This window comes from Bradyrhizobium sp. 25ACV, from assembly GCF_054863005.1.
The window spans coordinates 224,572-454,029 of sequence record NZ_JAVAYO010000005.1 but is presented as its reverse complement, the minus strand read 5'-3'; the positions used below and the strand labels follow the sequence as shown (position 1 = coordinate 454,029).

The 229,458-nt window shown below is 64.9% G+C and carries 214 protein-coding genes, 2 tRNA genes and 1 pseudogene (1 of these 217 only partly in view); 128 read left to right on the top strand and 89 right to left on the bottom strand.

The genetic code is table 11. The features are described from left to right. Nucleotides 1-233: 233 nt before the first annotated feature. The 11 genes from dnaN (at nt 234) to RAD04_RS14870 (ending at nt 14,187) form a co-directional block, all read left to right on the top strand. Nucleotides 234-1,352: a DNA polymerase III subunit beta gene (gene dnaN, locus RAD04_RS14920; protein ID WP_018319464.1), complete on the top strand. Its 1,119-nt coding sequence runs from the start codon at nt 234-236 to the stop codon at nt 1,350-1,352. 210 nt (nt 1,353-1,562) lie between these two features. Next, entirely contained in the window at nt 1,563-1,928 is a 366-nt protein-coding gene (locus RAD04_RS14915; RefSeq protein WP_028139547.1) for an endonuclease domain-containing protein, read from the top strand. Nucleotides 1,929-2,016: 88 nt separating this feature from the next. Further along, complete coding sequence (gene recF / locus RAD04_RS14910; RefSeq protein WP_461624362.1) at nt 2,017-3,153, top strand: DNA replication/repair protein RecF; 1,137 nt, start codon at nt 2,017-2,019, stop codon at nt 3,151-3,153. A 119-nt stretch (nt 3,154-3,272) separates the two neighbouring features. Further along, nucleotides 3,273-4,016 carry a hypothetical protein gene (locus RAD04_RS14905; protein ID WP_461624361.1) on the top strand — a complete coding sequence of 248 codons (744 nt, stop codon included), beginning with the start codon at nt 3,273-3,275 and terminating at the stop codon, nt 4,014-4,016. Between the two features lie 157 nt (nt 4,017-4,173). Next, nucleotides 4,174-6,318: a hypothetical protein gene (locus RAD04_RS14900; RefSeq protein WP_461624360.1), complete on the top strand. Its 2,145-nt coding sequence runs from the start codon at nt 4,174-4,176 to the stop codon at nt 6,316-6,318. 339 nt (nt 6,319-6,657) lie between these two features. Further along, nucleotides 6,658-9,093: a DNA topoisomerase (ATP-hydrolyzing) subunit B gene (gyrB, locus tag RAD04_RS14895; RefSeq protein WP_461624359.1), complete on the top strand. Its 2,436-nt coding sequence runs from the start codon at nt 6,658-6,660 to the stop codon at nt 9,091-9,093. Nucleotides 9,094-9,400: 307 nt separating this feature from the next. Next, entirely contained in the window at nt 9,401-9,868 is a 468-nt protein-coding gene (locus tag RAD04_RS14890) for a hypothetical protein (RefSeq protein ID WP_461624358.1), read from the top strand. A 117-nt stretch (nt 9,869-9,985) separates the two neighbouring features. Then, nucleotides 9,986-11,281: a UDP-N-acetylglucosamine 1-carboxyvinyltransferase gene (murA, locus tag RAD04_RS14885; RefSeq protein WP_028139540.1), complete on the top strand. Its 1,296-nt coding sequence runs from the start codon at nt 9,986-9,988 to the stop codon at nt 11,279-11,281. 367 nt (nt 11,282-11,648) lie between these two features. Further along, nucleotides 11,649-13,043: an MATE family efflux transporter gene (locus tag RAD04_RS14880; RefSeq protein ID WP_461624357.1), complete on the top strand. Its 1,395-nt coding sequence runs from the start codon at nt 11,649-11,651 to the stop codon at nt 13,041-13,043. Beyond that, nucleotides 13,040-13,525 (top strand): DUF2867 domain-containing protein, encoded by a 486-nt coding sequence (locus RAD04_RS14875; RefSeq protein WP_461624356.1) that lies wholly within the window; start codon nt 13,040-13,042, stop codon nt 13,523-13,525. Before RAD04_RS14880 ends, RAD04_RS14875 begins: the two co-directional genes overlap by 4 nt. Further along, nucleotides 13,525-14,187: a 2-hydroxychromene-2-carboxylate isomerase gene (locus RAD04_RS14870; protein ID WP_461624355.1), complete on the top strand. Its 663-nt coding sequence runs from the start codon at nt 13,525-13,527 to the stop codon at nt 14,185-14,187. The genes RAD04_RS14875 and RAD04_RS14870 overlap by 1 nt, the downstream gene beginning before the upstream one ends. 16 nt (nt 14,188-14,203) lie before the next feature. Here RAD04_RS14870 and RAD04_RS14865 read toward each other — a convergent pair whose 3' ends face one another. After that, entirely contained in the window at nt 14,204-14,698 is a 495-nt protein-coding gene (locus RAD04_RS14865; protein ID WP_461624354.1) for a septal ring lytic transglycosylase RlpA family protein, read from the bottom strand. 309 nt (nt 14,699-15,007) lie between these two features. Continuing rightward, nucleotides 15,008-16,123: an FUSC family protein gene (locus RAD04_RS14860; RefSeq protein ID WP_461624353.1), complete on the bottom strand. Its 1,116-nt coding sequence runs from the start codon at nt 16,121-16,123 to the stop codon at nt 15,008-15,010. Between the two features lie 133 nt (nt 16,124-16,256). Here RAD04_RS14860 and RAD04_RS14855 point away from each other — a divergent pair, with 133 nt between their 5' ends. Next, entirely contained in the window at nt 16,257-17,624 is a 1,368-nt protein-coding gene (locus tag RAD04_RS14855) for an MmgE/PrpD family protein (protein ID WP_461624352.1), read from the top strand. Nucleotides 17,625-17,631: 7 nt separating this feature from the next. Here RAD04_RS14855 and RAD04_RS14850 read toward each other — a convergent pair whose 3' ends face one another. Both RAD04_RS14850 and RAD04_RS14845 read right to left on the bottom strand, forming a co-directional pair. Then, nucleotides 17,632-19,059: a serine hydrolase domain-containing protein gene (locus RAD04_RS14850; RefSeq protein ID WP_461624351.1), complete on the bottom strand. Its 1,428-nt coding sequence runs from the start codon at nt 19,057-19,059 to the stop codon at nt 17,632-17,634. 146 nt (nt 19,060-19,205) lie between these two features. Further along, a complete protein-coding gene (locus tag RAD04_RS14845; RefSeq protein ID WP_461624350.1) occupies nt 19,206-20,267 on the bottom strand; it encodes a helix-turn-helix domain-containing protein in 1,062 nt (353 codons plus the stop codon). A gap of 269 nt (nt 20,268-20,536) precedes the next feature. Here RAD04_RS14845 and RAD04_RS14840 point away from each other — a divergent pair, with 269 nt between their 5' ends. The 4 genes and pseudogenes from RAD04_RS14840 (at nt 20,537) to RAD04_RS14825 (ending at nt 23,701) form a co-directional block, all read left to right on the top strand. Then, the gene (locus RAD04_RS14840; protein ID WP_461624349.1) at nt 20,537-21,454 is read left to right on the top strand and encodes a pirin family protein; all 918 of its coding nucleotides are present in this window, start codon (nt 20,537-20,539) and stop codon (nt 21,452-21,454) included. A gap of 77 nt (nt 21,455-21,531) precedes the next feature. Beyond that, on the top strand, nt 21,532-22,446 hold the full coding sequence (locus tag RAD04_RS14835) for a phosphoribosylaminoimidazolesuccinocarboxamide synthase (RefSeq protein WP_461624348.1): 915 nt from the start codon (nt 21,532-21,534) through the stop codon (nt 22,444-22,446). Between the two features lie 360 nt (nt 22,447-22,806). Next, nucleotides 22,807-22,996, top strand: a pseudogene (locus RAD04_RS14830) (hypothetical protein); the annotation flags it as partial. Nucleotides 22,997-23,425: 429 nt separating this feature from the next. Then, on the top strand, nt 23,426-23,701 hold the full coding sequence (locus RAD04_RS14825; protein WP_104464997.1) for a hypothetical protein: 276 nt from the start codon (nt 23,426-23,428) through the stop codon (nt 23,699-23,701). Between the two features lie 52 nt (nt 23,702-23,753). Here RAD04_RS14825 and RAD04_RS14820 read toward each other — a convergent pair whose 3' ends face one another. Together RAD04_RS14820 and RAD04_RS14815 are read right to left on the bottom strand one after the other, a co-directional pair. Then, nucleotides 23,754-25,247, bottom strand: a complete 1,494-nt coding sequence (locus tag RAD04_RS14820) for an NAD-dependent succinate-semialdehyde dehydrogenase (RefSeq protein WP_461624347.1) — start codon at nt 25,245-25,247, stop codon at nt 23,754-23,756. 119 nt (nt 25,248-25,366) lie between these two features. Continuing rightward, nucleotides 25,367-25,687 carry a hypothetical protein gene (locus tag RAD04_RS14815; RefSeq protein ID WP_018319440.1) on the bottom strand — a complete coding sequence of 107 codons (321 nt, stop codon included), beginning with the start codon at nt 25,685-25,687 and terminating at the stop codon, nt 25,367-25,369. 346 nt (nt 25,688-26,033) lie between these two features. Here RAD04_RS14815 and RAD04_RS14810 point away from each other — a divergent pair, with 346 nt between their 5' ends. Beyond that, entirely contained in the window at nt 26,034-27,227 is a 1,194-nt protein-coding gene (locus RAD04_RS14810) for a serine hydrolase domain-containing protein (protein WP_461624346.1), read from the top strand. A 119-nt stretch (nt 27,228-27,346) separates the two neighbouring features. Beyond that, complete coding sequence (locus RAD04_RS14805) at nt 27,347-29,041, top strand: AMP-binding protein (protein ID WP_461624405.1); 1,695 nt, start codon at nt 27,347-27,349, stop codon at nt 29,039-29,041. 155 nt (nt 29,042-29,196) lie between these two features. Here the strand turns inward: RAD04_RS14805 and RAD04_RS14800 are convergent, their stop codons facing one another. Continuing rightward, nucleotides 29,197-30,198, bottom strand: a complete 1,002-nt coding sequence (locus RAD04_RS14800) for an adenosine kinase (protein WP_461624345.1) — start codon at nt 30,196-30,198, stop codon at nt 29,197-29,199. 126 nt (nt 30,199-30,324) lie between these two features. On the opposite strand from RAD04_RS14800, the gene murJ reads away from it, so the two are divergent. The 16 genes from murJ to RAD04_RS14720 all read left to right on the top strand — a co-directional run bounded on the left by murJ (nt 30,325) and on the right by RAD04_RS14720 (nt 45,492). Beyond that, nucleotides 30,325-31,857 (top strand): murein biosynthesis integral membrane protein MurJ, encoded by a 1,533-nt coding sequence (murJ, locus tag RAD04_RS14795; protein ID WP_461624344.1) that lies wholly within the window; start codon nt 30,325-30,327, stop codon nt 31,855-31,857. 82 nt (nt 31,858-31,939) lie between these two features. After that, nucleotides 31,940-32,992, top strand: coding sequence for a tryptophan--tRNA ligase (trpS, locus tag RAD04_RS14790; RefSeq protein ID WP_461624343.1), 1,053 nt, complete (start codon nt 31,940-31,942; stop codon nt 32,990-32,992). Between the two features lie 92 nt (nt 32,993-33,084). Continuing rightward, nucleotides 33,085-33,579, top strand: coding sequence for a universal stress protein (locus RAD04_RS14785; protein ID WP_026202179.1), 495 nt, complete (start codon nt 33,085-33,087; stop codon nt 33,577-33,579). Between the two features lie 285 nt (nt 33,580-33,864). Then, nucleotides 33,865-34,434 (top strand): NifU family protein, encoded by a 570-nt coding sequence (locus tag RAD04_RS14780; RefSeq protein WP_461616356.1) that lies wholly within the window; start codon nt 33,865-33,867, stop codon nt 34,432-34,434. A 95-nt stretch (nt 34,435-34,529) separates the two neighbouring features. Then, complete coding sequence (tsaB, locus tag RAD04_RS14775; RefSeq protein WP_461624342.1) at nt 34,530-35,225, top strand: tRNA (adenosine(37)-N6)-threonylcarbamoyltransferase complex dimerization subunit type 1 TsaB; 696 nt, start codon at nt 34,530-34,532, stop codon at nt 35,223-35,225. Further along, nucleotides 35,222-35,707 (top strand): ribosomal protein S18-alanine N-acetyltransferase, encoded by a 486-nt coding sequence (rimI, locus tag RAD04_RS14770; protein ID WP_461616357.1) that lies wholly within the window; start codon nt 35,222-35,224, stop codon nt 35,705-35,707. The genes tsaB and rimI overlap by 4 nt, the downstream gene beginning before the upstream one ends. 39 nt (nt 35,708-35,746) lie before the next feature. Continuing rightward, nucleotides 35,747-36,202: a Fur family transcriptional regulator gene (locus tag RAD04_RS14765; protein WP_018319430.1), complete on the top strand. Its 456-nt coding sequence runs from the start codon at nt 35,747-35,749 to the stop codon at nt 36,200-36,202. Nucleotides 36,203-36,280: 78 nt separating this feature from the next. Next, nucleotides 36,281-36,958, top strand: coding sequence for an HAD family hydrolase (locus RAD04_RS14760; protein WP_461624341.1), 678 nt, complete (start codon nt 36,281-36,283; stop codon nt 36,956-36,958). A gap of 191 nt (nt 36,959-37,149) precedes the next feature. Beyond that, nucleotides 37,150-38,544, top strand: coding sequence for a tRNA (N6-isopentenyl adenosine(37)-C2)-methylthiotransferase MiaB (gene miaB, locus RAD04_RS14755; RefSeq protein WP_461624340.1), 1,395 nt, complete (start codon nt 37,150-37,152; stop codon nt 38,542-38,544). A gap of 64 nt (nt 38,545-38,608) precedes the next feature. Further along, nucleotides 38,609-39,607, top strand: coding sequence for a PhoH family protein (locus RAD04_RS14750; protein WP_028139517.1), 999 nt, complete (start codon nt 38,609-38,611; stop codon nt 39,605-39,607). A gap of 60 nt (nt 39,608-39,667) precedes the next feature. Next, the gene (gene ybeY / locus RAD04_RS14745) at nt 39,668-40,177 is read left to right on the top strand and encodes an rRNA maturation RNase YbeY (protein ID WP_461624339.1); all 510 of its coding nucleotides are present in this window, start codon (nt 39,668-39,670) and stop codon (nt 40,175-40,177) included. Nucleotide 40,178: 1 nt separating this feature from the next. Further along, nucleotides 40,179-41,297, top strand: a complete 1,119-nt coding sequence (locus RAD04_RS14740; protein WP_461616361.1) for a hemolysin family protein — start codon at nt 40,179-40,181, stop codon at nt 41,295-41,297. Continuing rightward, nucleotides 41,294-42,907, top strand: a complete 1,614-nt coding sequence (lnt, locus tag RAD04_RS14735) for an apolipoprotein N-acyltransferase (RefSeq protein WP_461616362.1) — start codon at nt 41,294-41,296, stop codon at nt 42,905-42,907. Before RAD04_RS14740 ends, lnt begins: the two co-directional genes overlap by 4 nt. 221 nt (nt 42,908-43,128) lie before the next feature. Beyond that, a complete protein-coding gene (locus tag RAD04_RS14730; RefSeq protein ID WP_018319423.1) occupies nt 43,129-43,542 on the top strand; it encodes a helix-turn-helix domain-containing protein in 414 nt (137 codons plus the stop codon). Between the two features lie 85 nt (nt 43,543-43,627). Beyond that, on the top strand, nt 43,628-44,785 hold the full coding sequence (locus tag RAD04_RS14725; protein WP_461624338.1) for a M20 family metallopeptidase: 1,158 nt from the start codon (nt 43,628-43,630) through the stop codon (nt 44,783-44,785). Next, the gene (locus RAD04_RS14720) at nt 44,782-45,492 is read left to right on the top strand and encodes a tRNA (guanine(46)-N(7))-methyltransferase TrmB (RefSeq protein ID WP_461624337.1); all 711 of its coding nucleotides are present in this window, start codon (nt 44,782-44,784) and stop codon (nt 45,490-45,492) included. Before RAD04_RS14725 ends, RAD04_RS14720 begins: the two co-directional genes overlap by 4 nt. Here RAD04_RS14720 and RAD04_RS14715 read toward each other — a convergent pair. Further along, the gene (locus RAD04_RS14715; RefSeq protein ID WP_461624336.1) at nt 45,489-46,571 is read right to left on the bottom strand and encodes a DUF2336 domain-containing protein; all 1,083 of its coding nucleotides are present in this window, start codon (nt 46,569-46,571) and stop codon (nt 45,489-45,491) included. The genes RAD04_RS14720 and RAD04_RS14715 overlap by 4 nt on opposite strands. A 362-nt stretch (nt 46,572-46,933) precedes the next feature. Between RAD04_RS14715 and rimP the strand changes: the two genes are divergently transcribed. From rimP to pnp, 8 genes are all read left to right on the top strand, one after another. Beyond that, complete coding sequence (gene rimP, locus RAD04_RS14710; RefSeq protein ID WP_461624335.1) at nt 46,934-47,689, top strand: ribosome maturation factor RimP; 756 nt, start codon at nt 46,934-46,936, stop codon at nt 47,687-47,689. A 2-nt stretch (nt 47,690-47,691) separates the two neighbouring features. Then, the gene (gene nusA, locus RAD04_RS14705; protein WP_018319418.1) at nt 47,692-49,302 is read left to right on the top strand and encodes a transcription termination factor NusA; all 1,611 of its coding nucleotides are present in this window, start codon (nt 47,692-47,694) and stop codon (nt 49,300-49,302) included. Between the two features lie 23 nt (nt 49,303-49,325). Further along, nucleotides 49,326-50,009, top strand: a complete 684-nt coding sequence (locus tag RAD04_RS14700) for an RNA-binding protein (RefSeq protein ID WP_461624334.1) — start codon at nt 49,326-49,328, stop codon at nt 50,007-50,009. A gap of 68 nt (nt 50,010-50,077) precedes the next feature. After that, nucleotides 50,078-52,786 (top strand): translation initiation factor IF-2, encoded by a 2,709-nt coding sequence (gene infB, locus RAD04_RS14695; RefSeq protein ID WP_091962215.1) that lies wholly within the window; start codon nt 50,078-50,080, stop codon nt 52,784-52,786. A 155-nt stretch (nt 52,787-52,941) separates the two neighbouring features. Continuing rightward, complete coding sequence (rbfA, locus tag RAD04_RS14690) at nt 52,942-53,388, top strand: 30S ribosome-binding factor RbfA (protein WP_461616367.1); 447 nt, start codon at nt 52,942-52,944, stop codon at nt 53,386-53,388. Further along, nucleotides 53,385-54,521, top strand: coding sequence for a tRNA pseudouridine(55) synthase TruB (gene truB, locus RAD04_RS14685; protein ID WP_461624333.1), 1,137 nt, complete (start codon nt 53,385-53,387; stop codon nt 54,519-54,521). The genes rbfA and truB overlap by 4 nt, the downstream gene beginning before the upstream one ends. A gap of 2 nt (nt 54,522-54,523) precedes the next feature. Next, nucleotides 54,524-54,793 carry a 30S ribosomal protein S15 gene (gene rpsO / locus RAD04_RS14680; RefSeq protein WP_008131787.1) on the top strand — a complete coding sequence of 90 codons (270 nt, stop codon included), beginning with the start codon at nt 54,524-54,526 and terminating at the stop codon, nt 54,791-54,793. A 375-nt stretch (nt 54,794-55,168) separates the two neighbouring features. Further along, a complete protein-coding gene (gene pnp / locus RAD04_RS14675; RefSeq protein WP_461624332.1) occupies nt 55,169-57,322 on the top strand; it encodes a polyribonucleotide nucleotidyltransferase in 2,154 nt (717 codons plus the stop codon). A 230-nt stretch (nt 57,323-57,552) separates the two neighbouring features. Here the strand turns inward: pnp and katG are convergent, their stop codons facing one another. Further along, complete coding sequence (gene katG, locus RAD04_RS14670) at nt 57,553-59,718, bottom strand: catalase/peroxidase HPI (RefSeq protein ID WP_461624331.1); 2,166 nt, start codon at nt 59,716-59,718, stop codon at nt 57,553-57,555. Nucleotides 59,719-59,832: 114 nt separating this feature from the next. On the opposite strand from katG, the gene RAD04_RS14665 reads away from it, so the two are divergent. The 4 genes from RAD04_RS14665 (at nt 59,833) to RAD04_RS14650 (ending at nt 62,864) form a co-directional block, all read left to right on the top strand. Then, entirely contained in the window at nt 59,833-60,759 is a 927-nt protein-coding gene (locus tag RAD04_RS14665) for a LysR substrate-binding domain-containing protein (RefSeq protein ID WP_461624330.1), read from the top strand. Nucleotides 60,760-60,766: 7 nt separating this feature from the next. Then, nucleotides 60,767-61,222, top strand: a complete 456-nt coding sequence (locus RAD04_RS14660) for a GNAT family N-acetyltransferase (protein WP_461624329.1) — start codon at nt 60,767-60,769, stop codon at nt 61,220-61,222. Next, nucleotides 61,204-62,133: a hypothetical protein gene (locus tag RAD04_RS14655; RefSeq protein ID WP_461624328.1), complete on the top strand. Its 930-nt coding sequence runs from the start codon at nt 61,204-61,206 to the stop codon at nt 62,131-62,133. Before RAD04_RS14660 ends, RAD04_RS14655 begins: the two co-directional genes overlap by 19 nt. 134 nt (nt 62,134-62,267) lie before the next feature. Next, nucleotides 62,268-62,864: a glutathione S-transferase family protein gene (locus tag RAD04_RS14650; protein ID WP_461624327.1), complete on the top strand. Its 597-nt coding sequence runs from the start codon at nt 62,268-62,270 to the stop codon at nt 62,862-62,864. 113 nt (nt 62,865-62,977) lie between these two features. On the opposite strand, the gene fabI is transcribed toward RAD04_RS14650, so the two are convergent. From fabI to fabA, 3 genes are all read right to left on the bottom strand, one after another. Then, nucleotides 62,978-63,775: an enoyl-ACP reductase FabI gene (fabI, locus tag RAD04_RS14645; protein WP_461624326.1), complete on the bottom strand. Its 798-nt coding sequence runs from the start codon at nt 63,773-63,775 to the stop codon at nt 62,978-62,980. 137 nt (nt 63,776-63,912) lie between these two features. Continuing rightward, nucleotides 63,913-65,136 (bottom strand): beta-ketoacyl-ACP synthase I, encoded by a 1,224-nt coding sequence (fabB, locus tag RAD04_RS14640; RefSeq protein ID WP_461616375.1) that lies wholly within the window; start codon nt 65,134-65,136, stop codon nt 63,913-63,915. Nucleotides 65,137-65,175: 39 nt separating this feature from the next. Continuing rightward, entirely contained in the window at nt 65,176-65,697 is a 522-nt protein-coding gene (fabA, locus tag RAD04_RS14635) for a bifunctional 3-hydroxydecanoyl-ACP dehydratase/trans-2-decenoyl-ACP isomerase (RefSeq protein ID WP_091962240.1), read from the bottom strand. A gap of 353 nt (nt 65,698-66,050) precedes the next feature. Here fabA and irrA point away from each other — a divergent pair, with 353 nt between their 5' ends. Beyond that, nucleotides 66,051-66,542, top strand: coding sequence for an iron response transcriptional regulator IrrA (gene irrA / locus RAD04_RS14630; protein ID WP_014490952.1), 492 nt, complete (start codon nt 66,051-66,053; stop codon nt 66,540-66,542). 170 nt (nt 66,543-66,712) lie between these two features. On the opposite strand, the gene RAD04_RS14625 is transcribed toward irrA, so the two are convergent. Further along, nucleotides 66,713-67,243: an SH3 domain-containing protein gene (locus RAD04_RS14625; protein ID WP_018323403.1), complete on the bottom strand. Its 531-nt coding sequence runs from the start codon at nt 67,241-67,243 to the stop codon at nt 66,713-66,715. Between the two features lie 341 nt (nt 67,244-67,584). On the opposite strand from RAD04_RS14625, the gene RAD04_RS14620 reads away from it, so the two are divergent. Continuing rightward, entirely contained in the window at nt 67,585-68,586 is a 1,002-nt protein-coding gene (locus RAD04_RS14620) for a 2-hydroxyacid dehydrogenase (RefSeq protein ID WP_091962243.1), read from the top strand. 3 nt (nt 68,587-68,589) lie between these two features. Here RAD04_RS14620 and RAD04_RS14615 read toward each other — a convergent pair whose 3' ends face one another. Beyond that, the gene (locus tag RAD04_RS14615; protein ID WP_461624325.1) at nt 68,590-69,501 is read right to left on the bottom strand and encodes a LysR family transcriptional regulator; all 912 of its coding nucleotides are present in this window, start codon (nt 69,499-69,501) and stop codon (nt 68,590-68,592) included. Between the two features lie 119 nt (nt 69,502-69,620). On the opposite strand from RAD04_RS14615, the gene RAD04_RS14610 reads away from it, so the two are divergent. After that, nucleotides 69,621-70,628, top strand: a complete 1,008-nt coding sequence (locus RAD04_RS14610; protein WP_461624324.1) for an aldo/keto reductase — start codon at nt 69,621-69,623, stop codon at nt 70,626-70,628. A 9-nt stretch (nt 70,629-70,637) separates the two neighbouring features. Here RAD04_RS14610 and RAD04_RS14605 read toward each other — a convergent pair whose 3' ends face one another. Next, nucleotides 70,638-71,441 carry a HesA/MoeB/ThiF family protein gene (locus tag RAD04_RS14605; RefSeq protein ID WP_461624323.1) on the bottom strand — a complete coding sequence of 268 codons (804 nt, stop codon included), beginning with the start codon at nt 71,439-71,441 and terminating at the stop codon, nt 70,638-70,640. 248 nt (nt 71,442-71,689) lie between these two features. On the opposite strand from RAD04_RS14605, the gene RAD04_RS14600 reads away from it, so the two are divergent. Both RAD04_RS14600 and RAD04_RS14595 read left to right on the top strand, forming a co-directional pair. Then, a complete protein-coding gene (locus RAD04_RS14600; RefSeq protein WP_461624322.1) occupies nt 71,690-73,048 on the top strand; it encodes a peptidoglycan-binding protein in 1,359 nt (452 codons plus the stop codon). Between the two features lie 300 nt (nt 73,049-73,348). Then, nucleotides 73,349-74,092: a nucleotide-binding protein gene (locus RAD04_RS14595; protein WP_461624321.1), complete on the top strand. Its 744-nt coding sequence runs from the start codon at nt 73,349-73,351 to the stop codon at nt 74,090-74,092. Between the two features lie 217 nt (nt 74,093-74,309). Here RAD04_RS14595 and mutM read toward each other — a convergent pair whose 3' ends face one another. Continuing rightward, a complete protein-coding gene (mutM, locus tag RAD04_RS14590) occupies nt 74,310-75,209 on the bottom strand; it encodes a bifunctional DNA-formamidopyrimidine glycosylase/DNA-(apurinic or apyrimidinic site) lyase (protein WP_461616380.1) in 900 nt (299 codons plus the stop codon). A gap of 81 nt (nt 75,210-75,290) precedes the next feature. Here mutM and ubiE point away from each other — a divergent pair, with 81 nt between their 5' ends. The 12 genes from ubiE to RAD04_RS14530 all read left to right on the top strand — a co-directional run bounded on the left by ubiE (nt 75,291) and on the right by RAD04_RS14530 (nt 93,682). After that, nucleotides 75,291-76,052: a bifunctional demethylmenaquinone methyltransferase/2-methoxy-6-polyprenyl-1,4-benzoquinol methylase UbiE gene (gene ubiE / locus RAD04_RS14585; protein ID WP_461624320.1), complete on the top strand. Its 762-nt coding sequence runs from the start codon at nt 75,291-75,293 to the stop codon at nt 76,050-76,052. Continuing rightward, nucleotides 76,049-77,623 (top strand): 2-polyprenylphenol 6-hydroxylase, encoded by a 1,575-nt coding sequence (ubiB, locus tag RAD04_RS14580; RefSeq protein WP_461624319.1) that lies wholly within the window; start codon nt 76,049-76,051, stop codon nt 77,621-77,623. The genes ubiE and ubiB overlap by 4 nt, the downstream gene beginning before the upstream one ends. Before the next feature lie 72 nt (nt 77,624-77,695). Beyond that, nucleotides 77,696-79,147: a bifunctional phosphopantothenoylcysteine decarboxylase/phosphopantothenate--cysteine ligase CoaBC gene (coaBC, locus tag RAD04_RS14575; RefSeq protein ID WP_461624318.1), complete on the top strand. Its 1,452-nt coding sequence runs from the start codon at nt 77,696-77,698 to the stop codon at nt 79,145-79,147. Then, a complete protein-coding gene (gene dut, locus RAD04_RS14570; RefSeq protein ID WP_461624317.1) occupies nt 79,144-79,602 on the top strand; it encodes a dUTP diphosphatase in 459 nt (152 codons plus the stop codon). Before coaBC ends, dut begins: the two co-directional genes overlap by 4 nt. 397 nt (nt 79,603-79,999) lie before the next feature. Next, entirely contained in the window at nt 80,000-82,504 is a 2,505-nt protein-coding gene (locus tag RAD04_RS14565; RefSeq protein ID WP_461624316.1) for a sensor histidine kinase, read from the top strand. After that, complete coding sequence (tsaE, locus tag RAD04_RS14560; protein WP_461624315.1) at nt 82,501-84,033, top strand: tRNA (adenosine(37)-N6)-threonylcarbamoyltransferase complex ATPase subunit type 1 TsaE; 1,533 nt, start codon at nt 82,501-82,503, stop codon at nt 84,031-84,033. Before RAD04_RS14565 ends, tsaE begins: the two co-directional genes overlap by 4 nt. Before the next feature lie 86 nt (nt 84,034-84,119). Continuing rightward, nucleotides 84,120-84,437, top strand: a complete 318-nt coding sequence (locus RAD04_RS14555) for a PilZ domain-containing protein (RefSeq protein ID WP_018323417.1) — start codon at nt 84,120-84,122, stop codon at nt 84,435-84,437. A gap of 118 nt (nt 84,438-84,555) precedes the next feature. After that, nucleotides 84,556-85,278 (top strand): nucleotidyltransferase family protein, encoded by a 723-nt coding sequence (locus RAD04_RS14550; RefSeq protein ID WP_461624314.1) that lies wholly within the window; start codon nt 84,556-84,558, stop codon nt 85,276-85,278. A gap of 213 nt (nt 85,279-85,491) precedes the next feature. Continuing rightward, complete coding sequence (gene addB / locus RAD04_RS14545) at nt 85,492-88,638, top strand: double-strand break repair protein AddB (protein WP_461624313.1); 3,147 nt, start codon at nt 85,492-85,494, stop codon at nt 88,636-88,638. Beyond that, the gene (gene addA / locus RAD04_RS14540) at nt 88,632-92,141 is read left to right on the top strand and encodes a double-strand break repair helicase AddA (RefSeq protein WP_461624312.1); all 3,510 of its coding nucleotides are present in this window, start codon (nt 88,632-88,634) and stop codon (nt 92,139-92,141) included. Before addB ends, addA begins: the two co-directional genes overlap by 7 nt. Nucleotides 92,142-92,208: 67 nt before the next feature. Next, nucleotides 92,209-92,529, top strand: coding sequence for a thioredoxin (trxA, locus tag RAD04_RS14535; protein ID WP_007598398.1), 321 nt, complete (start codon nt 92,209-92,211; stop codon nt 92,527-92,529). Nucleotides 92,530-92,674: 145 nt separating this feature from the next. Further along, on the top strand, nt 92,675-93,682 hold the full coding sequence (locus tag RAD04_RS14530) for an ATP-dependent DNA ligase (protein ID WP_461624311.1): 1,008 nt from the start codon (nt 92,675-92,677) through the stop codon (nt 93,680-93,682). A 133-nt stretch (nt 93,683-93,815) separates the two neighbouring features. Here RAD04_RS14530 and RAD04_RS14525 read toward each other — a convergent pair whose 3' ends face one another. The 12 genes from RAD04_RS14525 to aroA form a co-directional block, all read right to left on the bottom strand. Next, on the bottom strand, nt 93,816-94,556 hold the full coding sequence (locus RAD04_RS14525) for a metallophosphoesterase family protein (RefSeq protein WP_461624310.1): 741 nt from the start codon (nt 94,554-94,556) through the stop codon (nt 93,816-93,818). Nucleotides 94,557-94,700: 144 nt separating this feature from the next. Beyond that, a complete protein-coding gene (locus RAD04_RS14520; RefSeq protein ID WP_461624309.1) occupies nt 94,701-96,044 on the bottom strand; it encodes a bifunctional folylpolyglutamate synthase/dihydrofolate synthase in 1,344 nt (447 codons plus the stop codon). Further along, entirely contained in the window at nt 96,041-96,982 is a 942-nt protein-coding gene (accD, locus tag RAD04_RS14515) for an acetyl-CoA carboxylase, carboxyltransferase subunit beta (protein WP_104465335.1), read from the bottom strand. The genes RAD04_RS14520 and accD overlap by 4 nt, the downstream gene beginning before the upstream one ends. A 173-nt stretch (nt 96,983-97,155) precedes the next feature. Further along, a complete protein-coding gene (gene trpA, locus RAD04_RS14510) occupies nt 97,156-97,992 on the bottom strand; it encodes a tryptophan synthase subunit alpha (RefSeq protein ID WP_461624308.1) in 837 nt (278 codons plus the stop codon). After that, on the bottom strand, nt 97,989-99,206 hold the full coding sequence (trpB, locus tag RAD04_RS14505; RefSeq protein ID WP_461624307.1) for a tryptophan synthase subunit beta: 1,218 nt from the start codon (nt 99,204-99,206) through the stop codon (nt 97,989-97,991). Before trpB ends, trpA begins: the two co-directional genes overlap by 4 nt. After that, nucleotides 99,203-99,874, bottom strand: coding sequence for a phosphoribosylanthranilate isomerase (locus RAD04_RS14500; protein WP_461624306.1), 672 nt, complete (start codon nt 99,872-99,874; stop codon nt 99,203-99,205). Before RAD04_RS14500 ends, trpB begins: the two co-directional genes overlap by 4 nt. A gap of 66 nt (nt 99,875-99,940) precedes the next feature. After that, complete coding sequence (locus tag RAD04_RS14495; RefSeq protein ID WP_461624305.1) at nt 99,941-100,333, bottom strand: DUF1049 domain-containing protein; 393 nt, start codon at nt 100,331-100,333, stop codon at nt 99,941-99,943. Between the two features lie 74 nt (nt 100,334-100,407). Continuing rightward, entirely contained in the window at nt 100,408-100,713 is a 306-nt protein-coding gene (locus RAD04_RS14490; protein WP_007598410.1) for an integration host factor subunit beta, read from the bottom strand. 171 nt (nt 100,714-100,884) lie between these two features. After that, entirely contained in the window at nt 100,885-101,865 is a 981-nt protein-coding gene (gene sppA, locus RAD04_RS14485) for a signal peptide peptidase SppA (protein WP_091962325.1), read from the bottom strand. Nucleotides 101,866-102,220: 355 nt separating this feature from the next. After that, nucleotides 102,221-103,927 (bottom strand): 30S ribosomal protein S1, encoded by a 1,707-nt coding sequence (gene rpsA, locus RAD04_RS14480; protein WP_028139473.1) that lies wholly within the window; start codon nt 103,925-103,927, stop codon nt 102,221-102,223. A gap of 267 nt (nt 103,928-104,194) precedes the next feature. Continuing rightward, complete coding sequence (gene cmk, locus RAD04_RS14475) at nt 104,195-104,833, bottom strand: (d)CMP kinase (protein WP_028139472.1); 639 nt, start codon at nt 104,831-104,833, stop codon at nt 104,195-104,197. After that, nucleotides 104,830-106,167 (bottom strand): 3-phosphoshikimate 1-carboxyvinyltransferase, encoded by a 1,338-nt coding sequence (gene aroA, locus RAD04_RS14470; protein ID WP_461624304.1) that lies wholly within the window; start codon nt 106,165-106,167, stop codon nt 104,830-104,832. The genes cmk and aroA overlap by 4 nt, the downstream gene beginning before the upstream one ends. A 160-nt stretch (nt 106,168-106,327) precedes the next feature. Here aroA and RAD04_RS14465 point away from each other — a divergent pair, with 160 nt between their 5' ends. From RAD04_RS14465 to RAD04_RS14455, 3 genes are all read left to right on the top strand, one after another. Next, a complete protein-coding gene (locus RAD04_RS14465; protein WP_091962334.1) occupies nt 106,328-106,735 on the top strand; it encodes a TIGR02300 family protein in 408 nt (135 codons plus the stop codon). A 91-nt stretch (nt 106,736-106,826) separates the two neighbouring features. After that, nucleotides 106,827-106,902: transfer RNA gene (locus RAD04_RS14460), tRNA-Ala, on the top strand. 187 nt (nt 106,903-107,089) lie between these two features. Next, nucleotides 107,090-107,326, top strand: a complete 237-nt coding sequence (locus tag RAD04_RS14455) for a GIY-YIG nuclease family protein (RefSeq protein ID WP_018323434.1) — start codon at nt 107,090-107,092, stop codon at nt 107,324-107,326. Between the two features lie 12 nt (nt 107,327-107,338). Here the strand turns inward: RAD04_RS14455 and RAD04_RS14450 are convergent, their stop codons facing one another. After that, nucleotides 107,339-107,797 (bottom strand): MarR family winged helix-turn-helix transcriptional regulator, encoded by a 459-nt coding sequence (locus tag RAD04_RS14450; RefSeq protein WP_201760150.1) that lies wholly within the window; start codon nt 107,795-107,797, stop codon nt 107,339-107,341. Nucleotides 107,798-107,952: 155 nt separating this feature from the next. Here RAD04_RS14450 and RAD04_RS14445 point away from each other — a divergent pair, with 155 nt between their 5' ends. The 8 genes from RAD04_RS14445 to RAD04_RS14410 all read left to right on the top strand — a co-directional run bounded on the left by RAD04_RS14445 (nt 107,953) and on the right by RAD04_RS14410 (nt 115,363). Further along, nucleotides 107,953-108,378, top strand: coding sequence for an organic hydroperoxide resistance protein (locus RAD04_RS14445; protein WP_018323436.1), 426 nt, complete (start codon nt 107,953-107,955; stop codon nt 108,376-108,378). Between the two features lie 188 nt (nt 108,379-108,566). Then, nucleotides 108,567-109,787, top strand: a complete 1,221-nt coding sequence (locus tag RAD04_RS14440; protein WP_461624303.1) for a CaiB/BaiF CoA transferase family protein — start codon at nt 108,567-108,569, stop codon at nt 109,785-109,787. Between the two features lie 218 nt (nt 109,788-110,005). Beyond that, nucleotides 110,006-111,322 (top strand): sn-glycerol-3-phosphate ABC transporter substrate-binding protein UgpB, encoded by a 1,317-nt coding sequence (ugpB, locus tag RAD04_RS14435; RefSeq protein WP_091962346.1) that lies wholly within the window; start codon nt 110,006-110,008, stop codon nt 111,320-111,322. Nucleotides 111,323-111,372: 50 nt separating this feature from the next. Beyond that, on the top strand, nt 111,373-112,254 hold the full coding sequence (gene ugpA, locus RAD04_RS14430) for a sn-glycerol-3-phosphate ABC transporter permease UgpA (RefSeq protein WP_461616396.1): 882 nt from the start codon (nt 111,373-111,375) through the stop codon (nt 112,252-112,254). After that, entirely contained in the window at nt 112,254-113,102 is an 849-nt protein-coding gene (gene ugpE, locus RAD04_RS14425; protein ID WP_461624302.1) for a sn-glycerol-3-phosphate ABC transporter permease UgpE, read from the top strand. The genes ugpA and ugpE overlap by 1 nt, the downstream gene beginning before the upstream one ends. Nucleotides 113,103-113,210: 108 nt before the next feature. Further along, nucleotides 113,211-114,296, top strand: coding sequence for a sn-glycerol-3-phosphate import ATP-binding protein UgpC (locus RAD04_RS14420; RefSeq protein WP_461624301.1), 1,086 nt, complete (start codon nt 113,211-113,213; stop codon nt 114,294-114,296). A 318-nt stretch (nt 114,297-114,614) separates the two neighbouring features. Next, entirely contained in the window at nt 114,615-115,040 is a 426-nt protein-coding gene (locus RAD04_RS14415; RefSeq protein WP_028139463.1) for an Hsp20 family protein, read from the top strand. Nucleotides 115,041-115,090: 50 nt separating this feature from the next. Further along, a complete protein-coding gene (locus tag RAD04_RS14410; protein ID WP_007598581.1) occupies nt 115,091-115,363 on the top strand; it encodes a BQ00720 family protein in 273 nt (90 codons plus the stop codon). Nucleotides 115,364-115,503: 140 nt separating this feature from the next. Here RAD04_RS14410 and RAD04_RS14405 read toward each other — a convergent pair whose 3' ends face one another. The 10 genes from RAD04_RS14405 to RAD04_RS14360 form a co-directional block, all read right to left on the bottom strand. Further along, nucleotides 115,504-116,520: a glycoside hydrolase family 5 protein gene (locus RAD04_RS14405; RefSeq protein WP_461624300.1), complete on the bottom strand. Its 1,017-nt coding sequence runs from the start codon at nt 116,518-116,520 to the stop codon at nt 115,504-115,506. A gap of 13 nt (nt 116,521-116,533) precedes the next feature. Then, nucleotides 116,534-117,850 carry an O-antigen ligase family protein gene (locus tag RAD04_RS14400; protein WP_461624299.1) on the bottom strand — a complete coding sequence of 439 codons (1,317 nt, stop codon included), beginning with the start codon at nt 117,848-117,850 and terminating at the stop codon, nt 116,534-116,536. Nucleotides 117,851-118,340: 490 nt separating this feature from the next. After that, nucleotides 118,341-118,802, bottom strand: a complete 462-nt coding sequence (gene ptsN, locus RAD04_RS14395; protein ID WP_008141251.1) for a PTS IIA-like nitrogen regulatory protein PtsN — start codon at nt 118,800-118,802, stop codon at nt 118,341-118,343. 232 nt (nt 118,803-119,034) lie between these two features. Further along, on the bottom strand, nt 119,035-119,661 hold the full coding sequence (hpf, locus tag RAD04_RS14390) for a ribosome hibernation-promoting factor, HPF/YfiA family (RefSeq protein ID WP_461624298.1): 627 nt from the start codon (nt 119,659-119,661) through the stop codon (nt 119,035-119,037). A 201-nt stretch (nt 119,662-119,862) separates the two neighbouring features. Beyond that, the gene (rpoN, locus tag RAD04_RS14385; RefSeq protein WP_461624297.1) at nt 119,863-121,482 is read right to left on the bottom strand and encodes an RNA polymerase factor sigma-54; all 1,620 of its coding nucleotides are present in this window, start codon (nt 121,480-121,482) and stop codon (nt 119,863-119,865) included. An 89-nt stretch (nt 121,483-121,571) separates the two neighbouring features. Beyond that, nucleotides 121,572-122,576 (bottom strand): LPS export ABC transporter ATP-binding protein, encoded by a 1,005-nt coding sequence (gene lptB, locus RAD04_RS14380; RefSeq protein WP_354267577.1) that lies wholly within the window; start codon nt 122,574-122,576, stop codon nt 121,572-121,574. Nucleotides 122,577-122,799: 223 nt separating this feature from the next. Further along, on the bottom strand, nt 122,800-123,510 hold the full coding sequence (locus RAD04_RS14375) for an LptA/OstA family protein (RefSeq protein ID WP_461624296.1): 711 nt from the start codon (nt 123,508-123,510) through the stop codon (nt 122,800-122,802). A gap of 4 nt (nt 123,511-123,514) precedes the next feature. Further along, complete coding sequence (gene lptC, locus RAD04_RS14370) at nt 123,515-124,243, bottom strand: LPS export ABC transporter periplasmic protein LptC (protein ID WP_461624295.1); 729 nt, start codon at nt 124,241-124,243, stop codon at nt 123,515-123,517. Nucleotides 124,244-124,417: 174 nt separating this feature from the next. After that, nucleotides 124,418-125,032 (bottom strand): ribonuclease D, encoded by a 615-nt coding sequence (locus tag RAD04_RS14365; RefSeq protein WP_018323452.1) that lies wholly within the window; start codon nt 125,030-125,032, stop codon nt 124,418-124,420. Between the two features lie 104 nt (nt 125,033-125,136). Continuing rightward, nucleotides 125,137-126,441, bottom strand: a complete 1,305-nt coding sequence (locus RAD04_RS14360) for a UbiA family prenyltransferase (protein WP_461624294.1) — start codon at nt 126,439-126,441, stop codon at nt 125,137-125,139. 296 nt (nt 126,442-126,737) lie between these two features. Between RAD04_RS14360 and RAD04_RS14355 the strand changes: the two genes are divergently transcribed. From RAD04_RS14355 to RAD04_RS14345, 3 genes are all read left to right on the top strand, one after another. Beyond that, the gene (locus tag RAD04_RS14355; protein ID WP_461624293.1) at nt 126,738-128,009 is read left to right on the top strand and encodes an MFS transporter; all 1,272 of its coding nucleotides are present in this window, start codon (nt 126,738-126,740) and stop codon (nt 128,007-128,009) included. A 239-nt stretch (nt 128,010-128,248) separates the two neighbouring features. Then, nucleotides 128,249-128,443 (top strand): hypothetical protein, encoded by a 195-nt coding sequence (locus tag RAD04_RS14350; protein ID WP_461624292.1) that lies wholly within the window; start codon nt 128,249-128,251, stop codon nt 128,441-128,443. Nucleotides 128,444-128,730: 287 nt separating this feature from the next. After that, nucleotides 128,731-129,540, top strand: a complete 810-nt coding sequence (locus RAD04_RS14345) for a hypothetical protein (protein WP_461624291.1) — start codon at nt 128,731-128,733, stop codon at nt 129,538-129,540. Nucleotides 129,541-129,759: 219 nt separating this feature from the next. On the opposite strand, the gene RAD04_RS14340 is transcribed toward RAD04_RS14345, so the two are convergent. Then, nucleotides 129,760-129,846 (bottom strand) — tRNA-Leu (locus tag RAD04_RS14340). A gap of 151 nt (nt 129,847-129,997) precedes the next feature. On the opposite strand from RAD04_RS14340, the gene RAD04_RS14335 reads away from it, so the two are divergent. Beyond that, nucleotides 129,998-130,963: a complex I NDUFA9 subunit family protein gene (locus RAD04_RS14335; protein WP_461624290.1), complete on the top strand. Its 966-nt coding sequence runs from the start codon at nt 129,998-130,000 to the stop codon at nt 130,961-130,963. 155 nt (nt 130,964-131,118) lie between these two features. On the opposite strand, the gene RAD04_RS14330 is transcribed toward RAD04_RS14335, so the two are convergent. From RAD04_RS14330 to RAD04_RS14320, 3 genes are all read right to left on the bottom strand, one after another. Further along, a complete protein-coding gene (locus RAD04_RS14330; protein WP_461624289.1) occupies nt 131,119-131,859 on the bottom strand; it encodes an SDR family oxidoreductase in 741 nt (246 codons plus the stop codon). A gap of 3 nt (nt 131,860-131,862) precedes the next feature. Further along, complete coding sequence (locus RAD04_RS14325; RefSeq protein ID WP_461624288.1) at nt 131,863-133,188, bottom strand: FAD-binding oxidoreductase; 1,326 nt, start codon at nt 133,186-133,188, stop codon at nt 131,863-131,865. A gap of 107 nt (nt 133,189-133,295) precedes the next feature. Next, entirely contained in the window at nt 133,296-134,102 is an 807-nt protein-coding gene (locus RAD04_RS14320) for an undecaprenyl-diphosphate phosphatase (RefSeq protein WP_461624287.1), read from the bottom strand. A gap of 169 nt (nt 134,103-134,271) precedes the next feature. Here RAD04_RS14320 and RAD04_RS14315 point away from each other — a divergent pair, with 169 nt between their 5' ends. From RAD04_RS14315 to RAD04_RS14305, 3 genes are all read left to right on the top strand, one after another. Beyond that, complete coding sequence (locus RAD04_RS14315; protein ID WP_461616419.1) at nt 134,272-134,964, top strand: glutathione S-transferase family protein; 693 nt, start codon at nt 134,272-134,274, stop codon at nt 134,962-134,964. Further along, entirely contained in the window at nt 134,913-136,088 is a 1,176-nt protein-coding gene (queG, locus tag RAD04_RS14310; RefSeq protein WP_461624286.1) for a tRNA epoxyqueuosine(34) reductase QueG, read from the top strand. The genes RAD04_RS14315 and queG overlap by 52 nt, the downstream gene beginning before the upstream one ends. A gap of 258 nt (nt 136,089-136,346) precedes the next feature. Beyond that, nucleotides 136,347-137,084: a thioesterase family protein gene (locus RAD04_RS14305; RefSeq protein ID WP_461624285.1), complete on the top strand. Its 738-nt coding sequence runs from the start codon at nt 136,347-136,349 to the stop codon at nt 137,082-137,084. Between the two features lie 102 nt (nt 137,085-137,186). On the opposite strand, the gene RAD04_RS14300 is transcribed toward RAD04_RS14305, so the two are convergent. Together RAD04_RS14300 and RAD04_RS14295 are read right to left on the bottom strand one after the other, a co-directional pair. Then, the gene (locus RAD04_RS14300) at nt 137,187-137,654 is read right to left on the bottom strand and encodes a nuclear transport factor 2 family protein (protein WP_461624284.1); all 468 of its coding nucleotides are present in this window, start codon (nt 137,652-137,654) and stop codon (nt 137,187-137,189) included. Nucleotides 137,655-137,683: 29 nt separating this feature from the next. Then, complete coding sequence (locus RAD04_RS14295) at nt 137,684-138,472, bottom strand: alpha/beta hydrolase (protein ID WP_461624283.1); 789 nt, start codon at nt 138,470-138,472, stop codon at nt 137,684-137,686. Between the two features lie 246 nt (nt 138,473-138,718). On the opposite strand from RAD04_RS14295, the gene infC reads away from it, so the two are divergent. Next, on the top strand, nt 138,719-139,258 hold the full coding sequence (gene infC / locus RAD04_RS14290) for a translation initiation factor IF-3 (RefSeq protein WP_080670072.1): 540 nt from the start codon (nt 138,719-138,721) through the stop codon (nt 139,256-139,258). Between the two features lie 112 nt (nt 139,259-139,370). On the opposite strand, the gene RAD04_RS14285 is transcribed toward infC, so the two are convergent. Further along, nucleotides 139,371-139,775 (bottom strand): hypothetical protein, encoded by a 405-nt coding sequence (locus RAD04_RS14285; protein ID WP_091962413.1) that lies wholly within the window; start codon nt 139,773-139,775, stop codon nt 139,371-139,373. A gap of 272 nt (nt 139,776-140,047) precedes the next feature. On the opposite strand from RAD04_RS14285, the gene rpmI reads away from it, so the two are divergent. Together rpmI and rplT are read left to right on the top strand one after the other, a co-directional pair. After that, the gene (gene rpmI, locus RAD04_RS14280) at nt 140,048-140,248 is read left to right on the top strand and encodes a 50S ribosomal protein L35 (RefSeq protein ID WP_008143958.1); all 201 of its coding nucleotides are present in this window, start codon (nt 140,048-140,050) and stop codon (nt 140,246-140,248) included. Between the two features lie 80 nt (nt 140,249-140,328). Next, a complete protein-coding gene (gene rplT / locus RAD04_RS14275) occupies nt 140,329-140,688 on the top strand; it encodes a 50S ribosomal protein L20 (protein ID WP_027561620.1) in 360 nt (119 codons plus the stop codon). Here the strand turns inward: rplT and RAD04_RS14270 are convergent. Beyond that, nucleotides 140,627-141,196, bottom strand: coding sequence for a hypothetical protein (locus tag RAD04_RS14270; protein ID WP_461624282.1), 570 nt, complete (start codon nt 141,194-141,196; stop codon nt 140,627-140,629). The two genes, rplT and RAD04_RS14270, sit on opposite strands and share 62 nt — an antisense overlap. A 69-nt stretch (nt 141,197-141,265) precedes the next feature. On the opposite strand from RAD04_RS14270, the gene pheS reads away from it, so the two are divergent. The 4 genes from pheS (at nt 141,266) to RAD04_RS14250 (ending at nt 146,071) form a co-directional block, all read left to right on the top strand. After that, nucleotides 141,266-142,348: a phenylalanine--tRNA ligase subunit alpha gene (gene pheS, locus RAD04_RS14265; RefSeq protein ID WP_461624281.1), complete on the top strand. Its 1,083-nt coding sequence runs from the start codon at nt 141,266-141,268 to the stop codon at nt 142,346-142,348. 104 nt (nt 142,349-142,452) lie between these two features. Next, nucleotides 142,453-142,899, top strand: coding sequence for an endonuclease domain-containing protein (locus RAD04_RS14260; RefSeq protein ID WP_461624280.1), 447 nt, complete (start codon nt 142,453-142,455; stop codon nt 142,897-142,899). After that, a complete protein-coding gene (gene pheT / locus RAD04_RS14255; protein ID WP_461624279.1) occupies nt 142,896-145,304 on the top strand; it encodes a phenylalanine--tRNA ligase subunit beta in 2,409 nt (802 codons plus the stop codon). Before RAD04_RS14260 ends, pheT begins: the two co-directional genes overlap by 4 nt. Next, nucleotides 145,301-146,071 (top strand): sulfite exporter TauE/SafE family protein, encoded by a 771-nt coding sequence (locus tag RAD04_RS14250; protein ID WP_461624278.1) that lies wholly within the window; start codon nt 145,301-145,303, stop codon nt 146,069-146,071. The genes pheT and RAD04_RS14250 overlap by 4 nt, the downstream gene beginning before the upstream one ends. Before the next feature lie 61 nt (nt 146,072-146,132). Here the strand turns inward: RAD04_RS14250 and RAD04_RS14245 are convergent, their stop codons facing one another. After that, nucleotides 146,133-147,521: a flavin monoamine oxidase family protein gene (locus tag RAD04_RS14245; protein WP_461624277.1), complete on the bottom strand. Its 1,389-nt coding sequence runs from the start codon at nt 147,519-147,521 to the stop codon at nt 146,133-146,135. Between the two features lie 192 nt (nt 147,522-147,713). On the opposite strand from RAD04_RS14245, the gene RAD04_RS14240 reads away from it, so the two are divergent. Continuing rightward, nucleotides 147,714-148,691, top strand: a complete 978-nt coding sequence (locus RAD04_RS14240) for a YiiX/YebB-like N1pC/P60 family cysteine hydrolase (RefSeq protein WP_461624276.1) — start codon at nt 147,714-147,716, stop codon at nt 148,689-148,691. A 202-nt stretch (nt 148,692-148,893) separates the two neighbouring features. On the opposite strand, the gene RAD04_RS14235 is transcribed toward RAD04_RS14240, so the two are convergent. Further along, on the bottom strand, nt 148,894-149,169 hold the full coding sequence (locus RAD04_RS14235) for a metal-sensitive transcriptional regulator (protein ID WP_007598521.1): 276 nt from the start codon (nt 149,167-149,169) through the stop codon (nt 148,894-148,896). A gap of 65 nt (nt 149,170-149,234) precedes the next feature. On the opposite strand from RAD04_RS14235, the gene RAD04_RS14230 reads away from it, so the two are divergent. From RAD04_RS14230 to RAD04_RS14220, 3 genes are all read left to right on the top strand, one after another. Then, nucleotides 149,235-151,715: a heavy metal translocating P-type ATPase gene (locus RAD04_RS14230; protein WP_461624275.1), complete on the top strand. Its 2,481-nt coding sequence runs from the start codon at nt 149,235-149,237 to the stop codon at nt 151,713-151,715. 183 nt (nt 151,716-151,898) lie between these two features. Further along, on the top strand, nt 151,899-152,345 hold the full coding sequence (gene nikR / locus RAD04_RS14225; RefSeq protein WP_461624274.1) for a nickel-responsive transcriptional regulator NikR: 447 nt from the start codon (nt 151,899-151,901) through the stop codon (nt 152,343-152,345). Nucleotides 152,346-152,605: 260 nt separating this feature from the next. Next, complete coding sequence (locus RAD04_RS14220; RefSeq protein ID WP_461624273.1) at nt 152,606-153,346, top strand: sulfate transporter family protein; 741 nt, start codon at nt 152,606-152,608, stop codon at nt 153,344-153,346. A gap of 6 nt (nt 153,347-153,352) precedes the next feature. Here the strand turns inward: RAD04_RS14220 and RAD04_RS14215 are convergent, their stop codons facing one another. The 3 genes from RAD04_RS14215 to nth form a co-directional block, all read right to left on the bottom strand. Then, on the bottom strand, nt 153,353-154,981 hold the full coding sequence (locus RAD04_RS14215; RefSeq protein WP_461624272.1) for an MFS transporter: 1,629 nt from the start codon (nt 154,979-154,981) through the stop codon (nt 153,353-153,355). After that, a complete protein-coding gene (locus tag RAD04_RS14210; protein ID WP_461624271.1) occupies nt 154,968-156,104 on the bottom strand; it encodes an HlyD family secretion protein in 1,137 nt (378 codons plus the stop codon). Before RAD04_RS14210 ends, RAD04_RS14215 begins: the two co-directional genes overlap by 14 nt. Nucleotides 156,105-156,185: 81 nt before the next feature. Further along, entirely contained in the window at nt 156,186-156,938 is a 753-nt protein-coding gene (gene nth, locus RAD04_RS14205; RefSeq protein ID WP_461624270.1) for an endonuclease III, read from the bottom strand. A 22-nt stretch (nt 156,939-156,960) separates the two neighbouring features. Between nth and RAD04_RS14200 the strand changes: the two genes are divergently transcribed. Then, nucleotides 156,961-157,491 carry a DUF2244 domain-containing protein gene (locus RAD04_RS14200; RefSeq protein ID WP_461624269.1) on the top strand — a complete coding sequence of 177 codons (531 nt, stop codon included), beginning with the start codon at nt 156,961-156,963 and terminating at the stop codon, nt 157,489-157,491. Nucleotides 157,492-157,545: 54 nt separating this feature from the next. Next, nucleotides 157,546-158,442, top strand: coding sequence for a methylated-DNA--[protein]-cysteine S-methyltransferase (locus RAD04_RS14195; protein ID WP_461616438.1), 897 nt, complete (start codon nt 157,546-157,548; stop codon nt 158,440-158,442). A 150-nt stretch (nt 158,443-158,592) separates the two neighbouring features. Here the strand turns inward: RAD04_RS14195 and RAD04_RS14190 are convergent, their stop codons facing one another. The 8 genes from RAD04_RS14190 to dnaK all read right to left on the bottom strand — a co-directional run bounded on the left by RAD04_RS14190 (nt 158,593) and on the right by dnaK (nt 165,896). Further along, nucleotides 158,593-159,216 (bottom strand): 2,3-bisphosphoglycerate-dependent phosphoglycerate mutase, encoded by a 624-nt coding sequence (locus RAD04_RS14190; protein WP_461624268.1) that lies wholly within the window; start codon nt 159,214-159,216, stop codon nt 158,593-158,595. 23 nt (nt 159,217-159,239) lie between these two features. Beyond that, on the bottom strand, nt 159,240-160,055 hold the full coding sequence (gene dapB / locus RAD04_RS14185; RefSeq protein ID WP_461616440.1) for a 4-hydroxy-tetrahydrodipicolinate reductase: 816 nt from the start codon (nt 160,053-160,055) through the stop codon (nt 159,240-159,242). Nucleotides 160,056-160,245: 190 nt separating this feature from the next. Beyond that, entirely contained in the window at nt 160,246-160,557 is a 312-nt protein-coding gene (locus tag RAD04_RS14180) for a DUF1330 domain-containing protein (protein ID WP_027566211.1), read from the bottom strand. Nucleotides 160,558-160,580: 23 nt separating this feature from the next. Then, nucleotides 160,581-161,291: an orotidine-5'-phosphate decarboxylase gene (gene pyrF, locus RAD04_RS14175; RefSeq protein WP_091962462.1), complete on the bottom strand. Its 711-nt coding sequence runs from the start codon at nt 161,289-161,291 to the stop codon at nt 160,581-160,583. Between the two features lie 6 nt (nt 161,292-161,297). Continuing rightward, a complete protein-coding gene (locus tag RAD04_RS14170; RefSeq protein WP_461624267.1) occupies nt 161,298-161,876 on the bottom strand; it encodes an NADPH-dependent FMN reductase in 579 nt (192 codons plus the stop codon). A 57-nt stretch (nt 161,877-161,933) separates the two neighbouring features. Then, the gene (locus RAD04_RS14165; protein WP_091962468.1) at nt 161,934-162,533 is read right to left on the bottom strand and encodes a class I SAM-dependent methyltransferase; all 600 of its coding nucleotides are present in this window, start codon (nt 162,531-162,533) and stop codon (nt 161,934-161,936) included. A gap of 88 nt (nt 162,534-162,621) precedes the next feature. After that, entirely contained in the window at nt 162,622-163,749 is a 1,128-nt protein-coding gene (gene dnaJ, locus RAD04_RS14160; protein ID WP_028139412.1) for a molecular chaperone DnaJ, read from the bottom strand. Nucleotides 163,750-163,994: 245 nt separating this feature from the next. Next, a complete protein-coding gene (gene dnaK / locus RAD04_RS14155; protein ID WP_028139411.1) occupies nt 163,995-165,896 on the bottom strand; it encodes a molecular chaperone DnaK in 1,902 nt (633 codons plus the stop codon). Between the two features lie 393 nt (nt 165,897-166,289). Here dnaK and RAD04_RS14150 point away from each other — a divergent pair, with 393 nt between their 5' ends. Next, nucleotides 166,290-167,231 carry a hypothetical protein gene (locus tag RAD04_RS14150; RefSeq protein WP_461624266.1) on the top strand — a complete coding sequence of 314 codons (942 nt, stop codon included), beginning with the start codon at nt 166,290-166,292 and terminating at the stop codon, nt 167,229-167,231. A gap of 289 nt (nt 167,232-167,520) precedes the next feature. Beyond that, nucleotides 167,521-168,243 carry a bifunctional nicotinamidase/pyrazinamidase gene (gene pncA / locus RAD04_RS14145; protein ID WP_461624265.1) on the top strand — a complete coding sequence of 241 codons (723 nt, stop codon included), beginning with the start codon at nt 167,521-167,523 and terminating at the stop codon, nt 168,241-168,243. Between the two features lie 99 nt (nt 168,244-168,342). Here pncA and grpE read toward each other — a convergent pair whose 3' ends face one another. Together grpE and hrcA are read right to left on the bottom strand one after the other, a co-directional pair. Beyond that, entirely contained in the window at nt 168,343-168,960 is a 618-nt protein-coding gene (gene grpE, locus RAD04_RS14140) for a nucleotide exchange factor GrpE (protein WP_461624264.1), read from the bottom strand. A 96-nt stretch (nt 168,961-169,056) separates the two neighbouring features. After that, nucleotides 169,057-170,145 (bottom strand): heat-inducible transcriptional repressor HrcA, encoded by a 1,089-nt coding sequence (gene hrcA, locus RAD04_RS14135; protein WP_028139407.1) that lies wholly within the window; start codon nt 170,143-170,145, stop codon nt 169,057-169,059. 182 nt (nt 170,146-170,327) lie between these two features. On the opposite strand from hrcA, the gene rph reads away from it, so the two are divergent. From rph to hemW, 3 genes are read left to right on the top strand one after another with little or no spacing between them, the layout of a single operon-like run. Continuing rightward, complete coding sequence (gene rph, locus RAD04_RS14130; protein ID WP_461624263.1) at nt 170,328-171,041, top strand: ribonuclease PH; 714 nt, start codon at nt 170,328-170,330, stop codon at nt 171,039-171,041. Nucleotides 171,042-171,052: 11 nt separating this feature from the next. Continuing rightward, nucleotides 171,053-171,688 (top strand): RdgB/HAM1 family non-canonical purine NTP pyrophosphatase, encoded by a 636-nt coding sequence (gene rdgB / locus RAD04_RS14125; protein WP_461624262.1) that lies wholly within the window; start codon nt 171,053-171,055, stop codon nt 171,686-171,688. A gap of 16 nt (nt 171,689-171,704) precedes the next feature. Next, nucleotides 171,705-172,889: a radical SAM family heme chaperone HemW gene (gene hemW / locus RAD04_RS14120; RefSeq protein ID WP_461624404.1), complete on the top strand. Its 1,185-nt coding sequence runs from the start codon at nt 171,705-171,707 to the stop codon at nt 172,887-172,889. 117 nt (nt 172,890-173,006) lie between these two features. Here hemW and RAD04_RS14115 read toward each other — a convergent pair whose 3' ends face one another. After that, nucleotides 173,007-174,239, bottom strand: coding sequence for a penicillin-binding protein activator (locus RAD04_RS14115; protein ID WP_461624261.1), 1,233 nt, complete (start codon nt 174,237-174,239; stop codon nt 173,007-173,009). A 339-nt stretch (nt 174,240-174,578) separates the two neighbouring features. Here RAD04_RS14115 and rsmI point away from each other — a divergent pair, with 339 nt between their 5' ends. The 7 genes from rsmI (at nt 174,579) to RAD04_RS14080 (ending at nt 181,669) form a co-directional block, all read left to right on the top strand. Then, nucleotides 174,579-175,529 carry a 16S rRNA (cytidine(1402)-2'-O)-methyltransferase gene (rsmI, locus tag RAD04_RS14110; protein WP_461624260.1) on the top strand — a complete coding sequence of 317 codons (951 nt, stop codon included), beginning with the start codon at nt 174,579-174,581 and terminating at the stop codon, nt 175,527-175,529. Continuing rightward, nucleotides 175,516-175,917, top strand: coding sequence for a YraN family protein (locus tag RAD04_RS14105; RefSeq protein ID WP_092251366.1), 402 nt, complete (start codon nt 175,516-175,518; stop codon nt 175,915-175,917). The genes rsmI and RAD04_RS14105 overlap by 14 nt, the downstream gene beginning before the upstream one ends. 10 nt (nt 175,918-175,927) lie before the next feature. Continuing rightward, complete coding sequence (gene gshB, locus RAD04_RS14100) at nt 175,928-176,872, top strand: glutathione synthase (protein WP_461624259.1); 945 nt, start codon at nt 175,928-175,930, stop codon at nt 176,870-176,872. A 368-nt stretch (nt 176,873-177,240) separates the two neighbouring features. Beyond that, a complete protein-coding gene (gene cpaB / locus RAD04_RS14095; protein WP_461624258.1) occupies nt 177,241-178,062 on the top strand; it encodes a Flp pilus assembly protein CpaB in 822 nt (273 codons plus the stop codon). A gap of 13 nt (nt 178,063-178,075) precedes the next feature. Beyond that, complete coding sequence (locus RAD04_RS14090) at nt 178,076-179,593, top strand: type II and III secretion system protein family protein (protein ID WP_461624257.1); 1,518 nt, start codon at nt 178,076-178,078, stop codon at nt 179,591-179,593. A 55-nt stretch (nt 179,594-179,648) separates the two neighbouring features. Beyond that, entirely contained in the window at nt 179,649-180,383 is a 735-nt protein-coding gene (locus tag RAD04_RS14085) for a CpaD family pilus assembly protein (protein WP_461616449.1), read from the top strand. Beyond that, nucleotides 180,380-181,669 (top strand): AAA family ATPase, encoded by a 1,290-nt coding sequence (locus tag RAD04_RS14080; protein ID WP_461624256.1) that lies wholly within the window; start codon nt 180,380-180,382, stop codon nt 181,667-181,669. The genes RAD04_RS14085 and RAD04_RS14080 overlap by 4 nt, the downstream gene beginning before the upstream one ends. Before the next feature lie 21 nt (nt 181,670-181,690). Here the strand turns inward: RAD04_RS14080 and RAD04_RS14075 are convergent, their stop codons facing one another. Both RAD04_RS14075 and RAD04_RS14070 read right to left on the bottom strand, forming a co-directional pair. Continuing rightward, nucleotides 181,691-182,464: a tetratricopeptide repeat protein gene (locus tag RAD04_RS14075; RefSeq protein WP_461624255.1), complete on the bottom strand. Its 774-nt coding sequence runs from the start codon at nt 182,462-182,464 to the stop codon at nt 181,691-181,693. 179 nt (nt 182,465-182,643) lie between these two features. Continuing rightward, nucleotides 182,644-182,889 carry a PilZ domain-containing protein gene (locus RAD04_RS14070; protein WP_461616452.1) on the bottom strand — a complete coding sequence of 82 codons (246 nt, stop codon included), beginning with the start codon at nt 182,887-182,889 and terminating at the stop codon, nt 182,644-182,646. 228 nt (nt 182,890-183,117) lie between these two features. Between RAD04_RS14070 and RAD04_RS14065 the strand changes: the two genes are divergently transcribed. From RAD04_RS14065 to RAD04_RS14045, 5 genes are all read left to right on the top strand, one after another. Then, entirely contained in the window at nt 183,118-184,656 is a 1,539-nt protein-coding gene (locus RAD04_RS14065; RefSeq protein ID WP_461624254.1) for a YifB family Mg chelatase-like AAA ATPase, read from the top strand. Nucleotides 184,657-184,777: 121 nt separating this feature from the next. Then, on the top strand, nt 184,778-185,251 hold the full coding sequence (locus RAD04_RS14060; RefSeq protein WP_461624253.1) for a hypothetical protein: 474 nt from the start codon (nt 184,778-184,780) through the stop codon (nt 185,249-185,251). Between the two features lie 125 nt (nt 185,252-185,376). After that, nucleotides 185,377-187,614, top strand: a complete 2,238-nt coding sequence (locus tag RAD04_RS14055; protein ID WP_461624252.1) for an ATP-binding protein — start codon at nt 185,377-185,379, stop codon at nt 187,612-187,614. Nucleotides 187,615-187,715: 101 nt separating this feature from the next. Beyond that, nucleotides 187,716-188,345 (top strand): histidine phosphatase family protein, encoded by a 630-nt coding sequence (locus tag RAD04_RS14050; RefSeq protein WP_461624251.1) that lies wholly within the window; start codon nt 187,716-187,718, stop codon nt 188,343-188,345. A 229-nt stretch (nt 188,346-188,574) separates the two neighbouring features. After that, nucleotides 188,575-189,633 (top strand): AI-2E family transporter, encoded by a 1,059-nt coding sequence (locus RAD04_RS14045; protein ID WP_461624250.1) that lies wholly within the window; start codon nt 188,575-188,577, stop codon nt 189,631-189,633. 4 nt (nt 189,634-189,637) lie between these two features. On the opposite strand, the gene RAD04_RS14040 is transcribed toward RAD04_RS14045, so the two are convergent. The 8 genes from RAD04_RS14040 to hisB all read right to left on the bottom strand — a co-directional run bounded on the left by RAD04_RS14040 (nt 189,638) and on the right by hisB (nt 194,724). After that, the gene (locus RAD04_RS14040) at nt 189,638-189,877 is read right to left on the bottom strand and encodes a hypothetical protein (protein WP_461624249.1); all 240 of its coding nucleotides are present in this window, start codon (nt 189,875-189,877) and stop codon (nt 189,638-189,640) included. 96 nt (nt 189,878-189,973) lie between these two features. Continuing rightward, nucleotides 189,974-190,930: a type I pantothenate kinase gene (gene coaA / locus RAD04_RS14035; protein ID WP_028139389.1), complete on the bottom strand. Its 957-nt coding sequence runs from the start codon at nt 190,928-190,930 to the stop codon at nt 189,974-189,976. A gap of 27 nt (nt 190,931-190,957) precedes the next feature. Beyond that, nucleotides 190,958-191,278, bottom strand: a complete 321-nt coding sequence (locus RAD04_RS14030) for a phosphoribosyl-ATP diphosphatase (protein ID WP_018323522.1) — start codon at nt 191,276-191,278, stop codon at nt 190,958-190,960. A 90-nt stretch (nt 191,279-191,368) separates the two neighbouring features. Next, the gene (gene hisF, locus RAD04_RS14025; protein ID WP_461624248.1) at nt 191,369-192,142 is read right to left on the bottom strand and encodes an imidazole glycerol phosphate synthase subunit HisF; all 774 of its coding nucleotides are present in this window, start codon (nt 192,140-192,142) and stop codon (nt 191,369-191,371) included. A gap of 3 nt (nt 192,143-192,145) precedes the next feature. Then, nucleotides 192,146-192,889, bottom strand: a complete 744-nt coding sequence (hisA, locus tag RAD04_RS14020; protein ID WP_461624403.1) for a 1-(5-phosphoribosyl)-5-[(5-phosphoribosylamino)methylideneamino]imidazole-4-carboxamide isomerase — start codon at nt 192,887-192,889, stop codon at nt 192,146-192,148. Beyond that, a complete protein-coding gene (gene hisH, locus RAD04_RS14015) occupies nt 192,886-193,536 on the bottom strand; it encodes an imidazole glycerol phosphate synthase subunit HisH (RefSeq protein WP_461624247.1) in 651 nt (216 codons plus the stop codon). Before hisH ends, hisA begins: the two co-directional genes overlap by 4 nt. Further along, nucleotides 193,533-194,063 (bottom strand): DUF2628 domain-containing protein, encoded by a 531-nt coding sequence (locus RAD04_RS14010; protein ID WP_461624246.1) that lies wholly within the window; start codon nt 194,061-194,063, stop codon nt 193,533-193,535. Before RAD04_RS14010 ends, hisH begins: the two co-directional genes overlap by 4 nt. A 67-nt stretch (nt 194,064-194,130) precedes the next feature. Continuing rightward, nucleotides 194,131-194,724: an imidazoleglycerol-phosphate dehydratase HisB gene (hisB, locus tag RAD04_RS14005; RefSeq protein ID WP_018323527.1), complete on the bottom strand. Its 594-nt coding sequence runs from the start codon at nt 194,722-194,724 to the stop codon at nt 194,131-194,133. Between the two features lie 200 nt (nt 194,725-194,924). Between hisB and hslV the strand changes: the two genes are divergently transcribed. The 5 genes from hslV to RAD04_RS13980 are packed head-to-tail and all read left to right on the top strand — an operon-like array spanning nt 194,925 to nt 199,092. Further along, complete coding sequence (gene hslV, locus RAD04_RS14000; protein WP_461624245.1) at nt 194,925-195,485, top strand: ATP-dependent protease subunit HslV; 561 nt, start codon at nt 194,925-194,927, stop codon at nt 195,483-195,485. A 3-nt stretch (nt 195,486-195,488) separates the two neighbouring features. Then, on the top strand, nt 195,489-195,971 hold the full coding sequence (locus RAD04_RS13995; protein WP_461624244.1) for a GNAT family N-acetyltransferase: 483 nt from the start codon (nt 195,489-195,491) through the stop codon (nt 195,969-195,971). Then, nucleotides 195,968-196,585 carry a DUF2585 domain-containing protein gene (locus tag RAD04_RS13990; RefSeq protein ID WP_461624243.1) on the top strand — a complete coding sequence of 206 codons (618 nt, stop codon included), beginning with the start codon at nt 195,968-195,970 and terminating at the stop codon, nt 196,583-196,585. The genes RAD04_RS13995 and RAD04_RS13990 overlap by 4 nt, the downstream gene beginning before the upstream one ends. Before the next feature lie 49 nt (nt 196,586-196,634). Further along, nucleotides 196,635-197,939 (top strand): ATP-dependent protease ATPase subunit HslU, encoded by a 1,305-nt coding sequence (gene hslU, locus RAD04_RS13985; protein WP_104461915.1) that lies wholly within the window; start codon nt 196,635-196,637, stop codon nt 197,937-197,939. Between the two features lie 28 nt (nt 197,940-197,967). After that, entirely contained in the window at nt 197,968-199,092 is a 1,125-nt protein-coding gene (locus RAD04_RS13980) for a hypothetical protein (protein ID WP_461624242.1), read from the top strand. On the opposite strand, the gene RAD04_RS13975 is transcribed toward RAD04_RS13980, so the two are convergent. From RAD04_RS13975 to RAD04_RS13965, 3 genes are read right to left on the bottom strand one after another with little or no spacing between them, the layout of a single operon-like run. After that, entirely contained in the window at nt 199,089-199,679 is a 591-nt protein-coding gene (locus RAD04_RS13975) for a Smr/MutS family protein (RefSeq protein ID WP_461624241.1), read from the bottom strand. The two genes, RAD04_RS13980 and RAD04_RS13975, sit on opposite strands and share 4 nt — an antisense overlap. Continuing rightward, nucleotides 199,676-201,214 carry a murein transglycosylase A gene (gene mltA / locus RAD04_RS13970; protein ID WP_461624240.1) on the bottom strand — a complete coding sequence of 513 codons (1,539 nt, stop codon included), beginning with the start codon at nt 201,212-201,214 and terminating at the stop codon, nt 199,676-199,678. The genes RAD04_RS13975 and mltA overlap by 4 nt, the downstream gene beginning before the upstream one ends. Next, complete coding sequence (locus tag RAD04_RS13965; RefSeq protein WP_028139379.1) at nt 201,192-201,899, bottom strand: Tim44/TimA family putative adaptor protein; 708 nt, start codon at nt 201,897-201,899, stop codon at nt 201,192-201,194. The genes mltA and RAD04_RS13965 overlap by 23 nt, the downstream gene beginning before the upstream one ends. A 411-nt stretch (nt 201,900-202,310) precedes the next feature. On the opposite strand from RAD04_RS13965, the gene secB reads away from it, so the two are divergent. Next, nucleotides 202,311-202,793 carry a protein-export chaperone SecB gene (secB, locus tag RAD04_RS13960; RefSeq protein WP_018323536.1) on the top strand — a complete coding sequence of 161 codons (483 nt, stop codon included), beginning with the start codon at nt 202,311-202,313 and terminating at the stop codon, nt 202,791-202,793. Here the strand turns inward: secB and dnaQ are convergent. From dnaQ to RAD04_RS13940, 4 genes are read right to left on the bottom strand one after another with little or no spacing between them, the layout of a single operon-like run. After that, nucleotides 202,790-203,503 carry a DNA polymerase III subunit epsilon gene (gene dnaQ / locus RAD04_RS13955; protein ID WP_179732480.1) on the bottom strand — a complete coding sequence of 238 codons (714 nt, stop codon included), beginning with the start codon at nt 203,501-203,503 and terminating at the stop codon, nt 202,790-202,792. The genes secB and dnaQ overlap by 4 nt on opposite strands. A 41-nt stretch (nt 203,504-203,544) precedes the next feature. After that, complete coding sequence (gene coaE / locus RAD04_RS13950; protein WP_461624239.1) at nt 203,545-204,144, bottom strand: dephospho-CoA kinase; 600 nt, start codon at nt 204,142-204,144, stop codon at nt 203,545-203,547. 23 nt (nt 204,145-204,167) lie between these two features. Further along, on the bottom strand, nt 204,168-204,776 hold the full coding sequence (locus tag RAD04_RS13945) for a Maf family nucleotide pyrophosphatase (protein WP_461624238.1): 609 nt from the start codon (nt 204,774-204,776) through the stop codon (nt 204,168-204,170). A gap of 8 nt (nt 204,777-204,784) precedes the next feature. Continuing rightward, nucleotides 204,785-205,624 carry a pyruvate, water dikinase regulatory protein gene (locus RAD04_RS13940; RefSeq protein WP_018323540.1) on the bottom strand — a complete coding sequence of 280 codons (840 nt, stop codon included), beginning with the start codon at nt 205,622-205,624 and terminating at the stop codon, nt 204,785-204,787. 459 nt (nt 205,625-206,083) lie between these two features. Here RAD04_RS13940 and hemJ point away from each other — a divergent pair, with 459 nt between their 5' ends. From hemJ to RAD04_RS13905, 7 genes are all read left to right on the top strand, one after another. Then, nucleotides 206,084-206,518: a protoporphyrinogen oxidase HemJ gene (gene hemJ / locus RAD04_RS13935; RefSeq protein ID WP_461624237.1), complete on the top strand. Its 435-nt coding sequence runs from the start codon at nt 206,084-206,086 to the stop codon at nt 206,516-206,518. Between the two features lie 247 nt (nt 206,519-206,765). After that, nucleotides 206,766-208,031: a transcription termination factor Rho gene (gene rho, locus RAD04_RS13930; RefSeq protein ID WP_008133567.1), complete on the top strand. Its 1,266-nt coding sequence runs from the start codon at nt 206,766-206,768 to the stop codon at nt 208,029-208,031. Nucleotides 208,032-208,344: 313 nt separating this feature from the next. Next, nucleotides 208,345-209,697 carry a tRNA uridine-5-carboxymethylaminomethyl(34) synthesis GTPase MnmE gene (mnmE, locus tag RAD04_RS13925; RefSeq protein WP_461624236.1) on the top strand — a complete coding sequence of 451 codons (1,353 nt, stop codon included), beginning with the start codon at nt 208,345-208,347 and terminating at the stop codon, nt 209,695-209,697. A 558-nt stretch (nt 209,698-210,255) separates the two neighbouring features. Further along, nucleotides 210,256-212,136, top strand: a complete 1,881-nt coding sequence (gene mnmG / locus RAD04_RS13920; protein WP_461624235.1) for a tRNA uridine-5-carboxymethylaminomethyl(34) synthesis enzyme MnmG — start codon at nt 210,256-210,258, stop codon at nt 212,134-212,136. Between the two features lie 150 nt (nt 212,137-212,286). Next, nucleotides 212,287-212,919, top strand: coding sequence for a 16S rRNA (guanine(527)-N(7))-methyltransferase RsmG (gene rsmG / locus RAD04_RS13915; protein WP_461624402.1), 633 nt, complete (start codon nt 212,287-212,289; stop codon nt 212,917-212,919). Nucleotides 212,920-212,949: 30 nt separating this feature from the next. Further along, nucleotides 212,950-213,816, top strand: coding sequence for a ParA family protein (locus RAD04_RS13910; RefSeq protein ID WP_091965364.1), 867 nt, complete (start codon nt 212,950-212,952; stop codon nt 213,814-213,816). 148 nt (nt 213,817-213,964) lie between these two features. Next, complete coding sequence (locus tag RAD04_RS13905) at nt 213,965-214,852, top strand: ParB/RepB/Spo0J family partition protein (protein WP_461624234.1); 888 nt, start codon at nt 213,965-213,967, stop codon at nt 214,850-214,852. Between the two features lie 149 nt (nt 214,853-215,001). Here the strand turns inward: RAD04_RS13905 and holA are convergent, their stop codons facing one another. The 3 genes from holA to leuS all read right to left on the bottom strand — a co-directional run bounded on the left by holA (nt 215,002) and on the right by leuS (nt 219,337). Further along, nucleotides 215,002-216,030 carry a DNA polymerase III subunit delta gene (gene holA, locus RAD04_RS13900; RefSeq protein ID WP_461624401.1) on the bottom strand — a complete coding sequence of 343 codons (1,029 nt, stop codon included), beginning with the start codon at nt 216,028-216,030 and terminating at the stop codon, nt 215,002-215,004. A gap of 132 nt (nt 216,031-216,162) precedes the next feature. Beyond that, nucleotides 216,163-216,714: an LPS assembly lipoprotein LptE gene (gene lptE / locus RAD04_RS13895; protein WP_018323549.1), complete on the bottom strand. Its 552-nt coding sequence runs from the start codon at nt 216,712-216,714 to the stop codon at nt 216,163-216,165. After that, nucleotides 216,701-219,337, bottom strand: a complete 2,637-nt coding sequence (leuS, locus tag RAD04_RS13890) for a leucine--tRNA ligase (RefSeq protein WP_461624233.1) — start codon at nt 219,335-219,337, stop codon at nt 216,701-216,703. The genes lptE and leuS overlap by 14 nt, the downstream gene beginning before the upstream one ends. A 191-nt stretch (nt 219,338-219,528) precedes the next feature. Between leuS and RAD04_RS13885 the strand changes: the two genes are divergently transcribed. Continuing rightward, complete coding sequence (locus tag RAD04_RS13885) at nt 219,529-220,575, top strand: GGDEF domain-containing protein (RefSeq protein WP_461624400.1); 1,047 nt, start codon at nt 219,529-219,531, stop codon at nt 220,573-220,575. A 57-nt stretch (nt 220,576-220,632) separates the two neighbouring features. Here the strand turns inward: RAD04_RS13885 and RAD04_RS13880 are convergent, their stop codons facing one another. Beyond that, on the bottom strand, nt 220,633-222,330 hold the full coding sequence (locus RAD04_RS13880) for a diguanylate cyclase domain-containing protein (RefSeq protein WP_461624232.1): 1,698 nt from the start codon (nt 222,328-222,330) through the stop codon (nt 220,633-220,635). Between the two features lie 108 nt (nt 222,331-222,438). Between RAD04_RS13880 and RAD04_RS13875 the strand changes: the two genes are divergently transcribed. After that, on the top strand, nt 222,439-223,128 hold the full coding sequence (locus tag RAD04_RS13875; protein ID WP_461624231.1) for a YggS family pyridoxal phosphate-dependent enzyme: 690 nt from the start codon (nt 222,439-222,441) through the stop codon (nt 223,126-223,128). Nucleotides 223,129-223,291: 163 nt separating this feature from the next. On the opposite strand, the gene RAD04_RS13870 is transcribed toward RAD04_RS13875, so the two are convergent. Continuing rightward, on the bottom strand, nt 223,292-224,077 hold the full coding sequence (locus RAD04_RS13870; protein ID WP_461624230.1) for a 2-keto-4-pentenoate hydratase: 786 nt from the start codon (nt 224,075-224,077) through the stop codon (nt 223,292-223,294). Nucleotides 224,078-224,083: 6 nt separating this feature from the next. Beyond that, nucleotides 224,084-224,653 (bottom strand): L,D-transpeptidase family protein, encoded by a 570-nt coding sequence (locus RAD04_RS13865; protein WP_461624399.1) that lies wholly within the window; start codon nt 224,651-224,653, stop codon nt 224,084-224,086. A 203-nt stretch (nt 224,654-224,856) separates the two neighbouring features. Between RAD04_RS13865 and RAD04_RS13860 the strand changes: the two genes are divergently transcribed. Both RAD04_RS13860 and RAD04_RS13855 read left to right on the top strand, forming a co-directional pair. Next, the gene (locus tag RAD04_RS13860; RefSeq protein ID WP_007598630.1) at nt 224,857-225,543 is read left to right on the top strand and encodes a response regulator transcription factor; all 687 of its coding nucleotides are present in this window, start codon (nt 224,857-224,859) and stop codon (nt 225,541-225,543) included. A gap of 58 nt (nt 225,544-225,601) precedes the next feature. Further along, nucleotides 225,602-226,045, top strand: coding sequence for a cyclic nucleotide-binding domain-containing protein (locus RAD04_RS13855; RefSeq protein ID WP_018323556.1), 444 nt, complete (start codon nt 225,602-225,604; stop codon nt 226,043-226,045). An 87-nt stretch (nt 226,046-226,132) separates the two neighbouring features. Here the strand turns inward: RAD04_RS13855 and xth are convergent, their stop codons facing one another. From xth to RAD04_RS13840, 3 genes are all read right to left on the bottom strand, one after another. Continuing rightward, nucleotides 226,133-226,948 carry an exodeoxyribonuclease III gene (gene xth, locus RAD04_RS13850; RefSeq protein ID WP_461624229.1) on the bottom strand — a complete coding sequence of 272 codons (816 nt, stop codon included), beginning with the start codon at nt 226,946-226,948 and terminating at the stop codon, nt 226,133-226,135. 153 nt (nt 226,949-227,101) lie between these two features. After that, a complete protein-coding gene (locus RAD04_RS13845; RefSeq protein WP_461624398.1) occupies nt 227,102-227,857 on the bottom strand; it encodes an outer membrane lipoprotein carrier protein LolA in 756 nt (251 codons plus the stop codon). A gap of 151 nt (nt 227,858-228,008) precedes the next feature. Further along, nucleotides 228,009-229,458 carry the 3' portion of a DNA translocase FtsK gene (locus RAD04_RS13840; RefSeq protein ID WP_461624228.1) on the bottom strand. Its footprint extends 1,028 nt past the window's final position, so 1,450 of the gene's 2,478 nt are visible here — the last part of the coding sequence; its start codon lies off the right edge, out of view — the gene reads right to left on this strand; its stop codon occupies nt 228,009-228,011.

Genomic DNA, 229,458 nt, shown 5'->3' with positions numbered 1-229,458 from the left:
CGCCGCCCCGGCCATGCCTGGGCGGCGGTTTTCGTTTGGGCGGTAAATCGTGGGAATCGTGCGGAACTGGCCCCCGATCCCTTGAATCCGGGGGCCATCCGAGCCACCTTGCGCGACCCTGGCGGCTTTGGTCATATCGGTTGGATGGCCCTGACCTGCCGGGGTCATCGGTGCCGCGGCGGGGCTTTTCGACCGCCCGGCTTCTTCATTTTGGGGATCGGGCGAGTAGTGCAATGAAGGTTACGGTCGAACGCGCGCAACTCCTAAAGTCACTGGGCCACGTCCACCGCGTGGTCGAGCGCCGCAACACGATTCCGATCCTCGGCAACGTGCTGGTCCGGGCCGAGAACGCCAAATTGTCGCTGAAGGCGACCGACCTCGACCTCGAGGTGACGGAGACGCTGCCGGCGGAAACCGCGACCGCGGGCTCCACCACCGTGCCGGCGCACATGTTCTACGACATCGTTCGCAAGCTGCCGGACGGCTCGCAGATCGTGCTGGAGGCCGACGGCGACCGCGCCGTGCTGGCGATCCGCGCCGGCCGCTCGCGCTTCACGCTGCAGACCCTGCCGGAGAATGATTTCCCGGATCTGGCCGCCGGCGACATGTCGCACTCCTTCTCGCTCGCCGCCAAGGACGTCAAGCGGCTGATCGACCGCACCCAGTTCGCGATCTCCACCGAGGAGACCCGCTATTATCTCAACGGCATCTACCTGCACGCCGCGGGCACGCCCAAGGCTGCGACCTTACGCGGCGTCGCCACCGACGGCCACCGCCTCGCCCAGCTCGATTTGGTGCAGCCCAAAGGCGCCGAGGGCATGCCCGGCGTGATCGTGCCGCGCAAGACCGTCGGCGAGGTGCAGCGCCTGATCGAGGACACCGACGCCGAGATGACGATCGAGCTGTCGCAGGCAAAGATCCGCTTCACGATCGGTAACGTCGTGCTGACCTCGAAACTGATCGACGGCACCTTCCCCGACTACGGCCGCGTCATTCCGCAGGGCAACGACAAGGAGCTCGTCGTCGACAAGAAGGACTTCGAGAACGCGGTCGACCGCGTCTCGACGATCTCCAGCGAGCGCGGCCGGGCGGTGAAGCTGTCGCTGTCGCCGGGCAAGCTGGTTCTGTCGGTGACCAATCCGGATTCCGGCAGCGCGACCGAAGAGCTCGAGGTCGAATACGCCTCCGACGCTCTCGATATCGGCTTCAACTCCCGCTATTTGCTCGACATCGCCGCCCAGATCGAAGGCGACGTCGCAACGCTCAGACTCGCCGATCCCGGCTCGCCCACCCTGGTGCAAGACCGGGACGACAAGAGCGCGCTGTATGTGCTGATGCCGATGCGGGTGTGAGGGACGTGCTCCCCCTCTCGCGATACCTTGTACGCGGAGACAACCCCTCACCCGGCTTCGCTGCGCGAAGCCACCCTCTCCCACAAGGGGAGAGGGTGAAGCTACAGCCTTCCCTGTCGCCACAAGCGCGACGCACATTGTTGTGCCCTCTCCCCTTGTGGGAGAGGGCATCTCCGCTGGCGGATACACACTCAGTCGGGTGAGGGGTTCGTGCCGCAGGAGCCATCCCATCGGCCAGTCGCTAAGCGTCTCCGCCAATTCGCGAAGAACATGCGGCACGAACCAACCGATGCTGAAACCGCAATGTGGCGCTTGTTGAGGGATCGTCGGCTCTCCACTTTCAAGTTTCGCCGACAGGTACCGTTCAAAAACTACATTCTCGATTTCGTCTGCTTCGAGAAGCGCCTCGTGATCGAGATCGACGGAAGCCAACACTCGGAATCGCAGCGAGACGCGACGCGTGAGGCGACGCTTGCTGCCGAAGGGTTTTGGACATTGCGCTACTGGAACAACGACGTGCTACAGCAGCCCGCTTCTGTATTGGAGGATATCCTTGCAAAGCTTGCCGGGCGGTAAGATACCCCTCACCCGTCGCCTCACTGCGTGAGGCGCCACCCTCTCCCACAAGGGGAGAGGGGAAGAATCGCGCCGGAACGAATAACTGATGACCCCCTCCCGCATTCATCGCCTGGCGCTGACGCATTTTCGCAATTATCGGGCGGCGGGGCTCGAGACGGCGGCTGACATGGTGGCGCTGGTCGGGCCGAACGGGGCGGGCAAGACCAATTGCATCGAGGCGATCTCGTTTCTCTCGCCCGGGCGCGGCTTGCGGCGGGCGACGCTGGAAGACGTCGCCGACAACCAGGGCGACGGATCCTGGGCCGTCTCGGCGCAGGTCGAGGGCGCGCTGGGGCTGGCCACGCTCGGCACCGGCATCGATGCGCCGCGGCCTGACGGCGCGGTGAGCCGGCGCTGCCGCATCGACCGCGAGCCGGTGGGGTCCGCGACGGCCTTCGGCGACCATATCCGCATGGTGTGGCTGACGCCGGCGATGGACGGGCTGTTCATGGGCGCAGGCTCGGAACGGCGGCGCTTCTTCGACCGCTTGGTGCTGGCGATCGACAATGAGCATTCGAGCCGCATCAACGCGCTGGAGCGCTCGCTGCGCTCGCGCAACCGCCTGCTCGAAACCCGCAATTACGACGACCATTGGTGCGACGCGATCGAGCGCGAGACCGCGGAGCTTGCGGTCGCGGTCGCGGCGACGCGCGGCCAGACCGCGGCAAGGCTCACCGGCATGCTCAATGCGCGCGCGCAGGCCTCCGCCTTTCCCTCGGCGCAGATCGCGCTCGACGGCTGGATGGAGAACGCGCTGCTGACCGAGACGGCGACGTCGGTCGAGGATCGCTACCGCCAGATCCTGCGCGACAACCGGCCGCGCGATGCCATCGCCGGCCGCACCACCGACGGTCCGCATCTCACCGATCTCCAGGTGATCTATGCGCCGAAAAGCATGCCCGCGCGTGATGCGTCCACGGGCGAGCAGAAGGCGCTGCTGATCGGGCTGGTGCTGGCGCATGCGAGCCTGGTCGCCGAGATGACCGGCATCGTGCCGCTGCTGCTGCTCGACGAGGTCGTCGCCCATCTCGATCCTAGCAGGCGCGCCGCGCTGTTCGACGAGTTGCGCAAGCTCGGCGCGCAGGTGTGGTTGACCGGAGCGGATCCGGCGGCCTTCGCCGAGATCGGCGCTGGAGGCGAAGTCTTCGACGTCGAGAGCGGACAGGTCTCGTCCCGACGCTAGGCCTCCGGGTTGAACCCGCTCTGTTCCATCAGCGACTAGCTGTCTGAAGCGGCGCCGACGGTGTCGCCGTTGTGCAATCGCGCAGTATTTTTCACGCGCGCGATGCTTGGAGCATAGGCATGACGACGGTAAGGCATGGGGCGACAGCTCCCGCGCGGTGGCAACTTCTTGCGTGCGGCCTCGCTCTGTTCGCGAGTTGCCTGCTCGCAGCAAGCGCCGGCGCCTGGGTATCGAATTTGTCGCCGCTGTTCTCGATCGCGCTCACGCCGGATCCCGATGCGCGGCTGCCCGCGCCGACCCGCTACCTCTATCGAGGCACCCACACGACCGTCATGCCCGGCGTCGAAGCCCCGCTCCGCACCAGGCTCGAAACCACCGTGCCCGCAGAGCTCGGCGACGTCCTCAGCTTCTATCGCACGGAGCTCGGAAAGCTTGGCTGGCAGGAACAGCCCGATGGCGCGGTGATCGCAACCGATCACGCCCAGCTCGCTTTCGCCTCCCCGCTGGGGCCGGCCGCACTGCAGCTCGCCCGCAAGGACAGCAGCACCTCGATCCATCTCGTGCAGAAGAACGCCGATGCGGCGACCCGGGCCAATATCATGCCCGAACCCGGCCAGGCGAAACTGGTGTTCAGCAACATCAGCGGGAGGGATGCGGCGCTCACGATCAACGCACGAACCGTCAAGCGCGCCGCCGGCGCCAATGCGGTATCGCTGGATCTGGCGCCCGGCAAGTATTCCTACGAACTGACCGTACCGGACCATTCAGCCACCACGAACGTCCTCACCCTTGCCGCCGGCGATACCTGGGAGCTCACGATCGGGCGCGACGGCGACGCCTGGCCGCCGCTCCAGCTGTATTGAGCCATGCCTGCCTGATCAGGCCCGTGACGCCGCTCGTACGCCGTCCGTTGAACCTCTCCGGTTCCCATCGCGACTTCTCGTCTGAGGCCGCGCGCCGAGGTGTCGCAGCCTGCCCATGCGCAGGGCGACGGCCCGCGCGACACCCAGGAGTTTGACGATGCCGATGATCCCGCGCGGGGCGCAAGTCCCGGCAAGATGGCTGCTGCTTGCCTGCGGCGTTCTCGCGATGGCGAGCACGTCGTATCCCGCGGACGCGGCAGACGAAAGCTTCGTCGACGTCCATACGCTGCCGCGGCTCGACGGCGCGGTGGAGGATACTTCGCGCCCCGACACCTATCGCCTGATCTACACCGTCCCGACCGCGCTTGCCGCCACGTCGGACGCCACGAAGAAGCTGTTGAGCGCCGACGGCTGGGTGCCCTATGTGTATCCACTGGACGAGAAGAGTGCCGCGCTGACCTTCAAGAAGGGACAGCAGGGGCTGCGCGTCTCCTTCACGCAGGCGCGCGGGCGCCCCGACCAATCCGCCGTGTTCTACACGCCGAACCGGATCTATGCGAACGTGCCGTTCCCGGACGGCGCGACCGATCTCGTGTTCGACGAGACCCGACCCTATCTCGGCTGCATCGCACCCGGTGCGTTCGAGGCGACTTCGGAGTTCTTCACGAAGGACATGGCGGCGATCGGCTGGCGCAAGCTCACGCCTGAAACGTCCTCGCGCTGGCCGAACGCCGATCTTGACGGCACCGTCCCGAACGGCGTGCGCGTCTTTTACGACCACCCCGATCGCGACGCGACGCACATCTACCAGAAGCCGGTGATGCTGACCCTGACACGACGCGACGACGGCCGCACCAATGTCGACATCCGGGTGGCGCCGTTCGCGCTGCCCCGGGAGCTCGAGGCCGACGATGACATGGCGGGCCTGCCGCGGCCGAAGCCGACCAAGTCGGCAAGGAGCCTTGGCAGCGCGAGCTCCAACAAGCGCGAGATATCGGCCGCCGCGATGGCCGAGCTGCCCGCCGTGCTCGCCTTCTATCACCGCGAGCTCGCCGCGCGCGGCTGGCAGGAAGAGGGCGCCGCGCCGCTCGCCCCCGGCGAGGAGGTCGCGATCAAGATCTCCAACGCCGAAGAAACTGGCGTGCTGCGGCTCGGCCGCAAATATGATTTCACGATGATCAGTCTGACCGCGCAGGTGAAGGACTCCGCACTTGCGGCCCGCGCCAAGGCGAAGAAGGAGGCGGACGCGAGGTTCCTCGGCGATGCTTTGGGGGCAGCCCAGCAGCTCATTGCCGCCGATGAGGCCAGGCGAAAGACGCAGGCCGCCTCCCTGTCCGATACGCCGATCACTGCGCTCACGGGCAGCAACACGCCGGTGCCGCTGCCTGAGACCGCCGAGGGCGTGAAATTCGAGGGCGACGATGGCCGGCTGGAATTCTCCTCGACATCGAGCGTGAAGGCACTCACCGCGTTCTATCGCGCATCGCTCAAGCCCGCCGGCTGGAAGGAGCAGCCCTCCGTCATCAACCAGCCCAATATGGCGGTGATGGAATTCTCCAAGAGCGGCAAGTCGATCTCGATGACCGTGATGCAGATGGGACCCAAGGTGAATGTCCGCGCCGAAGGATCGGGGCTGGTGGTGGCCGCCGCGAAGCCGGCGGCCACCGCGGAAGTGCAGGCCAAATCCTCCGAGCCGCTCCAGCCCAAGCTCCCCGTGCCGACACAGCGGTCGTCGACCTCGCTCGCCACCACCAAAATGCCGGGTAGCGAGATGCCGTTCCGCCGCGAGCTGGCAGCCAGCATCCCGGCCCCGCTCGGCGATGTCCTGGCCTTCTACCGCACGGAGCTTTCCAAGCTCGGCTGGCAGGAAAAGGCCGACGGCGCGACCGTGTCCGCCGAACGCGCACAAATCGACTTCACCTCGCCGCAAGGCCCGGCCGTGCTCAAGCTCGGCCGCGCCAAGGGCGAGACCACGGTCAGTCTGGCGCAGAAGAATCCGGATGCCGCTGTGAAGGCCGACATCATGCCGAAGCCCGGCCAGGCCAGACTGATGCTCGGCAATATCGGGGCGAAGGAAGCCTCGCTGACCATCAACAAGCAGACGATGAAGATCGCGGCCGGCGCCGGCGGTCCGCAATCGCCGAAAGGCCCGATGCTCGACCTGCCGCCGGGCACGTACCAGTACGCCCTGCGCATGCCCGGGCGCCCGGCCCACACCGAGACCCTCACCGTCGCCGCCGGCGATGCCTGGGCCCTCCTGGTGGGGCCGAGCGGCGACGTGCTGCCGCTGCAGATGTATTGAGGCTGCTGCGCTTCTGGTCTCCCTGCATCGTCATGCCCGGGACAAAGCCCGGGCATGACAACGGCCTGCGAATGCGCCTCACAAGGCGCCTCTGAAGACCCTTCCCGAGCCCGCAAAAACCACGCCGTTCAACGCCCGAAACACGCCTTCGAATCGGGCTTTTTGCAGCCCTCTAAATCGGCTTTCAAAAGCCTTGAAAACCGGCCTAAAAACCCTATCTAGTCAAAGGGTTGGCGGAAGATACTTTGCGCTAGGCGCAAGCCCTCTTTCGTGGCACAAATAGCCTGCAAATCAGCGCCTTTTGCGCCGCTGATTCGGGCGACATCTCGAAGGCCTCTCATGACAGAACCTGCTCGGCAGCCCGCTGCCGAAAACGAGCCCTCCACCGCGAGCGATTACGGCGCGGAATCGATCCGCGTGCTCAAGGGTCTCGATGCCGTCCGCAAGCGTCCGGGCATGTATATCGGCGACACCGACGACGGCTCCGGCCTGCACCACATGGTCTACGAGGTCGTCGACAACGCGATCGACGAGGCGCTGGCGGGCCACGCCTCGCGCGTCGACGTCGTGCTCAATGCCGACAATTCCGTCACCGTGCGCGACGACGGCCGCGGCATTCCCGTCGACATCCACAAGGGCGAAGGCATCTCGGCGGCCGAGGTCATCATGACCCAGCTGCACGCCGGCGGAAAGTTCGACCAGAACTCATACAAGGTCTCCGGCGGCCTGCACGGCGTCGGCGTCTCCGTCGTCAACGCGCTGTCGAGCAAGCTCGGCTTGCGGATCTGGCGCGACAACAAGGAGCACTACATCGAGTTCGCCCATGGCGATGCCGTCGCACCGCTGGTGGTGGTCGGCGACGCGCCGGGCAAACGCGGCACCGAGGTGACGTTCCTGGCCTCGGGCGAGACCTTCAAGAACATCGAATATGATTTCGCCACGCTCGAGCATCGGCTGCGCGAGCTCGCCTTTCTCAATTCCGGCGTCAACATCGCCCTCTCCGACATGCGTCACGCGGTGGAGAAGCGCGAGGAGATGCACTATTCCGGCGGCGTCGAGGAATTTGTCAAATATCTCGACCGCAACAAGAAGGCGATCGTGCCGGCGCCGATCATGGTGCGCGCGGAAGCCAACGGCATCGGCGTCGAGGCGGCCTTGTGGTGGAACGACAGCTACCACGAGAACGTGCTGTGCTTCACCAACAACATCCCGCAGCGCGACGGCGGCACCCATCTCGCCGGCTTCCGCGGCGCGCTGACGCGCCAGGTCAACGGCTATGCCGAGGCCAATGCGAAAAAGGAAAAGATCGCGCTGACCGGCGACGATTGCCGCGAAGGCCTCACCGCCGTGCTGTCGGTGAAGGTGCCCGATCCGAAATTCTCGTCGCAGACCAAGGACAAGCTGGTGTCCTCGGAAGTGCGCCCGGTGGTCGAGAACGTGCTCAACGAGGCGCTCCAGGCCTGGTTCGAGGAGCATCCCAGCGAAGCCAAGATGATCGTCGGCAAGGTGATCCAGGCCGCCGCCGCGCGCGAGGCTGCGCGTAAAGCGCGCGAGCTGACGCGCAAGAGCCCGCTCTCGGTCTCCTCGCTGCCCGGCAAGCTCGCCGACTGCCAGGAAAAGGATCCGGCCAAATCCGAGCTCTTCATCGTCGAGGGCGACTCGGCAGGCGGCAGCGCCAAGCAGGGCCGCAACCGCGAATTCCAGGCGGTGCTGCCGCTGCGCGGCAAGATCCTCAACGTCGAACGCGTCCGCCCCGACAAGATGCTGTCGAGCGAGCAGATCGGCACGCTGATCACCGCGCTCGGCACCGGCATCAGCGACGAATTCTCGGTCGAGAAGCTGCGCTATCACAAGATCATCGTGATGACGGACGCCGACGTCGACGGCGCCCACATCCGCACGCTGCTGCTGACCTTCTTCTACCGGCAGATGCGCGACATCATCGACGGCGGCTATCTCTATATCGCCCAGCCGCCGCTCTATAAGGTTTCACGCGGCAAGTCCGAGCAGTATCTGAAGGACGAGCGGGCGCTGGAAGACTATCTGATCGACGCCGGCCTCGACGACTGCGTGTACATTCCAGGCACTGGCGGCGACCGGTCCGGCCGCGATCTGCGCGCGCTGGTCGACGACGCCCGCGTGGTCCGCAGCATCCTGCGCAACCTGCACAGCCGCTATAACCGCAAGGTGATCGAGCAGGCCGCCATCACCGGCGTGCTGAACAAGTCGATCTACGGCAATCCCGAGAACGCTGCTGCCGCCGCACAATACATCGCGAGCCGGTTGGACAATCAGGCCGAGGAGGTCGAGCGCGGCTGGATCGGGCAATACGTGGAAGGCCAGGGCTTCCAGTTCGAGCGCACCGTGCGCGGCGTCAAGGAAGCCGCTGTGATCGACGATGCGTTCCTGGGGTCGGCCGAAGCCCGCAAGCTCGACGAGTACACGACGAAGCTGCAGGACGTCTACGCCCGCTCCGGCAAGCTGCGGCGCAAGGATACCGAGCACATGGTCCATGGCCCGGTCGACCTGTTCGAGGCGGTGACCGAGGCCGGCCGCAAGGGCATCTCGCTGCAGCGCTACAAAGGTCTCGGCGAGATGAACCCGGAGCAGCTCTGGGAGACGACGCTGGATACCGACGTGCGCTCGCTGCTGCAGGTGAAGGTCAAGGAGGTCGACGAGGCCGACGACATTTTCACCAAGCTGATGGGCGACGTGGTCGAACCGCGCCGTGACTTCATCCAGGAACATTCGCTCAGCGCGACGATCGATATCTGAGGCTTTGTCGATCTTGGGTTGATCTGCCAGCCGCGCATTCGCTGCAACCTCTCCCGCTTGCGGGGGAGGTCGGCGCGAAGCGCCGGGTGGGGGCTCTCTCCTCGCGGGGACATTCTCCCTAGATTTCGACGATCCCACCGCAGAAGCACCCCCACCCAACCCTCCCCCGCAAGCGGGAGAGGGAGCGCACCGCCGTCTTGGCTACGAGTCCCATTGCACTCTAAGCCGCCCCTGAACCTCACCTTGAGCCATCGCGACGAAGTGGCATGACCCCGTTGGCCGATTCCGGCCGGGAAGCCCTCACGCCATGACCGCCTCTGCAGCACCCAGTTCCGCCCAGCCCTCCCGCCGTCTCGGCATCATCGGCAGCATTGTCGGTGTGCTGGCGCTGATAGCGGCTGTGCTGCCGCGTTGGGTCGTGCCGATGGTGTTTCCGCCGCCGCCGGCCGACCAGGTGATCGTCGACACCGGACATCGCATCAAGGATCGCCTGATCGCACGCGTGAAGGGCGCGGAGTATCAGGCGCCGAAGGTCGAGAAATCCGCCGGGAGAAGCTGGAGGGAAACGGCTTCCGCCACCGCGATCGCGCTCGGCCTGCTCGCCATCCTGCTCTCGGTCCTCTCGCTGATCTTCCGCGAGGAACGCCTCCTGGCCGGCGTGGCCGCCATCCTCGGCACCGGCGCCATTGCGATCGAAATCTCCTTCGTCATGATCGGCGCGCTGATCCTGATCGCGATCCTGTATGTGGTGGGGAATATTATCGGCTTGTTCTAAGCCCCCGGGCTGGCGGACGGGCCGGAGTCGCGGCCAGCACAATTGCTACCGCGCTCAATTCTCTGTAGTTTCCGCCTCCGAAACAGCCCGACCCATTAACAGGACAGCGAGAACCCCGTGGCGCCCATCCAATATATCGTCGAGGGCGGTCACCGGCTCTCGGGCTCGATCGAGCCGTCCGGCAACAAGAATTCGGCGCTGCCGATCATCGCTGCCGCCCTGCTCACCGAGCATCCGGTGACGCTGGAGAACGTGCCGCGCATCCGCGACACCGAAACGCTGGTCGAGCTGATCCGCTCGGTCGGCGCGGCGGCGGAATGGACCGGACGCAACACGCTTCACATCCATGCCAAGAGCATCCGCGCCGCCGATCTCGACCCTGAGCTCTGCGTGCGCATCCGCGCCTCGATCCTGCTCGCAGGGCCCCTGCTCGCGCGCTGCGGCGAGGTGATGCTGCCGCCGCCCGGCGGCGACGTCATCGGCCGCCGCCGCCTGGACACCCACGTGCTGGCGCTGGAGCAGCTCGGCGCCAAGGTCACCGCGACCGACCGGCTCGAATTCCGCGCGCCCAAGCTTGCCGGCGCGGACGTGTTCCTGGACGAGCCGAGCGTCACCGCGACGGAGAACGCGCTGGTGGCGGCGGTCGCCGCCGACGGCGTCACCCATTTGCGCAACGCGGCCTCCGAGCCCCATGTGCAGGACCTCGCCAATTTCCTGGTCGCGCTCGGTGCGAAGATCGAGGGCATCGGCACCAACACCATGATCATTCATGGGCCGGCAACGCTGGGAGAAGCGACCTATCGGATCCAGCCCGACCATATCGAGGTCGGCTCGCTGATCGGGCTTGCCGCCGTGACGCGCTCGCCGCTTCGCATCACGCGCGCCGGCGTCGAGCATCTGCGCTCGATCCGCATGGGGTTTGAGCGGCTCGGCATCGTCTGCCGGGTCGAGGGCGACGACCTGATCGTGCCGTCGAACCAGACGCTGAAGATCCAGGACGATTTCGGCGGCCACGTGCCGAAGCTGGAGGACCAGCCCTGGCCGGCCTTCCCGGCCGACCTGATGTCGATCGCGATCGTCACCGCCACGCAATGCGAGGGCGTGATCCTGATGTTCGAGAAGATGTTCGAATCCAGGATGTTCTTCGTCGACAAGCTGATCGCGATGGGCGCGCGCATCGTGCTGTGCGACCCGCACCGCGCGATCATCGCCGGGCCCAGCCGCCTGCACGGCGCGACCATGACCTCGCCCGACATCCGCGCCGGCATGGCGATGCTGCTGGCTGCGGTGTGCGCCCAGGGCACCTCTACCATCAACAACGCCGACCAGATCGAGCGCGGCTATGAGCGCATCGAGGAACGGCTGAACGCGCTCGGCGCGAAGATCAAGCGCGTGCCGGAGCGGAAGGGCTGAGGCTTTTCTTTGCAGGAGCAGGTGGCGCTCCTCGCACAGTATCGTAGGGTGGGCGAAGCGACTTGTCCGCCGTAGCTCGTAGAGCGAAGGCGGAAGCGTGCCCACGGCTTCCGTGCAATATTTGATAGGTCGTGGGCACGGCGCTAGCGCGCCTTTGCCCACCCTACGATTCCTGAGCAAGCGGATAGAGATCCCTCACCCGTTGTGTGCCCCGGACGCAGCGCAGCGCTTCTTCAGCGGTGCGCTGCTGAGCCGGGGCCCATGCGGCTAAGAGCTGCACGCTTGGCTCCTGGATCCCGGCTCGCGCTTCGCGCGTCCGGGACACGCGGGCCATGTTTTCGTCGCGCGGTCGTGCTAATGAGCCGCCATGCTCGACACCGTCCAACATCATTCGCAGCCGCAAGCCGGCGTGCCGCAGAACCATCTCGCCGAAGAGTTCGTCGAGACGCTGCGGCTGGCCGTGCCGATGATGCTGACGCAGCTCGGGCAGATTGCGATGATCACGACCGATCTCGCGCTGATCGGGCGGCTTGGCGAGGATGCGGTGGCCGCGGCGGCGCTGGCGCACACGGTCTATTTCGTCAGCTTCACCTTCGGGCTCGGATTGATGGCCGCGGTGTCGCCGCTGGCCGCGCAGGCGTTCGGCGCCGGCGATGTCAGGCTGATCCGCCGCTCCTTGCGCGTCGGGCTGTGGGTCGCGCTGCTGATCTCGCTGCCGATGATGGCCTCGCCGCTCTATGGCGAGCGGATCCTGCTCGCGCTCGGACAGGCGCCGCAGTCGGCCGCGCTGGCCCAGCGCTATCTCAACGGCCTGGCCTGGGGCATCGCGCCGGCGCTCGGCTTCATCGCGCTGCGCAGCATGATGAGCGCGGTGAACCGGCCGCAGCCGCCGCTGTGGATCACGCTCGCGGCGATCCCGGTCAATGCCGCGCTGGTCTATGCGCTGATCCACGGCCTGTTCGGCCTGCCGGAGCTCGGCCTGTTCGGCGCCGGACTTGCGACCACGATCGTCAACCTCGGCACGTTCGTCGCCGTGCTCGCCATCGCAGGGCTGTGCAAACCGTTTTCGGACTACCGGCCACTCGCCCGCCTGTGGCGGATCGACTGGCCCCTGATGCGCCAGCTGATCGCGATCGGCGCGCCGATCTCGTTTTCGCTGCTGCTGGAATATGGCCTGTTCTCCTCGGCGGCGTTGCTGATGGGGCTGATCTCGACCGCCGCGATTGCCGCGCATCAGATCGCGCTTCAGGTCACCGCCGTGCTGTTCATGGTGCCGCTCGGCATCGGCATGGCGGCCACCGTGCGGGTCGGCCACGCCTTCGGCCGCGGCGAGCCGGCGGCGGTGAAGCGCGCCGGGCTCGTCGCCGCGTTGCTCGGCATGGCGCTCGTCTCCGCGCTGACGATCGCCATCATCCTCGGCCGCTACCAGCTGGGCCGGCTGTTCTTCGGCAGCGGCGAGGCGAGCGCGGCCACCATCGAGCTGACCGCGACGCTGCTGCTGGTCGGCGCCACCTTCTTCATCGCCGATGGCCTGCAGACCATCATGGGCGGCGCGCTGCGCGGCATCAACGATACGAGAATGACGCTGCTGTTCGCGGCAATCGGCTATTGGGGCATTGCCTTTCCCATCGCCTGGGTGCTGGCCTTCAACGCCGGGCTCGGCGCGGTCGGCGTCTGGGTCGGGTTTTCGGTCGGGACGTTCGTTTATGCCGGGCTCTTGATCTTGCGCTTCCGGATGCTGACGCGCAGACTGGCGGGATGAACGGGACCATCCGCGAAGTCACGCCTGAGGTCGATGCCGACACGCTGCTGGCAGGCGCGCAATTCGTCGACGCGTTTCGCGTCGAGATCGGCGCAGCGACGGTGAATGCCCGCGAGGCCTGCACCCGGATGGTGCTGCACGGGCCGCGCTGGATCGACGTGCTGCTGCGCCTGCGCAACATTCTGGTGACGCCGTTCGGGCTGAAGACATCGGGCGAAGGCGCACCGGCGTCGCACGGATTGATCGGCCTGTTTCCGGTGGTCGACGAAACGCCGGAGCGTCTGGTCGCGGGTTTCGACGACTACCACCTCGACTTCCGCATCGTGATCGATGTTGCTGGAGGTATCGCAAGCCGGCAGGTGACCTCGACCACGCTGGTGCGGACGCATAATCTTCTGGGCCGAACCTACCTCGCCCTCATCACACCCTTCCACAAGCTCGTCGTCCGCGCCATGATGGGGCGGATCGTGGAGCCGGCGTGATGATGCTGTCCGTCGATCTATTCTTCTCCTTCCGCAGCCCGTTCAGCTATCTGGCGCTGCCGAAGACGCTGAAGCTCGTCGAAGACTACGATCTCGCCGTGAACCTGCGGCCGGTCTATCCGCTCGCGGTCCGCGTGCCCGGCTTCTTCAAGAAGGCCAGCCCGAACTTCATTCGCTATGTGGTGCTCGACAGCACGCGCGTGGCGCAGCACGAGGGCATTCCGTTCCGCTTTCCCCGGCCCGATCCGATCGTGCAGGACAAGACGACGTTCGATGTCGCGGCCGAGCAGCCCTACATCCACCGCCTGACCCGCCTGGGCGCCATGGCGCAGCTCGAGGGACGCTCGCTCGCATTCACCTCCGCAATCGCGCGCGTGCTGTGGGACGGCTCGGTGGCGGGCTGGAACGAAGGCGATCATCTCGCGCGCGCCGCCGAGAGCGCCGGCTTCGACCTCGCCGCGATGGATGAAGCGATCAGCGCCGACGCGGATCGCTACGAGCAGGTGATCGCCGGAAACGAGAAGGATCACGCCGCCTCCGGCCATTGGGGCGTGCCGACCTTCGTATTCGAGAACGAGCCGTTCTTCGGCCAGGACCGCATCGATCTCTTGCTCTGGCGCATGCAGGGCAAGGGGCTGACGAAGCGTCCGGGCCGACATTGACGAACACCGCCTGTGTTCAGCCCACCGGCCCCGGGGTCCAATTGTCCCCTGCAAGCGGACTCACTCTCACATCGGGAATGACTCCAAGGTCCATGCTTGGATCGAAATGGCGCATCGTCCGCTCATTGAGGTCAATGATGCGGCCAGGTCTTAGTGGCCCCACGTCATTTATCTTGACGATGACCTTCTTGCCCACGGCTTCGACGAGGGCATATTTCGGCCTAGCGCCAAATTGAACCCCACCGAATTTGCGACGCAAGCTCGTCTTGATCGCAGCCGTCCAGGCAGAGGGATCATAACGCTCGCCGGTGGCTGTCTTCGGACCGCCCTCCTCCTTGCCGGGCTTGAACGGATTGTATGTGGACGCAGCCCCAACGATCGCATCGCCAGAGGCGGCATCGACGACGTCACTTGAGTGATCCCCGCGTGTTTCACTTCGAGCAACGGCAACAGAGAAGGCGAGCGCAATCAGGGCACCGCAAATTGCGGCGCTCGAGCGGAATAGCATCATAAGTCCTGTGATTTTTTAGATTGTCCGGTTCCAGAACCGCAAACGTGGTCAAGCGAACGCAGAAGCGTTCATGAACTTGCGCCAATCGTTTTGCGGATTCGAGCCAACCCCTGGCTACGGAACCGTCGTGGGAACCGGAGTGGCCCTCACGTAGTGTTTTAGCTTCACACCGACTAAGACAGAGATTGCGTCAGCAGCATGACCCGATGGAACCCAGCGCGTGCAAGGTCGCAGGCAGTCGATCAGAGCCACGCCGCGCGATGTGCGCATTGCTGTCGAAAGCCGACGTTTACGAGGACGTGCCCGAACTCACTCCGCAACGCGCGCGGACTTGTCGGCCGAGGCCTCCGACCATTCGCCGACCACGCGATCGAGGTCGCAGAGATTCTGGTGCATCTGCTCCAGAGAGAAGCCGAGTGCGAAGAAGCGTTCGGCAGTGTCGCCGGCGTGGCCACGGATCAGGCCGTCGTGCCGGACGGATGCAACCGCTTCGGCGTAGTGCTGGAGCGCGACGTGGACGGGATGGATCGGCGGCGCGCCGGCGCCTTCACGCAAGGCCGCCGCGGCCGAACGCAGGAAGCGCGCGATCACCGTAGAGACCTCCGTCAGCGGAGCTGCGAGCCGCGTCTGCACTTCGATCGGCAACGGCACCACCGTAGCGCGGCCGATCATCACGACGTCATGGCGCAGGCGCAGGACCGTTCGCAGCAGCGGACCGGTGTCGGGACCGCTCGACAGCCGCGCGGCGCGCTCGCGCTCGGCTTCACTGCCGATGGCATTGAGACCAACCATCGCGGTGCCGATCCCGTCCTGGATCCGGTGCAGCGCGTCGTTATCGCGGCCGCGGGTGAGGCCCGCAAGCAGCTCAGTGAAAGCATCGGCGATCAGCTCAAGCAGGATCGCGGCGCTGGCACGGATCTGCCGCACCGCGCGCGAGGGCAGCACCAGGAACGACACCAGCAATCCCGTGATGGCGCCGACCGCGACCTCGCTGACACGGTCGATCGCCGAGGTCATGGGATCGGAGTGATGCATGGTCGGAACCAGGAGCACGATCACGGCGGTCACGGTGGCGGCGCTGAGGCTCGGATTGATCGCGGCGATGAAGGCGAGCGGCGCGACCGAGAGCACCAGGAGCCCCAATAGGCCGGCTTCGCTGGAATAGGGGATCAGGATCGCGATGGCGCCGCCATAGATGGCACCGCCGATGGTGCCGAGCATGTAGTCGCGCGTCGCCTTCAACGAGCGGCCGACGCTCATCTGGGTCACGATCAGTGAGGTCAGCACCGCCCAGAGCGGCAATAGCAGATGCAGCGCCGTGGCGAGCGCATAGGCCGCGGTCGCGGCCACCGTGACCCGGATCGCCAGCCCGAGTTGCGTCCGCCGCGACCTGATCCGCTCCCACGCCTGTCCTGCGAATGCCATCGTCAGACGTCCCAATCTTCTCAGGCCAAATCTTCTCAGGCCAAGCAAAAGCATGGCTGATGCCCGCGGCCGCAAGGCCGCTTGAAAGGCCAAATCAGCCCGCCTAACTTGCGCGCCAAAACGAGGAAACACGATGGCCCACGAAACCGCAACGCTCGCCGCCTACGTCTTCAACCTGAAATACCAGGATATTCCGGCGGAGGTGCTGGATCGCGCAAAAGTGCTGACGCTGGACTTCCTCGGCAGCGCGATCCGGGCCAGGCGGGAAGCGGAATCGACCCCGTCGATACTGAAGATGCTGGAGGCGCTGGCGCTCGACACCAAGGGCGAATCCACCGTGTTCGGCGACACCAAGACCTGGACGCCGGCGGTCGCGGCGCTGCTCAATGGCGCGCTCGGCCATTCCCTCGATTTCGACGATACCCACGCCGATTCCTCGCTGCATCCGAGTGCGCCGGTCGTTCCGGCCGCCTTCGCCGTCGGCGAGATGGTCGGCGCTTCGGGCCGCGAGGTGCTGACCGCGATCGTCGCGGGCTATGAGGTCTGCTGCCGGCTCGGCAACGCGCTCGATCCGACCTCGCATTATGCGCGCGGCTTCCACCCGACCGCGACCGCCGGCACCTATGGCGCTGCCGCGGCGGCCGGAAAACTGTTCGGCCTCTCCGAGCAGCAGCTCATTGCCGCTTTCGGCGTCTCCGGCAGCCAGGCCGCGGGTTCGCTGCAGTTCCTGGTCAACGGCGCCTGGAATAAGCGCTACCAGGTCGGCGCCGCCGCGATGAACGGCGTGATCGCCGCGACGCTGGCGCGCAACGATTTCGTCGGCGCGACCGAATCGGTCGAAGGCAAGCACGGCCTGCTCGCCGGCTACACCGACGATGCTCATCCGGACAAGGCGGTCGCCGAGCTTGGCAAGACCTACGAGACCATGAAGATCGGCGTGAAGCCATATCCGAGCTGCCGCTACACCCATGCGGCGATCGATGCGCTGATCGCGATGCGGCGTGAGCACAATCTGACGCCCGACCAGGTCAAGCGCGTCGAGATCGGCCTGCATCGCAACGGCATCACACTGACCGGCGATGCTGCGACCAAGCGTCATCCGACCTCGATCGTCGGCGGCCAGTTCTCGATGTTCTTCACCGGCGCGCTCGCGCTCGACCAGGGTTCGTTCGGCTGGGACGACTATAACCGCCTTGGCGACGCCGCGATCGACGCGCTCGCCGACAAGTTCGAGGTGGTGCAGGACGACCGGCTCGAGATCGGACGCACCCATCCGTTCGGCGCCCGCGTCAGCATCACGACGGACGATGGCGTGCATGAGCGGCTCTATGCGGATCCCTCCGGCGAGCCGAATTCGTTCCCGGACGCGCAGGCGATGCAGCAGAAATTCCTGACGCTCGCGCGCCCCGTGCTCAACGCGCGCGCGGAAAAATTCGCGGATGCGATCATGACGCTGGAGCGTTTCGACCGCGTGGCCAAGGCGACGGAGCTGGGGCGATAACAGCCGCCTAGTTCGTCCCCGCCAGCTTTCCCTTCTCGCACGTCGCGGCCACCACATCACGCACCAAATCGAACACGCCATCCGCCCCCAGCGGCCCGTTCGGCGAGCGACCGAGGCGCACGATCACCAGCTTCTCCGACGGGATCATGATCGCGTACTGCCCGATCGTGCCCTTGGCGAAGAAGGCATCGCGCGGCCAGCCGTGCGCGATGCGAAACTTCGCACCAATGCTGCTGCCCTGGTTGGTCCAGAAGCCGGCGCCGATGCCGGCCCAGGCATTTGGCGTGGCTGACGCGGAATAATTCACCCAGCCCTCGGGCAGGATACGCTTGCCGCCGGCTATGCCGTCGTTGAGATAGAGCTGGCCGAAGCGCGCCCAGTCGCGCGCAGAGGCCAGCATTTCGCCGGAGCCCTCGATCGTGCCTGAAGCGTCGAGCTGAAGCGTGACGTTGACCATGCCGAGTGGCGCGAACAATTCGCGGCGCGCGAAGCGGAGCGCATCGGCGGGCTTGCCGCCGGCGGCATCACGCAGCAGATGCGCGAGGATGAGGAAGTTGCCGTCGTGATAATTCCACGCCGTGCCCGGCGCGGTTGCAAGCGGCGCGCGCTCGGCAAAGCTGGCCATATCGTCTTCGGCGTATTTCATGGTGTTGACCGGTTCCAGCGTGGAACCGAGCGAGGCCTCCAGCGAGCTTCCAAGCGCAATGCCCGCGGTGTGACGCAGCAATTGATCGACGGTGATCGGATGACGCGGATCATCCAGATTTTGCCAGGCAGCGACGGGCACGGGCCCGTCGAGCTTCAACTTGCCCTGGCGCACCAGAATGCCTGTCAGGGCCGACATCACCGACTTCGTCATGGAGAAACCAAGCAGTTGCGTCTCCGGCCCGATGCCGTCGGCATAGCGCTCGGCGATGATCCGGCCGGCCTTCATGACAACGATAGCGCGGGTGCGGCGATAAGGCGGCTGCGTGGGCTCGGCAAAGGCGCGGTCGAGCACGGCTGCCAGGCCCTCGCTCTGCGGCGGCACGATCCCCGGGCCGGCGATCTCGGGGAGCAGCGCGGGCTGCTTGTCGTCCGGCGGCAACGCGACATCAGCGATCCCCTGCCCGTGTTCGAGCGTGCAACCAAGTCCCTCGCGATAGACGGCATGGCTGCGGCCGATTCCGAACAGGGACACCGTGACATCCTTGCGCGTGCGATCGACCCGAAGATCCATCGCCCAGGTGAGCAGACCCGCGCCCGGCATCGCGTCGGTGGTCTCGGCGAGGTCGCGCATGAGATCGAGGCCGGAGACGAAGGTCTCCGAGCAGAGCGTGTGGGCGATGAAGCCGGTCGCAACCTTCGGCGCGTCGCGGGCGCGTGCGGCGCCGAGCGCGAGGCCGGCACAGGCGATGGTGGTGGTGAGGAGAATGATCTTGCGGCGGCGAGTCACGGGCTTTCTCCGGCTTTCGGGCGAGTGCGGGAGAGCAGGCCGGATGCAGGCGATACGCGCTCGCCGGATTTGAAAAACGACCTCGTCGAAAGTGATCGAGGCTCGTCGATTTCGGAATTCTTACGTGATTTCAAAGATCTAAAAATCTAGGCCGCGTCAGCCTTGAGCCGGCGATATTCCGTCGGCGTCACCCCGGTCACGGCCTTGAAGGCGCGGTTGAACGGACCCAGCGACTGGAAGCCGGCGTCCATCGCGATGGTGATGACGGGAACCTCGGCCTGGGTGGCATCGGCGAGCGCAGCCTTGGCCTCCTCGATCCGGTGGTTGTTCAGGAACACATTGAAGTTGCGATAACCGAGCCGCTGGTTGATCAGCCGGCGCAGCCGGTATTCCGGAATTTTCAGCCGGCCCGCCAGCACGCCGATGGTGATGTTCTCCTGACGATAGATCCGCTCGCCCGCCATCAGTCGCATCAGGGCGTCGATGAGTTTTTGATCGGCGGATTCATCGGCCGCAGGCTGACTGAAAACTACCGGCGGGGCGGGCGCCACCGCGGCCGGAAACAGGTCCGCGCCATCGATGCGCATCATGGCATAGACGATTGCCGCGACGGTGCAGGCGAGCACGCCGGCATTGATGGTTTCGGCGACATCGCCGACCTGGTGGCCGACGACGGCGATCTGGAGCACCGCGTTCAGCCCGCCATAGAGCGCGGTTGCACAGACGACGAAGACACGAGCGCTGCGGCGGCGCTCGACCAGGTCAGACGGCCAGGAGGCGATCATCTGCCCGACCGCAAGGGCGATGAAACCGAGCACGATCAGATTGACCACCGTCACCGAGAAGCGCACATGGCCGCTGGGCGCAATCCAGACGCAGCCTGCGAAGCTGAAGGCCGTCACCAGCGCCCAGACCCATCCGTGCCACCAGCGGAGGTGAAACTCGTCGTCGAACAGGGAGCGTGTGAACAGCCAGAACACTACGATGGTGCCAGTCGACAACGCGATCAGCGGTGCATGCCAGAGCGCGATCGGCGAGGTGACATCCACCGAATAGCTCACCGCATGCGCGGCCGAGCTGAACGCGAAGGCGGCGCCGAGGCGGGCTGCCAGCACATTGCGAAAGTCGTGCAACAGCGACGCCGCCAGCATCAGTAGCAGCGCAACGCTGGCAGCGCGGAAGGCGAGCTCGGTTGCGGCAAGGGTCATCGGCTGGGGCGAACGGGAGTGGTTGGAACCTGCCGAACATCGTTCGTTGGCGTTATTTTTTCAAGGACCATCCTCACTCACAACTGTCATCGCCCGGCTCGACCGGGCGATCCAGTACTCCGAGACAGTTATAATTGAACCGAAGAGCCCCGGCGTACTGGATTCCCCGCTTTCGCGGGGAATGACAGCGGAGTTTGCCGGCGGCCTTTGCCACGACGACGACAAACTCTGCTAAGATCAAGCTCACAAAGATACAGAAGGAGTCCACCATGAGCTGGCAACCCTCGAACGATCCCGTGCTCGGCGATCCCATGTCCTGCGATGCGCTCGATCTCGTCATCGTGCCGCGCACGCGCGATCTCGGCGACGGATTCGCGGTGCGACGCGCGCTGCCGCATGGCAAGCGGCAGATGGTCGGGCCCTTCATCTTCTTCGATCATTTCGGACCGGTGCAGTTCGTTTCCGGCAAGGGCATGGACGTGCGGCCGCATCCGCATATCGGGCTTGCCACCGTGACCTACCTGTTCGACGGCGCTATCATGCATCGCGACAGCGAGGGCAACGTCCAGGAGATCGCGCCCGGCGCGATGAATTTGATGACGGCCGGGCGCGGCATCGCGCATTCCGAGCGCACGCCGGAAGCGCAGCGCTCCTCGGGCCAGAAGATGCTGGGCCTGCAAAGCTGGATCGCGCTGCCGGCGGGATCGGAAGAGATCGCGCCGTCGTTCCAGCATTACGGCGCCGGCGATTTGCCGATGATCTCGGAGCGCGATTTCACCGCGCGGGTGATCGCCGGCTCGTCGTTCGGCATCACGTCGCCCGTGACGATGGTCTCGCCCTGGTTCTACACCGAGGTCACGGCTGCCGCCGGCGCGAGCGTGCCGCTCGATCCCGATCATGAGGAGCGCGCGATCTATATCGTCGACGGCGAGGTCGAGATCGCAAACGAGCGTTACGAGGCGCCGCGGCTTCTGATCTTCCGCCCGGGCGACCGCATCACCGTGAAGGCCGTGAGGCCCACCCGGATGATGTTTCTCGGCGGCGATGCGCTGGAGGGGCCGCGCCACGTCTGGTGGAATTTCGTATCCTCCAGCAAGGAGCGGATCGAGCAGGCCAAGCAGGACTGGAAAACCGGCCGTTTCGCTGCAGTTCCGCAGGAACATGAGTTCATTCCGCTACCGGAATAGGCTAATCCGGTTGCCGGCCGTGCCGTCCAGTGCGGCCGGATGTCCTGCCTGATAGCCAAGTCTGCGAAAGCTTTGCGATGACCACCATGCTCTCCAGCGACCTGCCCCTGCCCAAGATCGGACGCGGCAAGGTGCGCGATATCTACGCCGTCGACGACGATCGCCTGCTGCTCGTCACCACCGATCGCATCAGCGCCTTCGACGTGGTGATGGGCGAGACCATCCCGATGAAGGGCGCGGTGCTGACGCAAATCAGCGCGTTCTGGTTCAACGAGCTCGAAGGCGTGGTGCCGCATCACATGATCAGCGCCGACACCGACGAGATCATGGCCGCCGTGCCGGCCTTGAAGCCGCACCGCGCCGAGATCCTCGGCCGCGCCATGCTGTCCCGCCGCACCACCGTGTTTCCGATCGAATGCGTGATCCGTGGTTATCTCTCGGGCTCGGCCTGGAAGGAATACGCCGCCAGCGGCACGCTCGCCGGCGAGAAGCTGAAGGCGGGCCTCGTCGAGAGCGAAAAGCTGGAGCCGTCGATCTTCAGCCCGGCGACCAAGGCCGAGACCGGCCACGACGAGAACATCACCATCGCGAAGATGCGCGAGGTCGTCGGCGACGAGGTTGCCTACACGCTCGAGAGCATGACGCGTGCGATCTACACGCTCGGTGAGGAATTGGCGCGCGAGCAGGGCATCATCATCGCCGACACCAAGTTCGAATTCGGCCGCGACAAGGACGGCCGCATCATCCTGATCGACGAGGTGATGACACCGGATTCCTCACGCTTCTGGGCGGTCGATGCCTACAAGCCCGGCCAGCCGCAGGCCAGCTTCGACAAGCAGCCCTTGCGCGACTATCTCGACGTCGAGCGCCGCGCCGGCCGCTGGAACGGTGACGCCCCGCCGCCGCCACTGCCGGCAAGCGTGGTGGAGGCGACCAGCAAGCGGTATCTGGAAGCGTATCGTCGCGTGACGGGGAAAGAGCTGAAGATTTAAGTCCGGCTGTTGTCACTCACTCCTTCATTGCGGGAGCCCTTGCGACGAAGCAATCCAGGCTGTTTCCGCGATGTAAGTGCTGCGGCGCTACCCCATGATAAGGCAGTTGGCGTGACCCATTGAGGCACGTCGGCACAATAGCGCCCCTCACCGATTTCCCATATGATCCATGGCTCTCCAAAGCACGACACGGCGTGCCTCCGATGAAGCGTCTCCTCTCGCAATCGCTCCTGCCGCCGCTTGCGCTGAGCGCAAACGGCTTCGGTTGCACGCCGCTCCAGACCAGCGCGACGAAGACGTCCAGGGACACCGCCCCTGGACAGCGAAGGCGCATTTGGAAGACAGCCATGGAGAAGAAGCATGACACCTACACGTGTGACAAGAATTGCCATAGCAGCCTCGACCTTTGCCTGCGCGGCGTTGTTCTCCTTCGCGTGGTCTGAGGAGCACGGCGTCTCGATGTCGGTCGACAATGCACAGGCGCGGGTCGGCCGCCCGCTGACTCCGGTGAGCGTTGCCGGCGTGGCGCGTCGACAGACTCGGCGCGCCGCATACGGCTACGGTGCTGCCGCAGCAGTCCGCGCAGGCGCCGCAGCAGTTGGCACGGCCGCCGCGGTTGCCGCAACGTCGCCGGGATGGGGGACCGGTCCGGGTTACTATGCGGGGAGCGGCCCCTACGCGTCTTACGCCTACTCGCCGGATGACTGGCGCAAGCGAAACGGCATGGTCTGCACGCCCGGTACGATGACCAAGATGGAAGACGGCCGGATGTATCGCTGCCAGTAACGACATAGGCGCACGGGCGGGAGGCGGCCTTCGAGCCGCCTTCCACATTTCGCGCCTCCGCCGAAAGTCCCGCGCCTCGCAGCAGCGAGCAAGCCGCTCTGCAAGTCCTCGGCTGCATTGATCCAGATCAAACCGGAAGCGAATGGCGGAGGAATGCTGCTCACTCGGCTTTGACACAACGAGGGAGATTGCCATGAGGCTGGTCGGCACCAAGCGAATGCTACTTGTTGCAGCCGTTCTGGGCTGCGGAATGTTCGGCTCGGCGAACTGGTCGAACGGCACCGGTATCGCACTCGGCGTTTCAAGCGCCGAAGCCAGGGTCGGCCGACCGGCCACCCCAGCGAGCGTCGCCGGCGTCGCACGCCGAACCACGCGGCGCGCGGTCGTCGGTGGCGCGGCTGTGGGTGCGGCAGCTGCCGGCGCAGCATGCGTCCGCGTCTATGTGAACGGCGCCTACGTGTGCCGCTGATGCATTCGCGCCGGCGAGTCCAAATCGCCGGCGCGGGAGCCTCGATTGCCGGTCACACCCCCGCCATCATCACGTATTTGATCTCGACATATTCTTCCATGCCGTGACGTGAGCCTTCGCGTCCCAGGCCGCTTTCCTTGACGCCGCCGAAGGGCGCGACTTCCGTGGTGATGAGACCGGTGTTGACGCCGACCATGCCAGACTCCAGCGCTTCGGCGACGCGCCAGACGCGGCCGAGATCGCGGGAGTAGAAATACGACGCCAGGCCAAACGGCGAGGCGTTGCACATCGCGACCACATCGGCTTCGTCCTTGAAGCGGATCACCGGCGCGAGCGGGCCGAAGGTTTCCTCCTGCGACACTAGCGAGTCCGGCTTGACGTCGGCAAGGACGGTCGGCTCGAAGAAGGAGCGTCCGAGCTCGCTGCGCTTGCCACCAGTGACGACCTTGGCGCCGCGCTTGACCGCATCCGCAATGTGGCGCTCGACCTTGTCGACCGCCTTCAGGTTGATCAGCGGCCCCTGCGTGACGCCGCTCTCGGTGCCATCACCGATCTTCATCGCGGCGACTTTCTTCGACAGCTTCTGCACGAACTCGTCGTAGATCTTGTCCTGAGCGTAGAGCCGGTTGGCGCAGACGCAGGTCTGGCCCATGTTGCGATATTTCGAGACGATGGCGCCTTCGACCGCAGCGTCGATATCGGCGTCGTCGAACACCACGAAGGGCGCATTGCCGCCGAGCTCGAGGCCAAGCCGCTTCACGCCGACGGAGGCCTGCTGGTAGAGGATCTTGCCGACCGCGGTCGAGCCGGTGAAGCCGACGAAGCGCACCGCCGGATGCTCACACAGCACCTTGCCGATCGGCGGCGCATCACCGGTGATGATGTTGAGCACGCCCTTGGGGATACCGGCCTTCTCGGCCAGCACGGCCAGCGCCAGCGCCGAGAGCGGCGTTTCATTGGCGGGCTTGAGCACCACGGTGCAGCCGGCGGCGAGCGCCGGGGAGACCTTGCGGGTGATCATGGAGTTCGGGAAATTCCACGGCGTGATCGCGCCGCAGACGCCGATCGGCTGCTTGATCGCGAGCAGCCGCGCGTCCGGCCGCTGCGTCGGAATGGTCTCGCCATAGACGCGGCGGGCTTCCTCCGCGAAGAACTCGATATAGGCCGCACCGATATCGACCTCGCCGAGCGCCTCCGAAAGCGGCTTGCCCTGCTCGGAGGTGAGGATCAGCGCGAGATCCTCGCGGTTGGCGATGATCAGCTCGAACCATTTGCGCAGGATGTTGGAGCGCTGCTTGGCGGTGTGCTTGGCCCAGGCCGGAAAGGCACGCTGAGCGGCCTCGACCGCCTTTGTGGTATCGTCGGCACCAAGCTGCGGCACTTTTGCAAGCTCGACGCCGTTGGCGGGATTGTTGACGGCAAAGACCGGCGTGCCGACCCAGGCGCCGTCGATGTAGCAGGCCTCCTTCAGGAGCGAGGGGTCTTTCAACCGGTCGCGCAGGGTGGCGGTGGCTTGCGTGGCGCGTGCGGCAGCGGGCGGGGTCATGGCGTTACTCCTCGAACGATCATTTCGGGGCGATCGGATCGGCCGGAATATAGGGACAAGCAGCGCGCAATGCACCGTCCCCCAACGCACATCTGATGGGAGCTAAACCGGCAGCGGCCTTAGGCCGCGCCGCTCATATAGGTCTCGCGGCGGCCGATCATCCGTTCCGCCGCGGCCTTGGCGTCGGCCTTCGACGAGGTTGCGCAGGTACGGTATTCGAGATCGGGAACGTCGGACGGGTTGCGGCGGCCGAACCAGTTCTTGGAGCCCACCGGCAGCAGCGCCAGCGCCTGCGCCAGATTGTCGACTGCGCCGAAGGAATAGAGCGCGCCGGTCCCGGCGATGCGCACCTCGTAGATCCCTGGCGAAATCGGCGCCTCCAGGTTCTCGCCCCGTCCGGGACGGGGATAGCGCTTCCATTCGCTCCAGGTCGAAATCATCTGAGGTCCCCCTCGCGGCCGCTTGGCGACCGCCAAATTTGCATCAAGTCTTAACGTCGGCCGTCGATTGGCCGAGTGCTGAACGCCGCAACGCACAAAATGTTTCAAGTGCTTCAAACACAGGAATCATATCGCCAGCGCCCATTCACGGTCACGGCGAGATGCGGCCATCCACCGCAGATTGTGACGGAGTGTTGCCGTTCGGCCTGCCTGTCGTCCTGCGTGTGGCACGGACCGTCAAGTCACGACATCGCGACCGCCGCGGGCACCTCGACGCGCTTGCCGCACGGAGCGTGCGGGAGGACAATCGATCACTGCCAACAATAATCAAACTCGAGGAAACGCCATGCAAAGCAAAGCTGAGATCGACGAGATTCTGCGTCAGAAGAGCGACGCCAAGGAGATTCCCGGGGTCGTCGCCATCGCCGCCAGCGGTAAGGACGTGCTGTATCAGGGCGCATTCGGCAAGCGCGACCTGTCCAAGCCCGACGCGATGACGGCGGACAGCGTGTTCTGGATCGCCTCGATGACGAAGGCGGTGACATCGGCGGGCGCGATGCAGCTGGTCGAGCAGGGCAAGCTGTCGCTGGATACGCCGATCAGTGAAGTGTTGCCCGATCTCGCCAAGCCGCAGGTGCTCGAAGGTTTTGATGCCAATGGCGAACCAAAACTGCGGCCGGCGAAGGGCGCGATCACGCTGCGCCATCTCATGACCCACACTGCCGGGTTTGCCTACAACGTTTGGAACGGCGATTGCGCGCAATATCTGGAGAAGACCGGAACGCCGAACATCTTCTCCTGCCAGAACGTTGCGCTGAAGACGCCGATCATGTCCGATCCCGGCACGCGCTGGGAATATGGCATCAACATCGACTTCGTCGGCAAGGCGGTGGAAGCCGTGAGCGGCAAACGTCTCGATGCTTACTTGCGCGATCACATGTTCACACCGCTCGGCATGAACGACACTGCCTTCAAGATCACCGACGACATGCGCCAGCGCCTGGTCGCCACGCACGCACGCGGCGAGGATGGATCGCTGGCGCCGATTCCGTTCGAGATCGAACAGAATCCGGAATTCCACATGGGGGGCGGCGGCCTCTACAGCACGGCCGGCGACTACATCAAGTTCACCCAGATGGTCCTCAACAAGGGCCGCGGAAACGGCAACCAGGTGCTGAAGCCCGAGACGGTCGCGCTGATGGGCCAGAACCACATCGGTGATCTCACGATTGGCAAGATGACGACAGTGGCGCCCATGTACACCAACGACGTCGATCTCTTCCCCGACATCGTGAAGAAGTGGGGGCTCTCCTTCCTGATCAACACCGCCAAGACGCCAGAAGGCCGCAGCGCCGGCAGCCTCGCCTGGGCCGGTCTTGCCAACACCTATTTCTGGATCGACCCGGCACGCGATATTTCCGGCGTCATCCTGATGCAGGTGTTGCCGTTCGTCGACGCCCAGTGCCTGCAGGCGTTCGCGGGCTTCGAGCGTGGCATCTACGCCGGGCTCGACGCGGGCAGCGGGCAGAAGGCGGCCTAGCCACTTAGTATGAGGTGCGCGGCGTCGCGCGCCTTCGCCGCAATCGATATCCTCGTGCCCAAGGCCATCGGCTTCAGGCACGAGGCACCAGCTTTGAGGAGACGAACTTGGCGGACGATCTGGCAGATAAAGCCGACAGCTACGTTTGCGGCATCTCGGACACGCCGCTGCTCGGCGACACCATCGGTCGCAGCCTCGACCACGCGGTGCGGCGGTGGGGCGATCGCGAGGCGCTGATCTCGCCCAGCCACGGTGTCAGATGGACATGGCGGGAATTCGCCGAGCGGGTCGATGCGCTCGCCGCGGGCTTTCTCGCGCTCGGGCTCGAACGCGGGGAGCGGATCGGCATCTGGTCGCTGAACCGGCCGGAATGGACGCTGACCCAATTCGCCGCCGCCAAAGCCGGCTTGATCCTGGTGACGATCAATCCGGCCTACCGCCTCAGCGAGCTCGAATTCGCGCTGAAGAAGGTCGGCTGCGCGGCGATCGTCACGGCGACGGCGTTCAAGACCAGCAATTACATGGAGATGCTCAACACGCTGCTGCCGGAGCTGGCGGGTGCCAGGCCCGGACAGCTGCAGGCGGCGCGATTGCCGGCCTTGCGGATGGTGATCCAGATCGGCGGCCCGGCGGCCTCAGGTACGATCCCTTTCGAGGAGGTCGCGCGCATGGGCAGAGCCGAGCATCGCGAGCAGCTTGCCACGCTCGGTGCTGCGCTTCAGTTCGACGACCCCGTCAACATCCAGTTCACCAGCGGCACCACCGGATCGCCGAAGGGCGTGACGCTGACCCACCACAACATCCTCAACAACGGCTATTTCACGGGGCGCGCGATGCGCCTGACCGAACAGGATCGCATCTGCATTCCGGTGCCACTCTATCATTGCTTCGGCATGGTCATGGGCAACCTTGCCTCGGTCACGCTCGGCACCACCATGGTCTACCCGGGCGAGGGCTTTGATCCGCTCGCGACGCTGCGCGCGGTCGAGCAGGAGAAATGCACTGCGCTGTACGGCGTGCCGACCATGTTCATCGCGGAGCTCGACCACCCCGAATTCAAGAATTTCAATTTGAAATCGCTGCGCACCGGCATCATGGCGGGCGCGCCCTGCCCGATCGAGGTAATGAAGCGCGTCAACACCGAGATGAACATGCGCGAGGTCACCATCGCCTATGGCATGACCGAGACCAGCCCGGTGAGCTTCCAGAGCGCGACCGACGATCCGCTCGAGCGCCGCGTCTCCACCGTCGGCCGCATTCACCCGCATGTCGAGGTGAAGGTCGTCGATCTCGAAGGCAGGATCGTCAAGCGAGGCGAACGCGGCGAGCTCTGCACTCGCGGCTACAGCGTCATGCTGGGTTATTGGGAGGAGAAGGAAAAGACGTCCGACGTGCTCGACGCCAATGGCTGGATGCACACCGGCGACCTCGCCACCATCGACGTATCAGGCTATTGCAACATCGTCGGCCGCATCAAGGATCTGGTGATCCGCGGCGGCGAAAACCTCTACCCGCGCGAGATCGAGGAGTTCTTGTACCGTCACCCCAAGATCCAGGACGTGCAGATCTTCGGCGTCGCCGACACCCGCTACGGCGAGGAGCTCTGCGCCTGGATTCGCGTCAGGCCGGGCGAAACGCTCACGGCCGAGGAGGTCCGCGCCTTCTGCGACGGCCAGATCGCCCACAACAAGATCCCGCGCTACGTGGAGTTCGTCGATGAATTCCCGATGACGGTGACGGGAAAGATCCAGAAATTCGTGATGCGCGATGCCGTGGAGCAGCGGCTGGGATTGAAGGCGGCGAAGACCGCGTGAGGGACTGAGTACCTTTTTCCGCACGACGGCGGTCATTCGCCGCGAAGGCGGGGAATCCAGTACACTGCGGCTTCTCGATTCAATCACAACCGCCTCTGGAATACTGGATCGCCCGGTCGAGCCGGGCGATGACAGCGAGGCTGGTGCCGACTTCCCTAAACCGTCAGGCCGCGCTGCTGGGCCAGCTCCCTCAGCGACACCTGCGGACGCGCGCCGATGTGCTGGATCACTTCGGCGGCCGCGAGCGCGCCGAGCTCGCCGCACTGCTTGTGCGCGAGGTTACGCGAAAGGCCGTAGAGGAAACCCGCTGCAAAGAGATCGCCGGCGCCGGTGGTGTCCACCAGCTTCGTGATCGGCGAGGCCGGGGCTGCGACGGCGTCGGTCGGTGTCACCACCACGCAGCCCTTCTCGCTGCGGGTGACGACGCCGAGATTGACGTCGTTGCGCAGTTGCTTCAGGGCGGTGTCGAAATCCGAGGTCATGTAGAGCGAATGCAGCTCGGATTCGTTGGCGAAGACGATGTCGACGGTGCCGTCGCGCATCAGCGCGAGAAACTCGTCGCGATAGCGGTCGACGCAGAAGGAATCCGACAGGGTCAGCGCCACCTTGCGCTTGGCATCATGCGCGATCTTGGCCGCCTTGACGAACGCGTCTTTGGCGTTCTTGGGGTCCCAGAGATAACCCTCGAGATAGACGATGCCGGCGCCGGCGATCTCGGCCGGATCGATGTCGGCGGGCGAAAGGTCCTGCGCGGCACCGAGATAGGTGTTCATGGTGCGCTCGCCGTCACCGGTGACCAGGATGTAGGAGCAGCCGGTGGCGGGGCCGTCCTTCGCGGCGGGCGTGTTGAAGGCGACGCCGGCAGCGCGGATGTCGTGGACGTAGAGCTTGCCGATCTGGTCGTCCTTGACCTTGCCGACATAGGCGGCGCGTGCCCCCAGGCTGCCGATGCCGACGATGGTGTTGGCCGCCGAGCCGCCCGAGACTTCAGTGGCCGGGCCCATGTCCTTGTAGATGGCAGCCGCCCGCGCCTCATCGATCAGCGACATGCTGCCCTTGGTCATGCCGTGCTTGGCCAAAAAGGCCTCGTCGGTCCGGACAAGCACGTCGAACAGCGCGTTGCCGATGCCGAGAACGTCATATTTCACGTCAGCCATTCACCTTGATCCTGTTTGGCGGATTGCGAACCCTGCGAAAATCCGCTTCCTGTCGGCCTGAAATCTGGCTCGCGGCCTATCACGACCGGGCCTGCGCGGGCAAGCAACGGTATTATAACGGCCTCGATGATCCGCTCCTTCCTGACCGTCTCGACGGGAACATTGGCCTCACGGCTGCTGGGCTTTGCCCGCGATTCCCTGATCGCGGCGCTGCTCGGCACCGGCGCCGTGGCGGATGCGTTCCTGGCCGCCTTCCAGCTGGTCAATGTGGTGCGCCGGCTGCTCAGCGAGGGAGCACTGAATGCGGCGCTGGTCCCGGCCTGGCTGCGCATCCGTGACCGCGACGGCGCGGCGGCTGCGGCGGCGTTCGCCGGGCGCGTGCTGGGCACGGTCAGCGCGGCGCTGATCATAATCTCGATCGGCATTGCCCTGCTGATGCCGCTGATCATGACCGTCATCGCGCCGGGCTTTCTCGGTGCCGGCACGCTCGATCTCGCAGTCCAGAACGCGCGGCTGATGCTGCCTTATCTCGCCTTCGCCGGTCCCGTCACCGTGCTGATGGGCCTGCTCAACGCGCAAGGACGCTTTGCACTCACGGCATTCTCGCCGCTGCTGTTCAACATCGCGCTGATCGCCGCGATCGCTTTGCTGCTGGTCTGGCACGCTGATTCCGGCTTCGCCGCGTGGCTGCTGGCGGCCACGGTCGGCATCGCCGGCCTGCTGCAGCTCCTGATGCTGCTGTCGCAGAGGAGTGCGCGCCTCGCCACGCCTCTGCGCGTTAGTTTCGACAAGGAGATGCGCAGCTTCTTCGCCAAGGCGATCCCCGGCATGATCGCAAGCTCGGGACCGCAATGGCTGATGGTCGCGGGCGCGATCATCGCATCGGCGACGCCGTCCGCGGTGTCCTGGCTCTATTTCGCCAACCGCCTGATCGAGCTGCCGCTCGGCATCGTCGGCGTCGCCATGGGCACCGTGCTGGTGCCGGAACTGACGCGCGCGGTGAGCGGCGGTGACCGTGATGCGGTGGCGCATGCGCAATCGCGGGCGCTGGAGCTTGCGACAGGACTAGCGCTGCCGGCAACGCTCGGCCTGATCGTGCTGGCCGAGCCGATCGTGCGGCTGTTGTTCGAGCATGGCGCCTTCGGTGCAGGGGACAGCGCGGCGACCGCGCATGCCTTGATGTGGCTGGCGCTGGGCCTGCCGGCCCACGTGCTGATCAAGGCGCTGTCGCCGGCCTTCTATGCCCGCAACGACACGATGACGCCGCTGCTCGCGACGGCCAAGGGCTTTGTGGTCGCGGTCGTGCTCGCCGTGCTGCTCGGCCATTTCTTTGGCGCAAGCGGGATCGCGGCGAGCATCGCGGCGGGTGCCTGGAGCAGTGCACTCTCGCTGCTTCGGAAGGGCACCAGTGAATTCGGCTTCTCGATCGATTCTGCCGCGCGAAAACGGCTGCCGCGGATCGTGCTCGCCGCCGCGGTCATGGGTGCCCTGCTCTGGCTGACCACGGGCCTTGTGCCTTCAGACGCGCATGGCCTCGTCCGCTTCGTAGCGCTGGGCCTGCAGATCGGGGCCGGCATCGCGGTCTATGGCCTGCTGCTGCAGATCCTGGGCGCGGCCTCGTGGCGCGAGGCGGTTAACGCCTTGAAGCGGCCCGCCTGACCGGGCTGCGCTTGCGAATTACCCTTGACGGGGCAGCGCCGCTGTTGGAAACGACGGCCGAATACCTATGGGAAGGCTTACCATGCCATTCGTTGAACGGGTCTTTTCGGGCGTCCAGCCGACGGGCAATCTGCATCTCGGCAATTACCTCGGCGCCATCGTCAATTTCGTGAAGATGCAGGAAACCCACAACTGCATCTATTGCGTCGTCGACATGCACGCGATCACGCAAGGCGTGGACGTCTGGGGCGGACCGGCCGAGCTCGCGCGTAACACCCGCGAAGTGACTGCGGCGTTCATCGCGAGCGGCATCGATCCCAAGAAGCACATCGTGTTCAACCAGAGCCAGGTCTCCGGCCATGCCGAGCTCGCCTGGATCTTCAACTGCGTTGCGCGCATGGGCTGGCTCGGCCGCATGACGCAGTTCAAGGAGAAGGCCGGCAAGGACCGCGAGAACGCCTCGGTGGGTCTGTTCGACTATCCCGTGCTGATGGCCGCCGACATCCTGCTTTACCGCGCCACCCACGTGCCGGTCGGCGAGGACCAGAAGCAGCATCTCGAGCTCTCGCGTGACATCGCGCAGAAGTTCAACAACGACTTTGGTGACTCGATCCGCAACCTCGGCGCCAATGACGGGCTGTTCTTCCCGCTGCCGGAGCCCCTGATCACGGGCCCCGCGACGCGGGTGATGAGCCTGCGCGACGGCACCAAGAAGATGTCGAAGTCGGATGCGTCGGACAATTCGCGCATCAATCTGACCGACGATGCCGACACCATCGCGCAGAAGATCCGCAAGGCGAAGACCGATCCGGAGCCGTTGCCGTCAGAGGAGAAGGGCCTCGAAGCCCGTCCCGAGGCCGACAACCTCGTCGGCATCTTCGCCGCTCTCTCCGGCCGCCCCAAGGCGGACGTGCTGCGCGAGTTCGGCGGCGGCCAGTTCTCCAGCTTCAAGAACGCGCTGGCGGAGCTGTGCGTCACCAAGCTGGCGCCGATCGCCGGCGAGATGAAGCGCCTCGTCGCCGACCCCGGCCATATCGATTCGATCCTGAATGAAGGTTCCGACCGGGCCCGCGCGATCGCCGACGAGACGATGAAGCTCTCCAAGGACATCGTCGGCTTCATCCGACCGCGATAGAGACGGTCGGCGCCAGCGCGCCGGCCGCATCTCCTCTCCCCAACCTTGCGGGAGTGTGGCAGCATGCCGGCCGTGCACATGCCGGGACATGCATGACCAGCAAGCGACTTTGCTTCGAGCCGGGTCACAAGCCCAAATGCCTCGTCGTCGTCGACGACACCGCCGAATGGGATCGCGCGGTCTACTATGCCAGTCGCTGGGCGATCCGCGCCGGCGGCGGCGTGGTGATGCTGCGCATCATCGAGCCCGAACAGCAGAGCCAGGAATGGCTGGGGGTCGCCGACATCATGCGCGCGGAGGCGCAGGAAGCGGCGGAGGCCGCGCTCGACCGCGCCGCCGGCCGCGCCAACGGCATCGCCGCGATCACCCCCGAGCGGGTGATCCGCGAGGGTGTGCCGATGGAGCAGCTGCTCGCGGTGATCGACGAGGACCCTGATATCGCCATGCTGGTGCTCGCCGCCAATCCCGGTGCGGAGGGGCCGGGTCCCCTGGTTGCGCTGCTCGCGCATGCCGTCGGAACCTTCCCGATTCCCGTGACCATCATTTCCGGCGCGCTCAGCGACCAAAGCGTGGATTCACTGTCGTAGCGACGGTGCCTCTTACCCTCCCCTGGAGGGGGAGGGTCGATCGTGCGCAGCGCGAGCGGGGTGGGGTGAAGGTCTATCCTCATCGAATACCGCCCGCGTGGAGAGATCACCCTACCTCGGCGCTTCGCGCCGACCCTCCCCCTCCAGGGGAGGCTGAGCAGCGCCCTAACTCACTGAAATTTATGGGCGAAATTGCTCGTTCCCCTTGATCGTGCGTTCTCCGTCGCCATCTGCTAGTGGAGAGAGCACGCGCCGGCCTTGAACCGGCGACGTCTGGAGAAAACCATGTTCATTCAAACCGAAGCCACCCCCAATCCCGCCACGCTCAAGTTCATTCCCGGCCGCGTCGTGGTCGACGGCAGCCCGATGGAATTTGCAAGCCGCGAAGCCGCCACCCGCTCGCCGCTGGCCGAAAAGCTGTTCGAGGTGCCCGGCGTCACCGGCGTGTTCTACGGATCCGACTTCATCACCGTGACCAAGGCGAACGGTGAATGGCAGCAGCTCAAGCCCGCGATCCTCGGCGCCATCATGGAGCATTACATGTCCGGCGCGCCGCTGCTCGCCGACGGCGCGGCTGCTGATGATGCCGATCTCGACGACGAGGACGAGTTCTTCGACGAGGCCGATGCCGAGACGGTCGACATGATCAAGGACCTGATCGAGACCCGCGTGCGGCCGGCGGTCGCCAATGACGGCGGCGACATCACCTTCCGCGGCTTCAAGGACGGCATCGTCTATCTCAACATGAAGGGCGCCTGCTCCGGCTGCCCGTCATCGACCGCGACGCTCCAGCACGGCATCCAGAACCTGCTCAAGCACTTCGTGCCTGACGTGGTCGAAGTCCGGCCGATGTGATCGGTCCGCGAATGGCGAGTAGCGAGTAGCGAATGGCGAATGGCATTCCGATCGGCTAGACTATTCGCCATTCACCACTCGCCATTCGCTTGTCCATGCTGATCCTAGCCATCGATACTGCGCTCGACGCCTGCGCCGCTGCCGTGCTCGACACCGAAACGGCCGAGCTCGTTGCGCAGGAGCAGCTTCTCATGAAGCGCGGCCACGCCGAGGCCCTGATGCCGATGATCGCGCGCGTGATGCAATCGGCCGATCTCGCCTTCACCGCGCTCGACCGCATCGCGGTCACCGTCGGCCCCGGAAGCTTCACCGGCCTGCGCGTCGGCATTTCGGCGGCGCGCGGCCTTGCGCTCGCGGCCGAGCGGCCGGCGATCGGCCTGACCACCTTGTCGGCCTATGCCGCCGCCATCGTCGGCCAGAGCAAATCGGCACCCGTGATCTCCGCGATCGACGCGCGGCACGACCATGTCTATTTCCAGATCGTCGCCGGCGACGGCAGCCAGCTGGTGCGGCCGAGCGTCGCTCCCATCGACGAGGCGATCGCGGCCTCGCAATTCGGCGCGCCGCATCTGGTCGGCAATGCCGCAAACATCCTCGCCGAGCGCTGGCCGAAGGATATCCCCCAGCCGGTCGCGGTCGACGCGCAGCCCGCGCCCGATATCGGCTGGATCGCATGGCTCGGCGGCGCCGCCGATCCCGCGACGAATCCGGCGCGGCCGTTCTATCTGAAGGCGCCCGACGCCAAACCGGCGGCACCGCCGCCATTTGCAGCACAAGCCGCGACCCCATGATGAGATGGCTGTCGGAATGGTGGCGCGGCGGCACCGCCGCCGTCGAGCCCGCATCCGTGCGTGACGCCGCGCAGCTGGCGCAGCTTCACGGCGCCGCCTTCGCGCGCGGCTGGGGCGAGGGCGAATTCGAGAGCATGGTCAGCGAGCACAACACGCTCGTGCATCGGCTGCGCCTCGGCCGCAGGACGGTCGGATTCGCGGTATCGCGGATCGGGGCGGACGAAGCGGAAATCCTCTCGATCGCTGTGGACGAGGCCTATCGCGGCCGCGGCCTCTCCCGCACGCTGCTGATGACCCATCTCGGCCATCTCGCGGGGCGCGGCGTGCGCACAATATTTCTCGAAGTTGAGGAAAATAACCAGCCAGCGCGGCGGCTGTACGATGGGGCCGGATTCATGGTGGTCGGGCGCCGCGAACGCTACTATAAGCAGCCGAACGGGGAACAATTGAACGCCCTTCTGATGCGACGTGACTTGTCGTAACATTGGTGGCAGAAAGCGCCCCCGCCAGGCAGACAAACTATGACCGCACTGAAACCTTCTTCCGCATCCAAGGCGTCCGGCATCGAAGCGCGCTGTGCCGCCACCGGCATGCGCATGACCGAGCAGCGCCGTGTCATCGCCCGCGTGCTCGCGGAGGCGATCGATCATCCCGATGTCGAGGAACTGTACCGGCGCTGCGTCGCCGTCGACGACAAGATCTCGATCTCGACCGTGTATCGCACCGTCAAGCTGTTCGAGGATGCCGGCATCATCGAGCGCCATGATTTCCGCGAGGGCCGCGCGCGCTACGAGCAGATGCGCGACAGCCATCACGACCACCTCATCAATCTGCGCGACGGCAAGGTGATCGAGTTCACCTCCGAAGAGATCGAGAAGCTGCAGGCGGAGATCGCCCGCAAGCTCGGCTACCGGCTGGTCGACCACCGGCTCGAGCTCTATTGCGTCCCGCTCGACGACGACAAGCCGACGTCTTAAGTGGCATGATCTCCGCGCAAACGCGTTTCGCGTTTGTCGCGCGGGAAACCGCTACACACTTTTCCGGATCATGCCTTAGTGCCGATAGACCTCATCATCTTCGATTGCGACGGTGTGCTCGTGGACAGCGAGGTGATCTCCTGTCGCGCGCATGCCGATGTGCTGACGCGGCACGGCTATCCCATCACCTCGGAGCAGGTGCTGGTCCGCTTCCTCGGCGTATCCGAGAAGGACGCGCGGCTGATGGTCGAACAGGAAATCGGCCGTAGTCTTCCGGGTGATCTGGAGCAGCAGATCAGCGCGGCCACGCTGCAATTCTACGCCAGCGATCTGCAGCCGATCACCCATGTGGCTGCGGCGATCGGCGCGATCGATCTGCCCAAATGCGTCGCATCGAGCGGCACGCCGGAGAAGATCACTCACGGCCTGACCTGTGCCGGCCTCTACGACCTGCTCGCTCCGCACATCTTCTCAGCGAGCCAGGTCGCACGCGGTAAGCCCGCGCCCGATCTATTCCTGTTCGCCGCCAAGCAGATGAAAGTCGCGCCGGAACGCTGCCTCGTGATCGAGGACAGCGTCCCCGGGGTAACCGGCGCGTCCGCAGCCGGGATGACCGTGCTGGGCTTTCACGGCGGCAGCCACTGCCCGCCGGGTCACGCCGAAAGGCTGCGCGCCGCCGGCGCCGGATCGACATTCGATGATATGCGGCAATTGCCGGAGCTGGTTCGACGGATCGAGGCGGCCCCCGCGGGCTGATTTCGCCCTTTTTCGTCCTTCCGGGGCACGCGCAGAGCGCGTGAAGCCGGAATCCAGAGGATTTGGCTCGAGATTCCGGGTTCGCGACTGCGTCCCGCCCCCGGAATGACGGCCCAAGAGGCGCCAGTCGCTGGATTTTCGTCCCTCCAACCTATATTTGAGGGCCGTTCTCCACCACAATTCCGGGTTCCATGACGCCGCCGCGCAAGCTGCACATCAAATCATATGGCTGCCAGATGAACGTCTACGATGCCCAGCGCATGGTGGACACGCTGGCTCCGGAAGGATTCGTGGAGACGGCCAGCGCTGAAGACGCCGACCTCGTCATCCTCAACACCTGCCACATCCGCGAGAAGGCCTCCGAAAAGGTCTATTCCGAGCTCGGCCGATTGCGTGTCGCCAAGGACGAGGCCGCGCGCGCGGGCCGCGCGATGCAAATCGCGGTCGCGGGCTGCGTCGCGCAGGCCGAGGGCGAGGAGATCGTGCGCCGCGCGCCTGTCGTCGACGTCGTGGTGGGACCGCAGAGCTATCATCACCTGCCGGAGCTGCTGAAGCGCGCCGGCAACGAAGGCCGCGCGATCGAGACCGAGTTTCCTGCCCAGGACAAGTTCGGCTTCCTGGCTCAGCCCAAGCCCGGCGCGATCCGCGCGCGCGGCATTTCCGCTTTCGTCACGGTGCAGGAAGGTTGCGACAAGTTCTGCACCTTCTGCGTCGTGCCCTATACGCGCGGCTCGGAAGTCTCGCGCCCTGTCGCGAAGATCGTCGACGACGTGAAGCGCCTCGCCGACAACGGCGTGCGCGAGCTGACGCTGATCGGGCAGAACGTCAACGCCTATCATGGCGAGGGACCGGACGGAAAAACCTGGCCGCTCGGCAGGCTGCTCGAGCATCTGGCGACGATTCCCGGCATCGCGCGGCTGCGCTATTCGACCAGCCACCCCCGTGACGTCGACGACAGCCTGATTGCCGCCCATCGCGATCTCGGTGCCCTGATGCCGTTCGTGCACCTGCCGGTGCAATCGGGTTCGGACCGCATTCTGGCGGCCATGAACCGGAAACATACCGCCGATGATTACCGGCGGGTCATCGACCGTTTCCGCGCCGCGCGCCAAGACATTGCTTTTTCATCAGATTTTATCGTGGGTTTCCCCGGCGAGGGCGAGCAAGATTTTCTCGCCACCCTCGCGCTTGTCACGCAAATCGGCTACGCTGCGGCTTATTCGTTCAAATACTCCGCCCGGCCGGGAACGCCGGCCGCGGACATGCAGGAGACGGTGTCCCCCGCCGAGATGGACCAGCGATTGGAGCGGCTCCAGGAACTGATCGACAGCCAGCAATCGGCCTTCAACAAGGCCGCGATTGGCTCAACGGTCGACGTGCTGTTCGAGCGTCCGGCGCGCAAGGACGGCCAGATCGTCGGCCGCACCGCTTTCCTGCAGCCCGCCCACGTGATGGCCTCGCCCGACATCATCGGACAAATCCTGCCTGTCAGGATCGACAGCCTCGAACGCTACAGCTTTCTCGGTGAGCTCGTGACGCCGCGTGGGGCGCGCGAGCCCGCTTTATCGCCAGCCATTGGAGCCTGAACCCTTGCCAAAAAGCGCATCGGATTCGTCTTCTCTCGCTCCCAGCCGCAAATTTGACCGCGACATGCAAGTTCCGCCCGAGACCCAGGTCGTCATCGACTTCGACGACAACCGCGCCGCTTCCGCGCTGGTCGGCCCCTACGGCCAGCATCTGGCGCAGATCGAGCGGCGGCTCGGCGTCGTCGTCGATTCCAAGGGCAACCACATCACGATCGGCGGCACGCGCGACGGCTGCGACGCCGCACGCCGCGTGCTGGAGATGCTCTACGCGCAGGCCGTGAAGGGGCAGGATCTCGACCAGGGCGAGGTCGAGGGCGCGATTCGTGCGGTCATCGCCCAGGGCTCGCTGTTCGAGTTCGATGCCAAATCGGCCAAATCGGCGACCTTCGACAGCATCAATCTGCGCAAGCGCCCGGTGCGCGCGCGCACCGCCGCCCAGGACTCCTATATCCGCGCGCTGAAGCGCCATGAGCTGGTGTTCGGCATCGGCCCGGCCGGTACCGGCAAGACCTGGCTCGCGGTCGCGCATGCCGCGCAACTGTTCGAGCGCAAGGAGGTCGACAAGATCATCCTGTCGCGTCCGGCGGTGGAAGCCGGCGAGCGGCTCGGCTTCCTGCCCGGCGATCTCCGCGAGAAGGTCGATCCTTATCTTCGTCCGATCTACGACGCGCTCTACGATCTCATGGATGCGCGCATCGTCGAGCGCGCGCTCCAGACCGGCGAGATCGAGATCGCGCCGCTCGCCTTCATGCGCGGCCGCACACTCACCAACGCCGCCATCATCCTGGACGAGGCGCAGAACACCACGTCGATGCAGATGAAGATGTTTTTGACGCGCCTCGGCGAGAACAGCCGCATGATCGTGACCGGCGACCCCTCGCAGATCGACCTGCCGAACGGCCAGACCTCGGGCCTGGCCGAAGCGACCCGCCTCCTGGGCGGCGTCGAGGGCATTGCCCAGGTTCATTTCAAAGCCGAGGACGTGATCCGCCACGAACTCGTGGCGCGGATCGTCGCCGCTTACGAAGGCTCGCCGCAGCGGCCGGCCGCCGGCAAATCCTGACGAGGCAACAGCCGGACCCAGAGGGCGCGGATACGGCGCCCTTTCGTCCCAGACAACACAATGTCCCATCCCAACCTTCCCATGACCGAGGTCCTCGTCGTCGCCGATTGCTGGCAGCGCGAGCCCGATTCCGAAGCCGTGATCCAGCGCGCGGTTGCGGCCGCCGCCGAGAGTGTCGACGAAGACGTTGCCGACGCTGAATTGGCGGTGATGCTGACCGATGATGCCGGCATCCGCACCCTCAACAGCAACTGGCGCGGTATCGACAAGCCGACCAACGTGCTGTCGTTTCCCGCACTTCAGCCGGAGGGCGAGTGGAAGCCGGGCGAGGCGCCGCGCATGCTCGGCGATATTGCGATCGCCTACGAGACCATGCGGCGCGAGGCGGACGAGGAACACAAGCCGTTCGACCACCATTTGAGCCATCTCGCCGTGCACGGCTTCCTGCATCTGATCGGCTACGACCACGAGAACGACGGCGACGCCGAGGAGATGGAAGCCCTGGAGACGCAGATCCTGGCTCACCTTGGAATTCCCGATCCCTATGCAGACCGCGCAGGGACGCACTGAGATGCCGGACTCCGACCCGATTCAAGACAACCCGCGCCACACGGCCAATCTGCCGGCCGTGGTGACCCAGGGCGAGGTGATGCGCCCGACCGCCGATGGCTGGCTCCTGCGCGCCATCCGCACGCTGTTCGGCTGGAAGGCGGGATCGGTGCGCGACGACCTCCAGGTCGTGCTCGACGCGACCACGCCCGACGACACCGGCTTCTCGGCGGTTGAGCGCACTATGCTGCGCAACATCCTCAGTCTGCACGAGCGCCGCATCGCCGACGTCATGGTCCATCGCGCCGACGTCGTCGCGGTGAAGCGCGACATCCCGCTCGCCGAGTTGATGGACCGCTTCGAGAGCGCCGGCCATTCGCGCCTCGTGGTCTACAACGAGACGCTCGACGATCCCGTCGGCATCGTCCATATCCGCGACCTGCTCGCCTTCATGACCGCGCGTGCGCGCGTGTCGGAAGCCACCAAGACCAAGCGCAAGAAGCCGCTGCCGGCCGGGCTCGACCTCCGCGCCGTCGATCTGGCGCTGCCGCTCGAGGAAGCACGCATCATCCGCAAGCTGCTCTACGTGCCGCCGTCGATGCGGGCGATCGACCTGCTCGCGCAGATGCAGGCCACGCGCATTCACCTCGCGCTGGTGGTCGACGAATATGGCGGCAGCGACGGGCTGGTTTCGCTCGAGGACATCGTCGAGCAGATCGTCGGCGAGATCGACGACGAGCACGACAGCGACGAGCCGCCCTCGATCGTGCGCCTGCCCGACAATGCCTTCATCGCCGACGCCCGCGCCAGCCTCGACGACGTCCGCTCGGTGATCGGCGAGGATTTCGTCACCGGCGAGGCTGGCGAGGAAGTGGAGACGCTGGGCGGCTATCTCGTCAGTTTCGTCGGGCGCCTGCCGGTGCGCGGCGAGGTGATCTCGGGTCCCGGCAATTACGAGATCGAGGTGCTCGATGCCGATCCGCGCCGCGTCAAGCGGCTGCGCATCTCGACGCGGAAGGAGCGCCCTGCGCCCCGCACCCAGCGCGAGAGCCGGCGCCGCGAGGCTACGCCGGACAGCGGTCAATCGCCGGCCAACGACACGCCCACCCCGCCGCCAAGCGACGGGACCGGCCAACAGTGAGTCCGTTCCAGCGACTTCGGCAGATTGCGCTTGCCATCATCCTCGCCTGGGGATGGAAGCGCGCCGTCATCGCCATGGGGTGCGGAGCGCTGTCGGTGCTGGCGCTGGCGCCGTTCAACCTCTTCCCGGTGCTGTTCATCACCTTCCCGGTACTGGTCTGGCTGATCGACGGCGCCGGCGCCGGACGCTATGGCGGCGTCCCCGCCGCGGCGCTGACCGGCTACTGGTTCGGGCTCGGCTATTTCGTCCCCGGCCTCTACTGGATCGGGTACGCCTTCTTCGTCGAGGCCGATGTATTCGCCTGGCTGACGCCGTTCGCCGTGCTCGGCCTGCCGGCTTACCTGTCCATCTTCACGGCCATCGGCTTTGCGCTGGCACGCCTGCTCTGGACCAAGAACGCCACGCGCGTGCTTGCCCTTGCGGCAAGCCTCACAATCAGCGAATGGCTGCGCGGCCACCTGCTGACCGGCTTTCCCTGGAACGCGTTCGGCTATGCGCTGTCCGAGCCGCTGCCGCTGGCGCAGACGGCCTCGCTGGTCGGCCTGTGGGGCATGACGTTCCTGACGGTTGCGATCTTCGCGAGCCCCGCGACGCTGATCGACCGCACGCCCGATCGCCGCCTGGCGTGGCGCGTGCCGGCGGCCGCAATCGCGCTCCTGGTTGTCATGAGCATCTTCGGCGCGATCCGCCTGTCGCTGCATCCAACCACGATGGTTGCTGGCGCCAAGCTGCGCCTGATGCAACCGAACCTGCAGCAGGACGCCAAATTCAATTACGCCGCCAAGTCGGAGGTGATGAAAAAATATTTGGCGCTGTCGGACCGCGCCTCCGGCCCGCAATCGACCGGCGTGCGCGATGCCACCATCCTGATCTGGCCGGAATCGGCCTTTCCGTTCTTCCTGACCCGCGAAGCAGATGCGATGGCGCAGATCGCCGATCTACTGCCCAAGGGCACGGTGCTGATCACGGGGTCGGTCCGCGCGCCCGACCTGCCGCGAGGCACGCCGATCACGCGTGCCTATAATTCGATCTACGTCATCGATCACGACGGCAGCGTGCTCGCAGTGTACGACAAGTTGCACTTGGTGCCGTTCGGAGAATTTCTTCCCTACCAGGCACTGATGGAGAAGCTCGGTTTCGAGCAACTGACGCGTGTGCGCGGCGGCTTCATTCCCGGCACGGTGCGGCATGCGCTGCAGGTGCCCGGCGCGCCGCCCGCGCTACCGCTGATCTGTTACGAGGCAATTTTTCCCGGCGAGGTGGCTGGACGCAACGAACGTCCGGGCTGGATCGTGAACCTCACCAATGACGGTTGGTTCGGCATTTCGACCGGCCCCTATCAGCATCTCGAGCAGTCGCGCATGCGCGCGATCGAGCTCGGATTGCCGCTGGTCCGCTCCGCCAATACCGGTATCTCCGCGGTGATCGATCCGGTGGGCCGCACCGTCGCCAGCCTCGGTCTCGGCATCGAAGGCATTTTGGATGCAAGCCTGCCTGCTGCGATATCACCGACGGTCTATGCGCGGGTAGGCGATGTGCCGGCCGCCATGCTCGTCGCGCTGGCCGTGATTCTGGCGGTCCGCCGACGTGTCACCAAGCGGAAGGCCTGATCGCGCCGTCGCCGCGGAGGCGGCCGGAAACTTTTGACAACCGTAGTCCGACGGTTGACAGACTGCACATGGGCTCCCCATTCTGCACCGGCTGCAAAAGACAGTGGGCATTGCTAAATTTCTCCGCAATGTTTCCCAATAAGAGGGTCTGATTTGACGATGCTTGCACCTGAGGCACTCCAGTTGATTGCGCTGAAGGTGGTGTTTGGAGGGCTGAGGAAATGTCGAAAGCGCCCAACCCTGTTGACAAATATGTCGGCAGTCGCGTGCGTATGCGCCGCATCATGTTGGGCATGAGCCAGGAAAAGCTCGGTGAAGCTTTGGGCCTGACTTTCCAGCAGATCCAGAAATACGAGAAGGGCACGAACCGGGTCGGCGCGAGCCGCATCCAGCAGATCGCCGAAATTCTCCAGGTGCCGGTGTCGTTCCTGTTCGAGGGCGGCCCGAGCGGCGTGCCGGGTCCGGATGGCTTCAGCGAAGGCGCCTCGCCTTCCTATGTGTCGGACTTTCTCGCGACGTCCGAAGGACTTGCCCTGACCAAGGCGTTCACGCGAATCACCGATTCGAAGATGCGCCGCTCGATCGTCGATCTCGTCGAGCAGATTGCGGCTCGCGAAGGTCCCGACAAGCGCTGATCGCCATCTCAATGGCGATTTGAGACCGCGTCAAATCTGGCCTATGTCGTCATTCGTGGCCGCGCTTTGATGCGCGTCCGCTTCGATGATGCGATTCAAAGGCACAGATGCGTCCATGGCCAGCTCCAATTGGTTCGATTCCCAAACTATTCTCGATGGCATCCGCCGCTGGGTGGAGGTCGAGACGCCGACGGAAGCGCCTGAACAGGTCAACAGTCTGATCTCCATGGTCGCGGAGCAATACCGCGATCTGCCGGTCACGCTCGAACGCGTCGCCGGCGTCGATGGCTGCGGCGATCATCTCATGGCGCGCTCGAATTGGGGGCAGGACCGGCCGGGCATCCTGGTGCTGAGCCACCTCGATACCGTTCATCCCATGGGATTCATCGAGCGCCTGCCGTTCAAGGTCGAAGGCGACGTCGCATACGGTCCCGGCATCTACGACATGAAGGGCGGCGCCTACATCGCCCATCACGCGTTTGCCGCGCTGTGTGCCACAGTCGATCGCTCGCCGCTCGGCATCACGCATTTGTTCACCTCCGACGAGGAGATCGGCAGTCCCACCTCGCGCGCACTCATCGAGACGGAAGGGCGCAAGGCCAAATACGTGCTGGTGACGGAGCCGGCGCGCGATGGCGGCAAGATCGTCACTGGACGCAAGGGCGTCGGACGCTTCAAGGTGTTCATCAAGGGCGTGCCCGCGCATGCCGGCTCGCGGCCGGAAGACGGCCGCAGCGCCGTGCGCGAGCTTGGCAACGTCATCCTCGCTCTGGAAGGGATGAACGACCTGACACGCGGCGTCAGCGTCAATGTCGGCGTGGTGCGTGGCGGCACGCGTCCCAACGTCACACCGGAAGACGCCTATGCCGAGGTCGATCTGCGCGTGCTGAGCCTCAAGGACGCAGAGGAGTTCGTCGGCAAGATCCTTGGGCTGACGTCGAAGACCGACGGCGTCACCGTCACCGTCACCGGCGAGCTCAACCGTCCGCCCTACGAGAAGAGCAACGCGGGCGCCTCGCTGTACGAACATGCGAAGACGCTCGCCGGCGAGATCGGCTTCGAGCTGGTCGACACCCACACCGGCGGCGGCTCGGACGGCAATTTCACCGCGGCCCATACCGCGACGCTCGACGGACTCGGCGTCGACGGCAAGGGCGCGCACACTCATTATGAGCAGCTCTATGTCTCCTCGCTCGCGCCGCGCGCGCGGCTGCTCCATCGCCTGTACCAGACGCTGCGATGAGCGAGCGCAAATCAGACCCCGATCGCGATGACAGCGAGCGCGCGTTCTTCGGGCGCCGCAAGGGTCACAAGCTCAGGCAGCACCAGGCCGAGCTGATTGGTCAACTGCTGCCGCATCTGGCGCTCGACATCCACGGTGAGACGCCGGCGGATGCAAGCGAGATCTTCGATCCCACCGCCGACGATGTCAGGCTCGAGATCGGCTTCGGTGGTGGCGAGCATCTCGCGGCCGAGGCACAAAGCTTCGCCACGACAGGCTTCATCGGCTGCGAGCCCTATGTCAACGGCATGGCCAAGATCCTCGCGCAGATCGAGGCCGCCAACATCGGCAACATCCGCCTGTTTGCTGGCGATGCCGCCGAGCTGCTGGCCTGGCTGCCCAAGGCATCGCTGTCGCGGATCGACCTGATCCATCCCGATCCCTGGCCGAAGCGGCGGCACTGGAAACGACGCTTCGTCCAGGACAGGACCATCGCCGCGATGGCGCGCGTGCTGAAGCCGAACGCCGAATTCCGCTTCGTCTGCGACATCGACGATTACTGTGCCTGGACGCTGTCGCATCTTGCGCGTTCGCAGGATTTCGTCTGGCTTGCCGAACGCGCTGACGACTTCAGGCAGCCATGGGCGGGCTACACCATGACGCGCTACGGCCGAAAGGCCGCACGCGAAGGACGGAAGGCTGCGTATTTGCGATTCAGACGACTCTAGATCGTCTGCCGGTTGCGCCAGAAATTCACGACGCGCTCGGCGGTCGTCGGCATCAGGCGCGTGAAGTTCACGCGCGCCGCCTCGATATCGGCATCGGCCGGCGTGCGGTGCGGACCGTACCAGAGCAGGATGAGCGCGCGCACCGTGGGCCAGCCGAGATTCAGCACGCGGCCGAGAATGAGGATCGGGTCGTAGCGGTCGCCTGCGATCAGGCGGTCGAGCACAGAGAGGCGAACGCCGGACATCGCCGAAAGCGAGGCGATCGATTCCTCGTATTTGTTCGCCTTGGCGAAGCCGAGCAGTGCGCTCTCGCCGAGATGGCCCTCGCGATGCAACGCCAGCACCGTGCGCTGTGCCGCGGAGAAATCGCGCCGCGGTCCCGGCGGCCGCGCGGCCTCCTCGATGGCCACCATCGCGCGCTTGATCTCGACCTGGCGCACGGGATTGACCACGCTGGAGAGCCGGCGGCGGATGACGTCGAGCGTGCCGTCGAGAAGCTGTTTCAGGTTCTCGCCCGAGAGATCACGGCGCTGGCCGATCTTGAGCGTCAGCACGCCGTCCTGCGCCGCACGCTTGATCAGCTCGGAATAGCTGCCAGGCGAGAACACCGCACCGGCATTGCCCGCGGCGCGGCGCACCACGTCGCGATCGCCGCGCTCCACCAGCACGTCGGTGATGACGGGAGACAAAGCGGGGCGCTCCGTCATCGCCAGCAGATGCCCCTGACCTTTCAGCCGCGCAATCTCGACCAGCGCGGCGTCATCGAGCACGGGGGAGTGGCGCAGCACTGGACCTGCGACCGCGATTTCGTTTTCGCGCGCGAGCTGATTCACCAGATGCAGCGGAGCATTGTTCAACCGCGAGAAGCGCTCGGCGAGGTCGACGCGCGAGGCAAGCTCCGCATGCGGGACGAGATCGATCAGGAGGTTGTCGAAGAGATCGATGAGCTCGGGCCGAAGATTGGCGGAATCCTGGAAGAACAGCTCGGAGATGGCGCGCGCGATTTCGCCGCGTCGCCGCGGATCGCCGCGTTTGACGATATCGTCCAGTCCGGGAATGAGCGACGTGGCAACGGTCATGAAAACGCAACTCGTAGGGGGCACGCCGCGGGCGCGCCCTTGGTCCAAGCCGCCCCACAATCAGGGAATTTAGCTCCCCGAGGTGAAGGAAGCGTTAGGCCCGGGGCGCCGCGAATCGGGCGCAAAAAGCCTCGTCTGGCCCGCGATGGGCCTTGTCCGGGGGGACAGAAAGCGCTATATCAGCGCCAATTCATCTTCTCATACGATCCGCGTAGTGAGAGTGGGCCCGAAAGGACCCGCTCTTTTTTATTACCCGAACGCGGCTTGGCGGAAGATGCGGCCCGACGCGCTGTCGGGAAGTTCCGAAGCGGGCTTTGAAAATCGTAACCAAGCCTTAACCATCGAGCGCCTTGACCCCTGATATGACCGAACCGAACACTGGTTCCACGGATGCCGAGTTGCTGGCCGAGCCGAGGCTCGTGGTCGAGCCGGGCGTGGCGGCACGTGTGTCTGCGGTCGCCGCGCCGGTGCTCGAGGGCATGGGTTACCGGCTGGTGCGGATCCGCATTTCCGGGGAAGCCGGCTGCACCGTCCAGATCATGGCCGAGCGGCCTGACGGCTCGATGCAGCTCGAGGATTGCGAGGCGATCTCGCGGGCGCTGTCACCCGTGCTCGACGTCGCCGACCCCATCGATCGCGCCTATCGGCTGGAAATTTCCTCGCCGGGGATCGACCGGCCGCTGGTTCGCCGTTCCGATTTCGAGCGCTATTCCGGCCATCTGGTGAAGATCGAGATGGCGGTTGCCCATGAAGGGCGCAAGCGGTTCCGCGGCATGATCGGTCCGGTCGAAGGCGATCGCGTGCATCTGCGTCGCGACGACGTCAAGGCGGGCGACGATGCCGACGTGCTCCTGACGATGGAGGATATCGGCGAGGCCCGCTTGGTGCTGACCGACGAGCTGATCGCGGAATCGATGCGCCGCGGCAAGGCCGAGGAGCGCCAGATGCGCCGCGATCTCGGCATCGAGCCGCCACAGGCGCCGCACGCCGAGATCAGTGCGAAAACCACCAAGAACATCAAGCCGAAGAAGAAGCCGGCCCCGACCAATACGAAGAAGCATCGCCTGGCCGCCGAACGCGCGCGACGGGGCGAGATCGAGCCTGACGAAGGAGACTAGCCATGGCAGTCAGCGCCAATCGACTTGAGTTGCTCCAGATCGCCGATGCCGTTGCGCGCGAGAAATCGATCGACCGCGGCATCGTCATCGCGGCGATGGAGGATGCCATCGCCAAGGCGGCCCGCGCACGTTACGGCAGCGAAACTGATGTTCATGCCGAGATCGACCCGAAGAAGGGCGAGCTGCGGCTGTCGCGCCACATGCTGGTGGTCGAGAAGGTCGAAAACCATTCCAACCAGATCTCGCTGGTAGACGCGCAGCGCGCCAATCCCGGCGCCCAGGTCGGCGACACCATCGCCGACACCCTGCCGCCGCTGGAATATGGCCGCATCGCGGCGCAATCGGCCAAGCAGGTCATCGTGCAGAAGGTGCGCGAGGCCGAGCGCGACCGGCAATATCAGGAATTCAAGGATCGCATCGGCGACATCGTCAATGGCGTCGTCAAGCGCGTCGAATACGGCAGCGTGATCGTCGATCTCGGTCGTGGCGAAGCCATCATCCGCCGTGACGAGATGTTGCCGCGCGAAGTCTTCCGCAACGGCGACCGCGTCCGCGCCTACATCTTCGACGTCCGCCGCGAGACGAGAGGTCCGCAGATCTTCCTCTCCCGCACCCATCCGCAGTTCATGGCGAAGCTGTTCGCGCAGGAAGTGCCGGAAATCTATGACGGCATCGTCGAGATCAAGGCGGTTGCCCGCGATCCGGGCTCGCGCGCGAAAATCGGCGTGATTTCCCGCGATTCCTCGGTCGATCCGGTCGGCGCCTGCGTCGGTATGCGCGGCTCGCGCGTGCAGGCCGTGGTGAACGAATTGCAGGGCGAGAAGATCGACATCATTCCGTGGTCGCCCGACATCGCGACCTTCGTGGTCAACGCGCTGGCGCCAGCCGAAGTGTCCAAGGTCGTGATCGACGAAGACCGCGAGCGCATCGAGGTCGTCGTGCCCGATACCAACAACCAGCTCTCGCTGGCGATCGGTCGCCGCGGCCAGAACGTGCGTCTGGCCTCGCAACTCACCGGCTGGGATATCGACATCCTGACCGAGCAGGAGGAATCGGAGCGCCGCCAGGCCGACTTCGAGAACTCCACCCGCGTCTTCATGGAATCGCTCAACGTCGACGAAGTGGTCGGCCAGTTGCTGGCGTCCGAAGGCTTCACCTCGGTCGAGGAACTCGCCATGGTGGACCTCAAGGAACTCGCCGGCATCGAGGGCTTCGACGAGGAGACCGCGCAGGAGCTCCAGAGCCGTGCCCGCGAATATCTCGAGCAGCAGGAAGCTGAGATCGAGGCCAGGCGCAAGGAGCTCGGTGTCGAGGACGCCGTCAAGGACGTCCCCGGTGTCACCTCCAAGATGCTGGTGAAGTTCGGCGAGAACGACATCAAGACGGTCGACGACCTCGCCGGCTGCGCCACCGACGATCTGGTCGGCTGGACCGAACGCAAGGAAGGCGGCGAGCAGACCAAGTTCCCCGGCGCGCTCGACGGTATCGACATCTCCCGTGACGATGCCGAGGCGATGATCATGCAGGCCCGCGTCAAGGCCGGCTGGATCACCGAGGCCGATCTGGCCAAGCCCGCTGAGGAGGCTGAGGCCACCGAAGATCAGCCGGCTTAAGGGCAAAGGAGAATGTCGCCCGGATGCTCATCGATACTGACCCCGAACTTGACCATGGCCCGCGGACCGAAAGGTCCGCGACCATGCGGATGTGCGCGGTCAGTCGGCAGGTCCGGCCGATCGACGAGCTGATCCGCTTCGTCATTTCGCCGCAAGGCGACGTAGTTCCAGATCTCAAGCGCAAGCTGCCCGGACGCGGCATGTGGCTCACCGCCTCACGCGGGGTGGTTGCGGAAGCCGTCCGGCGTCACCAATTTAGCAAGGCCTTCAAGCGCGAGCTGCGCATCCCTCAGACGCTTCCTGCCGATATCGAGGCGCTCCTGGTTCGGAGCGTGACGGAAGCCCTTGGGATCGCCGCCAAAGCGGGCCAGGTCGTGGCCGGCTTCGGCAAGGTCGAAAGCGCCCTTCGGGAAGGCACGGCCGGGGTCCTGATCCACGCCAGCGACGGGGCCGCGGACGGAATCCGCAAATTGGACATGCTGGCGCGTCAAAATGCCGGAAATCGCGGCGCCAAGCCGCAGATTCCCGTCGTTACCGCGCTGAAATCGTTAGAATTGGATTTGGCACTGACCCGGTCAAATGTGATACATGCTGCCCTGCTCGCGGGCCCGGCGAGCAAGTCATTCCTGTCACGTAGCCAGATGCTGGTCCGATACCGGATGGCGGACGATGACAAGACTGCCGAAAAGCCCGGCCAGGATTTCTGAGAGACAGACGACCCGATAGGACGGTGCGGCAACGCACAACACTGATAAATCAGGATTAGGACTGCTGAATGGTTGATACCAAGACCCCTGACGACAAGAAGCTGAGCGTTCCGAGCAAGACGCTATCGCTCAAGCCGCGCGTCGAAACGGGCACTGTCCGCCAGAGCTTCAGCCATGGCCGCAGCAAGCAGGTCGTGGTCGAGAAGCGCGGCAAGCGCCGCATCGACGGCAGTGCCGAACCGCAGGCTCCCACGGTCGTCGCGAAGCCGGCGCCGGCCGCGCCAACTCCGACGCCCGCTCCGTCGCGCCCTGCGCCGCCGCGCAACGCCGGATCCGGCGTGGTGCTGCGCACGCTGACCGAGGACGAACGTTCCGCCCGCGCCAGCGCGCTGGCCGATGCCAAGGTGCGCGAAGTCGAAGAGCGCCGCCAGGCCGAGGAAGAGGCCCAGCGCCGCGCTGTTCGCGAAGCCGCTGAACGCGTCGAGCGCGAAGCTGCCGAATCCCGCCGCAAGGCCGAGGAAGAGCGTCACCGTCACGAGGACGAAGCCAAGCGCAAGGCAGAGACCGAGGCCAAGAAGCGTTTTGGCGAAGGCGAGCAGCCGGCATCCGCGCCGCGCCCCGCAGCCGCCGCCCCGGCCACTCCGGCGCCGCGCACCGGCGCCCCCGCCGCGCGCCCCGGCACCACCACGGCACGCCCGGGAACATCGACCGCGCGCCCCGGAACGACCACAGCGAGACCGGCAGGTGGCCCGTTGGGCCGCGCTCCCGCGGTTGCTGCCGGCCCGGACGAGGACGATGGTCCTCGCCAGATCCGCCGCGGTCCCGGCGGCGCCGCGCGTCCCGTGGTGGCCCCCAAGCCCACCCACAAGCCCGGCCCGCAGAAGGAGCGCGGCCGCCTGACCGTCGTCACCGCGCTCAATGCCGACGAAGTCCGCGAGCGCTCGATCGCCTCGTTCCGCCGGCGTACCCAGCGCCTGAAGGGCCACGCCTCGAACGAGCCGAAGGAAAAGCTCATCCGCGAGGTGGTCATTCCGGAAGCGATCACGATCCAGGAACTCGCCAACCGCATGGCCGAGCGCGCGGTCGACGTCATCCGCATGCTGATGAAGCAAGGCGCGATGCACAAGATCACCGACGTGATCGACGCCGACACCGCGCAGCTCATTGCCGAAGAGCTCGGCCACACCGTCAAGCGCGTTGCTGCGTCCGACGTTGAAGAAGGTCTGTTCGACGCCACCGACGATTCGACCGACACCGAGACCCGTTCGCCCGTGGTGACCGTCATGGGTCACGTCGACCACGGCAAGACTTCGCTGCTCGACGCGCTCCGTCATGCCAACGTCGTCTCCGGCGAGGCCGGCGGCATCACCCAGCATATCGGCGCCTATCAGGTGCTGTCGCCCGAAAGCGGCAAGAAGATCACCTTCATCGACACGCCCGGCCACGCCGCGTTCACCGCGATGCGCGCCCGCGGCGCCAAGGTGACCGACATCGTCGTGCTGGTGGTTGCGGCCGATGACGGCGTCATGCCGCAGACGATCGAAGCCATCAACCACGCCAAGGCGGCGCGGGTGCCGATCATCGTTGCCATCAACAAGATCGACAAACCCGACGCCAAGCCCGAGCGCGTGCGCACCGAGCTGCTCCAGCACGAGGTGCAGGTGGAATCCTTCGGCGGCGAAGTCGTCGACGTCGAAGTGTCCGCCAAGAACAAGACCAATCTCGACAAGCTGCTCGAGATGATCGCGCTCCAGGCCGATATCCTCGACCTCAAGACCAATTCGGAACGGCCGGCCGAGGGCACAGTGATCGAAGCTAAGCTCGATCGCGGCCGCGGTCCGGTCGCGACCGTGCTGGTCCAGCGCGGCACGCTCCGGGTCGGCGACATCATCGTCGCAGGCGCCGAGATGGGCCGCGTCCGCGCGCTGATCTCGGATCAGGGCGAGACCGTGCAGGAAGCAGGTCCGTCGGTGCCGGTCGAAGTGCTCGGCTTCAATGGTCCTCCGGAAGCCGGCGATCGTCTCGCCGTGGTCGAGAACGAAGCCCGCGCCCGCCAGGTCACCAGCTACCGTGCGCACCAGAAGCGCGAGAACGCGGCTGCCTCGATCTCCGGCATGCGCGGCTCGCTCGAGCAGATGATGTCGCAATTGAAGACCGCGGGCCGCAAGGAATTCCCGCTGATCATCAAGGCCGACGTGCAGGGCTCGCTGGAAGCGATCCTCGGCTCGCTGGAGAAGCTCGGCACCGACGAAGTCGCAGCCCGCATCCTGCATGCCGGCGTCGGCGGCATCTCGGAATCCGACGTGACGCTGGCCGAAGGCTTCAACGCCGCGATCATCGGCTTCTCGGTTCGTGCCAACAAGGAGGCCGCTGCGGCCGCCAAGCGCAACGGCATCGAGATCCGCTACTACAACATCATCTACGACCTCGTGGACGACGTGAAGAAGGCGATGAGCGGCCTGCTCGCGCCAACCTTGCGCGAAACCATGCTCGGCAATGCCTCGATCCTGGAGATCTTCAACATCTCCAAGGTCGGCAAGGTCGCCGGCTGCCGCGTCACCGACGGCACCGTGGAACGCGGCGCCAATGTGCGCCTGATCCGCGACAACGTCGTCGTGCACGAAGGCAAGCTGTCGACGCTGAAACGCTTCAAGGACGAAGTGAAGGAAGTCCAGTCCGGTCAGGAATGCGGCATGGCCTTCGAGAACTACCACGACATGCGCGCAGGCGATGTCATCGAGTGTTATCGCGTGGAGACGATCCAGCGCTCCCTGTAAGTCCAAATCTTACCGAAGCGACTGGATCTTTTTGAGCTGAAATTGCGGGAGTGCGATGGTCGGATTTATTCCGGCCATCGCACCGCATTCGTTTCAACAGGACAAATGACAATGCTCGTGTCCCAAGCGCGGGCATGACGAGGTGATTTTCGAGAATGCCACGCCATCATCAGAAAAAAAATTCCGCGCCCGGCGGAGGCTCGCAACGTCAGTTGCGCGTCGGCGAGCAGGTTCGCCACGCGATGGCCGAGATTCTGGCGCAAGGCAATGTGCATGATGCGGATCTCGAAGGTCACATCATCACCGTGCCGGAGGTGCGGATGTCGCCCGACCTGAAGCTCGCGACAGTCTATGTGATGCCGCTCGGTGGCCGTGACACCGAGGTCGTCATCGCTGCGCTCGAACGCAACAAGAAGTTTCTGCGCGGCGAGGTCGCGCGGCGCGTTAACCTGAAATTTGCACCTGATCTTCGTTTCCGCGTCGACGAACGATTCGACGAAGCGGAACGGATCGAGAAGCTTTTGCGAACACCTGCGGTTCAGAAGGACCTCGAACAGGATTTGGAACAGGATCCGGAGACGGATCGGGAAGAAGAACGATGACCATGGACCCGGCTCACGACACGATCAGCGGCGAACAGGCCGATCAGCGCGACGTGCAGAAAAATAATTTTGCGGACGACAATTTTGCGGGCCTGGGCGGCAATTCGCAGCCGCATCAGGAGCCGCGCCGCGTCAACAACGATCCGCGCGCAAATGCCAAGCAGAAGGGCAACCAGGTTCGCCGCGACCGGCGCGACGTCCATGGCTGGGTCGTGCTCGACAAGCCGATCGGCATGACCTCGACGCAGGCGGTCGCGGTGCTCAAGCGCCTGTTCAACGCCAAGCGCGCCGGACACGCCGGCACGCTCGATCCGCTCGCCTCGGGCGGGCTGCCGATTGCGCTCGGGGAAGCCACCAAGACCGTTCCCTTCGTCATGGACGGCCGCAAGCGCTACCAGTTCACGGTGTGCTGGGGCGAGGAGCGCGACACCGACGACATCGAGGGCCGGGTGACCGCGACCTCGGACCAGCGTCCGACCCGCGAGGCCATCCTGGCCCTGTTGCCCCGCTTCACCGGGGTGATCGAGCAGATCCCGCCGCGTTATTCCGCGATCAAGGTCCAGGGCGAGCGCGCCTACGACCTCGCCCGCGACGGCGAGGTCGTGGAGCTGGCTCCCCGCCCGGTCGAAATTCACCAATTAACCCTTGTGGATCAACCGGATAACGACCGGGCCGTATTCGAGGCCGAATGCGGCAAGGGCACCTACGTCCGGGCACTGGCCCGCGATATGGGCCGGATTCTCGGCACTTACGGCCATATCTGCGCGCTCAGACGGACCCTGGTCGGCCCATTTGGCGAAAACGACATGATTCCGCTGGATCAGCTGGAGGCTTTGTGCGATAGAGCCGCGTCCGGCGAGGGTAGCCTCGCGGACGCGCTTATGCCCGTTGAGACCGCGCTGGACGACATCCCGGCACTGGCCGTCACTCGGGCTGATGCGGCAAGGCTCCATCGGGGCCAGGCCGTTTTGTTGCGCGGACGGGATGCGCCCACTTGTAGCGGCACAGTCTATGTCACGGTGGCAGGCCGTCTTCTCGCGCTTGCTGAAGTCGGCAATGGCGAAATCATCCCCAAGCGTGTGTTCAACCTGACCGGCCTGACTGCCAGCCCCGGTCGCAACGAGAGAAATTGACGATGTCGATTGCCGCAGAACGCAAAGCGGAAGTCATCAAGACGAATGCCAACAAGGCCGGCGACACCGGCTCGCCCGAGGTTCAGGTCGCGATCCTGTCGGAACGCATCAACAACCTCACCAACCATTTCAAGACCCACGTGAAGGACAACCATTCGCGTCGCGGCCTCTTGAAGCTGGTTTCGACCCGCCGCTCGCTGCTCGACTACCTCAAGAAGCGGGACGAGGCGCGTTACAAGGCGCTGCTCGAGAAGCACAATATTCGCCGTTAAGAGTTCTTGCGCGCGCCAACGGCGCGCGTTTTCGCACGTGGTTTCGAACGAAAGCGCTTATTTTAAGCTTTTTGATCGAGGTTGCGTGCACGTCGGATGCGGGCCGTTGACGGCCAGCATCCGGGCATGATGAGCGAAGACCGCGGTTCGGTGTTCGCATTCGTGCCGACTGACAGTCCAGCAGCAATCCGGCGGCTGGGCACAACGGGCAAGGCGCCCGTATGACCCGAAAGGATGGACGCCATCCGAAATCCAAAAACCATGGCAGGATCGCAGGACGCTGATCACCCGCTTCGATCAGCGCCCCGCAATCTTGCGCATGGTTTTTGTTTTTCGAGCCGTCCTTCTTTCGAGAACCCATGAAAGAAGACATCTATGTTCAATAAGCATTCGGTCGAGATCGACTGGGGTGGACGCACTCTCAAGCTGGAAACCGGCAAGATCGCCCGTCAGGCCGACGGCGCCGTCGTCGCCACCTATGGCGAGACCGTGGTGCTCGCCACCGTCGTCGCGGCCAAGGCGCCGCGCGAAGGCGTCGACTTCCTGCCGCTGACCGTCGACTACCAGGAGAAGACCTACGCTGCGGGCCGCATTCCCGGCGGCTATTTCAAGCGCGAGGGACGTCCGACCGAGAAGGAGACGCTGGTCTCCCGCCTGATCGACCGTCCGATCCGTCCGCTGTTCGTCGACGGCTGGCGCAACGAGACCCAGGTGATCGTCACCGTGCTGTCGCACGACATGGAAAACGATCCTGATATCGTCGCGCTGGTGGCTTCGTCCGCGGCGCTGACGCTGTCCGGCGCGCCCTTCAAGGGCCCGATCGGCGCGGCGCGCGTCGGCTTCGCCAATGACGAGTTCATCCTCAACCCGACGCTCGACGAGATGGTCGACACCCAGCTCGACCTGGTCGTCGCCGGCACCGCCGACGCCGTGCTGATGGTCGAATCGGAAGCCAAGGAGCTCAACGAAGACATCATGCTCGGCGCGGTGATGTTCGGTCACCGCCACTTCCAGCCCGTGATCAACGCGATCATCGAGCTCGCCGAGAAGGCTGCGAAGGAGCCGCGCGAAGTCACCGTGATCGACAATTCGGCGCTCGAGAAGGAAATGCTCGGCCTGGTCGAGCAGGAGCTGCGCACCGCCTACGCCATTCCGGTCAAGCAGGATCGCTACGCCGCGGTCGGCAAGGTCAAGGAAAAGGTGATCGCCCACTACTTCCCGGAAGGGCAGGAGCCGAAATTCGACAAGCTGCGCATCAGCGGCGTGTTCAAGGAGCTCGAGGCGAAGATCGTTCGCTGGAACATCCTCGACACCGGCAAGCGCATCGACGGTCGCGACAGCAAGACCGTGCGCAACATCGTCGCTGAAGTCGGCGTGCTGCCCCGCGCCCACGGTTCGGCGCTGTTCACCCGCGGTGAGACCCAGGCGATGGTCGTGACCACGCTCGGCACCGGCGAGGACGAGCAGTACATCGACGCGCTGTCGGGAACGTACAAAGAGACGTTCCTGCTGCACTACAACTTCCCTCCCTACTCGGTCGGTGAGACCGGCCGCCTCGGCGGCACCAAGCGTCGCGAGATCGGCCACGGCAAGCTGGCCTGGCGCGCGATCCACCCGGTGCTGCCGCCGCACCACGAATTCCCCTACACCACGCGCGTGGTGTCGGAGATCACCGAGTCGAACGGCTCGTCCTCGATGGCTTCGGTCTGCGGCGCTTCGCTCGCGCTGATGGATGCCGGCGTGCCGTTGAAGCGGCCGACCGCGGGCATCGCGATGGGCCTGATCCTCGAAGACAAGCGCTTCGCGGTTCTCTCGGACATCCTCGGTGACGAGGACCATCTCGGCGACATGGACTTCAAGGTCGCCGGTACTGAGCAAGGCATCACCTCGCTCCAGATGGACATCAAGATCGAGGGCATCACCGAAGAGATCATGAAGGTCGCGCTGGCCCAGGCCAAGGATGGACGTATCCACATCCTCGGCGAGATGGCCAAGGCGCTCACCAACGCCCGCGCCGAGCTTGGCGAATACGCGCCGCGCATCGAGACCTTCAAGATCGCCACCGACAAGATCCGCGAAGTGATCGGCACCGGCGGCAAGGTGATCCGCGAGATCGTCGAGAAGACCGGCGCCAAGGTCAACATCGAGGACGACGGCACCGTGAAGGTCGCCTCCAGCGACGGCGAGGCCATGAAGGCCGCGATCAAGTGGATCAAGTCGATCGCCTCCGATCCGGAAGTCGGCCAGATCTATGACGGCACCGTCGTCAAGGTGATGGAGTTCGGCGCCTTCGTGAACTTCTTCGGCTCCAAGGACGGTCTCGTCCACATCAGCCAGCTCGCTTCGGCGCGCGTGCAGAAGACCTCCGACGTCGTCAAGGAAGGCGACAAGGTCAAGGTCAAGCTGCTCGGCTTCGACGATCGCGGCAAGACCCGCCTGTCGATGAAGGTGGTCGATCAGACCACCGGCGAAGACCTCGAGGGCAAGGGCGAGGGCGAGAAGGCCCCGCGCGAAGCCGCCGGCGAGTAAGCGCTCGCTACACTGCAGAAAAACGAAAGGGCGGCCGAAGGGCCGCCCTTTTTGTTTGTGTTCGCTCCGGGCGAGATGCGCCCCTCTCCCGCTTGCGGGGGAGGGTTGGGGTGGGGGTGCTTCCGCAAAGAGTCTCCCAACGTCGAGAGAGCCCCCACCCGTGCCTTCGGCGCGACCTCCCCCCGCAAGCGGGAGAGGTTGCACCGAGCCCGAGATGAGATCAGTCGACCTCAGCCCGCGATGTCGTACCGGTCGAGGTTCATCACCTTGGTCCAGGCCTTGGCGAAGTCCTTCACGAACTTCTCCTTGGAGTCCGACGAAGCATAGACCTCGGCGAAGGCGCGGAGCTGCGAGTGCGCGCCGAAGATCAGGTCGGCGCGCGTGCCGGTCCACTTCACCGCGTTGGTCTTGCGGTCGCGGGCTTCGTAGGTGCCGTCAGAAGCCGGCGTCCACTGCGTGCTCATGCCGAGCAGGTTGACGAAGTAGTCGTTGCTCAGCGTGCCCACCTTCGACGTGAAGACGCCGTGCTTCGAACCGTTCGCATTGGCACCCAGCACACGCAGGCCACCGACGAGCACCGTCATCTCGGGCCCGCTCAGCTTCAGAAGCTGCGCGCGATCGACGAGGGCCTCTTCCTGCTGCAGGAACTGATGCTTCTTGCCGACATAGTTGCGGAAGCCATCGGCCCGCGGCTCCAGCGGCGCGAATGAATCAGCGTCGGTCTGCTCCTGCGAAGCATCCATGCGGCCCGGCGTGAAGCCGACCTTCACGTCGACGCCGGCATCCTTGGCGGCCTTCTCGACCGCGGCAGAACCGCCAAGCACGATCAGGTCCGCGAGCGAGACCTTCTTCGCGCCTGAAGACGCGTTGAAGTCCTTCTGGATCGCTTCGAGCTTGCCGAGAACCTTGGAGAGCTGAGCCGGCTGGTTCACCTCCCAATCCTTCTGCGGGGCAAGACGGATGCGCGCGCCGTTGGCGCCGCCGCGCTTGTCGGAGCCGCGGAACGTCGAGGCGGACGCCCAGGCGGTCGAGACCAGCTCGGAGACCGACAGACCCGAAGCCAGGATCTTGCTCTTCAGCGCCGCGATGTCCTGCTCGCTGGCCAGCTCGTGATTCACGGCCGGAATCGGATCCTGCCAGATCAGCGTTTCCTTCGGCACCAGCGGGCCGAGATAGCGCTGGATCGGACCCATGTCGCGATGGGTGAGCTTGAACCAGGCGCGGGCGAAGGCGTCCGCGAACTGAGCCGGGTTCTCCAGGAAGCGACGCGAGATCTTCTCGTAGGCCGGATCGAAGCGCAGCGAGAGGTCGGTGGTCAGCATGGTCGGCCGATGCTTCTTCGACTTGTCGAAGGCATCGGGAATGATCGCGTCGGCGCCCTTGGCGGTCCACTGGTTCGCACCGCCCGGGCTCTTCGTAAGCTCCCATTCGTAGTTGAACAGGTTCTCGAAGAAGTTGTTGCTCCACTTGGTCGGCGTCGCCGTCCAGGTCACTTCGAGACCGCTGGTGATGGAATCACCGGCGAGGCCCGAAGCGTGCTTGCTCTTCCAGCCAAGGCCTTGATCCTCGAGCGCGCCCGCTTCCGGCTCCGGACCGACCAGCGACGGATCGCCGGCGCCGTGAGTCTTGCCGAAGGAGTGGCCGCCGGCGATCAGCGCGACGGTTTCTTCGTCGTTCATCGCCATGCGGGCGAAGGTTTCGCGAATGTCCTTGGCCGCAGCGACCGGATCCGGCTTGCCGTTCGGACCTTCCGGATTGACGTAGATCAGGCCCATCTGCACCGCGCCGAGCGGCTCGGCGAGCTGGCGTTCGCCGCTGTAGCGCTCATCACCCAGCCACGTGCCTTCGGGACCCCAATAGAGCTCTTCCGGCTCCCAGACGTCGGCGCGGCCGCCGGCGAAGCCGAAGGTCTTGAAGCCCATCGATTCCAGCGCGACGTTGCCGGCGAGAACCATCAGGTCGGCCCAGGAGAGCTTGCGGCCGTATTTCTGCTTGACCGGCCACAGCAGCCGGCGCGCCTTGTCGAGGTTGGCGTTGTCGGGCCAGCTGTTCAGCGGCGCGAAACGCTGCTGGCCGGCACCGGCGCCGCCACGGCCGTCGGTGATGCGGTAGGTGCCTGCGCTGTGCCAGGCCATGCGGATCATGAGACCGCCATAGTGACCGAAATCGGCGGGCCACCACTCCTGCGAGTCCGTCATCAGCGCGGTCAGGTCCTTGACGACCGCGTTAAGGTCGAGCGTCTTGAATTCCTTGGCATAGTCGAATTCGCCGCCCATCGGATCGGACAGGCCGGAATTCTTGTGCAGCATCTCGATGCTGAGCTGAGTTGGCCACCAATCGCGGTTCGCTGGCACGCGTTTTCCACCCGAAAACGGGCACTTCGAAGTGTCGTCCATGAATACCTCCTCTGGTGGCGTCGAACTTGCGCCTTTGACCAGGTAGAACCACTCTAGGCGTCGCGTCTTATCAGGTAAAGTTGACTTTAATGATCGCTGCGATAGGATTTTCTGATGATAAACCTGACGCTGCGCCAGCTCCGGTATTTCGACGCCCTGGCGCGTCACGGCCATTTCGGCCGCGCAGCTGAGTCCTGCTCCATCTCGCAACCAGCCTTGTCGATGCAGATCAAGGAGTTGGAGGAGGCGCTCGGCGGCCTGCTGCTGGAGCGCAGCGCCCGGCAGGTGGCGCTGACCCGGTTCGGCGAGGAGCTCGCGCAACGCGTTCGCGACATTTTGCGCTCGGTTGATGAGCTCGGCGATTTCGCCCGCGCCTCGCAGGACCGCTTCGCCGGCCGCCTGCGCATCGGCATGATCCCGACGATCGCGCCGTATCTGCTGCCCACCATCACCAAGAATCTCACGCGCATGCATCCGGAGCTCGACATCCGCGTACGCGAGACCATGACGCCGCGATTGATCCAGGAGTTGGTGGAAGGGCGGCTCGACACCGCCATCGTGGCGCTGCCGGTGTCCGAGCCTTCCCTCACCGAGGTCGCCCTGTTCGAGGAGAAATTCCTGCTGGTCCGGCCGAGCGCGGATGAGGGGACGCCGGCGCCATCGCGCGAGATGATGCGCGAGATGCGGCTGTTGCTGCTCGAAGAGGGACACTGCTTCCGCGATCAGGCGCTGTCGTTTTGCAACATGCAGTCGGCGCCGCCGCGCGAGATGCTGGATGCCAATTCGCTGTCGACGCTGGTCCAGATGGTCAGCGCCGGCATCGGGGTCACGCTGATCCCGGAGATGGCGGTGCCGGTGGAGACGCGATCGGCGTCGGTCTCGCTCGCGCGCTTCCGCGATCCGCAGCCATCCCGCACCATCGGCATGGTCTGGCGCAAGACCAGCCCGCTGGCACGGCAGCTGCTGCAAATCTCCGAAGTGGTGTGCCTGTCGGCCGGCAAGGTGCGCGCACGCCCGCCTGTGCGCGGCCAGCGAGCCTGAGGCTCCGATGTGGCACCCGATCATCCGCCCCGCCCGCGCCGACGAATATGACGAGGTCGGCCGCGTCTGGATGGAGAGCTGGGTCTCGACCGGGCTCGGCGAGGCCAGCGACTTTCTGCTCGCCAATCTCCGCGCGCGCATCCGGCGCGAGATCGAGAACGGCTGGAGCCTGTTCGTCGCCGATGATCGCGGCACCATCGCCGCCATGCTGGCGCTGCATGTGCCGAAACTCTATCTCGACATGCTTTTCGTCGGACCCGCCTATCAGGGGCAATCGCTCGGGCGAAAGCTGCTCGCCTTCACCCGCACGCAAATGCCGGATGAGATGTATCTGCGCTGCGTGCGCGAGAACGAAAAGGCCTGGCGCTGGTACGAGCGCGAAGGCTTTGTATTCGAGAAGGAAGAGATCGAGCCGTCGAACGGGTTCGTGATGAAATATTATCGGTGGCAGAAGACGTCATAGGTTCTGCTTGCGGAGCCGCCCCGCACGCTCTAGTTTGCGGATTGCATCTCAGCAACTTCCGCTCACGAGTCATGTTACGCAATCTCGCCGTCGCCGCCCTGTTCGCGTCGCTTTGTGCATCGACCGGATGGGCCCAGTCTCCCTCCGCTCCACCAACTGCCACACCCCCGGCAACAGCCAAGCCTGTTGCGAAGAAGGCTGCGCCGAAGGTCAAGCAGCCGGCAGCGAACAAGCCGCAAGTGGTGGACGTCGGCCCCTGCAAGCTCGGTGTAATCTCCGTGATCGGGGAGCGCTACTCCGTCCAGAAGTTCGGGCTGACCATCTTCGAGAACGAGGAGGCCGAAGTTCCCATCGACTGGGGTCTCGACGATCTCGTGTTTGCGCGCGTGAAAGCGGCAACGGGCGGCGATCCCGGTGTTCGCAGGATCGCCTACCCCAAGGGCGCCTTCGAACCGTTCTATCATCCGAAATCGCGATTCATTCCCGATCCCGACGAACGCCTGCCAGCGATCGTGCGTGGCATCACGCCGAACGTGAGCTGCGATCGCTATCTGGTTGCGACGACGTACAAGGGAGAATTGCCGGGCAGCCGCATGATGTTGAACGGAATCGGCACATTCAATCAAGGGCTCGGAAATCTGATCCGGCATTCGCATTTGTTCGCGAACATCTCGATCAACCTGATCGACGGCCGGAGCTACGAGGAGATCAAGCGCCCCTTTGTAAATTTCGGCGCGAACTTCGCCGCAAGTATGCGACTGACCGAAGACCCGCTTAACAAGCTCGACAATGACCAGTTCCCCAACCCGCCCGCGACCGCTTCGAGCAGCGCGATCCTGCGCGAGAGAACGCGGGCGCTCATCACCGACAGGCTCGATCGGGGGCTTCCCGGCTATCTGAAGCAAGACTGACACGCACTCATTCGCGTCGACCAAGATGTTGACGACCGAACGCTGCATCGGACCAACCGTAGTGCGTTGCGATTTCGAAGCAGACACGCGATGAATAGCCTCGCCCGCCTCACGCAGATGGAAGGTTCCGCGCCATGATCAAGCTCTATTGGTCACCCCGCTCGCGTTCGTTCTCGACGCTCTGGCTGATGGAAGAGAGCGGCCTTGCCTATGAACGCGTGCTGACCGACATCTCGACCGGCGCCCAGAAGGCACCGGACTATCTGAAGATCAATCCGATGGGCAAGGTTCCCGCGCTCAGCGACGGCGACGCCGCGCTCGGCGAAGCCGCCGCAATCTGCGCCTACATTGCCGACCGCTATCCCGAGACGAAGCTTGCGCCTGCGGTGACCGATCCGCGCCGCGCCCGCTATCTGCAATGGCTGTTCTTCTCGCCGGGCTGCATCGAGCCCGCCATCATCCAGATCTTCACCAAGATCGAGATCCCGACCTCGACCGCAGCGTGGGGCAGCGCGACGCAGGTGTTCGACGTGCTGGAGGCTGCGCTTGCCAAGGGGCCGTGGATTCTCGGCGAGGAGTTTTCGGCCGCCGACATCACGATCGGCTCGGGCCTGAATTACGCGGTGCGCCTGTTCAAGATGGTGCCGTCGCGCCCCGCCTTCGATGCCTATATCGCGCGCTGCATGGCACGTCCGGCGTTCCAGCGGGCGGAGAAGATCGCGGCGGGTTAGAACTCCCGTAGGGTGGGCAAAGCGTAGCGTGCCCACGTCATGTATCTATTGCGATCACGCAGAGATGGTGGCACGTCGCTTGCGCTCCTTTGCCCACCCTGCGGCAGCTTCGTCTATTCCGTCTTCAAATCGTCAGGCCTCGGCATCAGCACGATGTTGTAGCCGGAATCGACATAGTGGATCTCGCCGGTCACGCCGCCGGAGAGATCCGACAGCAGATACAGCGCCGAGCCGCCGAGCTCGTCGAGCGTGACGCCGCGGCGGAGCGGCGAATGCTTCTGCATGAAGGCGAACATCGCACGCGCCTCGCCGATGCCCGAGCCGGCAAGCGTGCGGATGGGGCCCGCGGAGATCGCGTTGACGCGGATGCCGCGCGGTCCGAAATCGGCGGCGAGATAGCGCACGGAGGCTTCCAGCGCCGCCTTGGCAACCCCCATCACGTTGTAGTTCGGCATCGCGCGCTCGGAAGCGCCGAAGGTCAGCGTGATCATGCTGCCGCCCTCGGTCATCAGCTCGGCGGCGCGCTTTGCCACCTCCGTGAACGAGAAGCAGGAGATCACCATGGTGCGTGAAAAATTCTCGCGGCTGGTGTCGGCGTAGCGGCCCTTCAGCTCGTTCTTGTCGGCAAAGCCGATCGCGTGGATGACGAAATCGAGCTTGCCCCATTTTTCACGGAGCGCGTCGAAGGTCGCATCGACGCTGGCGATGTCCTCGACGTCGCACGGCAGCACCAGATCGACGCCGAGCTGCTCCGCCAGCGGCTTGACGCGCTTGCCGAGGGCCTCGCCCTGGAAGGTAAAGGCAAGCTCGGCGCCGTGCGCATGCAGCGTCTTCGCCATGCCCCAGGCGATCGAATGATCATTGGCGATGCCCATGATCAGACCGCGCTTGCCTTTCATCAAACCTTCCATCTCTCGATCACCTTCCGCTTTCGTCGTACCCGAGGTTGTCGCGGGCATCCACGCCCTTCGCAGCATGGGCCCCAGACGTGGATGGCCGGGACAAGCCCGGCCATGAGGAGAAAATCAACAGTGCGCCAACAACGACGTCACACATCCATTCGGCTGAACACCAGCGTGGCGTTGGTGCCGCCGAAGCCGAAGGAGTTCGACAGCACGGTGCCGATCTTGACGTTGTCGATGCGCTTGCGCACGATCGGCATGTCGGCGAACACGGGATCGAGCTCCTGGATATGCGCGCTCTCGCAGATGAAGCCGTTGTTCATCATCAGCAGCGAGTAGATCGCCTCCTGCACGCCGGTGGCGCCCAGCGAGTGGCCGGTCAGCGCCTTGGTCGCCGAGATCGGCGGGCACTTCTCGCCACTTCCGAACACGCGGCGGAGCGCGTCGATCTCCGGCGGATCGCCGGCCGGGGTCGAGGTCGCGTGCGGATTGATGTAGTCGACCTTGGTCTTCACCGTCGACATCGCCATGCGCATGCAGCGCTCGGCGCCTTCGCCTGAGGGCGCGACCATGTCGTAGCCGTCCGAGGTCGCGCCGTAGCCGACGATCTCGCCGTAAATGCGGGCGCCACGCGCCTTGGCATGTTCGAGCTCTTCCAGCACCAGCACGCCGGCACCGCCGGCGATGACGAAGCCGTCGCGGTTGACGTCGTAGGGACGCGAGGCCGTGGCGGGCGTGTCGTTATACTTCGATGACATCGCGCCCATGGCGTCGAACAGCACGGAGAGCGACCAGTCCAGCTCCTCGCAGCCGCCGGCGAAGATGACGTCCTGCTTGCCGATCTGGATCGTCTCATAGGCGTTGCCGACGCAATGGTTCGAGGTCGCGCAGGCCGAGGAGATCGAATAGTTCACGCCCTTGATCTTGAACCAGGTCGCAAGCGTCGCAGAGGCCGTGGACGACATCGCCTTCGGCACTGCAAACGGTCCGACGCGCTTCGGTCCCTTGGTGCGGGTGATGTCGGCGGATTCGACGATGGTGCGGGCGGAGGGGCCACCGGAGCCCATGATGATGCCGGTGCGGATGTTGGAAACTTCGTCAGGCGACAGGCCGGAGTCCTGGATCGCCTGCTCCATCGCGACGTGATTCCATGCCGCGCCCTGACCGAGGAAACGCATCGCGCGGCGGTCGACCACCGTCGCAGGATCAAGCGTCGGCGCGCCCGCTACCTGTGAACGGAAGCCGAGCTCGGCATATTTCTCAGCCCGCGAAATGCCTGACTTCGCCTCGTGAAGGCTCGCAAGCACTTCCTGGGTGTTGTTTCCGATCGATGAGACGATGCCCATCCCGGTGACCACAACCCGCCTCATGACAGCCTCGCCTTAATCGTTGTTGTCTTGGTGATGCGCTCAGCCCAGGCTCGTGCCCTGCTTGAACAGGCCAACCTTCAAGTCCTTGGCGCGATAAATAATCTGGTCATCGACCGAAAGCCACCCGTCGGCGATGCCGAGCACCAGCTTTGAACGCATCACGCGTTTGATATCGACGTTGTACACAACCTTGCGGGCCTCGGGCAGCACCTGGCCGCTGAACTTCAGCTCGTTCAGGCCAAGCGCGCGACCACGACCTTCGCCCCCGGTCCAGCCCAGGTAAAAGCCGACCATTTGCCACAGCGCGTCGAGGCCGAGGCAGCCGGGCATCACCGGATCGTTCTTGAAGTGGCAGCCGAAGAACCAGAGGTCGGGCTTCACGTCGAGCTCGGCGCGCACCACCCCCTTGCCGAACTCGCCGCCATTGTCGCTGATGTCCGTGATGCGGTCGAACATCAGCATCGGCGGCAACGGCAGCTGGGCATTGCCCGGGCCGAACATCTCGCCGCGGCCGCAGGCCAGCAGATCTTCGTATTCGTAACCGTTGCGCCTGTTCAGCATGCACGAGCCTCTGTTTGAATTCCGATTGAGCGGCGCTTTTTGGCGAAAATGGGCCCCGTCTCGGTCGGAGAGCAGCGCCAATTGCCACCGTCAGGCGCTGCGCCCGCACGCTCCGGTTGGACTACGGACCGGGCTTCGATGCCCGGCTGCGCCAAAATCGGCTAAGCGGAACCGGGCGCTCTCTAACACAGGCTATTTCGGGTAGCAAAGCGCAACCATGAAGGTAAAATGACGCGATCCCGGCCCGGTTCCAAGCCTGATTAGAACCTCTCTAGTTGCGAGAAACTTGCATCTGCATCTTTCTGTTCTTATATTGCGGAGAGATATTGTTCACGCGTGCCCGAAATCTGGAAATGAGCGAGAATACTGCGCCCCATCACGACGACGACGTCCACTCCGCGGCCCTGCTGTCCGGCCGCCAGCCGGCTCTGACCGGCTGCCCCTGGCACGACGTCAACGAAATGCTCCAGTCCGCCGGGCTCCGTCCGACGCGTCAGCGCATGGCACTGGGCTGGCTGTTGTTCGGCAAAGGTGCTCGCCACCTCACGGCTGAAATGCTCTACGAGGAAGCCACACTGGCCAAGGTTCCGGTGTCGCTGGCGACCGTCTACAACACGCTGAACCAGCTCACCGATGCCGGCCTGCTCCGTCAGGTCAGCGTCGACGGCACCAAGACCTATTTCGACACCAACGTCACCACCCACCATCACTACTACCTCGAGAACAGCCATGAGCTGGTCGACATCGAGGATCCGCATCTGGCGCTGTCCAAGATGCCGGAGGTGCCGGAGGGTTACGAGATCGCGCGCATCGACATGGTCGTGCGCCTGCGCAAGAAGCGCTGAACTAATTTGCTGATGCGATCGTCATGGCCGGGCTCGTCCCGGCCATTGTCGTTTTAGGCCGTCATTCCGGGATGGTGCGCCAGCACCAGACCTCAGGCGCGCAATTGCGCACCGGGGAATCTCGAGATCCCGGGTTCGATGCTGCGCATCGCCCCGGGATGACCCTTCGGTCAATTCACCTGCTCGTCCGAATATACGCCCCAGAGGCGCTCCTGCTGGATCCAGCCGTCGAAACCGTTGCCGGTGACGCGGCACCAGTTTGCAGCGCACTTCTTCACCTGCGTGACGACGCCGGCCTGGAGTCTTGCTGCAACCGCGCTGTCGAGATCGGCACGATCGTAAATCGGGGCGAGGTCGTCCTTGTGCTTCATGGTGACGACCGCGGTGCGGCGGCCCGACAGCAGCGAGTGATAGACCCAGCCCTCGGCGCCTTCGGAATCGCGCACCCGGCGCCAATTCTCGAACTCGGCGGTGATTTCCACCGGCAGGCCCGAACGGGTGTAGACCCAGGCCACGTCATTGTCCTTGGTCGGGCCGGCGCGGACGTTCACGTGGTCCGATTTGAGGCTGACATAGCGCGGCACCGGCAGGCCGCTGGCGGTCTGGGGCGTCGTATCCTTGGCCGAATGCGAGGGGCCGACCGAAGCGCTCAACCAGGTGCAAACGAGCGCCATCACCGAACAAAAACGCCCCAACGCCATCAACCCGTCTCCTGTCGAAGACCCGGCCCGAGCCCGGTCCTCACCCCAAATTCCAAAACCCGCCGCGCAATCCCCTGACCCGCCCCACGCGGGTGTTCCCCAAACCGGGCTTCTTGAAGCCTTGACCCGTGGTTCTTGTCTTGGCCCGGCCTTCTGCTAGAGAGGACGGGCACTTGAACAACCAGTTTGCCCCGATTTTCCGGCCGGAAATATCGGGAGAGCTTGAAGGAAACGCCGGGGACGGACACGGCAAGGGCAGTGTCGAACAACCGGGTTAATGAGACCTCAACGACCGGCCTTTGGCGACAGAGGCGGCTTGCGACGCCTCATGAGAGCAGGACATGTCGGTGAAGAAAAAGCCCCTCGTCGTGGTGACGCGCAAGCTGCCGGATTCGATCGAGACGCGGATGCGCGAATTGTTCGACGCGCGGATCAATCTCGAGGACACGCCGATGTCCGCCGACCAGATCGCGGAAGCCGCACGCACCGCCGACGTGCTGGTTCCGACCGTCACCGACCATATCAGCGCCGACATCATCAACCAGCCCGACTGCAAGCTGCGGCTGATCGCCAATTTCGGCAACGGCGTCGATAATATCGACGTCGAGGCCGCGCATGCCCGCGGCATCACCGTCACCAACACGCCGAAGGTCCTGACCGAGGACACCGCCGACATGACCATGGCGCTGATCCTCGCCGTGCCCAGGCGGATGATCGAAGGCGCCTCGATCCTGACCGAAGGAAAACCCTGGCCGGGCTGGTCGCCGACCTGGATGCTCGGCCACCGCATCGGCGGCAAGCGGCTCGGCATCATCGGCATGGGCCGCATCGGCCAGGCGGTGGCGCGCCGCGCCCGCGCCTTCGGCCTGCAGATCCACTATCACAACCGCCGTCCCGTGGCGCCGAAGATCGCCGAGGAGCTTGGCGCGACCTATTGGGAAAGCCTCGACCAGATGCTGGCGCGGATGGACATCATCTCGGTGAATTGTCCGCACACGCCGGCGACCTATCATCTGCTCTCGGCGCGGCGGCTGAAGCTGATCCGCAAGGACGCCTATATCGTCAACACCGCGCGCGGCGAGGTGACCGACGAGGACACGCTGATCAAGCTGATCGAAGGTGGCGAGATCGGCGGCGCCGGTCTCGACGTCTACGAGCACGAGCCCGCGGTCAACCCGAAGCTGGTGCGGCTCGCCAAGGCCGGCAAGGTGGCGCTGCTGCCGCATATGGGCTCGGCCACGATCGAAGGCCGCGTCGAGATGGGCGAGAAGGTGATCATCAACATCCGCACCTTCCTCGACGCCCACAAGCCGCCGGATCGCGTGCTGCCGAGCATGCTCTGAGGTTTATTTCCCGCGCGCCTCGCGCTTGCGCCAGTCGGCGACGAAATCGATGAAGGCGCGTAGCGCGGGCGGCGTCTGGCGCCGGCTCGGGTAATACAGGAACGGTCCGGGAAACGGCTCGCACCAATCTTCCATCAGGCTGATCAGCGCGCCGGACTTCAAGGCATCGCCGACATAGCCATCGAGGCTTGCCCAGATGCCCGCGCCGGCGAGCGCGGCCTGCATCGCAAGGTTCATGTTGGTCGAGATCAGCTTGGCCGGCGGATCGACCTTCACGATCTGGCCGGCCTTCTCGAACTCCCAATCATGCATCACGCCGCTCGAGTAGCGCGCGCGGATGCAATCATGATCGAGCAGATCCTTCGGATGCTTCGGCTCGCCGCGGCGTGCGACATAATCGGGCGAGGCGACGACGACATAGTGCTGCGGACCGCTCAGCGGGATCGCCACCATGTCCTGCGCGAGATGCTCGCCATAGCGCACGCCGGCATCATATCCGGCGCTGACGATGTCGACGAAACCGCTTTCGGACACGACGTCGAGATCGACCTGCGGATGGACGCCAAGAAACGGCCCGACCATCGGCGCCAGCACGAGATCGACGGCCGGGGGCGGCGCGTTGATGCGCAGGCGGCCGGAGGCGACCTCGCGCAGGCCCCGCACCTCCGCCAGGGCATCGCCGACATCGCGCAGCGCAGGTGCCACCCGCGACAGCAGCAGCTCGCCCGCCTCGGTCAGGGCGACGCTGCGGGTGGTGCGGTTCATCAGGCGGACGCCGAGGCGCTCCTCGAGGTCGCGTAGGCGCTGGCTAAGGCTCGACACCGACACGCGAATTTCGACCGCCGCCCGCCGGAAATTCCGGGCGCGGGCGACCGCCACGAAGACGTCGAGATCGCGCAGATCAGGCTCAGTCATTGTTCGATAGGATGAACAAGCCATTCGGCATTGTCCAGCTTATCGGCGCAATGGACCAGGCGCATATCCACCCTCGTCACGCGGCGCGATCAGCCTGCCGCCTTTCGAGGAGAGCCACCATGGAACAGCACAAACTCGGTTCAACCGGCCCCAGCGTCTCTGCCCTTGGTCTCGGCTGCATGGCCATGTCTGACGCCTACGGCCCGGCCGATCGCGGCGAGAGCATCGCCACGGTCCATGCGGCCCTCGACGCCGGCATCACGCTGCTCGACACCGGCGATTTCTACGCCATGGGCCACAATGAAATGCTGATCCGCGATGCGCTGAAGGAAGTGGCGCGCGACAAGGTGCAGATCAGCGTGAAGTTCGGCGCGCTGCGCGGCCCCGCCGGTGAATTCACCGGCATGGATTGTCGCCCGGCCGCGACCAAGAATTTCCTCGCTTATTCGCTGCAGCGGCTCGGCACCGACTATATCGACATCTACCGCCCGGCGCGGCTCGACCCCAACGTTCCCATCGAAGAGACGATCGGCGGCCTCGCCGATCTCGTGAAGACCGGCTACGTCAGGCATATCGGCCTGTCCGAGGTCGGCTCCGACACCATCCGCCGCGCGCATGCGGTGCATCCGATCGCCGATCTCCAGATCGAATATTCGCTGATCGAGCGCGGCATCGAGCGCGACATCCTCAAGACCTGCCGCGAGCTCGGCATTGGCATCACCGCCTACGGCGTGCTGGCGCGCGGCCTGATCAGCGGCCATTGGTCGAAGGACAGCGGCAAGGTGGGTCGCGACTACCGGCTGATGACGCCGCGCTTCCAGGGCGCGAACCTCGACGCCAATCTGGCGCTGGTGGCGTCCCTGCGTGCCATCGCCGCCGAAATCGGCGCAACACCGGCGCAGGTCGCAATCGCCTGGGTGGCGGCGCAGGGCAAGGAGATCATCCCGCTCGTGGGCGCGCGTACGCGCAATCGTCTCAGCGAAGCGCTCGGCGCGACGAAGGTGACGCTGACACAGACGCATCTCGCGGCATTGGCAAAGGCGTTTCCGCCCAACGTTGCCGCCGGCACGCGCTATGCCGCCGAGCAGATGGCCCATCTCGATAGCGAGAAGCCCGCCACGGCGTAACGGGGCAAATCAAGTGCGATGGGCGCTGAGGTCGGTGACCACGGGCCCGTCGCCGTTGAGCGGATTGGCCGGATCGCGCGAATAGCGCAGCGTCTCGAAGCGCATCGCGCGCGCATCGATCATCAGGAGGCGGCCGACGAGGCCGTCGCCGAAGCCGACGATCTCGCGGATCGCCTCCATCGCCATCATCGATCCCAGCACGCCCGCCAGCGCACCCATGACGCCGGCTTCCGCGCAGGCAGGAACGGTACCCGGCGGCGGCGCTTCCGGAAACAGGCAGCGATAGGTCGGATTGAATTCGCCCCGCTCGTTGGTCTCGTGCGCGCGGATGGTGGTGAGCGAGCCGTCGAAGGTGCCGAGCGCCGCCGTGATCAGCGGCCGCTTCGCGAAGAAGCAGGCGTCCGAGACCAGATAGCGCGTCGAGAAATTATCGGAGCCGTCGAGCACGAGGTCGTAGTCGCCGATCAGGCTGAGCGCATTGTCGGCATTCAGCCAGGTGGCGTGGCCGACGAAACGAACATGCGGATTGAGCGCCGCAATCCGCTCGGCCGCGCTCTCGACCTTGTGCCGGCCGATATCGGGCGTGGTGTGGATCACCTGGCGCTGCAGGTTGGACAGCGACACCACGTCGTCATCGACCACGCCGAGCGTGCCGATACCGGCGGCGGCCAGATACATCAGCGCCGGCGCGCCTAGCCCGCCGGCGCCGATCACCAGGGCGGAAGCGCGCTTCAGCGCCGCCTGGCCCGGTCCGCCGACGTCGCGCAACACGATATGGCGGGCATAGCGTTCGAGTTCGTCCGGGCTCAGCATCGTCGTACGCCTCTCCTACCAAGCCGCCGCTTTCACTCCTCATGGTGAGGAGGCGCAAAGCGCCGTCTCGAACCATGCAGGCCCTGATCTCGCCGCGGCCATCCTTCGAGACGCGGCCCTGAGGCCGCTCCTCAGAATGAGGACCTGCGTACGCGGCTCGACCTTAGGCCTGAACCAGCCCAACATTGTTCGCGACCAACGAGATGTGCTTGAATGGCATTGCGTTCAATGGGCTGGTTGGATTTGTCATGAGATCGATGCTTGCGGCAACCTTGATGTTTGCGGCTGCCACAGGCGCGCACGCCCAGATGACCACACCGCAGATCCCCGGTACCAAGCCGAAGCCGGTCCAGACCGTGCCGATCCGGCCTCCGGCCACGCAGACGCCATCGGCGACGGCGGATGCGATGGCGCAGGCGGAGCGGCTGTCGCTGCAATCCGACCTCGCCTGGGTCGGCCAGTACAACGGCGCCATCACCGGCGACGTCAGCGCGCGCCTGGTCAACGCCATCAAGGAATACCAGAAGGCCAAGGGCGGCAAGCCGACCGGCGTGCTCAATCCGCAGGAGCGCGCTGCGCTGGCCGAGACGGCGCGAAAGAAGCAGGACGGCGTCGGCTGGAAGATCGTGACGGAGCCGACCAGCGGCGCCCGGCTCGGCATCCCCTCGAAACTGGTGCCGCAGCAGGCAAGCGACGCCAACGGCTCGAAATGGACCTCGGCGACCGGAACCGTGCAGGTGCTGCTCAGCCGCCGCAAGGAGGCGAACCCGACCGCGGCAAAACTCGCGGAGCTGGAGAAGGAGCCGTCCGGCCGGAAGGTCGACTACACCGTGGTGAAGCCCGATTTCTTCGTCCTGTCGGGCTTGCAGGGCCTGAAGAAATTTTACGTCCGCGGCACCTTTAGAGGTGACGAGGTCCGCACCATGACGATCCTGTACGACCAGGCGACTGAGAACACGGTCGAGCCGGTCGTGATCGCGATGTCGAGCGCGTTCAACGCGTTTCCGTCCGGACCGCAAGCCGGGCCGCCGCCGCGCAAGACCGTCGAGTACGGCACCGGCCTCGTTGTCAGCGACGACGGCGCGATCGTCACGGACCGGCTCGTCACCGACAGCTGCCTCGCCATCACGATCGCCGGTTATGGCAGCGCCGATCGCCTCGCCGAGGACAAGGAGCGCGGTCTTGCACTGCTGCATATCTACGGTGCGCGCGGCCTGAAGCCGCTCAGCCTTACTGGCGGCGCGGCCAATACGAACGTGGATGTCGTCGGCATCGCCGATCCGCAGAGCCAGGGCGGCGCGGCCGGCGTGTCGAGCACCAAGGCCGCACTGGCGCCGGTCCCGAGCAGCGATTCCATGCTGTCCCCACCGCCGGCGGTCGGGTTATCAGGTGGTCCGGCGATCGATGGCGACGGCAAGTTCGCCGGCATTGCGCTGTTGAAGCCGGCGATGGTCGCGGGACCCGCGACATCGGTGCCAGCGTCACAGGCGGTGATGGCGTCCGCGGAAACGGTGCGCGATTTCCTCAAGGCGAACGAAGTCACAGCGAACGGCACCTCGACCGACGCGAAAGCCGCCGTCGTGCGCGTGATCTGCGTGCGGAAGTAGGTTTAACGCCAACTCGCGTGTCCCGGACGCGGTGCGGCGCGTCGTGCTGCGCTTTGTCCTGGACACGAGCTCAACTGAGCCGCGAGCATCATCACACGTACGACTACTGGTCCAGTAATGGTACGGATTCGCCGGCAATCCCGATTTCGCCATCATCGTTATTGTTGATTCGGACATCCGCGGTCCCCCTTTGGATCGGGCAGGGCACGTCCTGAGCGAGAAGAGCTCAGCATCGAGAAGCGATGCACGTTCGCGTGGCGTTATCCCGAGACCCAAGCAATCCAAAGGATTCATCTTCCAATGCACACGATCGTACTGGCCACCCAAAAGGGTGGCAGCGGCAAGAGCACGCTCGCCATCGGCCTCGCGCTCGCGGCCAAGCAGGCCGGCTTCACCGTCTGCCTGATCGAGACCGACCCGCAGGGCACCCTGTCGAGCTGGCAGCGCCGCCGCACCACCGATGATCTCGTCGTCGAGCCGATTTATCACGCCGCCGACATCGAGCCGCGCCTGAAGATGCTGGCTGACAGCGGCCTGCAGCTCGCGATCATCGACACCGCCGCCGGCCTCAGCGCCGCGACCACCGCTGCGATCCGCCATTCCGATCTCTGCCTGATCCCGGCCCGCCCGAGCGTCGCCGACATCGAGGCGACCGTCTCGACGCTCAGCGTCGCGCGCGCCTGGAAGCGGCCCTACAGCTTCGTGCTGAACCAGACCCCGATCCGCGGCCAGCGCATCGACAACGCCGCCAACACCCTCGCCGAGGAAGCGGCGCTCGATCTTTCGGACGTGCTCGCGCGCCCGCTGATCGTGATGCGTAACGACCACCAGGATTCGCTCGCGAGCGGCCTTGCCGTGAGCGAATTCGCGCCGAACGGCAAGTCGGCGGACGAGATCCGCGGCCTGTGGCGCTGGATCGAAGCCCGGCTTGAGCTCGAAGCCGCGACCAATGTCCTGATCGATCAGGTGATGTCGCCTGCGGACGGCATGCTGCATGTCGCTGCCGATCTTTCGGCGGACGAGACCACGACACTGGCGTCCTGAGCGGGGCAATCGCTCTGACGGCGGTCGGCCCTTCACCATCCGGAAGGGCCCTAGCGACGAAGCAATCCGGCCACCAGCCCGGCCGGATTGCTTCGCTTCGCGGTTTTTGTAGACGCTCTATTTTCGCGTCGTAGCCCAGATGGAGCGCAGCGCAATCCGGGAAGTCTCTCCGCGGTCACGCTGGACCCGGATTTCGCTGCGCTCCATCCGGGCTACGTCACTTCTGACACTTCTGACACCAGAAGGTGGACCGGCCATTCTGCGTAAACCGCTTGACCGTGCCACCGCAGCCCGGCGTCGTGCATTTCTCGCCTTCGCGGTCGTAGACCTTGAACGAGTGCTGGAAATAGCCGAGCTCACCCGAGGTCTGGCGATGGTCGCGCAAGGACGAGCCACCGGCCTTGATGGCGTCGTTCAGCACGGTGTGGATCGCACTTACCAATCGCTTCGCATGATCGGTCGGCTCGCCGCCGCCAACGCCCTTGCGACCCTTGGTCGCGAGCGTCGCCGCGATCCGGCGCGGCGACAGATGCGAGCGATGCAGGGCTTCGCAGACATAGATGTTGCCGAGCCCCGCCACCACGCGCTGGTCGAGCAGCGCGGCCTTCAGGCTGGTGGTCTTGCCTTCGCAGGACCGCGCCAGCATCGCGGCGTCGAATTCATTGCCGAGCGGCTCGGGGCCGAGGCCGCGCAGCAGCGGCTCCTCTTCGAGTGCGTTACGCGCGATCACTTTCATGTAACCGAAGCGGCGCGGGTCGTTGAAGACGATGTCGGCGCCGGAGGACATCCGAAACAGCACGTGGTCGTGCGTGGAGTCCTTACCCCTAGGATAGTGAAACTCGCCCGGAGCTGCCTCGTTGTCCGGCTTGATGACGCGGAACGAGCCCGACATGCCCAGATGCATCAAGAGCACATCACCTGAGGCGAGATCGGCCATGAGATATTTTGCACGCCGGCCGAGCCCGGTGACGACCTGCCCCTGGAGCCGGGCTACGAAATCCGGCTGGAACGGAAAGCGAAGGTCTGGCCGGCGGGCCTCCGCCACCAGGATTTTCGCACCCTCCATCACAGGCTGAAGGCCGCGGCGGACGGTCTCGACTTCGGGCAATTCAGGCATGGTCAGGCATTCACCTTATGAGGGCGGTGTGATAGCGCCATTGCGGCGGGCGCGCTATGGTTCGCCCAGTGGAGTAGAGTAATGGATCGGCCGGGCGAAACCACGCATTTTGGCTTCAGGGACGTCCCCCTGGGGGACAAGCAGACGCTGGTGAACGATGTGTTTCACAGCGTGGCGTCGCGCTATGATTTGATGAACGATTTGATGTCCGGGGGCCTGCACCGGGTCTGGAAGGACATCATGATCACCGCGCTCGACCCGCCCAGGAGCGACCGGCCGTTCGCGTTGCTCGACGTGGCCGGCGGCACCGGCGACATCTCGTTCCGCGCCGCCAAGGCCGCGGGCCCCGGATTCCATGCCACCGTCTGCGACATCAACACCGACATGCTGGCGGTCGGCCGCGAGCGCGCCGCGAAGCGCCATCTCGACACCCGGGTCGATTTCGTCGAAGGCAATGCCGAAGCGCTCGCCTTCGCCGACCGCAGCTTCGACGCATATACGATCGCTTTTGGCATTCGCAACGTGCCCCGAATCGATCTGGCGCTGCGCGAGGCCCATCGCGTGCTGAGGCCCGGCAGCCGCTTCCTGTGCCTGGAATTTTCCACCGTCGAAATGCCCGGGCTCGACCGGATCTACGACCTGTTCTCGTTCAAGGTGATCCCGCCGCTCGGCCGCATGATCACGGGCGATGCCGAGTCCTACCAATATCTCGTCGAGTCCATCCGCAAGTTTCCGAAACCCAACGCCTTCGCCGACATGATCCGCGACGCCGGCTTCGCCCGCGTCAGCTGGCAGACCCTGTCCGGCGGCATCGTCGCACTGCATTCGGGCTGGCGTTTGTGATCTCTGCGTTCACCCACATTGCGCGCCTGATCCGCGCCGCGTTCGTGTTTGCGCGCGAGGGCGTGTTCGGCTCGGTCGATCCGAGCCTGGTGCCGCCGCCGGGACAGCTCGCGCTGAAGCTGGCGCGCCTGGTCGAACGGCGTGGCGTCAAGCACGGCCCGCGGATATCGCGCGCGCTGACGCGGATGGGCCCCGCCTATCTCAAGCTCGGACAATTCCTGGCTACACGCCCCGACGTCGTCGGCGTCATCATGGCGCGCGACCTCGAAAGTCTCCAGGACCGCCTGCCGCCGTTTCCGCAAAACGAAGCCGAAGCCGCGATCGCGACCTCGCTGGAGCGGCCGCTGAAGGATGTGTTTGTGAGCTTCGGCCCTCCCGTCGCGGCGGCCTCGATCGCGCAAGTGCATCGCGGCGAGGTCTTGCACGCCGGCATCCGCAAGTCGGTTGCGGTCAAGGTGCTCCGGCCCAACGTCGCCACGCGCTTCCGCCGCGACCTCTCCGATTTCTTCTTCGTCGCGCACAAGGCCGAGGCTTATTCGGCCGAAGCGCGGCGCCTGCGCCTCATCGAAGTCATCAACACCATGTCGCGCTCGGTCGCGATGGAGATGGATCTGCGGCTGGAAGCTGCGGCGCTGTCGGAGATGGCAGAGAACACGCAGGGCGATCCTGATTTCCGCGTGCCGGCCGTGGACTGGGACCGCACCACGCACAACGTGCTGACGATGGAGTGGATCGACGGCATCGCGCTGAACGATCACAAGCGCCTGGCGGAATCGCAGGTCGACCTGCCAGATCTCGGCCGCAAGGTGATCCAGAGCTTCCTGCGGCACGCGCTGCGCGACGGCTTCTTCCACGCCGACATGCATCCGGGCAATCTGTTTCTGGATGACGCCGGGCGGCTCGTCGCGGTCGATTTCGGCATCATGGGCCGGCTTGGCATGAAGGAGCGGCGCTTCCTCGCCGAAATCCTGCTCGGCTTCATCACCCGCGATTATCGCCGCGTCGCCGAGGTGCATTTCGAGGCGGGCTACGTGCCCGCGCATCACTCGGTCGAGAACTTCGCGCAGGCGATTCGCGCCATCGGCGAACCGATCCACAACCGCACGGCGGAAGAGATCTCGATGGCGCGGCTCTTGACGCTGCTGCTCGAGGTCACCGGCCTATTCGACATGACAACGCGTCCCGAGCTCATCCTGCTCCAGAAGACCATGGTCGTGGTCGAAGGCGTGGCGCGCGGCTTCGATCCCAGGCTCGACATCTGGAAGGTCGCCGACCCCGTGGTACGCGAATGGATCGAGCGCAATCTCGGGCCGATCGGCCGGGTGCAAGGCGCGCTCGCCGGGACCGGAGACATCGCGCGCGTGCTGATGCGCATGCCGGAGATCGCCGAGCGGTCGGTGAAGGTGCTCGAGCAGCTCGAGACCATGACGCGGGAGGGCATCAGGCTGTCGCCCGAGAGCATCGCCGCGATGGGCCGCAGCGAGGGCCGCAAGAACCGCTGGCGCACCGTCGCGCTCTGGATCATCGCCGCGACCTTCATCGGGATCCTGATCGCCGTCCGGAATCTATGATTGCCAAAAGCATGATTGCATTGCAATCACACAAGTGATAGCATCGCTATCATTCCGTGCTGGAGGGGCGTCATGGCAAGCCTGACCATCCGCAAGCTCGACGACGCCGTCAAAACCTATTTGCGGCTGCGCTCGGCCAAGAACCGCAGGTCGGTCGAGGAAGAGGTCCGGGTCATCCTGCGGGAGCTGATCGAGGGCCGCGAGGAGCCGCTGACGCCGTTTGCGGTACCGCCTGCGGCATCCTCCGCCCCCGCTCTCCAGCGCACCGGCGCTGTCCCCGAGGCCAGCGTCACCCTGATCATCGGCGGCGGCATCGCGGCCTATAAATCGCTCGACCTGATTCGAAGGCTGAAGGAGCGCCGCGTCGAGGTTCGCTGTGTCCTGACCAAGGCGGCCCAGCAATTCGTCACGCCGCTGGCGGTCAGCGCTCTCTCCCACGAGCGCGTCTATACCGACCTGTTTGACCCCCAGAGCGAGTTCGACGCCGGCCATATCCGCCTCGCGCGCGACTGCGACCTGGTCGTGGTGGCGCCCGCGACCGCCGACTTGATGGCGAAGATGGCGAACGGCCACGCCGACGATCTCGCCAGCGCCATCCTGCTCGCGACCAACGGCAAGGTGCTGCTGGCACCGGCGATGAACCCGCTGATGTGGACCAATGCGGCGACGCGCCGCAACCTCGCGCAGCTGCAGCGCGACGGCGTGGTGCTGATCGGACCCAATTCCGGCGAGATGGCGGAAGCGGGCGAAGCCGGGACCGGCCGCATGTCGGAAGCCATCGAGATCGCCGCCGCTGCCGAGCGCCTGCTGCGGCCGCCGTCGCCGAAGCCGCTTGCCGGCAAGCGCGTGCTGATCACCGCAGGTCCCACCCACGAGCCGATCGATCCGGTGCGCTACATCGCCAACCGCTCCTCCGGCAAGCAGGGCTTTGCCATTGCCGCCGCCGCACAAGCCGCCGGCGCCGAGGTGATCCTGGTGAGCGGTCCGGTCGACCTCAGCGATCCCCAGGGCGTGACGGTGAAGCATGTGGAATCGGCGCGGCAGATGCTGGAGCAGGTGCAGGCCGCGCTTCCCGCCGACATCGCGATCTTTGCTGCCGCCGTCGCCGACTGGCGCGTCGCCAACGAAGGCGAGCAGAAGCTGAAGAAGACCGCAGCCGGCATGCCGCCGCTCCAGCTGATCGAGAACCCCGACATCCTCGCCACAATCTCGAAGCTGACCGACAAGCGTCCGCCGCTGGTGATCGGCTTTGCCGCCGAGACCGAACACCTCATCGACAACGCCAAGTCAAAACTTGTCCGCAAGGGCTGCGACTGGATCGTCGCCAATGACGTCTCGCCCGCCACCGGCGTGATGGGCGGCGACCGCAACACGGTGCATCTGATCAGTCGCAAGAATGGTGAGAAGGACGGCGAGATTGCAGTTGATTCCTGGCCGGTGATGACCAAGGAACAGGTCGCCATCGAACTGGTCGCGCATGTCGCACGAAGCGTGACCGACAAATCCCTGGAGCCGGCATCTTGAGCACGAAGGTCACTGTCGAATTGCAACGCCTGGCCCATGCCGAAGGCCTGCCAATGCCGGCCTATCAGACCACAGAGGCTGCCGGCCTCGATCTGATGGCGGCGGTGCCGGACAGCGAGCCGATGACGCTCGCCCCCGGCCAATATGCGCTGGTGCCAACCGGCCTTGCGATCGCCTTGCCGGCCGGGCACGAGGCGCAGGTGCGGCCGCGCTCGGGACTTGCGGCCAAGCACGGCGTCACCGTGCTGAACTCACCGGGCACGATCGACGCGGATTATCGCGGCGAGATCAAGGTGATCCTGATCAATCACGGCGCAGCGCCGTTCGTGATCAAGCGCGGCGAGCGCATCGCCCAGATGGTGATCGCGCCCGTCGTGCAAGCCGCGCTGGTTCCGGTGGCCACATTGTCGACCACCGATCGCGGCGCCGGCGGCTTCGGCTCGACCGGCCGCTAGCCGAGTTGCGAGTTGGCTTCACCTCTCCCGCTTGCGGAGAGGTCGCGGAGCCCCGGGCGATGCGAAGCATCGTCCCGCGCCACGCGGGTGAGGGTTCTCTCCTCTGGGGGAGTGTCCCGTTGCGGCGATACCCCACCCCAACCCTCCCCCGCGAGCGGGAGAGGGAGTGCACTTTCATCGCGGCCCGCGATTCGCACAACGCGCTAACGCACGACGGTTCCAGCCGAATCATCCGAAGATTTACGTGAGTTGGAACCCTTCACCCTGCATTTTTTTGGGGCCGCCTTTGCGTTCACGATCTGGACTCTTACCGGCGGAGTCACGGTGGGGGTATTGTCGTTTGATTCGCGCGCGACGGGGGTCGCCGCGCGTAAATTCGTGCGGTCTTGGGGCAACTATGTCAGGCGTGATCGTGTCGATGCGTCGGACGCTGCTGTCGTGCACATCGCTCGTGCGCAACGGCTTGTTGGGAGGCGCTCTTGCAGCGCTGCTGCCGGCTGCGCCGGCCGAGGCGGCCGACCTCATCGACACCCTCTCCATCATGCTGGATTTCAACCGGCAGGAACTCGCGGTGCTCGCCACCGCGCTGGCCTTGCTCGGCTTCTCGGTGGTGGCTGCGATCCTCTTGATGCGCACGCGCGTGCGTACCGCGAAGAACGAGGCGCGGCTGCGCGCCCGAATCGGGGAACTCCAGCTCCAGGCCGACCGCTTCGGCGCGCTGCTGTTCGCCGAGCCGCAGATCCTGATCTCCTGGCCGGCCGGCGACAATCGCGCGCAGATCTCGGGCGACATCTCCATGGTGCTGCCGCGCGATTCCTCGCCACAACGCGTGCTCGCATTCGGAACCTGGCTGCCGCCGGAACCTGCGCTCCAGATGGATCATGCCGTCGATGCGCTGCGTGACCGCGGCGACGGGTTCCAGCTGACACTGACGACCGCGCATGGCCACACGCTCGAGGCCATCGGCCGCGCCATCGGCGGCCAAGCCATTGTCCGGATTCGCGAACTCTCGGGGCTCCGCCGCGATCTCGCCGAGACCAATCTGCGCTATAACGCGCTCTCCGACGAGACCGAGATGCTGCGCGGCTTTGCCGCCAATGCACCCTGGCCGATCTGGGCCAAGGGCGAGAACGGCGCGCTGACCTACGCCAACCCGGCCTATGTCCGTGCGACCGAGGCGAACAACGTCACCGACGCGCAGGAGCGCAAGCTCGAGCTGCTCGACAGCGCCGACCGCACCGCGATGGAGCGGGGACTGAAGGACACCGCCAATTTCAACGCGCGGCTGCCGATCGTGATCAGCGGCGAGCGCCGCATCTACGACGTGCGCGCGGTCAATGTCGGCAGCGGCAGCGTCGGCGTCGCCATCGATGCCAGCGAGGCGGACGCGCTCAGCTCGGCGCTGGTGCGGATGGCGGAGGCGCATCGCCGCACGCTCGATCAGCTCTCCTCCGGCGTTGCCGTGTTCGACGGTCAGCGCCGGCTCGCCTTCTACAACGATTCCTACCGGCGGCTGTGGGACCTCGACCGCACCTTCCTAGACGCCAATCCCGATGATTCCAGCGTCCTCGACCAGCTCCGCGCTGCGCGCAAGCTGCCGGAGCAGCCGGACTTCCGTGCCTGGAAGTCCCAGCTGCACGAGGCCTATCGCGCGGTCGAGACCACCAAGGACACCTGGTATCTGCCCGACGGCCGCGCGCTCTCGGTCGTCACCACGCCAAACCCGGAAGGCGGCGTCACCTATCTGTTCGACGATGTCACCGAGAGCCTCGAGCTCGCCCGCCGCTTCGACGGCATGATCCGGGTCCAGCGCGAGACGCTGGACAGCCTCGCCGAGGGCGTCGCGGTGTTCGGCAGCAACGGCAAGGCGCAACTGTTCAACCCGGCCTTCGTCCGGATGTGGAAGCTGTCGAGCGATGCCATGCGCGACGAGCCGCACATCCAGACGGTGGAAGGCTGGTGCCATCAGCTGTTCGACGATCCCGCGGTCTGGCGCCAGATCCGCGAAGCCGTCACCTCGATCGAGAGCCGCGCCGACGTGCCGCTGAAGCTGGAGCGCAAGGACGGCAGCGTGCTCGACGGCATGATCCGCCCGCTGCATGACGGCGCCACCATGCTGACGTTCCAGGACATCACCGACACCGAGAACGTCGAGCGCGCGCTGCGCGAGCGCAACGAGGCGCTGGAAGCCGCCGACCAGATGAAGGTGGATTTCGTCCACCACGTCTCCTACGAGCTGCGCTCGCCGCTCACCACCATCATCGGCTTCGCGCATTTCCTCAGCGATCCCTCGACCGGGCCGCTGACGCCGAAACAGGCCGAATATCTCGACTACGTCACCAAATCGACCAACGCGCTGCTGGCGCTGACCAACAACATCCTCGATCTCGCCACGATCGACGCCGGCGCGATGAAGCTGGAACTCGGCCCGGTCGACGTCAGCAAGACCATCGAGCTCGCGGCCGAAGGCATCCAGGACCGGCTCGCCACCGACCGCATCCGCCTCAAGGTCGAGATCGCGCCCGATGTCGGCAGCTTCGTCGGCGACGAGAAGCGCGTGGTGCAGGTGCTCTATAACCTCCTCGCCAACGCCGTCGGGTTTTCTCCACAGGATTCCACCGTCGGCATCAGCGCGCGCCGCACCGAACGCAGCGTGGTCTTCACTGTGACAGATTCCGGGCCTGGAATACCTGCCGATATGAAGGACAAGGTGTTCAACTGGTTCGAAAGCCGCTCGCAGGGCTCGCGTCACCGCGGCGCCGGGCTCGGCCTGTCGCTGGTGCGCTCCTTCGTCGAGCTGCATGGCGGCAAGGTGCGGGTGGATTCGATCGTCGGCCGGGGCACGGTCGTGATCTGCGACTTCCCGACCGACCAGGCGGCGCATCGCGACGCCGCCGAATGACAGAACCCATCAAACTCTCCGTCGCGCTTCACAACGAGACGGCCACCGCACAATTGATGGCCGACCTCGCGCTGCTGGTTGGCCCCGGCGATCTCATCACCCTCACCGGCGATCTCGGCGCCGGCAAGACCGCCGCCGCCCGCGCCATGATCCGCTACCTCGCCGGCGACGAGGCGCTTGAGGTGCCGAGCCCGACCTTCACGCTGGTGCAAGGCTATGAGCTGCCGCCCTTTCCGGTGATGCACGCCGACCTCTACCGCGTCGAGGACGAGAGCGAGCTCGAGGAGATCGGGCTGTCGCCGCTGCCGGATGCAACACTCGTCCTGATCGAATGGCCGGAGCGCGCGCCGTCGGCGATGCCACAGGATCGCATCGACATCGCGCTGACGCATCGGCCGGCGCTGGGCTCGAATGCGCGCGCCGCCGACATCACCGGTTACGGCAAGAGTGGGGCCACTGTCGCGCGGCTGCAGGCGCTGCGCGAATTCCTCGATGCCTCCGGCTATCTCGAGGCGACGCGTCGGCGCATGGCCGGCGATGCCTCGACGCGCTCCTATGCGCGGCTCTTGCGCGACGAGGAGATCGTCATCCTCATGAACTTTCCGCAGCGCCCTGATGGTGCTGCGACGTACAACGGCAAATCCTACAGCGCCGCGGTGCATCTCGCCGAGAACGTCAAGCCGTTCGTCGCCATCGACGAAGGCCTGCGCGCGCACGGCATCTCGGCGCCCGCGATCCACCATTCCGACCTCGACCATGGCTTCCTGATCACCGAGGATTTCGGCAGTGAAGGCGTGATCGAAGGCGACCCGCCGCGCCCGATTGCCGAGCGTTATGAGGCCGCGACCGACGTGCTGGCCGCGCTGCACGGCAAGTCGCTGCCGGAAACGCTGCCAATGGGCGGACAGACCTACGCCATCCCCCTCTTCGATACCGAGGCGCTGCTGATCGAGATCGGCTTGATGCCGGAATGGTACCTGCCCGATCGCAACGCGCCGCTGAGCGAGGCGGCACGCTCGGAATTCTTCGCGATGTGGCGCGAGCTGCTGAAGAAGCCGCTGGCCGCGCCGAGGACGTGGATCATCCGCGACTATCACTCGCCCAATCTGATCTGGCTTGGGGATCGCGCCGGCATCGCGCGCGTCGGCGTGATCGATTTCCAGGACACCGTGCTCGGACCGCAATCCTACGACGTGGTGTCGCTGCTTCAGGACGCCCGGCTCGACGTGCCCGAAAGCCTCGAGCTGACGCTGCTGTCGCGCTACATCAAGGCGCGGCGCGCTGGCGATGCCGGCTTCGATCCGGCCGGGTTCGCCGAGCTCTACGCGATCATGTCGGCACAGCGGAACACGCGGCTGCTCGGCACCTTCGCCCGCCTCAACCGCCGCGATGGCAAGCCGCATTATTTGCGTCACCAGCCGCGGATCTGGACCTATCTCCAACGCTCGCTGGCACATCCCGCGCTGAGCTCTTTGCGCGACTGGTATCTCGCCAACGTGCCACCGCCCCAAAGTCCGCCAAACGCCTGATTCGGAGGCCGATTTACCAGCTGTTAGCCAAGACGCCGGTATTCTGGCGGCGAGGCAGCCGGATCATTACGGGCTGGAGCGGGCAGATGGCGGTAAAGACGGACCAGCGCGGCAACAGCCGGGTTGTCTTCGAGCGCGGGATCTCGGCCCAGATGATGGGGATCGACGGCACCTGGCGGCGCGACTGCACCATGGAGGACGTCTCCGAGACCGGCGCCAAGCTGACCATCGACGGCTCGGTGGAAGGCCTCCATCTGAAGGAGTTCTTTCTGCTGCTGTCGTCCACCGGACTTGCGTACCGGCGTTGCGAACTGGCCTGGGTCAATGGCGACCAGATCGGGGTCAATTTCCTCAAGCTCGGCGACAAGAAGAAAAAGGCGCGTTCCACAGCCGTCGGGGCATGATGGCAACACCCGTCGTACAACCGTCACGGCGGGTGGCTAAGGCGGTTGAGATGCGGTGCGGGTGATCGAACCTCGTGTTAGGATTGCTGCGAACGCGAAAGGTCTGAGAAAGCGAAGGATGTCCGTCAAACCGACCAAAGCCATGGTGCTCGCCGCAGGGTTTGGCCTGCGCATGCGTCCCCTGACGGACAAGATGCCGAAGCCGATGGTGCCGGTGGCCGGCCAGCCGCTGCTTGATCACGTGCTCGACAAGCTCGGCCATGCCGGCGTGACCGAGGCCGTGGTCAACGTGCATTACCTGCCGGATCAGATCATCGATCACGTCGCATCGCGCCAGCTTCCGCGCGTGACAATTTCTGACGAGCGCGACCAGGTGCTCGGCACCGGCGGTGGCGTGGTCAAGGCGCTGCCGCTGCTCGGCGACGCACCGTTCTACCACGTCAATTCCGACACGCTGTGGATCGACGGCGTGCGCTCCAATTTGACGCGGCTCGCCGAAAATTTCGACCCCGCGCGCATGGATATCCTGCTGCTGATGGCGCCGACCGCGACCAGCATCGGCTATAGCGGTCGCGGCGATTACGGCATGCTGCCCGACGGCGCCTTGCGCAAGCGCAAGGAAAAGGAAGTCGTTCCGTTCGTCTATGCTGGCGCTGCGATCCTGTCGCCGTCGATCTTCGAAGGCGCGCCGCAGGGCGAGTTCTCGCTGACGAAAATGTTCGACCGCGCCAACGAGCAGGAGCGGCTGTTCGGCCTCCGCCTCGACGGCGTCTGGATGCATGTCGGCACGCCCGACGCCGTGCACGCCGCGGAAGAGGCGTTTCTGGAGAGCGTGGCGTAAGAGGCGCCCCGAAGACGGTGCCGTAGGGTGGGCAAAGGCGCCCTAGCGCCGTGCCCACCATCTCTCTCGATGGCAAAATGCGTGGGCACGCTTCGCTTTGCCTACCCTACAAGACCTGTCAGGTCTCGCAAACAGCGGGGACGACTTCCCCCCGCCCCATGACCATTCGACCTCGCCTCCCTATATTGCCCTGATCTCCGAATCAGGCAGCTCATGCGCGTCTTCAGCGTTCCCCTCTCAGTTCCATTCCTGCGCACGATCGTCGCGAGCCTGCTCGACGGACGGCTGGTCGAGGGATTCGAGGCGCGCAAGGAACCGGCGCGTCTGGCGGACGCCACACTGTATCTGCCGACACGGCGCGCGATGCGCGTGGTTCGAGAGATATTCCTCGACGAGATGAAAGCGGACGCCGTGGTGCTGCCGCGCATCGTCGCGCTCGGCGACATCGACGAGGATGAGCTCGCCTTCGCCGACGAGGGCGAGCAGTTCTCCGGCGCAACGCCGCTCGACATACCGCCGCGGCTCGGCGAGCTCGAACGACGGCTGACGCTGGCTCAGCTGGTCGCGGCCTGGGCCAAGGGCCCGGTGCTGTCGCCCCTGGTGGTCGGCGGACCTGCTTCGACGCTGGCGCTCGCCGGCGACCTCGCGCGCCTGATCGACGACATGGTGACGCGCGGCGTTGACTGGAGCGCGCTCGACGGTCTCGTACCTGACAACCTCGACCGCTACTGGCAGCACTCGCTCGAATTTCTGCGCATCGCGCGCATCGCCTGGCCCGGACATCTCGCCGAGATCAACCGGATCGAGCCGGCGGCGCGGCGCGATCTCCTGATCGCGGCGGAAGCCAAACGGCTGACCGCGCATCCGAGCGGGCCGGTGATCGCAGCGGGTTCGACCGGCTCGATGCCGGCCACCGCCAAATTTCTGCACGCGGTCGCCTCGCTGCCGCATGGCGCGGTGGTGCTGCCGGGCCTCGATACTGATCTCGACGACGACGCCTGGCGCAGCATCGGCGGCGTGCGCGATGCGCTCGGCAAGTTCGCGGAGCATCCGGCGTCGAACCATCCGCAATATGCCATGCAGGCGCTGCTGGATCGTTTTGGCATCAAGCGCAGCGACGTCGAGATCCTCCAGCCGCCAGCGGACAGCGGCCGCGATCTGCTCGCATCGGAATCGATGCGGCCATCCGCCAAGACGGAAGTCTGGCACGACCGGCTGAAGCAACCGGATGTCGCGGCGAAGATCTCCGGCGGCATGAAGAACCTCGCGGTCGTAGAAGCACCCAACCCTGAAATGGAGGCGCTCGCGATCGCGATTGCGATGCGCGAGGCGCGGCATCTCGACAAATCGGCGGCGCTGGTCACGCCGGACCGCGCGCTGGCGCGGCGGGTGATGGCTGCGCTGACCCGATGGGATCTCGCCTTCGACGATTCCGGCGGCGACGTGCTGATGGAAACCTCCGCGGGCGTCTTTGCCCGGCTCATGGCGGAAGCGGCGACCAAGGGACTGGAGCCGCCGACACTGCTGGCGATGCTGAAGCATCCGCTGTGCCGGCTCGGCCGGCTCCCTGGCGCGTGGAAGGCGGCGATCGAAGATCTCGAGCTTGCAGTCCTGCGTGGCACGCGCCCCCCTGCCGGCACCGGCGGCCTGCTGCGCGAATTCAACCGCTTTCGTGACGAGCTGACAAAGCTGTGGCGCAGCGAGGTCTCCGCGCTTCACAAGGCCGAGCCCCGTGCGCGTCTCAAGGCCGAGAATATCGACCGCATCCAGACGCTGATCGATGCCTTGCAAAAGGCGCTGGCACCGATCGAGAGTCTCGCGTCGGCAAAACCATATGACTTCGCCGAACTCGCGCACCGGCACCGCGAAATCATGATCGAGCTGTCGCGCGACGAGCAGGGCATCCCGCTCGCCTTCGAGGAGCGCGAAGGCCTCGCGCTCGCCGGCGCCTTCGACGATCTGCTGCGCGGCGGCACAACCAGCGGATTGATGGTGACGCTGCTCGACTATGCCGACGTCTTCCAGACCGCGTTCAGCGAGCGCGCGGTGCGGCGGCGCGACAAGCCGGGCGCGCGGCTCCAGATCTACGGCCCGCTGGAATCGCGCCTGATGCAGGCCGATCGCATCATCGTCGGCGGGCTGATCGAAGGCGTCTGGCCACCGGCGCCGCGTATCGACCCCTGGCTCAGCCGGCCGATGCGGCACGAGCTCGGCCTCGATCTGCCGGAGCGGCGCATCGGCCTCTCCGCCCACGATTTTGCCCAGCTGCTCGGCGGCGACGAGGTGATCCTCACCCATTCCGCCAAGGCTGGCGGCGCGCCGGCGGTGGCTTCGCGCTTCCTGCACCGGTTGGAGGCGGTTGCGGGCGACGATCATTGGAAGGCGGCCGTTCGCGCCGGCGAGCAATATGTGCAATTCGCGGGTGCGCTGGACCAGCCGGACGAGGTCAGGCCGATCAAGCAGCCCGAGCCGCGGCCGCCGCGCGCGACGCGACCGCTCAGGATGTCGGTGACAGCGATCGAGGACTGGCTGCGCGATCCCTACACGATCTACGCCAAACACATTTTGCGGCTCGATGCGCTCGATCCCGTCGACATGCCCTTGTCGGCCGCCGACCGCGGCTCGGCGATTCACGACGCGATCGGCGAGTTTACCGAGAGCTATGCGACGCGTCTGCCCGACGATCCCGCGCGCGTGCTACGCACGATCGGCGAGAAGCACTTTGCGCCGCTGATGGAGCGGCCCGAAGCGCGGGCGCTGTGGTGGCCGCGCTTCCAGCGCATCGCGCGCTGGTTCGGCGAATGGGAGACCGCACGCCGCGACGCGATCGAGGCCATCGTCGCGGAGACGCGCGGCGAGATTTCAATCGTGCTCGACAGCGCGCGCAGCTTCCGTCTTTCGGCACGCGCCGACCGCATCGAGCGGCGCCAGGGCGGCGGCTATGCCATCCTCGACTACAAGACCGAACAGCCGCCGACCGGCAAGCAGGTTCGCATGGGCCTGTCGCCGCAGCTCACCCTGGAGGCCGCGATCCTGCGCGAGGGTGGCTTTCCCGATATCGACGCCGGCGCGTCGGTGAGCCAGCTCGTCTATGTGCGCCTGAGCGGCAACAATCCGCCGGGCGAGGAGCGCATCCTCGAGCTCAAGTACAAACCCGGCGACGAGCCGCAGCCACCGGACACGGCGGCCGCCGAAGCGCGCGCCAAGCTGGAGGCGCTGATCCGTGCCTTCGACGACGAGAACCAGCCCTACACCTCGCTGAACCTGCCGATGTGGTCCAATCGCTACGGCACCTATGACGATCTCGCCCGGATCAAGGAATGGTCGGCGGCCGGCGGTTTGGGGATCGAGGAATGGTGAAGCTGCCACGTCCCATTCCCGACGAGGTGCGCGCGCGGCAGGCGCGCGCGTCCGATCCGACTGCGTCGGCGTTCGTGTCGGCCAATGCCGGCTCGGGCAAGACCCATGTGCTGGTGCAGCGCGTGATCCGCCTGCTGCTGTCGGGCGTGCCGCCGGAGAAGATCCTCTGCATCACCTTTACCAAGGCCGCCGCCGCCAACATGGCCGAGCGCGTGTTCACCACGCTCGGTCACTGGGTGACGCTGGATGATACTGGGCTCGACGCAGCGATCCGCGCTGTCGGCATCCCGCATCCCAGCGCGAAAATTCGGCGTGACGCGCGAAAACTGTTCGCCTGCGCGCTGGAGACGCCGGGCGGGCTGAAGGTGCAGACCATCCACGCGCTCTGCACGCGCCTGCTCCAGCAATTTCCGTTCGAGGCCAACGTTCCCGCGCGCTTCGCCGTGATCGACGAGCGCGACCAGACCGACATGATGGAGCGCGCCAATCTGAAGGTGCTGCTGGAGGCGGCGCGCGATCCGGAGAGCGTCACCGGTCGCGCATTGCTGACCGCGATGGCGAGCGCGGCCGACGTCACGTTCAAGGAGGTCGTGCGCGAGGCGTGCCTGAGCCGCGATCACTTCATGGCCTGGACGGACGAGGCCGGCAACGCCGAAGCCGCTGCTGCGCAGATGGCGGCGGCGTTGGGCGTTGATGCGAGCGATCGCATCGAGGACGTCGAGACCGAGATTCTCGATGGACCCTATCTGCCGCGATCGCGCTGGGACGACATCGCCTTTGCGCTGGAGGACGGCAGCAAGTCCGACAACGACCAGGCCAGCCGGCTCCGGGAGGCAAAGGTCTTTTCCGGCAGCGCACAGGTCGATGCCTATCTCTCCGTCTTCCTCACCGACGAAAAGCTGCCGCGCAAGGCGGTGCTGACAAAGAAGTTTGGCGACCACAATCCGTCCGTCGCCCGCCTGTTCGAGAACGAGGCGCAGCGCATCAGCGGATTGGTCGAGAAGCGCCGCGCCGTGACCATGCGCGACCGCACCGCGGCCCTGCTGCATATCGCGACCGCGGCCGCCGCCAACTACCGTCGCGAGAAGCAGGAGCGCGGGCTGCTCGACTATGACGATCTGATCGACAAGACGCTGGCGATGCTGAACCGCATCGCCTCGGGCTGGGTGCACTACAAGCTCGACCGCGGCGTCGATCACGTCCTGATCGACGAGGCCCAGGACACCAGCCCCCGGCAATGGGACATCGTCGCGCACATCATCTCCGAATTCACCGCCGGGGAAGGCGCGCGCGAGGGGCTGAACCGCACGGTGTTCGCGGTCGGCGACGAGAAGCAGTCGATCTTCTCGTTCCAGGGCGCCGCCCCGCACGAGTTCGATGCGCGCCGGCGCGAGCTGCACCGCAAGTTCACCTCGGCAGGGCTGAAGTTCGATCCGGTCGCCTTCACCTATTCGTTCCGCTCGGGCGCTGCGATCCTGCACTCGGTCGACCACGTCTTCCGCGAGCAGGAGATCTACAAGAGCATCCATTCGGTCGAGATCGGCCATCCCCTGCACAACGCGCTGGCCGATGCCGGTCCGAGCGTGATCGAGCTGTGGGATCTGGCTGTCGCCGACGACCGCCAGGAGATCGAAGGCTGGCGCGCGCCGTTCGACGGCGTCGCCGTCACCAGCCCCGAGGTCAAGCTGGCGCGCCGCATCCAGGCCGAGATCAAGCGGCTGGTCGAGAGTGGCACGCTGACCGGGCACGAAGGCGAGAGGCGGCCGCTGCGCTATGGCGACATGCTGATCCTGGTGCGCCGGCGCGGCAATGCCTTCGATGCCGTGATCCAGGCACTGAAGCACGCTGGTGTTCCGGTGGCCGGCGCCGACCGGCTCAAGCTGACCGAGCACATCGCGATCATCGACCTGATGAATCTCGCCGATGCCCTGCTGCTGCCGCAGGACGATCTCGCGCTGGCGGTGGCGCTGAAGAGCCCGCTGTTCGGCCTCGATGACGACGATCTGTTCCAGTTGGCCCATGACCGCAAGGGCTCGCTGCGCCGCGCGCTCGGCGAGCATGCGGCCGGAAGCGAGAAGCTCGCGACTGTGTTGCGGCGCCTGGAAGCCTGTGAGACGCGCGCGCGCGAGGAGACGCCGTTCGCGTTCTACGCCTGGCTGTTAGGGGGCGACGGCGGCCGTGCGCGCATCCTGCGCCGGCTCGGGCATGAGGCCAACGACGCGCTCGACGAATTCCTGGAGCTGGCGCTGAGCTGTGAGCGCAAGGCGCCGGCATCGCTGCAAGGCTTCATGGCCTGGCTGCGCTCCGCCGACACCGAGGTGAAGCGCGACATGGAAATCTCGCGCGACGAGGTGCGGGTGATGACCGTGCACGGCGCCAAGGGCCTGGAGGCCTCGGTCGTGTTCATGGTCGACACCACGTCGTCGCCCGCGGACTCGCAGCGGGTCCGACTGATCCACGTGCCGCGCGGCAATGGCGGCGAGGTCGTGGTCTGGGCTGGCCGCAAGGCCGACGACCCCAAGCCTGTCGCCGACGCGCGCAAGGCCATGATCGAGGAAACCGAGGACGAATATCGCCGCCTGCTTTATGTCGCGATGACGCGCGCGGCCGACCGGCTGATCGTCGGCGGCTGCATGCCCGGTAACATGAAGACGGTGCGCAAGCTGAGCTGGTACGACCTGGTCGACACCGGGCTCAAAGGCTCGGGCCTCGACAAGCAGGTGATCGAGACGCCGCTCGGCAAGGTGACCCGATTCGCCCGGCCGGAGGATGTCGCGGCGCTGGGTGTCCCGGCGGCGACCGTGGACCAGACCGTCGCGCTGCCGGCCTGGCTGCGAACGCCGGCGCCGCTCGAGACCGTGGACGACGACCTGGTGCGTCCGTCCGGCCAGTCGGCCGAGGAAGGCCGCAGCGTGCGGACAGGCGAATCGGTCCAGTCCCGCGCGCTGGCACTACAGCGCGGCACGCTGGTGCACCGTCTCCTGCAATCCCTGCCCGATATCGCCGCGGAACGCCGGCGCGAGGCCGCGCTCGGCTTCATGGCGCGCAACGCCGCGGACTGGACGGAGGCCGACCGCGCCGCTTTGGCCGACAAGGTGCTCGCCTTGATCGCGGAGCCGCGCTTCGCAGCCGTGTTTGCCGCCGGCAGCCGGGCGGAAGTCGCCATCGCCGGCCGGCTGGAGCGGCCGGGCCGGGCGCCAGCGCTGGTGTCGGGGCAGATCGACCGGCTGGTCGTTCGCCCCGAGGAGGTTTTGATCGTCGATTTCAAGACCAATCAGGCGGCGCCCAAGAACGCGGCCGCAGCGCCCGCCGCCTATGTCCGGCAGCTCGCGCTGTACCGGGCGGTGCTGGCGCGGCTTTATCCCCAAAAGCCCATCCGCGCCGTCCTGCTCTGGACCGAGGCCCTTGAATATATGGAGATTTCAGCCCCCGCGCTGGACGCGGCGCTGGCATCCCTTCATCTCGGTGTGAGCGTCCTTGACCCGGCAAGGGGCCGTTCATAGGTTGACGGCATGATCCCGGGCGCGATTCCCATCCGCGCCGATTCTTTCAACCGAACGAGGTACTCCCATGGCCGTTGGCAAGGTTTCTGACACCGATTTCGAAGCCGAAGTGCTCAAGGCGAACGGTCCTGTGGTCGTCGATTTCTGGGCTGAGTGGTGCGGCCCCTGCCGCATGATCGCACCCGCCCTCGACGAGATCGCCGGCGCGATGGGCGACAAGGTCAAGATCGTGAAGCTCAACGTCGACGAGAGCCCGAAGACGGCCTCGAAGTACGGCGTGATGTCGATCCCGACCCTGATGATCTTCAAGGGCGGCGAGATGGCCTCCCGCCAGGTCGGCGCGGCGCCGAAGGCAAAGCTGCAGCAGTGGATCACCTCCGCGGTGTGATCTCTCCGGCGTAAGATTTTTTTCGGAAGCGGCCGGCGAAAGCTGGCCGTTTTGCGTTGATGGGACGTGTCCAGCGTATGACGAGTCCCAGCCCTTGCCTGCCCCTCCCGCAAAGCGCGCGCGAAAATCGACTTCTCTCGCTGCTATGGAGGCGCGGTCGGTCGACGCGATTCCGCGCGGCAAGGAATGGCAATATGAGCCGAAATGGGATGGCTTTCGCTGCCTGCTGTCGCGCGATGGCAGCCATGTCGATTTGCGCTCCAAATCCGGCGAGGACCTCGCGCGCTATTTCCCAGAGATCGTCGCTGCCGCGCTGAAGCTGAAAGCCGACCGTTTCACGCTCGACGGCGAGATCGTCGTACCGCAGGGAAAAAGCTTTTCGTTCGACGCGCTGCTGCAACGGATTCATCCGGCGGCGAGCCGCGTGAAGAAGCTCTCGACGGAGACGCCGGCGCTCTATCTCGCCTTCGATTTGCTCGCGACCGCCAAGGAAAAGCAGCTTGTCGAGAAGCCGCTCAGCGAGCGGCGGCCGGTGCTGGAAGCATTTGCGAAGACCCATCTGAAAGGCAGTCTCTTCCACCTCTCACCGGCAACGACGAGCTATGCCACCGCGAAAAAATGGCTGGCGCAATCCGGTGGCGGCTCGGACGGCGTCATCGCCAAGCGCGTCGACCTGCCCTATCAGGCCGGCAATCGCGACGGCATGCAGAAGATCAAGAAATTCCGCAGCGCCGATTGCGTCGTCGGCGGCTTCCGCTACGCCACCAACAAGATCGCCGGGCGAAAGGTGGTCGGCTCGCTGCTGCTCGGGCTCTACGACGATGCTGGCTTGCTGCACCATGTCGGCTTCACATCCGCGATCAAGGCGGAGGAGAAGCCTGCCCTGACCGACCGGGTTGAGGCGCTGATCGCAGAGCCCGGCTTCACCGGCAACGCGCCGGGCGGGCCCAGCCGCTGGTCCACCGAGCGCTCGGCGAAATGGTGTCCGCTCAAGCCGAAGCTGGTGATCGAGGTCTGCTACGACCATTTCAGCGGCGAACGCTTCCGCCACGGCACCTCGATCCTGCGCTGGCGCCCCGACAAGGCACCACGGCAATGCAGCTTCGAGCAACTGAAGCAGAAGGCCGCGGACCCGATGAAGATGTTGAAGTAATCCGCGCTCGTGCCCCGGACGCACCGCAGCGCTTCTTCAGCGATGCGGTGCAGAGCCGGGGCCCATCGCGTGCTGGGTCCCGGCTCTGCGTCGCGTCATTTCATGCCGCGCCGCGTCCGGGACAGGAGCGTCGCTATTCGATCCATCCCGTCGCCAGCGCGTTCGCCAGCTCCGGCTGACCGTTGCGCCGTGCCAACGCCGCCATTGCCTCGTGATCGTACGCGACACGGCGGAATGTCACCTGCCAGCCGCCGCTGGCCAGTTCGAGGATCGCATAACGCGCATGCGGCGTGCCGGCCTCCACGACATGCGGATACGGATGCTTGTCGCGATACCCGGGACTGCCGACGCTGCCGGGATTGACGATCAGCCGGCCGTCGCGAAGTCGCACCGCACGGGCGAGATGCGTGTGAGCGCAGAGGATCAGGGACTGCGCGATACCTTGCGCGAGCCGCTCGATCCGGTCGAGCGGAGACAGCGCGACCGTGCCATCGGGATGCACCGTGTCGAGCCAGTAGACTTCGTCGTTATCGGGCGTGGCGTGGCAGAGGAACACCTGCTCGCGAAACACCCGCGTCATCGGCTGCACGCGCAGCCAATCCAGTTGCGCGGCGTTGAGCGCTGCGTGGGCGGGACGATCCCACGAGCCCATTTTCTCCGGCGGACGGTCGAGCAGATAGCGGTCGTGATTGCCGAGCACGTGCACGGCGTCGAGCGCCATCAGGATCTCGATGGTGCGGCGCGCATCAAGCGGGCCGCTCAGCATGTCGCCGAGATTGACGATGGCGGTGATATCAAGGGCACGGATGTCGGCGAGCACCGCCTCCAGCGCGAGATAGTTCCCGTGGACGTCGGCGATGGCGGCGAAGCGCATTGGCATTTCCCACTCTCGTGCCCCGGACGCAGTGCAGCGCTTCTTTAGCGGTGCACTGCAGAGCCGGGGCCCATGTTGCGGCATTCTGGGTCCCGGCTCTGCGGCTCATCGCTTGCGCGATGCGCCTTGTCCGGGACACGAAATTCAAGCAGGAGGCGTGCCGTTGATCGCCAGCACGTGGCCGGCCAGATACAGCGAGCCTGATATCAGGATGCGCGGCGGCACCTCGTAGGCGAGCTTCGACAGGCCACGCAGCGCGGCTTCGACGCCGGAGACGGTCTCGACGCGCATGCCGAGGCTGCGCGCGGCGTCGGCGAGACGATCGACCGGCATCGCGTTCTCGGTATCGGGGATCGGCACCGCGATGATGTGACGGGTGAGACCGGCGAAATTGGCGAGAAAGCCCTGTGCATCCTTGTTGGCCATCATGCCGGCGATGACGACCAGCGGCCGCGACACCCGCTCTTCGAGATCGCCGAGCGCGGCGGCTGCCACACGGCCGCCTTCGGCATTGTGCCCGCCATCGAGCCAGATCTCCGAGCCCTGCGGTCCGAGAGCGAGCAGCTCGCCCGAGGTGATGCGCTGCATCCGCGCCGGCCATTCGGCACCGACGATGCCGGCCTCGAACGCCGCCTGATTGATCCCAAAGTTCGGAATCGCGCGCAGCGTCGCGATCGCGAGACCGGCATTGTCGAATTGGTGGCGGCCGAACAGCCGCGGCGCGGTGAGATCCATCAGGCCGCGATCGTCGGAGTAGACGAGGCGACCGTGCTCGACATTGACGTGCCAGCTCTCGTTCGCCGCAAACAGCGGCGCGCGCATGCGCTTGGCCTGCGCCTCGATCACCGTCATTGCCTCCGGCGCCTGCTCCGCGGAGATCACGGGCACGCCGCGCTTGATGATCGCCGCCTTCTCGCCGGCGATCGATGTCAGGGTATCCCCGAGGAAATCCATGTGGTCCATGCTGACGGGGGTGATCACGCAGGCCGCCGGCGCATCGATCACGTTGGTCGAATCCAGCCGACCGCCGAGGCCCACTTCGAGCAGCACCACGTCGGCCGGGTTCTGTGCGAACAAATGGAAAGCGGCCGCCGTCTTCAGCTCGAACAATGTCGCGGCTTCGCCGGCATTGACGCGCTCGACCTCTTCCAGAGCCGCGCGCAATTCGTCGTCACCGACCAGCACGCCACCGCCAACGCGGCCGAGTCGGAAGCACTCGTTGATCCTGACAAGATAGGGCGAGGTGTAGGCGTGGACGCGCAGGCCTGCGGCCTCCAGCGTCGCGCGCAGATAAGCGAGCGTCGATCCCTTGCCATTGGTGCCGGCGATGTGGATCACCGGCGGCAGCTTGCGTTCGGGGTGGCCGAGCCGTTCGAGCAGGCGGTGCATCCGCTCGAGCCCGAGATCGATGCGCTTCTGATGCAGGACCGACAGCCGCCCGATCAATTCACCGAGCGGCGTCTTCGCGCTGTCAGGGGACGCGTTCACGCGTGCGGCGCAGCCGGCGCCGTCTCGGCGGCCGATACGATCTGTGCCGGGCTGAGTACCGGCTGCATCGGCTTCGACGCGGTCTCCAGCGCCGGGGCCTTGGTCAGCAGACGGCAGAGCCGCGCCAGGGTCGGACGCAGCTCGTGGCGATGCACGACCATGTCGACCATGCCGTGCTCTTTCAGATACTCGGCGCGCTGGAAACCTTCAGGCAGCTTCTCGCGGATGGTCTGCTCGATCACGCGGGCGCCGGCAAAGCCGATCAGCGCGCCGGGCTCGGCGATCTGCACGTCGCCGAGCATCGCATAGGACGCGGTGACGCCGCCGGTGGTCGGGTTGGTCAGCACGACGATGTAGGGCTGCTTGGCCTCGCGCAGCATCTGCACCGCGACCGTCGTGCGCGGCATCTGCATCAGCGACAAAATGCCTTCCTGCATGCGTGCGCCACCCGATGCGGCGAACACGATGAATGGTGACTTCTTCTCGACCGCGAGCTCCAGCCCGCGGACGATGGCTTCGCCTGCGGCCATGCCGAGCGAGCCGCCCATGAAATCGAAATCCTGCACGGCGACGACGACGGCGGAGCCTTCGAGTTTGCCGTAACCGACCTTGATCGCGTCGTTCAGATTGGTTCGGGCGCGCGCGTCCTTGATGCGGTCGACGTATTTCTTCTCATCGCGGAACTTGAGCGGGTCGGGCGTGACGTCGGGCAGCGCGACGTCGTACCAGGTTTCGTTGTCGAAGATCGACTTCAACCGGGCCACCGCGTTCATGCGCATGTGGTAGTTCGAACCGGGTATGACGAACTGGTTGGCCTCGACGTCCTTGTAGAACACGAGCTGCCCGGAATCCGGGCACTTGATCCACAGATTCTCCGGCGTCTCCCGCCGCAGCATGTTGCGGATCTTCGGCCGGACCACGTTGGTAAGCCAGTTCATGGTTTGCTCCGATGTGCGACCCGCCTCGCGGATCGCCTGAAGGGATATATGGCGACCGGGCCATTGCCCGGCAAGCCGCCGTGTCGTCCGCCTTAGAGCATGATCCGGAAAAGTGTGAAGCGGTTTTCCGACAAGATCATGCTCAAACTAAAGAGCTAAAGCGGAATTATGGCCTATTCCGCCGCCTGTTGCGCGCCCTTGACGCCCTGGGCCAGAGCCGCAGTCAGCTCAGCCACGGCGTTAACGGTTTTGCCGGTCGCCCGTCCCTCGGCGTCGAGGCTGTTCTTGAGCGCGTCGACCAGGGCGGTGCCGACCACCGAACCATCGGCCTTCTCGGCAATGGCGCGCGCCGCTTCCGGCGTGCGGATGCCAAAACCAACGCATATCGGCAGCTTGGTATGCCGCTTGATGCGCGCGACGGCTTCACCGACGGCATTCGCGTCCGCCGCCGCTGCACCGGTGATGCCGGCGATCGAAACGTAATAGACAAAGCCTGATGTGTTCGCGAGCACCGCCGGCAGGCGCTTGTCGTCCGTGGTCGGGGTCGCCAGGCGAATGAAGTTCAGGCCCGCCTTCAGCGCGGGAATGCAGAGCTCGTCGTCTTCCTCCGGCGGCAAGTCGACGATGATGAGACCGTCAACGCCGGCCGTCTTGGCGTCAGCCAGAAACTTGTCGACGCCGTAAATGTAAATCGGATTGTAATAGCCCATCAGCACCAGCGGCGTGATGTTGTCGTCCTTGCGGAAGTCGCGCACGAGGTCGAGCGTCTTCTTCAAGGTCATGCCGGCCTTGAGCGCACGCAGACCTGCAGCCTGAATCGACGGACCATCCGCCATCGGATCGGTGAAGGGAATGCCGAGCTCGATGACGTCGGCGCCTGCCTTCGGCAGAGCCTTGACGATATTGAGTGACGTCGTGAGATCGGGATCGCCGGCCATCACATAGGTGACGAAGGCCGCGCGGCCCTCTTTCTTCAATGCGGCGAAACGGGTGTCGATACGCGTGGTCACTTGCTCTTGCCCCTCAGGATGTCGCCGACCTGCGGGACATCCTTGTCACCGCGGCCGGAGAGGTTGACGACCATCAGGTGATCTCTTGGCCGCTTCGGCGCGAGCTCCATCACCTTGGCGATGGCGTGCGCGGGCTCGAGCGCGGGGATGATACCTTCGAGGCGCGACAGCAGCTGGAACGCTGCGAGCGCTTCGTCATCGGTCGCGGAGAGATAGTTCACGCGGCCGATCTCGTGCAGCCAGGAATGCTCGGGACCGATGCCGGGATAATCGAGGCCGGCCGAGATCGAATGCGCGTCCTGGATCTGGCCGTCGGCATCCATCAAGAGATAGGTGCGGTTGCCGTGCAGCACGCCGGGACGGCCGCCCGCGATCGACGCCGCATGCAATTGCGTCAACCCATGGCCCGCGGCTTCGACGCCGAAGATCTCGACGGAGGGATCGTCGAGGAACGGGTGAAACAGGCCCATCGCGTTGGAGCCGCCGCCGATGCAGGCGACCAGCGAATCCGGCAGGCGGCCCTCGACCTCCTGCATCTGCGCCTTAGTCTCGTTGCCGATGATCGACTGGAAGTCGCGCACCAAGGTCGGATAGGGATGCGGGCCGGCCACCGTGCCGATGCAGTAGAAGGTGTTGTGCACGTTGGTGACCCAGTCGCGCAGGGCCTCGTTCATGGCGTCCTTCAGCGTGCGCGTGCCCGACTGGACCGGGACCACCGTCGCACCCAGCATCTCCATGCGGATCACGTTGGGCTGCTGCCGCTCGACGTCGACCGCGCCCATATAGACCACGCATTCGAGCCCGAAGCGCGCGCACAGCGTCGCGGTCGCGACACCGTGCTGGCCGGCACCGGTCTCGGCGATGATGCGCTTCTTGCCCATGCGCCGCGCCAGCATGATCTGGCCGAGCACGTTGTTCACCTTGTGCGAGCCGGTGTGGTTGAGCTCTTCGCGCTTCAGATAAATCTTGGCGCCGCCGAGATGCTCGGTCAGGCGCTCGGCGAAATAGAGCGGCGAGGGCCGGCCGACATAATGCGTGAGATAGCCGTTCATCTCGCCCTGGAAGGCCGGATCGGCCTTGGCCTCGGTGTAGGCCTTCTCGAGATCGAGGATCAGCGGCATCAGGGTTTCGGCGACGAAGCGGCCGCCGAAGATGCCGAAATGGCCGCGATCGTCAGGACCGCTGCGATAGGAATTGGGTTTGGCGACGTTCATCGAACACTCAACTCTTGGCTGGACTCTTGACTGGCGCGCGCGGCGCGAATGAAGGCCTTGATCATCTCGGGATCCTTGACTCCGGGAGCGCTCTCGACACCGGAGGAGACGTCGACGCCGCCGGCGCGGGTGACGCGGAGAGCTTCAGTGACGTTATCGGCATGAAGCCCGCCCGAGACCATGTAGGGCAGCTTCAGGTCGAGGTTTTCGAGCAGGTGCCAGTCGAAGGGCTCCCCGAGGCCGCCGGGCCGAGTCGCATCCTTCGGCGCGCGGGCATCGAACAGGATGCGGTCGGCGATCGCGGCATAGCCGGGCAGCACGGCGAGATCGGCCGCGGTTGCGACCGGGACCGCCTTCATCACCGGACGGCCGAACCGCTGCTTGATGTCGCGCAGCCGCGCCACGCTCTCCTTGCCGTGCAGCTGGAAAATGTCCGGCGACAGCGCGTCCATGATGTTGTCGAGCGTCGCATCGTCGGCGTCGACGGTGAGGGCGACCTTGAGCGCGCGCCCCTTCACCTGGCGGCCGAGGTCGCGGCCGAGCTCCAGGGACAGGTGCCGCGGCGAAGGCGGGAAGAACACGAACCCCACCATATCCGCACCCGCCTCGAGCGCCGTTTGAAGCGTCTCGCGCGTGGACAGGCCGCAGATTTTGACGAGCAGGGACATGGTCTCAAAGCAAATGGAGGCCGCAATGTGCGGCCGGAAAACAGGGGTTTCCGGTCGGGGCCGCTTCTACAACGTCGCGCGCTGCTTGTCTCGCCCGATGGGCCCGTAAAGCCCGACCCCGGAGGGAACGGGCAGGCGCTGCGAGCCGGGCTTTGCTGCGGCCGCCTGGGCCCGCAAATCGGCCAGTTCGGCCCTGGCGACCCGTGAATCCGCCTCGTGCCGGCGCGCCGCGCGGCGCCAGTGCCGCTGGCCGAGCCAGACGGCGGAGCCGCCGGCGAAGACGCCGAGGGCGGCGACCAGGATCAGGAGCAGGAACAGCGGCAGCGTGACCGACAATGACGGGTCGTTCGCAATGAACGGATCGAACGAGACCGTGACGAAGTGCCGGTTGGCAACGGCGCAGGCCACCAGGATCAGGCCCAGTGGGATCACGATCAGCGCGGTCAGGAACTTTCGCATCGCGATCGCTCGTCTTGAATCAAGCTTGCGGCCGCATCATGCGGCTATCAGGTTAAACCCCGACGACGACAGCCTTAGTCGGGCGCGCCGGGATCCGGATGGTCGCGGTTCAGCCGCTCGCGCATTTCCTTGCCGGTCTTGAAGAACGGAACGCTCTTCTGATCGACGGGCACATGGGCGCCGGTGCGTGGATTACGCCCGGCGCGTGCAGGGCGATGCTTGACCGAGAAGGCACCGAAGCCGCGCAACTCGACGCGGTCACCGCGCGCGAGAGCCGCTACGATCTCTTCGAGAATCGCATTCACAATGTTCTCGACATCCCGCTGGTACAGATGCGGGTTGTGCTCGGCGATACGCTGAACAAGTTCGGATTTGATCATCGAGAGATAGGACCCGGAAGCGTGCGGATGACCATTTCCGTGAAAATACCTTGATCTGTCAAGACGCTAAATCAAGGTTGAGCGTCGTGAAATTACGTGACAAATGCCGAAAAAGCGGGCTGACCCGACGCCCGTCAAACGGGAAAACCATCAGCCGCTCGCCCAACCCCCTCAATTTGAGGCGGCCGGTTGCCACAGGGCCAGCATTCCATCCATTCCGAACCGATCGACCGCCTGCGCGACGCCGGTTTGCCCGATTTGATGCGCAATCGAGCCCAAACCGAGCGCTTCCAGCGTAACGGCGGCGGCCGTCTTGAGGAATGGCAGATCGCCGAAGCGCGGCTGGAGCTTGTAGTCGCGCACGGAGAGTCCCTTCTTGACGCCCTTCTGCTCGACCAGCCAGGTCACCGCCGTCTTCTCGTCGCCGATCTGATCGATCAGCTTGAGATCGATCGCCTGGCGCCCGGTGAAGACGCGGCCATCAGCCACTTTCTCGAGCTGCGTGTCATCCATGCCACGCCGCTCCTTCACCAATCCCCTGAACCAGGCATAGGAATCCTTCACCAGGGCATCGAGGGCGGCCCGTGCTTCCGGGCTGGTCGGCTCGAAACCGTTGGGCGCGGCCTTCAGCGGCGACGACTTCACCTCCTCGACCTTGACGCCGATGGTCTTCAGCAGCTCGCTGACGTTGGGATATTGGAACAGCACGCCGATCGACCCGACCAGCGAGCTCTGCTGGGCGATGATGTGGTCGCTGGCAATCGCCGTGATGTAACCCCCGGAGGCAGCCAGGCCCTCGACCACGACGACGAGCGGCTTCTTCGCCTTCAACCGGACAAGCGAATCGTAAAGCTGCTCGGACCCGGCCGTGGTGCCGCCCGGCGAGTTGATGTGAATGATGACGGCGGCGGCCTGCGAATTCTCCAGCCGCTCCAGCGCCTGCGTGCGATCGGAATCGCTGCGGATCAGGCCCTCGATCTGGACCCGCGCGATCGAGCCGGCGGATGCGAACGTGCCCCGCGTACCCGGTGTCACGACCAGCGCAAAGCCCGCAATCGCCGCAATCGCGATCAGCGCGGCCACCACGCGCCAGAACGTCAGCTTGCGGCGGATCCTGCGGCGATCGACGATGATGTCCGAATCGAGCGACATCTAGATATCTCCAAATGAAAGGCCGGACGCGTTGTGCCCTCACAGCGTGACCAACGGCTTATCTGGATACATCAATTGCGGCGCAATTTGAAGAAAACAAGGCTGTGAGCGCGGTGGGAGCCCGGCACCTCGCACACCCTCGCTGTCGTCCCTGCGAACGCAGGGACCCATAACCACAGGGAGAAATGGTCGCGCGAAGCTCGCACTCCGGGTCTTCGCCAAACTCAATCCTGTGGTGATGGGCCCCGGATCTACGCTGCGCTTGTCCGGGACGACAGCGGGGTTTGTGGAGACAGCAAACAAAAAAAGCCCCGGCGTGAGCCGGGGCTTTGATGCAGCGAAACGAACGTCTCGCTTACTTGCTGTCGCGGTTCTTGAGCGCGGTGCCGAGGATGTCGCCGAGCGTTGCTCCCGAATCGGAGGAGCCGTACTGCGCGATGGCTTCCTTCTCTTCGGCGACTTCGAGCGCCTTGATCGACACCTGGACCTTGCGGGCCTTCTTGTCGAACTGGATCACGCGGGCATCGACCTTCTCGCCGACGGCAAAGCGTTCGGCGCGCTGGTCGTTGCGATCACGGGCGAGCTCGGAGCGCTTGATGAAGGTCGAGAAGTCGGTACCGGTGATCTTCACCTCGATGCCGCTTTCCTTCACTTCGAGCACTTCGCAGGTCACGACCGCGCCCTTCTTGACATCGCCCGGCTCGGCGAAGGGATCGCCTTCGAGCTGCTTGATGCCGAGCGAGATACGCTCCTTCTCGACGTCCACATCGAGCACCACGGCCTTCACCATGTCGCCCTTCTTGTAGTTGTCGATCACCTGCTCGCCCGGAAGCTTCCAGTCGAGGTCGGAGAGATGGACCATGCCGTCGACGTCGCCCTCGAGACCCAGGAACAGACCGAACTCGGTTTTGTTCTTGACCTCGCCCTCGACCGTCGAACCGGTCGGGTGGCCTTCGACGAAGACCTCCCAGGGATTGCGCATGGTCTGCTTGAGGCCGAGCGAGATGCGGCGCTTGACGGAATCGACTTCCAGCACCTGCACTTCGACTTCCTGCGAGGTCGAAACGATCTTGCCGGGGTGCATGTTCTTCTTGGTCCACGACATCTCGGAGACGTGGATCAGGCCTTCGATGCCCGGCTCGAGCTCGACGAACGCACCGTAGTCGGTGATGTTGGTGACGCGGCCGGTGAAGCGGGCACCCAGCGGGTACTTGGCTTCGATACCCTGCCACGGATCATCCAGCAGCTGCTTCATGCCCAGCGAGATGCGGTGCGTCTCGTGGTTGATCTTGATGATCTTGACCTTCACGGTCTGGCCGATCGAGAGCACCTCGGTCGGGTGGTTGACGCGGCGCCACGCGATGTCGGTGACGTGCAGCAGGCCGTCGATGCCGCCGAGATCAACGAACGCACCGTAATCGGTGATGTTCTTGACCACGCCGTCGATGACCTGACCCTCTTCGAGGTTCTGCACCAGCTCCTGACGCTGCTCGGCGCGGGTCTCTTCGAGAACCGTGCGGCGGGACACGACGATGTTGCCGCGGCGGCGGTCCATCTTGAGGATCTGGAACGGCTGCGAGTTGTTCATCAGCGGCGCAACGTCGCGGATCGGACGGATGTCGACCTGCGAGCGCGGCAGGAAGGCCACGGCACCGTCGAGGTCGACGGTGAAGCCGCCCTTGACCTGGTTGAAGATGACGCCGTTGACCTTCTCGTTGTTCTGGAACGCCTTCTCGAGCTTGCCCCAGCTCTCCTCGCGGCGCGCCTTGTCGCGCGACAGCACGGCTTCGCCGAGCGCGTTCTCGATGCGATCGAGGAACACTTCAACCTCGTCGCCGACCTTCAGCTCGCTGTCACGGCCGGGGCCGGAAAATTCGCGCAGGGCGACGCGGCCCTCGGTCTTCAGGCCGACGTCGATGACGGCCATGTCCTTTTCAATTGCAACAACCTTGCCCTTGACGACGGAGCTCTCCTGCAGGTTGCCACCTGCGAAGGACTCGTCGAGCATCGCAGCGAAATCGTCGCGCGACGGGCTATAGGTATCAGCAGAAGTCGAAGCCATTTGTTCTCCAGTTGCGGATGTCGTGCCGGCCGTTGGGTTCATGGGCGCATCGCACGCGCAGTGTCGGAAGGTCCGCAAGACCTTCGAGCGACCGCTCGCTGCTCCGGCCTGAGAGGCGGAACAGCGGAAGCGGGCCGGCTGAGGCCCGCGCGTTCGATACGTGGAAATCTTGTGTCCGGAGCCTGGATCGCGTCGGCCCCAAACAGGGGACCGAGGTATCGACCTCAAAGAGCGGGAGCGGGCACTTCCTCCAATGACGGCGGCGGCTTAACCCCGCGACCGGCCCGCTCGGACGGCCTCGATAATGTCGATGGCGGCCCGGACGCCGCCTTCTATATCCAGTTGGGAGTTATCTAGCAAGTAAGCATCGGCGGCCGGTTTCAGGGGTGCAATCGGCCGGTTCTTGTCGCGTTCGTCGCGCTGGATGATGTCGGCGAGCACGGCGGCCTCGTCGGCCTCCTCGCCCCTCGCCTTGGCCTCCATGGTCCGCCGGCGCGCCCGGACTTTTGGGTCGGCGACGACGAAAATCTTCACGTCGGCATGCGGGCAGATCACGGTTCCAATGTCCCGGCCGTCCAGCACCGCTCCGGGCGGATCGGCGGCGAATTGCCGCTGAAAATTGACGAGGGCCTCGCGAACCCTGGGGATCGCCGAAACGATGGAGGCGCCCTCGCCGGCCTTCTGGGTCTTCAGGGCGGGATTGCCGAACTTCTCGGGATCGAGTTCCAGCGCCGCGGCGACCGCAGCCTCCTCGTCCCGGAGATCGTGGCCAGACTGCATCAGGGCATAGGCCACCGCGCGGTAGATCACGCCGGTATCGAGATGACGATAGCCGTAGTGGTGCGCGAGACGCTTGCCGAGTGTGCCTTTGCCCGAGGCCGCGGGTCCGTCGATGGCGATGATCATGAAAACTCGGCCCCGAGCGAACGCATCATCGGAATGAAGTCCGGAAAGCTGGTGGCGATGAAGGCGGTGTCGTCGACGGTCACGGGCTGATCGGAGGCGCAGCCCATCACCAATGCGGACATCGCGATGCGATGGTCCATGTGGGTCGCGACGGTGCCGCCGCCGGGGACGTGACCGCGACCCTCGACGATCAGATCATCGCCGGTGACCTCGACCTTCACGCCGTTGACGCGGAGCATGGCGGCCGTGGCCTCCAGGCGGTCCGATTCCTTGACGCGCAGCTCCTGCAGGCCGCGCATGATCGTCGTGCCCTCGGCGAAGGCGGCTGCCACCGCCAGCACGAGATATTCATCGATCATCGAGGGCGCGCGCTCCGGCGGCACCACGACGCCGCGCAGCTTCGAGGCCCGCACGCGCAGCTTTGCCATCGGCTCGCCGGCGTCGCCGCGGACTTCACTCTCCTCGATCGAGGCGCCCATTTCGCGCAGCGTGGTGAACAGGCCGGTGCGCAGCGGATTGGTCATGACATCCGACAGGACGACATCGGAGCCCTCGACGATCAGCGCCGCGACCACCGGGAAAGCCGCCGAGGAGGGATCGGCCGGCACCACGACATTGGCGCCGTGCAGCTCGGGCTGGCCCTTGAGCGTGATACGGCGGCCGTGCACGCCCTCCTGTGCCGAGGTAATGTCGGCGCCAAAATGCTTCAGCATCAATTCGGTGTGGTCGCGGCTGGCCTCGGTCTCGATGACCGTCGTGGTGCCGGGTGCGGCGAGGCCCGCCAGCAGCACCGCAGATTTGATCTGGGCCGAGGCGACCGGGGTCTTGTAGGTGATCGGCAGCGGGTCGCGCGCACCCTGGAGGGTCAGGGGCAGACGGCCGCCCTCACTGCCGGATATGACCTTCGCGCCCATCTTTTCCAGCGGATCGAGGATCCGGCGCATGGGGCGGCTGCGCAGCGAGCCGTCGCCGTCGAAAACCGCCGAGATCGGGCAGCCGGCGACGGCGCCCATCACCAGCCGGCAGCCGGTGCCGGAGTTCCCGAAATCCAGTGGGGCCTTGGGCTGGGCGAAGCCCGCGACGCCGACGCCCTGCACCTTCCAGGCAAAATCGCCGGTCCGCTCCACGGTGGCGCCCAGCGCCTGCATCGATTTAGCGGTGTTGAGGACGTCTTCGCCCTCGAGCAGGCCTGAAATCCTGGTCTCGCCGACCGCGAGCGCGCCCAGGATGAGGGCACGGTGGGAGATCGACTTGTCCCCGGGCACCCGTACTTTCCCGGTCAGGGGCCCGCTGGCGCGAGCCTGGAGCGGCCTCGTTTGGTCGGAATGGGTCACGATTGTGTCCTTGGATGCGCCCTCAAGGGGGCTGGGCGCAGGTACCACATGGTCAGCGCCCCGTCACGGGCATGTCGTTCTCCCGTAATGCGCTATTGACAGCGGGCCGCCAACTAGCCAAGTGAAACACCGCTTTTCAGACATTCCCAGGATTCCTGCCGTGGCCAAGTCCGAACTCGGAACCAAACGTATTTGCCCAACCACGGGCAAGAAGTTCTATGACCTCAACAAGAATCCGGTGATCTCGCCCTATACCGGCGAAGTCGTGCCGATCGCCCCGGTCGCGCCCGCGCGCATGCCCCGCGGCGCCGAAGCCCGGCACGCAGCGACGGCCGACACCACGCCGGAGCCGGCAGAGGTCGAGGAGGTCTCGCTCGAGGAGGCCGACGCCGAGGAGAACACCGGCAAGGTCAAGGCCGCCGTGCCCGAATCCGAGGACGATATCGAGGTCGATGAGACCCTCGATGACGACGATGACGATGATTCGACCTTCATTGCCGACGAAGAAGAGGGCGATGAGGACGTGACCGACATCATTGGTGATGTCGGAGGTGATGAAGAGACTTGAGATCAGCCCTGATCTGTGAAAAAGGGTGCACCGCGCGAGTCACCAGGACTCGCCGGTGCGGGTGATCCACCAGGATCCCCGCAAGGACTAAGGGGCCATAGCTCAGCTGGGAGAGCGCTTGCATGGCATGCAAGAGGTCGGCGGTTCGATCCCGCCTGGCTCCACCAGCCTTCGCTCGCTTCGCGAGCTTCGGCTAGGCAAGCCTGGGGAAGTCTCTCGTAGCGAAGTGAGCGAAGGCTGCCCCGCCATAGCCCGAAGGGCGTCGGCGGGCTCAAGCTGATATCCACGCTGCATTGAAGCAACACGCTAAACGTGCCTTGAAGCTGCTATCCTACCCTCCGGGGAGGAAGCAGAATGAAATACGTCTATATCCTCGAAAGTCTCGATTCCGAGCACTTCTATGTCGGCATCACGGATGATTTGCGGGCACGCTTGGCGAAGCACAACGCAGGCGAAGTACCGCACACCTCCAAATTTGGGCCTTGGCGAATTAGGACCTATTTCGCCTTCGACGACGCTGCACGCGCTGTTGCGTTCGAGCGATATCTGAAATCTGGCTCAGGACGCGCTTTCGCAAAGAAGCATTTCTGATCGCCGAACCCCCTACTCCCCGATCACCGCGTTCAGCCGATCCCGCAGCGCGACGATCTCGTCCTTCATCGTGACCAGTTCCGACACCGAGCAGTCCGACGCTGCCAGGATCGACTGTGGCACGCTGCGGGCTTTTTCCTTCAGTGCATGGCCCTGCGCCGTCAGCGCGATCAGGACCTGACGCTCGTCCTCGCTCGAGCGGGTGCGCCTCACGAGATGGGCGGCCTCGAGCCGCTTGAGCAGCGGCGTCAGCGTGCCCGAATCCAGGAACAGCCGCTCGCCGATGTCCTTGACCGGCACGTCGTCGCGCTCCCACAGCACCAGCATGACCAGATATTGCGGATAGGTCAGGCCGAGCCGGTCCAGCAGCGGCTTGTAGACGCGGTTGAAGGCGTGCGCGGCCGAATAGACCGCGAAGCAGATCTGGTTGTCGAGGCGTTGCGGATCGAGGGTCGATAGTTTCCGGGGCATGGAGAATCTCACGGGATTTCCTTCCATTCTGGGGCCGGCGGGCGGCACATTCAATTGCGAACAATTAAATGTGAGCCATGCTAATTTAGATTGCGCACAATCCAATTGTTTGCGATACAGAGCGCACCCCAACCGGAAGACCCGAGGAGACGACAATGTCCGTGAACGTCCTCTACAAGACCAGCGCCAAGGCCACCGGCGGCCGTGATGGCCATGCTGCAACCCTCGACGGCGCGCTCGACGTCAAGCTCACCACGCCGAAGGAGCTCGGCGGCGGCGGCGGCGCCGGCAACAATCCCGAGCAGCTGTTCGCGGCCGGCTATGCCGCCTGCTTCATCGGCGCGATGAAGTTCGTCTCGTCCCAGGGCGGGCCGAAGGTTCCGGCTGATGCCTCCGTCACCTCGACCGTCGGGATCGGCCCGCGCTCCGAGGGCGGCTTCGGTCTCGACATCGATCTCGCCGTCTCGCTGCCGGGCCTCGCCCGCGCGGAAGCCGAGGCGCTGGTCGAGAAGGCGCACCAGGTGTGCCCGTACTCCAATGCCACGCGCGGCAATGTCGACGTTCGCCTGACGGTCGTCTGATCGAAAGTGCGGATTGGCTGGCCCGGGATCCCCCTCGGGCCGGCCGCTTCCGCTGATCTGCCAATCCTGATTTGCCATGCCGCGGCATGCGGCCGGCAGTGCATACGCCCCTACGCAACAGGCCATTGCTGGCTTGTACGAACCTCGCTAGGCCTGTGACCAAATATCGACACAGGGGAAGCGAAGGCATGAGCTCTGAAGCCGCCAGTTCTGAAGCCGCATTGGGCGCAATGAGCGGATTGCGCGTCATCGATCTCACGCGCGTGCTCGGCGGTCCCTACTGCACCCAGATCCTCGCCGACCACGGCGCCGACGTGATCAAGGTCGAGCCGCCCGCGGGCGACGAGGTGCGTGAATGGGGCCCTCCCTTCCACGAGGAGGACGCGGCCTATTTCGTCGGCATCAACCGCAACAAGCGCTCGATCGGCCTCGACCTCGCTTCCGAAGGCGGCCGCATCGTGCTGCTCAAGATGCTGGAGACGGCGGACGTCCTGATCGAGAATTTCAAGCCGGGCACGCTGGAGAAATGGGGCATCGGCAACGACGTCCTCAGCAAGAAATTCCCGCGCCTCGTGCATTGCCGGATCTGCGGCTTCGGCGCCGACGGTCCGCGCGGCGGCAATCCCGGCTATGACGCCATCATCCAGGCCATGACCGGCATGATCGCCGCGACCGGCTCGCCCGAGAGCGGACCGATGCGGATCGGCGTGCCCCTGGTCGACATCACGACGGGGCTTTACGCGGCGATCGGCATCCTGATGGCGCTGTCGGAGCGGCAGCGCTCGGGCAAGGGGCAGTTCCTGGAGACGACGCTGTACGAGACCGGCCTTGCCATCATGCATCCGCACACTGCGAATTATTTCATGCATGGCAAGCCGCCGAGCCTCACCGGCAACGAGCATCCCAACCTCGTGCCCTACGCGATCTTCCCGACCAAGACCGACAACATCTTTATCGGCGTCGGCAATGACGGCACCTTCCGCAAGCTCGCCAAGGAGATCGGCAAGCCCGAGCTCGGCACCGATCCGCGCTTTGCCCGCAACAAGGACCGCATCGCCAACCGCGAGGCGCTGCGCGCCGAGCTTGCGGCCGTGTTCAGCCAGCACGAGGCCGAGCCGCTCTGCAATCGCCTGCTCGCCGCGGGCCTGCCCGCCGGGCCCGTGCAGAAGATCGACCAGGCGTTGACCAACCCGCACACGATCGCGCGCGGCGATATTATCGAGAAGGACTGGTACAAGGGCGTGGCCTCGCCGATCCGGCTCGACCGCAGCAAGCCGAGCCTGCGCCGGCTGCCGCCGAAATTCAGCCAGCACGCCGGTGAAGTGCTGGGCGAGTTCGGCTACTCCAAGGCCGAGATCGACGCGATGGTCGAGAAGGGCACCGTCTGCGGCCCCGAGCGCAAGCGCTAGAGGCCACCGCCTCCGTCCAACGAATGATGCCGCAGTGCGGCGCGGGCACGATAGTGCACCGCGAACCAATGCGGCTGCCCGCGCCGTCTTCGCCTATTTGCCGGCTTCCCTTTTCCAGCGCTTGCCGCTTTCGTTTCGGCCGCTTACACAGTCATGTGAACGTCATATGGCGCTGCTAGCGCAAGCGCTTCTTTTGACGGCCAAGGGAGGTTTACTTGATGGCTCTTCGACACTTTGGGGCGGCTGCCGCATTTGCACTCACGGTTGGCATGACCGCGTCGCCGGCGCTGGCCGTGACGGAAATCCAGTGGTGGCACGCGATGACCGGCGCCAACAACGACGTCATCGTCAAGCTCGCCAACGACTTCAACGCGTCGCAGAGCGACTTCAAGGTCGTTCCGACCTACAAGGGCAATTACGCCGACACCATGAACGCGGGCATCGCGGCGTTTCGTGCCGGCAACGCACCGCACATCATGCAGGTGTTCGAGGTCGGCACCGCCACCATGATGGCTGCGACCGGCGCGGTGAAGCCCGTCTACAAGCTGATGGCCGACGCCGGCGAGAAGTTCGATCCCAAGATCTACCTGCCCGCCATCACCGGCTACTACTCGACCTCGAAGGGCGAGATGCTGTCGTTCCCCTTCAACTCGTCGTCGACCGTGATGTGGGTCAATCTGGACGAGCTGAAGAAGGCCAATGTCGCGATCCCGAAAACCTGGCCCGAGACGTTCGAGGCCGCCAAGAAGCTGAAGGCTGCCGGTCATGACACCTGCGGCTTCTCCGGCTCGTGGGTCACCTGGGTCAATCTCGAGCAGCTCTCCGCCTGGCACAACGTCCCGCTCGCCAGCAAGGCCAACGGCCTCGACGGCTTCGACACCAAGCTCGAGTTCAACGGGCCGCTCCAGGTCAAGCATCTCGAAAACCTGGTCGAGCTCCAGAAGACCAAGGTCTACGACTATGCCGGCCGGACCAACACCGGCGAAGGCCGCTTCACCTCGGGCGAATGCCCGATCTACCTGACCTCGTCGGCCTTCTTCGGCAACGTCAAGGCCCAGGCCAAGTTCAACTTCACCGCGGTGCCGATGCCGTATTATCCGGAGGCAAAGGGCGCACCGCAGAACTCGATCATCGGCGGCGCTTCGCTCTGGGTCATGGGCGGCAAGCCGGCCGACGAATACAAGGGTGTCGCAAAATTCCTGACCTTCCTCTCCGACACCGATCGCCAGGTCTACATCCACAAGGCCTCGGGCTATCTGCCGATCACCAAGGCGGCCTATGAGAAGGCCAAGGCCGAGGGCTTCTACAAGGACCAGCCTTATCTCGAGACCCCGCTGCTCGAGCTGACCAACAAGGAGCCGACCGAGAATTCGCGCGGTCTGCGCCTCGGCAACATGGTTCAGCTGCGTGACGTCTGGTCGGAAGAGATCGAGCAGGCGCTGGCCGGCAAGAAGACCGCCAAGCAGGCGCTGGATGCCGCCGTCGAGCGCGGCAACACCATGCTGCGGCAATTCGAAAAGACCGCCGTCAAGTGAGGCGATGAGCGGCAGGCCGGTCCCCCGACCTGCCGCTTTCGGCGGACACCATGCAAAAGCAAGCCATTTTCCAATCCAGGCTATTGCCTTACGCGCTGGTTGCGCCGCAGCTCGCGATCGTCCTGCTATTCTTCTACTGGCCGGCCCTGCAGGCGGTGATCCAGTCCTTCCTGCTGCAGGACGCCTTCGGCCTTTCGACGAGCTTCGTCTGGTTCGATAACTATCTCGACCTGTTCAGGGAGCCCGCCTATTTCGAGGCGATCCTCCGCACCTTCTTCTTCTCGTTCGCCATCGCGGTCTCGTCGTTGTCCTTTGCGCTGCTGCTCGCCGTCATGGCGGACAAGCCACTGCGCGGCTCGATGCTCTACCGCACGCTCTTGATCTGGCCCTATGCGGTGGCGCCGCCGGTCGTCGGCGTGCTCTGGATCTTCATGCTGCATCCCTCGCTGGGCATCATCGCGCGCTACCTGCGCGCGATCGGGATCGACTGGAATCCGTTGCTCGACGGCGACCAGGCGGCAACCCTGATCATCCTCGCCGCCGCCTGGAAGCAGATCTCCTACAATTTCCTGTTCTTCCTCGCCGGCCTGCAGAGCATCCCGCGAAGCGTGCTCGAAGCTGCCGCGATCGACGGTGCCCGTCCGATGCGCCGGTTCTGGACCGTGACTTTCCCGCTGCTGTCGCCGACCATCTTCTTCCTGCTGGTCGTCAACATCGTCTACGCCTTCTTCGACACGTTCGGCATCATCGACACCATGACCCGCGGCGGTCCCGGCAAGTCGACCGAGACGCTGGTCTACAAGGTCTATTCCGACGGCCTGCTCGGCGGCAATCTCGGCAGCTCCGCGGCGCAATCGGTGATCCTGATGGTCATGGTCATCGTGCTGACGGGAATCCAGTTCCGCTTCGTCGAACGCAAGGTGACCTACTGATGGTCGAGGAAGAGGGCTTTCGGCGCTACGTCGCGCACATCATTCTCTGGATCGGAATCGCGATCGTCGCCTTCCCGGTCTACATCGCATTCATCGCCTCGACCCAGGACAATGCGCTGATCGCGAACGGGCAGATGTCGCTGCTGCCGGGCGGCCATTTCTTCGAGACCTATTATCAAACCATCTTCGTCGGCACGAGCGGCTCGACCCGCGAGCCGGTCGGCAACATGATGCTGAACTCGCTGGTGATGGCGCTGCTGATCGCGGTCGGCAAGATCGCGATCTCGATCATCTCGGCCTATGCGATCGTGTATTTCCGCTTTCCGTTCCGGATGGCGATCTTCTGGATCATCTTCATCACCCTGATGCTGCCGGTCGAGGTCCGCATCTATCCGACCTACAAGATCGTCGCCGATCTGCACATGCTCGACAGCTATGCGGGCCTGGCGCTGCCGCTGATCGCCTCGGCCACCGCGACGCTGCTGTTCCGCCAGTTCTTCATGACGGTGCCGGACGAATTGCTCGAGGCCTCGCGCATCGACGGCGCAGGTCCCTTGCGCTTCTTCTGGGATACGCTGCTGCCGCTGTCGCGCACCAACATGGCGGCGCTGTTCGTGATCCTGTTCATCCTCGGCTGGAATCAATATCTCTGGCCGCTGCTCATCACCACCCGCGACGACATGCAGACCATCCAGGTCGGCATCCGCAAGATGATCACCACCACCGACGCGCTGACCGAATGGCCGATCGTGATGGCGACCGCCGTGCTGGCCATGCTGCCACCGGTGTTCGTCGTCGTCGTCATGCAGAAACTGTTCGTGCGCGGCCTGGTCGAGACCGAGAAGTGAGGGGGCGAGTAGTGAGTAGCGAATGGCGAGTGGATGATTCATTGAGCGCCTCCGCTTGCCCGCCTTCCCTATTCGCCACTCCCCATTCGCTATTCGCTGGAAAAACCCATGGCTAACGTCACCCTACGCAACGTCCGCAAGACCTATCTCGGCGGCTTCGAGGCCATCAAGGGCGTCAACGTCGATGTCGGCGACGGACAGTTCTGCGTGCTGGTCGGCCCCTCCGGCTGCGGCAAGTCGACATTGCTGCGCATGGTCGCGGGGCTCGAGACCGTCACCGGCGGCGAGATCGGTATCGGCGGACGCGTGGTCAACCAGGTCGAGCCCGCCGATCGCGACATCGCAATGGTGTTCCAGAACTACGCGCTCTATCCGCATATGAGCGTCTTCAACAACATGGCCTACGGCCTGCGCAACCGCGGCATGAAGGAGGCCGAGATCAAGTCCCGCGTCGACGAAGCCGCACGCGTGCTCGAGCTCACGCCGATGCTGGAGCGCAAGCCGCGCCAGCTCTCCGGCGGCCAGCGCCAGCGCGTCGCCATGGGCCGCGCCATCGTGCGGCAGCCGAAGGTGTTTCTGTTCGACGAGCCGCTGTCGAACCTCGATGCGAAACTCCGTATTGCGATGCGCGTCGAGATCCGCAAATTGCAGCGCCGGCTCAACACGACGTCGATCTACGTCACCCACGACCAGCTCGAAGCCATGACGCTCGCCGACATTCTCGTCGTGATGAACGGCGGCCAGGTCGAGCAGGTCGGCAATCCCCTGGCGATCTACGAGAAGCCGGCGACCACCTTCGTCGCCTCCTTCATCGGGGCACCGCCGATGAATTTGATGTCGACGCGCCCGGAAGAGATCAGATCGCAGCTCGGTGGCAGTGCCTCTGACGCCGGCATTCTCGGCATCCGCCCGGAAGATTTCGTCATCACCGACCAGACCCCGGCCGGCGGCGTCGCTTTGCCGCTGACCGTGGAAGCGATCGAGCGCGTCGGCGCCGAGACCTTCGTCTACGGCTCGCGCGAGCAGGAAGAGCAGCGTGTCGCCGCCACGCCGGGCGAGCTGCCGCCCGGCGAGATCATCGTCCGCATTCCCGGAACCGAGGCCCCCGCCATCGGCGCGAAAATCCGGGTCGCGGCGGTGCGGACGAAGCTGCATTTGTTCAGCGGCGACGGCCGGACGCGGCTGGAGGCCTGATCCGTTCCGAGGGCCGGGCCGATTCAAAATCGCGAAAACAACCCCATGCACAGTAGAAGGGGGCTTGTTTTCGTTGGGATAAATCGCCAGCCGATTTCGTCATGCCCGGGCTTGTCCCGGGCATCCACGTTCTCTGCGCCGCAAGTAAGATCGTGGATGGCCGGGACGAGCCCGGCCATGATGGCAGGACATGGCCAATCCACAGCTCCCCGGCTAGCTGCTTGAACCGACACGGGGATATGCCCATATTGTTGGTCAAGGGGCGCCTCTCAGGGCCCTGATGCACCAAAGTCGCTTTCTGCGAGGACTTTGTAAACTATGTCTCGTGTTCCCACGTTATCCAGTCCGTTCCTTCTGGGCTTCGACGAGATTGAGCGCGTGCTCGATCGCGTCGTCAAAGGCGCCGACGGCTACCCTCCCTACAATATCGAGAGGTGTGGCGGCGCGGACGGCCAGCCCGAGCGCTTACGTATCACGCTGGCGGTCGCCGGATTTACGCGCGACCAACTCGATGTAACCATTGAGGAAAACCAGCTCGTGATCCGCGGGCGGCAGCAGGACGACAAGACCCGGCAATACATCCATCGCGGCATCGCCGCGCGCCACTTCCAGCGCACCTTCGTGCTGGCGGAGGGGATGCTAGTGCTGGGTGCGGATCTGAAGAACGGGTTGTTGTCGATCGATCTGGCCCGGCCTGAACCGGAGAGGATCGTTAAGACAATCGCTATCAATGAGCACGAATAATGGAACGAGTAGCGGACTCGACCGCTTAGTGTTCCAGAGGAGTCGAGACCATGAGTGAAGGTCACGTTGCGTTCGAATACGAAGCCAAGAACGTCTCCCCGGAGACGCTGGCAACCCTTGGCGAAGGCCATATCGCCTATGTGAAGCAGATCCGCTCCGAGGACGTGCCGGGCCTGTTTCCCGAAGCGCCGAAAATCGCGCCGGGCTTGAAGCTCTTCGCGCTCCACGCCGCCGACGGCACGCCGATCATGCTGACCGACAGCCGCGAAGCCGCGATCGCCAACGCCTGGAGCAACGAGCTGCAAGCCGTCAGCGTGCACTGAGCGCACGTCGACGAATGGAGTTTCCAGCGGGCATGCCTTCTTGCGAAGGTATGCCCGCTTTCATTTTGACGCGATGACGCTCCTCGCAATGACTGCGTGAGGCCGCAGTGGGCTCAACTCTCGAATCCCGAACGCGCGCTTCAACGCACCGCCGGGATCAGCGCCCGCAGGATGTCCGGCTTCCAGGTTTGACGCGCGCTGTCGAAGGCCGCGAAATCATGGTCGAACTGCCAGTAGGCCCATGCCCAGCCAAGCCGATCCGCAGTTCGCGCCACGAACGACAGATATCGCGTCCGGGCGTCTGGCGGAGCGCGCTCGTACACGCCGAACTCGCCGAGATAGATCGGGCGCTTTTCCTTTTCGGACCAGCTACGAATCTTTTCGAAGTCGGCGAGAGCCTTCTGTTCGTCCTCCGGACTGCCCCAATCGAGTGGCCCGAGCCGCGAAAACGTTGGGGACCACGGCGCACCCTGATGCGTGAAGCGTATCGGCGCGTAATAGTGAAACGTGACGATGAGGTTTCTGTCACCTGATGGCAGGGCCAGTTCCTCGACCGGCATGTCATCGACGTTGAGAACGGCAGCAATGACGGTCCGTCCGGGGTTGCTGGTGCGGATGATGCCGAGACACTCGTTCAGAAGGGCGTTCCAGCTGGTCGACGTCATCTGCCCGCCCGGCTCATTGAGGACCTCGAAGACAAGCTTCGGATATCTTCCGGCATAGCGCTCGGCGATTTGCGCCCAGAATGCCTTCAGCTTCTCGGCGCATCCGGACACGTCGCGCTGGCAAGTATCCGTATCGTGCTCGTCGAGAATGGGAATGAGCTTCCGGGCGAGCACTTCTTCGATCACGGCATCAAGCCGCCTCAAGACGATTTCATCCAGCAGATTCCCTTCGCCCATGAACTTGAAGCCGAAGAAATTGATCCGAACGTGCGAGAAGCCGGCGTTTCTGATCGCCGTGAGGTTGTCCAGACGAAATGGCGCGTTCCGGCCTCCTTCCCAGATGCCGTCATAGCCGAGGATGTTGATGCCGCGCCCCAACTCTCCTGGGGCGCGCCCCTGCTTGGCTGCGTCGGCCTGAGAGCAGATCGCGAGCATGGCTATCGCCAAGGTGAGACGGAAGGTCACCGACCAGCGGGCGCAGATGGTATTCATGCTGCCTTCTCCATCATGGCAGCAGGGATTGCTGCGGCACCGGCCTGCACACCGCGAAGAAGAACGCGACGAGAAGCACCGACGTGAACATCGTCGAGCGGAGGAACATCGTCTCTGTGAAATTCGATTGAAAGCTCAAGACGACAAATCCGATGATGAGAGCGCAATGGGAACGATTGATCGACCGGGTGGCGATCAAGTACAGGACCTTTTCCGAAAACAGATAGACGCTCGCGACGAACAGGAAATATCCCAGAAATCCCGTCTCAATCGCCACCGCGATGTAACCGCTATGATAATTGTCGAGCACCCAGCCATGATTCTGGTTGAAATAGTCGTAAATCGACGGGCGCGTCCAGAATCCGTTGATGCCAAAGCCCAGCAGGGGCGCGTCGTTGAAATGGCTGATGGCGTACTGCCAAATGAAAGTCCGCTCGGTCAAGTCGATGGTCGATTCACCGCCGAGATGAAAGGAATCGTACCCCGTCAGATAGAAATACAGGAATAGCAGGGCGGCCAGGATGCACATGATGAATGGCAGCACCGCATAGACTTTCATGCAGCGGATCGACCACATCGAGGTCAGGAGCAGTCCACAAGCGGCAACAGCGACGGCACCGGCACCACGGGATTCCGAGGCGATAACGCACGTCAATGCCAGGAGAAACGTCACGAGAAAAGCGATCCATCCCTGCCCGGTCATCTTCTGATAGCAGGCAAAGAACATCAGATATGCGCTGATGAAGCCGAGCGTCTGCTTCGATTCGTAGATTCCTTGCCACTGGCCGTTGTGCATCCAGCTCTGGTCGACGCCGATCTCGGGCAAGAAGACGGCACACAAGGCCGAGGCGGCGACCAGAATGAAGAACCCGAGGGCCGTCGATCCGACGATCTCGTCGATGTCGATACGCGTAACGAGGCAGTACGCACCGAAGGTCGTCACCACGAGTGCCGCGCTCTTCATGATCGCCGCAACGGCGAGACTGGTCCAGAGAACGGAAATGGCAGCGAGGGAATAGAATGCCACCAGCGCGATGAGATCGGGATTGAGCTGCACGCGTACGCGTGGACGTACGAAAGCACTGGCGTAGATCAGGATGATCCACATCACGAGCGCAACGGCCTGTTGCAGATTGCTCCACTCAGCGGGAAGCAGCGCGGGTTGGAAGACCCCCATCGACGCGACCACGTTGACGGTGATCGAACCGCGGATCACGCTTCTGGCAAGCTTCTCCACGCCGACGCTGCGCGCTTTCCAGATCGCGCTTTCGTATGTCTCGGAATCCGAAGCGATTTGTAGGCTGGCCCTGAGCTGACCTTCCTGAAGCACGGCTGATGTTCCCTTACCGCGCGTCGCGACCGCCTTCGCGCGGTCGACATTCCCGGGGCTTGCGCCGCGAGCGGGCCTCAATTGGCCCGGACGTCAATTCGCGCAAAAGCGCAGCCTGAACCCAACGATATCGATGATTGGCGGCTCGTCGCCGGCTCCAACGCCAGCACCGAATGGATCGCCTGGACGACTTGCGAGGCGGGTAGCTTTTGGACGATACGCCGGGCATCCGCCGGCCGAGGCCCGGTTCCCCGGGCCGTTCTCCCCCCGCCGCGCCAATGCGCAACGACGCATTTCCATTCCAAATCACGTCCGCTCAGTCCACAGCTTTGAACGACTGTTAGCGGATTTTGGCGCCGCCCAATGTGCCGTGCGTCTCAAGCGGGAAAATTTTCGGAGCGTCTACCTGGAGAACCCTGAGACAGGGCGCGACGCCGACAATGCCGGGCGATCCAGGAGGCCAGAGTCGATCCGGCCTTTGGCGGCGACGTTACGCCGCGGTGGCCGGCGGCAGTGCCAGCACAGAGTAAATCGCCTGGGCATCGCGCGAGGCGCGCAGCTTCTTGGCGATGTCCTGGTCGCGCAACAGGCGGGCGATGCGGGCGAGCGCCTTGAGGTGATCGGCGCCGGCACCTTCGGGGGCGAGCAGCAGGAAGACGAGATCGACCGGCTGGCCGTCCATCGCCTCGAAATCGATCGGGCGGTCGAGACGTGCGAACAGGCCGAAAATCTTTTCGAGCTTGGGCAGCTTGCCGTGCGGAATGGCGACGCCATAGCCGACCGCGGTGGTGCCGAGCTTCTCTCGCTGCAGCAGCACCTCGAACACGGAGCGCTCGTTCTGCCCGGTCAGCTCGGCGGCCTTGGCCGCGAGCTCCTGCAGGGCCTGCTTCTTGCTGTTGACCTTCAATGCCGGGAGAATCGCCTCGGGTGCGACCAGATCGGTAATCGGCATGGAGGGTTTCCGAGGTGAATTAAACCGTCAGGTTCCGAATTGGCCGGCTTGGAGAGAAACCACGCCGGGCCGGCGTCAAGAAGGTCAAGCAGGAGGAGGACTTAGCCCAAATCCCGTTAAGTCCTGATGTGGGGCGCTTCTACTCCAACGCAATCCCGGTGCCAACTCCCGCGTGCGGCTTTGCCCCGGTCATTGTTAAGGCCTGCGGATGGTACGGGGCCGGGCTTTTGCCCTAACCCCCGGCCCTGCTGTTCCCCTTGCCATCCGCGCCGGCATCCGTTTTGGCTCCGGGCGGGTCTATCCAGCCCACATTGCCGTCGGCCCGGCGGTAAATGATGTTCACCCGGCCGCTGGAGCCGTGCTGAAAGACCAGGCAGGGAGCCCCGCTCAGGTCGAGTTCCATGACGGCTTCGCTGACCGACAGCGGCTTCAGCGAGGTGGTGGCCTCGGCGATGATGACGGGGCTGTAGCCGGTGACCTCGTCCTCGCCCTCCGGCGCCTCGAGCACGTAGCTGGTGGCATCGAGCGCAGCCATCGCTTCGGAGGCGACATGGGCCTTGCGGGCGGAGCGGTCCTTGAGCCGGTTCTTGTAGCGGCGCAGCCGCTTCTCGATCATCAGCAGCGCCTGGTCGGCGCTGGCATAGGCATCCGGCGCGTTCGAATCGGCCTCCAGCGTGATTCCGGAATCGAGGTGCAGCGCGCAATCGGTGCGGAAGCCGAAGCCGTCCTTGCTGAGCGTGATGTGGCCGGAATAATTGCCGTCGAAATATTTGCGCAGCACCTCGTCGGTGCGGTCGGAAACGCGGCCGCGCAGGGCGTCGCCGACGCTGATGCTCTTTCCCGAGATTCTGAGAGTCATGTGATGCCTCGCTTGGTTCACGTGCTCGCGGTGCGATGACACGTCATCGCACCTCTGGAATATTGCCTGCGCATGATCTCCCCGCAAACGCCTTTGGCGCTTGTCGGGAAGCAAAACCGCTGGACACTTTTCGGGATCATGCGCGTGCTTGGATCCGTCTCGACGGGGGGTCGAGAGTAGCGCGATTTCGCGCCAGCGCAATCAGGCCGGTTCGGTGTTGCGGGAACGATCGGACAAGGCGGTAGAGAGGACGTTACCAAGAGCGCTCTGCTTGTCGCGGCGACGTTGCACCGAGGAAGGAATGCGCATGGCTTCGCGGTACTTCGCGACCGTGCGGCGGGCAATATCAATGCCCGAGGCGCGCAAGCGTTCCACGATGGTGTCGTCCGACAGGATCGCCGCGGGCTCCTCCGAATCGATCAGCTGCTTGATGTGGTGGCGCACGGCTTCGGCGGAATGCGCCTCGCCGCCGTCGGCCGAGGCGATCGACGCCGTGAAGAAATATTTCAGCTCGAACGTGCCGCGATTGGTCGCCATGTATTTGTTGGCGGTGACGCGCGACACCGTGGATTCATGCATCTGGATGGCGTCGGCGACGGCCTTCAGATTGAGCGGCCGCAAATGCGCCACGCCGTGGGTGAAGAAGCCGTCCTGCTGGCGCACGATCTCGGTTGCAACTTTCAGGATGGTGCGGGCGCGCTGGTCGAGCGCACGCACCAGCCAGGTCGCGTTTTGCAGCGCGTCGGTGAAATAGGACTTGTCGCCGTCCTTGCCGATCTTCTTCGACAGCTCGGAATAATAGGTCTGGTTGACCAGCACGCGCGGCAAGGTGTCGCTGTTGAGCTCGACATGCCAGCCGCCGTCGGGACCCGGGCGGACATAGACGTCGGGCACCATGGTCTGCAGACGCGCCGAGCCGAACTTCATGCCGGGCTTGGGATTGAGGCGGCGGATCTCGCCGATCATGTCGGCGATGTCCTCGTCGTCGACGCCGCAGATCTTGCGCAGGGCCACGATGTCGCGCTTGGCCAGGAGATCGAGATGCTCGACCAGAGCCTGCATCGCGGGGTCGTAGCGGTCGAGCTCGCGGAGCTGGATCGCCAGGCATTCGCTCAAATTGCGCGCACAGACCCCGGGCGGATCGAACTTTTGCAGCACGGCAAGGACGCCCTCGACGTCGGCTTGCGTCGCGCCAAGGCGCTCGGCGGCCTGGCCGAGATCGCCCGGCAGATAGCCGGCTTCGTCGACGAGGTCGATCAAATACTGGCCGATCATGCGCTGGGCAGGTGCGGTGAAGGCCACCGAGAGCTGCTCGGCGAGATGGTCTGAGAGCGTCAACTCGGCCGCGACAAAGGCCTCGAGATTGTAGTCCTCGTCGCCAGAGGCGCCGCCGCCCCATTCCGTATAGGTGGTCGGCGCGGCGTCCTGGGCGTTGCGCGCCGCGGCCTCGGCCGGTTCCTCGGAGAAGACGTTGTCGAGGCCCGTGTCCAGGGTCTGCTCGATCTCGGCGCGGGTGCCGAGATCCTTGCTCATCCATTCCTCTTGGCCCGGCTCGAACGCCTCGGCGCTGCCGCCAAAACCGTCGTCGCCCTGGCCGCCGGACTCCTCGCCATCGCTGTACTGGCCGGCCTCGGCCGGGCCCTCGCCCGCGGGGGCCTCGTCATTGGCCCGTTCCAGCAGGGGGTTACGCTCGAGCTCTTCTTCCACGAAGGTCGTGAGATCGAGATTGGACAATTGCAGCAGCTTGATCGCCTGCATCAACTGCGGCGTCATGACCAGCGACTGCGATTGCCGGAACTCTAATCTCTGCGTGAGCGCCATGAAGCAAGAACCGTTCCCAAAAATTGGTCCGATTTTTGCTTATCTTAGTCCGAGCCCGATGTACACGCCTTGACGAACGCAAAAACGGGCTAGAGGCGGAATTCCTCGCCAAGGTAAAGGCGGCGCACGTCCGGATCGGCGACGATCTCATCCGGGCTCCCCTCGGTCAAGATTTCGCCGGCATAGACGATGTAGGCGCGGTCGGTGAGGCCGAGCGTCTCGCGGACATTGTGGTCGGTGATGAGGACGCCGATGCCGCGATTGGTGAGATGGCGGACGAGGTCCTGGATGTCGCCGACCGCGATCGGATCGATGCCGGCGAAGGGCTCGTCGAGCAGCATGTAATTCGGCCGCGTCGCCAGCGCGCGCGCGATCTCGACGCGGCGCCGCTCGCCGCCTGATAGCGCGATCGACGGCGATTTGCGCAGCCGCGTGATGTTGAATTCGTCGAGCAGCGAATCGAGCTGCTGCTCGCGCTTCTTGCGCGAGGGCTCCACCACTTCGAGCACGGCGCGGATGTTCTGCTCGACGGTAAGGCCGCGGAAGATCGAGGCTTCCTGCGGCAGATAGCCGATGCCGAGCCGCGCGCGCTGATACATCGGGAGCTTGGTGACGTCGTGGCCGTCGAGCTCGATGGCGCCGCGGTCGGCCTTGATCAGGCCGGTGATCATGTAGAACACGGTGGTCTTGCCGGCGCCGTTCGGACCGAGCAGGCCGACGGCTTCGCCGCGGCGCACATAGATGCTGACGCCGCGCACCACTTGGCGGCTGCCGAACGCCTTTTCCACGCTATGCACAGCCAGGAAGCCGGGCCGCTTCAGGAGCTGCGGCCCACCGCCGTTCGGCTTGGCGGCGGCCCTGACGGGGTGAACAGCCGGCTGACGCGGCGCCTCGGCTTGATAGTCGCCTTGATAGTCGCCCGGGAACTGATCAGGCGCATGGATCGCCTGGTCGCGGGCCATCGGCGCGTCCCGGATCGGGCTGGTCACAAGCCCGCCGACGCCGTCACCGAGCGCGGTGATGTCCTGACGCGCAAATCCTGGCCGGCCGCGCTTGGCGGGGCGCCGACGGAACATGCTGAAGAGATCGACCATCCCCGCCTTCTAAGCCTTTCGCGACGATCCTGCGCGAATTCGCGCGATCTGCCGCACCGGCCATTCGACTAGCCGATGCAGCATGAGTGAAGGGATGTCTCATGCCCAGTGAAACACGCCCGAAAAGCGGCGGACCCCGCTTCGAAAGCCCTGCGCGCTAGATACAGTCTCACCGGCCAAGCTTCAACCTCGGTTCGGGAGCATCCGGACCAAGCCATTGAATTTATTTCGGTTTAGTTGCACCGGGCAATTGCAAAGGCGGCGCCCCGCCGGGCTTGCCCGAACCGCAATCATTGCCGCCGCCCTGCGGCAGCAGGGCCTGAACCCGGCCGTTGTCGGATTCCACCCGCGACACGCCCGTCGTCATGTCGACCATCAAACGGTCGCCGCGCAGCACGTTCTTGCACTGCGTCAGGACGACCTGGCCGCCGCCGCCCAGCATGGTGATGAGATTGGTCCTGGTGTCGAACACGGCGGTCTCGCCGGTCACCACCTGGTCCTTCTGGGTGACCACGACGTTGCCGCGCGCCTCCAGCCGTTTGATCGAGGAACTGCCGCCGGGGCCCGGCTGCGCGGACTGCATCGGCGCGCCCTTGGTCGCCTTGGCCGCAGGCTGCGGCGTGGCGGGCTTGTCGCCGCCCGATTCGTAGAACACCACCAGCGTCTTCGAGGTCATGGTGGTGTCGCCCTGGATGACCTTCACATTGCCGGCGAAGGTCGCCTCCTTCTTCTTGTCGCGCATCTCGAGCGAGGCAGCCTCGATTTGAATCGGCTGATCGCGGTTCTGCGAAAAACCCTGCATCGCGTTGGGCACGCCCTGCATCGTGCTCTGCGCAAATGCGGCGCCAATTGCAGCAAGCACGACAGTGGCGGCGAGCGCAGCTGCACTGAAGATGGCATTGCGCGTGTGGTTGCGCGGAAAAGGCCTGATCATGAAATCACTTTGAATTGGCGGATTTGTTCTTTGACTTGGCCGGCGCCGGCGCGGGCTCGGCCGGCGCAGGCTGCGCGGCGGCGGGGTCATCCAGCTTGTCCAGATGCATCACCACATTGCCCTCGAAGCGGATGACGTCGCCGCCTTCCGTGATGCGCAGCTTGTCCGCGGACAGCGTGCCGTTGGTCAGCTTGACGTCGACACGCTCGTCCGAGGAAACCGTGCCCTTGCCCATGTCGACGAAGGCCGAGTTCAGCCGCGCCTCGTAGCCGGTCGAGGTGCGCAGGAAGATGTCCTTGTGCAGATCGAGCTGCTGCTGCTTGTTGTCGAAGCGACCGGTGCGGGCATCGAGGAACAGGGTCGATTGATCCTCCATCAGCACCTTCGCGCGCAGGTCGGAGAGATCGACATGATCGGGATCGGTGATGTCCTGCGTCGCGGTCTTGGCCCAGAGCTCGTAGGGCCGCTGGTCCGGCGTGTAGCCCGCCAGATGCGGCGATTCCATCGTGATCTTGGTGCCCGACACCACCAGGTTTCCGGAATCGAGCGGCAGCTTCGGCATCAGCATGCGGAACGGATTGAAGACCGAGACGCCGACGATGGCGGCCATCGACAACAGCACTGCAGCCGGCACCGCGAGGCGCAGAATCCGCACCAGACGGCTGTGGCGCGCCGCGCTGGCAAACTTCGCCGCAAGCGCGGCGTCGTAGGTGGGATTGTGGGCCGAATTCACCTGAGCTCCTGAGGTGCCGCTCGCCAGGCCGGGTTGCAGGCCGCTCCATTGTACCCGTCAGCGCCGCAATATGCAGCCTTGTACATATCAGCCTTGGACATATCAGGCTCGGACAGGCCGCACGAAAGTGTCCGAAACGGGGCGCAGCCCGAAGTCTAACCGGCGGTCGAGGGCTCAGGAATGCGCGAAAATGTCCTCCTCCGCCCAGCCCTGGAGGTCGAGCAGGGCGCGGGTCGGCAGGAAGTCGAAACAGGCTTTGGCCAGCGCGGTGCGGCCCTCCCGCACCAGCATGGCATCTAACCGTTCGCGCAAGGCATGCAGGTGCAGCACGTCGGAGGCGGCATAGGCGAGTTGCGGCTCGGTCAGGCTGTCGGAACCCCAATCGCTGGATTGCTGCTGCTTGGAGAGATCGACATTAAGCACCTCGCGCACGAGGTCTTTCAAGCCGTGGCGATCGGTGTAGGTGCGGGTCAGGCGCGAGGCAATCTTGGTGCAATAAATCGGGCCGGTCATGACGCCGAAGGTCTGGTACAGCACCGCGACGTCGAACCGCGCGAAGTGGAAGATCTTGGTGATGGCGGGATTGGCCAGCAGCGCCTTCAGGTTCGGCGCGTCGGTGTGACCCTTGGGGATCTGCACCACGTCGGCGCTGCCGTCACCCGGCGAAAGCTGCACCACGCAGAGCCGGTCGCGGTGCGGGTTCAGCCCCATGGTCTCGGTGTCGATCGCCACCGCTCCGGTGTAGCGGGACAGGTCGGGCAGGTCGCCGCGATGCAGGCGTACGGTCATGGCGCTTCAAAACCTCGGGTCTAATCGGTGCGTCGGCACTATAGCGAATTCGGATTGCCCGCGATGTAGCCATTGCCGGCGGGCCGCGCAAGCACGGGCTTCGCTCAGATCGCCGCCAGCATGATGCAGATCATCGCCGCAACCGCAACGCGGCTGGGGCCGTCGCGGAAAGCGTACAGAATCGGGTCGTCCGGCATCTCACGGCGATGCGCCATCATCAGGGCGCGGCCGAACCAGTAGAGCAGCAGCGGATTGAGCAGCCACAGCATCCAGGGACGGCTGTAAAGCGGCGTCACCGCGGTCGAGGAGACGTAGAGCGAGAACACGGTCACCGCGTTCATCGCGCTCGCCGCCGCCATCGCGGCGATGATTTGCAGATCGGTGACGCGATAATCGCGGTTGGAAGGATCGGAAAGGCCGGCGCTCTCGCGCATGCTGAGTTCGCTGAAGCGCTTGATCAGCGCCAGCGAGGTGAACACGAACAGCGAGAAGATCAGCAGCCATTCCGACAGCACCACGCCGACGCCGACCGCGCCGGCGACGATGCGAAGCGTGTAGAGACCGGCGAGCGTGACGATGTCGACCAGCATTTTGCGCTTGAGCGCGAGCGAATAGGCAATGGTGGTGACAAGATAAGCACCGAGCACGCCGAGAAACAAAGGCGAGATGCAGAGGCCGGCTACGACCGCGAACAGCCACAACGCAGGGATCGCTGATAGCGCGGACGACATCGGCAGATCTCCGGCCGCCAGCGCGCGATGGCGCTTGGTCGGATGCTGCCGGTCCGCTGCGAGATCCAGCAGATCATTCATCAGATAGGCACCCGACGCACAGGCCGAGAACGCCAGGAACGCCAGCAGCGCGGAGCCGAAGCTGGCAAAATTCAGCTGATGCGCGGTGATGACAGGCACGAACACCAGCGTGTTCTTGGCGTATTGATAGACGCGTAGCGCCTTGGCCCAGGTCTTGAGGCTGGTCTTGAGGCGGACGTTGCGGCTGCCGCGGTTTTCGATGCGCTCGATGGCGCCGCGGTCGAACGGCAGGCTTTCGCCTGCAGCCAGATCAGCCGGCGCAACGACGCCGTCAAAGCCGAGATGCGCGGCAATGCCGGCAGCGTGGCGGGCGAAGCGGCCGGCCACCAGATAGATCTTCGCGCCCCGCGCCCGCGCCGCGAGCGCCCGGTTCAACACGTCGGAATCATAGGGCAGATGGGCGTAGTCGATCTCGGCGCGCGCCAGGATATCGGTGAGCGCCGCCATGCCCGGGCGTCCGCCAGCGCCGAAGCGGGCGAGCATGCGGCCGGGGCTGGAGAACAGCGCCTCCATCAGCAGCTCGGACCGCAGCAGGCCGCCTTCGAGATCGATGACGAGCGTCCGCGTGGCCGCCGCCGTGACCAACGGCTCGGGCACGCCAGGATCATACTGCCGGGCAGGCTGCTCCATCCGAATACGCTCTGACTTGCCGCAAACTGACCGGCATCCGGCCGGGGAGCAGGGAAATGGACGGTCAGGACACTAGGGGAGCATTCGCTAAGAGCGGCTTAATCGGGGTTGCCGGGAGCCGCGAGAACACGGCTGTTGCATGGAACCCACAACGGCGCGCGAACTGCCCGTTTCGGCGGAGCCTGTGGCGCGCGGCCCGTGGAAATCGTGCGGGCCCACCCCATCTGCCAGTTTCCCTCCCCGCGACCCATGAATCGAGATCCATGACCGAACAGACGCTCGCCGCGCCGATCGACGACCCATCAGAACGCCAACGCGGCTTCTCGCGCTACCAGGCGCTTCTGATCGCGCTGCTCGCGTTCACGCAGTTCACGATCATCCTCGACTTCATCATCATGTCGCCGCTCGGCGCCATCCTGATGCCCGCGCTCGACATCACGGCCGGGCAGTTCGGCGTCGCGGTGTCGGCCTACGCATTCAGCGCGGGCATTTCGGGGGTGCTGGCCGCCGGCTTTGCCGATCGTTTCGACCGCAAGCGCCTGCTGCTGTTCTTCTATGTCGGCTTCACGCTCGGCACCATGCTGTGCGCCGCCGCGCAGAATTATCACGTGCTGCTGCTCGGCCGGATCGTGACTGGATTGTTCGGCGGCGTGATCGGCTCGGTGGTGCTCGCCATCATCACCGATCTATTCCCGCTGCACCTGCGCGGCCGCGTGATGGGCTTCGTCCAGACCGCGTTCGCCGCGAGCCAGGTGCTGGGCATTCCGGCCGGCCTGTTTCTCGCCAATCACTGGAATTGGCACGTCTGCTTCATTGCGATCGTGATCGTGTCGATCGCGGCGATCGCCATCATCGCCTTCGCCATGGAGCCGGTCGACGCGCATCTGAAGCGGAAGCAGGACAGAAACCCGTTCCACCATCTGGTCGCGACGATCGGACAGCCGCGCTATACACTGGCCTTCGCCGTCACGACGCTGCTGGCGACCGGCGGCTACATGCTGATGCCGTTCTCCAGCGCCTTCACCGTGCACAATCTCGGCATCGACATCACGCATCTGCCGACGATCTATCTCGTCTCCGGCCTGTTCAGCATCGTCACGGGGCCGCTGGTCGGCAGGGCGAGCGATGCGTTCGGCAAATACCCGACCTTCGTGTTCGGCAGCGTGGTGTCCGTTATCATGGTGCTGATCTACACCCATCTCGGCCACGTCGCGCTGACAACCGCGATCCTCGTCAACGTGCTGATGTTCGTCGGCATCTTCTCGCGCATGATCCCGTCGCAGGCGCTGATGTCGGCAATCCCCGATCCCGACCAGCGCGGCTCGTTCAGCGCGATCAGCGCCTCGCTGCAACAGCTTTCCGGCGGCCTCGGCTCAGTGCTCGCCGCCAGCATCATCACGGAAGGGGCGGATGGCTCGCTGATCCATTTCGACCGGATCGGCTACGTCGTCGTCGCAACCTCGATCGTCTCGCTGGTCGCGATGTATTTCGTGCAGAAGGCGGTGGCGGAAAAGGCGGGGAAGCGGGTGGTGTAAGGGAAAACGGGACGAACTGGCGTACCAGGGGACCGTCGCGACGGCGATGCAGCAATCGCCGCCCCGCTATCTTCGCGGATCGGGAGCCGTCTTAATTTGCGTCCGAATTCCGCAAAATGGTGCCCAGGAAAGGATAAGGCTTCTCCGCCTCTGGGCCATTGAATTTGCTATCTTTTTCGACCGCCTTGTCGCGCGCTGTGTACCAGCGCTGTGTCCAATCCTCAAGAGGGCGACCGAGCTTGACCCAAATCAACGCCGATCACCTAACCCATCTCACGGTCTTCGCCATGAAGCGACCCGAGGACCAGCGTGATCGCGTTCAGCCGGAGCGGACGCCCGAACCGTCGCGCTTGGATGAAGCAAGGCGGATCATTGAAGAGTACATAAACGACCTGCGCGAGACCATCAAACGGCTTCGACAGCGCCTCCATTAGGAGCACCTCCGTCTGCCACAAGCTGCACAGGCATTCGAGCGGCGGGAGCTGAGGATGCGACCAGCGAGTTACCGACGTGCGGTCTGCTGACCGGCTAGGGACCCTAGCGAGCCTCGCGGAGGCGTGCCAGCGGCGCTTTCTGGGCCAACGGGATAGCAGCGAAATAGGTTGCTGTTTAGGGAGAAGAACGCGTCTCGCTGCGAGCAATTCGGTGAGCCCCATCCCCATCAGAAGAGCGTTCTGCCGCCCTCAATCACCACCAATCCACCGCGTTCCCTCAGGCGTCCGTGGCTGATGTTTTCAGCCGTTCAGGACGGGCACCTGTGGGGGCGCTCCAAGCATTCCTGAACATGCGAAACAACAACACACAACAACACGCTCCAATCGACCCGAAGGCCGGTAAGGCTTCGCGGTTCGACATTATCGAGATCGCCGACATCGCCGTGCGCAATGATTGGCAGGTTCGCAGCAAGATCGACCCGACCACAGTCAATCGCTACCGGAACTACTACAAGAACGACGGCACATTGCCGCCTATCGAGATCGCCCTTGTCGATGGGGTCTACCGCCTCATTGATGGCTGGCACCGGCTTGAGGCTTTGCGCCTTCTGGAAAGGACTACCGCAGAGGTCAACATCATCGAGATGTCGATGAACGAGGCTCGGTTAGCTGCAGCGTTAGCCAACACCGCTCACGGTCTGCCGCTCAAGCCCAAGGAGTTGCGCAACGTCTTCAACGCCTACATCGGCACTCGACACCACTACCGGGCAAACGGTCGGCTCAAGTCGTATCGGGAGATGGCGGCCGATCTCAACGGGGCTGTCAGCTACCGCACCTTGAACAGATGGATGGAACGAGATCACCCCAAGATCGCGAAGGAGATGTCGATGCAGCACGGTGGCGAGGACAAGGCCCACTATCGGGACGGGGGTCCACCGAGACCCGACCACCTCACCGCACTTCAGGTGGCCACTACAAACCTCGACAACGCCTTCGCAGAGGCCCGTGGCATGCCCTCAGAAGATCGCCGATCACTCCTCGACTACGCGCAGCGGCTACTCAGGCGGCTTGAGACGCTTCCCCAACCCGAACCGTAGCGGTCTTGTCTCCAACGGGGATGCGCAGCACCAAGCCCACCGCCTTATCGGTCAGATCGGCGGGGACGCGCTTTCGGAGATAATGAACAGAGGAGCCGTCGCGGCGGATAGGAGAGGCCATTCGCAGAAGCAAGTGTACCGTCTCTGTGTACCAGTTGAGACGGTCGATCACCCTTCAGTATCAGGGACTTCAGCGAAATCAACTACATCGCGCAGCGATGGTGCCCAGGAAAGGACTCGAACCTTCACGGCCGTTAAGCCACTGGCACCTGAAGCCAGCGCGTCTACCAATTCCACCACCTGGGCATGCCGTTTGGGGCACGGAGGCGGTTACTACGGTTCGGTGACGCCGTTGTCAATTCATGCGTGACCCGGGTTTGGGGATGCCGATTGCGCATCGCAAACCGGCCCGATACAAGCCTGACAAGACGCACTCTTTTCCGCAGGAACGGCTCCCATGGCATCGAATCTGGACACGCTCGTCACGGTTTTCGGCGGATCGGGGTTTTTGGGCCGGAATGTCGTCCGCGCGCTGTGCAAGCGCGATTACCGGGTTCGGGTCGCCGTGCGGCGGCCGGAACTCGCCGGATACCTCCAGCCCTCCGGCAAGGTCGGGCAGGTCCACACCGTGCAGGCCAATTTGCGCTATCCGGCCTCGGTCGAGGCGGCGCTGCGTGATTCGCACGTCGTCATCAACCTCGTGGGCGTCCTGACCGAGAGCGGCGCGCAGACCTTTGACGCGGTCCAAGCCAAGGGCGCCGAAACCGTCGCCAAGGCGGCGGCCGCGGCCGGCGCCAGCCTGGTGCATGTCTCGGCGATCGGGGCCGATGCCGAGTCGCCCTCGCGATATGCCAAGGCCAAGGCGGCCGGCGAAGCCGCGGTGTCAGCTGCGGTGCCCTCGGCGACGATCTTCCGCCCCTCCCTGATGTTCGGCCCCGAGGACCAGTTCACCAACCGTTTTGCCGCGCTGGCCCGGATGTCGCCGGTGCTGCCGCTGATCGGCGGCGAGACCAGGATGCAGCCGGTCTATGTCGGCGACGTCGCCACCGCGATCGCGGACGCCGTCGACGGCAAGGCCAAAACGGGCGCGACCTACGAGCTCGGCGGGCCGGAAGTGCTGACCATGCGCGAGATCATCGAGGCCATCCTCGAGATCACCGCGCGCAAGCCGGCGCTGATCCCGCTGCCGTTCGGCCTCGCCCGCTTCCAGGCGAATTTCCTGCAATTCGCGCCGGGCGCCTTCAAGCTGACGCCGGACCAAGTCACGATGCTTGAGCGTGACAATGTCGTGTCGGATGCGGCGAAGGCCGCCGGGCTCACGCTGGAAGGGCTCGGCATAACAGGCGATTCGCTGGAGGCGATCGCCCCCCAATATCTCTGGCGCTTCCGCGCCGCCGGTCAGTTCCAGCGTATGAGCGTGTGAGGTGGGTGTCACCTCTCCCGCTTGCGGGAGAGGTCGATCGCGAAGCGATCGGGTGAGGGCTTTCTCCTCTTGGGGATTCTCGCTCGCGGAGAGACCCCCTCCCCAGCCCTCCCCCGCAAGCGGGAGAGGGAGTGCACCGCTGGCGCGGCGACACTTCAAAACTTCAGCTTCTTGAATACCGCTTCCGGCAGCGTCTTGATGATCAGCATCACGAGGCGCCATTTGCCGCTGACATAGACGACATCGGTCTTGTTCTCGACCGCCCGGAGAATGGCTTCGCCGACCACCGGCGCTTCGACGGTGAGCGGGCCGATCAGCTTCATGCCATCAGTCATCTTGGTGCGGACGAAGCCGGGCTTGACGGTGACGACATGCACGCCGCCACGGCTGGCGCGGGCGCGCAGGCCGGAGAGGAAAGCGGAGAAGCCGGCCTTGGCCGAGCCATAGACATAGTTCGAGGCCCGGCCGCGATCGCCGGCCACGGACGACACGCCGACAAGCGTGCCGGTGCCGCGGCCTAAGAATTTTTCGGCGAACAGGCCGAGGATCAGCGCGGGCCCTTCGTAATTCGAGCGCATGATCGCGGTGGCGTGGGCGAGGTCGCTCTCGGCATTCTCCTGCATACCGAGGAGGCCGACGATCGAGATGACGACATCGGGCAATGCCGGCAGGCCGCTCACAAAGCCCTCGAATGCGGCGGTGTCGAGCACATCGAATTTGTAGAGACCGACGTCGATCGCGTAGCGCGCGCGCAGATCGGCCGCGTCAGGCTCCAGCGCGGCGAGGTCGCGGCCTGCGAGGCCGACATCGTAGCCAGCTTTAGCGAAGGCACGCGCGGCGGCGCGGCCGATGTCGGAGGAGCCGCCGAGCACCAAGACAGATTTGCGTGACGTCACGGCCTAGACCTCATCAAACAGACGCTGTGAAAGTTTCGATCGGATGTTGCCGGCGGGATCGAGCGATTTGCGGATCGCGTTGAAACGCTGCAAGGCAGGATAGCCCGCCGTGAAGGTCGCGCGCGACTGGCGCGCGTCTTTCGCCAGATACAGCCGGCCGCCGGCGGCGACGACCAGGCGATCGATCTCGTCGAGGAAATTCAGGATGTCGCCCTTCACCGGGAAATCCAGCGCGAGCGTGTAGCCGGGCAGCGGGAACGACAGGATGCCGTCGCCCTGGCCGAGCTTCTTGAGCACGGCGAGGAAGGAAGCATCGCCGCGCCGCGCGACACGATCGAGGATGTCGCCGAGCACGGCGCGCGCGCCGGCTTGCGGGATCACGCATTGATGCTGCAGGAAGCCGCGCTTGCCATAGATGCGATTCCACGCACCGACGCTGTCGAGCGGAAAGAAATACGGATAGAGCGAGACCACATGGCTGCCGCCGGCGCGCCGCGCGCCCATGCGATAGTAAAGCTCGTTGAAGGCGCGGACGCTGGTGCGGTTCAGTGCCATCGACGGCAGGTCGACGGGCACACTGAGGCGAGACTCCTTGCCGACCGGAAAAGCATCGGCGCCTTCCGCCAGTTCGCCCCTGCCCGCGTGCTCGCCGAGATAGATCAGCGAACGGCCGAGATCGCGCCCACGTGCCACGCAGTCGATCCATGCCACCGAATAGGTCGCGGCATCGCCCGCCTCGAGCGCGCGCATCGCGGCATCGAGATCGGACGCGGAGATCACCCGTTCGCGGATCCACCCGGTCTCGACCCGGCGCAGCCGCATCGTCGCTTCGAGGATGATGCCGGTCAGGCCCATGCCGCCGACGGTCGCGAAGAAGGCATCGGAGTTCTGTTCGCGCGAGGCCTCGATGACCTCGCCCTGGCCGGTGCGCAGCAGGAGGCTGTCGACGTAGCGGCCGAAGCCGCCTTCGCAATGATGGTTCTTGCCGTGCACGTCGGCCGCGATGGCGCCGCCGACCGAGACGAAGCGGGTGCCGGGCACGACGAAGGGCAGAAAGCCGCGCGGGCCAAAGGTGTCAATCAGGTCCGACAGGAGAACGCCGGCTTCGAGACGGATGCGCCCGGTTCCCGGATCGAACGACCTGACCCGGTCGAAGCCGGTCATCGTGACGGTTCTCGTGGCGCCGATCGCGGCATCGCCATAGGCACGGCCATTGCCGCGCGCGACGGTGCCGGCGGAGACAGCCTCGCCAACCGCCGCGAACGAGCGCGGGCGCAGCACGTCGCTATCGACGACCGGGAAACGGCCCCAGCCGCTGACGAGGGTCATGGCTCAGCTCCTGTGCCGGGCGCGCGCCGCCCGGCGTTGGAACTGACTACCGGTCAAAAGCTTATTTTGCGTTGAAAACGCCGGTCCAACTGCTACGGACCATAAGTCTAGCGCCCCAGCGCCAGCGCGATCAGGCCGAGCGTGCCGGCGATGACGCGCCACCAGGCGAACACCACGAAACCGTGCCGGGTGACGTATTCCAGGAACGTCTTGACCACGATGATCGCGGTGATGAACGACACCACGAAGCCGATCGCGACGATGCCCATATGGTCCATCGTCATCTCGGAGCGGTTCTTGTAGAAGTCGTATGCGAACGCACCGATCATGGTGGGGATGGCGAGGAAGAACGAGAACTCCGCCGCCGCGCGCTTGTCGGCGCCGAGGAACATCGCCGCGACGATGCTGGCGCCGGAACGCGACACGCCCGGGATCATCGCCACGCACTGCGCGATGCCGATATAGAGATACATCAGCAGCGGAAACCGGGTGGCGTCATGCTCGCGCGGCTTGAGATCGAGCTTGTCGACCCAGAGCAGGATGGCGCCGCCGACGATCAGCGTGAAGCACACGACCCAGGGATTGAACAGCACGCTCTTGATGTATTTGCCGGCGACGAGGCCGACGATCACAGCCGGCAGGAACGCGACCAGCACGCCGAGCACGAAGCGGCGCGAATAGGTGTCACCCGTGAAGAAGCCGATCACGACATCCCAGAGCTTCTTGAAGTACAGCCCGACGATCGCGAGGATCGCACCCAACTGGATCAGAACCGTAAACGAATCCCAGAACGCGCCTTCGCCGAGATGGAAGAAGCGTTCCGCGAGCAGCAAATGGCCGGTCGAGGACACGGGAAGGAACTCGGTCACACCCTCGATGATGCCGAGGATCACTGCCCGTATTGCGTCTGACATATTTACGGTCCATTTCGGCTGGAAAAGCGGGGCTCTTCTCGCCTATTCGCCCCCATGCCGCAATCGCAAAATGCGAAATCACGCCCTTGCCTCGCGGTTTTGAAGGACTAGTGTGGCGCCGCACAAACATTGATGGAATCTTAAGCACCATCAAATAGTCAAAGGCTTCATGTTTACGCTGTTTCATCATCCGTTCTGTCCGCATTCGCGTTTCATCCGCCTGATCGCGGGCGAATACGGGCTCGACCTCAAGCTGGTCGAAGAGCGCAGCTGGGAGCGGCGCGAGGCGTTTCTGTTGCTCAATGCGGCAGGCACGACGCCTGTGATGGTGGACGACGAGCAGCCGCCGATCCCGGGCGCGGCGATCATCGCCGAATATGTCGACGAGGCCTATGGCGCCGAGATGGGACCCAAGCGCCTGATGCCGGAGACGATCTCCGAGCGCGTCGAGGTCCGCCGGCTAATGGCCTGGTTCAACGAAAAGTTCTTCGAGGAGGTCTCGCATCCGCTCGTCACCGAGCGCATCTACAAGCGCTTCATGAGCGAGGACAACGGCGGCGGGCCGCCCTCGGCCGACGTGATGCGCGCCGCCAAGGCCAATGTGCGCTATCATCTGGCCTATATCGGCTGGCTGGCGCAGACGCGTAATTTCCTCGCCGGCGACCGGCTCACTTACGCGGATCTCGCCGCCGCGGCGCATCTCTCGGCGATCGACTATCTGGGCGACGTGCCATGGAGCGAGGACGACGCAGCAAAGGCGTGGTACGCGCGGGTGAAATCCCGCCCGTCGTTCCGTCCGCTGCTGAGCGAATGGCTGGCCGGCGTGCCGGCGTCGCGGACCTACGTGGACCTGGATTTCTGAACTCCGATCCGACTGAACTCAAGGCGGCGCTCACACGCGAGGCGCGGGCGCTCGGCTTCGACTGCATCGGCATCACGAAGCCAGGCACGATCGAGAGTGCCGGAAAATACTTCCTGGAATTCATCGCCTCTGGCGGCCATGGCGACATGGACTGGCTCGCGGCGCAGCCGGAGCGCCGGGTCGATCCGCGCGGGCTGTGGAGCGACGTGCGCTCGGTGATCATGCTCGGGGTCAATTACGGCCCGGACCAGGATCCGCTCGCGATCCTCGAGCAGCGCACGCGCGCGGCGATCTCGGTCTATGCGCAGGGCGACGACTATCACGATCTCATCAAGAAACGCCTGAAGGCGCTGGCGCGCTGGCTGGTCGCGACCGCGCCATCGGATGTGAAAGTGTTCGTCGACACCGCCGCAGTGATGGAGAAGCCGCTGGCGCAAGCCGCGCATCTCGGGTGGCAGGGCAAGCACACCAACCTCGTCTCGCGCGAGTTCGGTTCGTGGCTGTTCCTCGGCGCGATCTACACCACGCTCGAACTGCCGCGCGACGCTGCCGAGATCGATCATTGCGGCTCGTGCCAGGCCTGTCTCGACATCTGCCCGACGGCGGCGTTCCCCGCGCCCTACAAGCTCGATGCGCGGCGCTGCATCTCCTATCTCACCATCGAGAACAAGGGGCCGATCCCGCACGAATTTCGCAAAGCCATCGGCAACCGCATCTATGGCTGCGACGATTGCCTCGCTGCGTGTCCCTGGAACAAATTCGCGCAGGAGGGGCGCGAAGCCAAGCTCGCCGCACGCAGCGAATTGCGCGCGCCTGGTCTCGCCGAGCTCGCACGCCTCGACGACGCCGCGTTCCGCGCGCTGTTCACGAAGTCACCGGTCAAGCGCATCGGCCGCGATCGGTTTTTGCGGAACGTGCTGATCGCGATCGGTAACTCGGGGCAGGCGGCGCTGGCGGACGAGGCGCGGCGGTTGCTGGAGGATGCGAGCCCGCTGGTGCGTGGCGCGGCGGTGTGGGCGCTGGGGCAGTTGGTGGGGCGGGGAGAGTTTGAGGCGATGAAGAGCGCTGCATTGGATCACGAACGCGACGACAGCGTGCGTGAGGAGTGGCAGACCGCTTCCTAACCCACCGCCGTCATGCCCGCGAAGGCGGGCATCCAGTACACCGCGGCTTCTCGATTCCATCACTGCTGCCTCTGGAATACTGGATCGTCCGCCTGCGCGGACGATGACAGCAGAGAGCGAGGAAAGTGCATGCCACCCCTGACCCGGAAGGCACGCCCACCCTTGATTTCCATGCACGTTCCCGCAAAGTCGCGCGTATGACAAACCTGCCTTTCTTTACCCGCGATGGCGATACATTCCATCCGACGGAAGCCGCCAATGGTCCGTGGGATCCGAAATCGCTGCACGGACGCGTCGTCGTCGGGCTGCTCGGCTTCGCCAATCGAGGAACGCCATTCCGGTCCCGAATTGGTGCCGGCGCGGCTCACCGTCGACATGTTTCGGCTGCCGACCATCGACAAGCCGATCGAGGTGACGACGCGCCTCGTGCGCGACGGCTTGCGCATCCGCGTGGTCGAGGCGGAGTTCGTCTCCGGCGGTGTCAGCATGGCGCGGGCCTCGTGCCAGCTGCTGCGCAAGACGCAAAATCCTGATGGCAATGTCTGGTCGCCGCCGAACTGGGACGCGCCGAAGCCGGCCGACATTCCAAAACCCACCGATCCCAGGCTCGGCATGAACGGCAAATGGACGACGCGGCCGATTGTCGGTCATATGGGCTCGCTCGGTCCGCGAAGACTCTGGATGAGCGAGGTGCGCGAGCTCGTCGCCGGCGTGCCGATGACGCCGTTCGTCCATGTTGCTACCGGCGCCGATTTCGCCAGCCCCTTTGCCAATGCCGGCGACAACGGGCTCGGCTACATCAACAGCGACGTGACGATCTATCTGCACCGGCTGCCGGCGACGAACTGGATCGGCTTCGAGGTGGTGAACCATCACGCCACCGACGGCGTCGCGATCGGCGAATGCTGGCTCTACGACGAACAGGGCCCGATCGGCACCGCGACGGTGGCCGCGCTGGCGCAGCGCAAGCCGATGGCCAATCCGTCGAAGCGATAGGCTCTTTCCATCATTCCGGGGCAGCCCGCAGGGCTGAACCCGGAATCTCGCGCAGCAAGCTCGGGATTCCGGGTTCGCGCTCCGCGCGCCCCGGAATGACGATTAGATGAGATGCCGCTGCATCTCCGGCCGCGCCTTCAGCGCCGCGCCCTGCTTGGCGACGATCTTGGCAATCCGTTCCGGCGCAAACTTCAGGTCGACAAACGCCGGCGCGGTATTGGCGACCTCGTGATAGCTCACGATCTTGCCGCCGTTCAGCGTCATGATCGCGACACCCTCGAACATTGCCCGCGCGCCGTCCGCTTCTGGCAAGATCGAGCGATAGCTGAAGGTGTAGCGCGCATAGAGCGTGGTGCCGTCGGTGACGGGATCATGCATGTCCCAGCGGAAATCGGTCGCCGTGCGATAGAACCAGTCGTCGATCAGCTCGGCGATCTTCTCGCGGCCTTCGAAGGCGCCGTAGAATACGTCGTGATAGACGCCGTCCTCGGTGAACAGCTCGGCGAATGCTTTGCCGTTGCGTTGCTCGACCGCATCGCAGAAGGCGCGCAGCATGGCGGTGGTGGTCATTGGATTGCCTCCTGAAGGAAGAAGGCAGTTCACCCGATCTCCGCCACCGCGGCAAGAATGCGCGCGATGTCTTGCGGGCGGGAGAGGCGGTGATCGCCGTCCTGGATCATGGTCAGCACGACGTCGTCGGCCGGCAGACGATGCGTCAGCGCGAAGGCGTGCTGCCAGGGGACATCGGGATCCTTCGCACCTTGCAGGATGCGGACCGGGCAGCCGAGATCGATGGCGCTGCCGAGCACGAGATGATTGCGGCCTTCCTCGATCAGGTTCCGCGTGATCGGATAGGGCGAGCCGTCGCCATATTCGGATGGCCGCAGCCAGAGACCCTTGGTCTCGATCTCCTGCTTCACCGCCGGCGAAAAATTCTTCCACATCAGCTCTTCGGTGAAGTCCGGCGCTGGCGCGATCAGCACGAGGCCTGCCAGCGATCCCTTGCTGGATCGCTTTCTGATCTCGCGCGCGAGCAGCAGCGCCATCCAGCCGCCCATGGAGGAGCCGATCAGGACCTGCGGGCCGTCGCAGAACCGTTCGAACACCGCCACGCACTCCTCCAGCCAGCGTCCGATGGTTCCATCGGCGAAATCGCCGCCGGATTCTCCGTGGCCGGAATAGTCGAACCGGACCATGGCGCGGCCGTGATCCCGGGCCCAGGCGTCCAGTGCCAGGGCCTTGCTGCCCTGCATGTCGGATTTGAATCCGCCGAGCCAGACCAGCCCGGGCCCCTGCCCGCGCCGGCTGCGCACCGCGATCCTGCGTGATGACGGGCCCTCACCCACATCGATGGTATCGAGCACGGCATCGGGAATTGCATGGCTCATGGAACGTTTACCCTGGCTGTGCGGTTTGAGCTGTCGGGTCGTGTTCCGCAGCGCCGGAGACCGGCATTGTCCCTTTGGGACGCTTGCGGAACGGAAGCAAGGTGTCTATGTCGGTCAGCGTGCCCAGGCGTGGCCGAAATACCTCGCATTTGAGGGTTTTTCGTTTCGCGCACGAGCGAATTGCTTGCCGGCAAACGCATCTTCCTGCAAAATAGCAGCCTCTTTCACAACTTTGGAGAACCACCCATTCGCCGTCCCAATAAAGCCCCGCCCGTCGCCAGCAAAGATGGGCCGCGCATCAATGATGATATTCGCAATGCGCAGATCCAGCTGATCGATCAGGCCGGTGACAACAAAGGCACGGTCGAGACCGTCATGGCCATCCGGATGGCCCAGGAAGCCGGCATGGATCTGGTCGAGATCTCGCCGAACGTCAGCCCTCCCGTCTGCAAGATCATGGATTACGGGAAGTATAAGTATTCAGCCCAGAAAAAAGCCGCCGAAGCCCGCAAGCGGCAGAAGATCGTCGAGATCAAGGAGATCAAGCTCCGCCCGATGATCGACGACCACGATTACGACGTGAAGATGCGCGCGATGCAGCGGTTCTTCGAAGAGGGCGACAAGGTCAAGATCACGCTGCGCTATCGCGGTCGCGAAATGGCGCACCAGGAGATCGGCACCAAGCTGCTCGACAAGATCAAGACCGACGTCGCCGAGCTCGCCAAGGTCGAGCAGGACGCCCGATTTGAGGGCCGTCAGGTCGTCATGGTTCTGGCGCCGCGCTGACGCCGGTTGTTTGGAACTGAGAATTCAGCGGCCCGTCCGGATCTCCGGCGGGCCGTTTTGTTTTCACCTCTGCCGAAGGCGGGGAGGAGCGCAGCAGCTTTCTCGGCGACAGCTACGTCCGTGTCGCCTGCCAGGTGCCGCTGCACTGGTCACCGGAAATGACACCTCTCCACGAGCCAGCTCCGTTCACGCCAGCGAGCCGGCCGCCGCCGCTGGCATGGGACGCGCCGACCGAGACCTGGACTGCGACGGCGCCGCCGCGATTGATCTTGCCGGAGACCCGGCCGCCGCCAGCGGACGAGACCCGGCTGCCGATCACGGTGAAGGGAACGCTGTAGCCGGAGCTGCAATTGCCGCGGGTGGTGGCGAAGGTGACGTTCCAGACGCCGTCATAGCGGGCCATGCGGGCATCGGCGGTCGACGGAAGCACAGCCGCGGCGAGCGCGGTGAGCACCGCCAGGTGGCGCGGACGGACGAAATCAGTCAAAGAGAAAAGCGATCGGGACAAATGGGCCATTTTGGTCCTGCTCCGGGCGACACGACTTGGACATAAGTGTACCAGCACCGAATAGTCGGCCGGTAGGTTCCGCCGGTTCATCGTTGCCAATTCGCCCGTTCTCTGTCATAAGCCCGGCCTTCATCGCCCGGCTGATTAAGGGCTGCCGTGGCGGTGTTTCGTGCGGGTTTCGCGCTTGTTCGTAAAACCTGAGCACAATCAACGCTCTAACGAGCATTTTTGACGGCCAGCCGCCTTCGCGGGCGGAACTCTGTGGCCATTAGGAGAGCCAAATGCCCAAGCTGAAGACCAAATCGGGCGCTAAAAAGCGCTTCAAGGTGACTGCCACCGGCAAAGTGATGTTCGCCCATCGCGGCAAGCGTCACGGCATGATCAAGCGGACGAAGAAGCAGATCCGTCAGCTGCGCGGCACCGCGGTGCTGTTCAAGACCGACGGCGACAACGTCAAGAAGTACTTCTTGCCGAACGCCTGATCGCGTCCACGATCATTGCCAACCGTGCCGCGTCTTGCGCGGCAATCCGATAACCAAAGTCATCTCTGAAGGATTTTGTCATGTCTCGCGTCAAACGCGGTGTGACCGCCCACGCCAAGCACAAGAAAGTCTACAAGGCCGCCAAGGGTTTCTACGGCCGCCGCAAGAACACCATCCGCGCCGCCAAGCCGGCCGTGGAAAAGGCCCAGCAGTACGCGTTCCGTGATCGCAAGCGCAAGAAGCGGACCTTCCGCGCGCTCTGGATCCAGCGCATCAACGCTGCCGTCCGTCCGTTCGGCCTGACCTACAGCCGATTTATCGACGGCATGGCCAAGTCCGGGATCACCGTGGACCGCAAGGTGCTGTCGGATCTCGCGATCAGCGAGCCCGCGGCGTTCCAGGCGATCGCCGAGAAGGCCAAGGCTGCGCTCGCGGCCTGAGCCCTGCGGCGCTAGCGGCCGGCTTTGTGCCGGCCTTCAGCGCACGTTGCGAGTAGCGCTGGGCGACTTCCGCCCGGCAGAAGGCCGTGGCCGAGATATACATGGTGCCGGACTTGCTCCGGTACTTCTGGTCGCAGACCCGCAACTCGCGCTGGTAGCTGAGCTTCTGTGGCGGCTGCAGCTGGCCGATGAAATCGGCCTCGCACTTCTTCTCGACCACCTCACCGAACTGTACGTCGCCGCTGGCGCCGTATGCGCAGGCTTCGAACTGCTTCATGGCACGCTCGCAGCCCGGCGCCGCGTTCAGGGCCACGATGATGTCATCCATCGACGTGGATTTGGCCTGGCATTCTTCGGCGGCGAGAGCCGCGCCTCCCAGAAAGCCTTTCAAGAGAACCAGGGCCAGGCCGGCCACGCAGGATCGCAAACGCATCGTCCCCTCCTTCGCGTGCAGGTTGGTGCCAGCCATGCCTTTACGGTTCAAATGCCCCGCATTTACGACGTCCAATCGGCTTGACGTTCCGCCCCGGCTGCGGCCACAACCCGGCAGCCTTTTGCAAGTTTGAGGGATCCGACCGTGTCCGACCTCGCTAGTCTCGTTCAATCCATCCTCGCGCAGATCAGTGCTGCCGGCGACGAAGCGGCCCTCGAAGCCGTCCGCGTTGCCTCGCTCGGCAAGAAGGGCTCGATCTCAGCCTTGCTGGCAACGCTCGGCAAGATGTCGCCGGACGAGCGCAAGACGCAAGGCGCAGCGATCAACCAGGCGAAGGACGAGGTCACCCAGGCGCTCGCCGCCCGTCGCGACGTGCTGAAATCGGCGGCGCTCGATGCGCGGCTCGCGTCCGAGACCGTCGACGTCACGCTGCCGCTGCGCGATGCGCCGACGGAAGCCGGCCGTATCCATCCGCTGAGCCAGGTCTGGGACGAGCTGACCACGATCTTCGCCGACATGGGATTCTCGGTCGCCGAAGGCCCTGATATCGAGACCGACGATTACAACTTCACCAAGCTGAATTTTCCGGAAGGCCATCCGGCGCGCGAGATGCACGACACCTTCTTCTTCCATCCGAAGGAGGACGGCTCGCGCATGCTGCTGCGAACCCACACCTCTCCGGTGCAGGTGCGCACGATGCTGAGCCAGAAGCCGCCGATCCGCGTGATCTGCCCGGGCCGCACCTACCGCATCGATTCCGACGCGACCCACACGCCGCAATTCCACCAGGTCGAAGGCCTCGTCATCGACAAGCATTCGCATCTCGGCCACCTCAAATGGATCCTGCACGAGTTCTGCAAGGCGTTCTTCGAGGTCGACCACATCAACATGCGCTTCCGCCCCTCATTCTTCCCGTTCACCGAGCCGTCGCTGGAAGTCGACATCCAGTGCCGCCGCGACAAGGGCGAGATCCGCTTCGGCGAGGGCGAGGACTGGCTCGAGATTCTCGGCTGCGGCATGGTGCACCCGAACGTGCTGCGCGCCTGCGGCATCGATCCCGATGAGTACCAGGGCTTCGCCTGGGGCATGGGCATCGACCGCATCGCCATGCTGAAATACGGCATCGCCGACCTCCGCCAACTGTTCGACAGCGACGTCCGCTGGCTGTCCCATTACGGCTTCAAGCCGCTGGAGGTGCCGACGCTGGCTGGGGGGCTGAGCTCGTGATGGCCTGCTGGGACACAATTGCTCCAGCCGCAAGGACGGTCGGACTCCCTCTCCCGCTTGCGGGGGAGGGTTGGGGTGGGGGTCTCTCCTCGATTGGGTTGCCAATGGTCGATCCTGAACATCCGGACTGGAAGGTCTCGGGCAAGCTGCGAGGCAATGCTCGCTCACTCAGGCGCGACTCAACCGATGCGGAGCGGATCCTCTGGTCGGAACTGCGCGGCCACCGACTGAACGGCGCGAGCTTCCGCCGCCAAGTGCCGATCGAGAATTACATCGCCGATTTCATCTGCCACGCAGCCAAGCTCGTCATCGAGCTCGACGGCGGCCAACACTTCTCGAATGATGGCGAGCGCGCCGACGCGCGTCGCTCTACCGCAATCGAAGCGATGGGCTTCAAGGTGCTCCGCTTCAGCAATCTCGATGTCATGACAAATCGTGGCGGCGTTCTCGAAACCATCGCGACCACCGTCGCGGAGAGAGCCCCCACCCCAACCCTCCCCCGCAAGCGGGAGAGGGAGCAGACCGTCTCCATGGAGAAGAAACAGCCATGAAATTCACCCTCTCCTGGCTGAAGGATCATCTCGAGACCGACGAGCCGCTCGACAAGCTCGCCGAGAAGCTCACCATGATCGGGCTCGAGGTCGAGAACATCGAGGACAAGGCGAAGGCGCTGAAGCCCTTCACGATTGCGAAGGTGATCTCGGCCGAGCAGCATCCGAATGCGGATCGCCTGCGCGTCTGCATGGTCGACACCGGTGACGGCGGCGCACCGGTGCAGGTGGTGTGCGGCGCGCCGAATGCGCGCGCGGGTCTCGTCAGCGTGTTCTCGCCGCCCGGCACCTACATTCCGGGCAAGGACATCACGCTGGGCGTCGGCACCATCCGCGGCGTCGAGAGCCGCGGCATGCTTTGCTCGGCGGCCGAGCTGCAGATCTCCAACGACCATGACGGCATCATGGAATTGCCGGCGGACGCACCGATTGGCGCCGGCTATGCCGAATGGGCCGCGCTTGGCGATCCCGTGGTCGAGATCAATTTGACGCCGAACCGGCAGGACTGCACCGGCGTGCACGGCATCGCGCGCGACCTTGCCGCCGCCGACATGGGCAAGTTCAGGGATCCCGCCATCAAGCCGATCAAGGGCGAGTTCGCGTGCCCCGTGAAGGTCACGGTCGAGGATTCCACGCTGTGTCCAGGCTTCGCGCTCCGCCTCGTGCGTGGCGTCAAGAACGGTCCGTCGCCGGAATGGCTGCAGAAGCGGCTGACCGCGATCGGACTGCGCCCAATCAACGCGCTGGTCGACATCACCAACTTCATGACCTACGACCGCGCGCGGCCGCTGCACGTGTTCGACGCGAAGAAGGTGAAGGGCAATCTCGTCGTGCGCCGCGCGCGCGACGGCGAGACGCTGCTCGCGCTCGACGGCCGCACCTATAATCTCGATCCCGTCGTTTGCGTGATCGCCGACGAGCACGGCGTCGAATCACTCGCCGGCATCATGGGCGGCGAGGCCTCGGGCTGCGACGACGACACCACCGACGTGCTGATCGAATCGGCGCTGTGGAACGAGATCAACATCGCGCAGACCGGCCGCAAGCTCGGCATCAATTCGGACGCGCGCTACCGCTTCGAGCGCGGCGTCGATCCGGCCTTCATGGTGCCTGGGCTGGAGCTGGCGACCAAGCTGGTGATGGAGATGTGCGGCGGCACACCGTCCGAGACCGTCGTGGTCGGCAAGGCCTTTGGCGACGACCGCGTGATCGATTTCCCGGTGACCGAGGTCAAGCGCCTCTCCGGCATCGAGGTGCCGCAGGTCGAGATGAAGCGCATCCTGACCCATCTCGGCTTCATGATGGCGGGCCCCGGCCCGGTGGTGAAGGTCGCGGTGCCCTCGTGGCGCACGGATGTGCACGGCAAGGCCGACATCGTCGAGGAGATCATCCGCATCTACGGCGTCGACAAGGTGCCGATGACGCCGTTCGAGCGCGGCGAGGACGCGCGCAAACCGGTGCTGACGCCGCTGCAGCTGCGCACCCGCCGCGCCAGGCGCGCGCTCGCAAGCCGCGGCATCATCGAAGCGGTGACCTGGTCCTTCATCACGAAGTCCGCGGCAAAATTGTTCGGCGGCGGCCAACGCGAGCTCGAAGTCGCCAACCCGATCGCGTCTGATCTCTCCGACATGCGCCCGACGCTGCTCGCGGGCCTGATCGCGGCAGCACAGGCGAACGCCAATCGCGGCGTGAGCGATGTCGCGCTGTTCGAGGTTGGACAAATCTTCAAGGGCGATCGCCCGCAGGATCAGTTCATCGCCGCGAGCGGCGTACGCCGCGGCTTTGCCTCCTCGGAAGGTCTGGGACGGCACTGGTCGGGCTCGGCGCAGGCCGATGTGTTCGACGCCAAGGCCGATGCGCTGGCCGTGCTGGCAGCCGCCGGCGCGCCGATGCAGGCGCTGCAGATCGTCGCCGGCGGTCCGGCATGGTTGCATCCGGGCCGTTCCGGCACGATCCAGATCGGACCGCAGAACGTGCTCGGCCATTTCGGCGAGGTACATCCCAGAGCGCTCGAAGCGCTCGGCGCCGACGGCCCGCTGATGGTGTTCGAGGTGATCCTCGACCGCATCCCCGAGGCGAAGAAGAAGCCGACCCGCGCCAAGCCCGTGATCGAGCTGTCGGCATTCCAGCCCGTCACGCGCGACTTCGCCTTCATCGTCGATCGCACCGTGAAGGGTGGCGACATCGTGCGGGCCGCGCAAGGCGTCGACAAGAAGCTGATCACCGGCGTGAACGTGTTCGACGTCTACGAGGGCAAGGGCATTGACGACGACAAGAAGTCGATCGCGATCGCGGTGACGATCCAGCCGCGCGAGAAGACGTTGACCGATCAGGAGATCGAGGCCGTGGCCACGAAGATCGTGGCCGAGGTCACGAAGAAGACCGGCGGCACGCTGAGGGGATGAGTATTGCGGACTTCCTTCCGAAGGACGTCAGCCTCACCATTGCGATGGCGCTCTGCGCCGTCGCCTTCGTTTCCGGTACTGCACGCGGCTTTTCCGGCTTCGGCTCGGCGCTGATCTTCATGCCGCTGGCGAGCAGCATTGCTGCGCCACGGCTCGTCGCCGCCTTGCTTCTGGTGATCGACTTCGTCGCGGCGGCGCCGCTGCTGCCCGATGCCTGGCGCAAGGCCGACCGCAAGGCGACCGCGGTGATCGTGCTGGGCGCGCTGGTCGGCGTGCCCGTCGGCACTTATTTCCTCAGCGTGCTCGAGCCCGTCACCACGCGCTGGATCATCTCCTGCTTCGTCGCCGCTTTGCTGCTCCTGCTGCTGTCGGGTTGGCGCTATCGCGGCAAGGACCACGCCTGGCTCTCGGTCGGCATCGGCGGCCTCTCGGGCTTCTGCAGCGGCCTCGCACAAACCGGCGGCCCGCCGATCGTCGGCTACTGGCTCGGCCGCCCGATCGCGCCGATCGTCGCGCGCGCCAACATCGTGCTGTTCTTCGGCGCGTCGGATTTCTTCTCGATGGTCAGCTACGCAACCACGGGGCTGATCAGCCGCGAATCGCTCGCGCTCTCGCTGATCGTCGGCCCGGTCTATGCGATCGGCGTCGCATTCGGCGCCTCGCTGTTCGGCCGCGCCAGCGAGCGGGTATTTCGCGCGATCTGCTACGGGCTGATCGCGATGGCGGTGATCGCGGGACTGCCGGTGCTGGACGGGGTGTTGCGGTAACCACTGCTGTCGTCCCTGGGGACGCAGGGACGACGGCGGATTGTGTTGCGGCTTGACTGCCCTACTGCCTTGGCGCCCGCCGCTTCTTCGTCGACTGCGTCGGCACATCCGCCGAATCGTCCTTGAGCGCACCGATCTTGCGCAAGGCTGCGTCCGCGGCGCGCTCGCCGCTTTCCCAAGCGCCGTCGACGGTGCCCCACAGCGTCTCATGCGTGGCTTCGCCGGCGAGGAACACATTGCCGATCGGTTCGCTCAGGATTTTACGCGACAGCTGGCCGCCGGGGGAAGCCGCCGACATCGCACCCAGGACGTAGGGCGAGGCGTTCCAGCGCGTAGCGCTGGTCTTCCCGACGGCAGCCGCAGCCTCGCTACCGAACAATTTCGTGATCCATTCCCTGGCGAAGGCGACCATCGCCTTCTCACCCTGCTCGGAGAGATCGCGGCCGAACGCGCCGCCGACGTCAATCGAGCACAGCGAAGAGCCGCCGATATTGGCGAACATCAGCGCGGTGCGTGTCGAATTGCTTTGCTCGATGAGGATATCGTCGCGCGACAGGCCGAGCGGATTGCCCGGCAATTGCAGCACGATGCGATCATAGCTGCCGAGGCCGAGCTTCGACGCCGCGTCCAACGTGCGTTTGGGAATGTCGGGCGTGAACTTGATCGCGCCCGATGTCAGCACGTTGGTCGAGACCGTGACGACGGCGGCGCGCGCGGCGATCTTGCCGGCTGGCGTCTCAACGCTGACGTCGCGGTTGCTCCAACTGATGCGGCTCGCCGGCGTCGACAGCGCCACGGGCGCCTGCTCGCCGAGTTTGGTGATCAGCGTGCCCAGGCCCTGACGGCAGGCGATCGCCGCGTTGCGATCCTGCGCGCGTCCCTTGTCGATCGCCGACAGCTCCTTCAAATCCTTGCCGGCAAAGCCCGCGCCCAGCATGAATTCGGCCGCGCCCGCCCAGTCGCCGAGATCCTTCGGCAGCACGGAGGCGCAAGAGGTATCCAGCTTAGCCCGCGAAGCATCGTCGATAGCGCGGTTGGCGCGCACCAGCGCCGCCAGGAATTGCTCGGTCTCGCCCGCGCGTGCGTTGCGGCGACCGATGCGCATCTTCTGGCCCGATGGCGCCGGCAGCACGTCCAGCCCGACACTGCGCGCCAGCCGGATCATCGGATTGGTGTCGGGATTGTGCATCCAGCGTGCGCCGCGGTCGAACGGCACCTCGAAGGTTGTGCTGTCGGTGATACAGCGGCCGCCGACTTGCGATGCCGCTTCCATCACGAGGACCTTGCGGCCCGTCGCCATGATGCGCCGCGCCGCAGCGATTCCCGCGGCTCCCGCACCGATCACGACGATGTCGGCCTCGCGCGGCAGGGGCGCGGCGGTTGCGCGCAGGACCGGCATTGCTGCAAGACCCGCCGACGCGACAAGGAAACCGCGGCGCGTGATTGTCATGTCATGGTTTCCGAGGACTTACGGCGAACGGGAACAGTCAGCGAACCTTGCCGCATCTGATGTTGCACGGCAACCATCATGGTGAATCAATCGTGCTTGATGTCACGGAGTGATGAACCGAATTGCAACACGTTCCGACCATGATAGAGAAGGGAAAAAGACGGCCGCAAAAGGTCGTGGGGGGAGTTGGAAATGGGGACGGTCCTAGATTCAGTCGGCAAGCTAATTGCCGCGTACCTCTCCAAGGAGGTGCCGGGCTACGAGCCGTTCACGCCGAGCGACCCGGAGCACCTGCGCGGCGTGATCGAACCCGGCGACGTGCTGCTGGTCGAGGGCAACAACCGCATCTCCGGCATCATCAAATATCTGACGCAGTCGACCTGGTCGCATGCCGCGCTCTATGTCGGCCCGGTCGAGGGCGCCACGGAGCCCGACGGCGAACCGCATGTGCTGATCGAGGCCAATATCGGCGAAGGCGTCACCTCGGCGCCGCTGTCGAAATATTTCCCGTATCACACCCGCCTCTGCCGCCCGGTCGGGCTGTCCTACGAGGACCGCACAACGGTCTGCCGCTATGCGATCAACCGCATCGGTTTCGGCTACGACACCAAGAACATCGTCGACCTCATGCGCTTTCTGTTCCCGTTGCCGGTGCCGCAGCGCTGGCGGCGACGCATGATCGCGATCGGCTCGGGCGATCCGACCAAGATCATCTGCTCGGCGCTGATCGCACAGGCGTTCGATGCGGTGCGCTATCCGATCCTGCCCAAGATCACCAAGGCCGGCAGCCGCGCCGCCCGCCGCGAGATCCTGCACATCCGCGATTCCTCGCTCTACATGCCCCGCGACTTCGACATCTCGCCCTATTTCGAAGTCGTCAAACCCACCATCGTGCACGGGTTCGACTACACCGCCCTGCACTGGGCCGACAAGCAGAAGCCGCTCGAGGAGGTAGCGGGCACATTCAGTGTGTTTCCAGAAACGATCAGTGCGCCGCCGCTCGTTCCTGAGACGGTTGACCAAGAAGCGCCGGCTGAAATTCCGGCTGCGCAAATGAGTGCGTGCCTTGCGGAGACGGGCACCAATTTCTCCGAGCATTTTGTGCAGCTGAACGAACTAGCGATGTCCCGCGCGCGCCGCCGCGGAGACATATGCGAGATCGCGGCGTAAGCCCCGCTGTCGTCCCTGCGAAAGCAGGGACCCATACCGCGTGATCTATCGAGTCCGGGCGGTAGACGTACCGAACGACCAATCTTCGCCAAACCCCTCCCTGTGATTATGGGTCCCTGCGTTCGCAGGGACGACGGCTGTGAGCGTGGCGCAACCTCTCCTCAGCAACCGTCGTTGCGAGGAGCTCTTGCGACGTAAAGACCTACCGCTCCGCCCGTCCGATCACCGCCATCAACTCGGCGATCTTCTCGCGTTGGTCGGCCTTGTCGCCGCTCGCGATCGCGTGCTCGACGCAATGGGCGACGTGGTCCTTCAGGACCTCTTCCTCGACCCGGCGCAGTGCGGCACGCACCGCAGAGATCTGCGTCACGATGTCGATGCAGTAGCGGTCCTCCTCTACCATTTTCGAGAGGCCGCGAACCTGGCCTTCAATCCGGCCGAGGCGTTTTCCGACAGATGCCTTGATGTCCTTGCGCATGAGGTCTATATACCCCTACCGGGTATGGGTTGCAAGACCCTCGATATAAGGCCGGAGCAAGGGCAATGAACGAACATAGGCATCAACAGGGCGCGGACGGACATTCCGGATGCGGTTGTTCCGCCAAGACGGAAGCGGCCAAGACTGAACCGGCCAAGACCGAAGCAGCCAAGCCGGCGGCGTCCTCCTGCTGCGGCGGGCACGGCGATCATGCCGGCCACGGCCATCATCACGCGCATGACCATGGCGATGCGGCCAGCAAGGTGCACGATCCCGTCTGCGGCATGATTGTCGATCCCACGACTTCGAAGCACCGCTTCGACCATCACGGCGAGACCTTCCATTTCTGCTCGGCCGGCTGCCGCACCAAGTTCGCCGCCGATCCCGCAAAATATCTCGCCAAGGACAAGGCCCCCGCGCCCGAGATGCCGGCGGGCACGATCTACACCTGCCCGATGCATCCGGAGATCCGCCAGGTCGGACCCGGAAGCTGTCCGATCTGCGGCATGGCGCTGGAGCCGGAAGTGGCAAGCCTGGAGACCGGCCCCAACCCCGAGCTCGCCGACATGACGCGGCGGTTCTGGATCGGCGGCGCGCTGGCACTGCCGGCCGTGGTGCTGGAGATGGGCGGCCATCTCGCAGGCCCGCACAACTGGATCGATCAGACGCTGTCGAACTGGATCCAGCTCGCCTTCGCCACCCCCGTGGTGCTGTGGGCCGGCTGGCCGTTCCTCGTTCGCGGCTGGCAGTCGCTGCTGACGCGCAACCTCAACATGTTCACGCTGATCGCGATGGGCACCGGGGTTGCCTATGTCTACAGCATCATCGGCACCGTCGCGCCGCAGATATTCCCCGCAAATTTCCGCGGCCATGAAGGTGCGGTCGCCGTCTATTTCGAAGCGGCTGCCGTCATCACCGTGCTGGTGCTGCTCGGCCAGGTGCTGGAGCTGCGCGCCCGTGACGCAACCTCCGGCGCGATCAAGGCGCTGCTTCAGCTTGCGCCGAAGACTGCGCGCCGCGTCGATGACGACGGCGGCGAGCATGAGGTCGAAATCGACGCGCTGCATGCCGGCGAACGTCTGCGCGTTCGCCCCGGCGAAAAGGTGCCTGTCGACGGCGTGATCCTCGAGGGCCGCTCCTCGCTCGATGAATCGCTGGTCACCGGCGAGTCCATGCCAGTCACCAAGGAGGCCGGCGCGAAGGTGATCGCCGGCACGCTGAATCAGTCGGGCAGCTTCATCATGCGCGCCGACAAGGTCGGCCGCGAGACGCTGCTGTCGCAGATCGTGCAGATGGTCGCGGACGCGCAGCGCTCGCGCGCGCCGATCCAGCGGCTGGCCGATCAGGTCGCGGGCTGGTTCGTGCCGACGGTGATCGTCGTCGCCCTCGCCACCTTCGCGGCGTGGGCCTGGTTCGGGCCGGAGCCGCGGCTCGCCTTCGGCCTGGTCGCCGCCGTCAGCGTGCTGATCATCGCCTGCCCCTGTGCGCTGGGCCTCGCAACCCCGATGTCGATCATGGTCGGCGTCGGCCGCGGGGCGCAAGGCGGCGTGCTGATCAAGAACGCCGAGGCCCTTGAGCGGATGGAGAAGATCGACACGCTGGTGGTCGACAAGACGGGCACGCTGACCGAGGGCAAGCCCAAAGTGGTCGCGATCGTGCCGGCGTCAGGTTTTGCGGAGGATGACATCCTCAAGCTTGCCGCCAGCGTCGAGCGCGCCAGCGAGCATCCTTTGGCCGACGCGATCGTGCGCGCGGCCAAGGAGAAGCAGCTTGCCCTCGGCCAGGTCGAGCAGTTCGATTCGCCGACCGGCAAGGGCGCCACCGGCAAGGTCGACGGCAAGACCATCGTGCTCGGCAATGCCAGATATCTAACGTCGATCGGCATCGACACCAAAACGCTCGACGCCGAGGCCGAGCGGCTGCGCGGCGACGGCGCCACCGTGATCAACATGGCCGTCGACGGCCGGCTGGCCGGCCTGTTCGCGATCGCCGATCCGGTCAAGGCATCGACCCCGGAAGCACTGAAGGCGTTAGCTGCCGAAGGCATCAAGGTCATCATGCTGACCGGCGACAACCGCACGACGGCGGAAGCGGTGGCGCGCCGGCTCGGCATCGCGGAGGTCGAGGCCGAGGTGCTGCCGGATCAGAAGAGCGCGGTGGTGACGAAGCTGCAAAAGGCCGGCCGCAGCGTCGCGATGGCCGGTGACGGCGTCAACGACGCGCCGGCGCTGGCTGCGGCCGAAGTCGGCATCGCCATGGGCACCGGCACGGATGTGGCGATGGAGAGCGCCGGCGTGACTCTGCTCAAGGGCGACCTCGTCGGCATCGTCCGGGCGCGAAAGCTGTCGCAGGCGACGATGAGCAACATCCGGCAAAACCTGTTCTTCGCCTTCATCTACAACGCCGCCGGCATTCCGATCGCGGCCGGCATCCTCTATCCGGCGTTCGGTCTGTTGCTCTCGCCGATCATCGCCGCGGCGGCGATGGCACTGTCCTCGGTGAGCGTGGTCGGCAATGCGCTGCGGCTGCGGGCGTCGCGGCTGTGAGGATGCACTCCCTCTCCCCGTTCTTACGGGGAGAGGTCGGGGTGAGGGGCTGCTTCAGCAAATTCGGTGACAGATGGACTCGCGGAGAGTCCCCCTCACCCGGAATTCAAGCTAGGCTTGAATTCCGACCTCTCCCCGCAAGCGGGGCGAGGTAAGAAGAGCGAAGCACGCGGGGAATATCTGATGCAGCGAATTACCATCACGATCGAGGACGATCTGTTGGCGGAGATCGACGCGGCGGCGGAAGCCCGCGGCTACCAGAACCGCTCCGAGATCATCCGCGATCTCGCCCGCGCCGGCCTGCAGCAGAGCACCGAGGACACCGCGCAGACCGGCCAATGCGTGGCCGGTCTCGTCTATGTCTACGACCACGCCGCCCGCGATCTGTCAAAACGTCTGGTGCAGGAATTCCACGGCCATCACGACCTCGCGCTGGCAACCCTGCACGTCCATCTCGACGACAACAATTGCATGGAGATGACGGCGCTGCGGGGGTCGGCGGATGAGGTCAGGCATTTCGCCGACCACATCATCGCCGAGCGCGGCGTGCGCTACGGCCGCGTGGTGATGATCCCGACCGGGGAAGGCAAGCAGGCGAAGGTGCGGAAGCACGGGCACAGGCATGGGTAGGCCGGATCTTACCCTCCCCTGGAGGGGGAGGGTCGATCGCGCGTAGCGCGAGCGGGGTGGGGTGACGGTCCCTCCGCGACGAACAGTGCCCAAGTGGAGAGATCACCCCACCCCGTCACATGATCTCGCTTCGCTCGATCACGTGCCGACCCTCCCCCTCCAGGGGAGGGTAAGCAAGAGATCGCGGCAATTACGCTCCCTTGCCGAAGCCGCATCGGGTGTCTACCTCTCGCGGAGTGTTTACCTGAAAGGCTCCCCCCATGCTGGATGCCGCCGTGAAGGCGCTGTCGCAAATGATCTCGCCGCCGATGCGCTCGATCCTGTGGCGATCGGTCGGGCTTGCGCTCGTGCTGATCACCGTGCTGGCGATCGGCTTGCAGCGGCTGCTGAGCTGGTTTGCGACCTCCGGTGAGGTCTGGCTGGAAGGCCTGCTCGGGCCGGGCTGGCACACCTCGCTCGAGGTCTTGTCCTGGATCGTCTCGATCGCTGCGGGCCTCGGCGTCGTGTTCGGCGGCGTGTTCCTGATGCCGGCGATCACCTCGCTGGTGGCGAGCCTGTTCGTCGACGACGTCGCCGACATCGTCGAGCGCGAGCATTATCCCGCCGAGCAGCCGGGCCTGGCGCTGCCGTTCAGCCAGGCCATTTTCGAGGGCATCAAGACCGCGCTCCTGACCATCCTGGTCTATCTGATCGCGTTGCCGCTGGTGCTTTTTGCCGGCGCAGGCTTCCTGATCTTCTTCATCGCCGCCGCCTGGCTGCTCGGCCGCGAATATTTCGAGCTCGCCGCAATGCGCTTCCGCTCGCCGGAAGAGGCCAAGGCGATGCGGCGCGACAATGCCGCCACCATCTTCACCGCCGGCCTCTTCATCGCCGCCTTCGTCTCGATCCCGATCGTGAATCTGGCGACGCCGATCTTCGGCATGGCCTTCATGGTCCACATGCACAAGCGGCTGTCGGGCCCGCGGCCCGAGCTGATCGAGCCGGCGCGGCAGATGCGGTAACGCGCTCTACGTCACCTGCACGCCGCACTTGCGCAGCACCGTCTTGGCGAAGCCGAATGGCGCCGGCGTGAACGGGCCGGCCGGCGCACGGGTGATCAGTGCGACGACACCGAGCGCGGCTATCGCGAGCCAGAAGCACAGCCAGAAGCCGTCGATATAGGCGAGCACATTGGCCTCGCGCTGCACGATGCCCGCCAGCGTGCCGACCGCGCGCGGCTGCGCCAGCCCGGCGCCGTGGGCAGCGAAGTGATCGGAGAGCTGCTTCAGGGCGCGGACCACATCGACATCGCCGACGCCGAGGTTCTGGCCGAGATAGAAGGAATGAACCTGCTCGCGCACGCGCAGCCATGTCCCCATCAGCGCCACGCCGATCTCGGCGCCGCCGAGCCGCATGATCTGGATATAGGCGGCAAAGGAGGTGGCACGGCTTGGATCGGAGTTCGACAGCAGCGTGATGATCAGCGGCAGCAGGGTCAGCGACTGCCCGATCGCCTGGAGCAGCACGATGCCGACAAAGTCCTCGCGGGCCCAGTCATGGGTGAGCTGCGTGCCCCAGAGATTGGCGGCGGCGAAGCAGGCGAAACCCACCACCACCACGGTCCGCGTATCGAAATGCCGCAGCAGCCAGATCGAGAGCGGCACCAGCACGAACATCGGCAATGCGCCATAGGTGAGCAGCAGCACGCCGCTCTGCTCCGGCCTGAGCAGGGCGATGGCGGCCAGGAAGTTTGGCACCAGCGAGGCGTTGGACAGGCTGGTCAGCGTGTAGAGCAGGATCAGCACCAGCCCCAATCCGATATTGCGCGAGAACAAGACGTTCACATGCGCCCAGGGCTGCCGCACCAGCGACTCGTTGACGAGGAAGCCTGCGAATAGCACCGCGCCACTGACAAGCAGCGCCATCACCGTTCCTGAACCCAGCCAATCCAGCCGGTTGCCCTGGTCGAGCCCGGCATAGATCATCGCGACCCCTGCGCCGAGCAGCAGCATGCCGCCCCAATCGGCCTCGCGCAGCAGCGCGCGGTTCACGGGCTCGTTCGGTGTGCCGAGATAGACCATCAGCCCCATCAGGGGCGCGATCACGACGCTCTGCCAGTACAGCCATTGCCAGCCGAGATGATCGACATAGAAGCCGACCAGCGAGCTCGAGGTATCGAGCGCAAAGCCGACGCGGATCGAATAGATCGAGATCGCCGGCAGCCACCACCGGATCGGCAGATTGCGGAACACGATCATCAGCGTCGCCGGCACGAAGGTGCCGAGCAGCAGGCCATGCACGACGCTGAGCGCGAGCAGCGTTGGATAATCGTGCACGAAGGGAACGATCAGCGAGATCACGGCATAGATCAGGCTCGGAATGCCAAGCACGCGCCGCAGCCCGAACACGGTCGCGAGCCATGCCACTGCCGGCGCGATGAAGATCTGCGAGCCGATGCCGGCGGTGGAAAGCCAGGCGCCCTCGTCGAATGAGAGCGAGAACGCGCCGCGCAAATCGGGCAGGCCGACGGTGGTCAGGCGGCTGTCGAAATTGGCGAGGAAGGAGCCGAGCAGCACGGCCGCCACGGCGAACAGCGGCCGCGGCGCGACGCCGCCGCGCGAGAGCGGTCCGCGATCGGCGTCGTCATTTTCCGCCATTGCCGGCCTTGGTGTCGATGCTGGTGACGACCGACATGCCCGGCACCAGCCGTGCCAGCAACGGCTGGCCTTCGTCGAGCTGGATGCGCACGGGAATGCGCTGCACCACCTTGGTGAAATTGCCGGTGGCGTTATCAGGCGGCAGCAGCGCGACCTGCGAGCCCGTCGCCGGCGCGATGCGCTCGACCTTGCCGCGCAGCGTCTCGCGCGGAAAGCTGTCGACGGTGATCTCGACCGGCTGGCCCGGCGCGACGTGTGTAAGCTGGGTCTCCTTGTAGTTCGCGATCACATAGACCTTCGGTAGCGGCACAACGTTGATGAGGTTGGTGCCGATATTGACGTAGTCGCCGGGCTGCACCTGGCGCTCGCCGACGACGCCGTCGAACGGCGCCGATATTCTGGTGTACCCAAGCTTGAGCTTCGCACCCGCCAGCGTTGCCTTGGCCGCCGCGACATCGGCGGCGCGCTGCTTCCTGGTGCCTTGCAGGACTTCGAGCTGGTGCTGCTGGGCTGCGATCACGGCGCGGCTCGCACGCACGTCGGCCTGCGCCTTGGCGTAAGCAGCCACCGCCTGCTCGAGCCGCTGCCGCGTGCCGGATTCGGTCTGCGACAGCGATTGCTGACGCTCCTGCTCCTGCCGTGCCTCGACTTCCATGGCTTCGGCGGAGAGCCGCGCCGCCTGCGCCTGTGCGATCGTCGCATATTGCAGCTCGATCTGGTTGGCCAGATTGTCGAGCGTGGCCTGCGCGGCGGCGACCGCAGCTTCGGACTGCGCGACCTGGGCCTCGTAGTCGGCGGGATCAATCTGGATCAGGAGATCACCGGCCTTGACGCGCTGGAAGTCGGTTACGGCGACGGTCAGCACTTCGCCCGAGACGCGGCTCGAAAGCCGCGTCAGCTCGGCGCGCACATAGGCATCATTGGTGGTCTGGATCACGGCATTGCCGACCCATTCGTCGAAGCGCTGCGTCGCCAGCGCGACGAAGCCGAGCGCGACGATCACGGCGAACAGCGGGATCGCGAACCGGCTCCACAGCGAAGTGGCTGGCCGCTGCGTTGGCTTCGATGACGGGACCGGCGTTGCGGCGGCAGGCGGGGGCGGGACTAGTTCCTGTTGACTCACGATTTCACCCCAAGATGCTCTGCTCTCACCGCCGTCTTTCCGATCCTTCGGACCGTCCCGGAATGACTGCCGCTGCCAATCTCACACCGTCTTCTCCGGCCACCGACACAGATCGTTGATCAGGCAGACCTCGCAGCGCGGCTTGCGTGCGAGGCAAGTATAGCGGCCGTGCAGGATCAGCCAATGATGGGCATGCAGCATGAACTCGGCCGGGATCACCTTTTCGAGACCAAGCTCGACCTCCAGCGGCGTCTTGCCGGGCGCCAGCCCCGTGCGGTTGCCGACGCGGAAGACATGCGTATCGACCGCCATGGTATGCTCGCCGAAGGCCATATTGAGCACAACGTTGGCGGTCTTGCGGCCCGCGCCGGGCAACGATTCGATCTCGGCGCGCGTGCGCGGCACCTCGCCGCCGAACTCGCTCAGCACCTTCGCCGACAGCGCGATCACGTTCCTGGCCTTGGTGCGGTAGAGGCCGATCGTCTTGATGTACTCGCGCAAGCGCTCCTCGCCGAGATCGAGCATCTTCTGCGGGGTGTCGGCGACCTCGAACAAGGCGCGCGTCGCCTTGTTGACGCCGGCATCGGTTGCCTGTGCCGACAGCACCACGGCGACCAGCAGCGTGAACGGATTGACGTGCTCGAGCTCGCCCTTCGGCTCCGGATTGGCCTTGCGGAAACGGCTGAAGACCTCATGGACCTCGGCGGGCGTCCAGCGCTTTGTCGCCTTGAGCGTCTTTTTGGCGGGCGCGTTCGGCTTCGCGACGACCGCCTTTGCCTTCTTCTTCGGCACCGGCGCTTTGCGCGGAGCCGGCTTGCGGGTGATTTTCGCCATGATCGGGATATACTGAGGGACGATGAGCACAGGCAACGAAATTGAAGGCGGCGATCCTGATCCGCGCGACGTGCAGATCTTCTCTGCGCTGCTGACGCCGCACCGCTCGCTGAACCGCACCGGCTTCCTCGCCGTAATGCTGTTCCTGAGCGTGGTCAGCTTCGTCACGGGCCTCGCCTTCCTGATGATGGGTGCCTGGCCGGTGTTCGGTTTCTTCGGCCTCGACGTGCTCGTGATCTGGTGGGCCTTCAAGGCCAATTTCCGCGCGGCGCGGGCCAGCGAGGAGATCGTGGTCACGCCCTCGGAGCTGCGCGTGCGCCGCGTCAGCCATCGCGGCCAGGTCTCGGAATGGACGTTCAACCCGCTCTGGGTCCGGCTCGACCAGGAGGTCGACGAGGAATACGGCATCGAGCACCTCTATCTGATCTCGCGTGGCCGCCGGCTGCTCATTGCCGGTTTTCTCGGGCCCGAGGAAAAAGCGAGTTTTTACAATGCCTTGGTCAGCGCCCTGAATGCCGCCCGGCGCGGCCCGACCTACAATCCGGTGACCTGAGCGCAGTCAGAAATCGGGTGGTTTCCCACCCGTCCCTCTCCTACATTTCCAGTCATGATGACACTCGCCATACATGACCAGCGCCTGGCCAGGCCGGGCACCCAGAACGCCGCGCTGCGCGACTATGATTCGGTGCGCCGGGCGATCGCCTTCATCTCGGAGAACTGGCGCGCGCAACCGACCATCGAGGCGATGGCGGATGCGGCCGGAGTCACGCCGGATGAGCTGCACCATCTGTTCCGCCGCTGGGCCTCGATCACGCCGAAGGCTTTCATGCAGGCGCTCACCCTCGATCACGCCAAGGGCCTGCTGCGGGACTCCGCGAGCATCCTCGACGCCGCGCTCGACTCCGGGCTGTCGGGCCCCGGCCGGCTGCACGATCTCTTCGTGACCCACGAAGCGATGTCGCCGGGCGAATGGAAGAACGGCGGCGCCGGCCTGACCTTGCGTTACGGCTTTCACCCCTCGCCGTTCGGCACCGCGATCGTGATCGCCACCGACCGCGGCTTGTCAGGCCTCGCCTTCGCCGATCACGGCGAGGAGAAGATCGCGCTCGCCGACATGACCCGGCGCTGGCCGAACGCCACCTATGTCGAAGATCACGAAGGCACCGCGCCGCTCGCAGCGCGCATCTTCGATACGAAGCTGTGGCGGCCGGACCAGCCGCTGCGCGTGGTGATGATCGGCACCGATTTCGAGGTGCGGGTGTGGGAAACGCTGCTGAAGATCCCGATGGGGCGCGCGGTGTCCTATTCCGACATCGCCTGCAACATCAACAGCCCGAAGGCCTCGCGTGCCGTCGGTGCGGCGGTCGGCAAGAACCCGGTCTCGTTCGTCGTGCCCTGCCACCGCGCGCTCGGCAAGAGCGGCACGCTCACCGGCTATCACTGGGGCATCACGAGGAAGCAGGCGATGCTGGGCTGGGAGGCCGGACAGCTGGGGGTGCTGTAGGCTAGGCGAGATGTCGTAGGGTGGGTTAGCCGAAGGCGTAACCCACCTCTTTGGTTTCCACGGTGACAGAAGTGGTGGGTTGCGCCAGCGACTGCGCTTCGCGCAGCCGTCGTCTAACCCACCCTACGGCACCGCGCCTGCGGCGAAAACCTAACTCGCCAGATCGAGCTTCGAGGCCACGGTCGAATCCGCGTTGAGGCGGTAGATGATCGGCACACCCGTCGCCAGCTCGCGCTTCAAGATGCCTTCGGGCGAGAGCTTTTCCAGCACCATGATCAGCGCGCGCAGCGAATTGCCGTGGGCGGCGACTAGCGTGCGCTTGCCATTGAGCACGCCGGGCAGGATCTCCTGCACGTAGTACGGCAGTGCCCGCGCAAGCGTATCCTTCAGGCTTTCGCCGCCGGGCGGCGGCACGTCGTAGGAGCGGCGCCAGATCAGCACCTGGTCCTCACCCCATTTCTTGCGCGCGTCGTCCTTGTTGAGGCCGGAGAGATCGCCGTAGTCGCGCTCGTTCAGCGCGAGGTTTTTCGTCGTCGGCAAGCCCTCCTGGCCGAGCTCGCCGAGAATGAGGTCGAGCGTGTGCTGCGCGCGGGTGAGCACCGAAGTGTAGGCGACGTCGAACACGAGGCCCTGCGCCTTCAGCTTGCGGCCGGCTTCCGTGGCTTCCTTGACGCCGAGCTCGGTGAGATCAGGGTCCTTCCAACCCGTGAACAGGTTCTTCAGATTCCATTCGCTCTGGCCGTGGCGCACGAGCACGAGAAGACGTTCGCTCATTGACTGCTTTCCGTTAGGTTGGATTAGATGTCGGACAGGCCGAGCACGTCGGCCATGGAGTAGTGGCCGGGCTTCTTGCCATGCGCCCACAGCGCCGCCTTCAGCGCGCCATGGGCGAACAGCATGCGGTCCTCGGCCTGGTGCGACAGCGTCAGGCGCTCGAACGGGCCGAGGAAGGTGACGCTGTGATCGCCGGCGACGGTGCCGCCGCGCAACGAGGCGAAACCGATATTGCCCGGCCTGCGCGCGCCGGTGATGCCATCACGGCCACGCTCGGAATGATCATCGAGGGTGACACCGCGGCCGCTGGCTGCGGCCTGCCCCAGCATCAGCGCGGTGCCGGATGGCGCATCGACCTTCATGCGGTGATGGGTCTCGACGATCTCGATATCAAAACTCTGGTCGAGCGCCTTGGCGACGCGCTTGACCAGGGCGGCCAGCAGATTGACGCCGAGGCTCATATTGCCTGATTGCACCACGACGGCGCGGTTGGTGACGCTCTTGATCACGGCATTGTCGGAGCCCGACAATCCGGTCGTGCCGACGACATGCACGATCCCGCGCTGTGCCGCGATCGCGACATTTGCAATGGTCGCCGCCGGAACGGTGAAATCGAGGATGCCGTCGGCCTCCTTCGACATCGCCCAGAGGTCAGCGGAGAGCTTGATGTCGTTGGCCGGCAGGCCTGCGAGCACACCGGCATCCTTGCCGAGCAGCTCCGAGCCGGGGGCCTCGAGCGCGCCGGCCAGCACCGCGCCTTTGCTCTCGGCAATCGCCCGCACCAGCGCGCGGCCCATCCGGCCACCGGCTCCAGCAACAATCAGGCGCATGTCGGACATGGTGTGATCCTCTCATGGCCGTTGTAGCGGGGGGACGCAGTTCCGGCAACCGAGGGGACGGGCACGGCGACACCATGGTCACCGTCATTCCGGGATGGTCCGAAGGACCAGACCCGGAATGACGAGATTCTCAGGTGCGCAACTGCGCACCGTAGTTCGGCTCTGCGAGCCGCCCCGGAATGACCGTGCCTCAGCCGTCAGACGGCTGCGGGCCGTCATAGCCCTCGATGATGATGAGGTCGGCGACGGAGTGGGGCTGGCGCACCTTGATGTTGGCCTGGTATTCCGGCGAATTGTAGCAGGCGATCGCGGTCTCGTAGTCCGGGAATTCGATCACGACGTTGCGGGTGCGGCTGGCGCCTTCGACGGTGGTGAACTTGCCGGCGCGGACGACGAAGCGGCCACCCCATTTCTTGAAGATCGGACCGTTGGCGACGGCATAGGGCTTGTAGCCTTCGTCACTGCTCACATCGACGCGCCCGATCCAGTAACCTTTTGCCATTGTTCTTCTCCCTTGTTTGTTGATTAGCCGAGCGCTTGCGCGATCTCGGCCTGGATGGCTTCCGCAATCGCCTTCGGGTCGGCGGCTTCGACGACCGGCCGTCCGACGACGAGATAATCGGCACCGGCGGCGATCGCGCGGCCCGGCGTCATGATGCGCTTCTGGTCGCCGGTCGCCGAACCGACCGGCCGGATACCGGGGGTGACGAGATGCATCTGGTGGCCGACAATCTTGCGCAAGGCCCCGACTTCCTCAGGCGACGATACCAGTCCGTCGATGCCAAGCACCTGCGCCTGCTGCGCGCGGGCCTCGACCAGCTCGGAGACGCCGAGCCGATAGCCGGCCGCGTGCAGATCGTCCTCGTTGTAGGAGGTCAGCACCGTGACGGCGAGGATCTTCAGGCTGGAATTGCCGCGGCCCTCGACCGCGCCCTTCATGGTCTGCGGATAGGCGTGCACGGTGAGGAATGTGGCGCCGAGCCTGGTGATGCTTTCGACGCCTTGCATCACGGTGTTTCCGATGTCGTGCAGCTTGAGATCGAGAAAGACCTTCTTGCCCTTGTCGGCGAGCTTGCCGACCAGCGGCAATCCGCCGGCATAAGCGAGCCGATAACCGATCTTGTAGAAGGTGACGCTGTCGCCGAGGCGATTGATCGTCGCCTCCGCGGCATCGACGCTGGGCAGATCGAGCGCGACGATCAGGCGGTCCTTGGGGGCGATCTCGGCTGGCGTCATGTCACCTCACATCATGCGTTGGGAAATGTCGATCAACTGCGCCACCAGCTCCTTCAACGCGGCGATATCGCCCTCGTTCTTGAGCCTGTCCATATCGTCATAGGCCTGGTCGGCAAAGGCGAGCGTGAGCTGGCTGGCAATCACGTTGGCGTGGCAGGAGGTCAGGATCAGCCTAAGCGCCTGGAGCGCGCGCGCAGCGCCGAGCCGGCTTTGCGAAGCGCCGGCGAGTGCGAAGGCGCGGTTGCGGAACACATCGCCGCGCGCCTCGTGCAAATCGTGCACGCGGCTGACCCAGTCGATCGCGTTCTTGAGAAGCGGCGGCACCGAGGCATTGTATTCGGGCGAGACGATCAGCACGCCATGATGCGCGCCGATCATGCGCTTGAGGTTGATCGCGTGCTTCGGCAGGCCGGACTTGGCCTGGAGATCGCCGTCATAGATCGGCAGTGGAAAATCGGCGAGCGAAATGCGGGTGACGTCGACGCCGGAGCGGGCGAATTCATAGGCGGCGACCGCCGCCAGCTTCGCATTGTGCGAACCGGTGCGCAGCGAGCCGGGAATGATCAGGATCTTGGGGGCTGACATCCAATCCAATGCGTTCGGCGAAACGAGCCCGCCGCGCAAAGAACCAAGCCGGCGGAATTAGTCCTTGCGATACACCCAGACGCGGGCGGGCGGAAGGTTCATCCAGATCCGTTCCGAAGCCTCTGTGGACACGCCGGGCAGCGATTTCGGGATCGGCGGCACCACCGCATAGGTGAACTGGACGAAGGGCGCGCCGGGCGCGAGCGCCGTGAAGGCGTCGCGGATCAGCCGCAGCCGCGTCAGCATCGGTTTTGTCACCAGCGGCAGGCCGGAGACGACCGCGGAGGCCGGCGCGCTCAGGACGTTCCAGAGCGTGTCACGCAGGCGATAGGCATCGCCCTGCACCACCTTGGCCTGCGGATAGCGGTCGCGCAACAGAGCGCAGAAACCGGGATTGTACTCGACGAGGACGAGACGCTTCTGATCGACGCCGCGCTCGATCAGGGCCGAGGTGATGGCGCCGGTGCCGGGCCCGAGCTCGACCACAGGCGCGTCCGAATCGATATCGACGTAATGGGCCATGGTCCGGGCCAGTAGCTTGCCCGACGGCATCACGGCGCCCATGTGCAGGGGCTTTTCGATCCATGATCTGAGGAAGCGTACCTCGTCATCGAGACGAGGCTTCTTCAACGCACGCGCGGACGATGGCAATGGCATGTCAGGACCGGACGGGACCGCGGGACCGCGGCGTGTCAGAAAATGGTCATAAAGACGTATAGGCCGAAGGCGGTATGGTCAAGCCGGGTCAACTCGCCCGATTACCGAAGAAATCCTTGACCTTGGCGAAGAAGCCCTCGGATTCCGGCTGGGTATTGCCGGAGGACAGCTTTTCGAACTCGGCCAGCAATTCCTGCTGCTTCTTGGTGAGGTTCTGCGGGGTCTCGACCACGACCTGAACATACATGTCGCCCATCTGGCGCGACCGCAGCACCGGCATGCCTTTTGATGCAATGCGGAACCGGCGGTTCGACTGGGTCCCGGCCGGCACCTTCACCTTGGCCTTGCCCTTCTCGATGGTCGGCACCTCGAATTCGCCGCCGAGCGCCGCCGTCACCATCGAGATCGGCACACGGCAATGCAGATCGGCGCCGTCGCGCTGGAAGAACTGGTGCTGAGCCAGCGACAGGAAGATGTAGAGGTCGCCGGGCGGACCGCCGCGAACCCCTGCCTCGCCCTCGCCGGCGAGCCTGATCCTTGTGCCGTCCTCGACGCCCGGGGGGATGTTGACCGAAAGATTCCGCTCGCGGGTGACGCGGCCCTGGCCCGAGCAGGACGGGCAGGCATCCTCGATCATCTGGCCGCGGCCCTGGCAGCCCGGACAGGTGCGCTCAAGCGTGAAGAAGCCCTGCGACTGCCGCACACGGCCGGCGCCGCCGCAGCTCGAACAGGTCTTCGGCTTGGTTCCCGCCTTGGCGCCGATGCCCGAGCAGGCCTCGCAGGTGACCGAGACCGGAATCTCGATCTGCGCGGTCTTGCCGCCGAAGGCTTCCTCGAGCGTGATTTCCATGTTGTAGCGCAGGTCGGCGCCGCGCTCGCGGCCGCCGCGGCCGCGCTGCCCGGCCATGCCGAACAAATCTTCGAAAATGTCGGAGAAGGAAGAGGCGAAACCCGCGCCGAAGCCGGCGCCACCGCCGCCCTGCTCGAAGGCGGCATGGCCGTAGCGGTCATAGGCCGCGCGCTTGTCCTTGTCCTTCAGGACCTCGTAGGCCTCGTTGATTTCCTTGAACTTGACTTCGCTGGTGTCGTCCCCGGGATTGCGGTCCGGGTGGAACTTCATCGCCAGCTTGCGGAACGACGATTTCAGGACCGATTCGTCGGCATCGCGTTCGACTTCGAGGGTTTCGTAATAGCAGCGCTTGGTGGACGTGGACATGTGGGACTCGGTCTATCCAATCGCGATTCAAGTCGGAGCGAAACGACGTCGCCACACGACGATATAGGCAGCCTTCTGCTTGGCGGCAGAGGGCAGCGCGGCGGCGTTCAGCATAACGGCTGGGAATTGATCGATCGTAACGGGCGACCCGCCCGTCCGTCCCGACACGGCGGCCTCCCCCGCGAAGGAGGAGGCCGGTAGAGCGTGTGGGGTCCAAGCCGTCCGCATCATGACCCTCTTGGGGTTCAGGCGGACTTCTTGTTGTTCTTGTCGTCGTCGACTTCGGTGAATTCCGCGTCGACGACGTCGTCCTTGGCCGCATCCTTCTTGGCGTCGGCCTCGGCCTGCTGCTTGTACATGGCCTCGCCGAGCTTCATCGAAGCCTGGGCCAACGTCTGGGTCTTGGCCTTGATCGCCTCGGCATCGTCGCCCTTCAGCGCTTCCTTGAGGTCGCCGACGGCATCCTCGATGGCGCGGCGCTCGGTCTCACCGACCTTCGAACCGTGCTCGGCCAAAGCCTTCTCGGTCGAATGCACCAGACCATCCGCCTCGTTCTTGGCGGTCACGGCCTCGCGGCGCTTCTTGTCCGCCTCGGCATTGGCCTCGGCGTCCTTGACCATCTTCTCGATGTCGGCTTCCGACAGGCCGCCGGAGGCCTGGATGCGGATCTGCTGCTCCTTGCCGGTGGCCTTGTCCTTGGCCGAGACGTTGACGATGCCGTTGGCGTCGATGTCGAACGTCACCTCGATCTGCGGCATGCCGCGCGGAGCCGGCGGAATACCCATCAGGTCGAACTGGCCGAGCATCTTGTTGTCGGCCGCCATTTCACGCTCGCCCTGGAAGACGCGGATGGTGACCGCGTTCTGGCTGTCCTCGGCGGTCGAGAACACCTGGCTCTTCTTGGTCGGGATCGTGGTGTTGCGGTCGATGATGCGGGTGAACACGCCGCCCAGCGTCTCGATGCCCAGCGACAGCGGGGTGACGTCGAGCAGCAGCACGTCCTTGACGTCGCCCTGGAGCACGCCGGCCTGGATCGCGGCGCCGATCGCCACGACTTCGTCCGGGTTGACGCCCTTGTGCGGCTCCTTGCCGAACAGCTGCTTCACGACTTCCTGGACCTTCGGCATGCGCGACATGCCGCCGACCAGAACCACTTCGCCGATCTCACCGGCAGTGACGCCGGCGTCCTTCAGCGCCTTGCGGCAGGGCTCGACGGTCTTCTGGACGAGGTCGTCGACCAGCGCCTCGAACTTGGCGCGGGTGAGCTTCATCGTCAGATGCTTCGGGCCGGTCTGGTCCGCGGTGATGAAGGGCAGGTTGATCTCGGTCTGCGTCGTCGAGGACAGCTCGATCTTGGCCTTTTCAGCGGCTTCCTTCAGGCGCTGCAACGCGAGCTTGTCGTTGCGCAGGTTGATGCCCTGCTCCTTCTGGAATTCGTCGGCGAGATAGCCGACCAGGCGCATGTCGAAGTCTTCGCCGCCGAGGAAGGTGTCGCCGTTGGTCGACTTCACCTCGAACACGCCGTCGCCGATCTCGAGGATCGAGATATCGAACGTGCCGCCGCCGAGATCGTACACGGCGATCGTGCCGGTCTTGGTCTTGTCGAGGCCATAGGCGAGCGCGGCCGCGGTCGGCTCGTTGATGATGCGCAGCACTTCGAGGCCCGCGATCTTGCCGGCGTCCTTGGTCGCCTGGCGCTGGGCGTCGTTGAAGTAGGCGGGAACGGTGATGACGGCCTGATCGACCTTCTGGCCGAGATGGGCTTCCGCGGTCTCCTTCATCTTCTGCAAGATGAACGCCGAGACCTGCGAGGGCGAGTAGGTCTGGCCGTCGGCCTCGACCCAGGCGTCGCCGTTGGAAGCCTTCACGATCTTGTAGGGGACGAGCTTCTTGTCCTTCTCGACCATCGGGTCGTCGTAGCGGCGGCCGATGAGGCGCTTCACTGCGAAGAAGGTGCGCTCGGGATTGGTGACGGCCTGGCGCTTGGCCGGCTGGCCGACGAGGCGCTCACCGTCGTCCGTCACGGCGACGATCGAAGGCGTCGTGCGCATGCCTTCGGAATTCTCGATGACTTTGGCGTTCTTGCCATCCATCACGGCGACGCACGAATTCGTGGTGCCGAGGTCGATCCCAATGACCTTTCCCATGGTCCTGATATCCTTGTTTTTGCGGCAGGTTGGCTGGGCCCAGAAGGCACCCGACCGAAACCCCCTAAGATCAAACATCCGCGATATTGCGATGATTGAGGCTCATATAGGAGGGGGGGAGGGGCCCGCAAGGACCGAAGCTACGTTTCTGCCGTGAAAACATTGGGTTTTGGACGATGATATCCGGGCTTCACCGCCCTTGCGGGTGAGGAATTATTAACAGGTTCAGGCTTCAGCAAGCCCCCGCTACCGCAAGCCCGCCCGCCCTGTTGCCGCACGCCCAAACCCGGTAAAAGGCGGACCGGCCGGTCAGCCGCTACAGCTGCTTCGCGCGACAATGCGGCCCGGTGGCCGACCATCGAACGGCCTCAATGTGAACCAATCAGAGTGCCCATGAAGCTGATCCGCCCCCTCGCCGCGCTCGCCCTCCTGATCGCCTCCGCGTTTCCGGCCTTCGCCGCCGACGCCGTGTTTCCGCCCGGCTTGCGCCTCGGCATGGTGCCGCTGGTCGGTCTCAGCACGGCAAAAACCTTTCCGGGATTCGAGAGCGAGGACGGCAGCGTCAAGGTGTTGATCACCGAGCTGCCGCCGGCGGCCTATGGCGAGGTCGTGAGCGCCTTCAATTCCAATCCGGCCGGCGCTGGCGGCGTCAAGCAGGACAAGATCGAGACGCCCGCGGGCCTGGCCTATTTCACCACCGAAAGCGGCAAGGCCGGCGACACCCCGGTGAAACGCTATTCGATGATCGTGCCGGGCGCCGGCTTCTCCGGCTATGTCGCGGTGCAGGTCCCGGAGAATGCGACCAAGATCTACACGGATGAAGCGGTGCGGCAGATGTTTGCGACCGCCACCACCCGCAAGCAGGTCTCGGCGGAGGAGCAGATCGCGCTGATGCCGTTCAGGATCACCGATCTCGCCGAATTCAAGGACATCCGCACGCTGGCGCCGGGCTCGAGCATCATCCTGGCCGACGGCGACGAGAGCACCGGTTACGAGTCGAAGCCGTTCATGATCCTCGGCCTGATCGGCGCCACGCCGCAACAGGCCGACGACCGCGCCCGCTTCGCCCAGGAGGCGGCGCTGCAGATCCCCGGCGTGCGCGAATCGCGCGTCACCATGTCCGAGCCGATCCGCATCAACGGCCAGCAGGGCTTCGAGACCCGGATCGACGGCGTCAGCGGCAAAGACAAGGTCCCGGTGACCGTGGTGCAATGGATCCGCTTCTCGAGCGGCGGCGCCTCGCTGCGCATCATCGCCAGCGCCCCGCGCGACCAGTGGCTGGCCGCCTTCACCCGCTTCCGCGCCGTGCGCGACGGGATTCAGCCGAAGGGCTGAGCCGTTCGGCATACTCAGTGTCGTCCCTGCGAAAGCAGGGACCCATACCGCGTGATCGTGCGATTGCGGTCGGTCGCAGTACCCATGATGAGTCTTCGCCAAACATCTCCCTGGGGGTATGGGTCCCGGATCGGCGCGCGCCTAAGGGCGCGCTTGTCCGGGACGACAGTTATGTTGGGGCCGGCAGCCCAAGCCCTCACCAAAGCCGGCCGCATTTTCGGGCTTCTGTTCGTACACGAACGGAACTAGGCTTCGTCTCCGTTGAGTTCATCCTAAGGGGAGGCGAACGATGCTGGATCGGCGACAAGTCTTGGCAATGCTTGGAACGACGGCGCTTGCAACGCTGGCTCCAACCGCACTCCTTGCAGCGGCATCGATCAAGCCGGACGATGCCTCCGCGCTGCTCGTGATCGACGTGCAGAACTGCTTCCTGCCGGGCGGCAGCCTCGCGGTGAAAGAGGGCGAGCAGGTGGTGCCCGTCATCAACAAGATCTCGAAGGCATTTGCGAATGTGGTGATGACGCAGGACTGGCACACGCCGGGCCACATCTCGTTTGCGTCGGTGCATTCCGGCAAGAAGCCGTTCGAGACCGTCGACCTTCCCTATGGCAAGCAGGTGCTGTGGCCCGACCATTGCGTGCAGGGCACCGACGGCGCTTCGCTGTCGAAGGACCTTGCGATCCCGCATGCCGAGCTCATCATCCGCAAGGGCTTTCACAAGGACGTCGACAGCTATTCGGCCTTCCTCGAAGCCGACGGCAAGACCTCGACCGGACTTGCCGGCTATCTCAAGGGACGCAAGATCAAGCGCGTCTTCGTCGCAGGGCTCGCGACGGATTTCTGCGTTGCCTGGACCGCGCTCGACGCGCGCAAGGCGGGCTTCGAGGTCTATGTCGTGGAAGACGCCTGCCGCGGCATCGACACGCAGGGCTCGCTGGCAAAAGCCTGGGCCGATATGGCCAAGGCCGGCGTGAAGCGGATTCAGTCTGCGGATATCGCGGTGAGCGCGTAGGATTACAACTGGTCGTTCCGGAGCGATGCGAAGCATCGAATCCGGAACCTCGAGATTCCGGGTTCGGCTCTCACGAGCCGCCCCGGAATGACACCAAACTCAATTCCCCGCGCCGCTCGACTCGTTGTTGTTCGCCGCGGCCGCGGGCTTCGCGCCGCCCTTGGCGACACCGACCAGGGCCGGACGCAGCACGCGCTCGCCGATGGTGTAGCCGGCCTGCATGATCTGCACCACGGTGCCAGACGGCACCGACGCATCAGGCACTTCGTACATCGCCTGGTGGAAGTTCGGGTCGAACTTCTGGCCCTGCGGATCGAGCTTCTTCACGCCGTGCTTTTCCAGCGCGTTGAGCAGCGAACGCTCGGTGAGCTCGACGCCTTCGATCAGCGAGATCAGGCCGGGATCGGCCGTGGCGCGGGCTTCGGCCGGAACGGCATCGAGCGCGCGCTGGAGATTGTCGGCGATGTCGAGCACGTCGCGGGCAAAGCCGGTGATGCCGTAGAGGCGGGCGTCGGCGACCTCCTTGGTGGTACGCTTGCGCAGATTCTCCATCTCGGCCAGCGTCCGCAGCATGCGGTCACGCGCCTCGGCGGCTTCCTTCTGCAACAGCTCGACCGAGCCGGGCTCGGGATCGTCGGGCATGATGTAGGGTTTTGACACCACGGGCTCGCCGGTCGCGGCAGTCGTGTCTTCGGGTTGCCGGTCTTGCTCGGTCATCGGCTCTAATCTCGAACTCGTTTCCAGGGATTGTTGGCCCGGATATCGTGCCTAAAGCGCCGAAAATCAAGCGCCCGTGATCGGCGGAAACGCCGATCAGCCTCCCAAAAGGCGGCTGACGATGCGGGCCGCGTAGTCCACGGTCGGGATCACGCGGGCATAATTCAGCCGCGTCGGCCCGATCACGCCCAATACGCCGACGATATGACCGGCGGCATCCCGATAGGGCGAGATGATCGTGGAGGAGCCGGACAAGGAAAACAGTTTGTTCTCCGAACCGATGAAGATGCGCACGCCCTCAGCGGTCTCGGCGCGCCCCAGCAGGTCGATCACGCCGCGCTTGGTCTCGAGATCGTCGAACAGCAGGCGCACCCGTTCCAGATCCTCCAGCGCATGCAGGTCTTCGAGCAGATTGGCGTGGCCGCGGACGATGAGCTGGCGATCCTCGTTCTCGCCACCGGACCAGCTGGCGATGCCGGCGGAAATCACCTTCTGTGCAAGCTGATCGAGCTCGGCGCGGGCCTCTCCAAGTGCCGTCTCGAGCTCGAGCCGCGCCTCGGCCAGGGTGCGGCCGCGGATGCGCGCATTGAGGAAATTGCCGGCCTCGGTGATCGCCGAGGAGGGAACTCCGGGCGGCAGCGACAGCACGCGGTTTTCGACCTGGCCGTCCTCGCCGACCAGGATCACCAGCGCCTTTTCCGGTTCCAGACGGACGAATTCGATGTGTTTCAGCCGCGCATTGGATTTCGGCGTCAGCACCACCGCGGCGGCGCGGGTCAGGCCCGACAGCCGCGTCAGCGCCTGGTCCAGCGCCGCCTCGACCGATTGCGCCTGGCCGACGGTGGCAAGCTGGCTCTGGATCGACTGCCGCTCGGCCTCGTTGAGGTCGCCGACCTGCATCAGGGCATCGACGAAGAACCGCAGGCCGAGTTCCGTCGGCAGCCGGCCGGCGGAGGTGTGCGGGGCGTAGATCAGGCCGAGCTGTTCCAGATCGGCCATGACGTTGCGGACCGAGGCCGGCGACAGCGGCATGGCGATGAGCCGCGAGATATTGCGCGAGCCCACGGGCTCGCCGGTCGCGAGGTAGCTTTCGACAATTTGACGAAAGATGTCGCGAGAACGCTCGTTGAGCTGGGCGAGGCCTGCGCGCGGCGCGATCAGATGGATCGGATCGTGATGGGCCACAGACGGTAACTCCTCTCAGATGCTCATAATTTGTCCATCCAGGAGGGTTCTGACAAGCGTCGCGTTTGCAGGGTGGAAAACCGGGGGTGAAAAAGCCTTGTCCTTTCCCCTTGCCGCATACCCTCACCCCACCTACAAGCACCGCGAACAGCCCTACACCTGCGAGTTTTGGAGGATTTCCCATGCGGCCAAGCCGCCGTGCGCCCGACGAATTGCGCCCCGTGACGCTTGAGCGCGGCGTGGTCAAATATGCGGAAGGCTCCTGCCTGGTGAAATTCGGCGACACCCATGTGCTGGTCACCGCCACGCTGGAAGATCGCCTGCCGCCGTGGCTGAAGGGCCAGGGCCGCGGCTGGGTCACCGCCGAATACGGCATGCTGCCGCGCGCGACCTCCGAACGCACCCGCCGCGAGGCCTCCGCCGGCAAGCAAAGCGGCCGCACGGTCGAGATCCAGCGCCTGATCGGCCGCTCGCTTCGCACCATCGTCGATCTCGAAGCGCTCGGTGAGCGCCAGATCACGGTCGATTGCGACGTGCTCCAGGCCGACGGCGGCACCCGCACGGCCTCGATCACCGGCGCCTGGGTCGCGCTCGCCGACTGCGTCAACTGGATGAAGGCGCGCAACATGATCAAGGCCAATGTGATGCGCGACAATGTCGCCGCGATCTCCTGCGGCATCTACAACGGTACGCCGGTGCTCGATCTCGACTACGCCGAGGATTCGGAAGCCCAGACCGACGCCAATTTCGTCATGACCGGCGATGGCCGCATCATCGAGGTGCAGGGCACCGCGGAACGCGAGCCGTTCACGCAGGACGAGTTCCTGGCGCTGATGGCGCTGGCCCAGAAGGGCATCGCGCGTCTCGTGGACTTGCAGAAACTGGCTGTCGCGTAGTCAATAGGCCCATGCACCGCCGAATCACCGGAAAGCTCGTCATCGCCACCCATAATCCCGGCAAGCTCGCCGAGATGAAGGAGCTGCTCGCGCCGTACGGCATCGAGGCGGTGTCGGCCGGAGAGCTCGGCCTCGGCGAGCCGGACGAGACCGGCAACGATTTCCGCAGCAATGCCGCGATCAAGGCGATCGCGGCAGCGCAGGCGACCAAGCTTCCCGCCTTTGCCGACGATTCCGGCATCGTGGTCGACGCACTCGACGGCGCGCCGGGCATTTTCTCCGCGCGCTGGGCTGGACCTTCCAAGGATTTCGCCGCGGCGATGGCGCAGATCGAGCGCCTGTTGCAAGAGCGCGGCGCCACCACGCCGGATAAGCGCAAAGCGCATTTCGTCTCCGCGCTCTGCGTGGCCTGGCCCGACGATCATCTCGAAGAGGTCGAGGCGCGCGTCGACGGCACGCTGGTCTGGCCGCCGCGCGGCACCGCCGGCTTCGGCTATGACCCGATGTTCCTGCCGGACGGCCACAGCCGCACCTTCGGCGAGATGGACAGCATCGAGAAGCACGGCCTGCCGCCGCTCGGCCTTGGCCTGTCGCATCGCGCCCGCGCCTTCGTGAAACTGGCGGAGATCTGCCTTGAGCCGCGCTAGAGCGTTTTCGAGCGAAGTGGATACCGGTTCGCGCCAGGAAAACGCGTCAAAACAAGAATCTGAAGCCTTCGGCGTCTACGTGCACTGGCCGTTCTGCCTGTCGAAGTGTCCCTATTGCGACTTCAACAGCCATGTCCGCCACGCCGCGATCGATGAGGCGCGCTTCGCCTCCGCTTTCGCGCGAGAGATCGCAACCACTGCCGAGCGCGCGCCCGGCCGCGAAGTCACCTCAATCTTCCTCGGCGGCGGCACGCCCTCGCTGATGCAGCCCGCAACCGTCGGCGCCGTGCTCGATGCCATCGGCAAGCACTGGACCGTCGCTGATGACGTCGAAGTGACGCTCGAAGCAAACCCGACCAGCGTCGAAGCCACGCGCTTTGCTGGCTATCGCGCCGCCGGCGTCAACCGTGTCTCGCTCGGTGTGCAGGCGCTCGACGATGCGTCGCTGAAAGCGCTGGGCCGCCTGCACAGCGCGCGCGAGGCGCTCGATGCGGTCGCCATCGCACGCCGCTCGTTCGATCGCTATTCGTTCGATCTGATCTACGCCCGTCCCGACCAGACGCCGGCGATGTGGGCCGATGAACTGCGTCTCGCCATCGACGAAGCGGCCGAGCATCTGTCGCTCTATCAATTGACGATCGAGGAAGGCACGCCGTTCTTCGGCCTGCACCAGGCCGGCAAATTGAAGACGCCGGACGAAGCGGTCTCGCGCGCGCTCTACGACGTCACGCAGGAGACCTGCGACAAGCTCGGCCTGCCCGCATACGAGATTTCCAATCACGCGCGGCGCGGCGCCGAGTGCCGGCACAATCTGGTTTACTGGCGCGGCGAGGAATATGCCGGCATCGGTCCCGGCGCGCATGGCCGGCTCGACATCGACGGCATCAGGCATGCGACCGCCACCGAGAAGCGTCCCGAGGCCTGGCTGATGCGGGTCGAGACCAACGGCCATGGTGTCGTCACCGACGATCTCCTCAACAGCGAAGAACGCGCCGACGAATTCTTGCTGATGGGATTGCGCCTTGCCGAAGGCATCGACCCCGAGCGCTACAAAGCCCTCTCCGGCCGCCCGCTCGATCCCAAGCGTATCGCGCTGCTGCGCGAGGAAGGCGCGATCACGGTGGATGCGACGGGCCGCCTGCGCGTGACGAGTAGCGGATTTCCGGTGCTGGACGCGGTGGTCGCGGATCTCGCGGCGTAACGCGCTGCCGTAGGGTGGGCAAAGCGAAGCGTGCCCACGCATTATTAGCTATCGAAAGAGATCGTGGGCACGGCGCGAAGCGCGCCTTTGCCCACCCTACGGCACCGTCGTCCCGAACTACGCCCCAAAACTCTTCGGCGAGCCCGCGACCGCAACGCCGCCACCCGTCGCCACCTTCATCACCGCAAGGCCACGCTCGTTGGTGCCATCCGCGCGGAAACGAAACAGGCCGTCGATGCCGGCGAAGCCGGAGGGATTGGTGAGCACGTCGGACGAGAAGCGCGTGGTGCCTTGCGTGCGCGCCAGCGCGGCGACGAGGGCGACCGCGTCATAGGCGAGTGTCGCGGTGCGAATCGGTTCGGCGCCGTATTTGGTGCGGTAGCGGCCGGAGAAGGCGCGGAAGCCGGCCGGGTCGGGCGCGGCATAGAGGCCGCCTTGCAGGTTCGCATTCGCATAGACCCGCGGATTGTCCCACAGGCCGGTGCCGAGCAGCTGGATGTTGCGTAAGTTCGCGCCCGCCGCGGTCATCGCATCTGCCACCGTCACCACGGCATCGCCGTCATCGGCAATGAACAACGCATCCGCGCTGCCGAGCTGCTGCGCCACGGTGCGCGCCGGTGTGGCGCGATCGGCGCCGTATTTCTCGAAGGCGACGATGCGCCCGCCACGCCGCGGCACGGCCGCCTTCACCGCGGCCTCGACGACATTGCCATAGGCATTGTCCGGCACCAGCACGGCGACGGAACGCTTTCCGATGCTGGCGGAATATTCGACGATGCGGTTGACGTCGGACTCCGGCAGGAAGCTGAGCAGATAGACGCCGCGGCCGGCGATGCTGGAATCGGTCGAGAACGCGATCACCGAGATGCCGCGCGTGCGCGCGACTTGCGCCACCGCCGGCACCGATTGCGCGAACAGCGGTCCCAGAATGATCTCGGCGCCTTCGTCGACGGCCTGCTGCGCGGCCGCCTGCGCGCCTTGCGGGCTGCCATTGTCGTCCTTGATCAGCAGCTGGATGTTCGGGTTCTGGAACTCTGCCAGCGCCATCTCGGCGGCGTTGCGCATGGATTGCGCGGCGAGGCCGGCATTGCCGGCGGCCGAAAGCGGCAGGATCACGGCGACCTTCACGCCGCCGGTGCCGGCGGTCGTCGCCTGTTGCGGAGGACCTGCGGGCTGAGCCGGCGGCGTCGAGCTCGAGAACGGGTTGGAGAACTGGCTCAGGCTCTGCTGCACGCCGGCGCAGGCCGACAGCAGCGGCGCACCGAGCAGCAGGCCGAGCGCGCTCCGGCGGGTCGCCCCTGACATCAGGGACCCCGGAACGGGAGATTTTGGATGACGCGGGCCCACCATTTCAGCTTCTCTTCTGACCCGCCGGCGCCGGCCAGTCACGACATTCTTTCCACGACACAAGCCGCGGATTCAGGCATATTGTCGGCAAATAGTTAACCGAAACAAAAGGATAATAGCCGCTTAACGCGGCCGCCTTGCTGTCCCGGCAGCTGTTTACCCTCGCTCATTCAGCATCAAGGCGGCGTTTCGGTCGCGAATATGGCGTGAGAGCCCTCACGCCCTCTCGACGTGATCCTGGATCGATCACATTCCCGTCCGTTCCTCGCCCCTCACCTCGGCACGATCTTTTTCGCCGAGCCGGTTCCCAGCCCTGCGGATCGTGCCTAAGTTGGCTTCATTATGCGCGCAAAGCCGGCCCCGATAAATACGCCTGAAGCTCAAGACGCCGCCTCGCGCGGTTTCTCCATCGATGCCCATCGGCTTGCGGCGCCGAAGGCGGCACCGGGCCTCCATCTGGTCGCAACCCCCATCGGCAATCTCGGCGACATCACGCTGCGGGCGCTGCAGACCCTCGCCGGCGTCGACGTCATCGCCTGCGAGGACACCCGCATCACCCGGCGCCTGACCGAACGCTACGCCATCGCGGCGCAGCTCAAGCAATATCACGAGCACAATGCGGAAGCCGCGCGTCCGAAAATCCTGGAGGCGCTGGGGCAGGGCGGCTCGATTGCGCTGGTCTCCGACGCCGGCACGCCGCTGATCTCCGATCCCGGCTTCAAGCTGGTGCGCGAGGTCTGCGCTGCCGGCCATGCGGTGTATGCCCTTCCCGGCCCGTCCTCGGTGCTGGCGGCGCTGTCGGTGGCGGCACTGCCGACCGACCGTTTCTTCTTCGAAGGCTTTTTGCCGGCGAAGTCAGCCGCGCGAAAGGCGCGCTTGACCGAGCTCGCACGCATCGACGCGACGCTGGTGATGTTCGAGTCGGGTAACCGCGTGCAGGACACGCTGGCAGAGCTCGCCGAGATCATGGGGGCGCGCGAGGCCGCGATCTGCCGCGAGCTGACCAAGCTGCACGAGGAGATTTCGCGCGCACCGTTGAGCCAGCTGGCGCGCGAGGCCGATACGCTGGAGACGCGCGGCGAGTTCGTGCTGGTGATCGCTCCGCCAGCGGCCGACGCCGAGGTGCTGACATCGGATGCGCTGGACGATCTGTTGCGCGAGCAGCTTGCCGCGCACAGCGTCAAGGATGCCGTGGCGCATGCGGTCGCGCTTTCGGGCCGGCCGCGCCGCGAGGTCTATGCCCGCGCGCTCGAGCTCGCCAAAGACTTGAGGGGCGACGATGGCGAAGACTGAGGTCCCGGCGGAACCGAAGGTCGCCTCGCCCGAACGCGTCGCCGCGTTCCACACCGGCATCTCCGCGGAGAGTCGCGCCGCGGCCTATCTGATGGCCAAGGGCTATCGCATCCTGGCCAAGCGCTACCGCACCCCGCATGGCGAGATCGACATCGTGGCGCGCCGCCGCAATCTGATCGCCTTCGTCGAGGTCAAGGCGCGCGCCACGCTGGATGACGCCGCCTTCGCCGTGACGCCGCGCCAGCAGCAGCGCATCATCGCCGCCGCGCAAGGCTGGCTCGTGGCGCATCCCGAGCATGCCGAATTCGAATTGCGATTCGACGCCATGCTGATTGCGCCGCGCTCACTTCCGCGCCATGTGTTGGCGGCATTCGACGCCTCGACCTGAAAGGCAGACCATGAAACTGAACGTCGCCGTCCAGATGGACCCCATCGCCCGCATCAACATCAAGGGCGATTCCACCTTTGCGCTGCTTCTGGAGGCGCAGAAGCGCGGCCACGGCCTGTCCTATTATACGCCCGACAAGCTCTCGATGGTCGGCGAGGAGATCGTGGCGCCGGTTCAGCTCCTGACCGTGCGCGACGAGTCCGGCGACCATTTCACGCTCGGCGAACCCAGGCGTGAGGCGCTGAACGGCTTCGACGTGGTGCTGCTGCGCCAGGACCCGCCGTTCGACCTCGCCTACATCACCTCGACGCATCTTCTGGAGCGCATCCATCCGAAGACGCTGGTGGTCAACGATCCAGCTTCGGTGCGCAACGCGCCGGAAAAGCTGTTCGTGATGAATTTTCCGCAGCTGATGCCGCCGACCCTGGTCTCGCGCGACTTAGACGAGATCAACGCCTTCCGCGACAAGCACGGCGCCGTCGTCATGAAGCCGCTGCACGGCCATGGCGGCGCGGCGGTATTCCGCGTGATGCCGCAGGACATGAATTTCGGCTCGCTGTTCGACATGTTCTCGGTGACGTTCCGGGAGCCCTGGGTGATCCAGCAATTCATCCCCGAGGTGAAGCACGGCGACAAGCGCATCATCCTGGTCAATGGCGAGTTCGCTGGCGCGGTGAACCGCGTGCCGGCCACCGACGACCTCCGTTCCAACATGGTGCGCGGCGGCGCGGCGCAGGAGACCGAGCTCACCCCGCGCGAGCGCGAGATCTGCGCCACCGTCGGCCCGGCGCTGCGTGAGCGCGGCCTGCTGTTCGTCGGCATCGACGTCATCAATGGCAACCTCACCGAGATCAACGTGACCTCGCCAACGGGCATCCGCGCCATCGCGCGGCTCGGCGGGCCTGATGTCGCGGCGAAGGTCTGGGACGTGATCGAGCAGAAGCGGGCGAAGTAAACGCTGATCTTTTTCGTAGCCCGGATACTGATCCATCACCGTCACCCTGAGGTGGCCGCTTCTTCAGCGGCCCTCGAAGGGCGACGGCTCAGCTGTTACCGCGCGTTGCTGCGTCGCGGCCGCGCATCACTAACTACCCATTCACCATGACGCCGCGCAGGTCATTCGAACGGACGTTGCGTACTGCGTGAATCTACGGGGCCGCTGGCCGACCGGATAACGCCGCGTTCACCATCTGCCGAAAACCAGCATCGCTGGCCGGCCGGCGCGTTCGGCCTCGCAACACCCCTTATACTTTTACTCCCTACTCATCGACACGGGGAACCCGCCAGGTGCGGTTCGAGTGCCCCGCGTAAGAGTAGAAGCGTATGAATACCGCACGCATTGTCGTTCTCGTCATCGCGCTGGGCGCCGGCGGTGTCGCTGCGTATCTGGCGAGCGGCTTCGACAACAAGCCCGCGCCCGTTCTGCCCGTCGCCGAGAAGCTGCCGACCGTCGAGGTCCTCGTCGCCAAGTCCGACATCGGGCTCGGCCAGGCCGTGAAGCCCGACGACCTGCAATGGCAGGCCTGGCCGGCAGCGACCGCGAGCAGCGCCTTCATCCGCCGCGACAGCAGGCCCGAGGCGCAGACCCAGATCGCCGGCTCGATCGCGCGCGTCCCCCTGATGCAGGGCGAACCGATCCGCGAGCAGAAGCTGGTCAAGGCCGACGGCTCCGGCTTCATGGCCGCGATCCTGCCCGCCGGGATGCGCGCCGTTTCCACCGAGATTTCAGCCGAGACCGCCGCTGGCGGCTTCATCCTTCCGAATGACCGCGTCGACATCGTCCTGACTCGCCGTCTGAAGAACCCCGACGGCGCCAACAACAACGGTCCGACCGGCGGCAACGACCTCGTCCTGTCCGAGGTCATCCTGACCAATATCCGCGTGCTCGCGATCGACCAGGCGCCGAAGGAGAAGGACGGCCAGAACGCCGTCGTCGGCAAGACCGTCACGCTCGAGCTCCGGCCCGACCAGGTCGCAGTACTCGCAGCCGCGCGCCAGGGCGGCACGCTCCAGCTCGCGCTGCGGAGCATCGTCGATGTCAACGCAGTCGAGGGCACGCCTGAGGACCAGGGGATCAAGCGCGCGGGCGGCGTGAATGTGATCCGTTACGGGGTGCAGGCACGGCAATTGACGTCACAGAAGTGATGATGGGGATAGCATGAACTACGGGGATGATCGGACGGGCCTGCGCCTTCGGGGGAAGCGCACGCGCTCGTTCTGGACGGGGACGATGCTGATGCTGGGGCTGCTCGCAGCCCCCGACCTCGTCAGCGCGACGGATGCGCCGGTCGGCGACCAGGCGCCGATGCAGGCACCGGATCTCGGCGTGTCGTCGGTCGCGACCATCGCGTCGGCGAAGACGCGTTTTCTCTCGCTTGGCGTCGGCAAGTCCGTTGTCATCGACCTGCCACGCGAGGTCAAGGACGTTCTGGTGGCCGATCCCAAGATCGCCAATGCAGTCATCCGCTCGGCCCAGCGCGCCTATATCATCGGCGGTCAGGTCGGCCAGACAAACGTCGTGTTCTTCACCGCCGACGGCCAGCAGGTCGCCTCCTATGACATCGCTGTAAAGCGCGATCTCAACGGCATGCGCGCGGCCCTGCGCCAGTCGCTGCCGGGCGTCCAGATCGAAGGCGTCGGCGACAGCGTGATGCTGACCGGATCGGTGTCGAGCCCGGTCGAGGCCCAGCAGGCCGGCGAGGTCGCCGCAAAGCTGGTCGGCGGCTCGGACAAGGTCGTCAACAGCATCGTCGTGCGCGGCCGCGACCAGGTGATGCTCAAGGTCGTCGTCGGCGAAGTGCGCCGCGACATCGTCAAGCAGCTCGGCGTCGATCTCAGCGCCAGCCTGAACGCCGGCACCGCCGTGGTGAATTTCAACAATTCCAACCCGTTCTCGGTCTCGGGCGGACCGATCGTCGGCAGCAACGGGCTCGGCGTCGCCGGCCTCGCCAAGGGCGTCGCCACCGTCAGCGCCACCATGCGCGCGATGGAAAGCGCCGGCGTCATGCGCACGCTCGCCGAACCGAGCCTGACCGCGATCTCGGGCGAATCCGCCACCTTCATCGCCGGCGGCGAATTCCCGATTCCGGCAGGCTATTCCTGCGATCCGGTCACCCACGTCTGTACCACCCAGGTGACCTACAAGAAGTTCGGCATCTCGCTGAACTTCACCCCGGTCGTGCTCAGCGAAGGCCGCATCAGCCTGCGCGTGATGACCGAGGTCTCGGAGCTGTCGAATACGAATTCGATCACGTTGACGCAGGCGGTGTCCTCGACCTCGAGCAACTCGATCACCATCCCCTCGATCCAGACCCGCCGCGCCGAGACGACGCTGGAAATTCCCTCGGGCGGCTCGATGGCGATGGCCGGCCTGATCCAGCAGCAGACCAAGCAGGCGATCAACGGCCTGCCCGGCGTCGACCAGGTGCCGATCATCGGCGCTCTGTTTCGCAGCCAGGACTTCGTCAACAACGAGACCGAACTGATGGTGATCGTGACGCCCTATGTGGTGCGCGCGGTCGCCCAGAAGGAATTGGCGCGGCCCGACGACGGCTTCGCGCCGGCCTCGGACGCGCAGACGGCGCTGCTCGGCCGCATGAACCGCCTCTATGGCATCGCGCGTCGGGTCGATCCGATCGCCGGCGCCCCCGGCGATTTCGGCTTCATCATCGACTGAGACGAACGGACGGCCGGGGAACGGTGCGGGAATCGGGGCAAGAGGGGATGAAGCGATGACGAAGACGACAGCCGATCGACGTCGCAATCTGGGCGTCGCGCTGGCCCTGACGGGACTCTCCGTCATGCTGGGCGCCTGCAACACCACCGGCGAGATCGTCACCCAGACGGTGCCGACCGACTATCGCCAGCGCCACCCGATCGCGGTGCAGGAAGGCAAGAAGTCGATCGTGATCTTCGTCGGCAAGGCGAGGGGCGGCCTGTCGGCCGCGCAGCATTCGGACGTCGCGGGCATCGCCCGGGACTGGGTGCGCGAAGGCACCGGCTCCGTCGTCGTCGACGTTCCCGTCGACAGCGCGAATTCGCGCGCGGCGGCTGCGACCTATCGGGAAATCCGTTCCGTGCTCGCATCCGGCGGCGTGCCGTCGCGTGCCATCGTCCAGCATCCCTATCGCCCTGAAGATCCCGGGCTGCTGCCCACCATCCGCCTGAGCTATTCGAAGATCGCCGCGGTCGCCGGTCCCTGCGGGCTGTGGCCGGAAGACCTCGGCCCCAACATCCTCGATCCCGGCTACAACGAGAACCGGCCCTACTTCAATCTGGGCTGCGCCAGCCAGCGCAATCTCGCGGCGATGATCGACAATCCGGCCGACCTCGAGCAGCCGCGATCGGAGACGCCGGCCTATACCGCGCGGCGCGACATCGCCTTTGATCGTTATCGCAAGGGCACCGCGATCTCGACTCCCAATTCCGAGGCCGACAGGGCCAAGCTCAGCGACACAGGCAAATGACGGGCATCCACGACGAAGAAGCGGACGATCCGCAGCACCCCGAGGAACACATTGCGCCGGTTCCCCGCATCTCGGTGCAGGCCTTTTGCGAAACCGAGAAGACGCTCGCCGCGATAACCGCGGCCGGGCAGGACCGCCGGCTCGCCAAGGCGCACCTCACCGCCAAGGACGGTGGCCTTGCCGCGGCGATCGAAGTCTATGAATCGATGCCGACGCCGAACGTGATCGTGATCGAATCCGACGGTACGCGCGACATCCTCGAGGGACTCGACGACCTCGCCGGCGTCTGCGACCCCGGCACACGCGTGGTCGTGATCGGCAATCCCAACGACACCGCGCCCTATCGCGAACTGGTGCGCCGCGGCGTCAACGATTACGTGGTGGGGCCGGTCGAAACGCTCGACGTCGTCCGCTCCATCTGCAGCCTGTTCTCGGCCTCCGAGGCCATCATCACCGGCCGCGTCATCGCGGTGGTCGGCGCCAAGGGCGGCGTCGGCGCCTCCACGGTCGCACACAATGTGGCGTGGACCATCGCCCGTGACCTCGCGCTCGATTCCGTCGTGATCGACCTCGACCTCGCCTTCGGCACCGCAGGCCTCGACTACAACCAGGACCCGGTGCAGGGCATCGCCAACGCGGTGCTGTCGCAGGACCGGCCGGACACGGCGCTGATGGAGCGCCTGCTCTCCAAATGCACCGAGCGCCTCAGCCTCCTCGCGGCGCCCGCCACCCTCGACCGCGTCTATGATTTCGGCGCCGAAGCTTTCGACGCCGTGTTCGACACGCTGCGCATGACCACGCCCTGCATCGTGCTCGACGTTCCCCACCAATGGTCCGGCTGGACGCGGCGCGCGCTCGTGAACGCCGACGACATCGTGATCGTGGCCGAGCCCGATCTCGCCAATTTGCGCAACACCAAGAACATGCTGAGCGTGCTGAAGGCGGCGCGGCCGAACGACCGGCCGCCGCTGTACTGCCTCAACCAGGTCGGCATGCACAAGCGCGCGGAGATCGAGGTCAAGGCGTTCGCCAAGACGATGGAAAGCCAGCCGATCGCGGTGATCCCGTTCGATTCGAAACTGTTCTCGACCGCGGCCAATAACGGCCAGATGATCGCGGAAGTCTCCAAGAGCCACCGCACCACCGAGCTGTTCCAGAACATGGCGAACCGCCTCGCCGGGCGTGGCGAGGTCAAGAAGCCGAAGCGCTCGCTGCTCGGGCCGCTGCTGAAGAAGCTGAAGGGCAAGTCAAGCCGCAACTCGGCGCCGCATCGCAAGGCGTCGTAAGCGTACATAAAAAGGGGCGGACTACTTGTCCGCCCGCTGCTGCTTCTTCGCCAGCAGTTGCCGCAGCGCTGTGACCTTGGCCGCGGCCTGGTCCGGCGGCAAATCTGCCTTCACGAGGATTTCGGCCTCGGCCTCGCGGCCCTGCAACCCCAGCACGAGCGCGAGATTGGCGCGGACCCGCGCATCATTCTGATTGCGCTGATAAGCGCGGCCGAGCACCTGTTCGGCCTTCGGCAGATTGTTTTGCAGCATATAGGACAGGCCGAGATTGGACAGCACGGTCGGCTCGTCCGGCACGATCTTCAACGCCGCGGCATAATATTGCTGCGCCTCCTCGTTGCGGCCGAGCTGATCGAGCGCCGCACCCTGCGCCGACAGGATGCGCCAGTCCGGATCCTCCGGCGTATGCGCGCGGCTGAGAACGTCGAAGGCCTGCTGGAAACTGCCGCTGTCGGCGAGCGCGCGGCCATAGCCGGCGAGCAACGCCTTGTTGCTGGGATGAGCGAGCACGGCCTGCTCCATGACCGCAACCGCCTGCGCACGCTGGCCGCTCTCGCGCAGCGCCTTGCCGTAGGCGAGCGCAACGTTGGGATCACTGGGCTTGGCGCGATAGCGCTCGCGCAACGCGTCCATCTCTGGCTTGGCGTCGGCCTTGACCGCCGTTTCCGATCTGACGCCGAGCGCGCCGGTCACATCCTCGATGCCGGCGGTCTGGCAACCGCCGAGGACGAGCACCAGGAGTGCGGGAAGCAGCAATCTCGCCGGGGGAGCGGCGAGGGACGAACGCTTGGACATACTCTGATCACTCGGCAACTGATCAGAGATGCTTACCGATTAACGCTAAAGTCCCGTTAAGGACGCGGCTTGGGGGATCTTAAAGCATGATCCGGAAAAGTGCGCAGCGGTTTTCCGAAAAGATCATGCTTGAACAACAACCTAAAGCGCGATGACGTTCATCCTCATCGCATCGCGCTTTAGTCGGTGAACTCGGCACCGAATTCGCAGCCGATGCGCCATCTCAGGCGGCATTGGCGGGAATAGTCGGGTGCGAAGATGATGGTGAATTGCGGCGGCACTTCCAGGTATTCCGCCACCACTTTCACGCCGCCATCCGAGATATCGGTGATCGTGCAGTCCCGCGGCAGCGAGCCCGCGCCAAAATGGATCTTGGCGAGCCGGCTGCACACCCGACGTTCGCTTCTCCGGCGATTTGCAAGCATTTGAATTGTTCACCCGTTAGACCACGGCCCATCCCGCAGCCTTAGGAGTAGCGGACATTCGTTGGAATGTGCTGAGGACAGAAGCCGGCATTCGAGACGTAGTGTCGGCGTGGCGTTTACGATTGCTTAGGGCTTGCTCCCCGCCCCAGACCGTTCCCGTATTGTTCTTGCGAAAACGGCCCACCTCTGCTACCCCTAATTGTGCGAGAGGGGCAGGCTGGTTTGAGCATGGTTCAGCGGGTTTCCACCGTCGCCTTTGAGGGGATCGAGGCCCGTGCGGTCGACGTGCAGGTGCAGGTCGCGCCGGGCTTGCCGGCCTTCGCGATCGTCGGCCTGCCGGACAAGGCGGTGTCGGAGGCGCGCGAGCGGGTGCGCTCGGCGCTGATCGCCTCGGGGCTGGCGCTGCCGGCGCGGCGGATCATCGTCAATCTGGCGCCGGCCGACCTCCCGAAGGAAGGCAGCCATTACGACCTGCCGATCGCACTCGGCCTGATGGCGGCGATTGGCGCGATCCCGCCGGATGCGCTGACCGGCTTCACCGTGCTCGGCGAGCTCGGCCTCGACGGCTCGATCGCGCCCGTGGCCGGGGTTCTTCCCGCCGCGTTCGGCGCCAATATGCGCGAGGAAGGGTTGATCTGCCCGGCCTCGTGCGGCTCCGAAGCGGCGTGGGCGAGCCCGGACATCCAGATCATCGCGGCAAGCTCGCTGATCCAGATCGCCAACCACTTCAAAGGCACCCAGGTGCTGTCGCGGCCGTCACCGAAGGTGCACGAGCCCGCCGCCTCCACACTCGACCTGCGCGACATCAAGGGTCAGGAAAGCGCCAAGCGCGCGCTGGAGATCGCCGCCGCCGGCGGGCATCATTTGCTCATGATCGGCGCGCCCGGCGCCGGCAAATCGATGCTGGCGGCGCGCCTGCCCTCGATCCTGCCGCCGCTGTCACCGAGCGAACTGCTGGAGGTCTCGATGATCGCCTCCGTTGCCGGCGAGATCGAGGGCGGGGCGCTGACGGCGCGGCGGCCGTTCCGCTCGCCGCATCATTCCGCCAGCATGGCCGCGCTCACCGGCGGCGGCATGCGCGCAAAACCCGGCGAGATCTCGCTGGCGCATCAGGGCGTGCTGTTCCTCGACGAGCTGCCCGAATTCGATCCGCGCGTACTGGATTCGCTGCGGCAGCCGCTGGAGAACGGCGAGGTCGCGGTGTCGCGCGCCAACCATCGCGTCACCTACCCTGCCCGCTTCATGCTGGTCGCAGCGATGAATCCGTGCCGCTGCGGCAACGCGTTCGAGCCGGGCTATGCCTGCAAGCGCGGCCGCGTCGACCGCTGCACCGGCGACTACCAGGCGCGCATCTCCGGTCCCCTGATGGACCGCATCGACCTGCGCATCGAAGTTCCCGCCGTGACCGCGGCCGATCTGATTCTGCCACCGCCGGCGGAAGGCTCCGCCGAGGTCGCCGCCCGCGTGGCGGCGGCGCGCGACATCCAGCTCGCGCGTTATGCCGATGCCGGCCTGCCCCATGTCCGCACCAATGCCGAGGCTCCTGCCTCTGTGCTGGAGGAGATCGCCAAGCCGGACGCGCAGGGCCAGAAGCTGCTGCGCGACGCCGCCGAGACCATGCGGCTGTCGGCGCGCGGCTATCACCGCGTGCTGCGGGTGGCGCGCACGCTGGCCGACCTCGATCGCGCCGACAAGATCGGCCGGCTGCATCTGGCCGAAGCCTTGTCCTACCGCGCACTCGCGGAGGATGTGCGCCAGATGGCTTGATCATTCCGCGCATCAACCCGGCGGTAACGAGTTTCCTTTACGCTCTGCAAACCATAAGGCCCAATGAGTTCCCGGGAGCAGTTCCTGGCGGCCTTGGCGAGTCCTTGGCGAGTAGAGTGTCATGTTGCGTTTCAAGATCCTGGCCTCGGTTGTTCCCTTGTTGGCGGCTGCGGTGTTCGCCCGCGCAGAGATCGGATCGGTCTCGCATCCCTGCATCGCCCTCGGCGAAACCTCGGTCGAGCTCACCTCCCTGTTCTGGACGGCCGGCGTCCATGTCGCGTTCACCGAAGATCCCGCCCGGGCCACGGTGCGGGTTCAGATCACCGACGATGCCGATACTGCGGACTTCGCCGTGGTCGACGACGGTCTCGGTTCCGAGCCGGATTCCTGTCAGGCCAATGCCTCGAGGCGCCTCGTCTCGATTGCCGCTCAGCCCGTCGATGGCGGCCAGGTGATCTATCTCTCCACCGAAGGGCCGGCGGATTACCGCATCTATGTGCGCTCGAAGTCGTTCTCGCAGCGCGAGGCCGCGGCGCTGATCGTCGGCGCCCATGGCGGCCATCGCCCGCTCCCGCTCCAGGCCGCCTCGCTCTGATGCGTTAACACCTCGTCAACCCTGTTTGGAGGCAGCGCCAAAGCCTCAAGCTGTTCGCAAGGTCAGAGCGACATCGTCGCAGACGGCGGGTGGCGGGATTCGAAAAAGAGTCGGGGTCGGTGACGATGGGTCGGACGTTCCGGATCAAGGTGCGCATGCGCCGTTTCAGGCGACAGCATCCCCGCATCGCCTTCGCGATCCGCTCTTTCATGATCTTCTCGGCGACCTTCGGCGGCGCCTACGGTTTCGTGTCCGGCAGCCGGTCCGAAAGCTCCGGCTACGATCCCCACACCTTTGCGATCGGCGCGAGCTTCCTGTTCGCGCTCGCCTGCCTCGGCCTTGCGACGCTGAGCATGCGCCTGCGTTTCGTGAACAAGCGGCTGCGTACCCTCGCCGCCCACAACGAGGCGCTGATCGACCGCAATTGGGAGCTGAAGGAGGCGGAAGAACGCGCCCGCAGCCTGTTCGAGCAGCAGGGCGACCTCATCGTGCTGCGCGCTACCGATGGCCGCATCACTTTTGCCAACGAAGCCTATTGCGCGCTCGCAGGACAGGCGCGCAGCGCGCTGGTCGGCACGCGTTTCGATTTCGACGTGCTGGAGCAGGGCGACAGCGCGCGCGAGAGCAGCGGCACACGCATCCACGACCAGAAGATCGCAACCCCGCTCGGCGCGCGCTGGATCGCCTGGCGCGAAGGCTATGTCCGCCTCGATGCCGGACAGCCGGCCGAATTGCAGAGCGTGGGACGGGACGTCACCGACCGCACCGAGACCGAACGCGCTCTGTCCGACGCGCGCGACCAGGCCGACGCCGCCAACCGCGCCAAATCGCGCTTCCTCGCGATGGCCTCGCACGAGATCCGCACGCCACTCAACGGCATCATCGGCATGGGCGGCCTCCTGCTCGACACCAATCTGACGCCGGAGCAGGCGACCTATGCCAAGGCGGTGAAAACCTCGGGCGAAGCCTTGATGGCGCTGATCGAGGAACTGCTCGACTATTCCAAGATCGAGGCCGGCAAGCTTGATCTCGAACAACGTCCCTTCGCGCTCTCGACCTTGGTCGAGGAAATCACCGAGCTGCTCGCACCGCGCGCACAGGCCAAGTCGCTCGAGATCGCCGCCTATGTCGACGAGCGCCTGCCGCTGGAGGTGGTCGGCGATGCCGCGCGGCTGCGCCAGGTGCTGCTCAATCTCGCCGGCAACGCCATCAAGTTCACCGGGAGCGGTGGCGTCGCGCTGATCGTCGAACCCGGCATCTGGCCGAACGAGATCAGCTTCCTGGTCCGCGACACCGGCATCGGCATCGCGCCGGAGGCGCAGCAGCGCATCTTCCGCGAATTCGAGCAGGCCGACGAGCGTGTCGCCCGCACCTATGGTGGCACCGGGCTTGGCCTTGCCATCAGCGAGCGCATCGTCAAGCGCATGGGCGGCCGGATCACGCTCGCGAGCGAGCCGGGCCAAGGCTCGACCTTCGAGATCGCGGTGCCGCTTCCGCCGTCGCAAGCCAGCGCGGGACAGACGGCCTTCCCGAGCCCCGACCTCACCGGCAAGTCGATGCTCCTCGTCGCCGACGGCATCGAAGCCTCGCTGATCGCACGGCGCCTCGAGCGCTGGGGTGGCCAGACCTGCATGGTTGCGGATGCCGCGGTTGCCGAAGCGCTGCTGCCGGAACGCTCATGGCACGCGGTGCTGATCGATCGTGCGATCGGCTCTGCCGTAGCCGACCAGTTGGGCGAAATGGCCCGCACACATGCGCTGCAGCGCCTCGTGCTGCTGACCTCCAGCTCGCGCCACGAAAAGCTGTCGCCGGCCTTCACCGGTTTTCTGGTGAAGCCGCTGCGGGCGGCTTCGCTCGCCGCGCGCCTTGCGATGACGCCGGAGGTGGCCTCGCCCGATCTGGCGCCGGAACCACCGGCGGAGGCTGGCGGCGCGACACCGGCCAAAGGAACGACCAAAGGCCTGTCGATCCTCGTCGCCGAGGACAACGAGATCAACGCGCTGTTGATGCGCTCGCTGCTGACGAAGCTCGGTCATCGCGTCGTCATCGCCGTGCACGGCGAGGCCGCGCTGGAGTCCTGGCTCGCCGCTTCATCGGCCGGCACGCCCTATGATCTCGTGCTGATGGATATCCAGATGCCGCACCTCGACGGCATCGAGGCGACGAAGCGAATCCGCACGCATGAGGCCGCGACCGGCGGCCACCACACGCCAATCCTCGCGCTCACCGCCAATACGCTGGTGGAGGATCGCTATGCCTGCTTCGAGGCGGGCATGAACGGATTCCTGATCAAGCCGCTCGATCGCGACAAGCTGGACGAAGCGCTGGCGGGGCTGTCGGCGTCACGGCGGCTGGCAGTTTGATCCGAACTTCACGGGAACTCATCCCGGCAGGCAATCGATAATTGAAATCGACCGCGTTGCGCGTCACCATCCTCCGGGGGCATTGCAGGAGGGTTTCGCGCATGAACGTGCTGTGCCGCCTCGTACTCATTGTCCTTCTCGCTGGATTTTCCCGACACGCCGCGGCCGATACGCCGGAGCTCATCGCCTCGCTCAAGCAAGGCGGCTACGTGCTGATCTTTCGGCACACCGCCACCGACGACAGCCAAAAGGACGTCTACCCCTTCAAGTTCGACGACATGAGCGCCCAGCGTCAGCTCAGCGAAAAGGGCAGGGACATGGCGCGCCAGATCGGGGCGGCGATTAAGGACCTCGCGATCCCGATCGGCGATGTCTACACCAGCCGGCTCAACCGTGCGATCGAGGCCGGTAAGCTGATCTCCGGCGGCGAGGTCAAGCCGGTCGACGCGTTGACGGACAGCAGCAACGCCAGCGCATCGGGAATGGCAAACCCGACCGGCGCCAATGCAAAGGCCGGACAGGCCGTGCGCCAGCTCGTCGACGCGACGCCGAAAGCCGGTAGCAACACTTTCCTGGTCACCCACAAGACGAACATCGCCGATGCCTTCGGCAAGGAGGCCGGTGACGTCGGGGAAGGCGAGGCTTTCGTTTACAAGGCCGGCAGCTCCGGCCCCGCCACCTTTGCCGGACGCATCAAGCCTGCAGATTGGAGCGCCAAGGCCGGCAAGTGACGCGCCTGCATTCGACCCTGATCGCTAGTGTGATGGAGGGGCCGGATTTCCCGGGCCTGTCGACGAGCCGGCTCACGTGGAGGGTATCCGGCCAACGTCTCTGCAAACCGAGATTTGCCGAGACGTTGCCGAAGCGCCGCGGACAGATTGACCTTGTGCGACTTGCCCCCGCACGATCGTCTTGTGATACCCACATCTTGCGAGTTCCGACTGAAAGGCTGGCGAACACGTGAGAACATCGGAAGACCGCTCATTTCTCGTATTGCTTGCCGCAATCACGCTAGCGTTTGGCTGGGTGCTCTGGCCTTTCTCCGGAGCATTGCTGTGGGCCACGCTGCTGGCCATCATCTTCGCCCCGCTTTATCGACGCTTCCTGGAAACCCTCCCGGGAAAGCGCAACCTTGTCGCATTCTCCACCGTTGTCGTCGTGGTGGTGATCGTCTTGATCCCCGTCGCGATCGTCATCGCCTCGCTCATCGACCAGGGAGGGGAGCTGTATCAGCGGGTTCAGTCGGGAGAGATCAGTTTTGCTCATCCGCTTCAGCAGCTGAAATCCGCGCTGCCCGACTGGGCCGCCCCCATGGCGGATCGCCTCGCCAGCATCGATTTTTCGGCCCTGAAGGAACGCCTCTCGGGTCTCGTCGTCCCCGCCGGCCAACAGCTGGCCGGGCATGCGATCAACATCGGTCAGGTGACGCTCGAGTTCGTCGCAAGCTTGCTCGTGATGTTGTACCTGCTGTTCTTTCTGCTGCGCGACGGTGACGAGCTGAACGCGCGCATCCGCGACGCCCTGCCGCTGCGTCCGAGCCACAGCGCCGAGATTCTGAATGCGTTCACCCTGGCGGTTCGCGGGACGATCAAGGGAATCATCCTCGTTGCCCTGATTCAGGGCGCGCTTGGTGGGGTGATCTTCTGGCTGCTCGGACTGACCGCGCCGCTCCTGGCGGGCGCGCTGATGGCGCTGCTCTCGCTACTGCCCGTGCTCGGCTCCGCGCTGGTATGGCTTCCAGCCGGGCTCTATCTGCTTGTGGCAGGCTCGGTCACGAAGGGAATCATCCTGCTCGCTTTCGGCACCTTCGTGATTGGCCTTGCGGACAACTTTCTCCGCCCCATCCTGGTAGGACAGTCGATCCGGATGCCAAGCTACATTGTGTTGCTCGCCACCCTGGGCGGCCTTGCGGCTTTCGGAGCAAACGGCTTCGTCATCGGCCCACTCGTCGCGGCCATGTTCCTGACGGCCTGGCAGGTCTACGTCCGCTCGAAAGAGCAACAGGAAGTCCGGGAATGACCTGCTACGCGGCGTAAGCTACGAAGCGCGGCGCGGAGAGCTTGTCAGGCGGCCCCGGAGTACCCTTGAATATGGTGTCGGTCTTTGCCGCTCGCTTGCAATGCGGGCATACGAAGAGATGCGCGATCACCGGAACCGGCTCGTCCGCGAGCAATTCCGAGCGGTACCACCTCATCTCGACATGGCAATCCGCACAGGTCGGTGCTTCGAGTTGTTCCGCAGCACTTCTGAGAAGATCAACCATCGAGACCTCGCGTTTTCCAAGGTCATAGCCCAATACCTCTTGTTGGTCTGCAACAAAAGATGCTGCGCGAGGCGCAGGTCCCGCCGACCGCCGCGATTACAGACGCCTGAGCGCCACGTTCTCCACGGTGTGGTCGGCGCCCTTCTTCAGGATCAGCGTCGCGCGAGGGCGGGTCGGCAGGATGTTGTCCTCGAGATTGGCGAGGTTGGTGCGCTCCCAGATCGCGATCGCGGTGGCAGTGGCTTCCTCGTCCGACAACAGCGCGTAGCGGTTGAAGTAGGACTTTGGATTGGTGAATGCGGTGTCGCGCAGCGCCAGGAAGCGCTTGATGTACCATTGCCGCAGCGGGGCTTCGTCGGCGTCGATATAGACCGAGAAATCGAAGAAGTCGGAGACCACGGGCACCGCCTTGCCGTCACGCGGCAGCTTGCCGGTCTGCAGCACGTTGACGCCCTCGACGATCAGGATGTCGGGCTGGTCGATCTCGGCCCACTGGTTGGGCACGATGTCGTAGGTCAGATGCGAATAGACCGGCGCACGCACATGGCGGCGGCCGGACTTGATATCGGAGAGGAAGCTGAGCAGCAGCGGCAGGTCGTAGCTTTCCGGAAAGCCCTTCTTCTGCATGATGCCCTGCCGGTCGAGCACGGCGTTCGGATAGAGGAATCCGTCGGTGGTGATGAGTTCGACCTTCGGGCGCGGCGACCAGCGCGCCAGCAGGGCCTGGAGCACGCGGGCCGTGGTGGATTTTCCGACCGCGACCGAGCCGGCGACGCCGATGATGTAGGGCACCTTGCGGTCGCGGATGTTGAGGAACTGGCGCTCCGCATAATACAGGCGCTGCATCGCATCGACATAGATCGAGAGCAGGCGCGACAACGGAAGATAAATATCCTCGACTTCCTTGAGATCGAGGCGATCGTGCAGCGAGCGCAGCCGGTCGAACTCGCCCGGCTCCAGCGTCATCGGCGTATCGTCGCGCAGACGCGCCCACTCCTCGCGCGAATAGATGCGGTACGGATTATACTGCTGCTCGGGTGCGCGGATATCCATAACGCGACCTTTCCGTTGCGGCTTATACTAGCCCTTACGCGACGCTTTCTCTTCCAACCCTGACATATTCGTACGCTTGTCGAGCGCCGCTTCGACCTCTTCCAGCTTTACGCCACGGGCCTTCAGCAGGACAAGGAAGTGATAGAGCAGGTCGGCACTCTCGGCGATCAGATGCGCGCGATCGTTTTCGACTGCTGCGATTACGGTTTCGACTGCTTCCTCACCGAACTTCTTGGCGCAATGCTCGGCGCCCTTGTCGAGGAGCTTGCGGGTATAGGACGCTTCGCCGCCGGCCGCCGCGCGGGCGTCGATGGTCTCGGCCAGATCGTGGATCGTGAAACGCGGCATCGGAATTACTCGGAAACACGCTTGGCAACACACTTGGCCACGGAGGCCATTCCCCGCTACCTCATGTAGCACTTTTATGTACGGGAGTCGTCAGGCATCGAGGCGCATGGCCAGTCCGCGCCGGGCCATGTGCTCCTTGGCTTCGCGGATGGTGAATTCCCCGAAATGGAAGATCGAGGCGGCCAGCACGGCCGTGGCGTGGCCGTCGCGGATACCGTCGACGAGGTGGTCGAGATTGCCGACGCCGCCCGAGGCGATCACGGGCACGGCAACGCTATCGGCGATCGCCCGGGTCAGCGGGATGTCGAAGCCCTGCCTCGTGCCGTCGCGGTCCATCGAGGTGAGCAGGATTTCACCGGCGCCGAGCGAGACCACTTCCTGGGCGTATTCGATCGCGTCAATGCCGGTCGAGTTGCGGCCGCCATGGGTGAAGATCTCCCAGCGGTCCCCGCCGGGGCGCTTGACGCGCTTGGCATCGATCGCGACCACCACGCACTGCCCGCCGAATTTTTCCGCCGCTTCCTTGACGAACTCGCGCCGCGACACCGCGGCGCTGTTGATCGAGACCTTGTCGGCGCCGGCGCGCAGCAGCGTCTTGATGTCGTTGACCTCACGCACGCCGCCGCCGACGGTCACGGGCATGAAGCAGGCTTCCGCCGTGCGCCGGACCACGTCCAGCATGATGCCGCGGTTCTCATGGGTCGCGGTGATGTCGAGGAACGTAAGCTCGTCGGCGCCGGCGGCATCGTAGGCGATCGCGGCTTCGACGGGATCGCCGGCATCTCGGAGATCAACGAAGTTGACGCCCTTGACGACCCGTCCGTCCTTGACGTCGAGGCAGGGGATCACGCGCACCTTGAACATGTGTCAGCTCCCAGGCGCGCGCGCGTTGCGGATCAAGGTGAGGGCGGCGGCTGGATCGAGCCGGCCGTCATAGAGCGCGCGGCCGGCAATCGCGCCGGCGAGCTTCTTCGCGCGCGGCGTCAGCATGGCTTTCACATCTTCGATCGAGGCGAGGCCGCCTGAGGCGATCACGGGAATCGAGATGGCGTCGGCCAGCGCAATGGTCGCATCGAGATTCAGGCCCTTGAGCAGGCCGTCGCGCGCGATGTCGGTGAAGATGATGGCGGCAACGCCGGCATCCTCGAAGCGCTTTGCGATCTCCAGCACGGTCACTTGCGAGGTCTCGGCCCAGCCCTCGACCGCGACCTTGCCGTCGCGCGCGTCCAGCCCGACCGCGACGCGGCCGGGGAATTTTTTCGCCGCAGCCTTCACCAGTTCCGGATCGCGCACCGCGGCGGTGCCGATGATGACGCGGGTGATGCCCTTGTCGAGCCAGGCCTCGACGGTCGCGAGATCGCGAATGCCGCCACCGAGCTGCACCGGGATCTTGATCGTCTTCAGCATCGCCTCGACGGCCTCGGCATTCACCGGCTTGCCGGCAAAGGCGCCATCGAGGTCGACGACGTGGAGATACTCAAAGCCCTGCACGACGAAGCTCTGCGCCTGCGCCGCCGGATTGAGGTTGAACACGGTCGCGCGCGCCATGTCGCCTTGCTCGAGGCGCACGCATTGGCCGTTCTTGAGGTCGATCGCAGGGAAGAGGATCACGGTTTCCATCGCAAAAAGTTCGAGATCAGAGCGAGGCCAAAACGCTGGCTCTTCTCGGGGTGGAATTGGGTGCCGATCGCGGTGTCCTTGCCGACGATCGCGGTGACGGCCCCGCCGTAGTCGGCGCGCGCGAGCACGTCCGCCTCGTTGGCAGCATTGAGGTGGTAGGAGTGCACGAAATATGCGTGCTGGCCCTTGGGGCCGAGCGGCAGCTTGTTCAGCACCGGATGTTCCTGCAGCACGTCGAGCGTGTTCCAGCCCATGTGCGGGATCTTCAGGCTCTCGTCGCGCGGCGTGATCTTCTCGACGTCGCCGCCGATCCAGTTCAGGCCATCGGTCGTGACGTGCTCCTTTCCACGGGTCGCCATCAGCTGCATGCCGACGCAAATGCCGAAGAACGGCCGCGCCTTGACCCGCACCGCTTCGGTGATCGCCTCGACCATGCCGTTGACGGCGTCGAGCCCGCGCCGGCAATCGGCAAAGGCTCCGACGCCCGGCAGCACCAGACGGTCTGCCTCGTAGGCCTGATCGGGATCGCTGGTGACGAAAACCTTCTGCGGATTTTCGAGGCTGCGCGCGGCGCGCTCGAAGGCCTTGGCGGCGGAATGCAGATTGCCGGAACCGTAATCGATGATGGCGACGCTCATCTTGACCCTCCCGGTTCTGGAAACAACCCGATGATGCCGCCGGCCGGAATCGGCGGCGGGTTCGAGAATGGCTGACCCGGCACGCTGCGGGTCGGCGGCGGGCCACCGCGATCGACGGCCCATTGATCGTTGACGATGCCGTGCTGCTTCTGGCTCCAGCGCTCGAAGAAGCGGCGCTCGGCGGTGTCCTCGTCATCGCCAACCACCACGTCGAGCTGCCGCCATTTGCCGCGCGACAGCGTCCAGCGGCGCAGGCTCGAGGCCTCGAAGCCCATCAGCAGCGCGACGATGAGATCGGCGAAGAAGATCGAGCCGCGTCCGACGCCGAGGCTCGACAGTCCGGCGTTGAACGCTGCGACGAAAACCACCCAGCCGATCAGCGCCAGCCACAGCCGATTCCACAGCAGCCAGAACGGACCGAGGATCATCGCCCAGAAATGGAATCCGTCGCGCACGAACACGAACTTGTCGGTCGCGCGCAAATCGGCTCCGGCCGGGGAGGGAGCATGAATTGTGTAGACAGGCATGGTGGATGCCCCGTTCCTAGGAATTCAGTGATGCCGCAGGCGGCGCGCAGCCGCCGGCCGAAAGACGTCAGCCGCCGAGCGAGCCCTTGGTGGACGGGATTTCTCCCGCCGCTTTCGGATCGATCGCGACCGCGGTGCGCAGCGCCCGCGCCAGGCCCTTGAAGCAGGACTCGGCGATATGGTGGCTGTTATCGCCATATAGGGTCTCGACGTGGAGAGTCACGCCGGCGTTCATGGCGAAGGCCTGGAACCACTCGCGCACCAGCTCGGTGTCGAACTCGCCGATCTTGTCGCGGGGGAAGTCGGCCTTGAACACCAGGAACGGGCGGCCCGAGATGTCGATGACCACGCGCGACAGCGTCTCGTCCATCGGCATGTGGACGCCGGCATAGCGGGTGATGCCCGCCATGTTGCCGAGCGCCTGCTTGACCGCTTGGCCGAGCGCGATGCCGGTGTCTTCGGTGGTATGGTGGTAATCAATGTGCAAATCGCCCACCGCCTTGACCGTGAGGTCGATGCGGGAGTGGCGGGCGAGGAGATCGAGCATATGGTCGAAAAAGCCGATGCCGGTCGCGATATTGGCCACGCCGGTGCCATCGAGGTTCACGGAGACCTCGATGTCGGTTTCCTTGGTCTTGCGCTTGATCGTCGCGGTGCGCATTGAAACTAGCTCTCATCCTGGCTCGGGGCCGAAAACGCCGGTCTTTTAACAGCCAAATGACGCCTTCGCTACCGCGGGATCGCCTTGGCTGGCCGGCACTTCCACCTATGGTGAGCGAATTGGGGCCGGAGCGGCCCGTTGTGCCCAGGTTGTCCCCTTGCCTCCGACCGCCTAAATCAGGCCGGACAACGAGGTACTTCATGCAGGATTCCCAGAACAGCTCGCCGGGCTGGCACGGCACCACGATTTTGACCGTCCGCAAGGGCGGCAAGGTGGTGGTCGGCGGCGACGGCCAGGTCTCGATCGGCCAGACCGTGATCAAGTCCAACGCCAAGAAGGTCCGGAAACTCGGCAAGGGCGACGTGATCGGCGGCTTTGCCGGCGCGACCGCCGATGCCTTTACCCTGTTTGAGCGGTTGGAAGCCAAACTCGAGCAATATCCGGGGCAGCTGACCCGGGCTGCGGTCGAGCTGGCCAAGGACTGGCGCACCGACCGTTATTTGCGGCGGCTGGAGGCCATGATGATCGTGGCCGACAGGGACGTCTCCCTGGTGCTGACAGGCACCGGCGACGTGCTCGAGCCCGAGGCCGGCGTGATGGCGATCGGCTCCGGCGGCAATTACGCGCTGGCGGCGGCACGGGCCCTGCTCGACACCGACAAGGACGCCGAGACCATCGTCCGCCGCTCCCTCGACATCGCCGCCGACATCTGCGTCTACACCAACCGGAATCTCACCATCGAGAGCCTGGCAGCGGGATAGCTTATGGCGCCCGCCTACACCTTCCGCCCGATGACTGCGGCCGACATGCCGATGATCCGGCGCTGGCTGGACGCGCCGCATGTCGCCGAATGGTGGCATGATCCGGAGACGCTCGAGCTCGTCGGTGGCGACCTCGAGCATCCTGACTTGGCGCAGTTCATCGTCAGCCTTGACGGCCGGTCGTTCGCCTATCTGCAGTGCTACCAGATCGGCGATTGGCATGTCAGCTTCGGCCCGCAGCCCGCGGGCACCCGCGGCCTCGATCAGTTCATCGGCGAGGCCGACATGCTCGAATGCGGCCATGGCTCGGCTTTCATCCGTGCATTCATCGACCAGCTCTTTGCCCGCGGCGTGCCACGCATCGTGATCGACCCCAGCCCCGCCAATCCGCGCGCAATTCGTGCCTATGAGAAAGCTGGATTCGTGCCGCAGCACGAGATCGTTACGCCCGATGGTCCCGCACTCCTAATGATCCGAGAGCCATGACGCTTGCCGCAACCTCCACCGTCAAGACGGCGTTTCCGCCGCTCGCCTGGGCCGGCATCGCGCTGTTGCTGCTGGCGCTGCAGGCCGCGATCCTGTTCGGCATGGGGCGGGTGCCGATCTGCACCTGCGGCTATGTCAAGCTGTGGCACGGCGTGGTGAACAGCTCGGAGAACTCCCAGCACATCGCCGACTGGTACACCTTTTCCCATGTTCTGCACGGCTTCCTGTTCTATGGCCTCACCTGGCTGCTGTTCGCGCGATTGCCGTTGCTGTCTCTGTCCTGGCCGGCTCGACTGATCATCGCCATGCTGATCGAAGGCGCCTGGGAGATCGTCGAGAACTCGCCCTTCATCATCGAGCGCTACCGCGCCGGCACGATCTCGCTGGATTATTTTGGCGACAGCATCGTCAATTCGGTCTCCGACAATCTGGCCATGGTGCTGGGGTTCCTTGCCGCACGCGCGCTGCCTGTCAGTGCGACCGTCCTGATCGGGCTCGCCTTCGAGATCATGCTGGCGCTGCACATTCGCGACAATCTGACGCTCAATATCCTGATGTTGATCCATCCGATCGAAGCCGTGAAGCAATGGCAATCGGGTCCGCCCATCATCTGACCTAAAAAGCGACTTGTCCTTAACCGCCTCCCGCCCTAGCTAGACAGACATGACAGACTTCTCTCCCCGCGAAATCGTTTCCGAACTCGACCGTTTCATCGTCGGCCAGGCCGACGCCAAGCGCGCCGTCTCGATCGCGCTGCGCAACCGCTGGCGCCGGCAGCAGCTTGAAGGCTCGCTGCGCGAAGAGGTGCTGCCGAAGAACATCCTGATGATCGGCCCCACCGGCGTCGGCAAGACGGAAATCGCGCGGCGGCTCGCCAAGCTCGCCAATGCGCCGTTCCTGAAGGTAGAAGCGACCAAGTTCACCGAGGTCGGTTATGTCGGCCGCGACGTCGAGCAGATCGTGCGCGATCTCGTCGAGGTCGCGATCGCCCAGGTCCGCGAGAAGAAGCGCAAGGACGTGCACGCTCGCGCGCAGCTCGCCGCCGAGGAGCGCGTTCTCGATGCGCTGGTCGGTGCCAATGCCAGCCCTGCGACGCGTGAATCCTTCCGCAAGAAGCTGCGTGCCGGCGAGCTCAACGACAAGGAAATCGAGATCGAGACGCAAGGCGGCGGCAGCGGTATGCCGATGTTCGAGATCCCGGGCATGCCGGGCGCGCAGATGGGCGCGATCTCGATCGGCGACATCTTCGGCAAGTTGGGGGGCCGCAGCAAGACGCGGCGGCTGACGGTTGAGGGCTCGCACGAGATCCTCGTCAACGAGGAATCCGACAAGCTGCTGGACACCGATCAGCTGACGCTGGAGGCGATCAACGCGGTCGAGAACAACGGCATCGTGTTCCTCGACGAGATCGACAAGATCTGCGCGCGCGAAGGCCGTGCCGCCGGCGACGTCTCGCGCGAGGGCGTGCAGCGCGATCTGTTGCCCTTGATCGAGGGCACCACGGTCTCGACCAAGCACGGCGCCGTCAAGACCGACCACATCCTGTTTATCGCCTCCGGCGCCTTTCACGTCGCAAAGCCGTCGGACCTGCTGCCGGAATTGCAAGGCCGCCTGCCGATCCGCGTCGAATTGCAGGCGCTGACCCGCGACGACATGCGCCGCATCCTGACAGAGCCCGAGGCCTCGCTGATCAAGCAATATGTCGCCTTGATGCAGACCGAGGGCGTGACGCTCGACATCACCGACGGCGCCATCGACGCGCTCGCCGACGTCGCGGTCGCCGTCAATTCCACCGTCGAGAACATCGGCGCGCGGCGGCTGCAGACCGTGATGGAGCGGGTGCTGGACGAGATCTCCTTCACCGCCCCCGACCGCAGCGGCGAGACCGTCAAGGTGGATGCGGATTTCGTGCAGAAGCACGTGGGTGATCTCGCCAAGAACGCCGATTTGAGCCGGTTCATTTTGTAATTTCGGGCGGTCACGCTATTGATGCGGCGTGACCGTACCCATCCTGCAAAATCCCTGGCGGCTGCTGCTCGCGATCAACGCCGCGGTTATCGTCGGCGTGTTCGTTCACAAGATCCAGCTGCCGCCTTACGTCCCCTACATCCACCTCGTGGTCGACTACCATTTCGGCTTCATCAAGCGCGCGCTGATCGGGGCGATCGTCGCGCTGTTCACGGCCAAGGTGCCGGTCTGGTCGGTGTTCGCGATCGGCGGGGTGACGTGGCTGGTGACGCTCGGCCTATACGCAAGGCTGTTTCAGAAGAGCTTTGGCTTCACCGCGAAGACGCTGCCGCTGTTTGTCTTCGTCGCGGGCTCACCGTTCTTCCTGAAGAACTTCATGCACACGCTCGGCCATTTCGACATCTATGGCTGCGCGCTGGCAATCGTCCTCTTGCTGATGCCGGCAAGGTCTCTGCTGTTCGTGGCCACAGCTGCGCTGTTCTCGATCATTCTCGTGCTGATCCACCACATTCATCTGCTGATGTATGTGCCGACGATCGTCACCATCGTCGTGATCAGGCACTATCTCGCCTGCGGGCTCAATCGCGGCAATGTCGCCTTCGGCATCGTCGCCCTGCTCATCGTTGCAGTGCTGTTCTTTGCGGCGCAATTTTTGGGAACGATGCCGATCCCGGAAGCGGATTTCGTCGCCTATCTGAAGAGCCGGATGGCCGATCCCTCGCGAACCGACCTGCTGCAATTCGCCTATATCTGGTACCAGCCGCTGTCCAAGGAGGTCTCGGACACCTGGGGGCGCCTGCCGCACAACATCCTCGGCGTGCCTGTGTTCGCGCTGCTGATCTGGCTGCACACGCCGCTGTGGAGCTATTTTGCCAAGCTGATCGCCGCGCTCGCAAACGAGACGCACCGCCGCCTCGTGCTCGCGGCACTGATCGGAATCAGCCTCGCCTATCTCGTGATGTTTGCGATGGTGTTCGACTATTCGCGCTGGATCTCGAACTGGGCGGTCTGCATGTTCCTGCTCCTGCATGCCGTGAAGATGCTGCCGGCCGCGCAGGAGACAGCGCTGATTCCGGCAGAGGATCAGAAGACCAATATCTTCGGCTTGATCCTCACGCTGATCCCGCGCGTCGGAATCATCCGGCCGTTCTAAAACCTCGCCCGCCTGATCCGCACGTACAGCGCGCCCTCGCCGCCATGGCCGATATGCGCCGTCTCGAAGCCGACGACGAAGGCGCGGAATTCCGGCAGGCTCAGCCATTCCGGCACCAGGCGGCGCAGCACGCCGCTTTCGCCGCCGCTGCGGCCCTTGCCGGTGATGACGAGCACGAAGGTCAGGCCGTCGTGATGGGCGCGGTGCAGGAATCCGGTCAGGGCGCGATGCGCGCGCGTCTGGGTCATGCCGTGCAGATCGAGCCGCGCCTCGATCTCGCTGCGGCCGCGCGACAGTTTTGTGCGCTCGCGCTTGCCGAGCGGCGCCAAAGGCGGGACGGCCGGTTTTGCGGCGCGCGGCGCCGGTGCAGCAGCGACCGGCCGTGGCGATGACGCAGGCCGCGTGACGGGTGCTGCGGGCAAGGGCTCGGCGCGCGGAGCGACATGCGCCTTCGCCGCGCGGTGCTTCCTCAGCGGCTTGACCTGTTTGGCAACGACCTCCCACAGCGCGCGCTCCTCCTCGCTCAGCGCGCGGCGGCGCGGCGAGGGGCGAGGCTCCAGCACGGGCGGACGGGACGATCGCTTCATTGCTGCCGATGGGGACGTTTCTTTACCGGCCGCTGCGGTTCGGAAGCAGGCTCGATCACGGGACGTGGCGCCGGCAGCGGGACTGGACCCGCGATGGCGACCGTGTCGCTCTTTGTGTCCGCGGCGCCGGCGGCAGCAGCCGGCTTCGCCGTCCCCCTCCCGGGATCGGTTTGCGGAAACAGCTTGGCGATCTTCTCCGAGGGGCGCGGATCAGGCACCGGCAGCCGCGCGCCGCGCGCCGAGGGATCGAGGCCCTTCGGCACCAGCATCACGAAATGCATGGGATGGCGCAGGCGTCCGGAGACGCGGCCGGCTTCCTGACCGGCGCCGAAAAACAGATCGGCGCGCGCGGGGCCGATGATGGCCGAGCCGGTATCTTGCGCGATCATCAGCCGATGGAACGGCGTCTTGGCGCGTTCGGACTCGATCGGCAGCTCGCCCTCAATGAAGAACGGCGTGCCGTAGACGTGCAGCGCCTTGTCGACCGCGATCGAGCGCCCGGCCGTCAGCGGAATGCCCTGCGCGCCCACTGCCTCGTCCTTGTCGGAGAGGTTGACCTCGCGGAAGAAGATATAGGCGCGGTTCGCGCGGCGCAGCTCCTTGGCGCCATCAGGATTCTGCGTCATCCATTCCCTGATCTTCTGCATCGACATCTCTTCCTTCGGAATGATGCCGCGCTCGATCAGGATGCGACCGACGGCGGTGTAGGGATAGCCGTTATAGGCGTCGTAATTCAGCCGGACCGTGCCGCCGTCGTCGAACTTGATCCGCGCCGAACCCTGGATCTGCGCGAACAGCAGATCGGTCGGATCCTTCAGCCAGGCGATCTCCAGCCCGCGGCCGGCGATCTTGCCGTCCTCGATCTCGCCGCGGTCGTAATAAGGCACCAGCTTGCGGCGGCCGATCTTGCGATAGACCGGACCCTTGTTGGGCAGGCTGACCGAATCCTGCTTGTAGCCACGCACGAACAGATTCGAGGGACGGCGGTAGACCGGAACATTGTAGACGTCGGTCTGCGTGCGCGATCCCTCCAGCACCGGCTCGTAATAGCCGGTGACGAAACCGTCGGGCTCGCCGAGGCGCGAGATCCGCAGCGGCGCGAAATTCTCCTCGAAGAAGGTCTTTGCTTTGGCGTCGTCGGTGAGCTCGAGCGATTTCGCCGCCCGGCAAGGCTCGCTCAGCGAACCTCCCAAGGCCTTCGGTTCGGCTGCGCTGGTCTGCGCATTGATCGGCTTGCAGCTGGCGCGGAACGTCTTGTACGCCGCGAGATGATTGTCATCGCTCCAGCCCTTCACATCCGCCCAGGCCAGCGGCAGATATTGCGCGCCCGGAATTTCGAACGGCAGCGGGAGCTGCGGATAGGGCAAGGCCCGCGGCGGAGCCGCAGGCAATTGCGGGGGATGATGGTGATGGCTGCGATAGTGGCGCCGCGCCGCCTCGGCGCCGAGCGAAAACGACGACAGCACGACGACACCTGCGCAAAGCGCCGTCGCGCCGGTCTTCAGATAGACCTTAATTCGCGCTTCCGGTGCCAACCAGCTTCCAGTTCGGATCGCGAGAGGTGACGTCGCGGGCGAAAGTCCAGATGTCGGTGATGTCGGCGACCGTGTCGGCGCTGCCGTCGACGATGTTGCCGGCCTTGTCCCGGGTGGCCGAGATCATCTGCGAGACGAAGCGGATCGTGAGCTGGGCGGTACGGTCGCGCAGCTCGGCGCCGACGAGCTCGGCCTTGTCGATCGAGACGAAGCGGGTCTCGGTCTTCTGCTCGTTCTTCTCGCGTTCCTTGATCGCGGCTTCGAAGCTGTCATAGACGTCCGACGACAACAGGTCGCGCAGCGCGCGGCGGTCGCCATTGGCAAAGGCCAGCACGATCATCTCGTAGGCGCCGCGGGCGCCCGAGATGAAATGACGCGGGTCGAACGTGGCATCCTTGTCGACGATGGCATCCAAGCCCTGCGCCAGCGCAGTGCCCGGCTCGGTCAGGCCCTTCCAGCGATCGGAGGGCGGGGTCGGCTCGGCCGTCGGCGCCAGCGGGGCCTGGTCGATCACCTTGCCCGGCATGGTCACGACGTTGTTGTCCTGGGCACCCCCGAGCGCATTGCGGGCGGCAGTCCGATCGAACGGCGGCCGCTCGTTGCCGGTACGCTGCCCGAGCACGCTGCGCAGCCGCAGAAAGATGAAGACCGCCAGCGCCAGGAAGATGATGGTGTAGATGTCCACGTCGGATTCGCTTTCTGGTCTTTGCTCTGGGTCTTCGCTTTGGGGTCGTCGCCGGGAAAATCAATCCGGCCAGTAGACCGTTCCATACGGGAACGGCAAGTCTACATCACCATTTTAGGTCCGCGTCAGGTCCGTGGGATGTAGGCACGAAATCTTGCCGGGCCAATGGCGCCTTTTGGCACAGCACCGAGTGTAGCGCGTTTTATGCTTAAGGGGAAACCCGATCCTGCCCGGAAATCGCGCATCTTCAATCATTTAAGGCGCAGTTTTACGGAAAAGGCAGGATGAACGCGGCAGTTGCGGCGCGGCCGGAATCCCGCCTCCGGGACCGTTCGTCCTTGTGGAATGAGGCGGCCCTATGTTAGCCAACCGCCGCGAAATTCAGCCCAAATCGGGTAAGGAGAGACTCTCATGACCAACGGTAACGGCACCCCTCCCGAGGCGGCCCAGGCTCCCCAGCTCAACGTGCTGGCGCAATATACCAAGGACCTTTCGTTCGAAAATCCGAACGCGCCCAGCTCGCTCCAGCAGCAGAGCCAGCCCCCCCAGATCAACATCCAGATCAATGTCAGCGCTAACAATCTCAGCGAACAGGAGTTCGAGGTGACGTTGTCGGTCGAAGGCAAGGCCGAGACCGCGGGCAAGATCATGTTCTCGTTCGAGCTCGCCTATGCCGGCGTGTTCCGTATCGCCAACGTGCCGAAGGAGAATCTGCATCCGCTGGTCATGATCGAGTGCCCGCGCCTGCTGTTCCCGTTCGCCCGCGAGATCATCGCGACGGCCGTGCGCGACGGCGGGTTCCCGCCCCTGATGCTGGATCCGGTCGACTTCGTCGGCCTCTATCGTCAGAACATGGAGCGGCAAATGGCCGCTCAGCCGAGCGGCCAGGCCTAACCGGCCGGAGGAGCTGGAGCGGGCAAAAACTCGTTCCAGATCGCCTTGTCGCCGAGCGTTGCGATGAAGGCCTTGTGGGCCTCGCGTTCGGCATCGGAAACCCGCGGCGCGAGCGGCACCAGTCGCTGCCGCCGCGGCGCATCGCCAGCCGCATTGACGCGAATCTCCTGAGCGTCCGACGCCAGAAGCAGCTGCGACTGCCGCGCCCCGACCAGATCGACATAGACCTCGGCCAGCAGCTCGGCGTCGAGCAGCGCGCCGTGCTTGGTGCGGTGTGAATTGTCGATCGCATAACGCGAGCAGAGGTCATCGAGCCGGTTGGACACGCCGGGATGCTTGCGGCGCGCCAGCAGCAGCGTATCGACCAGCCGCTCGCGCGGGATCGCCGCGCGCTTGATCTTGTCGAGCTCGGCATTGATGAAGCCGATGTCGAACGAGGCGTTGTGGATCACCAGCGGCGCATCGCCGATGAACTCCAGAAATGCATCGGCAACCTCGTGGAACAACGGCTTGGTCGACAGGAATTCGGCCGACAGCCCATGCACCGCAAAGGCTTCCGCCGGCATGTCTCGTTCTGGATTGATATAGACGTGGTACGTCTGTCCGGTCGGCATGCGATTAAGGATCTCGACGCAGCCGATTTCGACCAGACGATCGCCGCGTAGCGGATCGAGGCCGGTGGTTTCGGTATCGAGAACAATTTCGCGCATGTCTTGAGATCAGTGTCGTGAGGGCCGTGTGAGGCGGCGAATCAGGTTCGCCGCTGCGGCATCTTAACGACCTCGGCCAGGATGTGGGCGATTTGCGCGCGCACCGGTTCAAGTCCGTGCGACGTATCCACCACGAAATCGGCCCGCTTGCGCTTTTCGGCGTCGGGCGTCTGCTTGGCGATGATCGCATCGAGCTTGGCCTCGTCCATGGTGCCGCGCGCCAGCACCCGCTCGCGCTGGAGTTCCGGCGAGGTCGAGACCACGACCACGGCGTCGACGCGCTTCTCGCCGCCGGTCTCGAACAGCAGCGGGATGTCCAGCAGCACGACCGGCGCCTTGGCGGCTTCCGCCTCGGCAAAAAACTTTTGCCGGGACGCGCCGAGCATCGGATGGACGATCTGCTCGAGCTGCTTGATCGCGGCCGGATCGTGCACCACGCGCGCCGACAGTTTTGGCCGATCGACCTTGCCATTCACGGTGGTGCCGGGAAAGGCGGCCTCGATCGCGGGAGCCGCTTCGCCCTCATAGAGCTGATGCACGGCAGCATCGGCGTCGTAGACGGGCACGCCGGCCTCCGCGAACAGTTTCGCAGTGGTGGATTTTCCCATCCCGATCGAGCCGGTCAGTCCCAGGATCCGCATCAGCGCTCAGCCCTGTCTGTCATTCACACCGCAACTAGCCGTTCGCGTCGCAAGAACGCAAGCAGTGGCAGCAGCGGCAGGCCGAGAATGGTGAAATGATCGCCCTCGATCCGCTCGAACAGATGGATGCCCAGGCTTTCCAGCTGATAGGCGCCGACGCTGGTGGTGACGGCGTCGCCGGCAGCGTCCAGATAGGCTGAAAGCTCGTCCTCGGTCATCTCGCGCATGGTCATACGTGCGACCGCGACGTCTTCGAAAACAATCTTGCCGTCATGCGCCACGGCCACGGCGGAATTCAGCTCATGGCTGTTGCCGGCGAGATCGCGCAATTGCGCCAATGCCTGCGGACGGCCTGCGGGCTTGTTGAAAAGACGGTTGCCAAGAGCCAGTGTCTGATCGGCCCCGATCACGTAGCTTCCGGGATGATTGGCCGAGATCGCCTTGGCCTTTTCGCGTGCCAGCAGCAGAGCGATCTCGCGCGGATTTGAAAGCGCTGAAGCGGCTTGAATACCGCGCTCGTCGATATCGGCGGTAACAGCCTTGAACTCCAACCCGGCATTGGCCAGCAGCATTTTTCGGGCGCTGCTTTGCGAGGCCAGGATCAACGGAGATTTGCCGAGCCACAGACCCATCGCGAAAGCTATCCGGAAGGCCGGTTGCGCTGGCGATCGCTGTAGAGCTTCATGATCGCCGCCGCGGTTTCCTCAATCGAGCGTCGCGTGACGTCCAGCAGCGGCCAATCATGCTTGGCGCTGAGCTTGCGCGCAAACGCAACTTCCTCGGTGACCGACTGCCTGTCGGTATAGGTGTCGTTGCCGGAATCGGTTCCCATCGAGAGCAGGCGATTCTGACGGATCTGGATCAGGCGTTCCGGCGTCGCGTGCAGGCTGACGACCAGCGGCCGCGTCAGCGTCTCCAGTTGCGAGGGCACCGGAATGCCGGGAACCAGCGGCACGTTGGCGGTGCGGATGCCGCGATTGGCCAGATAAATCGACGTCGGCGTCTTCGAGGTGCGGGACACGCCGACCAGGACGACATCGGCATCGTCGAGGCCTTCGACATGCTGACCATCGTCATGGATCATGGTGTAGTTCAGCGCATCGATGCGCTTGAAATATTCCGCGTTGAGGACGTGCTGGGCGCCGACGCGGCCGGTGGTCGCAGCCCCGAGATAGGCTTCGAACAGCTGCATCACCGGGCCGATGATCGACAGGCTCGGAACATTGATCTCCTTGCACTTGTCCTCAAGCCTGGAGACCAAATCCTTCTCCAGCAGCGTGAACAGCACGATCCCCGGCGCTTCCTCGATCTCGTCGAGCACGCGGTCGAGCTGCTTCTGGCTGCGCACCAGCGGATAGACGTGCTCGACCGGGGTGACGTTGGCGTATTGGGCCGCAACCGCCCGTGCCACGGTGATCAGCGTCTCGCCGGTGGAGTCGGACACGAGGTGCAGATGGAAATAATTGTTCGAGGTTGGCACGAAAACTCTTTGGATGAAGGCGGGGTGATTTGTGGATTTCTGTGGAGCTTAACCCCTCGGAAAGGGTTGTGCGACACCAGGGGCGGGACAAGTGCCAATTTTCTTCACACCGCTGCCCGTCAGGACAAGTCCGGCGCCCTCGCTGCAGGGAAACGGGATTGCGCGGACAACCCCCTTGATAAGCTGCCGACAGAAAGGCGCAAGCCTTTGAAGCTGGCCGACTTATCGCAAGTCGCCAGAGCGATCAGGGATATGTTGATGGATGTGAACAAGCGCGCGTGAACGCGCGGACGGAATTGTGTGAGTCCAATCCACGGTCACATAGACTCAAACCTTAAGAATCTAAGATTCTAGATTTGAGGAAGGCGCTACGGACGGATATGTGTGCAGGCTAGACCTTAACGAGTTCTTACTATCCCCAGCGTTCCCTCGGCTGGGTCAGAAATCCGGACGCGGAAAATGTTTGAAGACGTCTATCTCTGGATCAAGGCGCTGCACGTGATTGCCGTCATCGCCTGGATGGCGGGCATGCTCTATCTGCCGCGGCTGTTCGTTTATCACAGCGAGGCCGAAATCGGCTCGAAGCAGTCCGAGACGTTCAAGATCATGGAACGCCGGCTGCTCAAGGCCATCATCAACCCGGCCATGACCGTCACCTGGCTCGCCGGGCTCTATCTCGCCTGGTCCGGCCATTGGTTCTCATTCGGCTGGCTGCACGTAAAACTGGCACTGGTCCTGGCGATGTCGGCGGTCCACGGCTTTTTTTCCCGCTGGCTGAAGGATTTCGCTGCCGACCGGCGCCCCCGGACCCAGAGATTCTATAGAATTATCAACGAGGTGCCGACCGTTCTGATGATTTTCATCGTCATTATGGTGATCGTGAAGCCGTTCTAGGCGAGGCGCGCGACGATTAGCTCAGCGCTTCGGCTTGCGGAGAAGGGAGCGATTTTCTATATTGTCGCTATCCCACCCAACGCAGGCGGATGTGGTTGTGTCTGAGCTTTCCAGAGGCCGGACACCGCATCAGGTTTGAAGCCTCATCGGCACTTAACCTTGCCAGACCTGCGGACCTTATCTTCTCACGTCCGCATTTCAGAGCCTCCTCGCACCCCTCCCAAGGTTACCCCACAGGACCACCCCAATGCGGGAAATTAAACTCGAAGACCTCAAGTCCAAAACGCCGGCCGAGCTCGTCTCGTTCGCGGAGGAGAATGGGGTCGAGAATGCCAGCACCATGCGCAAGCAGGAGCTGCTGTTCGCCATCCTCAAGCAGCTCGCGCTCGCCGAGACCGATATTGTCGGCCAGGGCGTCGTCGAGGTTCTCTCCGACGGCTTCGGCTTCCTCCGCTCGCCCGATGCGAATTATCTGCCGGGCCCGGACGACATTTACGTTTCGCCGTCGCAGATCCGCCGTTTCGGCCTGCGCACCGGCGACACCATCGAAGGCCACATCCGCAGCCCGAAAGAGGGCGAGCGCTACTTCGCGCTGCTGAAGGTCAACACGCTCAATTTCGAGGACCCGGAAAAGGCCAAGCACAAGGTCAATTTCGACAACCTCACGCCGCTGTTTCCAAATCAGCGTTTCCGCATGGAGATCGACGATCCGACGCGGAAAGACCTTTCTGCACGCGTGATCGACATCGTCGCGCCGATCGGCAAGGGCCAGCGCGCCTTGATCGTCGCGCCGCCGCGCACGGGTAAAACCGTGCTGATGCAGAACATCGCGCACTCGATCACGCATAATCATCCCGAGTGCTATCTGATCGTGCTGTTGATCGACGAGCGTCCGGAAGAAGTCACGGACATGCAGCGCTCGGTGAAGGGCGAGGTGGTGTCGTCGACCTTCGACGAACCGGCGGTGCGTCACGTCCAGGTCGCCGAGATGGTGATCGAAAAAGCCAAGCGCCTGGTCGAGCACGGCCGCGACGTCGTGATCCTGCTCGATTCGATCACACGCCTCGGCCGCGCCTACAACACCGTGGTGCCGTCATCCGGCAAGGTGCTGACCGGCGGTGTCGACGCCAACGCGTTGCAGCGCCCGAAGCGCTTCTTCGGTGCCGCCCGCAACATCGAGGAGGGCGGCTCGCTGACCATCATCGCGACCGCGCTGGTCGATACCGGCAGTCGCATGGACGAAGTCATCTTCGAAGAGTTCAAGGGCACCGGTAACTCCGAGCTGATCCTGGACCGCAAGGTCTCGGACAAGCGCACCTTCCCGGCGATCGACATCTCGCGCTCCGGCACCCGCAAGGAGGAGCTCATCACCGATCCGCAGGTGCTCAAGAAGATGTACGTGCTCCGCCGCATCCTCAACCCGATGGGCACGATGGACGCGATCGACTTCCTGCTCGACAAGCTTCGTTCGACCAAGAGCAATTCGGAGTTCTTCGACTCCATGAACACTTGAGTGCAGTGCAACAAGAAATCAGAGGGCGCCTTCGGGCGCCCTTTTTCGTTGTGCGCCTTTGCTGCGGCAACGGTGCAGCATGGAGCAGTGTCAAAGCGTAGATCGGAGTTTCTCGGAAGATGTTGATTTATCTACATAATGCTTGAAATTGGCTGGCGGACCTTTCTCGAGCGACGAGGTTTTTGCAGCAAATTGCCGAGCCGTTATTGCATTGCAATACGATCTTTGCTGCGGCAAAGGCGCAGCAAAACAGACGCGCCGCTGTCGAGGAACGGGCCGTTTGCCTTTTCGTCGCGAGCCGGACAAATAGGCCATGCATCCGCGAGACCAGACCATCTTTGCGCTGTCGTCCGGCCGGGCGCCGAGTGCGATCGCCGTGGTGCGCGTCTCGGGTCCACAGGCCGGCCTGGCGCTGACGACCTTGGCGGGGAAGCTGCCGGCGCCGAGGCGGGCCAGCCGCCGGCTGCTTCGTGACGGCGCCGGCCAGCCGATCGACGATGCGGTGGTGCTGTGGTTTCCGGGGCCGGCAAGCGCGACCGGCGAGGACGTCGCCGAATTCCACGTTCATGGCGGCCGCGCTGTGCTCTCGGTGCTGTTCGCTGCTATTTCTGTAATTCCGAATACTCGTGCCGCCGAGCCAGGCGAGTTCACGCGGCGCGCCTTCGAGAATGGCAAGCTCGACCTCACCGAAGCCGAGGGCCTCGACGATCTCATCCACGCCGACACTGACCGCCAGCGCCGTCAGGCACTGCGCCAGTTGCAGGGGCTGCTCGGCGATCGCGCGCGCGACTGGCGCGAGCGCATCATCGAGGCCTCGGCGCTGATCGAGGCCGGCATCGATTTTTCCGATGAGGGCGATGTGCCGGCAGAGCTGAGGGCGCCGGCAGTGAAAGCGATCGAGGCCCTGCACGACGAAATCACAAAAGTCCTTGCGGCACAGGGACATTCTGAACGTCTGCGCGAGGGCCTCGTGGTCGCGATCGCGGGCGAGCCGAATGTCGGCAAGTCGACGCTGATGAATCAGCTCGCGCGCCGCGAGGTCGCGATCGTCTCGCCGCATGCCGGCACGACGCGCGACGTGATCGAGGTCCAGCTCGATCTCGATGGCTATCCCGTCACGGTGATCGACACCGCCGGCATTCGCGAGACCGATGATCCGGTCGAGCAGGAGGGCGTGCGCCGCGCGCGAGCGCGGGCCGAGGACGCCGACCTCGTGCTGTGGCTGGTGGAGGGGGAGCAGGCCGTCGATCCCAGTGCGATGCGGTCCCTTCGGAAATCCGGAGACGGGGATCGGTCGGAGGGGTCTGTCTGGCTCGTCCGTAACAAGATCGATCTCGGGGGCCGGGGCATCAAGCCGAGCGGCGAGTTCGGGATCTCGGCAAGGCGGGGTGATGGCATCCCCGAGCTGGTGGATGCGCTGGTGATATACGCTGGCGAATTTTTCGGAACCACCGAGGGAGCGCTGGTAACCCGGGCTCGCCAACGGGACCTGTTGGTCCGGGCGTCAGAGAGCTTGCGCCGGAGTCTGGACCTTGTAGAAGACGGCGAGGAGCTGGCGGCCGAGGAGCTGCGAGCGGCGGCTTATGCCCTTGGTCGGTTGCTGGGCCGGGTGGATGTCGAAGACGTCCTTGGAGCCATCTTCCAAAAGTTTTGCATCGGAAAGTAAGTCTAGTTCTTCATTGTAGAACTAGCGCTTGTTCCATTCCTTGTGTGCACGTGAAAGATCCCACCGCTCGGCTAGGTCTGTCGGGGAACCCTGGCCTCCTGGATGGGGAAGGGAGGCAGCGATCCGGGGCCCGTTCGGCGCTCGATCCGGCCGCGCGCCAGACTGTTTCACGTGAAACACTGCTCGACTGAGAGCGAGCGTCGCCTCGGGAGTTCCAGTCTCTCCGTGCGCAACTGACCGCTTCGGGTTGCTGCTCTCGCCTTGTCATTGAGAGGCCCCCTTTGCGACGAAGCAATCCAGGCTACCTTCCAGGAAGGGATTCTGGATTGCTTTGCTCGCTCGCGATGGAGTGTGTGGCGAGGCCAGCGCACCACCGGCCCGTACCTTGTTGGGTCTGATTCATTTCACGTGAAACACGAGCCAATTCAATGTCACTTCTACTGTGCATGGGGTTGTTTTCGCGAAATCGCTTCGGCTCCCTGGTCCGTGTTTCACGTGAAACATCCGCTCCCCAGTTTCTTCTTCCGGCTTTCCCCACACTGAGCTAGAAGTTCGGCCATGCGAACAGAGCGAGAGAGCTTCGACGTCATCGTGATTGGCGGCGGCCATGCCGGCTGTGAAGCCGCGGCCGCCTCTGCCCGGATGGGCGCAACGACCGCTCTGGTGACGCATCGTTTTTCCACCATCGGCGCGATGTCCTGCAATCCCGCGATCGGCGGTCTCGGCAAGGGTCATCTGGTTCGCGAAGTCGATGCACTGGACGGTCTGATGGGTCGCGTCGGCGATGCCGGCGGCATCCAGTTTCGCGTGCTCAATCGCCGCAAAGGTCCCGCCGTCCGCGGTCCTCGGGCCCAGGCCGATCGGAAGCTCTATGCCGCCGCGATGCAGGCCGCGATCCGGCAGACCGAAGGTCTCTCGGTCATCGAGGGTGAGGCTGACGAGCTGATCGTGGCCGATGGCCGTGTCATCGGTCTCCGTCTGGCCGATGGCCGTGAGCTTCGGGCAGGGGCTGTGGTTGTCACCACGGGCACCTTCCTTCGCGGTCTCATTCATCTCGGTGAGAAGAACTGGCCGGCCGGCCGCGTCGATGAGGCGCCCGCCATGGGTCTTTCCGCTTCCTTTGAGCGCGCCGGCTTCACCCTGGGACGCCTCAAGACCGGCACTCCGCCCCGTCTGGACGGCACCACGATTGACTGGTCGGCGGTCGAAATGCAGCCCGGCGACGAGCCGCCGGAGCCGTTTTCGGTGATGACCGAGCGGATCACGACCCCGCAGATCCAGTGCGGCATCACCCGGACGACGGCCGCGACCCATGAGGTGATCCGGGCCAATGTCCATCGCTCGCCGATGTACTCCGGCCAGATCAAGAGCTCTGGTCCGCGCTATTGCCCCTCGATCGAGGACAAGATCGTCCGCTTCGGCGACCGCGACGGTCATCAGATCTTCCTGGAGCCGGAAGGCCTCGACGACAGCACCGTCTATCCCAACGGCATCTCGACCTCGCTGCCGGAGGAGGTCCAGCTCGCGATCCTCGCCAGCATTCCTGGCCTGGAGCGGGTCAAGATGGTCCGCCCGGGCTATGCCATCGAATACGACCACATCGATCCCCGCGAGCTCGATCCGACCCTGCAGACCAAACGTCTGGGCGGCCTGTTCCTGGCCGGACAGATCAACGGCACCACCGGGTATGAAGAGGCCGCCGGGCAGGGCATCGTGGCCGGCCTGAACGCGGCACTGGCTGCGAGCGGTGCCACATTGACCGTGTTCGACCGCGCCGACGGCTATCTCGGCGTGATGATCGATGACCTCGTGACCCGCGGGATCAGCGAGCCCTATCGGATGTTCACCTCCAGGGCCGAGTATCGCCTGACGCTGCGGGCCGACAATGCCGATCAGCGCCTGACCGAGAAGGGCATCGCCTTGGGGTGCGTCGGCAGTGCCCGGACCCAGCATCATCGCGCCAAGATGGACGCCCTGAACGCGGCCAGGGCCCTCTCGAAGTCGCTGGCGATCACCCCGAACGAGGCGATCAAGCACGGACTGTCCCTGAACCGGGATGGCCAGCGCCGGTCGGCGTTCTCGCTGATGGCCTATCCGGATATCGGCTGGAGCCAGGTCCGCGCGATATGGCCGGAGCTGTCCGCCATCGATCCGGTTATCGCCGTCCATCTCGAGATCGACGCCAAGTACGATGTCTACCTCGAGCGCCAGAGTGCCGACGTCGAGGCCTTCCGGCGCGACGAGGGGATGGTCCTGTCGGAGGTCGATTACCAGCAGGTGCCCGGGCTCTCCAACGAGGTGAGGGCCAAGCTGGAGAAGGCGCGGCCGTTCACCGTCGGGCAGGCTGGCCGGATCGACGGCATGACGCCGGCTGCACTCGGCATCCTCGCGGCCTATCTCCGGCGCGAAGCACGCAAGACCTCGAAAGCGATTGCATAGGCGTTTCACGTGAAACAACGCGGGCCGGCAGGCGGTAGATCTTCATCGCAACGACCTGAGGCGGGCGAGGGAGCAGGACGGCGGGCCGCGCCGTCACAGCCCGGACCAAAGATCGACAAGGCCAGCGCCAACGATCAATCACTCGATGCGATCATCGCCGCTGACAAGATCGCGGCGCTCAAGCTCGCCCCCGTTTCACGTGAAACGGAAGCCCGGCTTGATCGCTACATCACACTACTGCGGGAGTGGCAGGCCAAGACCAATCTGGTCGCGCCCTCGACCTTGCCGCAGCTCTGGACCCGGCACATCGCCGACTCGCTCCAGCTCGTCGATCTCGCGCCCGCCGCAAAGCGCTGGGCTGACCTCGGCAGCGGCGGCGGCTTTCCCGGCGTCGTGCTGGCCTGCGCCATGGCCGGGACCCCGGGCGCCAGCGTCCATCTCGTCGAGCGAATCGCCAAGAAGGCAGCCTTTTTGCGCGAAGCAATTCGCGTCACCACATCTCCGGGAGTCGTACATCTCGCTGAGATCGGGGATAATGTGGATAGAATCACCGGCCCCGTCGATTGCGTCACCGCGCGTGCGCTGGCTCCGCTACATCAACTCATCGGCTTTGCGGAGCCGCTAATGCGCCAGGGCGCAAAGGCGTTATTTCTCAAGGGACAAGATGTAGAGGCTGAATTGACCGAAGCCTCTAAATATTGGAGTATCGAGCCTCGACTCCACCAAAGCCGCACGGGTGACGGCTGGATCGTGGAGCTCGATGCCGCCGAACGGCGCAGCTGAGGCGCTCAGGGGTTGAGTGGGGAAATTTCGATGACCGTGATTGACGAGCCGCAGCAAGAGCAGACCCAAGAACCGACCAGCGAGGTGCCGCACGGCCACCCGCGCATCCTGGCGCTGGCGAATCAGAAGGGCGGTGTGGGAAAAACAACCACAGCGATCAACCTCGGCACGGCACTCGCCGCGATCGGCGAGCGCGTTTTGATCGTCGATCTCGATCCGCAGGGCAACGCCTCGACCGGTCTCGGCATCGATCGCCGCAACCGCTCATGCTCGACCTATGACGTGCTGATCGGCGAAGCCCCGCTGCGTGAAGCCGTGGTCTCGACCGCGGTGCCGCGGCTGCACATCGCGCCCTCGACCATGGATCTCTCCGGCCTCGAGCTCGAACTCGGCACCACGCCCGGCCGCGCCTTCAAGCTGCGCGACGCCATCGGCGCGCTCAACAACAACGTCTCGCCGGATGCCGATTACACCTATGTGCTGATCGACTGCCCGCCCTCGCTCAACCTGCTCACGGTGAACGCGATGGCGGCGTCGGACGCGATCCTGGTGCCGCTGCAGTGCGAGTTCTTCGCGCTCGAAGGTCTGTCGCAATTGCTGCAGACGGTGGAGCAGGTGCGCTCGACGCTCAATCCGAACCTGTCGATCCACGGCATCGTGCTGACCATGTTCGACTCGCGCAACAACCTCTCCAACCAGGTCGTCGCCGACGTCCGGCAGTTCATGGGCGAGAAGGTCTACAAGACCATGATCCCGCGCAACGTGCGCATCTCGGAGGCGCCGTCCTACGGCAAGCCGGTGCTGGTCTACGATCTCAAATGCGTCGGCAGCGAAGCGTACCTGCGGCTCGCCACCGAAGTGATCCAGCGCGAGCGCGAGCTGCGCGTCACGCATTGACGCTGGCGTAGGGTGGGTTAGCCGAAGGCGTAACCCGCCACTGTCTATCTCCGCGGAAACAGAAGAGGTGGGTTACGCTTCGCTAACCCACCCTACGATTCGAAATTCAGTTCTGGAGTGCTGCACCGTGAATCCAAGGGAGCTGGCGATGGCCGACGAAGCGCGTTCGCGACTGGGCCGGGGTCTTGCAAGTCTGATCGGTGACGTCGGCGGCGAGGCCCAGCATGTCGATCGGCCGCGCGCGCAGCGCAAGGTGCCGATCGAGTTCATCAAGGCCAATCCGCGCAATCCGCGCCGCACCTTTTCGGACACCGAACTGAAGGAGCTCAGCGAGTCGATCAGGCAGCACGGCGTGATCCAGCCGATCGTGGTGCGTCCGGTGAAGGGCGCACAGGATCGCTTTGAGATCATCGCCGGCGAACGGCGCTGGCGCGCCTCGCAGATGGCCGGCCTGCACGAAGTGCCGATCGTCCCGGTCGACATCAGCGACAGCGATGCACTGGAGTTCGCGATCGTCGAGAACGTGCAGCGCGAGGACCTCAACCCGATGGAAGAGGCGCAGGGCTATCACGCGCTCGCCAACGAGTTCAAACGCAGCCAGGACGACATCGCAAAAGTCGTCGGCAAGAGCCGCAGCCACGTCGCCAACATGATGCGGCTGACGAAGCTGCCGGCCGAGGTGCAGGCCTTCATCGCGACCGGTGAGCTGACCGCCGGCCACGCCCGCGCGCTGATCGGCGTGCCCGATCCGCTCGCGGCCGCCAAGCGCATCCTCGAGGAAGGCCTCAACGTCCGCCAGGCCGAAGCGCTCGCGCATGAAGAGGGCGTGCCCGAGCGCAAGCCGCAGAAGGCGCGCGCGACCGGGGGCAAGGAAAAGGACCCTGATACGATCGACCTGGAGAAGCGCGTCAGCGACGCGCTCGGTCTCAAGGTCACCGTCAATCACCGCGACCCCGGCGGCTCGGTCCAGATCAGCTACAGCAACCTCGATCAGCTCGACGAGGTGATGAAGCGGCTGGCGAAGGGCGCGCTGTAGGCCAAGCCCTCGCTGTCGTCCCCGCGAACGCGGGGACCCATACCGCGTGATTTATCGATCGGAGCGGGGCGCAGTACCGGACTGCAAGTCTTCGCCAAACCACTTCCTGTGATTATGGATCCCCGCGTTCGCCGGGATGACAGCGTGGCTCAGCCCCGCCGCTTCGCGTTCGCGGCGATCGCCATCAATGTGCGCTGGGCAATGGCGGCGGCCAGCGTGGATTGCTTGCGGGTGTCGAGCGCGGCGGTTGCGAGCTGCTCGATGATGGCGGCGAGCCGCGCCACGCTGAAATTTCGTAGCGCCGTTTCGACCGCGGGCTTTCTCGAGAAATGCAGGCGCGGATAGCCGCCATCGAGCACGGCGGAGGCAGGCTGGCCGTCGGCGATCGCGAGCGCGGATTTGTGCAGCCATGCAGCCTGACGCTGCGCGGCAGAGATGATCACGCCGGGATAGGTGCCGGCGATCATGGCCTTTGCGAATTCGGTCTCGACGATGTCGGGCCGTCCGGCAAAGGCGCCGTCGACGATCGGGTCGAGCTTCAGCTCGGACGCGTCGGCGACCACCGCCATCACGTCATCGAGTGTGACCTCGCCCTTGCCGTGGGCGTAGAGCGTCAGCTTGCGCAGCTCGTTGCGCGAGGCCTGGCGGTCGCCGCCGAGGAACGACATCAGCGCCGCGCGGGCATCCTGCGCGATGCGCAAATTTGCAATGCGCAATTCGTCATCCATCAGCTTGGCGAGGTCGCGCTCGGTGTCGGGATAGCAGCCGATCGCCACCGCGGCCTTGGCCTTCTCGCAGGCTTTTCGCAGCGGCGATTCCGGGCGCAGCTCGCCGGCCTCGATCACGACGCGGCAATCCTTCACCGACATCTCCGCCAGCGTATCGATACCGCTGGCAAAGCTGCGCGAGCCGGCGCGGATGCGGATGGCGCGGCGGCCGCCGAACAGCGGCACCGTCATGGCTTCGTCGACGAGGCGCGAGGGCTCGGCGGAGAGCTCGTCGCCGTCGAGCTTGACCAGCGAGAACGGATCGTTGGGATCGTCGACGGCCGATGCGATCAGCGCATCGGCGCGTTCGCGCACCAGGCCGGCATCGGGACCGTAGAGCAGGATGATCGGACGGCCCGCATCGGGGCGGGCGAGGAAGGCGTCGATCTCTTTTCCACGCAGCGCGACCATGTTGCCTGTTACCTTGTCATTCCGGGGCGCGTGAAGCACGAACCCGGAATCCAGAGGTTGGGAATCGAGATTCTCAGGTGCGCAATTGCGCACCGTAGTTCTCGCTTCGCGAGCCCCGAATGACGGGAATAATCAGGTGCCAGCGGTGAAGAACGAGGCGAGCCGGGTCGTGATGTTCTCGGCGATCTCGTTGGCGGCACGATCCTCCGCGTCGCGGACGGCGCGGGTGCGGGAGAAGCGCTGATAGGACCCGGGCATGTCATAGGACACGCGCGAGAACGTGGTGCCGGTCATCACCGACTTGCCGGTCGCGACCTCGATCAGATTGTACTGGGCGTCGATGCCGAGGTTTTCGCTGGTCGGCAATCCCGTCGTGGCGCTGACGATCAGCGAAGAACGGCTGGAGGTGAAGCGGATGTCCAGCCGATGGGTCGGCGGCATTCCGGTCGCGGTGCCGTAGAGCTTGAAGGCGAGAGCATTGCGGACTTCGACACCGACACGGGCCTCGCGGGAGGCATTGGGCTTGGCGATCGGCGGGAGCTCGACCCCCATCAGCTTCTCGCGCAAGCCGGGGGTGCCGTCGCCACGCTCGGCATACATCGGCTGGAAGCAACCAGCCGTCAGCGCCGCCAATGCGGCGACCGCCAGCAAGCGGGCTGCGATGCGGATCCTAGCCGACAACATTTACGATCCTCTTGGGGACGATGATCACCTTGCGGACGGGCTTGCCGTCCAGGGCCAGTTTTACCGCATCGAGAGCCAAAACGGCAGCCTCGATTTCCGGATTCTGGGCCGCTGTTGCAACTGTGACGTCACCCCGCTTCTTGCCGTTGACCTGGACCACGAGGGTCACGCTGTCTTCAACCAGCAAATCGCGTTCGATTTGCGGCCAATTGGCCTCGGAAACCAGCCCGCTCTGGCCCAGAGCTTGCCAGCACTCTTCGGCAAGGTGCGGCATCATCGGGGAGAACAGCTGGACCAGGATCTGGCCGGCTTCCCGGATCGCCCAAGCTAAATCTGGAGCCAAATCGGGGGTTGGCTGGCCGGGGCGCTGCAGGATCTCCGAGAAGGTATTGGCGAATTCGCGGATATGGGCCAGGCAGACGTTGAAGTGCAGCCGCTCGATTCCGGTGGTGACCTTGTCGAGCGCGCCATGGGCGGCCTTGCGCAAGGCGGTCGCGTCGGGGCCGAAGCTGGCCGGCCGGGCCGCCGGCGCGGCTTTACCGAGCTCGATGGAATCGTTCACCAGCCGCCACAGCCGCTGCACGAAACGCGAGGCACCCTGGACGCGCTCGTCGCTCCAGATCACGTCGCGGTCGGGCGGGGAATCCGACAGCATGAACCAGCGGGCGACATCGGCACCGTAGGTCTCGATGATGTCGTCGGGGTCGACCGTGTTCTTCTTCGATTTCGACATCTTCTCGATCGGGCCGATCTGGATGTCTTCGCCCGTCGTCAATAGCGTTGCGCGGCGCCCATTTCCGCCGACCTCGACCTTGACCTCGGCCGGCTGCACATAGGTGCCGTCGGCCTTCTGGTAGGTCTCGTGCACCACCATACCTTGCGTGAACATGCCGGCGAACGGCTCGTCCAGCGCGATGTGCCCGGTCGCCTTCATCGCGCGGGTGAAGAAGCGGCTGTAGAGCAGATGCAGGATCGCGTGCTCGACGCCGCCGATATATTGGTCGACCGGCAGCATCCGGTTGGCGACGGCGGGCGTCGTCGGCGCGGTCTCGTTCCAGGGATCGGTGAAGCGCGCAAAGTACCAGGACGAATCCACGAAGGTGTCCATGGTGTCGGTTTCGCGCTGGGCTTTGCCGCCGCATTTGGGGCAGGTGACGTGCTTCCAGGTCGGATGATGGTCGAGCGCGTTGCCCGGCTTGTCGAACGTCGCATCGTCAGGCAGCGTCACCGGCAAATCGGCATCCGGTACCGGCACCACATCGCATTTCGGGCAATGGATGACGGGGATCGGACAGCCCCAATAGCGCTGGCGCGAGATGCCCCAGTCGCGCAGGCGGAAATTGACCTGCCGTTCGCCGACCGGCGCGTTGCCGCGCAGCTCGGTCTCTAGGCGCTTCGCCACCTCGTCCTTGGCCTGATCGATGGTCATGCCGTCGAGGAAGCGCGAATTGATCATGCGGCCGTCACCGTCATAGGCGGTGTCGGTGATGACGAATGACTTCGGGTCCTGGCCCTCGGGGCAGACGACTGGCGTATTGCCGAGATTGTACTTGTTGACGAAATCGAGGTCGCGCTGGTCGTGCGCCGGACAGCCGAAGATCGCGCCGGTGCCGTATTCCATCAGCACGAAATTGGCGACATAGACCGGCAGCTTCCAATTCGGATCGAACGGGTGCACCGCGCGGATGCCGGTGTCAAAGCCCTGCTTCTCCGCGGTGTCGATGATCGACTGCGCGGTGCCGATCTTCTTGATGTCGGCAATGAACTCCGCAAGCTCGGGGTTCTTCGCGGCGGCTGCCTGCGCCAGCGGATGATCTGCCGAGATCGCCATGAACTTTGCGCCGAACAGCGTGTCCGGGCGCGTCGTGAAAATCTTCAGCTCACTCTCGCCGGCGGGCGTCGTCGCCGCATCCAGCGCGAAGCGGACCAGCAGCCCTTCCGAGCGGCCGATCCAGTTGCGCTGCATCAGCCGCACCTTGTCGGGCCAGCGATCGAGCCCATCGAGCGCGGACAACAGCTCCTGCGAGTACTTCGTGATCTTGAAGACCCATTGGCTCATTTCCCGTTGTTCGACAACGGCGCCGGAACGCCAGCCGCGGCCGTCGATCACCTGCTCGTTGGCGAGCACGGTCATGTCGACCGGATCCCAGTTGAGCTTGCGCTTCTCGCGCTCGGCGAGGCCGGCACCGAGCATGTCCAGGAACATCTTCTGCTGATGCTTGTAGTAGCTGGGGTCGCAGGTCGCGAATTCGCGTGACCAGTCCAGCGACAGCCCGATCGAGCGGAGCTGCTTCTTCATCGCGGCGATGTTGTCGTAGGTCCAGGCCTTCGGCGCGACCTTGCGCTCGATCGCGGCATTCTCGGCCGGCAGGCCGAAGGCGTCCCAGCCCATCGGGTGCAGCACGTTGAACCCCTTGGCGCGCATGAAGCGGGCCAGCACGTCGCCGAGCGTGTAATTCCGGACATGGCCGATATGGATGCGTCCCGACGGGTAGGGGAACATCTCGAGCACATAGTATTTCGGCCGCGAATCGTCGTTCTTGGAGACGAAGATCGCCTGCTCGTCCCAGAGGCGTTGCCAGCGCGGTTCGGCGTCGCGGGCGTTATAGCGTTCGGAGGTCATGGAATCGTTGGGGTTTTCGTGGGTTCGGCCGTCTCAAGACGGCGGACTAGGCCATAGAAGTCCTTAGGGGGTCAATGGGTTGCCGCAGTTTGGAACTTCGCCGGCGCCTCCGCATAACTACGAAGGTCGGCGTTGGGGTGTGATTAAGGGGTCAATGCCAATTTGCGGCCCGACGAGACCGCATGAGTGCGATGGATTCCAGCTTCGACGAGCCCGATTACGACTATGCCGCCTCCATTGCCGGACGGGCGATGCGGAGCATGGCCGAACAGCGGATTGCGCCGACCCCGGCCAATTTTGCCGTCTGGTTCCTGTATTTCGGGGACGGCCACGAGGATCTGCGCAACGCGATTGATCTTCTGATCGACCACAATCGTCCGTTCGACGCCCGAACCAATCAGGACCTGTTCAAGACCTATGTCGCGCCCCAGGTGAGTGCCGCCGTGGTCGACACGTCCGAGCGGCTGCAAACGCTCATGGGGGCCGCGAAGGAGTTTCTGGCGACTGCGATCGCCGACAATCATTCGCAGATGCAGGTCATCAGCGAGGTGGCGGACCAGGGCAAGGCCGGCGTCGATCCGAAGTCGCTGGTTGCCCAGCTCATGAACGAGTTGGCGCGGGCCGCCACACGGGCGACACGGCTGGAAGCAGGCTTTGCGGAAAAGACCCGCGAGCTCGACGTGATCCGCGATTCGCTATCGAGGTCCGAGGAACGCGCCCGGACCGACACGCTGACGGGACTCGCAAACCGGCGGGCGCTCGACGAATTCCTGCGCAAGGCACAGGCGACCGCGGCGTGGGGCGAGCCGCTCAGCGTGCTGATGCTCGACATCGACCACTTCAAGACTTTCAACGACAATTTCGGCCACGGCGTCGGCGACCAGGTGCTGCGCCTGATGGCGAAGGTGCTGCGTGAAAAGGTTCGCCAGCAGGATCTGCCGGCCCGCTATGGCGGTGAGGAGCTGATCGCGGTGCTGCCGGATGCCGATCTCGCCACCTGTGCCGAGATCGCCGAGCACATCAGGCACGCGCTCGCCGAATGCACGATCACCCGCCGCTCCACCGGCGAGGTCCTGCCCAGCATCAGCGTGTCGATCGGCGTGGCGCAGTACCGGGCCGGCGAGGCGATCACCGATCTCATCGAGCGCTGTGACCGCGCGCTCTATCTCGCCAAGGGCAGCGGCCGCAATCGCGTGGTGACGGAGACCGAGCTCGATCGTTTGGGGACCGCGGGGTAGCCTGTTGCGGGGCGTGGAGACGACGACGTTGGTGATGACGTTGGTCTTGGCTGACGATCAGCCCGCCATCATCATTTCGGCGGCGCCGGTCTCGATTGCCTGCACGCCGTGCTCGACGACATTGTTGCGGCCGCGGTGTTTTGCGGCGTAGAGCGCGGCGTCGGCGGCTTCGATCAGGTCCCCGGGACGCAAGGCCTCGTTCGGCTTCGTCGCGGCAACGCCGATCGAGACGGTGACGATCATGTGGGCTGAGGTGATGTGCGGCAGGCACAGCTTCAGCACGGCTGCGCGGGCCAGCTCGCCGATTTCGACGGCGCGGTTCACATCGGTGTTCGGCAGCAGCAGGCAGAACTCCTCGCCGCCATAGCGCGCCGCAAAGCCCATCGTGTCGGCGGCGATGCCGGACAGCGACTCGCCGAGCCTGGTCAGGCAGGAATCGCCTTCGAGATGGCCATAGGTGTCGTTGAACAGCTTGAAATGATCGACGTCGATCATCAGCAGCGCGAGGTCGCTGCCATATTGCTGCGCGCGCATCCATTCGAAGTCGAGCCGGCTCTGGAAGCCGCGACGGTTGGCGAGCCCCGACAGCATGTCGATCGAGGCCATTACCGTCAGCCGGTCGTTGCTCGCGATCAGCTCGCGCTCGCGCTGGCTTAGCTGCGCCGCCATCGCGTTGAACGCGCGGGCCAGCGGCACGAACTCGGCCGGCAAGCGATTGCGCGCCGCGCGGGCCGACAGATCGCCCTCGCCGAGACGCTTGGCCATGTCGACGAGCATCTCGATCGGCTTGATGACGAGCTTTTCAGCGGCGATCAGTGCGCCGAGCAGGACGAACACGACGACGAAAGCGAGCTGGAGATAGGCGGTGCGGATATCGCGGTTGACCGCTGCGGATACCTTGTCTTCGTCGATGCTGGCGATCAGGCGGGCGTTGGTGCCGGAGATGCGGATGTAGCTGACTGCGCGGCGCGAGCCGTCGGCAGCAAGGAAAGACAGTGAGCCTTCATCCTGGTCGGAACGCAGCGCCCTGTCGGCGATTGCCGACATCAGCGGCATGTTGTCGAGCGGACGGCCGACTGCGCTGTGCTGATCGGCCGGAGCGGCCAGCACGGTGCCTGCGCTGTCCACCAGCACGGCCGTGATGCCGGCGCGGCCGCCCAGATTGCTCATGACCTTCGACATCCAGTCGAGATTGACCGTGGCAAGGACGACGGCATCGGAGACGCCGCTGAAGGCCGATACGGGATAAGCCGCCATCACCGTCGGTGCTGCTATCGGCCGCGACAGGATGAAATCGCTCAGCACGAAGCGGCCGCTCGTTTGGGCCTGCTGAAAGTAGGACCGGTCGCTCAGGTCGAGGCCGACATACATATTGTTCGTCGCGCACTGGATGCGCCCGTCTACGCCCGCGATCAAAAGCGTGCGGATCCAGGGCAGGTTCGACGGCAGGCTCGCGCGCAGCACGTCGCAGCTCTTGCTGACGCCGCCGGCGGAGGCACGAATGAAGGCCTCCGATTTCAGGATGGTCTCGACCGACGAGATCACCTCGCGCTGCGCATCGGCGCTGTGTCGCGCGACAGTGGTGAATTCAACCGTGGCCTGCGCGATCTGCCGGGTGCGGGTATCTTCGAGCGAACGGATGCGCTCGAGCATCAAGGGCGCCACCAGAATCACCGCGAGCAATGCAAGCCGCGCCCGGATTCCGAGAACCTGCTTGAGTTTCGCTCGTTTGCGGTTGAGACTGATTCTTGCCATCTTCGCTACCCACCCCGTCGGCCAAGGTAAAGCGAAGGGTTCAAAAACTCTTTCTTGAACTCGGTAAAATTGGACTTACCTCGGTCAGGATCACAGCCAAGCGACGTCATGACAGAAGCCAACGCCGCGCCGGTAACCGGCCATTCACCAAACGCGCTCGCCGCGGTCGAAGCCGAAATCGCCCGCGCCTGCAAGGATGCGCGACGCGATCGCGCCTCCGTGACGCTGATCGCGGTGTCCAAGACTTTCGCCGCGGATGCAATTACCCCGGTTATCGACGCCGGACAGCGCGTATTCGGCGAGAATCGGGTGCAGGAGGCCAAAGGCAAGTGGCCTGCGTTAACGTCTGTTTACTCGGGCATCGCGCTGCATCTGATCGGACCGCTGCAATCCAACAAGGCCAAAGAGGCGGTCGCGCTGTTCGACGCGATCCATTCGGTCGACCGTCCGAGCATTTGCCAGGCGTTAGCCAAGGAAATCGAATCCCAGAACAAGCACCCGCAACTCTTCGTCCAGATCAACACCGGCGAGGAGCCGCAGAAGGCCGGCATCGCGCCCGGCGAGGCCGACGCCTTCCTCGCCAGCTGCCGCGACAGCTATGGGCTGACGATCTCCGGATTGATGTGCATCCCGCCGGTCGACGAGCCGCCGGCGGCGCATTTCGCGCTGACCGCCAAGATCGCCGCGCGTAATGGATTGACGAATCTCTCGATGGGCATGAGCGCGGATTTCGCCAACGCCATCATGCTGGGTGCCACCCATGTCCGCGTGGGCAGCGCGATCTTCGGGCACAGGTGATTCCCGTCGTCCCTGCGCATGCAGGGACCCATACCGCGCAATCTTTGTTTGGTGGGCGGTCTTCGTACCGGCGAAACTCAGGTAACTCCCAATCCTCGTCAAACTTCTCCCCGGAGTTATGGGTCCCTGCGTTCGCAGGGACGACAGCCGAGCATGAGGCTACTTACACAAACCCCACCGACACTTTCCCCAGCACGCCAAAGTCCGCCGCGAGATGATCGCCGGCCTGGATCGGCAGCGGCGGATGGCACGTGCCTGTGGTCACCACCTCCCCTGCCCGCAAGGTCAGGCCAAGCCCGCGCAGCTCATTGGCGAGCCAGGCGAGCGCTACGCGGGAATCGCCGAGCACGTTCTTGCCATGGCCGACATAGCGCTCGCCGCGCAGCGTGATCAGCGGCCGCTCCTCGACGAGATCCATCGCACGCCAGTTCGCAGTCGTCGCCGCGCCCAGCACGAACAGATGCGCGCAGGCATTGTCGGCGATCAGCTGGGCCTCGCCCGCTCTGGCGAAATCGGCAAAGCGGGAATCGGGAATCTCGATCGCAGGATGGAAGGTGTCGACGGCGGCGAGCACCTCATCGACAGTGTACGGCGTTGCACGCGGCGCCAGATCGCGTCCCATGCGGAAGGCGAATTCAGGCTCGCCGACGCGCATCTCGTTGCCCTTCATCGACGCAGTGCCGCCATCGGCGATCACTGTGTCGCTCATGATGCGTCCGGCCAGCGGTCCCGTGACATTGATGTGCTTCTGTCCTGATACGCTCGTGGCCGCGATCTTCCAGCCGAACAACGTCCCGTGCGACAATGTTTCGAGCCCGGCCTGGATGGCGTAGCCCTCCGTGCGGCTCTGCGGCCGCAATCGCAGCTCCAGCACGTCAAGCTTGGTGCCGTCGCGCCAATGTTGAACGAGCACGCGCGAGGCGGCCGCGATCTGATCCCTGTCGAGCATGCATCCTCACCCGATGATGATTCTTGTTCGTGGCCCCAATCGCCGCAGCAATTGCAGCATCGCAGATTTCGTCATGGAGACGCAGCCCGCGGTCGGGCCGAAATTGTCACGGGCCAGGTGCAAGAATACCGCGCTACCGCGGCCGGCGACCCGCGGTCGTGTGTTGTGGTCGATTTCGATGATGAAGTCATAGAGATGGTCGGCCCGCTTGAGTCGGTCGCCGCCCTGCCCTTCGTCGAGCCGAATTCCCTGGTTGTAAAGGCGATCCCTGGGGTCCTCGCACCAGGCGTCCTCTCCGGTGATGATCCGGGCTGGCAAGAAGCTCTGCGGACGGCTGTGCCGGTCGCCCCGCCACCACAGGCGCCGGGGACGGAAGCTGCCTCTGGGGGTGCCGCCGTCGCCCTCGCGCTTGTTGGCCAGGATGCCGCCCCGCCCCAGCGCGACCGGCATGGTCAGCGATCCCGCCGTCAGCCAGCCTCGGCGCGGATTCCCGGCCGCAGCCTTAACGCGGATCACCGAGAGCGGTCCGGCGCTTCGATTTTTGGTGTAACCAACTGAAGCTGCTTTATTTTTCATGTGAGCGTGCAATGTCGAATTCATTACAGGACATTCATCAAACCGGCCTGCTATTCTGAGTTAGAGTGCTTCTGGCTTGTGAATCGGTAACAGCCCACTACTTCAACACGAACAACAATAATAACGGCGACCCCTAAACTTCCCCTCACGGCTGGGTGCAGCATGGATGCGCGCCGAGCCGGACCCCAAAAGGATGACCCCCTATGGCCAATGCCCGCAAGATCCTGATCGTGGATGACGATACCGATCTGCGCGACACGTTGGTGGAGCAATTATCGCTACACGAGGAATTCGAAGCTTCCGCGGTCGATACCGGCGCCAAAGGCGCGAGCGCCGCCAAGGCCAATGCTCCCGATCTCGTCCTCATGGACGTCGGCCTGCCCGACACCGACGGCCGCGAAGTGGTTCGCTCCTTGCGCAAGGGCGGCTTCAAGGCTCCGATCATCATGCTGACCGGGCACGACACCGATTCCGATACGATTTTGGGGCTTGAATCCGGCGCCAACGACTATGTGGCAAAGCCCTTTCGTTTCGCGGTCCTGCTGGCCCGCATCCGCGCCCAGCTGCGCCAGCACGAGGCCAGCGAGGACGCGGTGTTCTCGGTCGGCCCCTACTCCTTCCGGCCCGGCTCCAAGATGCTCACCGCCGCCAATGCGCGCAAGGTGCGGCTGACGGAGAAGGAGACCGCCATCCTCCGCTTCCTCTACCGCGCCGGCCAGATGCCGGTCTCGCGCGAGACCCTGCTCCAGGAGGTCTGGGGCTATAATTCCGGCGTCACCACCCACACGCTGGAAACCCACATCTACCGCCTCCGCCAGAAGATCGAGAAGGACGCCGCCAACCCGGAAATCCTGGTCACGGAAGCCGGTGGCTACAAGCTGGTGCCGTGATACGCTCGAAGGGGGTGCGAATCGTTTTAGATTGCACGCCTTTGAGCCTCGGATCTGAATGTCAATCGACGACGACGTAGCGCTTCTCGAGCGTGTCCCGACATTGCGCCTGTTGGGAGACGCCTCGTTGCGCATGCTGGCGATCGGCTCCGAGCAGCGCAATTTCGTCCGAGGCGATACTCTGTTCAATCTCGGCGACGACGCCGATGCCGGCTTCGTGGTCCAGCGCGGCGCCTTCCGGGTCGATGACGGCGCCGGCGCCGAGATGATCGCTGGCCCCGGCGCGTTGATCGGCGAGCTCGCGCTGGTGGTGCCGATGAAGCGGCCGTCGAGCGCGATCGCGCTGGAGCATTCCTCCGTCATCCGCGTCGCACGCAGCCTGTTCCAGCGCGTGCTCGAAAGCGACCCCGCCGCGGCGGTTCGGCTGCGCGACGAGTTCGCGGTGCGCTCCAGCCAGATCGCTAGCGATATCCTGATGGCGGGTGCGAAGCTGACATCGTAGCCCGGATGAAGCGCAGCGCAATCTGGGATTCTGGCGTGCGGAAAAACTGTCCCGGATTTCGCTGCGCTCCATTCGGGCTACGAGAGGTCACACCTCCAGCGTCACCGTCACAGGGACATGGTCCGACGGCCGCTCCCAGCTCCGCGCATCGCGCAGGATCCTGAAATCGCTGACCGCATCCTTCAACGCGCGCGAGACCCAGATGTGGTCCAGCCGGCGGCCGCGATCGCCGACGGTCCAGTCGGCAGAGCGGTAGCTCCACCACGTGTAGACTTTCTCCGACATTGGAATTCGCTCGCGCGCGACGTCGACCCATTCGCCGGCGGCCAGCGCGGCCTTGAGCTTTTCGGTTTCGATCGGCGTGTGCGAGACCACCTTCAGAAGCTGCTTGTGCGACCACACGTCGTTCTCGTGCGGGGCGACGTTGAGATCGCCGACCAGGATGTGGCGATCCTCGCCGCGCGGATGCAGCGGCTCGCACGCCTTCATCTCGTCGAGGAAGCGAAGCTTGTGATCGAATTTCTCGTTCAGCGCGGGATCGGGAATGTCGCCGCCGGCGGGCACATAGAAATTATGCACCACCAGCGGCTTTGCGATATTGGCCTTCTCGCCGAACGATACGGAGATGTGACGCGAATCCAGCTTGTCGCAGAAGGTGCGGATATCGGTCGATTCGAAAGGAATCTTCGAGACGATGGCGACGCCGTGATAGCCCTTCTGCCCGTTCAACGCGACGTGCTCATAGCCAAGCCGCTTGAAGCGCTTCAGCGGAAAGGCATCGTCGATGCACTTGGTCTCCTGCAGGCACAGCACGTCCGGCCGTGCGCTCTTGAGGAATTTCGCGACCAGATCGATGCGCAGCCGCACCGAGTTGATGTTCCAGGTTGTCAGGGAAAAACGCATGAGGGCTGCGTCTTAGCATGGATTGCCGCGGGGAAAATGCTTGTCCACAGCGAGCTCTCGTAGGGTGGGTTAGCCGAAGGCGTAACCCACCACGGTCTTTCACCGCGGTAGCAGAAGTGGTGGGCTACGCTGCGCTAACCCACTCTACGAGACCTATCCCGGCGCTGGGCCGTAATTGGTGAAATCGATCTTGAACATGCCGGGATCGAGCTTCTTGCTCGAGTCCAGATTGTAGACCGCGATCGTGGTGTCGTAGCCCTGCGGATCGGTGACGGTCCACTGCTTCAACTGGCCGTCCTTGGCGCCGAACATCAGCAGCAGGCGGCTGGTGCCGACCAGTGCCTGCTTCTCCTCGATGGTGACGCTGACGAAGACGTCGTCGGCCGAGACGCCAACGACATTGGTGTCCTTCATCAGGTCGATGCGATCCGACAGCAGGAAGCGCAGCGGCGTCTGCGACAGCGGATAGACGTCCTGGGTCGCGAGCTTGCGGTCGCGCACCACCAGCGAGGATCCGTCGGCGACGATGTCGATCGGGCTCGGCGCGTCATATTCGAAGCGCACCTTGCCAGGTTTCTGGATGTAGAAATCGCCTTGCGTCTTGCTGCCGTCGGGACCGACCTGGACGAAATTCCCGACCAGCGTCGACAGCGACGACAGATAGGCACTGACCTTGGCGGCCTGCGCCTTCTGGTTGGCATCGAAGGTCTGGAAGATGCTGGTCGGCACGTTGCGGCGCGGATCCGGGATCACCGGGTTTGGCGGCGTCTGGGTCGCGCCGGTGACAGCGGGCCCGCCGGCGGACGCTCCGCCGTCGCGGCCCTTCGGCGCGGGTTTCGGCACCGGGACGTTCTGCGCGAGCGAGGACGCCGTCACCATCGCAGCGGTGACGAGAAGCACGCCGGCCACGCGCGCGCTTCGCGCAGCGATGGTGGCAGCGAATCGAATGTCCGGATGTCTGATCAACGCGTCGTCCTAACGTGGCTGGGCGTCTTTTAGCGTGATTTCGGGCAAAAGCAGATAACGATTTCGCGTGAAATGATGTCTGGAGGCGGCTGCCTCACATATGGCTGTCTTCTTCCTCGACCAGAATCTCGCGCTTGCCGGCGTGGTTGGCGGGTCCGACGATGCCTTCCAGTTCCATGCGCTCCATCAAGGATGCGGCGCGGTTATAGCCGATCTGCAGGCGGCGCTGGATGTAGCTGGTCGAGGCCTTGCGGTCGCGTTTGACGATCGCAACGGCCTGCTGGAAGAGGTCGCCGCCGCCATCGCCACCCATGCCGGTGGCGTCGAACACCGCGCCGTCCTCGTCCTCGGTGGGCTCTTCGGCCGTGACGGCCTCGAGATATTCCGGCTGGCCCTGCGTCTTGAGGTGACGCACCACCTTCTCGACTTCCTCGTCGGAGGCGAAAGGTCCGTGCACGCGGCTGATGCGACCGCCGCCGGCCATGTAGAGCATGTCGCCCTGGCCGAGCAGCTGCTCGGCGCCCATCTCGCCCAAAATGGTGCGGCTGTCGATCTTGGACGTCACCTGGAAGGCGATACGGGTCGGGAAGTTCGCCTTGATGGTGCCGGTGATGACGTCGACCGACGGACGCTGCGTCGCGAGGATCACGTGCAGGCCGGCGGCGCGCGCCATCTGCGCGAGGCGCTGCACCGCGCCTTCGATGTCCTTGCCGGCGACCATCATCAGGTCGGCCATTTCGTCGACGATGATGACGATGTAGGGCAGCGGGTCGAGCGAGAGCTTCTCTTCCTCGTAGATCGCCTTGCCGGTCTCCTTGTCGAAGCCGGTGTGAACCGTGCGCGTCGGCTCTTCGCCCTTGGCCTTCAATTCGAGCAGGCGCGTGTTGTAGCCGTCGATGTTGCGCACACCGAGCTTGGCCATGTTCTTGTAGCGCTCTTCCATCTCGCGCACGGCCCATTTCAGCGCGACCACCGCCTTCTTCGGGTCGGTCACGACGGGCGTGAGCAGATGGGGAATACCGTCATAGACGGAGAGTTCGAGCATCTTCGGATCGACCATGATCAGGCGGCACTGGTCCGGGCGCAGCCGGTAGACCAGGCTGAGGATCATGGTGTTGATGGCGACCGATTTGCCGGAGCCGGTGGTGCCGGCGATCAGCATGTGCGGCGTGCGCGCGAGGTCGATGATCACAGGATCGCCGCCGATGGTCTTGCCGAGGCAGAGCGGCAGCTTCGCCACCGTCTCGGTGGCTTCCTTGGCGATCAGCAGCTCGCGCAGATAGACCTTTTCGCGGTGCGCATTCGGCAGCTCGATGCCGATGGCGTTGCGGCCGGGCACGACGGCGACACGCGCCGACAGCGCGCTCATCGAGCGGGCGATGTCGTCGGCAAGTCCGATCACGCGCGAGGATTTGATGCCGGGCGCCGGCTCCAGCTCGTACAGCGTGACCACGGGGCCCGGATTGGCTTTGACGATTTCGCCGCGCACGCCAAAGTCCTGCAGCACGCCTTCGAGTGAACGCGAATTGGCTTCCAGCTCGGCC

Coding starts and splice junctions, on each gene's coding strand:
- sppA (WP_091962325.1), bottom strand. CDS start 101,865: ATGTCGCTCGATTCGGACATCATCGTCGATCGCCGCAGGATCCGCCGC.
- RAD04_RS14405 (WP_461624300.1), bottom strand. CDS start 116,520: ATGAATACCATCTGCGCCCGCTGGTCGGTGACCTTCCGTCTCACCTTG.
- RAD04_RS14495 (WP_461624305.1), bottom strand. CDS start 100,333: ATGCGAAAGTTCCTGACCGCGCTGATCGTGATCCCACTGGGCCTGATC.
- rho (WP_008133567.1), top strand. CDS start 206,766: ATGCGGGAAATTAAACTCGAAGACCTCAAGTCCAAAACGCCGGCCGAG.
- RAD04_RS14450 (WP_201760150.1), bottom strand. CDS start 107,797: ATGCCCCGGAAACTATCGACCCTCGATCCGCAACGCCTCGACAACCAG.
- RAD04_RS13975 (WP_461624241.1), bottom strand. CDS start 199,679: ATGAAGCGATCGTCCCGTCCGCCCGTGCTGGAGCCTCGCCCCTCGCCG.
- RAD04_RS14785 (WP_026202179.1), top strand. CDS start 33,085: ATGACCAGCAAGCGACTTTGCTTCGAGCCGGGTCACAAGCCCAAATGC.
- RAD04_RS14040 (WP_461624249.1), bottom strand. CDS start 189,877: ATGGTTGATCTTCTCAGAAGTGCTGCGGAACAACTCGAAGCACCGACC.
- RAD04_RS14715 (WP_461624336.1), bottom strand. CDS start 46,571: ATGACCGTTGCCACGTCGCTCATTCCCGGACTGGACGATATCGTCAAA.
- rsmI (WP_461624260.1), top strand. CDS start 174,579: ATGCGCGCAAAGCCGGCCCCGATAAATACGCCTGAAGCTCAAGACGCC.
- nusA (WP_018319418.1), top strand. CDS start 47,692: ATGGCAGTCAGCGCCAATCGACTTGAGTTGCTCCAGATCGCCGATGCC.
- dnaK (WP_028139411.1), bottom strand. CDS start 165,896: ATGGGAAAGGTCATTGGGATCGACCTCGGCACCACGAATTCGTGCGTC.
- RAD04_RS14215 (WP_461624272.1), bottom strand. CDS start 154,981: ATGGCGGAAAATGACGACGCCGATCGCGGACCGCTCTCGCGCGGCGGC.
- RAD04_RS14410 (WP_007598581.1), top strand. CDS start 115,091: ATGAGTGAAGGTCACGTTGCGTTCGAATACGAAGCCAAGAACGTCTCC.
- mnmE (WP_461624236.1), top strand. CDS start 208,345: ATGCATCCGCGAGACCAGACCATCTTTGCGCTGTCGTCCGGCCGGGCG.
- RAD04_RS14720 (WP_461624337.1), top strand. CDS start 44,782: ATGAGCGAGCGCAAATCAGACCCCGATCGCGATGACAGCGAGCGCGCG.
- RAD04_RS14230 (WP_461624275.1), top strand. CDS start 149,235: ATGAACGAACATAGGCATCAACAGGGCGCGGACGGACATTCCGGATGC.
- hisB (WP_018323527.1), bottom strand. CDS start 194,724: ATGCGCACCGCGACGATCAAGCGCAAGACCAAGGAAACCGACATCGAG.
- katG (WP_461624331.1), bottom strand. CDS start 59,718: ATGGACGACACTTCGAAGTGCCCGTTTTCGGGTGGAAAACGCGTGCCA.
- rimP (WP_461624335.1), top strand. CDS start 46,934: ATGACCGAACCGAACACTGGTTCCACGGATGCCGAGTTGCTGGCCGAG.
- RAD04_RS13855 (WP_018323556.1), top strand. CDS start 225,602: ATGTCAATCGACGACGACGTAGCGCTTCTCGAGCGTGTCCCGACATTG.
- RAD04_RS14605 (WP_461624323.1), bottom strand. CDS start 71,441: ATGCTGAGCCCGGACGAACTCGAACGCTATGCCCGCCATATCGTGTTG.
- dapB (WP_461616440.1), bottom strand. CDS start 160,055: ATGTCCGACATGCGCCTGATTGTTGCTGGAGCCGGTGGCCGGATGGGC.
- RAD04_RS14300 (WP_461624284.1), bottom strand. CDS start 137,654: ATGACCACCACCGCCATGCTGCGCGCCTTCTGCGATGCGGTCGAGCAA.
- rpsA (WP_028139473.1), bottom strand. CDS start 103,927: ATGGCTTCGACTTCTGCTGATACCTATAGCCCGTCGCGCGACGATTTC.
- RAD04_RS14195 (WP_461616438.1), top strand. CDS start 157,546: ATGATGACACTCGCCATACATGACCAGCGCCTGGCCAGGCCGGGCACC.
- hemJ (WP_461624237.1), top strand. CDS start 206,084: ATGTTTGAAGACGTCTATCTCTGGATCAAGGCGCTGCACGTGATTGCC.
- RAD04_RS14250 (WP_461624278.1), top strand. CDS start 145,301: ATGAGTATTGCGGACTTCCTTCCGAAGGACGTCAGCCTCACCATTGCG.
- mutM (WP_461616380.1), bottom strand. CDS start 75,209: ATGCCTGAATTGCCCGAAGTCGAGACCGTCCGCCGCGGCCTTCAGCCT.
- hslV (WP_461624245.1), top strand. CDS start 194,925: ATGCAGGATTCCCAGAACAGCTCGCCGGGCTGGCACGGCACCACGATT.
- RAD04_RS14030 (WP_018323522.1), bottom strand. CDS start 191,278: ATGCCGCGTTTCACGATCCACGATCTGGCCGAGACCATCGACGCCCGC.
- murJ (WP_461624344.1), top strand. CDS start 30,325: ATGATCCGCTCCTTCCTGACCGTCTCGACGGGAACATTGGCCTCACGG.
- ugpB (WP_091962346.1), top strand. CDS start 110,006: ATGGCTCTTCGACACTTTGGGGCGGCTGCCGCATTTGCACTCACGGTT.
- pheT (WP_461624279.1), top strand. CDS start 142,896: ATGAAATTCACCCTCTCCTGGCTGAAGGATCATCTCGAGACCGACGAG.
- RAD04_RS14780 (WP_461616356.1), top strand. CDS start 33,865: ATGTTCATTCAAACCGAAGCCACCCCCAATCCCGCCACGCTCAAGTTC.
- RAD04_RS14170 (WP_461624267.1), bottom strand. CDS start 161,876: ATGTCAGCCCCCAAGATCCTGATCATTCCCGGCTCGCTGCGCACCGGT.
- hslU (WP_104461915.1), top strand. CDS start 196,635: ATGACAGACTTCTCTCCCCGCGAAATCGTTTCCGAACTCGACCGTTTC.
- RAD04_RS14320 (WP_461624287.1), bottom strand. CDS start 134,102: ATGTCAGACGCAATACGGGCAGTGATCCTCGGCATCATCGAGGGTGTG.
- rdgB (WP_461624262.1), top strand. CDS start 171,053: ATGCACCGCCGAATCACCGGAAAGCTCGTCATCGCCACCCATAATCCC.
- RAD04_RS14660 (WP_461624329.1), top strand. CDS start 60,767: ATGTGGCACCCGATCATCCGCCCCGCCCGCGCCGACGAATATGACGAG.
- RAD04_RS14085 (WP_461616449.1), top strand. CDS start 179,649: ATGACGAAGACGACAGCCGATCGACGTCGCAATCTGGGCGTCGCGCTG.
- truB (WP_461624333.1), top strand. CDS start 53,385: ATGACCATGGACCCGGCTCACGACACGATCAGCGGCGAACAGGCCGAT.
- RAD04_RS14820 (WP_461624347.1), bottom strand. CDS start 25,247: ATGACCCCGCCCGCTGCCGCACGCGCCACGCAAGCCACCGCCACCCTG.
- RAD04_RS14445 (WP_018323436.1), top strand. CDS start 107,953: ATGTCCGTGAACGTCCTCTACAAGACCAGCGCCAAGGCCACCGGCGGC.
- RAD04_RS14065 (WP_461624254.1), top strand. CDS start 183,118: ATGGTTCAGCGGGTTTCCACCGTCGCCTTTGAGGGGATCGAGGCCCGT.
- RAD04_RS14825 (WP_104464997.1), top strand. CDS start 23,426: ATGAGGCTGGTCGGCACCAAGCGAATGCTACTTGTTGCAGCCGTTCTG.
- RAD04_RS14765 (WP_018319430.1), top strand. CDS start 35,747: ATGACCGCACTGAAACCTTCTTCCGCATCCAAGGCGTCCGGCATCGAA.
- RAD04_RS14600 (WP_461624322.1), top strand. CDS start 71,690: ATGAGATCGATGCTTGCGGCAACCTTGATGTTTGCGGCTGCCACAGGC.
- tsaE (WP_461624315.1), top strand. CDS start 82,501: ATGACAGAACCCATCAAACTCTCCGTCGCGCTTCACAACGAGACGGCC.
- RAD04_RS14200 (WP_461624269.1), top strand. CDS start 156,961: ATGAGCACAGGCAACGAAATTGAAGGCGGCGATCCTGATCCGCGCGAC.
- RAD04_RS14810 (WP_461624346.1), top strand. CDS start 26,034: ATGCAAAGCAAAGCTGAGATCGACGAGATTCTGCGTCAGAAGAGCGAC.
- RAD04_RS14550 (WP_461624314.1), top strand. CDS start 84,556: ATGTCCGTCAAACCGACCAAAGCCATGGTGCTCGCCGCAGGGTTTGGC.
- RAD04_RS14610 (WP_461624324.1), top strand. CDS start 69,621: ATGGAACAGCACAAACTCGGTTCAACCGGCCCCAGCGTCTCTGCCCTT.
- RAD04_RS14840 (WP_461624349.1), top strand. CDS start 20,537: ATGAGCTGGCAACCCTCGAACGATCCCGTGCTCGGCGATCCCATGTCC.
- RAD04_RS14055 (WP_461624252.1), top strand. CDS start 185,377: ATGGGTCGGACGTTCCGGATCAAGGTGCGCATGCGCCGTTTCAGGCGA.
- RAD04_RS14500 (WP_461624306.1), bottom strand. CDS start 99,874: ATGTCCCTGCTCGTCAAAATCTGCGGCCTGTCCACGCGCGAGACGCTT.
- mnmG (WP_461624235.1), top strand. CDS start 210,256: ATGCGAACAGAGCGAGAGAGCTTCGACGTCATCGTGATTGGCGGCGGC.
- RAD04_RS14730 (WP_018319423.1), top strand. CDS start 43,129: ATGTCGAAAGCGCCCAACCCTGTTGACAAATATGTCGGCAGTCGCGTG.
- fabI (WP_461624326.1), bottom strand. CDS start 63,775: ATGGAAGGTTTGATGAAAGGCAAGCGCGGTCTGATCATGGGCATCGCC.
- trpB (WP_461624307.1), bottom strand. CDS start 99,206: ATGAACGTCGCCAAACCCAATTCCTATCGCAGCGGTCCTGACGATCGC.
- RAD04_RS14325 (WP_461624288.1), bottom strand. CDS start 133,188: ATGACCCTCGTCAGCGGCTGGGGCCGTTTCCCGGTCGTCGATAGCGAC.
- RAD04_RS14855 (WP_461624352.1), top strand. CDS start 16,257: ATGGCCCACGAAACCGCAACGCTCGCCGCCTACGTCTTCAACCTGAAA.
- RAD04_RS14335 (WP_461624290.1), top strand. CDS start 129,998: ATGGCATCGAATCTGGACACGCTCGTCACGGTTTTCGGCGGATCGGGG.
- RAD04_RS13865 (WP_461624399.1), bottom strand. CDS start 224,653: ATGAAAAATAAAGCAGCTTCAGTTGGTTACACCAAAAATCGAAGCGCC.
- RAD04_RS14165 (WP_091962468.1), bottom strand. CDS start 162,533: ATGCCATTGCCATCGTCCGCGCGTGCGTTGAAGAAGCCTCGTCTCGAT.
- RAD04_RS14070 (WP_461616452.1), bottom strand. CDS start 182,889: ATGCTTGCAAATCGCCGGAGAAGCGAACGTCGGGTGTGCAGCCGGCTC.
- coaA (WP_028139389.1), bottom strand. CDS start 190,930: ATGGATATCCGCGCACCCGAGCAGCAGTATAATCCGTACCGCATCTAT.
- coaBC (WP_461624318.1), top strand. CDS start 77,696: ATGGCAAGCCTGACCATCCGCAAGCTCGACGACGCCGTCAAAACCTAT.
- rpoN (WP_461624297.1), bottom strand. CDS start 121,482: ATGGCGCTCACGCAGAGATTAGAGTTCCGGCAATCGCAGTCGCTGGTC.
- RAD04_RS14555 (WP_018323417.1), top strand. CDS start 84,120: ATGGCGGTAAAGACGGACCAGCGCGGCAACAGCCGGGTTGTCTTCGAG.
- ybeY (WP_461624339.1), top strand. CDS start 39,668: ATGTCCCATCCCAACCTTCCCATGACCGAGGTCCTCGTCGTCGCCGAT.
- RAD04_RS14595 (WP_461624321.1), top strand. CDS start 73,349: ATGCACACGATCGTACTGGCCACCCAAAAGGGTGGCAGCGGCAAGAGC.
- leuS (WP_461624233.1), bottom strand. CDS start 219,337: ATGACCTCCGAACGCTATAACGCCCGCGACGCCGAACCGCGCTGGCAA.
- RAD04_RS14315 (WP_461616419.1), top strand. CDS start 134,272: ATGTTTACGCTGTTTCATCATCCGTTCTGTCCGCATTCGCGTTTCATC.
- RAD04_RS14415 (WP_028139463.1), top strand. CDS start 114,615: ATGTCTCGTGTTCCCACGTTATCCAGTCCGTTCCTTCTGGGCTTCGAC.
- fabA (WP_091962240.1), bottom strand. CDS start 65,697: ATGCTGAACAGGCGCAACGGTTACGAATACGAAGATCTGCTGGCCTGC.
- RAD04_RS14565 (WP_461624316.1), top strand. CDS start 80,000: ATGTCAGGCGTGATCGTGTCGATGCGTCGGACGCTGCTGTCGTGCACA.
- RAD04_RS14865 (WP_461624354.1), bottom strand. CDS start 14,698: ATGATGCTATTCCGCTCGAGCGCCGCAATTTGCGGTGCCCTGATTGCG.
- coaE (WP_461624239.1), bottom strand. CDS start 204,144: ATGCGGATCCTGGGACTGACCGGCTCGATCGGGATGGGAAAATCCACC.
- RAD04_RS14835 (WP_461624348.1), top strand. CDS start 21,532: ATGACCACCATGCTCTCCAGCGACCTGCCCCTGCCCAAGATCGGACGC.
- RAD04_RS14815 (WP_018319440.1), bottom strand. CDS start 25,687: ATGATTTCGACCTGGAGCGAATGGAAGCGCTATCCCCGTCCCGGACGG.
- RAD04_RS14220 (WP_461624273.1), top strand. CDS start 152,606: ATGCTGGATGCCGCCGTGAAGGCGCTGTCGCAAATGATCTCGCCGCCG.
- RAD04_RS14115 (WP_461624261.1), bottom strand. CDS start 174,239: ATGGTGGGCCCGCGTCATCCAAAATCTCCCGTTCCGGGGTCCCTGATG.
- RAD04_RS14090 (WP_461624257.1), top strand. CDS start 178,076: ATGAACTACGGGGATGATCGGACGGGCCTGCGCCTTCGGGGGAAGCGC.
- nth (WP_461624270.1), bottom strand. CDS start 156,938: ATGGCGAAAATCACCCGCAAGCCGGCTCCGCGCAAAGCGCCGGTGCCG.
- RAD04_RS14440 (WP_461624303.1), top strand. CDS start 108,567: ATGAGCTCTGAAGCCGCCAGTTCTGAAGCCGCATTGGGCGCAATGAGC.
- RAD04_RS14295 (WP_461624283.1), bottom strand. CDS start 138,472: ATGAGCCATGCAATTCCCGATGCCGTGCTCGATACCATCGATGTGGGT.
- RAD04_RS14700 (WP_461624334.1), top strand. CDS start 49,326: ATGCTCATCGATACTGACCCCGAACTTGACCATGGCCCGCGGACCGAA.
- hisF (WP_461624248.1), bottom strand. CDS start 192,142: ATGTTCAAGGTGCGCGTGATCCCCTGCCTCGACGTCAAGGACGGACGG.
- rpmI (WP_008143958.1), top strand. CDS start 140,048: ATGCCCAAGCTGAAGACCAAATCGGGCGCTAAAAAGCGCTTCAAGGTG.
- rpsO (WP_008131787.1), top strand. CDS start 54,524: ATGTCGATTGCCGCAGAACGCAAAGCGGAAGTCATCAAGACGAATGCC.
- rplT (WP_027561620.1), top strand. CDS start 140,329: ATGTCTCGCGTCAAACGCGGTGTGACCGCCCACGCCAAGCACAAGAAA.
- ubiE (WP_461624320.1), top strand. CDS start 75,291: ATGGATCGGCCGGGCGAAACCACGCATTTTGGCTTCAGGGACGTCCCC.
- RAD04_RS14245 (WP_461624277.1), bottom strand. CDS start 147,521: ATGACAATCACGCGCCGCGGTTTCCTTGTCGCGTCGGCGGGTCTTGCA.
- RAD04_RS14900 (WP_461624360.1), top strand. CDS start 4,174: ATGCCGATGATCCCGCGCGGGGCGCAAGTCCCGGCAAGATGGCTGCTG.
- lptB (WP_354267577.1), bottom strand. CDS start 122,576: ATGGTCGATCTCTTCAGCATGTTCCGTCGGCGCCCCGCCAAGCGCGGC.
- rph (WP_461624263.1), top strand. CDS start 170,328: ATGCGGCCAAGCCGCCGTGCGCCCGACGAATTGCGCCCCGTGACGCTT.
- RAD04_RS14180 (WP_027566211.1), bottom strand. CDS start 160,557: ATGGCAAAAGGTTACTGGATCGGGCGCGTCGATGTGAGCAGTGACGAA.
- RAD04_RS13870 (WP_461624230.1), bottom strand. CDS start 224,077: ATGCTCGACAGGGATCAGATCGCGGCCGCCTCGCGCGTGCTCGTTCAA.
- holA (WP_461624401.1), bottom strand. CDS start 216,030: ATGGTCGCGCTGCGTGGAAAAGAGATCGACGCCTTCCTCGCCCGCCCC.
- dnaN (WP_018319464.1), top strand. CDS start 234: ATGAAGGTTACGGTCGAACGCGCGCAACTCCTAAAGTCACTGGGCCAC.
- RAD04_RS14860 (WP_461624353.1), bottom strand. CDS start 16,123: ATGGCATTCGCAGGACAGGCGTGGGAGCGGATCAGGTCGCGGCGGACG.
- RAD04_RS13875 (WP_461624231.1), top strand. CDS start 222,439: ATGACAGAAGCCAACGCCGCGCCGGTAACCGGCCATTCACCAAACGCG.
- RAD04_RS14530 (WP_461624311.1), top strand. CDS start 92,675: ATGGAGGCGCGGTCGGTCGACGCGATTCCGCGCGGCAAGGAATGGCAA.
- RAD04_RS14365 (WP_018323452.1), bottom strand. CDS start 125,032: ATGACCGTACGCCTGCATCGCGGCGACCTGCCCGACCTGTCCCGCTAC.
- pnp (WP_461624332.1), top strand. CDS start 55,169: ATGTTCAATAAGCATTCGGTCGAGATCGACTGGGGTGGACGCACTCTC.
- addB (WP_461624313.1), top strand. CDS start 85,492: ATGCGCGTCTTCAGCGTTCCCCTCTCAGTTCCATTCCTGCGCACGATC.
- RAD04_RS14845 (WP_461624350.1), bottom strand. CDS start 20,267: ATGACCCTTGCCGCAACCGAGCTCGCCTTCCGCGCTGCCAGCGTTGCG.
- RAD04_RS14525 (WP_461624310.1), bottom strand. CDS start 94,556: ATGCGCTTCGCCGCCATCGCCGACGTCCACGGGAACTATCTCGCGCTG.
- RAD04_RS14875 (WP_461624356.1), top strand. CDS start 13,040: ATGAACGGGACCATCCGCGAAGTCACGCCTGAGGTCGATGCCGACACG.
- RAD04_RS14490 (WP_007598410.1), bottom strand. CDS start 100,713: ATGATCAAATCCGAACTTGTTCAGCGTATCGCCGAGCACAACCCGCAT.
- pncA (WP_461624265.1), top strand. CDS start 167,521: ATGCTGGATCGGCGACAAGTCTTGGCAATGCTTGGAACGACGGCGCTT.
- dnaQ (WP_179732480.1), bottom strand. CDS start 203,503: ATGCGCGAAATTGTTCTCGATACCGAAACCACCGGCCTCGATCCGCTA.
- RAD04_RS13905 (WP_461624234.1), top strand. CDS start 213,965: ATGGCCGACGAAGCGCGTTCGCGACTGGGCCGGGGTCTTGCAAGTCTG.
- RAD04_RS14190 (WP_461624268.1), bottom strand. CDS start 159,216: ATGAGCGAACGTCTTCTCGTGCTCGTGCGCCACGGCCAGAGCGAATGG.
- RAD04_RS14650 (WP_461624327.1), top strand. CDS start 62,268: ATGATCAAGCTCTATTGGTCACCCCGCTCGCGTTCGTTCTCGACGCTC.
- RAD04_RS14615 (WP_461624325.1), bottom strand. CDS start 69,501: ATGACTGAGCCTGATCTGCGCGATCTCGACGTCTTCGTGGCGGTCGCC.
- RAD04_RS14890 (WP_461624358.1), top strand. CDS start 9,401: ATGACCGCCTCTGCAGCACCCAGTTCCGCCCAGCCCTCCCGCCGTCTC.
- hisH (WP_461624247.1), bottom strand. CDS start 193,536: ATGAGCGTCGCCATCATCGATTACGGTTCCGGCAATCTGCATTCCGCC.
- RAD04_RS14665 (WP_461624330.1), top strand. CDS start 59,833: ATGATAAACCTGACGCTGCGCCAGCTCCGGTATTTCGACGCCCTGGCG.
- RAD04_RS14150 (WP_461624266.1), top strand. CDS start 166,290: ATGAAGCTGATCCGCCCCCTCGCCGCGCTCGCCCTCCTGATCGCCTCC.
- fabB (WP_461616375.1), bottom strand. CDS start 65,136: ATGAGGCGGGTTGTGGTCACCGGGATGGGCATCGTCTCATCGATCGGA.
- RAD04_RS14305 (WP_461624285.1), top strand. CDS start 136,347: ATGGTCCGTGGGATCCGAAATCGCTGCACGGACGCGTCGTCGTCGGGC.
- RAD04_RS14285 (WP_091962413.1), bottom strand. CDS start 139,775: ATGGCCCATTTGTCCCGATCGCTTTTCTCTTTGACTGATTTCGTCCGT.
- ptsN (WP_008141251.1), bottom strand. CDS start 118,802: ATGCCGATTACCGATCTGGTCGCACCCGAGGCGATTCTCCCGGCATTG.
- RAD04_RS14235 (WP_007598521.1), bottom strand. CDS start 149,169: ATGCGCAAGGACATCAAGGCATCTGTCGGAAAACGCCTCGGCCGGATT.
- rimI (WP_461616357.1), top strand. CDS start 35,222: ATGATGAGATGGCTGTCGGAATGGTGGCGCGGCGGCACCGCCGCCGTC.
- miaB (WP_461624340.1), top strand. CDS start 37,150: ATGACGCCGCCGCGCAAGCTGCACATCAAATCATATGGCTGCCAGATG.
- trxA (WP_007598398.1), top strand. CDS start 92,209: ATGGCCGTTGGCAAGGTTTCTGACACCGATTTCGAAGCCGAAGTGCTC.
- infB (WP_091962215.1), top strand. CDS start 50,078: ATGGTTGATACCAAGACCCCTGACGACAAGAAGCTGAGCGTTCCGAGC.
- RAD04_RS14880 (WP_461624357.1), top strand. CDS start 11,649: ATGCTCGACACCGTCCAACATCATTCGCAGCCGCAAGCCGGCGTGCCG.
- rbfA (WP_461616367.1), top strand. CDS start 52,942: ATGCCACGCCATCATCAGAAAAAAAATTCCGCGCCCGGCGGAGGCTCG.
- lptE (WP_018323549.1), bottom strand. CDS start 216,714: ATGTTGTCGGCTAGGATCCGCATCGCAGCCCGCTTGCTGGCGGTCGCC.
- accD (WP_104465335.1), bottom strand. CDS start 96,982: ATGAACTGGCTTACCAACGTGGTCCGGCCGAAGATCCGCAACATGCTG.
- RAD04_RS14240 (WP_461624276.1), top strand. CDS start 147,714: ATGGGGACGGTCCTAGATTCAGTCGGCAAGCTAATTGCCGCGTACCTC.
- RAD04_RS14740 (WP_461616361.1), top strand. CDS start 40,179: ATGCCGGACTCCGACCCGATTCAAGACAACCCGCGCCACACGGCCAAT.
- RAD04_RS14870 (WP_461624355.1), top strand. CDS start 13,525: ATGATGCTGTCCGTCGATCTATTCTTCTCCTTCCGCAGCCCGTTCAGC.
- cmk (WP_028139472.1), bottom strand. CDS start 104,833: ATGATCATCGCCATCGACGGACCCGCGGCCTCGGGCAAAGGCACACTC.
- gshB (WP_461624259.1), top strand. CDS start 175,928: ATGAAACTGAACGTCGCCGTCCAGATGGACCCCATCGCCCGCATCAAC.
- RAD04_RS13995 (WP_461624244.1), top strand. CDS start 195,489: ATGGCGCCCGCCTACACCTTCCGCCCGATGACTGCGGCCGACATGCCG.
- grpE (WP_461624264.1), bottom strand. CDS start 168,960: ATGACCGAGCAAGACCGGCAACCCGAAGACACGACTGCCGCGACCGGC.
- RAD04_RS13990 (WP_461624243.1), top strand. CDS start 195,968: ATGACGCTTGCCGCAACCTCCACCGTCAAGACGGCGTTTCCGCCGCTC.
- RAD04_RS14455 (WP_018323434.1), top strand. CDS start 107,090: ATGAAATACGTCTATATCCTCGAAAGTCTCGATTCCGAGCACTTCTAT.
- RAD04_RS14060 (WP_461624253.1), top strand. CDS start 184,778: ATGTTGCGTTTCAAGATCCTGGCCTCGGTTGTTCCCTTGTTGGCGGCT.
- RAD04_RS14905 (WP_461624361.1), top strand. CDS start 3,273: ATGACGACGGTAAGGCATGGGGCGACAGCTCCCGCGCGGTGGCAACTT.
- secB (WP_018323536.1), top strand. CDS start 202,311: ATGACCAACGGTAACGGCACCCCTCCCGAGGCGGCCCAGGCTCCCCAG.
- trpS (WP_461624343.1), top strand. CDS start 31,940: ATGCCATTCGTTGAACGGGTCTTTTCGGGCGTCCAGCCGACGGGCAAT.
- RAD04_RS13860 (WP_007598630.1), top strand. CDS start 224,857: ATGGCCAATGCCCGCAAGATCCTGATCGTGGATGACGATACCGATCTG.
- RAD04_RS14355 (WP_461624293.1), top strand. CDS start 126,738: ATGACCGAACAGACGCTCGCCGCGCCGATCGACGACCCATCAGAACGC.
- nikR (WP_461624274.1), top strand. CDS start 151,899: ATGCAGCGAATTACCATCACGATCGAGGACGATCTGTTGGCGGAGATC.
- RAD04_RS14620 (WP_091962243.1), top strand. CDS start 67,585: ATGTCGGTGAAGAAAAAGCCCCTCGTCGTGGTGACGCGCAAGCTGCCG.
- irrA (WP_014490952.1), top strand. CDS start 66,051: ATGAGCGAGAATACTGCGCCCCATCACGACGACGACGTCCACTCCGCG.
- pyrF (WP_091962462.1), bottom strand. CDS start 161,291: ATGACGCCAGCCGAGATCGCCCCCAAGGACCGCCTGATCGTCGCGCTC.
- RAD04_RS14420 (WP_461624301.1), top strand. CDS start 113,211: ATGGCTAACGTCACCCTACGCAACGTCCGCAAGACCTATCTCGGCGGC.
- RAD04_RS14260 (WP_461624280.1), top strand. CDS start 142,453: ATGGTCGATCCTGAACATCCGGACTGGAAGGTCTCGGGCAAGCTGCGA.
- RAD04_RS14010 (WP_461624246.1), bottom strand. CDS start 194,063: ATGCCTGTCTACACAATTCATGCTCCCTCCCCGGCCGGAGCCGATTTG.
- ugpA (WP_461616396.1), top strand. CDS start 111,373: ATGCAAAAGCAAGCCATTTTCCAATCCAGGCTATTGCCTTACGCGCTG.
- tsaB (WP_461624342.1), top strand. CDS start 34,530: ATGCTGATCCTAGCCATCGATACTGCGCTCGACGCCTGCGCCGCTGCC.
- RAD04_RS13885 (WP_461624400.1), top strand. CDS start 219,529: ATGGATTCCAGCTTCGACGAGCCCGATTACGACTATGCCGCCTCCATT.
- RAD04_RS14375 (WP_461624296.1), bottom strand. CDS start 123,510: ATGATCAGGCCTTTTCCGCGCAACCACACGCGCAATGCCATCTTCAGT.
- RAD04_RS14750 (WP_028139517.1), top strand. CDS start 38,609: ATGCAAGTTCCGCCCGAGACCCAGGTCGTCATCGACTTCGACGACAAC.
- RAD04_RS14080 (WP_461624256.1), top strand. CDS start 180,380: ATGACGGGCATCCACGACGAAGAAGCGGACGATCCGCAGCACCCCGAG.
- addA (WP_461624312.1), top strand. CDS start 88,632: ATGGTGAAGCTGCCACGTCCCATTCCCGACGAGGTGCGCGCGCGGCAG.
- recF (WP_461624362.1), top strand. CDS start 2,017: ATGACCCCCTCCCGCATTCATCGCCTGGCGCTGACGCATTTTCGCAAT.
- RAD04_RS14625 (WP_018323403.1), bottom strand. CDS start 67,243: ATGGCGTTGGGGCGTTTTTGTTCGGTGATGGCGCTCGTTTGCACCTGG.
- RAD04_RS13945 (WP_461624238.1), bottom strand. CDS start 204,776: ATGGGTCTGTGGCTCGGCAAATCTCCGTTGATCCTGGCCTCGCAAAGC.
- RAD04_RS13910 (WP_091965364.1), top strand. CDS start 212,950: ATGACCGTGATTGACGAGCCGCAGCAAGAGCAGACCCAAGAACCGACC.
- RAD04_RS14105 (WP_092251366.1), top strand. CDS start 175,516: ATGGCGAAGACTGAGGTCCCGGCGGAACCGAAGGTCGCCTCGCCCGAA.
- cpaB (WP_461624258.1), top strand. CDS start 177,241: ATGAATACCGCACGCATTGTCGTTCTCGTCATCGCGCTGGGCGCCGGC.
- dnaJ (WP_028139412.1), bottom strand. CDS start 163,749: ATGTCCACGTCCACCAAGCGCTGCTATTACGAAACCCTCGAAGTCGAA.
- RAD04_RS14800 (WP_461624345.1), bottom strand. CDS start 30,198: ATGGCTGACGTGAAATATGACGTTCTCGGCATCGGCAACGCGCTGTTC.
- RAD04_RS14075 (WP_461624255.1), bottom strand. CDS start 182,464: ATGTCCAAGCGTTCGTCCCTCGCCGCTCCCCCGGCGAGATTGCTGCTT.
- RAD04_RS14725 (WP_461624338.1), top strand. CDS start 43,628: ATGATGCGATTCAAAGGCACAGATGCGTCCATGGCCAGCTCCAATTGG.
- ugpE (WP_461624302.1), top strand. CDS start 112,254: ATGGTCGAGGAAGAGGGCTTTCGGCGCTACGTCGCGCACATCATTCTC.
- xth (WP_461624229.1), bottom strand. CDS start 226,948: ATGCGTTTTTCCCTGACAACCTGGAACATCAACTCGGTGCGGCTGCGC.
- RAD04_RS13880 (WP_461624232.1), bottom strand. CDS start 222,330: ATGGCAAGAATCAGTCTCAACCGCAAACGAGCGAAACTCAAGCAGGTT.
- hpf (WP_461624298.1), bottom strand. CDS start 119,661: ATGACTCTCAGAATCTCGGGAAAGAGCATCAGCGTCGGCGACGCCCTG.
- RAD04_RS14050 (WP_461624251.1), top strand. CDS start 187,716: ATGAACGTGCTGTGCCGCCTCGTACTCATTGTCCTTCTCGCTGGATTT.
- gyrB (WP_461624359.1), top strand. CDS start 6,658: ATGACAGAACCTGCTCGGCAGCCCGCTGCCGAAAACGAGCCCTCCACC.
- queG (WP_461624286.1), top strand. CDS start 134,913: ATGGCTGGCCGGCGTGCCGGCGTCGCGGACCTACGTGGACCTGGATTT.